Consider the following 225766-nt stretch of genomic DNA (forward strand, 5'->3'; position numbering starts at 1 on the left):
GCCGGTCGGGCGCGGCGTCGAACCAGTAGATCCGCAGCAGCGGCAGGCCTGTCTCGGCCTCGGCGCGTTCGCGCAGTGCGGCGATCAGGGCCGTGTGGTTCACGGTGACCTTGGAGCGGGACGGATCCCCCGCGAGCAGGCTGGCGGCGGCGCCCAGCAGATATCCGGCGTCCACCAGGACGACACAGCGGTCCATCGCGCACCTCTTTTCGCTCGCCCTCGGAATCAGTCGGGTGGGTCGATTCGGGAATGGGCGGTCCGCCCGCCGTCCGGGCGTGCCGAGGTGAGGGGCCCCCGTCGTCGCCCGATCGTTGGGTCACCTTTTACCCGCGGTTCGCCTGCCGAACCTCGCCGGTTGTCCCGGTAGCGCAACGGCCGTCCCAACGAGGAGCAAACAAAAGCGAAGGCGGGCCCCGTACAACGACGGGGCCCGCCCGAGGTCACGCGGCGGTGGTCCGGCCAATGTCCCGGCCGGTGGTTCACCCCGGTGGCGCTCAGCCGATGGGGTTCACCCGGAGGTGCTCAGCCCTTGAGCTCAGGGGCGCTCAGCCCTTGAGCTCGGCGGCGACCAGCTCGGCCAGCTGGACGGCGTTCAGCGCGGCGCCCTTGCGCAGATTGTCGTTCGAGACGAACAGCGACAGGCCGTTGTCCACCGTCTCGTCCACCCGGATGCGGCCGACGTAGCTCGGGTCCTGGCCGGCGGCCTGGAGCGGGGTGGGGATGTCGGACAGCTCGACGCCGGGGGCGCCGGCGAGCAGCTCGACGGCCCGCTCGGGGCTGATCGGGCGCTCGAAGCGGGCGTTGATCTGCAGCGAGTGGCCGGAGAAGACCGGGACGCGCACGCAGGTGCCGGAGACCTTCAGCTCCGGGATGCCGAGGATCTTGCGGCTCTCGTGGCGGAGCTTCTGCTCCTCGTCGGTCTCGTTGGAGCCGTCGTCCACGAGGGAGCCGGCCAGCGGCACCACGTTGAAGGCGATCGGCCGCTGGTAGACCTTGGGCTCCGGGAACTCGACGGCGGCGCCGTCGTGGGCGAGCGCGGCGGCGCCGAGCTCCACGACCTTGGCGGCCTGGTCCTGGAGCTCCGCGACGCCGGCCACACCGCTGCCGGAGACGGCCTGGTAGGTGGAGACGACGAGCGCGGCCAGGCCGGCCTCCTCGTGCAGCGGGCGCAGCACGGGCATGGCGGCCATGGTGGTGCAGTTCGGGTTGGCGATGATGCCCTTGGGGCGGTCCGCGACGGCCTCCGGGTTGACCTCGGAGACGACCAGCGGGACCTCGGGGTCGCGGCGCCAGGCGGAGGAGTTGTCGATCACGACGGCACCGGCCGCGGCGACCTTGGGGGCCAGGGCCTTGGAGGTCGAGCCGCCCGCCGAGAAGATCACGATGTCCAGGCCGGTGTAGTCGGCCGTGGCCGCGTCCTCGACGGTGACCTCGGTGCCCTGCCAGGGCAGCGTGCGCCCGGCCGAGCGGGCCGAGGCGAACAGCCGCAGCTGCTCCACCGGAACGTTGCGCTCCGCCAGGATCTCGCGGACCACGCCGCCGACCTGGCCGGTGGCACCGACAATGCCGATCTTCATCTCCGACTACTCCTCTGAAAGGTGCTGTTCACAGCCGCACTCCGCCCATCATGCCTTGTCACGGGCGTCGTACGACCTGGCGTTCCACGACGTGAGAGTGCGCTAGTGGTCCAGACCACTGGCGAGGGCCAGTGCCGCCTCCACCTCGACCCGCCCCGCCGGCAGCAGCGGCAGCCGCACGTCCGGGGTCGGGATCCGGCCCTGGGCGTGCAGCACGCCCTTGGTCACCGTCGGGTTCGGCGCCGTGAAGGCGGACAGCGCCAGCCCGGTCAGCCGGTGCCCGAGCGCCCGGGCCCGCGCCACGTCCCCGGCCTGCCAGGCCTCCGTCAGCTCGACGAACCGGGCGGTCGCCAGGTGCGCGGAGGCGAGGATGCCGCCGGCCGCGCCGAGCGCCAGCATCGGCGAGAGGAAGGCGTCCTCGCCGGTCAGGAAGGCGAACCCCTCGGGGGCGTCGGCGAGCAGCTCGGCGGCCGTCTGGTCCAGCCCGCCGGTCGCGTACTTGACGCCCACCACGCCCTCGATCGCGGCGAGTTCGCGCAGCGCGGCGGTGGAGAGCTGCTGCCCGGTGCGGTACGGGATGTGGTAGACGACCAGCGGCAGCGGGCTGCTCGCGGCCAGTGCCCGGAAGTGCGCGACCGTCCCGGCCTCGCCGGCCCGGACGAAGGACGGCGTGGTGACCAGCGCCGCCGCCCCCGGCACCCGCGCGCCGAGCGCGGCCAGCGCCTCGCCGACGGTCCGGGTGTCGCCGCCGGAGGCGCCGACGGTCAGCTGGGCCCCCCGCGCGGCGCAGGCGGCCGCGGCGACGTCGACCACCGCGTCCCGCTCCCCCGCGGTCAGCGCGGCCGGCTCGCCGGTGGTGCCGAGGGCGACCAGCCCGGCCGCACCGGCGTCCAGGACCTCGTGCGCGAGCTTCTCCAGCGCGTCGAGGGCGACGGAGCCGTCGGCGGCGAAGGGGGTGATCAGGGGGACGTGGATGCCCTTGAGTTCCATGTCCACGATCCTGCGGCCCGCTGATCGCCCAGGTCCAGTTCACATTTCCGACGCTTCTCGTAAGCTCAGCCGATGCTCGGCTAGCCTGGACGGATGCTGGACGTCCGACGCCTGCGCCTGCTGCGCGAACTCGCCCACCTCGGCACCATCGCGGCCGTCGCCGAGGCGCTCTCCTTCAGCCCCTCGGCGGTGTCCCAGCAGCTGTCCGTCCTGGAGAAGGAGGCGGGCGTCCCGCTGCTGGAGCGCACCGGGCGGCGGGTCACCCTCACCCCGGCGGGGCGCAACCTCGTCCGGCACGCCGAGGCGGTGCTCGCCCTGCTGGAGCAGGCCGGTGCCGAACTCGCCCACGCCAAGCGGGGGTTGGCCGGTCCGCTGCGGATCGGCACCTACCCCTCGGCGGCCCGGGCGATCATCCCGGCGGTGCTCGCGGAGCTGGCCGGCTGGCACCCGGGGCTGGAGCCGATGGTCACCGAGGTGGACCCGGCGGCCGTCGGCGCGGCGCTGCGGGCGGGCGAGCTGGACGTGGCGCTGGTGCACGAGTACGACCTCGTCCCGACCGACCCGGAGCCGGGCCTCGCGGTCACCCGCCCGGTCTTCACCGAGCCCATGTACCTGGCCGCCCGCGTCCCGGGCACCGTCGCCGAGCAGCGCGGCGCGCCGTGGATCATGTCCTCGCCCGGCACGCTCTGCCACACCATGGCCGTCCGCGCCTGCGAGGCGGCGGGCTTCGCACCCCGCATCCGGCACCAGATCGACGACTTCACGACCGTGCTGGCCCTGGTGGCGGCCGGCCAGGGCGTCGCCCTGGTCCCCCAGCTGGGCACGGCCGGACTCCCGCCCGGCGTCGTCCTCACCCGCCTGCCGATGTACCGCCGCACCCGCGCCGCGTTCCGCGCCGGCGCCGGCTCCCACCCGGCCATCTCCGCCTTCGTCTCGGCCCTGCACACGGCGGTCCCCCCGGGCCTCGGCGGCGGCACCTGAGACGGGCCCCTCCCCCGTACGCGAAAGGCCCGGGTGTCCGCCGCAGCGAACGCCCCGGGCCTTCCACTCCCGTCCTAGCCCGCCAGGCAACTCGGCCCGAGCAGCTGCTTCAGGTCCCCGAACAGCGCCGGGTCGGACTTCACCCGGTGCCGGTCGAGCCGCAGCACCGTGGTCTTGTCGCGGCCCTCCAGCCGCACCCGCACCTCGGTGGTGCCCCGGTGGCTCCCGAGCACCTCGCCGAGCCGGGCCACCAGCGGCGGGGTGACCTTCGCGCTCGGGATGAGGATGGTGATCGGCGCCTCGGCGTGCGCGTTCGACAGGTCGGGGACGGACAGCTCCATCCCCATCAGCCGCGGCACGTCCTCCCGCTTGTCCAGCTTGCCGCGCACGAAGACGACGGCGTCCTCGGCCAGCTGCGAGGAGACCAGCTGGTAGCTGGCCGGGAAGAACATGCAGTCGATGGAGCCGGCCAGGTCCTCGACGGTCGCGATCGCCCAGGCGTTGCCCTGCTTGGTCATCTTCCGCTGGAGGCCCGAGATGATGCCGCCGATGGTGACGATCGTCCCGTCCGGCCGCTCCGCGAGGTCGGCCACCGCGCAGTCCGCCTTGTCGGCGAGCACGTGCTCGATGCCGTGCAGCGGGTGCGAGGAGACGTACAGGCCGAGCATCTCCCGCTCCTGGGTGAGCAGGAAGGACTTCTCCCACTCCTCCTCGGAGAAGACGACGTCCAGTCCGAAGCTCGGCTCCTCGGAGGCGGTGTCGCCGCCGAAGAGGTCGTACTGTCCGACCGCCTGCTTGCGCTTCACGTCGACGACGTTGTCGATCATCGGCTCGAACTGGGCGCTCAGGCCCTTGCGGGTGTGGCCGAGCGAGTCGAAGGCGCCGGCCTTGATCAGCGATTCGACGGTCCGCTTGTTGCAGACCACCGACTCCACCTTGTCCAGGAAGTCGGGGAAGGACGCGAACTTCCCCTTCGCCTTCCGGGTCCGGATCATCGAGTCGACGACCGGCCCGCCGACGTTGCGGATGGCGGTCAGGCCGAACCGGACCAGGGTGTCACCGTGCGGGGTGAAGTCCGAGTCCGACTCGTTGACGTCCGGCGGCAGCACCTGGATGCCCATCTTGCGGCACTCGTTGAGGTAGACCGCGGACTTGTCCTTGTCGTCCTTGACGGAGGTGAGCAGCCCGGACATGTACTCGGCCGGGTAGTTGGCCTTGAGGTAGGCGGTCCAGTACGAGACCAGCCCGTAGCCGGCGGTGTGCGCTTTGTTGAACGCGTAGCCGGAGAAGGGGACGAGGACGTCCCACACGGCCTGGATGGCCGCGTCGGAGTAGCCGCGCTCGCGGCAGCCCTTCTGGAAGGGGACGAACTCCGCCTCCAGGATCTCCTTCTTCTTCTTGCCCATGGCGCGGCGCAGCAGGTCGGCCTGGCCGAGCGAGTAGCCGGCCAGGATCTGCGCGGCCTTCTGCACCTGCTCCTGGTAGACGATCAGGCCGTACGTCGGCCGGAGCACCTCCTCCAGGGGCTTCTCCAGCTCCGGGTGGATCGGGGTGATCTCCTGCTGGCCGTTCTTGCGCAGCGCGTAGTTGGTGTGGGAGTTGACGCCCATCGGGCCGGGCCGGTACAGCGCCAGGACGGCGGAGATGTCCTCGAAGTTGTCGGGCTTCATCAGGCGCAGCAGCGAGCGCATGGGGCCGCCGTCGAGCTGGAAGACGCCGAGCGTGTCGCCGCGGGCGAGGAGTTCGTAGGTCGGCTTGTCGTCCAGGGGCAGATCAAGCAGGTTGATCTTGACGCCCTTGTTCTTCTCGATCGCCTTGACGGCGTCGTCCATGATCGTCAGGTTGCGCAGGCCGAGGAAGTCCATCTTGAGGAGGCCGAGGCCCTCACAAGTCGGATAGTCGAACTGCGTGATGGTGACGCCGTCGGTGTGCCGGGTCCAGACCGGGATGTGGTCGGTCAGCGGCTCGGCGGACATGATGACGCCGGCGGCGTGCACGCCGGGCTGACGGATCAGGCCCTCGATGCCGCGCGCGGTGTCGATGACCTTCCGGACGTCCGGGTCGTTCTCGTACAGCCCGCGGATCTCGCCGGCCTCGCTGTAGCGGGGGTGCGAGGAGTCGGTGATGCCGGAGAGCGGGATGCCCTTGCCCATCACGTCCGGCGGCATCGCCTTGGTGATCCGGTCGCCCATCGCGTACGGGTAGCCGAGGACCCGCGAGGAGTCCTTGATGGCGGCCTTCGCCTTGATGGTGCCGTACGTGACGATCATGGCGACCTTGTCGGATCCCCACTTCTCGGTCACGTAGCGGATCACGTCACCGCGCCGGCGCTCGTCGAAGTCGATGTCGACATCGGGCATCGAGATGCGCTCGGGGTTGAGGAAGCGCTCGAAGATCAGGCCGTGCGGGATCGGGTCGAGGTCGGTGATGCCCATCGCGTACGCGACCAGCGAACCGGCCGCCGAACCACGGCCCGGGCCCACCGCGATGCCCTGGCTCTTGGCCCACATGATGAAGTCGGCGACCACGAGGAAGTACGCCGGGAACCCCATCTGGATGATGGTGTCCATCTCGTACTCGGCGAGCTTCTTGTGCTCCTCGTCGTACCCGTTCGGGAAGCGCCAGTCCATGCCCTTCCACACCTGGGACTTGAAGAAGTCCGCCTCGGACTCGAAGCCCTCCGGGATCGGGAAGCGCGGCATGAGGTTCTTGAACTTGAACATGCCCTCGGTGTCGACCCGGGAGGCGACGAGGAGTTGGCTGTTGCGGCAGCCCTCCTGCCAGGCGTCCGAGGAGTCGAGGGCGTACATCTCGGCGGCCGACTTGATGTAGTAGCCGGTGCCGTCGAAGCGGAAGCGGTCCGGGTCCGAGAGGTTCTTGCCGGTCTGGACGCAGAGCAGCAGGTCGTGCGCCCCGGCGTCGGCCTCGGTGGTGTAGTGCGAGTCGTTGGTGACGACCGGCGGGATGCCCAGCTTCCTGCTGATCTCCAGCAGCCCGTCGCGGACCCGCTTCTCGATGTCGAGGCCGTGGTCCATCAGCTCCAGGAAGTAGTTCTCCTTGCCGAAGATGTCCTGGTAGTCGGCGGCGGACTTCAGCGCCTCGTCGAACTGGCCCAGGCGCAGCCGGGTCTGCACCTCGCCGGAGGGGCAGCCGGTGGTGGCCATCAGGCCGCCGGACAGCTCGGCGATCAGCTCCTTGTCCATCCGGGGCCACTTCACCAGCCAGCCCTCGGAGTACGAGCGCGAGGTCAGCTTGAAGAGGTTGTGCAGGCCTTCCTTGTTGCGGGCCCAGATGGTCTTGTGGGTGTACGCGCCGGACGCCGAGACGTCGTCCCGCTTCTGGTGCGGCTGGCCCCACAGGATGCGCTTGGTGTTCGAGCGGGACTCCGGGGCGACGTACGCCTCGATGCCGATGACGGGGGTGATGCCCGCGTCGGTCGCCTGCCGGTGGAACTCGGCGGCGCCGTACATGTTGCCGTGGTCGGTCATGGCCACATGAGTCTGACCGAGGCGCTCGACCTCCTTGAACATCTGCTTCAGCCGGGCGGCACCGTCCAGCATCGAGTACTCGGTGTGGACGTGCAGATGCGCGAACGGCTGGTCGCTCAAGGCGGGGCCTCCGGAGGCTCTGGTGCTGATCTGGCTGGCCGGCGAACGTGCAGGTCACAGGGGGTTCCCCTGGAAATGGATGTGGCCCGGAGCGCCTCGCGGGGTCCGGGCCATCACTCACACGTTCACGCGTCCACTCTAGCCCCCGGGGCGGCTGACCGGATCGCCCGGAGTCGCCCCGGCAAGTCGTGCCCCGGCGGCCGCGCGGACCTCCGGCTCCTCCATCGGATCGTCGCGGAGGCAGGCGATCCTCCGCATCGCGTAGGGCCGGTCGGGGGCCCGCTCAACACCCAGCAGACGGGCTCGCGCTTCGCAGTCCCACAGCGACTCGACGTACGCCTCGGCCATGCCGGCGGCCCCCATCGCCGCCAGCGCCTCCAGGTAGTCGGCACGCTCGTACGAGTGCGGGGTCCAGAGCCAGAAACGGCGCAGCAGCGAGACTGCGTCGGCAGCCTCCGGCCCGAAGCGGGCGAGACCGCGCGCGAGATCGTCCGGGCCGCACCAGGACCGGTCCACCCACCGCCGCTCCAGCTCGGCCACAAGGGCCGGGATGTCGCTCTCGTCACCGTGGGCGGCCAGCACCTCGTGGCCGAGCCCGGAAAGCCACGCCTGCTCCGAGGCCGACCACTCCCGGGCCGCCGGCACAGCCTGCCCGGCCAGCCGGTCGACGGCCTTGCCCAGCAGCGGCAGCGGTCGGATGCCGTCGGCGGCAGCGAGGGCGGGGACCAGCGGGATCAGCTCGGGCTCTGGCGGCCGGAGCGACAGCGCGAGGAGAGCGGTCGTCTTGGCACCGTCGGCGACTCCCGGGTCGCGCAGCAGGGCGAGTAGAGCCGCGTTGTCCCGGTCCGGGTACGGGTCCACGCGTTTCGCGGGGTGGCGCGGGGCCGGACCGTCTCCCTCGGAGATACGGTCCGGCAGCGCCCGCCGGGCTTCCTCCGAACCGCCGAGTGCCAGCAGCTCCAGCACGCCGGTGGCCCGGTCCCGGGTGTCCTCGTCACCGGACAGGAAGTCCACCACCGGGGCGACCGGGAGCTCCAGGTCCAGGATCAGCCGGGCCAAGTAGAGGTGTCGGTCGTCCACCTGCCGGTCCCAGCGCCAGTCCCAGCGGATGCAGCCGTGGACGAGTTCGGCGACCGCCGCCGGATCCTCGGCGGCTATTCGCGCGCCTTGGCCCCGGCCGCGCTGGAGGAGGCCGAGGAGGGTGGTCGGCGGCGCGTAGTGGTCGCTGTGCATGGGGTCCATCGTGCCGCAGCCCCCGGCGCGTGGGCGGCGGGGGCTGGCGGGTCAGACGTCCTCGTCGGGCGGCGGGGCCGCGCGGAGGGCGGTGACGACACCCAGGGCGACCGTGAAGATCGCGAGGGCGAGGAGGACGGCGAAGGCCGTCCCGATCAGGTATCGCACGCGGTCCTGCGCTCGGCGTCGAGGAGCAGGGTGAGGAGGTTGAGGAGCGTTGAGGCCGGCGCCGTGTTGAAGCGGACGAGGACGCGGCCGTCCATGGTCCGGTCGGTGCCGATCGAGGGGAAGATCAGGCCGAACTCACGCCCCCGCTCCACGACTTCGTCCAGGAGAGCGCTGATGTGGTCCTCGGTGTAGTAGCGGATCCGGGGGTCGGTCGGCAGCATCGGGTGACGGCCGGGGCGGTAGATCATCAGACGGCGCCCTTCCGCAGCTCGAACCAGACGGATTTGGCGCGCTCGTGGGGGTCGACACCCCAGCCGTGGGTGAGGGCGGCGACGAGCTGGAGGCCCCGGCCGGACTCGGCGAGCAGGGACAGCGGCGGGGCGGAGGGCAGGACGGGGCTCTCGTCCGTGACGGAGACCCGGAGGAAGTCCCCCTCGGAGATGATCTCGACGAGCGGCGCGGGGGTTTCGGTGTGCCGCCAGGCGTTGACGAGGAGCTCGCAGAGCGCGAGCTGCGCGTCGAAGATCGGCGAGGCGGGCCAGCCGACGCGGGTCATGGTATTGCGGAGGGTCTGCCGCGCGACCGCGATGGTGGGGGTGTTGATCTGACGCATGGGAGTTCTCCCTGGATGCGAAGAAATGGCTTGACAGTAGCCAGAACTGACGATCCATCGGATCGATGTAACACCGACACTACCCCAGTGGAATCACATGTGATCCCACATCCGGATAGATTCACCCTCAAGTGGACCCAGCACACAGCAGCGCGGCAGACTTGGGACACACCGGCCAGGAAGGGACCAATGCCGCCACGAGTCAACCCGACGCTCCGTCAACGCCGCGTCGGGGCAGAGCTTCGTAAGATGCGCGAGGCCGCCGGACTTTCGACCTCGACCCTGAGCAGAGCCCTCGGCATCGACAGGACTCAGGTAAGCCAGATAGAAGCGGCCAAGGTCGGCGTGAGCCCGGAGCGACTCCGTTCCCTCGCCGCTGCCTGCAAGTGCATGAACGAACCCCTGATCGACGCCCTGGAATCCCTGATCCAGGACCGATCCAAGGGCTGGTGGGAGGACTACCGCGGCACCATCCCGGACGGCTTCCTCGAAGTCGCCGAGCTTGAGAAGAGCGCGGACAGCCTCATGCTGTGGGTTCTCACCCACATGCCCGGCCCCTGTCAGACGATCAGTTACGCATCATCGATGTTCGAACGATCGATCCCTCCGCTTCCTCGGCATGAGCTGGAGGCCCGAACCGCGTTCAGAATGCATCGCAAGGCGGATCTGCGGCGCGATCAGAAGCCGATGACCTTCTTCATCTATGAATCGGCACTGTGGACCCGCTTCGGCGGCACCGAGATCCTCCGGGAGCAGCTCGCTTCCCTGCTCGAAGACTCCGCGCAGCCGTGGATGACCATCCGAGTCGTACCGTTCGACATCGGCACCTTTCCCGGAGCTGTTGAGAACCTCACCTACGCATCCGGCAAGGTGCCTGAACTCGACACGGTGGAGATCGAGTCCTCCCGTGGCCCCGTCTACATGGATGCCATCAACGAGCTCACGAGCTATCGGTCCATCTTCGCCCGCACCGAATCGATGGCGCTGAGCGAGAGCAAGTCTCGTAGCCTGATTCGCAAGATCGCACAGAGCCTATGAAAGGCCGAACATGACCTATACCGAGTGGCGGAAGTCATCCTTCAGCGGGAACGGCAATGAGTGCGTGGAGGTCCGCAAGGCCGTCGGCCTGGTCGAACTCCGTGAGTCCGACGAGGGCCACCTCATCCTCCGCGCCACCCCCACCGCCTTCGCCGCCCTCCTCCAGGCCGCCCAGGCCGGCGAATTCGACCACCATGGCTGACAGTTCGCGTCCCCTGCGCCCCCTCGCCCGCCCCGGCGAGGGGGCGTAGCTCGTTCAGGTGACGGCACGCCGCGGCCCCTCCCCCGTCTTCCTCCGAGCACGTAGAACTGTCCTGCACCTCGCCCACATCGCGAAGGAATGACAGCCATGGCCCAGTTGGAGTCCGGCCTCTACACCATCCAGAGCGGCGACGCCCGGATCGGCCGCGCCCGTCACGAGGCCCTGGACCTCTCCCCCAAGGCCATCTTCGCCAACACCGACGACCATGACGCCGTCTGGGTCGTCGAGGCCTACCCCAACAACCACTACCGGCTCTACGCCAAGGGCGCCCCGACCGCAGTGGAAGACCTCAAGCCCGCCGGCCCGCTGGTCTCCCTCCTCCTCGACCAGGGCGACGCCCCGGAGTGGGAACTGATCCCCGTCGACGGCGTCCCGGACACCTACCGGATCAAGTCCCCCCAGGGCTCCTCGTGGACCGTCCTCGAACCCGGCCGGCAGAGCCGGATCGAGGTCATCCCCGTCCTCGAAGGCTCCACCGCCTTCACCTTCGCCCGCATCGGCCGCTGACTCCTAAGCGACGTGACGCCCCTCGCCCTCCCCAGGCGCGGGGCGTACCATCAGCAGCCCAACTCAGGAGGCCGACATGCCCAACTGCGACTGGCAGAAGTCGTCTTTCAGTAGCTCCGGCGAGATGTGCGTGGAGATCCGAACCGCCTCCGGCTCGGTCGAACTCCGCGAGTCCGACGAGGGCCACCTCACTCTCCACACCACCCCCACCACCTTCGCCGCCTTCCTCCGAGCCGCCCAGGCCGGCGAGTTCGACCACCACGCCTGACCCACTCCAGCACAGGAAGTCGGCCCGCCCGACTTCCTGTGCTCCGCGCCCCTCGCCGCCGGCCCCGGGTGCAGGGGCGTCACGTCACCCCGGGCCGGCTGCGCGCCCGGGTGAGCCAGCGGTACGCGAGGTGGACCGCGAGGCCCACCAGGACCATGACCACCGACGCGACCAGCGCGACCACGTCGAGCGCGTTCCGGCCCAGTGAGTCCCAGAAGCCGATGCTCGAAGCGAGGGCGGCGGTGTCGGTGTGCCGGGGGTCGTACACCACCGTCACGGTGTCACGGGCCTTGACGGTGCCGGTGACGTAGGCGAGTCGGGTCTCGACCGACGCACCCTCGGCCGTCGTGAACCGCACCCGGCACTCGGAGTTGCCCGCCGGGTTGTCCTGCGGCCCGCTCACCTCCACGCACTCGGTGACGACCGCCGGGACGTGGACGCCGCGGCTGCGCAGATCCGACGTGACCCCCATGTCGTGCGGTATCAGGTAGACCAGGCTGAGGACGAACAGCAGGACCCCCAGGCCGATCATCGCCAGCGAACCGTTCCGCACGGTCCGGCCGTGGTCCGGCGCGTTCTCCATCGATCCCCCCGGTGTCAGCCCAGCTGCCCACGCGTGCCCACGCCAGCCCCGTACTTCGCAGGTCACTGATCCAGTTCGGGCGGATGCCGCCCAGTACCTGACCGCCACCGGCTGACGCGGCGTCCGCTCAGCTCAGTGCGGCCTCGCCCGAGTGGACGGCGCGGATGGCGCGTTCGACGGTCTCTTGGTTCTCACCGACCGGGGCGACGTAGCCGATGACGTCGCGCGCGGCGTCTTCCCCGAGCACTCGAGTGATGACCCAGGTGGCGAGGTACTGGGATGCCAGGCAGCCGCCCGCCGTGGCAATGTTCCCCTCGGCGTGAAACGGTGCGTCCAGCACGGTGACGTCGCAGGCTTCGACGAAAGGGCGGCTCTTGATGTCCGTGCAAGCGGGCATGTCCTTCAGGAGCCCGAGCCGGGCGAGCACCAGCGCGCCCGAGCACTGCGAGCCGATCAGCTGTCGCGACGGGTCGAGCCGCAGCCTGGAGATCAGCTGGTCGTTCGCGACCACGTCTTGTGTCTTCACTCCGCTGCCGATCAGCACGACGTCGGCCTCGGTCACGAACTCCATCGGGCGCTGCCCGGTCACCTTGACGCCGTTCATGGACGTGACCACCGGCGTCGGCGTTGTGATGAAGGCCTCCAGCCCGTCCTTGCGGCACCGGTTGATCAACGCGGAGGCGATGAAGCTGTCGAGTTCGTTGAAACCGTCGAAGGTGACCACGGCTACCTGCATCACAACTCCTTCAGGACGAGGTGTCCCAGTCTCTCCTGGCGCGCCGTTCCGCGTCGAGATCCTTTCAGCGGCGGGTGGATCGTGCCGGCCTTCGTCACTCATCGACTGGCTCCATGTTCTCGCACGTCGCTGGTTCAGGTCTGTGGCCGGCGGGTTTGTCCGATGTCGACGTCGAGGAGGTCGGGGAGGCGGATTTGGACGCCGCGGTGATCCGGATGGTCGGCGGGTCGGTGATGTGACCGATGCGGAGGGTGGGTGTCCTCCAGGGCGCGGTAGACCTCCCGCTCGTGCGAGTTCGAGGAAACGGCCCTACACCCGGACCCTCCGGCGCACCAGTTCCTTGATCTCCTCCGGGAGCGCCTCCGCCGCCAACAGGCCCGGCAGCAGCTCCGGTTCGGTCGTCACCGCGCGGAACGACCGGGCCACCGTGACGTCGTGGTCCGGGCGGTACACCACCTCCACCGCGTCCCCCGCCCGCAGCTCGCCCGGTGCGACCACCCGCAGGTAGGCGCCGGGCAGGGCCGCCTCGGTGAAGCGCCGGATCCAGCCCTTCCTCGCCAGCCAGCCCTGGAAGGTCCCGCAGGGGATGCGCGAGCAGGACACCTCCAGGACGACGTCCGGGCCGATCCGCCAGCGCTCTCCGATCAGAGCGCCGCTCACGTCCAGGCCGGTGGTGGTCAGGTTCTCGCCGAAGGAGCCGTTGGCCAGGTCCCGGCCGAGCTCCGTCTGCCAGCCGTCCAGGTCCTCCCGGGCGTAGGCGTACACCGCCTGGTCGTCGCCGCCGTGGTTCTTCACGTCGTACACCCGGTCCCCGGCCAGGGCGACGGCGCCCGTCCCCTTGGGGCCCGGCGCGGCCACCGCGACCGGGCCGTCCACCGGGCGCTTGTCGATGCCGGTGAGACCGAGCTCTTCCTTCCACGGGTTCGGCCGGGGCCTGCCGACGTTGACCGAGAGCAGTCGCGCACGTACGTCCATACGTCGACCGTACGCCGAACGGGCCGCCCGAGGGGCCGCTCCGGCCTCTTCCCTCCGACACAGGAGGCCCACCCGACCTCCCACACAGCGAGGCCCCTCGCGCCCGAACCGGCGCGAGGGGCCGCACCCCCTCCGTTCCCGCACCCCGCCCCCACGACGGGTCGGACCGGAAGGGCCGGACGGTGTGACTACGGGGTGACGATCGGGAACTTCGGGTTGTCGTACCCGTACCAGCCCATGTACCGCTGTTGACATCCTCACCCGCCTAGAGGCGAGTGATTCCCGTCTGTCGCACCGTTGCCCGGTACGGCTTCGGGTGGGTTCCTGCTTCACCGCGCTGCGCCGGCACGAATACCGGTCTCACCTGCGCTCCACAGGCCGATACCGCCAGTCCGGCGGCCTTGGCGACGTTGACCGCCGCGTTGACGTCCCGGTCCAGGACGGCCCCGCACGCCCCGCACGTCCACTCCCGGACACCGAGGGGTTTGGGGCCGTCCTTGACGCCGCAGTCCGAGCACACCTGTGAGGTCGGCTCGAAGCGGCCTGTCCGGTGGAAGGCACGCCCGTACCGCACGGCCTTGTACTCCAACATGGTCACGAACGCCGACCACCCGGCGTCATGCACGGACTTGGCCAGGCGCGTGCGGGCGAGTCCCTTCACCGCCAGGTCCTCCACGGCGACCGCTTGGTTCTCGCGGATCAACCTGGTGGAGAGCCGGTGGTGGAACTCGCGCCGCGCATCGGCCACCCGCGCGTGCGCACGGGCGACCCCGACCCGGGCCTTGTCCCGGTTCTTCGACCCCTTCACCTTGCGACTGAGCACCCGCTGCGCCTTCTTGAGCTTCTTCTCGGCGCGGCGCAGGAACTTCGGGCTGTCGATCTTCGTGCCGTCCGAGAGCACGGCGAAGTGGGCCAGTCCGAGGTCGATGCCGACCGTGGCGTCGGCCGCGGGCATTCGCTCACGGTCGGCGGCGGGGTCGGTCTCGACCACGAAGGAGGCGAAGTACCGCCCGGCGGCGTCCTGGACCACGGTCACCGTGGACGGCACCGACGGCAGCGCCCGCGACCACTTCACCCGCACGTCACCGATCTTCGGCAGACGCAGTTTCCCGCCGTCGGTGATCCTCCATCCGGCGTTGGCGGTGAAGCGGATCGCCTGCCGGCTGTCCCTACGGGACTTGAAGCGGGGCGGTCCGGCCTTCGGCCGTTTGCCCCTGATGCCGTCGAAGAAGTTCCGGTACGCGGTGTCCAGGTCCCGCAAGGACTGCTGCAGGATCACCGAGGACACCTCGCCGAGCCAGGCACGCCCGGGGGTCTTCTTCGAGGCCGTCAGCCGCTTGGACAGCTCGGCCGACGTGACGAACGGCAGCCCGGCGGCGCGGGCGTCCTCACGGACGCGGAGCGCGTCATTGAAGACCACCCGCGCACACCCGAACGACCTTGCCAGCGAAGAACGCTGACCGGCACTCGGGTACACGCGGAAGGCATACCGAAGCTGCACGATGCCCACCGTAGCGCTTTGGCTCATGTCATCGCGCTGGAATCCGAACCCCGATGTGCGCACCGGCCCCCATGTCGTCCACAGCCTGCACGTCCACTTGGGTTCGTCACGAAGTGCCGGCGCAGGGCCTTCCGGACGCCACGCCGACCCGCTACGAAGAAATCATGCGGGACGTATGCGCGGACTTCGAGGCCGAGTCGAAGCAGTTCGATACGAACAGGATCATGTGCATCCGCTGATGCGCTACCCGCCCGAGATCCAGCTCTCCACACTGGTCAGCAGCCTAAAAGGCGTCAGTTCCCGAAGGCTCCGACAGGAGTACGACAGCCACGTCCGCCGCTACCTGTGGGGCGGCCGCTTCTGGTCCGGTTCCTACTACGCGGGCTCATGCGGTGGTGCGCCGCCCACCGTCGTACGCCACTACATCGAGAGTCGGCAACGCCCGACCGCCTAACCCTCGCCCCGGAGGCGCAGAGAACTCCGGCGCTCCGCTCCTCCGAGCCAGGGACGGCCTTCACGTCCGGCGTGAACGCCGGGGCGCTGGCCAAGAACAGAGGTAGCCCGCCTTGAGGTCTCGGCTCGGCGTAGTCGAGGTTTTCGGGCATGGCGAAGCCACCTCTCTCATCGGGCTGGCAGGAACCGCGATGCGGCAGGCCGTCACGCTATGCGTCCGATCAACTACCCACAAGGGTCGCTTTCAAGCCACCGTCCGCTCTCCGACCACCCCCGCCGGACATGCCGTGGCCCCTCGCGCCCACCGGCGCGAGGGGCCACGTCAACGGCCGATCGCCGTCCGCGAGTTGCTCAGTCCTCGTCGACTACGCCGGCGGGCTGCCCGGGCGGGCTCGGGTACGTCGCGTCCTTGCCGACCGGCTTGGCGCCGGACGGGCAGACCTTGGGCGCCTTGGCCTTCAGGCCCAGCAGCCGGAAGTAGTTCTGGCCGAGCGCGATGTCCCGGAAGGCCTCGTCCCCGAGCGCGCGGTTGATCCGGCTGGTGACTTCCAACTCCTGCTCGTACACCGCGTAGTCCTTGTTCCGTGCCGCCACGAAGTCCGTCCCCGTGATCGCCCGGGTCGGGTGGCGGTCGAGGAAGGACGCGTACTTCTGCCGTACGCCGGGCAGGCTGAAGTACTGGTCCTCCAGCACCCGCCAGCTCAGGTCCACGGTCAGGTTGGGGTGCTGGTCGAGCAGCCGCTCCAGGATGCGGATGTGCTCGTCCGGGTCCATGTGGGAGAGCTCCTTCGAGAGGCCCATGTGCGCCCAGACGATCTTGTTGTCGGGGTACTGCGCGAGGATCTCCTCCATCAGGTGCAGGTACTTCGTCGGCTCGACGTCGTTGCCGAGGTCGGAGTGGAAGGTGACGGGGAGCCCCCGCTCGCGGAACACCTTCATGAACGGCGCCCAGTTCGGGATGTCCTCGCTGGTGGCCGGCTCGGCGAGGTTCGGGAACAGCGCCTGCTTGACGACGTTGACCTCGCCGGCCCAGCGGAACATCCCCGGGTACTCGCGGTCCAGCAGCTCGATCCCGGGCGGGACGGTCTCGGGGTGGTGCAGGTCCATGAACGTCATGGAGAGCGTGAGGTCCGGGTCGGTCGGCCGGAACTCGCGCAGGCTCTCGGCGTTGGCGAAGTCGTTGCGCATCCTCGGCCGTACGGGCGTGCCGGGACAGTCGAGGTAGTACACGCAGTCGGAGTCGGCGGGCAGCACCTGCCCGATGCCGAACATGTTCGCGTAGCGGACCCCGCTCTTGCGCAGGTAGTCGGTCATCTCCTCGAAGGGGATCGCCGGTCCGCCGAAGGGCCGGAAGTGCAGGTGGCTGTCGACCACCGAGGTGTACGGCTCGACGGACCGCTCGAAGCAGGCCCGGGCCGCGAAGGCCTCTCCGGCCCCGGCCGGGGAGAGGACGACCGCCGTCGCGGTCGCGCCGACGACGGCGGCGGTGAACCGTCGACTGGTCCAGTGGCTCTTTCTCAAGGGGTTGCCTCCGGTGGCGAGCGGCCGGCGCCCGACGCGCCGGCACAGGGGCTGGTGGTGCCTCACAGAAGCGTCAGTGCTCGAACCATCGGCCGGTGCCGCCGCACACGGTGTCGACCCGACCGCCGCTCGAACGGGCGCACCGGTACGGCCATCGGGGTCGACCCCGCCCGGGCCGCCGCCCGGGCCCTCACCCCTGCCCTCGCCCAGGGCCTCGACAGAGCCGGCGGCCGGGGCGGTGTCTCGAGTGGCGAACCACGGTGCACGAGGAGATGGTGACCGGCAGGGACCCCTCACCAGAAAGGGCGATCATGCCCGAAGTCACCACCCCGTACGCGACCGGCACCCCGTGTTGGGTCGACCTGATGGCCAAGGACCAGCAGGCCGCACTGGACTTCTACCGCGACCTCCTCGGCTGGCAGGGGCAGGCCGGCCCGGCCGAGTTCGGCGGCTACGCCGTCTGCACGCTCGACGGCAAGGCCGCGGCCGGCATCGGCCCGGCGTCGGCCCCCGAGGGGATGCCGGAGCCGCCCACCGTCTGGACCAGCTACCTCGCCAGCACCGACGCCCAGGCCACCCAGGACGCGATCGTCGCCGCCGGCGGCACCCTGCTCGTCCCGGTCATGGACGTCGGCGACCTGGGCCGGATGCTGATCGCCGCCGACCCGCAGGGCGCGGTCTTCGGCGTCTGGCAGCCGGGCGAGTTCTTCGGCGCCCAGGTCGTCAACGAGCCCGGCGCGCTGACCTGGAACGAACTGCACACCAGCGACATCCCGGCCGCCACCGGCTTCTACGGCGAGGCGTTCGGCATCGAGATCGAGCCGATGCCGGGCGTGGACTCGTACTGGGTGCTGCAGGTCGGCGGCAAGGCGGTGGGCGGCGCCACCCTGCTCGCCAACGACCCGCCCGGCACCCCGGCCCACTGGCTGACCTACTTCGCGGTCGACGACGTCGACTCCACCGTGGACGCCCTGGTCAAGCGCAACGGCACCGTCCTCGCCCCGCCCTTCGACATGATGGCCGGCCGGATGACCGTCGTCGCCGACCCGCAGGGCGCCCCCTTCGCCATGATCAAGCCCACGCCGGCCTGACGCCGCCCGCCTCCGCCCCGCCCGCCCGGATCCCGTCCGGGCGGGCGGTTCCGTGCTCCCACCCTCCGTCGGCCGTCAGTCGTCGGCCGTCAGCCGTCCAGCTCCGCGAGGAAGTCCAGCGAGGCCGCCCAGGCCCGCTCGGCCGCGTCCTCGTCGTAGTCCGGCAGCGACGGGTCGGTGAACAGGTGCCCGGCGCCCCGGTAGCGGTGCACCTCCACCTCCGCACCGGCCCGGCGCATCCGCAGGTACCAGGCGTTCAGCCAGTCCTCCGGCTCGAACGGGTCCGGCTCCGCGATGTGCAGCTGCACCGGGATCTCGGTGACCGCGTCCTCCCGCAGGTCCGAGGTGCCGTGCAGGAGCAGCAGCCCGCGCGCCTTCTCGTCGGCCAGCGCCAGGTTCTGCGCCACCGCGCCGCCGAGCGAGAAGCCGGCGTACACCAGCCCGCCCTCGGACACCGGCGCGGCCGCCGTCACCGCCCGGCGCAGCAGCTCGTCGCGGCCGCCGAGCTCCTCCTGGAACTCCTGCGCCTCCTCGACGGACTCGAAGGTCCGCCCGTCGAACAGGTCCGGCGTGTGCACGGCGTGCCCGGCGGCGCGCAGCCGCTCGGCGGCGGCGTGCACGGCGGGGCGCAGCCCGTAGGCGGAGTGGAAGAGGACGATCTGGGCCACGGTTCGGGTCCTTCACCAGGGAGGTCAGCTACCCACCCATGATCCCGCATCCCCCGCCGAACCCCGCGCCCCCGCCTCCGGCCCCACGTCCGCCCCGCCTCCGGCCCCACGTCCGCCCCGCCTCCGGCCCCACGTCCGCCCCCGCCTCCGGCCCCAGCCCCACGCCCGGCTACGACACCACGTCCTTGCGCGCGAACCCCCGGAACGCCAGCGCCAGCAGCACCACCGCGTACGAGAGCGACAGCGAGACGCCCTGCACCATGCCGCCCCACTCCAGCTGCGGCTGCAGGGCGTCCGCCCAGGAGTACTGCCAGTGCGCCGGCAGCCACTCCCGCAGGTCGCCGAGCGCGGTGACGGCGTCCAGCACCCCGGTGATGATCGAGGCGAACACCGCGCCGCCGACGGCGCCCAGCGGCGCGTCCGTCGCCGTGGAGAGCCAGAACGCCAGCGCCGCGATCACGATCTCGCTGAGGAACACGAAGGCCACCGCGATGGCGATCCGGGGCAGCGCCTGCCCGGCCGGCAGGCTGACCCCGGCGGGCAGCTTGAGGTCCCCCCAGCCGTACGCCGCGGTGCCGACGACCAGCCCGATCGCGGGCAGCATCACCACCGCCACCGCCGAGAACCCCAGCCCGACGGCGAACTTGCGGGCCAGCAGCCGGGCCCGGGGCACCGGCGCGGCCAGCAGGTAGCGCAGCGAGGACCAGCTGGCCTCGGAGGCGACGGTGTCCCCGCAGAACAGCGCGACCGGGATGACCAGCATGAAGCCGGTGCCGACGAACAGCATGGTGACGGCGAAGTTGGCCCCCGAGGCGGTGGCCAGCTCGATGAAGGTGGTCCGGTCCGGCCGCCCCGGGGTGCCGCCGAGCTGGAACGCGGCCAGGATGACGAACGGCATGGCGGCCAGCACCCCGCCGATCACCATCGTGCGGCGCCGGCGCAGCTGCCGCACCGCCTCCACCCGCAGCGGCAGCGTCCGGCCCGCCCGGTACCCCTCGGCGTGGTCCATCGACCCGGCACGGTCCTCCGGCTCCGTGTGGTCCTTCGTCACGGCACTCACGCTTCACCTCCGATCAACGACAGGAACGCGTCCTCCAGCCGCCGCTGCGGCCCGGCGCTCTCCACCGGCACCTCCAGCCGCACCAGTTCGGCCAGCAGCTCGCTGGCCGCCAGTCCGTCCAGCCGCACCAGCAGTCCGCCCTCGACGGCCTCCGCCGAGCCGACCCCGGCCAGCGCGGCCACCTTGTCGGCCACCGAGGCCGGGTCGTACGGGTCGGCGATGCCGATCATCAGCAGCTCGCCGGCGCCCACGATGTCCGCGACCGGGCCGGCCGTGACCAGTCGCCCGCGGTCCATCACCACCAGGTCCGTGCAGCTCTGCTCGACCTCGGACAGCAGGTGGCTCGACACGATCACGGTCCGCCCGCCGGCCGCGTACCGGATCATCACCTCGCGCATCTCCCGGATCTGCGGCGGGTCCAGCCCGTTGGTCGGCTCGTCCAGGATCAGCAGGTCCGGCATCCCGAGCATCGCCTGCGCGATCGCCAGCCGCTGCCGCATGCCCTGCGAGTACGTCCGCACCGCGCGGTCCAGCGCCTCGCCGAGCCCGGCGATGGCCAGCGCCTCGTCGAAGCGCGCGTCGGCCTCCGGCCGTCCGGTCGCCTGCCAGTACAGCCGCAGGTTGGCCCGCCCGGTGAGGTGCGGCAGGAAGCCCGCTCCCTCCACGAACGCCCCGACCCGCGACAGCACCGGCGCGCCGGGCCGCACCAGGTGCCCGAAGATCCTGATCTCCCCGGCGTCCGGCCGGATCAGTCCCATCAGCATCCGCAGCGTGGTGGTCTTGCCCGCGCCGTTCGGCCCGAGCAGTCCGAGCACCTGCCCCCGCTCCACCCGGAAGCCCAGCTCCCGTACGGCGTAGCGGTCCTGGGCGCCCTTGTAGCGCTTGCTCAGCCCGCTGATCAGCAGCGGCACGGCGGCCAGCTCCGGGTCGAAGCCGGGCCCGGCGGCGGCCCGCCGGCGCCGCAGCCGCGGTGCCAGCAGCAGGGCCGCGGCCGCCAGGACGGCGATCACCGGCAGCAGCCAGGTCCGCGCGGGCAGCGGCGCCGCCTCGGTGACCAGCTCCTCGACGGTGGGCACGGTGAGCGCCCCGGCCGGCGCCACCCGGTAGGTGGCCGGCTCGACCGGCGAGGCGTACGCGAGGTCGGTGCTCGCCAGCACCAGCCGCACCCGGTGCCCGGCCGGGAAGGTGTGGTCCACGGTCGGCAGCGCCACCGTGACGGTCTGCCCGGCGTCCGCGCCGGTGACCCGCAGCGGGGCGGCCAGCTGCTGCGGCAGCACCGCCTTGCCGTCCGGTCCGACGTCGTACAGCTTCGCGAACAGCACCGCGTCCGGCCGGTCGGCCGTCACCCGCACCGGGACGGTCGGCTGCCCGGTCAGGTGCAGCGGCGAGTCCAGCGGCGCCGAGTCGAAGGCGGCGTTCTGCCCGGGGAAGTCCAGCGAGAGCCCGGCGCCCAGCGAGGCCGCCTGGCTGAGCGCGCCGACGCCGGGCAGCGTCGAGATGCCGGGCGGCGCGCCGCCGGGCGGGTTGGCGAGGGTCTGCTCGCCGCCGGCCAGTTCGACGGTCCGCGAGCCGGTCCCGCCCAGGCCCGGGTACCGGTCGGCGGTGGCCCCGCGCAGCACGGCCTGGAAGCCGGTCGAGTCGACCCCGCCGGTGCGGGTGACCCGGAAGTCGGCGCCGGTGTCGTTGCCGCGGCCCTTCAAGTAGTGGTCGAACCAGGCGGTGACCCGGTCGTCGACCCGGGCGCTGGTGTCCGTCCCGCCGTCGTGGCCGCCGGCGAACCAGTCGACCGCCACCGGTGCGCCGTTGGCGGCCACCGCCTTGGCGATCCGGTCGCCCTGGTCCAGCGGGAACAGCGAGTCCTGCTGCCCCTGCACCACCAGCGTCGGCGCCTTGAGCTGCGCCGCCACCGAGGACGGGCTGGAGCGGTCCAGCAGCGCGACGGCCTCCGGGTCGGCGTGCCCGGCGGTGGCGACCCGGTCGTACATCTGGCAGAGCGACTCCAGGAACCGCCCGCAGCCGACCGGCCCGTCCGCCTTCGGCCCGGGGCCGCCGCTCTCCCGCGGCGCCTCCCCGGAGGGCCCGAGGTCCCCGGCCGAGCCGGTGGTGAAGAAGATCCCGGCCCACAGCTTCTTGAACACGCCGTCCGCCGCGCCCGAGCCCTGCACGCCCTGCGGGAACAGCGCGTCGGCCAGGTTCCACCAGGTGATCTGGGTGGCCACGGCGTCGATCCGGTGGTCGTACGCGGAGGCCAGCAGCGAGACCGCACCGCCGTACGAGGCGCCGGTGATGCCGACCTTCGGGTCGCCGGGCCCGTCCAGCTGCACCTCGGGCCGCTGGGCCAGCCAGTCCACCAGGTGCTTGACGTCCTCGACCTCGCGGTCGGGCGCGTTCAGGCCGATCTTCCCGCCCGAGTGCCCGAAGCCGCGCGCCGACCAGGTCAGCACCGCGTACCCCTGCCGGGCCAGCTGCTCGGCGCGCTGCCGCTCGCCCTCCTTGGAGCCGCCGAAGCCGTGGGCGAGCAGCACCGCCGGACGCGGACCGCCGCCGGTGGTGAAGAAGGAGGTGTCCAGCTGGACCTGCTGGGCGCTGCCGGGCGTCTCCGGCATGCTGAGGAAACGGTCCTCCTGATGGACCGCCTGCTCACCGCCGGACGCCACCGTCGCGGTGCCGGCCGCGGCCACGGCCGCCAGGGCCACCGCCCCGGCCAGCAGCCTGTGTCTGACCGTTGTTCCCCGGGCGCGCCAGCGACGCCATGCCCCACCGAACTCCATGGCCGCTGATCGTATCCGCCGTCCGGGTAGGCGTCCGATAAAGGCACCCCCTGGAAGCACCGCCCGGGGTGTCACCCGAGCCCCGCACCGTTACGTCCGCTTCGCCCCACTGTGCCCGGGTATCGTACGGCGCATGCTCCGGCCGCTGCTCTCGCTGCTCGCCACCGTCGCCGCCACCCTGGCGATCGGCTGGATCGTCGACCAGGCCCTCCAGCGGATCGCCGCCCGCCAGCCGTCGGCACCGGTCTGGCCGCTCCTGCGCCGCTGCCGGATCCCGCTCCAGCTCGCCGTCGTGTCGGCCCTGCTGCTCGCCGCCAAGCCGCTCCAGCGGATCTTCCACCTGAAGCACGACGACGGCGCCCAGCACCTGCTCCTGCTGTTCCTGCTCGCCTCGCTGGGCTGGCTCACCGTCCGCGTGGTGGCCGCCGTCCTGGAGGCCCTGCTCAGCCGGTACGAGAGCCGCGTCGACGACCCGGCCCGGGTCCAGCGGGTGCGCACCCAGATCAGCATGCTGCGCCGGGCGGCCGACGCGCTGATCGTCGTGGTCACCGTGGCCGTGATGCTGCTGACCTTCTCCGCCATGCGCACCATCGGCGCCAGCCTGCTCGCCTCGGCGGGCATCATCGGCATCGTGGCCGGCATCGCCGCCCAGAGCACCCTGGGCAACTTCTTCGCCGGCCTCCAGATCGCCTTCGGCGACACCGTCCGGATCGGCGACACCGTGGTGGTGGACGGCCAGCAGGGCACCGTCGAGGAGATCACCCTCAGCTACCTGGTGGTCCGGCTCTGGGACTACCGCCGGCTGATCGTCCCGGTCTCGTACTTCGTCAACAAGCCCTTCGAGAACTGGACCCGCCGCGACCCCGGCCTGCTCGCCGCCGTCCTGCTCCACCTCGACCACACCACCCGGGTGGACGAGCTGCGCACCACCCTGCGCGCCCGCCTCGACCGGCACCCGCTCTGGGACGGCGGCGAGTGGGCCCTCGACGTCACCGACACCACGCCCAGCACCATCGTCGTCCGCGCCACCATGACCGCCCGCACCCCCGACGACGCCGCCCGGCTCCGCTTCGACATCCGCGAGCAGCTCATCGCCCACCTGCGCGACGAGCACCCCCACGCGCTCCCCCGCCTCCGCACCACCGACACCTGACCGGCGCCCGGCCCCGCCGGCGAAGCCCCGAAAAGCGGAGTTCCCCGCGCCCCGGACAGGGGCGCGGGGAACCGCGCGATCAGGGCGGGTCCTACAGCACTCGCGTCATCGTCCGGTGCGGTATCCCGGCGTCGTCGTACACCGGCCCCTCGGCCACGTACCCCAGCCGCTCGTAGAACCCGAGCGCCTGCACCTGCGCGTGCAGCTCGACCTCCACGCCCCCGCGCTCGGCCCCCGCGGCCTCGACGGCCCGGACGAGCTCCGCGCCCAGCCCCGTCCCCCGGGCCGCCGCGACGACCGCGAGCCGCCCGAGCAGCACGCGCCCCTCGACGCCCCCGGTGAGCCCGCGCGCCTGCTCGCCGAAGATCAGCCGCGCCGTCCCCAGCGCGGCCCCGTCGGCCCCGACGGCCAGCAGGTGCACCGAGGTCGCGTCGTACTCGTCGTACTCCAGTTCCTCGGGCACGTTCTGCTCGACGACGAAGACCTCGCGCCGGACGGCCCGCGCCAGCTCCAGGTCCGCCTCCCCGTCGACGACCCGGACGGTGACGGCCGGCACCTCGGCGGCCGTCATCTCAGCTCTCCGCCGCGATGATGTCCAGCGCCTTCTTGAGGTCCTCCGGGTACTCGCTGGAGAACTCGACCCACTGCCCGTCCGCCGGGTGCTCGAAGCCGAGCGACACCGCGTGCAGCCACTGCCGGGTCAGCCCGAGCCGCTTGGCCAGCGTGGGGTCGGCGCCGTACGTGAGGTCGCCCACGCAGGGGTGCCGCAGCGCGGACATGTGGACGCGGATCTGGTGGGTGCGCCCGGTCTCCAGCTTGATCGCCAGCAGCGACGCGGCCCGGTACGCCTCGATCAGGTCGTAGTGGGTGATCGACGCCTTGCCGTCGCGGGTGACGGCCCACTTCCAGTCCGAGCTGGGGTGCCGCCCGATCGGCGCGTCCACCGTCCCGCTCATCGGGTCCGGGTGGCCCTGCACCAGCGTGTGGTAGCGCTTCTCGGTGATCCGGTCGTGGAACTGCCGCTTGAGGTCGGTGTACGCGCGCTCGGACTTGGCGACGACCATCAGCCCGGAGGTGCCGACGTCCAGCCGGTGCACGATGCCCTGGCGCTCTGCGGCGCCCGAGGTGGAGATCCGGTACCCGGCCGCGGCCAGTCCGCCGATCACGGTGGGGCCGGTCCAGCCCGGGCTGGGGTGCGCGGCGACGCCGACCGGCTTGTCGATCAGGACGATGTCCTCGTCGTCGTGCACGATGCGCATGCCCTCGACGGGCTCGGCGACGATCCGCACCGGCGCGGCCGGGGCGGGGATCTCGACCTCCAGCCAGGAGCCGGCGGTCACCCGGTCCGACTTGCCGGCCACGGCGCCGTCGATCATCACCTTGCCGTCGGCGGCCAGCTCGGCGGCCTTGGTCCGGGAGAAGCCGAACATCCGGGCCAGGGCGGCGTCGAGGCGCTCGCCCTCCAGGCCGTCGGGAACGGGGAGGCTGCGGATCTGCGCTGCGGTACTCACCCGTACGAGTATGCCGGAACCGCGGCCCTCCCCCGCCCGCCGGCGGTCCGGCGCTACTTCCCGCCCTGCTCCGGCTTCCCGGCCTTCCCGGCCTTCTCGACCTCCTGGTGGACGGTCCCGTCCGGGTTGCTGCCCCGGAAGGAGAGCAGGACCACCAGGATTCCGCCGCAGACGATCGCCGTGTCCGCGAGGTTGAAGACCGCGAAGTACTGGACGGAGACGAAGTCCACCACGTGCCCGCGGAAGACCCCGGGCGCGCGGAACAGCCGGTCGGTGAGGTTGCCGAGCGCCCCGCCGAGCAGCAGCCCGAGCGCGATCGCCCAGGGCAGGCTGTACAGCTTCCGGGCGATCCGCCAGATCACCACGATGACGGAGGAGGCGATCACCGTGAAGACGACGGTCAGCGCCTGCCCCATCCCGAAGGCCGCGCCCGAGTTCCGGATCACCTGGAGGGTGAGCACGTCCCCGATCACCTTGATCGCCGCGTGGTTCTCCAGCCGGGCGACCACCAGCAGCTTGCTGCCGAGGTCGATCAGGAGGGCGAGCACCGCGACGACCAGCAGCACGCCGATCCGCCGCGGACCCTTGGGCTTCCCGTCCGTCGTGGTGTCCGCGGACGCCCCGGTCGGCTCGGCCACGGGCACCTCCACGGCATCGGCGGGGGTCGGGACGGCGTCGTCCCGGGTCTGGGGGGAACCTTGCGTGCTGATGATCCGCTCCGCTGCCGGTGGAGCTCCCCCGGTCCGCAGGAGGGGGAGGGTGGTGGGCCGGTGATGGCCTGCCCGCGTTCACGAACGCGTCAGGCGGCATCCTTCAGGCGACGTTACGGGGTCGAGCGTACGGCAAGCCCGACCCCTCGCGTCCCTCCGGCCGCCCTGGTCAGCGGCGTTCCTGCTTGGCCTTGCACTGCACACAGAGCGTCGCCCGGGGGAAGGCCTGCATCCGGGCCTTGCCGATGGCCTGCCCGCAGGACTCGCAGGTGCCGAAGCCGACGCCCTCCAGCCGCTCCAGCGCGCGCTCGGTCTGCGCCAGGCTGTCGCGCGCGTTGTTGGCCAGCGCCAGTTCGCTCTCCCGCGAGATGTTCTTCGTACCGGCGTCCACCTGGTCGTCGCCGGCTCCGTCGTTGGAGTCGCGCATCAGGCCGGAGATGGCCGCCTCGGCGGCGTCGATCTCGCTGCGGAGCCGGTCCAGCTCGCTGATCAGCTCGTCGTGCAGCTCGTGGACCTCCTCGGTGGTCCACGGGTCCTCGCCCGGCCGGACCGGCAGCGTGGCCGGGTCCACGGACTCGGCGCCGCGCGGCGCGGTGACGGTGTCGGTGCCGTTCTTCGGTGCGGTAGTGGTCACGGTCCCCTCCCCTGGGTCGACCGCCACGGCCTTGCGTGCCCGCTTGGTGGCGGTACCCGCGCCGGTTCCCTTCTCAGCCATGGCTTTCGACCCCATCTACGAACGAATCGAGCCGCCGGTTCCCGGCGGCTTCCAGTGCCGGAACGATAATCCCGATCAAAACCGGTCACAACATGACATACCGACGCCTCATAACGTTCCCACCCAGGCAGCCGCCCCAACCGTCACGCCCCGTGCGCTCATGGATTTGTGCCCAGATCGACTCCGGCTAACCTCCGCCGCCGCACGCCCCCGGAGTGCTCCCGAAGCGCTCCCGGAGCATGGCCGGAGCACTCCCGGGGCGCCCGCCGGCGCGCCCGCGGACCGCCCGCCGGGAAACGCTTTGGACAAACCGACTCGCCCGGCCGATACACTGGGCCTGCAAGGCGCAGATGGGACGAGTACCGACGTACGCAGCCACCAGCGACCCGGGGACGGTGCGAGCCCGGGGGTGTGCACGGCGGGAAGATCACCCCGGAGCCGCCGGAAGAACGGCCGCCGCGATGCCGCAGCGGCCCACTAGACCCGGCAGCAAGCCCAAACAAGAGGGCCGCGAACAGCAGTACCGCGGCCAAGGAGGGTGGTACCGCGGGGCGGCCTGGTCCGTCTCGTCCCTCCGGAGGATCCAGTCCCAGCATCCGCCGGAGGTAGACGCCGCGATGGCCAGCACCTACAACCCCGTCCCCGCGCAGGTGGATCTGCCTGCCCTGGAGCACCAGATCCTGTCGTTCTGGCAGGACAACAAGATCTTCCAGCGCAGCCTGGAGCAGTCCGAGGGCCGCCCCGAGTGGGTGTTCTACGAGGGCCCGCCGACCGCCAACGGCATGCCCGGCGCCCACCACATCGAGGCCCGCGTCTTCAAGGACGTCTTCCCGCGCTTCCGGACCATGAAGGGCTACCACGTCGCCCGCAAGGCCGGCTGGGACTGCCACGGCCTGCCGGTCGAGCTCGCCGTCGAGAAGGAGCTGGGCTTCTCCGGCAAGCAGGACATCGAGGCGTACGGCATCGCCGAGTTCAACGCCAGGTGCCGTGAGTCGGTCACCCGCCACACCGACGCCTTCACCGAGCTGACCACCCGCATGGGGTACTGGGTCGACCTCGACGAGGCCTACCGGACGATGGACCCGTCGTACGTCCAGTCCGTCTGGTGGTCGCTGCGGCAGATCTTCGACAAGGGCCTGCTGGTCCAGGACCACCGCGTCGCCCCCTGGTGCCCGCGCTGCGGCACCGGCCTCTCGGACCACGAGCTGGCCCAGGGCTACGAGACCGTGGTCGACCCCTCGGTCTTCGTCCGCTTCCCGCTGACCAGCGGCCCGCTGGCCGACCGGGCCGCCCTGCTGGTCTGGACCACCACCCCGTGGACCCTGGTCTCCAACACCGCCGCCGCCGTCCACCCGGAGGTCACCTACGTGGTGGCCACCGACGGGAACGAGAAGCTCGTCGTCGCCGAGCCGCTGCTCGCCAAGGCGCTCGGCGAGGGCTGGGAGACCACCGGCGAGTCCTTCACCGGCGCCGAGATGGAGCGCTGGGCCTACCGCCGCCCCTTCGACCTGGTCGAGATCGAGAACGCCCACTACGTCGTCACCGCCGAGTACGTCACCACCGAGGACGGCACCGGCATCGTCCACCAGTCCCCCGCCTTCGGCGCGGACGACCTCGCGACCTGCCGCCGGTACGGCCTGCCGGTGGTCAACCCGGTGCTCGGCGACGGCACCTTCGCCCCCGAGGTCCCGCTGGTCGGCGGCCAGTTCTTCAAGAAGGCCGACGAGGACCTGGTCGCGGACCTCAAGGAGCGCGGCCTGCTCTTCCGCCACCTGCCGTACGAGCACAGCTACCCGCACTGCTGGCGCTGCCACACCGCGCTGCTCTACTACGCGCAGCCGTCCTGGTACATCCGGACCACCGCCGTCAAGGACGCGATGATCCGTGAGAACGAGGCCACCAACTGGTACCCGGACACGGTCAAGCACGGCCGCTTCGGCGACTGGCTGAACAACAACATCGACTGGGCGCTCAGCCGCAACCGCTACTGGGGCACCCCGCTGCCGATCTGGCGCTGCGAGGAGGGCCACCTCACCTGCGTCGGCTCGCTGGCCGAGCTGTCCGAGCTCACCGGCACCGACCAGAGCGGCCTCGACCCGCACCGCCCGTACATCGACGCGGTGACCTTCGACTGCCGCGACTGCGGCGGCACCGCCACCCGCGTGCCCGAGGTCATCGACGCCTGGTACGACTCGGGCTCGATGCCCTTCGCCCAGTACGGCTACCCGTACGAGAACAAGGAGCTGTTCGAGAAGCGCTACCCGGCGCAGTTCATCTCCGAGGCGATCGACCAGACCCGCGGCTGGTTCTACACGCTGATGGCGATCGGCACCCTGGTGTTCGACAAGAACAGCTACGAGAACGTCGTCTGCCTGGGCCACATCCTGGCCGAGGACGGCCGCAAGATGTCCAAGCACCTGGGCAACATCCTCCAGCCGATCCCGCTGATGGACCAGCACGGCGCCGACGCCGTCCGCTGGTTCATGGCGGCCGGCGGCTCGCCCTGGTCGGCCCGCCGGGTCGGCCACGGCACCATCCAGGAGGTGGTCCGCAAGACCCTCCTCACCTACTGGAACACCGTCGCCTTCCAGGCCCTGTACGCCCGCACCTCGAACTGGGCGCCCTCGGCGAGCGACCCGGCCCCGGCCGACCGCCCGCAGCTGGACCGCTGGGTGCTCTCCGAGCTGAACACCCTGGTCCGCGAGGTCGACGCGGCCTACGAGGCGTACGACACCCAGCGCGCCGGCAAGCTGCTGTCCGGCTTCGTCGACGACCTGTCCAACTGGTACGTCCGCCGCGGCCGCCGCCGCTTCTGGCAGGGCGACGCCGCCGCGCTCGCCACGCTGCACGAGGCGCTGGAGACGGTCACCCGCCTGATGGCCCCGCTCACCCCGTTCATCACCGAGCGGGTCTGGCAGGACCTGGTCGTCCCGGTCGCCCCGGAGGCCCCGGCCTCGGTGCACCTGGCCACCTGGCCGGAGGCCGACGAGTCGCTGATCGACACCGAGCTCTCCCGGCACATGGCGCTGGTCCGCCGCCTGGTCGAGCTGGGCCGGGCCACCCGCGCCGAGTCCGGCGTGAAGACCCGTCAGCCGCTGTCCCGCGCGCTGGTCGCCGCCCAGGGCTGGGAGGAGCTGCCGGCCGACCTGCGCGCGCAGATCGCCGAGGAGCTCAACGTCTCCACCCTGGAGTCGCTGGCGGAGGTCGGCGGCTCGCTGGTCGACACCAGCGCCAAGGCCAACTTCCGCGCGCTGGGCAAGCGCTTCGGCAAGGGCGTGCAGGACGTCGCCAAGGCGGTCGCCGCCACCGACGCCGCCCGCCTGGCCGCCGAACTGCGCGCCACCGGCGAGACCTCGGTCGAGCTGGACGGCGAGACGGTCGCCCTCTCCCCGGACGAGGTGATCATCACCGAGACCCCGCGCGAGGGCTGGGCCGTCGCCAACGAGTCCGGCGCCACCGTCGCCCTCGACCTGGCCATCACCCCGGAGCTCAAGCGGCTCGGCATCGCCCGCGACGCCATCCGCCAGATCCAGGAGGCCCGGAAGAACTCCGGCCTGGACGTCGCCGACCGCATCGTCCTGCGCTGGCGCGCCGCCTCGGAGGAGACCGCCGAGGCGATCGCCGAGCACGGTCCCCTCGTCGCCGAGGAGGTCCTCGCCACCGACTTCGCCGCCGGTGCCGCCGACTGGGAGTCCGAGACCTTCGCCGACGAGTCGCTCGGCCTGGCCTTCCAGCTCCGCAAGGCCTGACCGCCCGACAACGAAGCCGCCGTCACCCCGGGGTGACGGCGGCTTCGCCGTACCCGCCCACGCCCCGCAGCCACCCCGGCTCCCGCACGCCCCCGGCCGGTTCCCCACGCCCCCGGCCGCAGCGCTTCCCCTCCCCGCACGCCCCCCACGCAGAAGAGCGCCCCCTCCCCGACCCGTGGGTCGGAAAGGGGGCGCTCTCGGAAGGCGCTGCTACAACCTCAGTTGTCGCCGTCCTCGTCGATCAGGAAGCCCCGCATCGGCGCCGGAGCCTGCTGCATCGGCTGCGGCGGCTGCGGACGGACGGCCGCCATCGGCTGGGTCATCCCGGCCGGCTGCATCTGCGGAGCACCGCTGTTGCCACCGGTCGACTGGCCGCCGAAGCTCGGCGCCGAGGAGTTGCCACCGAAGGAGCTGTTCCCGCCGAAGGACGGCGAGTTGCCCCCGAAGGACGGCTGGCCGCCACCGAAGCTCGGCGCACCGCCGCTCATCGCGCCGGCACCGGCCGGAGCCATCGACGAGGCCGCCGGCGGCAGCGACGCAGTGGCGGGGATCCGCGGCGGGGCGAGCGAGTCGTCGGCCTGCGACTCCAGCTGACGCAGCTGGGTCTCCAGGTACGACTTCAGACGGGTGCGGTACTCACGCTCGAACGCCCGCAGGTCCTCGACCTTGCGCTCCAGCGTGGCCCGCGCCGACTCCAGCGAGCCCATCGCGACGCGGTGCTTCTCCTGCGCGTCCCGCTCCAGCGCGTCGGCCTTCGCACGGGCGTCGCGCTCCAGGCCCTCGGCCCGGCTGCGCGCCTCGCCGACGATCTTGTTGGCCTCGGAGCGGGCCTCGGAGATCGCCTGGTCGGCGGTCTGCTGAGCGAGCGCCAGCACGCGGGCCGCGCTGTCGCCACCGGGGCCCTGCTGCTGCATCGGGGCGCCCATCGGCTGCATCTGCTGCTGCTGCGGGCCGCCCATGGGGCCGCCCATCGGCTGCATCTGCTGCTGGCCCATGCCCTGGCCCATCGGGTTGCCCATCTGCTGCGGGCCACCGGGACCGCCCATGGGCTGGAGCATCTGACCGCCCATCGGCTGGACCAGCTGCTGCTGGCCGCCCATGGTCTGGTTCATCTGCTGCTGCTGCGGGCCGCCGGCAGCGGGAAGCTGCGGGGCGGATCCGGCGGGCAGGCCGAGGGGCTGGTTGCCCATCTGCTGCTGCGGGCCGCCGGGGCCCATCTGCTGCGGACCACCCGGACCCATCTGCTGCGGACCACCGGGGCCCATCTGCTGCGGGCCGCCCGGACCCTGCTGGCCGGGGACCGGCGGACCGGATATGGCGGCCGGCACCGGAGCGCCGCCCTGTCGGGGCGCGTCCTGCTGCGGCTCCTTGCGCAGGTTGGCCTGGTTCTGCGCGGCGGCACGAGTCGCCGCGGCCAGCTTGGCGCGCAGGTCCTCGTTCTCCCGGAGGAGGCGGGTCAGCTCCGCCTCGACCTCGTCGAGGAAGGCATCGACCTCGTCCTCGTCATAGCCTTCACGCAGGCGGACGGTCGTGAACTGCTTGTTCCGAACGTCCTCGGGGGTCAATGGCATCTCTTCACCTCAACGTGATCGTCGGCACACCGGCATCCTGTCGCATCGCTCACCTACGACTAGGGGTGCACAAGCGAGATCAGGACATACACAATGATCATCAGTACGAAGAAGGACAGGTCGAGCGCCACGCCCCCGAAACGCAACGGCGGAATGAGCCGCCGAAGAAGCTTGAGCGGCGGATCCGTGACAGTGTACGTGGCCTCCAGGACCAGGACCATGGCCTTGCCGGGCCGCCACGAACGCGCGAACTGGAAGACCCAGTCCATGACCAGTCGTACGAGCAGGAACACCAGGAAGACGGTCAGGGCGTAGTAGAGCACCGCCCACACGATGTCCATCGCGTTTCCCTCTCCCCGGTCCCGATCCCTCGGGCCTGCCGCTCGTCACCTGTCGCTAAACCACTGTTGATCAGATCCACACGTAAAGTCGTGGCCGGGTCAGCTCTGGTTGAAGAACCCACCCTCGGCGATCCGAGCCTTGTCCTCCGCCGTGACATCGACGTTAGCAGGCGACAGCAGGAACACCTTCTGTGTCACGCGCTCGATACTGCCGTGCAGACCGAAGACGAGTCCAGCGGCGAAGTCTACGAGGCGCTTCGCGTCGGTGTCGTCCATCTCCGTCAGATTCATGATCACGGGGGTGCCGCCGCGGAACTGTTCCCCGATGGTACGGGCCTCGTTGTAGGTCCGGGGGTGCAGCGTGGTGATGCGGTAGGGCTCTCGTTCGTTCACGACCTTGGGCATGATCACCGGTGCGCTCTTCTCCAGGTTGTGGCGACGTTCGGGTGTGATGGACGACACGGGGGCCATCCTCGGAGTCTCCTGTCGGATCGGCACCGCCGCGGGCACCGGCTGCGGGGCGATCGAGGAGACCGGAGCGGGCGCGGCGGCCACCGGAGCCGGGGCCGGCCGGGGGATGTCCTCGGTCCGCTGGCCCGTCCGGATCGGCTCGGGGTCCGCGTCGTAGTCGTCGTCGGGGTCGTACCCCTGGCCGTCGTACGTCTCGTCCTCCACGAGGCCGAGGTAGACCGCCATCTTGCGCATTGCGCCGGCCATGCTCCTGTCTCCTCCGCTCATAGCCACCTCGCTGACGCTCGGTGGCGGGCTTCGCGATGCGCGCACCTTCTGATGGTCGCTCGCTCCGCTCGCTCCGTCAGGACCGGCTCCGTCCCGGCAACCCGGGCACATGACGGCCCTGCCTGCGGATTCCGCGGCCCCTCCACGACGGCGCGTCAGCCCGACGGCCGGTCAGTTTCGTGGAGTGGGGGCCGCGGAGCTGCGATCCACGGTTCGCTAGCGCTCCGAAGAGCTGCTAGATTCTGTCCTATTTTGTCCTGCTGTCTGATCTACTTACCCGGTGACGTTACCTGAGGGGTGACCTCACTCCGAGTACCGCCGTTCCGACGCGCACATGTGTCGCTCCGGCGGCAATCGCCTGCTCAAGGTCGCCGCTCATCCCTGCGGAGACCATGGTGGCAGCCGGATGGTCCGCCCGTACGGCGGTTGCGATTTCCGTCAGCCGATCGAAGGCGCGGGCCGGATCCCCGGCCAGCGGGCCCGCCAGCGGAGCGACGGTCATCACACCGTCCAGCCGCAGCCCGGGCGTGTCGGCGATCGCGTCGGCCAGTTGCGCGACGTCCTCCGGCGCGACCCCCGCCCGGTGCTCACCCTCCCCGTACGCCTTGTCCAGCGCCACCTGCACCAGGCAACCCAGCTCCGGGCGCTCCGACTTGAGCACCGCCGCGGAGAGCGACTGGACCAGCCGGAGCCGGTCCACCGAGTGCACGTGGTTCGCGTACCGGACGACCGAGCGGACCTTGTTGGTCTGCAGCTGGCCGACGAAGTGCCAGTCAAGAGGAAGGTTTCTGCACTGCTCCGCCTTGGGAGCGGCGTCCTGGTCACGGTTCTCCGCGACGTCCGTCACACCGAGTCCGGCCAGCAGCGCGGTGTCCTCGGCGGGGTAGGTCTTGGTGACGACGACCAGGGTGACCTCGCTCCGGGCGCGCCCGGCGGCCGCGCACGCGTCCGCGATCCGGCGCTCGACCACGTCGAGGTTGGTGCCGAGTTCCTCGTACCGGGCCCGCTGGCCCTCCGTCAGCGCCGCCACGAACGCGGCGCTCCCCGGGAACGGTCCGTAGATGTCGTTCGTCATCAGTGATCAGAGCCCAACCAGACGTAGCTCGCGAGCCGGCCGGTGCGCTGCTCGCGGCGATAGGAGTAGTGATCGGCGGATTCGAGGGTGCAGACCGGTGACCTCACCAGCTCCTTGACCCCCGCCGCGGCCAGCTGGGCCGCGACTCCCTCCGGCACGTCCAGGGCCGGAGTCCCCCAGGACGTCTCGGCGAAGGCCTCCGGCACCACCGCGGCGACCTCGGCGCGCAGTTCGGCCGGCACCTCGTAGCAGCGGCCGCAGACCGCGGGCCCGGTGGCGGCGGTGATCCGCGAGGGCTCCGCGCCCAGTTCGACCATCGCCCGGACGGCCGCGGGCACCACCCCGGCCGCCAGCCCGGGCCGGCCCGCGTGGGCCGCGCCCACCACGCCCGCCACCGGATCGGCCAGCAGCACCGGGGTGCAGTCGGCGGTCAGCACCGCCAGCGCGAGCGGCCGGTCGGAGACCACCGCGTCCACCGTCGGGGCCTGCCCGAGCGGCTGGCGCTCGGTCACCACCGCGACCTCGGCGCCGTGCACCTGGTTCATCCACACCACGTCGGCCGGGTCGAGCCCCAGCCGCCGGGCGGCCAGCGCCCGGTTCTCCCGCACGGCCTCCGGGTCGTCCCCCACCGCGCCGCCGAGGTTGAGCTCCCCGTACGGCGAAGTGCTCACCCCGCCCCACCGTGAGGTGAAGGCGAAGTGAGCACCCGCGCGGATCGCGTGATCGATCACTTAAGGAAATCCGGGACGTCGAGCTCCTCGGCCGGGCTCTCCACGAACGGCTGCCGGGCCGGCTGCACCTGCGGCGGAACCGGGGCGGAGGCGGTCGTGGTGGTCGAGGTCTCGGCGCTCCGGCTCGACGTGGTGGTCGAGGACTCGCCCTCCGAACGGGACGTCACCGAGCCGATCGTCCCGTACGGGCGGCCGGCCGGGCGCTCCGGGGCGGCCGGCGGGGTGGCCGGGCGCTCCGGGGTGGTGGACTTGACGACCGGGTCGCGGACGATCGCCGGCGGCTGCCCGCCGTCGAAGCCGGCCGCGATGACGGTGACCCGGACCTCGTCGCCGAGCGCGTCGTCGATGACGGCACCGAAGATGATGTTCGCCTCGGGGTGCGCCGCCTCGCTGACCAGCTGGGCCGACTCGTTGATCTCGAACAGGCCGAGGTCGGAGCCGCCCGAGATGGACAGCAGCACGCCGCGGGCGCCGTCGATCGAGGCCTCCAGCAGCGGCGAGGAGATCGCCATCACGGCGGCGGCCTTGGCGCGGTCCTCACCGCGGGCCGAGCCGATGCCCATGAGCGCCGAACCGGCGTCCGACATGACGGACTTGACGTCGGCGAAGTCGAGGTTGATCAGACCCGGGGTGGTGATCAGGTCGGTGATGCCCTGGACACCGGAGAGCAGGACCTGGTCGGCCGAGCGGAACGCGTCGAGGACGCTGACCTGGCGGTCCGAGATGGACAGCAGCCGGTCGTTGGGGATCACGATGAGGGTGTCGACCTCTTCGCGCAGGGAGGCGATGCCGTCCTCGGCCTGGTTGGCCCGGCGGCGGCCCTCGAAGGTGAAGGGGCGGGTGACCACGCCGATCGTCAGGGCGCCCAGCGAGCGCGCGATGTTGGCGACGACGGGCGCGCCGCCCGTGCCCGTGCCACCGCCCTCGCCGGCGGTCACGAAGACCATGTCGGCCCCCTTGAGGACCTCCTCGATCTCCTCGCGGTGGTCCTCGGCGGCCTTGCGGCCGACCTCGGGGTTGGCGCCGGCGCCGAGGCCCCGGGTGAGTTCACGGCCCACATCGAGCTTGACGTCGGCGTCGCTCATCAGGAGGGCCTGCGCATCGGTGTTGATCGCGATGAACTCGACGCCCTTGAGACCGACCTCGATCATCCGGTTGATGGCGTTGACACCACCGCCGCCGATTCCGACGACCTTGATGACTGCGAGGTAGTTCTGCGGTGCTGCCACGTCGAAGGCCTCTCGCCTCGAATTTCCGGGTCGGCCCGACCCGGGGCGGGGCCGTACCGACGGATGTCGATGGGTAGGGAGCCTGGTTTCTGACTGAATGTCCGAAATGCCGACCGCCGACCCCAACCCTAAACTTGACCTTTAGGGTTAGTTCTGTGTCTCCGTCACATCACCAGGAAACACAGTCTGGTGACACAGGACACTAGGTGGCTCCAGGCACGCGTTTCAACGAACACGCCGAGCTTCCCTTTTTCTTTTGAGCCTATGTGATCATCGGCCGGCTTAGGAAACCGGGGGTGACCACCAAGAGTCGGGCCGACACTTCAAGGCGTCAACCCCTCCCTCAGGCAGAGAACCTACCGGATCATCCCGACACCGCCGGCGCCTCCGGCGCCGTCACGTCGAAGTTCGTGCCCTTCTGGTTCAGGAGCGCGACCAGGACCCGGGCCTTGCGGTCGATCTGCTCCGGACTCCCCCAGCGCACCGTCGCACCCCCGCTGAGCTGCAACTGGATGTCGTCGTACGAGTGCACCAGCACCGAGCCGACCCGCTTGGCGACCTCCGGCGGCAGCCCGGCGGCCACCGCCACCGCGCCCTGCACCAGCTGCGGACGGGAGATCACCCCGTCGACGTCGTTCGCCTGCTGACTGAGTCGCAGCTCGACCACCGGGACGCCCTCGGGCGGGGCCGGTTCGGTGGCGAAGCTCACGCCCCCGGCGTCGACCTGGGTGAACCGGCCGTCGTCCCCCTTGACCGCGGCCACCGCCGTGCGCTGGACCACCTTCACCCGCAGGGTGTGCGGCCAGCCCCGCCACACCTCGGCCCTGGCCACCCGGGGGATCCCCTCCACCCGGTGCCGGACGCCGTCCAGGTCCACCCGCGCCAGCGGCCCGTCGCCGAGCCCGCCGACCGCCTCGCGGACCTGGTCCGGCGTCAGCTTGTCGTCGCCCGCGCCCTGGACGGCGACAGTGCGCACGTCCAGGACCGAGGAGAAGAACACCAGCCAGGCCAGCACGCCGAGCACCGCGGCGCCGAGCGCGCCCAGCACCACGATGCCCCGCCGGGAGAGCCGGAGGCGGGGAGCGGACTCCTCCACCTCCAGCTCCTCCTCCAGCGGGTCGGCGAGCCGGCCGTCAGCCACGGCGGCGGCCGCCGCGGTGGGCCTGGATGGCCTCGTAGACCATGCCGACCAGCAGGTCGTCGGCGTCCCGGCGGCCGAACTCGGCGGCCGAACGGCTCATGTCCCACAGCCGCTGCGGGTCGGTGAGCACCGGCAGCACGTTCTGCAGCACCCAGTCCGGGGTCAGCTCGGCGTCGTCCACCAGCAGACCGCCGCCGGCCTTGACCATCGGCTGGGCGTTCAGCCGCTGCTCGCCGTTGCCGATCGGCAGCGGGACGAACGCGGCGGGCAGGCCGACGGCCGCCAGCTCGGCCACCGTCATGGCGCCGGCCCGGCAGAGCATCATGTCGGCGGCCGCGTAGGCGAGGTCCATCCGGTCCAGGTACGGCACCGGGCGGTACGGCGGCATCCCGGGGACGTCCGCCACCTGCGGCAGCTCGTTCTTCGGGCCGACCGCGTGCAGGATCTGCACGCCGTACTGCTGGAGCCGCGGGGCGATCGCGGTGATCGTCTCGTTGAGCCGGCGGGCGCCCTGGGAGCCGCCGGAGACCAGCAGGGTGGGCAGCCGCTGGTCGAGGCCGAAGTACTGGCGGGCCTCCGGACGGGCCGCGCCGCGGTCCAGGGTGGCGATGGTCCGGCGCAGCGGGATGCCGATGTACCGGGAGTCGCGCAGCTTGCTGTCCGGCGTGGAGACCGCCACGAAGTCGCTGTAGCGGGCGCCGATCTTGTTGGCCAGGCCCGGGCGGGCGTTCGCCTCGTGCACCACGATCGGCACCCCGGCCCGCTTGGCGGCCAGGTAGGCGGGCATCGCGACGTAGCCGCCGAAGCCGACCACGGCGTCCGCGTTGACCCGCTCGATGATCTCCTGGGCCGCCCGGACGGTGCCGCGCAGCCGGCCGGGGACGGTGATCAGCTCCGGGGTGGGCTTGCGGGGCAGCGGGACGGCCGGGATGAGCTCGAGCTGGTAGCCGCGCTCGGGTACCAGTCGGGTCTCCAGTCCGCGCTCGGTGCCCAGGGCGGTGATCCCGACGGACGGGTCGTGCCTGCGGAGGGCATCCGCGAGGGCCATGGCCGGCTCGATGTGACCGGCGGTCCCCCCGCCGGCGAGTACGACATGCACCGAAATTCACCGCTCCCTGCGTGCCGGCCCCGGGGCCGGGCGCGCTGTGGTTCGTCGTCGTGGCAGCACCCGGGCCAGTTGTCTCCTGATCCGGGAGTTCTTGCTCCGGGCGGCCAGGGCCGCCTTCGCGCCCGAGGTGCTGCGCGCCAGGCACAGCAGCACACCAATCGCGGACATGGCCGACAGCATGGCGGAACCGCCGTAGGAGAACAGCGGGAGCGGGACGCCCGCGATGGGCAGCAGTCCCAGCGCCGACCCCAGGTTGATCATGGCCTGCGCCATGATCCAGGTGGTGGCGGCTCCCGCGGCGTACCTGACGAAGGGGTCCTTCGTACCGATGGCCACACGGATACCCGCGTAGCCTAGTGCCGCGAAGAGACCAAGCACCGACAGCGTCCCCACCAGACCGAGTTCCTCGCCGGTCGCGGCGAAGATGAAGTCGGTGTGCGCCTCGGGCAGCTGGCCCCATTTCTCCACGCCGGCGCCGAGGCCGGTACCGAAGCCGCCGCCGTTGGCGAACGCGAAGACGCCGTGCAGGGCCTGGAAGCAGGCGCCCTCCGGGTCGAGCTTGGTGACGCCGATGCAGCCCAGCCGCTCGGCCCGGTGCGGGACGGTGACCACCAGCGCGGTGCAGACCACCACCGCCACCCCGACGGTGGCCACGAACAGCCGCAGCGGCGCGCCGACCATCCAGAGCAGCGCGAACAGCATCGCCACCAGGATCATCGAGGTGCCCATGTCGCCGCCGAACATGATCAGCGCGAGCAGCAGCAGGGCCCCCGGCACCAGCGGCACCAGCAGGTGCTTCCACGAGTTGAGGGTGCCGGCCTTCTGCTTGCGGGCGAGCAGGTCGGCGCCCCAGAGCACCAGCGCGAGCTTGGCGAACTCCGAGGGCTGGAACTGGAAGAAGCCGAAATCCAGCCAGTTCTGGTTGCCGTTGATCCGCACCCCGATGCCGGGGATGGCGACCAGGGTGAGGGCGCCGATCACCGCGATCATCACCGGGTAGGTGATCACCCGCAGCACCGCCACCGGGACGGAGGCGAAGCCGATCAGCAGGACCAGGCCGAGGATGGCCGCGATCAGCTGCTTGAGGAAGTAGTACTGCGCCGTGTGGTGCTGGTTCAGGGCGAGGATCTGCGAGGCCGAGAAGACCATCATCAGGCCGAGCACGACCAGCAGCAGGGTGCTGCCGAGCACCAGCAGGTACGGGGTGAGCGGCCGGTCCAGCCAGTACCGCCACCGGGCCCGGAAGGCCTGGAGGCGGGCCAGCGGACCGGCCGACTTGTACTTGGTCGTGGTGGCGGAGATCACCCTCATCGGCTCGGCGGCGTCCCGCTTCACAACGCCGGAATCCGCTCTGCCCTGCCCCGCCACCGCTCCCCGCTCACTCTCTCCGTCCGACGCGCCCGCGCCGGCCCGTCCACCCGCCTGACTACTCGCCCGCCAGCTCCCGGACGGACGCCGCGAAGAGGTCGCCGCGCTCGCCGTAGTTGGTGAACATGTCCATCGAGGCGCAGGCCGGCGCCAGCAGCACCGTGTCACCCGATCGGGCGAGCGACGCGGCCGTTCGAACGACCTCGGCCATCGCCACCGCGCCAGTCTGGCCCTCGGCCGCCTCGATCACCGGCACATCCGGAGCGTGTCGCTCCAGCGCCTCCCGGATCACCGCCCGGTCCTGGCCGATCAGCACCACGGCGCGCAGCCGCTCGGCCGCGCCCTGCACCAGGTCGTCGAAGGTCGCGCCCTTGGCCAGGCCCCCGGCGATCCAGACGATCGGCCGGTAGGCGGCCAGCGAGGCGGCCGCCGCGTGGGTGTTGGTGGCCTTGGAGTCGTCGATGTACGTGACCTCGCGGACCACGCCGACCTCGGCGATCCGGTGGGCGTCCGGGCGGAAGGCCCGCAGGCCCTCCCGGACGGCCTTCGGCTCGACGCCGTACGCCCGGGCCAGCGCCGCCGCGGCGAGCGCGTTGGCGATGTTGTGCGGGGCCGGCGGGTTCACGTCCGACACCGCGCCCAGCTCGGCCGCGTTCTTGGCCCGGTCCTCGACGAAGGCGCGGTCCACCAGCAGCCCGTCCACCACGCCGAGGTTCGACGGGCCGGGGGCGCCGAGGCCGAAGCCGATCGCCCGGCAGCCCTCCTCGACGTCGGCCTCGCGGACCAGCGCCTCGGTGGCCGGGTCGGCCAGGTTGTACACGCAGGCGACCGTGTTGCCCTCGTAGATCCGGCCCTTGTCGGCGGCGTACGCCTCCATCGAGCCGTGCCAGTCGAGGTGGTCGGGCGCCAGGTTGAGCACCGCGGCCGAGTGCGGGCGCAGCGAGGGCGCCCAGTGCAGCTGGTAGCTGGAGAGCTCGACGGCGAGCACGTCGTACGGCTCCTCGGCGAGCACCGCGTCCAGGACCGAGACCCCGACGTTGCCGACGGCGGCGGTGCGCCTGCCGGCGGCGGTGAGGATCGAGGCGAGCATCTGGACGGTGGTGGTCTTGCCGTTGGTGCCGGTGACGGCCAGCCAGGGGGCGGGCTCGCCGGTGCCGGGCAGCGGCCTGCGCAGCCGCCAGGCCAGCTCGACGTCGCCCCAGACCGGCACCCCGGCCGCCTCGGCGGCGGCGAACAGCGGGCTGTCCGGCGCCCAGCCGGGCGAGGTGACGATCAGTTCGGTGCCCTCGGGCAGGCTCGCGCCGTCGCCGAGCCGCACGGTGACGCCGAGCGCCTCCAGCTCGGCGGCCCGGGCGGCCAGGCCGGGGCCGCTGCCGCCGTCCACCACGGTGACCCGGGCGCCGAGGCCGTGCAGGACGCGCGCGGCGCTGATGCCCGAGACGCCGAGCCCGGCGACGGCGACCGGCAGGCCGTCGAAGTCCGGGTTGGCCGGGGCCGGGGTGGTCAGGTCGGGGTCGGTCATCCGGTCACCCATCCCGCGTAGAACAGGCCGAGGCCGACGGCGACGCACAGGCCCTGGATGATCCAGAACCGGACGACGATCAGGACCTCGGTCCAGCCCTTGAGTTCGAAGTGGTGCTGCAACGGCGCCATCTTGAAGACGCGCTTGCCGGTCATCCGGAAGGAGCCGACCTGGATGATCACCGAGAGGGTGATGATCACGTAGAGGCCGCCGAGCAGGGCGAGCAGCAGCTCGGTGCGGGAGCAGATCGCCAGACCGGCCAGGGCGCCGCCGAGGGCGAGCGAGCCGGTGTCACCCATGAAGATCTTGGCGGGCGAGGTGTTCCACCACAGGAAGCCGAAGCAGGAGCCCATCAGGGCGGAGGCCACGACGGCGAGGTCCAGCGGGTCCCGGATGTCGTAGCAGTTGGCGGTCGCGGTGATCGCGTAGGCGCAGCTCTGGGTGTGCTCCCAGATGCCGATGAAGGTGTAGGCGCCGAAGACCATCACCGAGGCGCCGGTGGCCAGGCCGTCCAGACCGTCCGTCAGGTTCACGCCGTTCGACATCGCGGCGATCATGAAGTACGCGAAGATGACGAACAGGACGGGGCCGATCGCCCACTTGAAGTCCCGGACGAAGGACAGGCTCTGGGACGCCGGGTTGAGCCCGCGGTCGTCCGGGAACTGCATCGCCAGGATGGCGAACCCGAGGCCGACGATCGACTGGCCGGCCAGCTTCGCCTTGGCCCGCAGGCCCAGCGAGCGGCGCTTGACCACCTTGATGTAGTCGTCCAGGAAGCCGACCAGGCCGAGGCCCGCGGTCAGGAAGAGCACCAACAGCCCGGAGGCGGTCGGGCTCTCGCCCGTTATCGCCTTCGTGGCGAAGTACGCGATCAGGGTCGCCAGGATGAAGGCGATGCCGCCCATGGTAGGCGTGCCCTTCTTGCTGTGGTGCGCCTTGGGGCCGTCGTCCCGGATGTACTGGCCGTAGCCGTGCTTCGCGAGCACCTTGATCAGGGCGGGGGTGCCGAGCAGCGACAGGATGAGACCGATCATCCCGGAGAAAAGGATCTGCTTCATCAGGCGGCCACACCGTCCGTCAGGAGGGCCTCGGCCACCTTCTCCAGCCCCACCGAACGGGAAGCCTTCACCAGGACCACGTCCCCCGGCCGCAGCTGACTGCGCAGCAGCTCGACCGCCGCGTCCGCGTCGGACACCAGCACCGACTCCTCACCCCACGAACCTTCGTTCCTCGCGCCGAGTTCCATGCAGGCCGCCTCGCGTCCGCCGACCGCCACCAGCTTGGTGACGTCCAGCCGGACGGCGAGCCGCCCGATGGCGTCGTGCTCGGCCAGGCTGTCCTCGCCGAGCTCCCGCATCTCGCCGAGCACCGCCCAGGTGCGGCGGCGCTCCGGGCCCCGGCCACCCATCGAGACGAGCGCCCGCAGCGCGGCCCGCATCGAGTCGGGGTTCGCGTTGTAGGCGTCGTTCACGACGGTGACACCGTCGGCCCGGTCGACGACCTCCATGCGCCAGCGGGACAGCGCACCCGCTTCGCCCAGGGCTGCCGCGGTGTCGTCGACGGACATCCCGAGCTCCACCGCCACCGCTGCGGCGGCGAGGGCGTTCGAGACGTGGTGCTCACCGTACAGGCGCAGCTGCACGGGCGCGGAACCGGCCGGGGTGGTGAGCGTGAACGATGGCCGCCCGGTGGCGTCCAGGCGAACGTCGGTGGCCCGGACGTGGGCGTCCGGCGATTCCCCGAACAGGACCACCTTCGCCCTGGTACGGGAGGCCATCGCGCGCACCAGCCGGTCGTCCGCGTTGAGGATCGCGGCGCCGTCGGCGGGCAGCGACTCCACCAGTTCGCCCTTGGCCTCGGCGATCGCCTCCTGGGAGCCGAACTCGCCGACGTGGGCGGTGCCGACGTTGAGCACCACGCCGATCCGGGGCGGGGTGATCGAGGTGAGGTACTCGATGTCGCCCTTGTGCCGGGCGCCCATCTCCATGACCAGGTGCCGGGTGCCGGCCTCGACCCGCAGCGCGGTCATCGGGTGGCCGATCTCGTTGTTGAGCGAGCCGGGCGGGTAGACGGTCTCGCCGCGGCGCTGGAGCAGCTGGGCGATCAGGTCCTTGGTGCTGGTCTTGCCGGCCGAGCCGGTCAGGGCGACCACGGCGGTGCCCTCGGCGCGGGCGACCACGGCGCGGGCCAGCCGGCCGAGCGCCTCCACCACACTGTCGACCAGGACGGCGGGCACGCCGACCGGGCGGGAGGCCAGCACCGCGACGGCGCCGTCCCCGACCGCCTTGGCCGCGTAGTCGTGGCCGTCCACGTGCTCGCCGACGAAGGCCGCGAACAGGCCGCCGGGGGCCACCTTCCGCGAGTCGACCTCGACCGGGCCGGTGACCAGGGCGTCCGGGTCGGCGCCGTCCAGCGTGCCTCCGACGGCGGCGGCCACCTCGGCGAGGGTCAGTGCGATCACTGCTGCTCTACTCCTCGGTCGCCCCGTGCGGCCGTGGTCCGCGCGATGGATTCGCGCAGCACCTCCCGGTCGTCGAAGGGGCGGATCTCGTCTCGTACGTACTGGCCGAGCTCGTGGCCCTTGCCGGCCACCAGCACGGTGTCCCCCGCCCGGGCGCGCGCGACGGCGAGGCCGATCGCCTCGGCCCGGTCGGGGACGACCAGGACGTCGCCGCGCTCGGCCTCGGGCACCGCGGCGGCGCCGGTCAGCATGGTGGCGAGGATCGCCAGCGGGTCCTCGCTGCGCGGGTTGTCACTGGTCAGCAGGGCGGTGTCGGCGAGACGGGCGGCGATGGCGCCCATCGGGCCGCGCTTGTGCGGGTCGCGGTCGCCGCCGCAGCCGACCACGACGTGCAGCCGGCCCTCGGTGACCTCGCGCAGCGAGGCGAGGACGGCCTGCAGGGCGTCCGGCTTGTGCGCGTAGTCGACGACGGCGACGAACGGCTGTCCGGCGTCCACCCGCTCCAGCCGGCCGGGCACGCCGGGGACGGCGGCGACGCCGGCCACGGCCCGCTCCAGCGGCAGGCCGGCGGCGACCAGCAGGGTGATCGCGGCGAGCGCGTTGGCGACGTTGAACGGGCCGGGCAGCGGGACGGAGGCCTCGGCCTCGGCGCCGTCCGGGCCCAGCACCTTGAAGGTGGAGCCGACCGGCCCGAGCCGGACGTCCACGGCCCGCCAGTCGGCTGCGGCGGCGCCGGTCGCGGAGAAGGTGGTCACCGGGATCTTGGCCTCGGCGGCGAGCCGGCGGCCGTACTCGTCGTCCAGGTTGACCACCCCGTGGCGGGACTTGCCGGGCTGGAAGAGCCGGGCCTTCGCCTGGAAGTAGTCCTCCATGTCCGGGTGGAAGTCGAGGTGCTCGGGGGTCAGGTTGTTGAACAGCGCGACGTCGTACGCGACCCCGTCGGTGCGGCCGAAGACCAGGGCGTGGCTGGAGACCTCCATGGTCACCGCGTCGGCGCCGCGCTCGGCCATCACGCCGAGGATCGCGTGCAGGTCGGTGGCCTCGGGGGTGGTGCGCTCGCTCTTGATCCGCTCCTCGCCGACCCGCATCTCGACGGTGCCGATCACGCCCGGGCTGCGCCCGGCGCCGCGCAGGCCGCCCTCGACCAGGTAGGAGGTGGTGGTCTTGCCGTTGGTGCCGGTCAGCCCGATCATCAGCAGCCGCCGGGAGGGGCGGCCGTAGACGATCGCGGCCAGCTCGCCCATGACGGCCCGCGGCCGGTCGACGACCAGCAGCGGCAGGCCGGTGGCGGCCGCCTGCTCGGCGCCGGCCGGGTCGGTGAGCACCGCCACCGCGCCGGACTCCGCGGCCTTGCCGGCGAACGCCGCGCCGTGGTGGTTGGCGCCCGGGAAGGCCACGTACACGTCGCCCGGACGGACCGCGCGGGAGTCGTGGGTGACGCCGGTGACGGCGCCGCCCTCGACGGGCGGCAGGCCCAGTTCGGCGGCCAGCTCGGCGAGCGGCAGGGCGGTGGTCCCGGTCGGACGGGGCGGACTCACGGTGGTTTGATCGGGTTTCGGCACGGCGGGAAGGCTATCCGCCGAAGGGTGTCCAGGGCCAAACCGGCCCTCCGCCGCGCCGTGCTCCGGCCCGGCCGGTCCGTTGCTCATCGTGCGCTCACGGCTTCCACTCGACGGCCAGGTTCGGCGCCGGGCTGCCGCTCGGCGGGACCTGCATGGTCTTCAGGGTGAACTCCATCACCTGCTTGAACACCGGGCCGCACAGCTGGCCGCCGAAGTGGCCGTTGACCGGGCCCTGGAGGGTGCAGGAGACGGTGTAGCGGGGGGCGTCGGCGGGGGCGAAGCCGATGAAGGAGGCGGTGTAGCCGTCGTAGCCCTTGCCGTCGGCGGCGCCCCGGTCGGCGGTGCCGGTCTTGCCCGCGACCCGGTAGCCGGGGATGGCGGCCTTGCCGCCGGTGCCCTGCTCGTCGTCGACGACCGACTCCAGCATCGACGTGAGGGTCTTGGCCGTCTCCGGGCTGACCACCCGGGTCTGCTCCCCCGGCGCGCTCGGGGCGTACTTGCCGTTCGGGTCGGTGACGCCCTGGACGATGCTGGGCGCGACCCGCACCCCGCCGTTGGCGATGGTCGAGTAGACCGAGGTGGCCTGGAGCGCGTTCATCTGCAGCGGGCCCTGGCCGAAGGAGATGTTGTACTTCTCCGAGGCGACCAGGTCCTCCGGCTTCTTGAGCATCCCGGAGGTCTCCCCGGGGAAGCCCAGACCGGTCGGCTGGGCCACCCCGAACTTGCGCATGTAGCCGTCCAGCACCTGGTTGGTCTTCAGCTGGTCGCCGCCGCCGAGGGTCTCGACCGCCTCGATGGTGCCGATGTTGGAGGACTTGGCGAGCACCCCGGCCAGGGTCAGGTGCCAGTCGCCGTGCTCGACGTCGTCCTTGAACTGCTGCCCGGCCCGGACCAGCCGGTTGGGCACGGTCACCTTGGTGTCCCAGTTGGCCGTGCCGGAGTCCAGCACCGCGGCCAGGCTCATCAGCTTGGCGGTGCTGCCCGGTTCGTACGCGTCGACCAGGGCCGGGTTGCCCATCTGGGACTGCTTGGCCAGGCTCAGGTCGTTCGGGTTGAAGCCGGGCGCGGTGGCCATCGCGAGGACCTGGCCGGTCTTCACGTCCTGGACCACCACGTAGCCCTTCTCCGCGCCGGAGTTGGCCACCTGGTCGGTGATCGCCCGCTGGGCGGCCCACTGGATGTCCCGGTTGATGGTCAGCTTCACGTCGTCGCCCGGTACGGCCGGCTCCATCGAGCCCCCGGCGGTGGGCACCAGCCGCCCGCCCGACTGGGCGTAGCTGCTGTGGCCGTCCTTGCCGGCCAGCAGCTTCTGGTACTGCTGCTCCAGGCCGCCGGCGCCCTCGCCCTCGGCGTTGACGAAGCCGACCAGGTTGGCGGCCAGGCCGTCCGCCGGGTAGATCCGCTTCTGGGTCTCCCGGTTGAACACCCCGGCCAGCGGGTTGGCGCACTCGTTGTCCACCCGGGTGCGCCCGCCCTGGTCGGCGGGCTTGCCGAGCAGCTTCTTCTGGGCCTGGCAGGCCCGCGAGCCGGCCTGCTTCTCCAGGCCCGACTTGAGGTCGCTGATCTGCTTCTTGGCGGCCGGGGTCTGCTGGGCCGCGAGCCGCTTGTAGCGGGTCTTGGGGGTGTGCAGGTCGGTGGCGATCTTCTCCTTGGGCACGCCGAGGATCGGCGACAGCAGCGCGGCCGCCTGCTCCGGCGCGTCCGGGATGCCGGTCGCCTCCGGGGTGAACATCGCCGGGTCGGCGGTGATGTCGTACGCGTCCACGGTGGCCGCCAGCGCGACCCCGTCGGAGGACGTTATCGAGCCGCGTTCGGCGGTGATCGGGATGTTCATGTAGCGGTTGGTGTTGGCGTCGGCGGCCAGCGCGTCGGCGTCCACCAGCTGGAGCTGCACCAGGCGGCCCGCGAAGACGGAGAACACCAGCGACAGCACCACGGAGATCACCCGCAGCCGGCGCTTCGGCTCGGCCAGCTTGAGCGCCTTGGGGCGCAGCGGCGGACGGCTCTTCGGGCGCACCGCCGCCTGGCTGCGGGCCGGCGGGCGCCCCTCGGGGCGGCGCTGCTGCGGCGCCCGCGGGGTACGGCCGGCGGAGGCCGACTTGGCGGGCTGGGCCTTGGCCGACTGGCTGCGCGCGGGCTGGCCCTTCGCGGGCTGGCTGCGCGCGGGCTGGGCCTTCGCGGGCTGGCTCCTGGCCGGCTGCCCCTTGGCGGGCTGGGCCTTGGTGGGCTGACCGCGGCCGGCGGCGGACTGCGCGCGCGGCGCGGTGCCCCGGGGCACCGGACGGCGGCCGTTGCCGCTGCCGGAACCGCCGCTCCCGCCCGGCTGACGTGGAGTGCTCATGCGGCCACCTCGCCGCGCTCGCCGGGCGCCTCGCGCCCGTCACCCCTTCTGACGGTCCACTGGCTCATCGGCCCGCGCCTCCGTTCGGCTTCGCGGCCGCGGCGGGCGAGACCGGGTTGAGCTGGATCACCGAATCGCCGGCGGACGTCGCCGGGGCCGGTGCGGGCGGCGGCGCGGCCGGCGAGGGGGCACCGCCCGGCTGCGGCGCGGCCGGTGACGGCCCGGCGGCGGGCGGGGCCGCGCTCGGCTGGGCGGCACCGGAGGGGGTCCTGGTCGGCCACGGCTCGGCCGTGGACCGCTTGACCGGCGGGCTGTCCTGCGCCGGGCCGGGGGTGCCGACCACCTTGCCGCCGTTCGGGACGTCCAGGAAGGCCATCCCGCCGGCCGGGACCATGCCCAGCTCGGCGGCGCGCCTGGCCAGCGCGTCCGGGGCCGAGCTCTGGTCGATCTCGTGCTGGAGGCTCTGCTGTTCGTCGGTCGCCACGGTGGTCTGCTTCTGCAGTCGGGACAGCTCGAAGGAGCCCTCGTTGAGTGCGGTGTTCAGCGCGAGCAGGCCGAGCAGCCCGGCCGCCAGCAGCACCACGACGAGCACCGCGAACGGTGTGCGCCTCCGTACCGGACGCCTGCCCGGCCGGACCGTGATCCGCGCCCTGCCCTGCCCGGGGAGTCCTCCCCGCCCCGCCCGGACCTCACCGGCCACCGGCCCCACCGCTTTCCTCCGCCCTTCGGACCCCGCCGGGCCGGTTCGTCAGCCCCGCTTGCTTCGGTCCCTGATCCTCTCCGCCACCCGCAGCCGTACGGGCGCGGCGCGCCGGTTCTCCTCGATCTCCTCCTCGGTGGCCAGCTCGGCACCGCGAGTGATCAGTTTGAGCCAGGGCTGGTGCTCCTCCGGGATGAACGGCAGCCCCGGCGGAGCGGTGTTGGTCGCACCGGCGGCCAGGTACTGCTTGACGAGCCGGTCCTCCAGCGACTGGTAGGACATCACCACGATCCGGCCGCCGATCGCGAGGACGTCCAGCGCCCCCGGGATCGCCCGGTCCAGGACCTCCAGCTCGCCGTTGACCTCGATCCGCAGCGCCTGGAACGTCCGCTTCGCCGGGTTCCCGCCGGTCCGACGGGTCGCTGCCGGAATGGCGTTCCGCACCAACTCGACCAGACGCGCGCTGTTGGTGAACGGTTCCTTCTCCCGCTCCCGCAGGATCGCCGAGGCGATCTTCCCGGCGAACCGCTCCTCGCCGTACACCTTGAGGATGCGGGCCAGGTCGCCGTGGCCGTAGGTGTTCAGCACCTCCGCCGCGCTGATCCCCCGGGTCTGGTCCATCCGCATGTCCAGCGGCGCGTCCTGCGCGTACGCGAAGCCGCGCTCCGCCTCGTCCAGCTGCATCGAGGAGACGCCGAGGTCGAACAGGACGCCGTCGACCCGGTCGATGTCCAGGCGCTCCAGCACCTCGGGGATCTCGTCGTAGACGGCGTGCACCAGGGTCGCCCGGTCGCCGAACGGGGCCAGCCGCTCGCCGGACAGCTTCAGCGCCGCCGGGTCGCGGTCCACCGCGACCAGCCGCACCTCCGGGAACTGGGTCAGCAGCGCCTCGCTGTGCCCGCCGAGGCCGAGGGTGGCGTCCACCACGACGGCTCCGGGGCGCGAGATCGCCGGTGCGAGCGCGTCCATGCACCGCTGGAGCATCACCGGAACGTGCTTGGGGCCCGGTTCGTTGGTGGTCATGCGCGGTGGCGCCCTTCCTCGGTGCGGAGCAGCCCGACGTCCGGGAGCTGCGACCATTCTCGCCCACCGTGCCCCGGCACGACGAAGCGGCCCGTGGTCCCCGCCCGCTCGAGGGGAAGGTCGTGACCGCCCGGCGCCGGGGAAGGTGCGCCAGGTGGGCACGGAGCGGGAGGAGGCCACGGGCCGCTTCGACCGGGCCGCACCGGCCGGGGAAGCCCCGTTGACGGGCCCCGGCGGGTGTGCTCCACTGCGCCGCAAACTCTATCGCGCGGCCCCTGCCAGTCAATGGCCCGCTCCGGCGCACCACCCGGGCGGCGGTACGGATCACCGCAGGTCGCGGCCCTCGGGGCGGACCGGCGGCGGTCCGGATCGGGGGCCTTCGGCGGCGGGCGCGCGCCCCCTGGCCGCCCCGCGTGCGGGGTCGGCGGCGGCCGCTCCGGGAGCAGCTCCTGTTGTGGCGATGCACCCGATCACGGCCCGCCGTTCTGTAGCTCCCGGCCCCACCGCGCGGGCCCGATCCGCACTAACGTCGCCCCCATGACAGTGACACCCGACCGGCCCTCGCCGAACGCCGCTGCCGACCCTGCCAGACCCACCGTCATCGACCGCTTCGTCACGGCCAACCGCGCCTACGCGGTGACCTTCCGGGACGGCGGCATGGACGCCCGCCCGGTGCAGAAGATCGCCGTGGTCGCCTGCATGGACGCCCGACTCGACCTGTTCGCCGCACTCGGCCTCGAACTCGGCGACGCCCACGTCATCCGCAACGCCGGCGGCGTCGTCACCGACGACACCATCCGGTCCCTGACCATCAGCCAGCGCGCCCTCGGCACCCGCTCGATCGCGCTGATCCACCACACCGGCTGCGGCCTGCTCGGGCTGACCGAGGACTTCCGCCGCGAGCTGGAGCTGGAGGTCGGCCAGCGCCCGCAGTGGGCGGTGGAGGCCTTCGTCGACCTGGACGGCGACGTCCGCCAGTCCATGCAGCGCGTCCGCACCTCTCCCTTCCTGCCGCACACCGACGACGTCCGCGGCTTCGTCTTCGACGTCCACACCGGCCTGCTCCGCGAGATCGACTGAGCGACCCGCCCCGACCCTGCCCGGCCGACGGTGTCCGGGCATTCGGGCACCGCCGAATGGTGACTTCTGGCCATCCCGCAGGGGAGAATGCGCCTGCCGGTCGGACCCCGAACCACCTGGGGCGGCCAGGCCGCAGGCCGCCTTCCCGGCCGCCGGCTCCTCGTTCGGAACCGCCCCCGGGACGGCCGCGTCAAGCATGGGGTGGGGTCCGGCCTCGGGACGGGGCGGGCACAGGGTGCCAGGGAGCGTATACGGGTGACGAGCTACAAGGATCAGGCCGGACTCGGCAGTCCCGCGGGGGGCGAACCGCAGCGGGCGGGCGGGTTCCGGCAGACCGGGCTCCCCGAACTCGCCGCGGTCGTGGACCGCGTGCGCGGCAACGTCGAGAGCGTGATCGAGGGCAAGCCGGAGGCCGTCCGGATCGCCCTGACCGTCCTGCTCGCCGAGGGCCACCTGCTGCTGGAGGACGTGCCCGGCGTCGGCAAGACCATGCTGGCCAAGGCGCTCGCCCGCTCGCTCGACTGCACCGTGCGCCGCATCCAGTTCACGCCCGACCTGCTGCCCTCGGACGTCACCGGCACCAACATCTACGACCAGCAGCGGCACGACTTCGAGTTCCGCCCGGGCGCGATCTTCGCCCAGGTCGTGGTCGGCGACGAGATCAACCGCGCCTCGCCGAAGACCCAGTCGGCGCTGCTGGAGTCCATGGAGGAGCGCCAGGTCACCATCGACGGCACCAGCTACGAACTGCCCTCGCCGTTCATGGTCGTGGCCACCCAGAACCCGGTCGAGATGGAGGGCACGTACCCCCTGCCGGAGGCCCAGCGCGACCGCTTCATGGCCCGGATCTCGATCGGCTACCCCAGCCCCGAGGCCGAGCTCGCGATGCTCGACACCCACGCCGGCGCCAGCCCGCTGGAGGACCTCCAGCCGGTCGCGCACGCCTCCGACATCCTCAAGCTGATCGACCTGGTCCGCACCGTGCACATCGCCGACCCGGTCCGCCGCTACGCCGTCGACCTGGTCGGCGCCACCCGCACCAGCCCCGAGCTGCGCCTGGGCGCCTCGCCCCGCGCGACCCTGCACCTGGTCCGGGCCGCCCGCGCCGCCGCCGCGCTGGACGGGCGCGACTACGTCACCCCCGACGACATCCAGCGCCTCGCCGTCCCGGTCCTGGCGCACCGTCTGATGCCGACCGCCGAGACCCAGCTCAGCCGCCGCACCTCCGAGCAGATCGTGGCCGACCTGGTCGCCCGGCTGCCGCTGCCGCGCCCGCAGGGCGGCCCGGCCGTCCGGAGGGGCTGAGGTGGCCCAGTCCGAATCATCGGGACTGCGGGCCGGGTTCCGCGGTCTCACCACCCGGGGGCGGTCCTTCCTCGCCGCCGGGGTCACCGCGGTGGCCTGCTCCTACCTGCTCGACCAGGACGCCCTGCTGCGCGTCGGCGTCCTGCTCGCCGCGCTGCCGCTGGTCGCCGTGGTGGTCGTCGCCAACACCCGCTACCGGGTGGCCAGCGGACGCCGGCTCAGCCCGCGCCGGGCGGTCGCCGGCCAGGAGGCCCGGGTCCACCTGCGGGTCGACAACGTCTCCCGGGTGCCCACCGGGGTGCTGCTGCTGGAGGACAAGGTCCCGTACGTGCTCGGGCCGCGCCCGCGCTTCGTGCTGGACCGGGTCGAGCCGCGCGGCCACCGCGAGGTCTCCTACCGGGTCCGCTCCGACCTGCGCGGCCGCTACCCGCTCGGGCCGCTCCAGCTGCGGCTGTCCGACCCGTTCGGGATGTGCGAGGTGACCCGCGCCTTCACCGCCTCCGACGTCCTCACCGTCGTCCCCCAGGTCCAGGCGCTGCCGTCGGTACGGCTCAGCGGCGAGTGGATCGGCCAGGGCGAGAGCCACAGCCGCACCCTGGCGCTGGCCGGCGACGACGACGTGATCCTGCGCGAGTACCGGCCCGGCGACGACCTGCGCCGGGTGCACTGGCGCTCCACCGCCCGGTACGGCGAGCTGATGGTGCGCCGCGAGGAGCAGCCGCAGCAGGCCCGGGCCACCGTCGTGCTGGACACCCGGGAGATCGCCCACCGGGGCAGCGGCCCCGCCTCCTCCTTCGAGTGGGCGGTCGGCTGCGCCGCCTCGGTCGCCGTGCACCTGCTGGAGCGCGGCTACCAGACCCGGCTGCTCACCGACACCGGGCTGTCGGTGCCCGGGCCGGGCGCGGGCGGCAGCCACAGCGGCGCCGACACCTCCGGGCTGGTCCTGGACGCCCTCGCGGTCGCCGACCTGTCCGACGGCGGCACCCTGTCCCGCGCCGAGGACCCGCTGCGCGCCGGCGGCGAGGGCCTGCTGGTCGCCGTCCTCGGCGAGCTGGACGACGCCCAGGCCACCCGGCTGGGCCGGCTGCGCAGCCGCGCCGGCGGGGCGATCGCCTTCCTGCTGGACACCGGCACCTGGGCCGGCCTGCGGATGCTCGCCCCGGACACCGGCGGCGACGACTTCCGGGCCCGGGTCCAGCAGCTGCGCGAAGCCGGCTGGACGGTGATCCCGGTACGGGCCGGGGACTCCGTACCGGACCTGTGGCGGGCCGCCGACGGCAGCCGGACGACCGCCCCCTACCGAGAAGAGGCCGGCGCGTGACCACCCGGGCCAAACTGACCGCGTACTCGGCGCTGGCCACCGCCCTCGCCGCGCTGTGCATGATGCCGCTGCTCACCACCCGCAGCTGGCTCACCCACGCCCTCCTGGTGATCGCCGTGGTCGCCGCGGCCGGCGCGGGCCTGCGCCGCGCCCCGGTGTACCGCTGGACGGTGCCGCTCGGGCAGCTGCTGGTCCTGCTCCTCCTGCTGCTGCTCGGCTTCGCCGGCGAGGGCGGGATGCTGCCCGGCCCGTCCGCGCTGCGGGTCCTGGACCAGGTCTTCACCGCCGGCCTGGACGACATACAGCAGTACGCCATCCCGGCTCCGCCCACCGCCGGACTGCGGTTGATCCTGGTCTCGGCGATCGGGCTGATCGCCGTCGCGGTGGACACCGTCGCGGTGACCTACCGGCGCTCGGCGCTGGCCGGGCTGCCGCTGCTGGCGCTGTACTCGGTCGGCAACGGCCTGGCCGGGGAGCACGGCAGCTGGGTCTGGTTCGCCGTCGCCGCGGCCGGCTACCTGCTGCTGCTGTTCGCCGAGGGCCAGGACCGGGTCTCCCGCTGGGGCCGGGTGTTCTACGGCGGTGCGCGCGGCTCGGTGGAGTCCGGCCGGGTCAGCCCGGGCGGCCGGCAGGTCGGCGTGCTGGCCCTGGCGGTGGCGCTGCTGCTGCCGGTGGTCCTGCCGCACTGGAGCTTCGGGCTGCTGAACTCCGGCTCCGGCGGATCGGGCGGCAAGGGCGTCGGCGGGAGCCTGTCGACCAGCCTCGACCCGCTGGTCAGCCTGGAGGCCGCGATCTCCAAGCCGACCGACGCGGAGCTGCTCAGCTACACCCTGGACACCCCGCTGGCCGACCAGGTCTACCTGCGGACCGGCTCGCTCGACCAGTTCGACGGCGTCAACTGGCGGCTCGGCAGCACCACCGTCCAGGACCTCCCGGCGGCCCTGCCCGCCCCCGAGGGCCTGCGCGATCCCCAGGTGGCCCGGTTCGACGGCGACTTCAAGGTCGACGAGCGGCTGGGGGGGAGCTGGCTGCCGATGCCCTACCCGGCCGCCTCCGTCCAGCTCCCCGACCGGAGCGCCTGGAAGCTCGACCCGCTGACCCGTACCGTCCTGCCGACCAGCGACAAGGCGATCCGCGGCCTGAGCTACCACGTCACCGCCCTGGACGTGCGGCCCACCGCCAACGAGCTGCGCCTCGCGGGCACCGCGCCGTCGGACATCAGGGAGCGCTACACCGCCCTCCCGACCGACCTGCCGCCGGTCGTCGCCGAGCAGGCCAAGGCCGTCACCGCCGGCGCGAAGAACGACTTCGACCGGGCGACGGCGCTGGTCAACTGGTTCACCGGGCCGGGCTTCACGTACGACACCGCCGTCAGCGGCGGCACCGGCAGCAACGCCATCGCCGTCTTCCTGCGCGACCGCCGGGGCTTCTGCGTGCACTTCGCCTCCACCATGGCGGCGATGGCCCGGGAGCTGAAGATCCCGGCCCGGGTGGCCGTCGGCTTCACCCCCGGCGACAGCAAGGGCGGCAACGTCTACTCGGTGACCGGCCGGATGTACCACGCCTGGCCCGAGCTGTACTTCACGGGCTACGGCTGGCTGCGCTTCGAGCCGACCCCGAGCCGCGGCGTCCCGACCCGCTACACCGAGGCGTCCACCGCCCCGACCACCGCGCCGACCCAGCAGGCGACCGCCGCCCCGCAGACCGCCTCGGCCGCCCCGCTGCCGAGCTCCGGCTCCGACTGCACCGCCAAGCAGCGCCAGCTCGGCGAGTGCGGTTCCAAGGACAAGGCCGTCGCCAAGACCGCCGAGGAGTCCTGGCTGCTCTCCGGCCAGGTGCTCGGCACCCTGGCCGCGGTGCTCGCGCTGATCGCCCTGCTGCTCGTCCCGATGGTCTGGCGCGCGGCCGTACGCCGACGCCGCTTGGGCGGCGGCGGGCGGCGCGGGCCCGGCGGGAGCGGAGCGGCGGAGCTGACCGACGCCCAGGTGCTGGCCGCCTGGGACGAGCTGGTCGACTCCGCCTGGGACCTCGGAATTCCCCCGGACGAGTCACGCACCCCGCGCTCGGCGGCCCACCGGATCACCGAGAAGGCCCACCTGGACGCGGACTCTGCGGCGGCCACCGGCCGACTGGCGCTGGCCACCGAGCGGGTGCTCTACGCCCCGCCCGGGCAGCCCGTCACCGAACCGCTGGCCGCCGACGTCCGCACCGTGCGGCGCGGGCTGCGGGCGGCCGCCGGCCGGGCCGGACGGACCAGGGCGCTGCTGCTGCCGCCGTCCTCGGCGCAGCTGTGGTGGCGGATCTCCGACGCGGCGCGGGCGGCCCGGGCGACGGCCGGCGCCGCGGTCGGCCGGGCGGTCGAGGCCGTCTCCGCGCCGGTGCGGCGGGTCCTCACCCGGGGCAAGCGGTCCACCCCGGAGTCCTGACCCGGGGGTTTCCCTTCCGGACACGAAGCCGGGGCGGGCAGTCGATCGACTGCCCGCCCCGGCTTCGTACGTATCGGCCGAGCGGCTCAGAACCCGCCGGTCTGCTCGTCCCGGCGGCGCTGCCAGCGCTGCTCCACCCGGTCCATCATCCCGGCCTTGCGGCGCGGGGCGGCGGCCGGACGGGCTCCGGCGCCCTGGCCCGCGGGACCGCGGCGCCAGCCGGTCACGGCGAACACCGCGCACCCGAGCATCACCAGGAAGCCCACGACGCTGACCCAGATCTGATCCGGTACGACCATGCCGCCCATCAGCAGGCCGATGCCCACCACGAAGCCGGCGACGGCCAGGTAGACCCGCCGACGGGTGTAGGTGCGCAGCCCGGTTCCCTCAAGCGCAGACGCGAATTTGGGATCTTCGGCATACAGCGCTCGCTCCATCTGGTCGAGCAGTCGCTGCTCGTGCTCCGAGAGCGGCACGGAGTCCTCCTACTCGTCGGTCGCGGGTGCGACCGGTCCGCCCACCCCGGTCGGGGAGGCAAGTCCAATCAGCCTTGGGGCACACGGTCGGACGCCCGTGCGGGGGACCCGGCCCGTGTCGTCCATATGCCCCACGCGTCCGGCTGTCATGCTTTCCGGCTTTACCCAGATCATACGGTCCGTGGGCCCGTTACGGGGTGGTCTGCGCCGCGTGGGACGGGCCACTTCGAGCGGGGACGGCCGCATCGGAGTCAACGCGCCACGCCCCGGACAAGTGCCCGATCGGATGGAATCGTCCCGGACCTGGGGAGGTTTGCCGCCGGGCGGCACCGCCTGGCCGCCGCCGGGCCCGGAAACGGGCGGGCCACCGAGGGGTCACGGCGCGGGAACCGGCGGGCCTCCGGGGCGCGAACCACCGCCGTACGGCGGGCAAAAAAAACCGTACGACGGCGGAGGCGCGCGTGATGGGGCGCGCGGGCCGGGAGGGGCGCCTCAGGCCAGGGTGGCCAGCAGGTGCAGCTGGGTCGCCACGGCGTGGAAGGCGGGCTGCGCGGCGGCGGCCTCCTCCAGCTTCAGCAGCGCGTCCAGCGCGCCCGGCTCGGTGTCCACCAGCACACCGGGGACGAGGTCGGAGAAGACCCGTACACCGTGCACCGACTGCACCCGCAGGCCCGCGGCCTCGGCCAGCCGGCCCAGCTCCTCGCCGGTGAAGCGGCGCGGCATCGGGTCCTGCTCGCCCCAGCGGCCGTCGGCGGCGGACAGCACGGTGCGGGCCTCGGTGAAGTGGCCGGCCAGCGCGCGGGCCAGCACGGCGCCGTTGCGGTTGGCCGCCAGCAGGCTGACCACGCCGCCCTTGCGCAGGGCGCCCGCCAGGCTGCCGAGCGCCTCGGCCGGGTCGTCCACGACCTCCAGCACGCCGTGGCAGAGCACCGCGTCCACGCTGCCGGGGGCGACCAGCTCGGGCAGGGTCTGGGTGTCACCCTGGACGGCCCGCACCAGGTCCGTCACACCGGCCTCGGCGGCCCGGCGCTCCAGGGCGAACAGGGCGTCCGGGCTCGGGTCGACCACGGTGACGCGGTGGCCGAGCTTGGCGACCGGCACCGCGAAGTTCCCGGTGCCGCCGCCGGTGTCGACGACGTCGAGCACCGGCTGGTCCAGCTCGGCCGACCGCTTCTCCAGGGCCGCCCGGACCACCTCCCACACCACGGCGGTACGCAGGGCACTGCGGGGACGCGTCGGGTACAAGGTGGGGCTCCTTGGCACGTGCAGTTCGATCAGGTTGCCTCCACCTTAGAGCCTGTCCCAGGGATCCTTGCCGGGCCCACGACGCCGTCCGACGGGAGCCGGGGCGGGGGCGGCGCGGCGTGCAGGCCGAGCAGGCGCTCGACCAGACGCAGGAAGAGGGCGGAGTTGCGGACCAGGTCGTCGGCGTCGCGGGCCGAGGCGGCGCCCCTGATCCCGGCCTCGGCGGCGGCCCGGCGGCGGGCGCCGGCACCGTAGTAGACCGCCCACTCGGCGAGCTCCGGGGCCACCTCGGGCAGCACCTCCCAGGCGCTGCGGATGGCCTTGCGCCGGCGCGGGCTCTTCTCCGGGCGGCCGCGCACCGCCAGGACGGCCGCCACCGTGCGCAGCGCGGCCAGGTGGGCGGTGGCGTAGCGCTCCAGCGGGTCCTCCAGGGCGCGGGCCCGGGTGAGGGTGCGGTGGGCGTCGGCGAGCAGGTCGAGGGCGGCCGGCGGCGCGGCGACCCGGCGCAGCACGGGGTGGACGTCGGCTCCGGCGGGGCGCCCGGCGGACGGGCCCGGGAGCTGCGGCGGGGCGGCGGAGTGGAGGCGGGCGGTGACGGGCTCAGGACGGCTGACGGTCATGGTCTCCCCCGTTCCGAGGCAGCGCGCGGACCGGGTGGTCCGTGCCCCTCCATCGTGAACGGCACCACTGACAATCCGGCCGGGCCGGCCGCGCCCCGGGCGGCTCCGGAAAAGGCGTAGCGGCGGCGGGCGCGGTCCTCCCCCGGTTCCGCGCCGCCGCCGTGCCGTCGCTCCGCCGCTCCCCCGTGGTCGGCGGTGGCGAGCTCCCCCCTCGCGGCCGGTCTCCCCCCGGCCCGCTCCGCCGCCCCGTGTCGGCGGTGCGGGGACCGTGACCAGCCCCGTGGCGGTCCGTCCGCCGCCTCCCCGGGCCGGTTCGGCCGGGGGACGGACGGATCCGCCACCCGGGCGGGCCCGGCGCCCGACGCGCCGCCCTCCCGGGTGCCACCACTCTCCCGTCTCCGCAGGTCGGGGGCCATCCGCTGACGTACTCAACCGCGGATCTGAGTATTTGTACTCAGTGCGCCCCGGCCCGTCCCGGTCCGGCCGGCCGCCGGAACCGGCGGGTGCGTCCACGGCGTCCCGGGTGCCGGGTACGGTACGGCGGGGCCGGGCGGTACCGGCCCACCGGACGACCAGGGGACGCGATGACGAGGAGGGGGACGCGATGACGGTCCTGCCGCTGATCTTCACCAGCGGACTGGCCAGCGGCATCAACGCCTACGCGGTGGTGCTGCTGCTCGGCCTGCTGGGCAGGTTCGCCGACGCGGACTCGGTGCCGCAGGCGCTGGAGCGCACCGACGTGCTGATCGTGGCCGCGGTGCTGTTCGCGCTGGAGGCGGTGGCCGACAAGATCCCGTACGTGGACAGCGTCTGGGACGTCGTGCACACGGTGATCCGGCCGGTCGCCGGCGCCACCGTCGGCGTGCTGATCGCGGGCAACGACCCCGGCTCGCTGAGCGAGGTCGCGGCCGGCGCGATGGGCGGCGCCTCGGCGCTGGTCAGCCACCTGGTGAAGGCCTCGCTGCGGATGGCCGTCAACACCTCCCCCGAGCCGGCCAGCAACATCGTGGTCAGCATGGCCGAGGACCTCTCGGTGGCCGGCCTGATCACCCTGGCGATCTTCCACCCCTGGCTGGCCGCCTCGGTCGCCGCCGTGGTCCTGGCCGCCGGGCTGCTGCTGGTCTGGCTGGCGGTCAGCCGGATCCGCGCCTTCCGGGCCCGCCGCCGCGAACGCCGGGCCGCCCGGGCGGCGGCGGGGAGCGCCTGAGACTGGTCCTAGGATCAGGTGCCATGGCAAAGATCGTCGTCATCGGCGCAGGAATGAGCGGGCTCGCGGCGGCCTCCCGGCTGGCGACCCTCGGCCACCGGGTGACGGTCTGCGAGGCGGGCGGCACCTACGGGGGCATGGTCGGGCGGTACGAGCGCGAGGGCTTCGCCTTCGACACCGGGCCCGGCCTGCTCACCCTCCCGGCGGTCTACCGCGACCTCGCGCTGAAGACCGGCAAGGAGCCCCTGGAGCAGCTGATCGAGCTGGCCCCGGTCGACCCGGAGAGCCGGCACCTGTTCCCCGACGGCACCGCCGTCACCCTGCCGAACGCCTCCCGCGGCGGCGTCAGCCAGGCGCTGGACGCCGCCTTCGGGGCCGGCTCCGGCGCCCGCTGGAGCGCGGTGATGAACCACGGCCGGACGGTCTGGGAGGCCACCCGCCGCCCGCTGCTGGAGGAGCCGCTGCCGGCCGAGCGCGGCGTCCTGTCCCCGGCCGACCGGGCCCTGGTGGGCACCGACCCGTACCCCGTCCCGCCGCGCACCGGCCTGGCCCGGCTGCGCCGCGCCCAGCCGTGGTCCCTGGAGCACGTGGCCGCGCGCGAGCTCGACGGCCACCCCGGCCTGACCGCCCTGCTGTGCGAGCCCGCGCTGCGGTACGGCTTCACCTCGGCCGAGGCACCCGCCGGGGCCACCGTCCTGCCGTACATGGAGCAGTCCTTCGGCGTCTGGTACGTCCGGGGCGGGCTGCGGGCCCTCGCGGACGCGGTGTTCCGCCGCTGCGAGCTGCGCAAGGTCGCGTTCCGCTTCGACACCCCGGTCACCCGGGTGGTCGTCGAGGGCGGCCGGGCGACCGGGGTCGAGACCGCGGACGGCCGGATCGACGCGGACCTGGTGGTCTCCGCGATGGACACCGACGCCTTCTACCGCCACGGCCTGGCCGAGTGGCCGGGGCTGCCGCCCGGGGAGTGGGAGCCGGTGGAGGTGCCCGGCCGCTTCAGCGTGCTGCTCGCCCTGCGCGGCCCCCGGCCCGAGGGCACCCCGCACCGCACGGTCGTCCACGCGGCCGACCCCGCCGCCGAGGCGAACGCCCTGACGCTCTCGGCGCCGCCCTGCGAGCGCCCCACCGTCCAGGTGCTGCGCCCGGACGACCCGGCGCTGCGGCCCGACGACGACCACGAGAGCGTGGTGCTGACCGCGACCGTCCCGGCCCAGGACGAGGTCGACTGGACCGTCCCCGGGTTCGCCGACCGCTACGCCGACCGGCTGCTCGCCCACGTGGACGCGGCCGGCCTGGGCCTGCGCGAGCGGATCCTGTGGCGGGTCGTGCGCACCCCGGAGGACACCCGCCGGGAGACCGGCGCGCTGTTCGGCGCGGTCGCCCGCCCGGCCCTGGCCGGCTCCGCGGGCTCCTGGCTGAAGGCCGCCAACGAGTCCCCCGTCCCCGGCCTCTACCTGATCGGCGGCAACGCCCACCCCGGCGGCGGCCTCGCCCGCGTCGGCATGTCGGCCTGCATCACCGCCGGCCTGATCGGCCCGGCGTAACGGGCCGGTCGGGCCGGTCAGCCCTGCTGGTGCCAGGTGTTCTGCTGCTGGTAGCCGTGGTTCTGGTCGTACATCGGCTGCTGCGGGATGCCCTGGGTGTGCGGGTCGGGCTGGGGCTGCCACTGCTGGGGCTGCTGCTGGGCGGTCTGGTCCCAGGCCTGCTGGTGCTGCGGCTGCTGCTGGTAGCCCGCGTACGGGTCCTGCTGCTGGTGCTGCTGCTGCGGGTAGCCGCCGTACGGGTCGGGCTGCTGCTGGGGGTAGCCGCCGTAGGTCTGCTGCTGGTCGTAGGCGTAGGCGGGCTGCTGCTGGGTCTGCCACTGCTGCTGGTCGTAGCCGGCCTGGTAGGCGGGGGCGTACGGGTCCTGGGGCTGCTGCTGGACCTGCGGCTGCTGCTGCTCGTAGTACCCGGGGGCGTAGACGCCGTCCTGGGCGAGCTCCTGCATCTCGAAGGCGGCGGTCTGCTCGACCTCCGGCACCTCGTCGGGCACCGGGGAGGGCAGCGGGGTGGGCAGCGGCGCGGGGGCCGGGGTCTCCTCGACGGGGCTGACCTCGCCGACCCGCCTGCGGGCGACCGCGGCGGCCGCCACCGCGGCGGCGCCGCCGGTGAGGGCGCCGAGCAGCGGCACCTTGGCGAGCGGGCCGGGCAGGCTGCCGTCGGGCTTCCGCAGGGACCAGCCGGTCTGGTGGCCGCGCTTGACCGAGAGGGTGACGAAGGCCTGTCCGACCGCGAACAGCGCGGCGCCGGCCCCGATCACCACGACCGAGCCGAGGACCATCCCGGCGGCCACGCCCAGGAAGCCGGCCAGGGCCAGGACCCGCCAGTGCAGCGGTGCCCGGTTCTGCAGCAGCACCTCCGCGACCAGCCAGAGCGCCACCACCGCCAACGCGACGTACAGCAGCAGGTATCCGATGCCCATCCGCCCCGCTACCTCCAGTCGCGTACCCGCGCGTGTGCGCCGCGCGTGTGCGGCGACTGTACCGGTTCAACGGCCGGGGTACCGCATCGCGTTCCCGCCGCCCGGGCACCGGCCGCACACGACCGAGCCCGCCACCGTCGGTACGGTGACGGGCTCGTGAACACCCGGCGTCGGCGCGGCGGGAGCAGGCCCCCGCAGCGCCCGCTCAGCGCTGGTGCAGCCCCAGGTTCTGGTAGATCTCCAGCGTCGCCGTCGAGTGGTTCAGCGTGATGAAGTGCAGACCCGGCGCGCCCTCGGCGAGCAGGCGCTCGGCCATCGCGGTGGCGTGCTCCATGCCGATGGCCCGCAGCGCCGCCGGGTCGTCGATGGCCGCCCGCAGGCGGGCCTCCAGGTCGACGGGGAAGGCCGAGCCGCTGAGCTGCGGGAAGCGCTCCAGCTGCTTGGCGTTGGTGACCGGCATGATCTCCGGGATGATCGGCGTCTCGCAGCCGGCGGCCGCCACCCGGTCGCGCAGCCGCAGGTAGTCGTCCACCTCGAAGAACATCTGGGTGATCGCGTAGTCGGCCCCGGAGCGGATCTTCGCCACGAAGTGCCGGATGTCCTCGTCCCAGTCGGTCGAGCGCGGGTGCATGTTCGGGGAGGCCGCGACGCCGACGCAGAAGTCGCCGATCCCCTTGATCAGCTCCACCAGCTCGTACGCGTAGGTGACGCCCTCGGGGTGCTTGACCCACTCGCCCATCGGGTCGCCGGGCGGGTCGCCCCGGACCGCGAGGACGTTGCGCACGCCCTGGTCGGCGTACTGGCCGATGATGTTGCGCAGCTCCGCGATCGAGTGGTCCACCGCGGTGAGGTGGGCGACCGGGGTCAGGGTGGTCTCGGTGGCGATCCGGCCGACCATGTTGACGGTGCGCTCGCGCGAGGAGCCGCCGGCGCCGTACGTCATGCAGACGAAGTTGGGGTCGAGCGGTTCGAGCCGGCGGATGGCGTCCCAGAGCTTCTGCTCGCCGGCCTCGGTGCGGGGCGGCATGAATTCGAAGGAGAAGGAGCGCTTGCCGGCCGCCAGGAGTTCGCGCACCGTCAGTGCGCGATCCGTTCTCGTGGAAGCGATTCCGAGTGCCATGCTGGCAGGCTATCCGGCGTTCGAAGGGGCCGGACAACCGTATTCCATCTATTGAGACAACTGATGGAAGACGTTCCGTTTCGCCCCGGAACGGCTCCGCCGCCCCTCCCCCGCACCCCGGGCCGAGCCGCTCGCACAGCCGTTCCCGGCCGCACCGCTACGCTTGCTGCACCCCAGAGAACCAGCGGAGCCCCATCGTGACCTCGTCCAGCACCCGGCCGGCCAGCCCCGGTTCGGCCCTCAGTGCGGCCACCAGTGCGACCGGCAACGCGGCCGGCAGTGCGGCCAACCCCATGGACGTGGAGGACGTCCGCACCCGTGTCAACGCGGCGCTCGCCGCGTTCATGGACGGCCAGTCCGTGCTCCTCGACAAGATCTCGCCCCAGCTGGCCCCCGCCGCCGACGCGCTGCGCGACTTCCTGCTGGACGGCGGCAAGCGGCTGCGCCCGGGCTTCTGCTACTGGGGCTGGCGCGGCGCCGGCGGCCCGGCCGCGGGCGCGACCGGCGAGGCGATCGCCAACGCGGCCGCCGCCCTGGAGCTGCTCCAGGCCAGCGCCCTCGTCCACGACGACCTGATGGACCGCAGCGACACCCGCCGCGGCCTGCCCTCGGTCCACCGCCGCTTCGAGGCGCTGCACCGCGACAGCGGCTGGCGCGGCGACCGCGAGCAGTACGGCGCCTCGGCCGCGGTGCTGCTCGGCGACCTGCTGCTGATCTGGTGCGACGAGCTGTTCCTGCGCTCCGGCCTGGAGCCCGCCGCCGTGCTCGCCGCCAAGCCGGTGTTCGACCTGATGCGCACCGAGGTCATGCTCGGCCAGTACCTGGACGTGCTGGAGCCGGTGGCCGGCGACTCGACGGACGAGGGCGCGCTGGAGCGGGCGCAGACCGTCCTGCACTACAAGTCCGCGAAGTACACCATCGAGCGACCGCTCCAGGTGGGCGCGCTGCTGGCCGGCGCCGGGCCGGAGCTGGTCGAGGCGTACGGGGCGTTCGGGCTGCCGCTGGGCGAGGCCTTCCAGCTGCGCGACGACCTGCTCGGCGTCTTCGGGGACCCGGCGGTCACCGGCAAGCCGGCCGGGGACGACCTGCGCGAGGGCAAGCGCACCCTGCTGGTCGCGCACGCGATGCGGGGCCTGCCGGCCGCCGACGCCCGGCACCTGGACGAGCGGCTGGGCGCGCCGGACCTGGCGGCCCCGGAGGTCGCCGAGCTGCGCGGGCTGGTCGCCCGCAGCGGGGCGCCGGAGCTGGTGGAGCGCCGGATCGAGGAGCTGATGCGGCAGTCGCTGGCCGCGCTGGAGGCGGCGCCGCTCGCCGACGAGCGGGCCCGTACGGTGCTGCTGGCACTGGCCGAGGCCGCCACCGTCCGCAAGTACTGAACGTACTGACGGGCGGCGACGGCCCCGGGCCGGTCCTGCGGGGTCCCACCGAGACCCGGGACGCCGCTCAGAGCGCGGCGCGCACCCGGCGGGACAGCTCGGCGGCGGCCGCCCGGGGGTCCGCCGCGGCCGTGATGGCCCGCACCACGACGACCCGGCGGGCACCGGCGGCGAGCACCTCGTCCAGGTTGCCGAGGTCGATCCCGCCGATCGCGAACCACGGCCGGTCGGTGTCCCGCTTCGCCGCGTACGAGACCAGGCCGAGGCCCGGGGCCGGGCGGCCCGGCTTGGTCGGGGTCGGCCAGACCGGGCCGGTGCAGAAGTAGTCCACCCCGGGCTCGGCGATCGCCGCGTCCACCTCGGACTCGGCGTGGCAGGAGCGGCCGATCAGCACGTCCTCGCCGAGGATCGCCCGGGCGGCCGGCACCGGCAGGTCGTCCTGGCCGAGGTGCAGCACGTCCGGCCGGGCCGCGTGGGCGACGTCGGCGCGGTCGTTGACGGCCAGCAGCTTGCCGTGCCGGCGGCAGGCGTCGGCGAAGACCTCCAGGGCCTCCAGCTCCTGCCTGGCCTCCAGGCCCTTGTCGCGCAGCTGGACGATGTCCACCCCGCCCGCCAGCGCCGCGTCCAGGAACTCGGCGAGGTCGCCCTGCTCCCGGCGGGCGTCGGTGCACAGGTACAGCCGGGCGTCGGCGAGCCCGGCGCGCGGCGTGTCCGCCGCCATCAGATCAGCATCGCCTGGGCGCGGCGCTTCACCTCGGTGCCGCGGTTCTCCCGCAGCGCCTGGATCGGGCTGCCGGGCAGCGACGGGTCCTCGGTGAAGAGCCACTCCAGGATCTCCGCGTCGTTGTACCCGCAGTCCCGCAGGACGGTCAGGGTGCCGGACAGGTGCTTGACCAGGCCGGGGCCGTCGATGAACGCGGCCGGGACCTGCAGCGACTTGTTGGGGCCGCGCCGGACGGCGATCAGGCCGCCGTTCTTGACCAGGTCACGCACCTCGGTGACCCGGACCCCCCACTGCTCCGAGATGTCGGGCAGGTACATCCAGTCGGTGACCAGGGATTCAATCTTGCTTTCGATCTCACTCACGCCACCAGACTGCCACCTCCGCGGCCCACCGCGCACCAGACCTGCCCCGCGCCTACCCCGCGACGGCCGCCTTCAGCGGTACCGCGGGGTCGGCCGCCCGGGCCGGGTCCAGCGCGGTGCCGCGCTCGATCAGCCGCCGCCCCTGGGCCAGGTCGCGCGGCCGGTCGACGGTCAGCAGCGCGCTCGGCACGCCGTCGCGCAGCCAGAGCACCGACCAGTCGGCGCCCCGCGGGTCGCCGCGCCGGACCAGCTCGTCGCCCTCGGCGTGCCGGCCGGCGTACTGGACCATCCGCCCGAACTGCTCGGACCAGAAGTACGGCACCGGGTCGTAGGCCGGCGCGTCCGCGCCCAGGACGGCGGCGGCCACCGCCTCGCCGGACCGCAGCGCGTGGTCCCAGTGCTGGACGGCCAGCCGGGCGCCGGCCCGGGCCGAGGGGTAGCTGACGCAGTCGCCGGCCGCGAAGACGCCGGGCACCGAGGTGCGCAGCCGCCCGTCCACGACGACGGCGCCGGTCGCGTCCAGCTCGACCCCGGAGCCGGCCAGCCAGCCGGTCGCGGGGCGGGCCCCGATGCCGACCACCACCTCGTCGGCGGGCAGGTGCGAGCCGTCCGCCAGCAGCACCGCGCCGGGCTCGACGGCGGCCACGCCGACCCCGCAGCGCAGCTCGACCCCGGCCTCGGCGTACCAGGCGGCCATCGCCGAGCCGAGCTCCGTCGGCAGCGCGCCGGGCAGCGGCGCCGGGCCGGCCTCGACCACCGTCACCTCGCAGCCCGCCGCGCGGGCCGCGGTGGACACCTCGGCGCCGATCCAGCCCGCGCCGACCAGCACCAGCCGCAGCCCGGGGCGCAGCAGCGCGCGCAGCGCCAGGGCGTCGTCCAGGGTGTGCAGCAGGTGCGCCCGCTCGGCGCCGGGCAGGGCGCGCGGCACGGCGCCGGTGGCGATCACCAGCGAGCCGTACGGGAGGTCGCCGCCGTCGGTGTGCAGCACGCCAGGGGTGAGGCCGGTGGCGCGGCGGCCGGTGAGCAGCTCGATGCCGAGCTGCCCGTAGTCGATGTCCAGGGCGGTGGAGTCGGCCTTGCCGAGCAGCACGTCCTTGGAGAGCGGCGGCCGGTCGTACGGCGCGTGCGGCTCCTCGCCGACCAGCGTGATCCGCCCCTGCCGGCCGCCCTGCCGCAGCTTGAGGGCGCACTGCGCCCCGGCCAGCCCGGCTCCGACGACGACCACCCGATCCGTTCCGCTCAGCTCTGCCACGCCCGCCACTGTACTCAGCGCGACGCGGCGGCCTCCGGGCCGTCCGCCCCGCGTACGGGCCTTCGGCCGGGCCGACCCCCGGCGTTAAGGTGGGAGGACCACACGGGAGCCCGGCGGACCGGGCTGAGAGGCGGGCTGACACGGCCTGCGACCGTCCGAACCTGATCCGGGTCATACCGGCGAAGGGAGAAGAGCAGCCTTGTCACGCTTGCCATCGGGCACCCATGCCGACGTGCTGGTGATCGGCGGGGGCGTCATCGGCCTCGCCGTCGCCTGGCGCACCGCGCGGCGCGGGGCGCGGAACGTGATCGTGGTCGACCCCGCCCACGGCGGCGGGGCCGCCGGGGTCGCGGCCGGGATGCTCGCCCCGGTCACCGAGCTGCAGTACGGCGAGGAGCCGCTGCTGCGCCTCGGGATGGCCTCGAACGAGCGGTACGAGACCTTCGCCGCCGAGCTCTCCGAGGCGAGCGGCGGCCTGGACACCGGCTACCGCCGCTGCGGCACGATCGCCGTCGCGCTGGACTCCGACGACCGCGAGGAACTGCGCGAGCTGTACGCCTTCCACCAGCGGCTGGGCCTGGACTCGACCTGGCTGACCGGCCGGGAGGCCCGCAGGCTGGAGCCGATGCTGGCCCCCGCCGTCCGCGGCGCCCTGCACGCCGCGGACGACCACCAGGTGGACCCCCGGCGCCTGCTCACCGCCCTGGTCGCCGCCTGCGGGCGCGCGGGCGTCCTGCTGCACCGCGCCGAGGCCGTCGAGCTGCTGGTCGAGGACGGCCGCGCGACCGGCGCCCGGCTGAGCACCGACGAGACGGTGACCGCCGACCAGGTCGTGCTCGCCGCCGGCCCGCACAGCCACCGGCTGCCCGGTCTGCCCGAGGGGGTGCTGCCCGCGATCCGCCCGGTGAAGGGGCAGGTGCTGCGGCTGCACGTGCCGGAGGCCTACCGGCCGTTCCTCTCCCGCAACGTCCGCGCCGTGGTCCGCGGCCGGCACCTGTACCTGGTCCCCCGGGAGAACGGCGAACTGGTCGTCGGCGCGACCACCGAGGAGCAGGGCTACGACACCACCGTCACCGCCGGCGGGGTGTACGAACTCCTGCGGGACGCCCACGAGTTGGTCCCGGGGATCACCGAACTCCCGCTGCGCGAGACCTCGGCCGGGCTGCGCCCCGGCTCGCCGGACAACGCCCCGCTGCTGGGCCCGACCCCGCTGCCCGGGCTGGTCGCCTCCACCGGCCACTACCGCAACGGCGTGCTGCTCACCCCGGTGACCGCCGACCTGGTCTCCGAGTACCTGGTCACCGGTGAAGTCCCCGAGCTCGCAAGGCCGTTCACCCCCGCCCGGTTCTCCTCCGAATCCCCCGTCGCGAAGGCCTCCGCATGACCGAGATCGCCCTGACCGAGAACGCCCCGCACGAGCACGCCCCAGACGAGAACGCCGTGCACGAGGACGCCCCGAACCCGGTCGCCCCGGCCGAGATCGCCCTGACCGTCAACGGCGAGCCCCGCCGGGTGCCCGCCACGACCACCCTCGCCGAGCTGGTGGCCTCCGTCAGCGCCGCCAACACCGGTGTCGCCGCCGCGCTCAACGAGGCCGTGGTGCCGCGCGGTTCGTGGCCCGGGACGGCACTGGGCACCGGCGACCGGATCGAGATCCTCACCGCCGTCCAGGGAGGCTGAACCATGGCCGACGATCTGCTGACCATCGCCGGGACGGCCTTCTCCTCCCGGCTGATCATGGGCACCGGCGGCGCCCCCAGCCTGGAGGTCCTGGAGCGCGCGCTGCTCGCCTCCGGCACCGAGCTGACCACCGTCGCGATGCGCCGGGTCGACGCCACCACCCAGGGCTCCGTCCTGGACGTGCTGACCCGCAACGGCATCCGGGTGCTGCCCAACACGGCCGGCTGCTTCACCGCCGGCGAGGCCGTGCTGACCGCCCGGCTGGCCCGCGAGGCGCTCGGCACCGACTGGGTCAAGCTGGAGGTGATCGCCGACGAGCGCACCCTGCTGCCCGACCCGATCGAGCTGCTGGACGCCGCCGAGACGCTGGTCGACGACGGCTTCACCGTCCTGCCGTACACCAACGACGACCCGGTGCTGGCCCGCAAGCTGGAGGACGTCGGCTGTGCGGCCATCATGCCGCTGGGCTCGCCGATCGGTTCGGGCCTGGGCATCCGCAACCCGCACAACTTCCAGCTGATCGTGGAGGGCGCGGGCGTCCCGGTGATCCTGGACGCGGGCGCCGGCACCGCCTCCGACGTGGCGCTGGCGATGGAGCTGGGCTGCGCCGCGGTGATGCTCGCCTCCGCGGTGACCAGGGCTCAGGACCCGGTGCTGATGGCCGAGGCGATGCGGCACGCCGCCGAGGCGGGCCGGCTCGCCCACCGGGCCGGCCGGATCCCGCGCCGCTTCCACGCCGAGGCCTCCTCCGCGATGGCCGGCCGGGCCGACCTGGACACCCGCGAGCACCCGGCGTTCTGAACCGTCGCGCATGTCACAAGCCGGTCCCGGAGGCGGTGTCCGCCGGGACCGGGCGGTCCCGCACCCTAGACTCTCCGAGTGGACATGGCACTGCACGACCCCCTGATCGGCGCCCTGCTCGACAACCGGTACCGGGTCGAGCAGCGGATCGCGACCGGCGGGATGTCCACCGTCTACCGGGGCACCGACACCCGGCTGGACCGGGTGGTCGCGCTCAAGGTGATGCACCCCTCGCTGGCCGGTGACGAGGGCTTCACCGCCCGCTTCATCCGCGAGGCCAAGGCGGTCGCCAGGCTCACCCACCCCAACGTGGTCAACGTCTTCGACCAGGGCGCGGACGGCGGCCACGTCTTCCTCGCCATGGAGTACGTGCCCGGCCGCACCCTGCGCGACCTGCTGCGCGACCGCGGCGCGCTGTCCGTCCGGGCCGCGCTGGACGTGCTGGAGCCGGTGCTCGCCGCGCTCGGCGCCGCCCACCGGGCCGGGCTGGTCCACCGCGACGTCAAGCCCGAGAACGTGCTGATCACCGAGGGCGGCCTGGTCAAGGTCGCCGACTTCGGCCTGGTCCGGGTGCTCGGCAGCGCCGACGGCGCGCCCACCTCGACCACCACCGCGACCGGCGGCACGGTCATGGGCACCGTCTCCTACCTGGCCCCCGAGCAGATCCTCCCGGACGCCCCCACCGACCAGCGGGTGGACGTCTACGCGTCCGGCATCCTGCTGTACGAGATGCTCACCGGCCGCCGCCCGCACACCGGCGACAACCCCGTCCAGGTCATGTACAAGCACCTGCACGAGGACGTCCCGGCCCCCTCGCGGGTCGCCCCCGCCGTCGGCCCCGAGCTGGACGCGATAGTGGCCGCCGCCTGCGCCCGGTCCGCCGGTGCCCGCCCGTACGACGCGGTCGAGCTGCTCGCCGCCCTCCAGCGGGTGCGCCGCACCCTCGCCCCGGCCGCGCTGGACGCCGAGCCGCCGGCCTCCACCCGCCCCAGCCCGCGCTACCCGACCAGCGAGCCGACCTCGGTGATCCAGCCGCTGCCGCGGCCCGCCGAGGCCCCGCCGACGGAGCGCACCAGCGTGCTGGACATGCCGCCGGAGCTGATGGACGAGCTGCTCGCCGAGCCGCGCCCGTACGACGAGCCGACCCCGGTGCACCGGCGCCGGCCCCGGCCGGGCCCGCTGCGCCGCCTCCCCCGCCGGACGCTGGTCTGGACGGCCGCGCTGGCCGCGCTGGTGCTGGCGATCGGCGGCGTCACCTACGGGATCTCCGAGGGGCTGTACGGCTCGGTGCCGGGTGTGCTCGGCAAGGACCGGGCGGAGGCGCAGCGGGTCCTGGACAAGGAGGGCCTGCACGGCAGGTTCGTCGAGGTGTTCAGCGAGTCCGTCCCGTCCGGGCAGGTGATCTCCACCGACCCCGGGGTGGGCGCGCGCACCCGCAAGAGCGACAGCGTCACCGTCACCCTCTCCAAGGGCCCCAAGCGGATCGCGGTGCCGGACCTCACCGGGAAGAGCGCCGCCGACGCCGCCGCGGCCCTGACCGGCGCCCAGCTGACCAGGGGCGGCGTGACCGAGACCTACGACGACACGGTGCCCGAGGGCTCGGTGATCAGCAGCTCGCCGGCGGCCGGGCAGCTGCTGCAGGAGAACAGCGCGGTGTCGCTGGTGGTCAGCAAGGGCATGGTGCCGGTCCCGAACGTCACCGGGATGGGCAAGGACGAGGCGCAGAAGGCGCTCCAGGCCGCGGGCTTCACCATGCAGACCAGCGGCTGGGACGTGTTCGGCGCGGTCACCTCCTCCGGCCAGAGCCCGGCGGCGGGCGAGCGGCGCCCGCAGCGCAGCGTGGTGACCGTCAAGTTCTCGCTGTTCTAGGCCCCGGGCGGGCTCAGCGCAGCGGCCCGTCGCCGGGCTCCTCCTGGTAGGAGTAGCGCTGCTCGCCCCAGGGGTCGGCGAGGTTGTGGTAGCCGCGCTCCTCCCAGAAGCCGCGCCGGTCGGCCCGCATGTACTCGACCGCGCGCACCCACTTGGGGCCCTTCCAGGCGTACAGCCGCGGCACCACCAGCCGGACCGGGAAGCCGTGTTCGGCGGTGAGCGCCTCGCCGTTGCGGTGGGTGGCGAGCAGCGTGCGCGGGTCGGCGAAGTCGGCCAGGCGCAGGTTGGCGCTGTAGCCGTACTCGGCCCAGACCATGACGTGGGTGACGCCCGGCGCCGGGGGCACCAGGTCGAGCACGGCGGCGGCCGACACGCCCGTCCACTCGTTGCCGAGCACCGAGAACTTGGTCACGCAGTGCAGGTCCCCGACGACGGTGCTGCGCGGCAGGGCGCTGAAGGCCTCGAAGTCCCAGCTGTGCTTCTCCGCCGAGGCGGTGGCGCCGAACACCTGGAGGTCCCAGGTCAGCGGCTTGAAGCGGGGCACCGGCCCGTAGTGCAGGGCGGGCCAGCCGCGCTGCGCGCGCTGTCCCGGGGGGAGCCTCGGGTCAGACGGCGGAAGCGGTTCGTGTTTCGACTGACCCATGGATCCATGGTGACAGACGGCGGACGAGCCTCGGCGCGCGCCCCTTTGCGCGGATCCGCGCCCCTGCCCGTACGGCCCAGCGGTCGGCCGCCCACCAGCACGTTTCACCATGAATCGGATATTCCGACACATGTCCTAGTGAGTGTGAACTTACTGGAATTTCCTCCCAAAGCGGTGCCAGGATGCGCAGCGCAGGACTCAGCACCGGACCCACCGCAGGACTTCACGCAGGACTCAGCGCAGGACACACGGCAGCACGAGTGCAGGAGGCATCACCATGCAGGGCGATCCCGAGGTCATCGAGTTCCTCAACGAGCAGCTCACCGCCGAGCTGACCGCGATCAACCAGTACTTCCTGCACGCCAAGATGCAGGAGAACTTCGGCTGGACGAAGCTCGCCAAGTACACCCGGCACGAGTCCTTCGACGAGATGAAGCACGCCGAGACGCTCACCGACCGGATCCTGTTCCTGGAGGGGCTGCCCAACTACCAGCGGCTGTTCCACGTCCGGATCGGCCAGACGGTCAAGGAGATGTTCGAGGCGGACCGCCAGATCGAGGTCGAGGCGATCGACCGGCTCAAGCGCGGGATCGTGGTGATGCGGGCCAAGAACGACGTCACCTCGGCGAACATCTTCGAGGACATCCTGGCCGACGAGGAGCACCACATCGACTACCTCGACACCCAGCTGGAGCTGCTGGAGAAGCTCGGCGAGGCGCTCTACCTCGCCACGGTGATCGAGCAGCCGGAGTCCTGAGGACGCGGCCCGCTCTGGCCACCCGGCCCGGTCAGGCCGCCCGGTTCGCCCGGGTCACCCGCAGCGGGACCACCGGGGCGGCCTCCGGGGCGGCCTCCGGGGCCGGAGCCGACGGCGCCGCCGGGTCCTCCGGGTCCGCGAGGCCGAGCTTCGCGGCCAGCCGGGCGGTCGGGCAGGGGCGGGCGCCGTGCTCGCCGAGCAGCGCCTGGATGCGCCGCACGCAGGACCCGCAGTCGGTGCCGGCCCGGCAGCCCTTCGCTATCTGGCGCGGGGTGTTGGCACCGCCGTCGATCGCCTTCTTCACCTGGTCCTCGGTGACCGCATGGCACATGCACACGTACATCGCGGTCTCTCCCGGGAGTGAAGCGGAGTGGATCTTGACTAAGGTCAGCCTTAGTTCACTGAGGCTTACCTTACCCGGCGAAACGGGTACGAAAAAGCCCCTCCGGGCTCGGGGACACCGAATCCGGAGGGGCCTTCGTCACATCGGACGGGCACCGGGCCTACTGGCCGCGGTACATCTCCGCCACCAGGAACGCCAGGTCCAACGACTGGCTGCGGTTGAGCCGCGGGTCGCAGGCCGTCTCGTAGCGCTGGTGCAGGTCGTCCACCAGGACCTCGTCGCCGCCGCCGACGCACTCGGTGACGTCGTCGCCGGTCAGCTCCACGTGGATGCCGCCCGGGTGGGTGCCGAGCGCGCGGTGCACCTCGAAGAAGCCCTTGACCTCGTCCAGGACGTCGTCGAAGCGGCGGGTCTTGTGCCCGCTGGAGGCCTCGAAGGTGTTGCCGTGCATCGGGTCGCAGATCCACACCGGCCGGGCGCCGGAGGCGGTGACCTTCTCCACCAGGGTGGGCAGGTGCTCGCGGATCTTGCCCGCGCCCATCCGGGTGATGAAGGTCAGGCGGCCGGGCTCGCGCTCCGGGTCCAGCTTCTCGATCAGGGCGAGCGCGTCGTCGACCGAGGTGGTCGGGCCGAGCTTGACGCCGATCGGGTTGCGGATCTTCGAGGCGAACTCGATGTGCGCGTGGTCCAGCTGCCGGGTGCGCTCGCCGATCCACACCATGTGGCCGGAGACGTCGTACAGCTCGCCGGTGCGCGAGTCCACGCGGGTCAGCGCGGTCTCGTAGTCCAGGACCAGCGCCTCGTGCGAGGAGAAGAACTCGACCGCCTTGAACTCCTCCGGCACCACGCCGCAGGCGCTCATGAACGCCAGGGCGTTGTCGATCTCCCGGGCGAGCTGCTCGTAGCGCTGGCCGGCCGGCGAGTTGCGGACGAAGTCCTGGTTCCAGGCGTGCACCTGGCGCAGGTCCGCGTAGCCACCGGTGGTGAAGGCGCGCACCAGGTTGAGCGTCGCGGCGGACGCGTTGTACATCCGCTTCAGGCGCTCGGGGTTCGGGATGCGGGACTCGGGGGTGAACTCGAAGCCGTTCACCGAGTCGCCCCGGTAGACCGGCAGGGTCACGCCGTCGCGGGTCTCGGTCGACTTGGAGCGCGGCTTGGAGTACTGGCCGGCGATGCGGCCGACCTTCACCACCGGCACCGAGGCCGCGTACGTCAGTACGGCGGCCATCTGGAGCAGCGTCTTCAGCTTGTTGCGGATGTGCTCCGCCGAAACGCCGTCGAAGGCCTCGGCACAGTCACCGCCCTGGAGGAGGAAGGCCTCCCCGCGCGCCACGGCTCCGAGCCGGGCGCGCAGCTGGTCGCACTCGCCGGCGAAGACGAGCGGCGGATAGGACGCGAGCTCGGCAAGGGTCTTGCGCAGAGCCTCTTGGTCCGGCCATTCAGGCTGCTGCGCCGCGGGCAGGGACTGCCAGGAGTGGGCAGCCCTCGATGTCTCAGTCGTAGCGGTCACACCGCCAAGGCTACGGGGTGGCAGGAGTGACTCGTGCCCATTGCCCGAGGAATGAGACACATCTCGGACAAAGACGTGATGCCCCTCACCCGCCCCGACGCATCCGCTAGTCTCGAACCATGCACGCGCCCCACAGCCACTCCTGGTGGTGGGCCTCCCCCCAGGGTGGCCCACAACTGGCGCGTTCCTAGACGAACACGACGGCCGCCCCTCGGGGCGGCCGTCGGCGTCTGAGCAGACGGCCCTCCGGGAGCGGACCTTGCACCGCCTCTCACCAGTCCACCCGGAAGGAAGCCGTTCCCGTGACCACCGCTGTCGACCTGCTCGCCCGTCTCACCGGCCCCGATGCCCCCGCGTTCGCCCTGCTGCACCGCCGCACGCCCCGGCTCAGCCCGGACACCGTCGAGGTGCTGCTGGGCACCGTCGACAGCTACGAGCACCTCGCCGACCTGCCCGTACGCAGCGGCCCACCGGCCGGCGGCGGCCCGGTGCACGACCTGCTCGCGCTCGTCCCGTACCGCCAGATCCGCGAGCGCGGCTTCGAGGCGCACGACGACGAGACCCCGCTCCAGGCCCTCTCGGTGACCGAGCAGCACGCCCTGCCGTTGGCCGAATTCACCTACGCCCTACCGAAGTTGCCGGTCTCACTTGCCGGTGGCGGGTTCGATGTGGACGACGACGCGTACGCCGCGATCGTCCGCCGGGTGATCCAGGACGAGATCGGGAACGGCGAGGGCGCCAACTTCGTCATCCGGCGCGACTTCCACGCGACGATGGAGGACTTCTCCCCCGAGCTCGCGCTGACGCTCTTCCGGCGGCTGCTGGAGCAGGAGCGCGGCGCGTACTGGACCTTCCTGGTGCACACCGGCGACCGGGTCCTGGTCGGCGCCTCCCCCGAGGTGCACGTCCGGCAGAGCGGCGGCACCGTCGTGATGAACCCGATCTCCGGCACCTACCGCTACCCGGCCGGCGGCTCCGACCTCGACTCGCTGCTCCAGTTCCTGCACGACCCCAAGGAGTTGGAGGAGCTCACCATGGTCGTGGACGAGGAGCTCAAGATGATGTGCACGGTCGGCGACCTCGGCGGCCAGGTGCTCGGGCCCCGGCTCAAGGAGATGGCCCACCTCGCCCACACCGAGTACGAGCTGCGCGGGCGCACCTCGCTGGACGTCCGCGACGTGCTCCGCGAGACGATGTTCGCGGCCACCGTCACGGGCAGCCCGGTCGAGAACGCCACCCGGGTGATCAAGCGCTACGAGCCCACCGGACGCGGCTACTACTCCGGCGCGCTCGCCCTGATCGGCCGCGCCGCCAGCGGCGGGCAGCTGCTGGACTCGCCGATCTGCATCCGCACCGCCGACATCGACCCGGCCACCGGCCGACTGGTCGTCCGGGTCGGCGCCACCCTGGTGCGCCACTCCGTCCCGGAGTCCGAGGTCGCCGAGACCCACGCCAAGGCCGCCGGGGTGCTCACCGCGATCGGCGCCCGGCCCGCGCCCACCCGGCTGCCCCACCCGACCGGGCCCCGGCTCGCCGACGACCACCGGGTGCAGGCCGCCCTGGACTCCCGCCGGGCCGACCTCGCGCCGTTCTGGCTGCGGATGCAGCAGCCGGCCGAGATCACCGAGGCCGAGCCGACCCTGGTCGTGGACGGCGAGGACACCTTCACCTCGATGCTCTCCCACCTGCTCGGCTCGCTCGGCCACCGGGTGACGGTGGCCCGCTACGACGAGCCGGGGCTGCGCGAGCGGGTCGCGGCGCACCGGGGCGCGCTGGTGCTCGGCCCCGGCCCGGGCGACCCGGCGCTCGCCGACGACCCCAAGATGGTGCTGCTGCGGCCGATCGTCGCGGACGCGCTGGCCGCCGTCCGCTCCGGCGCCCGCACCTCGCCGCTGCTCGCGGTCTGCCTGAGCCACCAGCTGCTGGCCGCCGAACTCGGGCTCCCGCTGGGCCGCAAGGCCGTCCCGTACCAGGGGGCGCAGGAGCGCATCGACCTGTTCGGCGCCAAGCGCACGGTCGGCTTCTACAACACCTTCACCGCGCGCTGCTCGGAGGCCGACGCGGCGCGGCTCCTCGGCGAGGGCGTCGAGGTCTCCCGGGACGCCGCCACCGGCGACGTGCACGCGCTGCGCGGGCACGGCTTCGCGGGGCTCCAGTTCCACCCGGAGTCGGTGCTCACCCGTGACGGGGTCGGCATCGTGGCGGGCCTGCTGCGCGAGGCGACGGCCGCGCTGCGCTGAGCCGGCGGCGCGGCCCCGGGCGGATGTGCCCCGCCCGGGGCCGCGCCGTCGAACCGGGCCGCGCCGTCGCACCGGGCACCGCCGTCCGACGGGGCGGCGGCGCGGGGCCGGGCGGCGCTCAGATCTCGTCGTCCAGGCCCTGCTCGATGGCGTACCGGACCAGCTCCACCCGGTTGTGCAACTGCAGCTTCCCGAGCGTGTTCTGCACGTGGTTCTGCACCGTCCGGTGCGACAGCACCAGCCGGTCGGCTATCTGCCGGTACGACAGCCCCTTGGCCACCAGCCGCAGCACCTCCGTCTCCCGGGCGGTCAGCTGCGGGGCGGCCGAGGCCGGGGCCGGCTCGGCGGCCAGCCGGCGGAACTCGCCGAGCACCAGGCCGGCCAGGCCCGGGGTGAACACCGCGTCGCCGACGGCCGTGCGGCGCACCGCGTCCAGCAGCTCCTCCCGCCCGGCCGACTTCACCAGGTAGCCGGTCGCGCCGGACTTCACCGCCTCCAGCACGTCCTGGTGCTCGCCGCTGGCCGACAGCACCAGCACCCGGACCGCCGGGTCGTGCGCGACCACCTGGCGGCACACCTCCGCGCCGGACAGGCTGGGCAGGTTGAGGTCCAGCACGACCACCTGCGGCGTGCAGGCACGGGCCCGGCGCACGGCCTCCTCGCCGTCGCCCGCGGTGGCCACCACGTCCAGTCCGGCCTCGGCGAGGTCGCGCGAGACGGCGTCCCGCCACATCGGGTGGTCGTCCACCACCATCACCCGCACCGGCCGGTCGGCGGTCGGCTGGTCGGTCATCGGCTGGTCGGTCATGGAGTGGCCTTCCTCGGGACGCGCAGTTCGACCTCGACGCCCTCCCCGGGCGCCGAGTACAGCTCGGCCGTGCCGCCGAGGTCCAGCAGCCGGCCGCGGATGGACTGGGAGACGCCGAGCCGGCCGGCCTGCTCCGCCTCGCCGAGCCGGCCGGGGGCGAAGCCGGGGCCGTCGTCGCGGATGCTGACCGTGACGGCCTCCGGCTCGTCCTCGACCAGGATCCAGGCCCGGGCCCGCTCCCCCGCGTGCTTGCGCACGTTGTCGACGGCGGCGCCGACCGCCGCCGCGAGCTCGCCCGCCGCCGCACCGGGCAGCGGCACCGGGGTGCCGGGGGCGGAGAGCGTGATCCGCTCGTCCGCGTACGGGCGCAGCAGCGCGGTGAGGTCGCGCGGGGCGTCCGGGTCCGGCGGCTCGGCGGCGTCGGACCGCGGCGCGCGCTGCTCCGGCAGCGGACCGCCCGTCATCAGGGCCCGCAGCGCGCGCTCCTGTTCACCGGCCAGCCGGCCGAGCTCGGCGAAGTCCGTACCGGAGCCCGTCCCGCCGCCCGGCTCCGTACCGCTCAGCTCCGCGCCGCGCCGCTGGACCAGGGCGAGCACCTGGAGCACGCCGTCGTGGATGTCCCGGGAGAGCCGCTCGCGCTCCCGGGTGGCCGCCTCGACCTGGAGCGCCCGGGTGAGGGTGGCCTCGCTGGCCCGGGCCAGCTCGATCACGTAGCCGATCGCGCAGCCGGCCACCATCAGCAGCACGATGTTGTGGATGTTGTCGCCGGTCGGCCCGCCGTGGCCGAGGATGTTGGCGACGCCGATCACCGAGCCCGAGGCCGCCGCCGGGCGCCAGCCGCCCTTCGCGGCGAAGCCCAGCACCGTGCCGGCCGCCCAGATGGTCGGCAGGGTGGGCGCGCCGTGGCTGATCCGGGCCGGGGAGTCGGTCATGCCGCTCATCACGATGCCGGTGACGGCGAGGGCGAGGTCGGTGCCCAGGACGAACCGGGTGCAGCGCTGCGGGTTGGCGAAGGCCCGGGTGCTGGCCAGGGTCCACAGGGTCAGCGCGCCGAGGAAGATCCAGCCGGCCACCGGGTGCAGGAAGTGCAGGTACGAGTTGAAGTACCGCAGCAGCGCGTAGCACAGGGCCAGCACCCGGAAGTAGGAGATCGCCTTCCAGAGCGGGAGTTCGACGGACATGCCGCCGGCCGCCACCGTGCCGCCGACCGCGCCGGCTCTGCCGCCGTCGTCCGTCATCCGCCCCGCCCCTCCCCGGGCCTGTCCGGGCGGCCGCTCGGAGCGGCCGCCCGGACGCCTACTCCGGCTTCTCCGGCTTCTCCGCGGTGCCCGCCCCGGCGGACTTCTCGGCCTCGGCCGCCTTCTCCGCCTCGGCGGCCCGCTCGGCCTTCTCCGCCTTCTCGGCCTCGGCCGCCTCCGCCTTCTCCGCCTTGGCGGCGGCCCGGCGCTCGGCGTCGGCCTTCTTCTTGTCCTCGGCGATCTGCCGCTTGGCGGCGGTCGCGTAGATGTCCACGTACTCCTGGCCGGAGAGCCGCATGATCTCGTACATCACCTCGTCCGTCACCGAACGGAGGATGAAGCGGTCGTTCTCCATGCCGTGGTAGCGGGAGAAGTCCAGCGGGCGGCCGATCCGGATGCCGGGGCGGATGCCGAAGTTGGGGACCACCTGGCCGGGCGGCTGCACCTTCTCGGTGTCGATCATGGCGACCGGGATCACCGGGGCGCCGGTGGCCAGCGCGACGCGGGCCAGGCCGCCGACCTTGCCGCGGTACAGCTTGCCGTCGGGCGAACGGGTGCCCTCGGGGTAGACGCCGAACAGCTCGCCCTCCTCCAGCACCGCGATGGCGCTGCGGATCGCGGCCTCGCCGGCGCCGCGCACGCCCGAGCGGTCCACCGGCAGCTGGCCGACGCCCTTGAAGAACGCGGCGGTCAGCCGGCCCTTGAGGCCCGGGGTGTTGAAGTACTCGGCCTTCGCGATGAAGGTGACCCGGCGCTTGATCAGCGCGGGGAAGAAGAACGAGTCCGAGAAGGACAGGTGGTTGCTCGCGATGATCGCCGCACCCTCGGTGGGGATGTTCTCCTCGCCCTCGATCCAGGGCCGGAAGAAGATCCGAAGCAGTGGCGCGACGATCATCTTCATCAGTCGGTAGAACAACCCGGGCCTCCTGTTATGCGGACCGGTCGATCCTAATGCCCCGCGGCCGCCCGCTGTGCCCGGCCCCGCCGAAGCGGCCGTACCCGGCCTGCTCGTAGGGGGTGTACGACCCGGCGCGGAGCGTGGGACGATGCGAATTCGCAGCACCTCCCCTCCAGCGTCCCCTCCCCCAGCGCCACCCGCCCGCGAAGGAGTCCGCCATGCCGTTGCTGCCCGGTGCCGAGCCGTACCGCCACCGCGGCGGACCGGTGGGGGTGCTGCTCTGCCACGGCTTCACCGGCTCGCCGCAGTCGCTACGGCCGTGGGCCGACGAGCTGGCGGCGGCCGGTCACACCGTGTCGCTGCCGCTGCTGCCCGGGCACGGCACCCGCTGGCAGGACATGCAGCTCACCCGCTGGGAGGACTGGTACGCCGAGGTCGAGCGGGAGCTGCTGGCGCTCGCCGAGGAGTGCGAGCAGGTCTTCGTCTGCGCGCTGTCGATGGGCGGCGCGCTGGCGCTGCGGCTCGCGGCGCTGCACGGGCCGACGGTCTCCGGCCTGGTGCTGGTCAACCCGTCGGTGCGCTCGGACACCCCCGCGAGCGCGCTGCTGCCGGTGCTGCGCCACCTGGTCCCCAGCCTGCCCGGGGTCGCCGATGACATCGCCCGGGCCGGCGTGACCGAGGTCGGCTACGACCGCACCCCGCTGCACGCCGCCTGGTCGCTGAGCCTGCTGTGGCGGGAGGTCCAGCGGCTGCTGCCGGAGGTGACCCAGCCGGTGCTGCTCTTCCACAGCCCGCAGGACCACGTCGTCTCGCCGGCCAACTCGGAACTGGTGCTGGCCCGGATATCCTCGACGGACGTGACGGAGCGGCTGTGCCAGCGCAGCTTCCACGTCGCGACGCTGGACCACGACGCGGCGGAAATATTCGCGGCCGGCCAGGACTTCATCCGACGGCTGGCTCCCGCGCACGCGGCGGGCGTCACCCGGGTCGAATCCGACGATCACCATGGCTGAAGGGCCGGAAGTGCACGAGAGCAGCACGGCGGGCGGCGGGGACGAGACTCCCCGCGAGGACGGCGCGACCAAGGACGGCGGGACGAACGCGGCCGCCCCGGGCGGTGCGCCGACGGACCGTACCGGCCCGGACGGCACCGCGACGCCCCCGCCCGTCAAGGACGTCGCCGGGGGCTCCGCCGGGAACACCGCCGAGGGCGCCCCGGGGGAGGCCGCCGAACGCCGTCCGCGCCGTGCGCCCGAGCGCAGCCAGGCCGAGCAGGACGCGATCTTCGCCGCCCTGGTGGCCCAGTTCGACGACCCGGTCGACCTCAACAACCCGAACTGGCCCGAGGTCGAGAACCTCCGGGCGCAGAACGAGCTCAAGGGCGGCCACAAGGAGGGCGGCCCCGGCGGTCGCGGCGACCAGGACGACCTCTCCGACCTCGCCCCCCAGCCCCGCCCCCGCTCCGGCCGGCCGGTGATGCCGGCGGGCGGCGCGGGCCCGCGCGACTTCGAGCTGGCCGAGGAGACCGACGAGGGCCACTTCGTCCCGCCGGAGCCCCCGCCGCTGCCGCCCGCCGACGTGACCGCCAAGTTCGCCTGGCTGGCGGTGCTCGGCGGCCCGGCGCTGCTGCTGGTCGACGCGGTGGTCTGGCGGGAGATCTCCGGCTGGCCCGCCTGGGTCGGGATCACCGCCTTCCTCGGCGGCTTCGTCACCCTGGTCGCGAGGATGAAGGACCGCGACGAGGACGAGCCGGAGGACCCGGACCACGGCGCCGTCGTCTAACCGTCCGTCCGGCCGCCCGTCGCGCTGTCCGGTCGGCCGGCCGGCAGTTCGAGGACGGCGAGCACCGGCAGGTGGTCGGTCGCGGCCCGCAGGTCGGCCTCGGTGACACCGGGCAGCCCGTGCGGCACCCCGCAGCCGAGGACGGTGATCCCGGGCGTGGCGAAGACGGCGTCGATCCGCTGGTAGGGGCGCTCCGGCACGGAGGTGAACTCGCCTCCCCAGGGCGCGGTCGGGTACCCGTCCTGGAGCCGGGAGGCCAGCAGCCGCCAGCCCGGCCCGTCCGGGTGCTCGTTGAAGTCCCCTGCCACGATGCCGAGTTCGGCGATCCCGAGCTGGTCGAGCAGCAGCTCGAACTGCCCGTACCGCTCCTCCTGGTCCAGGCTGAGGTGGCAGCTGGTGACGGTGAACGGCGCCGTGCCGGGCAGCCGCAGCAGCGCGCCGGCGAAGCCCCGGGCGTGCAGGCCGCGGGTCTTGGGCAGCAGCCGGTCGTGCACCCCCAGCAGCTCCACCGCGCCGGGCCGGCCGAGCAGCAGCGGACCCGCGGCGGTGCGGCCGCCGCCGGCCAGGACGGCCGTCCCGGTGCTCCGGGCCAGCCAGGCGGCCTGGCCCTCGGGCCGCCAGTAGCGCGGGGACTCCTGGACGCAGACCAGGTCGGGCTCGCAGGCCCGGATCACCCGGGCCAGCGCCCGCCGGTCGTCGCGCAGCGAGCGGATGTTGTAGCTGAGCAGGCGCAGCCGGCCCGGGCCGGGCGGCGGCAGCGGCTCGGCCCGTACGGCGGTCGCGGCGCCGGGCCCGGCCTCGGCGGCGGTCGTGGTCGCGGCGCTCATGGTCCTCCCCTGGGCGGTCACCGGATCGCTCCGACCGTACGCGGCCGGGCCGGGACGTGCGACGGCGGCGGTGCGTCCGGGAGCGGTCGGGGCCCGGTCGCACCGCCGCCGGCGGGCTCGAAGGGGTACGGCGGTTACGGGACGCGGGCGAGGTCCGCCGCGCCGACGATGCCGGCGGCGGAGCCCATCGAGGCCAGCACGACCTCGGCGCGCGGCCGGTGCACCCCGCCGGTCAGGTAGTGCTCGAAGGCCTTGGCGACCGGGTCGAGCAGCAGTCGGCCGGAGTCGGAGACGCCGCCGCCGAGCACGAAGACGGCCGGGTCGAACAGCGCGGCGAGGTCAGCCATGCCGCGGCCCAGCCAGTCGGACAGCTCGGCGTAGCACTCCAGGGCGAGCGGGTCGCCCTCCTCGGCGGCCTGGGTGATGTGGATGCCGCGGATGGTCTCGGCCACGCCGTCGTTGAGCTCCAGCATCCGGTGGCCGCGCTGCGGGTCGGCGGCGGCCTTCTCCCGGCCGTAGCGGCGCAGCGCGCGCCCGGAGCCGTACTGCTCCCAGCAGCCCTTGCCGCCGCAGCCGCAGGCCAGGCCGTCGGGGACCATGTTGAGGTGGCCGATCTCGCCGGCCACGCCGAAGCGGCCGCGGTGCAGCCGGCCGTCCAGGACGATGCCGCCGCCGATGCCGGTGCCGACGGTGATCAGCACCATGTCCTGGTGGTCGGCGGCCGCGCCGAAGCGGAACTCGGCCCAGGCCGCGCAGTTGGCGTCGTTCTCGACGACGGTGGACAGGCCGGTGAGCTCCTCGACCCGCCCGCGCAGCGGCTCGTTCTCCCAGTCGATGTTGGGGGCGAAGATCACCGTGGAGCGGTTGCTGTCGACGAAGCCGGGGGCGCCGACGCCCACCGCGGTGACGTCGGGGTGCTCCTCCTTGAGCTCGCGCACGGCCTGCGCGATGGCGTCGACCGCCCACTGCGGGTCGGCCGGGGTGGGCACCCTGGTCCGGGCCAGGATCGCGCCCGCCTCGTCGACCACGCCTGCCGCGATCTTGGTCCCGCCGACATCGACGCCGATGGTCAGAGCCATGTGTCCCTCAGCTATTCACTCGTTCCGCTGGACGGAACGCTACCGCCCAACCCGGCCCCCGTACACAGCCTCGCATACATTATCCGAAGACAACTCTGGGCCGACGCGGCCGGGATGCTTCAAAAGTCGTATCTAATCTCCTTCTTCGTGACGTACGAGAGCAGCGCGATCACCCTCCGGAAGTCACGGTTTCACTGCTTGGCGGACGGCCCGTCAGCCTCGTCAAAGCCGGAGCCACGGCCGCCGTCGCCGCCGCCATCGCCGTCGAGGTCGATCTTCTCCGTCGGCGCGCCCTGCCCGGCGGTCCAGCGGCTCTCGTGCCCGGCCACGGCGGCGCGGTAGGCGGCCAGCAGCTCACTGCCCGCGGCGGCCAGCCCGGTGCCGGCGGCGGCGAGGTGAGAGTAGACCTCCGGCTGCTGGGTGCGCAGCTTGTCGGCCAGCCCGGAGAGGGTGATCAGGGTGGTGGCGCTCGCCTCCTGGGCCTTGTCGCCGAGCGCACCGGCGAGCCGGCGCACCTCGTCCACCAGCGGGCCCAGCTCCGGGCCGAACGGGTGCCCCTGGCCGCCCTGCTCGCCGTCCGGCCGGCCGCCGGACTCGGTGCGGTCGTCGGTGCTGGTCATCGCGGGCGCCTCCTCAGCCGTGGCCGCACCCCGCGGCCCTCCGGCCCGACGCTACCCGACCGGCCGGGCCGCCCGGAAAGCCGCCGAACCCGGCCCAGGGCCCGCCAGAGCCCCGACCGAATCCCGCCGGTCCCCCCGCCGAACCCCCCGTCAGCCCCGGGGCCAGAGCGCCGGGTCCGGCGCGAACCGCACCGAGAGCACGCCGTCGTGCAGCCCCGCCCCGGCCACCGTGCAGCGGCGCAGCGCGGACGGCAGGGTGAGCACCCGGCGGTGGGTGCCGACCCCGACGACCAGGTCGTCGCCCCGGCGGACCAGGTCCAGCTCGGAGCGGTCGGCGCCGGGCAGGTCGAGGTGCCAGACCAGCAGGCCCTCCTCGGCGAGCCGGTCCTCGACCGGCCAGGGCTCGGGGGCGAGCCGCCCGGGCCCGTCCCCGTCGCCGTAGAGCCGGTCGGCGACGGCCTCCAGGGTGGCGTCGTCCAGGCCGGCGACCAGCACCGGGGCGTCGGTCTCGGCGGCGAGCCCGGTCAGCTCCTCCTGCCGGCGGCGGGCCAGGGCGGCCAGCCACGGGTCGGGCGAGGAGGCGGCGGCCGCGGGCAGCGCGCCGTGCACCACCACGGCGTCCGGCCGGTGCCCGTGCAGGGCGAGCCCGGCCCGGATCCGGCGCAGCTCCGTGTACGGGTGGCCGTCCGCCCGGACGACCAGCCGGACGCTGGTGCCGGGGTCGGTGAGCGCGGCGCGGGACTCGGCCAGTGCCGCGGCGGCCTTGGTGCGCCCCTCGTACAGCCAGTCGGCGGGCATCGGGACGCCGGCCAGCCCGGCCAGCAGCGGGCGCAGCGCCCGGGCGGCCTGCCGCTGCTCGGGGACGAGCCGGTCCAGGTAGCGGGCGAGCTGTTCGGGCAGGGCGAGGGCGGCGATCAGCTCGGCGGGCGGCGGGGCGAGCACGACCAGGACGTCCTGGTCGGCGGCGGGCAGGGCGCGCAGCAGGGCGAGCCGGGCGATGCCGGGGAGGGCGGTGAGCTCCTCGGGGTCGAGCTGTTCGGCGCCGAGCAGGTCGAGGGCGGGCTTGAGCCGGCCGGTGAGCGCGCCGACGGCGTAGCGGAAGGCGGCCTGCTCGTCGATCCGGGAGACGGTCAGGCCCGGTGCGTGGTGGAGCGGTTCGGGCTCCAGCCGGGTGCCGAGGGCGGAGTCCAGGGCACGGTGCGGGTCGTCGGCGGCCAGCAGCCAGGTGCGGTGGCCGCGCCGGGCGGCGTGCAGGGCGGTGGCGGCGGCCACCGTGGGTGCGCCAGCGTCGCCGCTGACCAGGATGGTGCGTGTCGCCGTCATGCCGTCCGGCCCCCGTTCGGTCGTGTCAGCCTTCGACGCGCTTCTTCAGACCGGCCAGGGCGCGGTCGATGATGACCTTCTCGGCCTTGCGCTTGATCATGCCGAGCATCGGGATCTTGACGTCCACGGCGAGCTGGTAGGTCACCTCGGTGCGGCCGCCGGCGAGCGGGGCGAGGGTGTAGGAGCCGTCCAGCGAGCGGAGCATCTGGCTGCGGACGAGGGTCCAGGAGACCTCGCGGTCGCCGTCCCAGGTGTAGGCGAGGACGTGCTCGTCGCGGATGGCGCCGGCGTCGAGCAGCAGCCGGACCTCGGCGGCGCGGCCGTCCTCGCCGGTGCCGAGGACCTCGATCTCCTTGACCTCGCCGGTCCAGGCCGGGTAGGCGGCGAAGTCGGCGATCACCGCCATGACCGTGGCCGGGGTCGCGTCGATGGTGATGCTCGACCTGGTGTGCTCCGCCATGGAATGGCCCTCCGCCTCGTCCATCTGCCTGCCGGTCCGGCCGGGGCGCGCTCGGCCCGGTCCGCCCGGAGCAGGCTATCGCGCCCGGTGGGCGGCGCGGCGGCGCGGGGCGGCCGAGGTGCGGGCGGGCGCCGGGCGGCCGGGCATGTTACCGGCCGGTCGCCCTGCGCTGTCGTAGGGTGCCATTCGAACGACCCGGTCACGGCCAGGTCGGACCCGGCCGGGTGTGACACTTCGAACACCGGAGCCGACCCCCCTGGTCGAAGCTGCCTACCGGGCAGTAACGTCCTGCCGTCCCGCAGCGTCGCGAACGAGGAGCAGTCTTGCTCGACTTCAGCCTTCCGGCCCTCTACCAGGTACCGAGCGGCGGCAACCTCGCCGACCCGGTGCACCGGAACGCCGAGGAGCACCCGGACGTCGCCGTGCTCAGCCGCAAGGTGGACGGCCACTGGCAGGAGTTGACGTCGGTCCAGTTCCTGGCCGAGGTGCACGCCGCCGCGAAGGGCCTGATCGCCGCGGGCATCGAGCCCGGCGACCGGGTGGCCGTCATGTCCCGCACCCGCTACGAGTGGACGCTGCTGGACTTCGCGATCTGGACGGCCGGCGCGATCGTCGTGCCGGTGTACGAGACCTCCTCCGCCGAGCAGGTCGAGTGGATCCTCGGCGACTCCGGCGCGGTCGCCGTGATCACCGAGACCGACCAGCACGTCGGGGTGGTCGCCGAGGTCCGCGACCGGCTGCCCGGGCTGGAGCACACCTGGCAGATCGACGGCGGGGCGATCGCCGCGCTCGCCACCGCCGGGCAGGACGTCCCGGACGCGACCGTCCACGAGCGCCGCCGGACAGCCGGCCCCGACGACATCGCCACCATCGTCTACACCTCGGGCACCACCGGCCGCCCGAAGGGCTGCCAGCTGACCCACGGCAACTTCCTGGCCGAGTGCGGCAACGTGGTCGAGCGCCTGGCCCCGCTGTTCCACACCGGCGAGAGCTCCGTGCTGCTCTTCCTGCCGCTGGCCCACGTGTTCGCCCGGATCGTCGAGATCGCCCCGATCATGGCGCCGATCAAGCTCGGCCACGTCTCCGACGTCCGGAACGTCACCGCCGAGCTGGCCTCCTTCAAGCCGACCCTGATCCTGGGCGTGCCCAGAGTGTTCGAGAAGGTCTACAACACCGCCCGCGCCAAGGCCCAGGCCGACGGCAAGGGCAAGATCTTCGACAAGGCCGCCGACACCGCGATCGCCTACAGCCGGGCGCTGGACGCGGGCGGCGCGGGCCTGGTCCTGCGGCTCAAGCACGCCGTCTTCGACAAGCTCGTCTACAGCAAGCTGCGCGCCGCGCTCGGCGGCCGGGCCACCCACGCCATCTCCGGCGGCGCCCCGCTCGGCGAGCGCCTGGGCCACTTCTACCGCGGCATCGGCTTCACCGTCCTGGAGGGCTACGGCCTGACGGAGACCTGCGCCGCCACCGCCTTCAACGAGTGCGCCAAGCCGAAGATCGGCACGGTCGGCCAGCCGACGCCCGGCTGCTCCGTCCGGATCGCCGAGGACGGCGAGGTCCTCCTCAAGGGCCCGCACATCTCCACCGGCTACTGGAACAACCCGCAGGCCACCGCGGACGCCTTCAAGGACGGCTGGTTCGCCACCGGGGACCTCGGCTCGCTGGACTCCGAGGGCTACCTGACGATCACCGGCCGCAAGAAGGAGATCATCGTCACGGCCGGCGGCAAGAACGTCGCCCCGGCCGTGATCGAGGACCGGATCCGGGCCCACGCCCTGGTCGGCGAGGTCATGGTGGTCGGCGACCGCAAGCCCTTCATCGCCTGCCTGATCACCGTCGACCCGGACTTCTTCCCGAAGTGGAAGGAGCTCAACGGCAAGCCCGCCGACGCCACCGTCGCCGACCTCGCCGCCGACCCGGACCTGCTGGCCGCCCTCCAGAGCGCGGTGGACGACGGCAACGCGGCCGTCTCGCACGCCGAGGCGGTCAAGAAGTTCCGCCTGCTGGACACCGAGTTCTCCGAGGAGAGCGGCCACCTGACGCCCTCGCTCAAGCTCAAGCGCAACGTCGTGCTGAAGGACTACGCCGCCGAGATCGAGGCCCTGTACCGGAAGTAGGGCCGCACCGGTACGCCGAAGGGCCCCGGGGGGACTCCCCGGGGCCCTTCGGCGTACCCGCGTCAGCCGGCCAGCAGCGAGGTCAGCCGCCCGGCCAGCAGGTCCCAGCGCCAGGAGCGCTCCACCCAGCGCCGCCCGGCCTCGCCCATCCGCCGCCGCAGCTCCTCGTCGCGCAGCAGCCGTACGATCCGCTCGGCCGCCGCCGGGGCCGAGCCGCCGGGCACCACGTACCCGGTCTCGCCCTCCAGCACCGCGTCCGGCGCGCCGCCGGAGTCCCCCGCGACCACCGGAAGGCCGGTCGCCGAGGCCTCCAGGTAGACGATGCCCAGGCCCTCGACGTCCAGCCCCCCGCGCCGGGTGCGGCACGGCATCGCGAAGACGTCCCCGGCCCCGTAGTGGGCGGGCAGCTCCTCCCACGGCACCGAGCCGGTGAACCGCACCGAGTCCCGGACGCCCGTGGCGTCCGCGAGCTTCTCCAGGTCCGCCCGGTACGGGCCGCCGCCGACGATCAGCAGCACCGCGTCCGGCACGTCGGCGAGGATCTGCGGCATCGCCTCGATCAGGGTGTCCTGGCCCTTGCGGGGCACCAGCCGGGAGACGCAGACCACCACCGGCCGGTCCGCCAGCCCGAGCCGGCGGCGCACCTCGGCGCCCCCGGAGCCCGGGTGGAAGGTCGTCTCGTCCACGCCCGGCGGCAGCTGGACCATCCGGGCCGCGGCCTGCGGCCCGACCGCGGCGGCGATCCGGGAGCGGGTGTACTCGCCCAGGTAGGTCAGCACGTCGGTGCCCGCGCCGATCCGGCGCAGCAGCTGCCGGGAGACCGGCAGCTGGGCCCAGGCGGCCTCGTGCCCGTGGGTCATGCCGAGCAGCCGCCCGGCGCCGGCCCGGCGCAGCGCGGGCGCCATCAGCCCGAGCGGGGCGGCGGCGCCGAACCAGACCGAGTCGCACTTCTCCGCGCGCAGGATCTCGGCGGCCCGCCGGGTGACCCGCGGTGTGGGAACCATCACCTTCGTCCGGTCCCGGATCACCGGGAACGGCTGCTCGGCGTCGAACCGGGCCACCTCGGTGCCGTCCCGCCAGGTCGAGGCGTAGACCACGACACTGCCTGCGGGCTGACGCACGGCCATGTTGTGCACGAAGGCCTGGATGCCACCGGGGCGGGGCGGGAAGTCGTTGGTGACGATCAAGGTTCTGTGCATCAGGCCACGGCTCGCTCGGTCGGGGGGTGCGCGGTGTACCGCTGGGTGATCCGTACGATAGGTCAACACCATGACCCACCGGGAACGGAACCGCGCACGGCAACCGTTTGACCCCCGGGTCAGTCCTAGTACCTAGGCCGTCGTCCAGCACGCGGCCCGGGCGTCCGTCGGTACGACGCCTCCGGTGGGGACGTCCGAGACGAACGAGGGAGCGCAGTGGAATTGGCCCCGGCCACCGAGCCCGGTTCTTCGCGCGGCCGCCTCGGCCGCCCGCTCGGGGCGCTCGCCGCGCTCGGCGCGACCTGGGTCGCCACCCGCGCCCTGCTGGTGCTGCTGGCGACGGGTGTGCTGAAGGCGCCCGGCGGCGATGTCACGGCGGACGTCTGGATGATCTACCACGCCTGGTACGGCGTGCTCCAGACCGGCACCTTCCCGTTCGACGACGTGACCTGGCAGTACCCGCCGGGCGCCGCCCTGGTGATCCTGCTGCCGGGCCTGCTGCCCTGGTCGTACCTGGTCTCGTTCTGGGTGATCTGCGGGATCGCCGACGCCGCCGCGGCCGCGCTGCTGGTGCGCACCGGCCTGCGCCGGGGCCGGGCGCTGACCGGCGCCTGGATGTGGGTGGTGGGCGTCCCGCTGCTCGGCCCGATGATCTACAACCGCTTCGACGTCATCGTCACCGCGGTCGCCCTGGCCGGCCTGCTGGCGCTGATCCGCCGCCCGGCGGTCGGCGGGCTGCTGCTGGGCCTGGGCGGCATCGTCAAGATCTGGCCGCTGATCGGCCTGATCGGCACCCCGTCGGGCCGCCGCACCCGCCGTTCCTGGACGCTGGCGGCGGCCACCGCCGTCTCGATCGGCTTCCTGCTGACGGCCGGGATGAACGGCGCCTTCGAGTTCCTGGCGTTCCAGAAGGACCGCGGCATCGAGGTCGAGTCGCTCGGCGCGCTGCCGCTGCACTTCGCCCGGATCGCCGACGCCTGGGACGGCAAGGTCACCATGAACTACGGCTCCCCCGAGATGCTCGGGCCGTGGGTCGACGTGATCAGCAAGGTCATGCTGGCCGGCACCCTGCTGGGCTTCGCCTGGCTGCTGCTGTGGCGCTACACCTCCAAGCGCCGCAGCGCGGCCACCATGTACGACGCCGCGCTGTGCGCGCTGCTGATCTTCGTGGTGACCAGCCGGGTGATCAGCCCGCAGTACCTGGTCTGGCTGGTCGGCGTCGCGGCGGTCTGCCTGACCGTGCGCAACAGCAGCCAGCGGCCGGTGGCGGTGCTGATCCTGCTCGCCTGCCCGCTGACCCTGGTCGAGTTCCCGACCATGTTCACCCAGGTCCTGGCCAGCGAGCCGGCGGCGGTCGCCGTCCTGGCCGCGCGCAACCTGCTGCTGCTGGCCGCCGCCGTGCTCTCCTGCGTGCGGCTCTGGCGCTCCACCCGCGGCGAGGCGCCGCTGCCGCCGACCGTGGTGCTGGACCGCGAGCCCGCCGCGCTGCCGTCCGCCGGCTACCCGGTGCGCCCGGGCATCGCCTACGAGCAGGACCTGCTGGACGGCATCGACCACCCGGGCACCCCGGCCGAACAGCGCCGCTGACCGGCCCTCCGCGGCCGGTCAACCCTTCAGTGCCGCCACCTGCTCCAGCCAGAGCCGGGTGAACTCCGCCAGGCCGACGCCCAGTTCGCGGCGCATCAGCCGGTCGGTGCGGCGCTCCCGGTCCTCGCCCTGCCCGTCGGCCGCGCCGATCGCCCGGTAGAAGGCGACCAGCCGCTGCGGCCCGTGGGTGCGGGCGATCAGTTCACAGGCCAGCCAGGACTGCTCGTAGGCCTGGGCGATGCCGGTGGCCCCGGCGGCGAAGTCCCGGTCGGCGGGCAGCGCGGCGGGCAGCTTCCCGGCGGCCACGTCCCGGGCCAGCTCGGGCGCGATCTGCTGCGGGCCGCGGCCCGAGTCCCGGTACGCCGTCCAGTCGGCGACGCCCTCGGAGAGCCACAGCGGGGTCCAGGCCCGGGTGTCGGCCCTGGTCGCGACGTGGGTGGCCTCGTGGGTGACCACCACCTGGCGGCCGAAGCCGCTGAGCCGCCCGTACGCCTCCGGGTTGACCAGCACCCGGTCCGCCGGGGTGTGCCAGGGCGCGCCGGGGGCGGCCACGGTGACCGCCGCCATGCCCGTCCAGCCGGCCGGGTCGCCCTCCAGCAGCCGGGCGAACTGCTCCTCGGTGGCCGGCCGCTCCAGCAGCAGCCGCTCCGGCCAGGCGCCGCCCCAGACCTCGGTGACGGCGGGCACCGCCCGGTCCCCCACCGCGACCAGCTCGGCCTGGTCGGGTCCCGCGGCCGGCCCGACCACCAGGCAGTGCGCGCCCGGCGAGGACCGGAGCGGCCCGAAGTCCCACGGCGCGGGCGGCCCGGACGCGCTCTCCTCGCGCTCGACCCGCCAGCCGTCCCCGGCCCGTACCAGCCCGATCCGGCGCGGGTACACCACCGGGTGCTCGTCGTACCCGGCGATCCGCACCGCCAGGTCGGCGGCGGCGGTCACCCGCTCCCCGCCGGCGGCGCCGAGCACCAGGTTGCGGTACCCGGCCTCGGCCACCGGCAGCCCGGCCCAGGGCGGGGCCGAGCGCGCCCGCTCCGCCAGCGCGGCGGCCACCTCGGCGCGCCGGTCCACCGGCCGCGCCGCGGGCGCCGGCGGGGCGGCCGGCGGCAGCGACAGCTGGGCCAGCCCGCCGGCCGCGAGCAGCAGCGCGCCCCGCCGGGACAGCACGCGGCGGGGGCGACGTATGGCGGCGGGTCCGGCGGGGCCGGACGGCGGGGCGCTCAGAGCCGGACCACCCCGGAGACCGGCATGGCGGTGACGCTCTCGTAGCGGACCCTGGCGCCCGGGCGGGGGGCGTGCACGATCACGCCGCCGCCGGCATACATGCCGACGTGGTGCATGTCCCGGTAGAAGATCACCAGGTCTCCCGGTCGCGCTTCGGACAGGCTGATCCGCTGCCCGGCGTACGCCTGGGCCTGCGAGGTGCGCGGCAGGGTCACTCCGGCCTGCCGCCAGCTGTAGTACATCAGACCGGAGCAGTCGAACGCGTGCGGGCCGGTGGCCCCGTAGACGTACGGGGAGCCGATCATCCGCACCGCGGCGGCCAGCGCGGCCGCCCCGCGCTCGGAGGCGGGCGGGGCGGTGCCGAGGTCCAGCCGGTCGGTGCCCCGGGTGGCGCGCTGCTCGGCGTCCCGGGCGTCCTGGACCGCCAGCCGGGCCCGCTCGACGGTGCCCAGGCCGTTCAGCAGCTTCTGCGCGCCGGCCAGCCGCTGCTGGACCTGCTGCTTGCTGTCGGCGAGCGAACGCCGGGTCCGGTCCAGCTCGGCGAGCTTGTCGGCCGCCTCGGTGCGGCGCTGGTCGAGCCGGCGCTGGCGGGTGATCAGCTCGTGCAGGGTCTCCTGCTGGCGCACGGCGGCCTGGCCCTGGGTGCGGGCGCGGGCCAGGTAGCCCTCCGGGTCGGGCGAGAGGATGAGCTGGGCGGTCTGGGTCATCCCGCCGCCGCGGTACTCGGCCCCGGCCACCATCGCCAGGTCGCCGCGCAGCCCGTTGAGCTGGTCCTGGGCGAGGGCGATCTCGCCCTGGAGGATCGTGGTCTCGCCCTGGAGCCGCCGCTGGGCCTCCTGCGCGGCGTTGAACCTCTCGGACGCCTGCTCGGCCTCGTCGTACAGCTGCTCGACCTGCGTCTTGACGTCCTGACGGTCGCCCGGGTCGGGGCTGGCGGGGGCCGCCTGGGCGCTGCCTCCGGTGGCCGCGCCCAACGCGGTGGCGGCGGCCGCGGTCAGCACCAGCGCCCGGGCGAGCAGTTGGGAACGGCGGTGCACGGGCATGGCGGCAGCGGCTCCAATCCTGCGGCGCGGCCCCCGCCGCCGCACCGGGACGGGCGGCCGTCGAGCGGGAGTCCGGTGGCAGACGTTAGCGAGTCCGGGCAAGCGAGTCCAAACCCCTCCCAACCCGAATATTCACTCCCTAATCGGACATCAGATCGAGCCGCCGGAAAAGCCGCAGGCCCGGCCTCCCCTGGGGGAGACCGGGCCTGGAGACGTCCGAGCGGGGATCAGACCCGCACGATGCCGGTCAGCGGCATGTTGGTGACCGCCTCGTAGCGCACCGACGCGCCCGGCTTGGGCGCGTGCAGCACCTGGCCGTTGCCGGCGTAGATGCCGACGTGGTGGGCGTCGGTGTAGAAGATCAGCAGGTCGCCGGGCTGGGCCTTGGAGAGGTCCGTCCCGAGCCGGGTGCCGGCCGAGGCCTGCGCCTGCGAGGTGCGCGGCAGCGACACGCCGGCCTGGTTGTACGCCCAGACCATCAGACCGGAGCAGTCGAAGGAGCCCGGGCCGGTGGCGCCCCAGACGTACGGGCTGCCGATCTTGGAGGCGGCGGCGGACAGCGCGGCGGCACCGCGCGAGCTGCCGGGGGCCACGTTCACCGGAGCGGTGGTCGTGGGGGCCGAGAGGCTGCCGCGGCTGTTGTCGCGGGAGGCGCGGTCGGCCTGCTGCTGCTGGGCCTGGGCGGCGTCGGCCTTGGCCTTGGCCTCGGCGGCGGCCTTCTCCTCGGCCTGGCGCAGCGCCTGGCGGTCCTGCTCGGTCAGCGTGTTGAGCAGGTCCTGGGCCGCCTTCAGCTTGCCCTGGACCTCGTCCTTGGAGGCCTTCAGCTGCTGGGTGGTCGACTCCAGCTCGGCGAGCTTGCCCTGGGCCTCGTTGCGGTCCTGGTCGAGCTTGCGCTGCTGCTCCTGGAGCTCCTTCAGCTGACCCTTCTGGGTGCTGCCGGCCTGGTTCAGCGCGTCGGCCTGGCTGAGGAAGCTGTCCGGGCTGGAGGAGAACATCAGCTGGACGGTGGGGGATATCCCCCCGTTGCGGTACTGCTCGCCGGCGATCTCGGCGAGGCCGCCCTGGAGCTCGGTGACCTGGGCCTGCTGACGGGCCACCTGGTCCTGCAGGCCGGAGACCTGCTTCTCCAGGTCCTGCTGCTTGGCCTGGGCGGCGTTGTAGTTCTCGGTCGCGACCTCGGCCTGCTCGTTGAGCTGGTCGACCTGCCCCTTGACCTGTTCCTTGGTCGGCTGCGGGTCCGCGTGGGCACCCTGCGCGGAGAGGACGACGGCTGCGGCGGCGACGCCGGTCAGGATCGAGACCCGGGCGCGGCCGGCGGGCTTGGGACGACGATGGGACGCCACGAAGGCGGACTCCTTCTTCCTACGGCCGCCTACCGGGTGAGCTGACGGGTTCGGGCCGGAAGCATGCCCTACGACGCCTCACGGCCGTTCCACCGGCCGACCTGGCGCCGATTCACCCCGGAGGAACGTGGTTCCCCGGCTCCGCTCCGCAGCGCCCCCTACCACTGGGCTCCCCTGTCGGACAGTCGCTTCGACCTGTCCCGCTGCCTTGCGAACTCGACGGTAACCACCGCCGCCACCCTGGCTGGGCGATCGACAGTGCGGTGGTTCGGAGCATGACCCTAGTAACTGAACCGTGATCGGTTCAAATCCTTGTCAGAAAAAAGACAGAAGATTACCCAAGTTCCTTTGTGAAAATGACCGATGGTGACCATTGACGCACACAAGGCTGATCGGTTCTCACCATGTGGTCGTCGAAGGGCCGGAAACCCGAAACGCCACCCCGAACGGGGGTGGCGCTTTTCACAGGCCCCCGCGGGAGCCCCTCGGGCATGTCGGTCCGTCAGACCCGGCGGATGGTGTTGATCGACATCGCGTCGGCCTTCATCACCTTCACCACGTCACCGGTGTGCGGCGCGTGGACCACCATGCCGTTGCCGATGTACATCCCGACGTGGTGCATGTCGGGGCCGTAGATCACCAGGTCGCCCGGCTGGGCCTGGTCCAGCGAGGGGATCCGGGTGCCGTAGTGGCCCTGCTCCTGCGAGGTGCGCGGCAGCGAGACGCCCGCCTGCCCGTACGCCCAGACCATCAGGCCCGAGCAGTCGAAGGTGGTCGACCCGGTGGCGCCCCACACGTACGGCGAGCCCTGCTTGCTCATCGCCTTGGCCAGCGCCGTGGCCGCGTAGCCGCTGGCCGGCGGCAGGCTGCCGAGGTCGACCCGGTCGCTGCCGCGCGAGGCGCGGTCGTCCTGCGCCTGCTGGGCCCGCAGCGCGGCGCGGTCGGCGGAGCTCAGCGAGTTCAGCAGGTCCTGGGCGGCCTTCAGCTTGGTGTTGACGTCCGACTTGGCCTGGTTCAGGTCCTTGGTGGTGGTGTCCAGCGAGGCGAGCACGGCGGCCGCCTCGGTCTTCTCCTGGTCCAGCCGGCGCTGCTGGTCCAGCAGCCCCTTGAGCGCCTCGGCCTGACTGGTGCTGGCCTGCTGGACGGTGGAGGCCTTGTCCAGGTAGCCGGACGGGTCCGAGGAGAGCATCAGCTGGACGGACGGGTCGATGCCGCCGCTGCGGTACTGCTCGCCCGCCACCTCGGCGAGGCCGCCCTGGAGCTGGGTCATCTGCTCCTGGCCGCGGGCCACCTGGTCCTGCAGCTGGTCGGCCTGCTTGCGCAGCTGGTCGGCCCGCTCCTTGGCGCCGTTGTACTTCTCGGCCGCCTGCTCCTGCTCCTCCTGGAGCTGGTCGATCTGCGCCTTGACGTCCGTCTTGTTCGGCTGCGGCGCGGCGTGCGCGGCCACCTGGGCGGAGAGGGCGACCGCGGTCGCAGCGGCCGCGGTGAGCACGGAGATCCGTGCGCGGCTCGGCTGCTTGGGACGGCGGTGGGAGGCCAAGGGACCGGCTCCTTCTTCCAACGGGCTCACCTGATGGGATGAGATTCCGGAAAATAGGTTTGACGCCAGACCCTAGTGAAGATCTATCCGTTTTGCCACTCCCCCGAAGGCGTGAACTCCGGTCCCCACACTGACTTCACCGGACTCGCACAATGCTCCGAAACAGGCCCTGACCAGGCATCATGCGAACCTCCCCGGGTTCAGGGCCGGGCCAGCCGGTTCAGCAGCAGCACCGACGCCACGGGGCGCGCGCCCGCCTTCCGCACGCCCTCCGCGACCTCCCGGTCGGTGGACACCACCACCACCGGACGGCCCTGCGGCTCGGCCCGCACCAGACGGCGGATCAGCTCGTCGGCCGTCTCCCCGGTCCGGCTGAACCGCACCCGGACCCCGCGCGGTGGCGCCATGATCACCGGGACGTCCAGGTCCTGCCCGTCGAACACGCAGGTGACCTCCGCCTGGGTCCGCTGGGCCAGCATCGCCAGCCCGCCCAGCAGCCGGATCCGCTGCTGCTCCAGCGGCAGCGTCGGATAGCCGGTCTTGGTCACGTTGTAGCCGTCCACCACCAGGTGCACCTGGGGGATCGCCAGCAGCTGGTCCAGCAGCGCCGGATCGTCCTCGGCCAGCCCGCGCCGGGCCACGTCGTGCGGCGAGGCCGCCCCCGGCACCACCGCCTCCACCAGGTCCGCCGGGCGGATCTGGGCGACCGGCAGCGCCAGCTCCCGCTGGAGCCCCTGGGCCGACTGCAGCACGGTGTCCAGCAGCAGCCGCAGCCGCATGTCCTCCACGCTGCGCCCCTCACGGGCCGAACGGCGGCCCTGCTCGGCCGCGTTCTCCAGCTCCAGGACCCGGTGCCGGAGCCGGCGCGCCTCGCTCTCGGCCGCGCCGCGCTCGGCCGCGGCCTGCGCCTTCAGCGCGTCCAGCTCGCCGGCCACCCGGCGGGTCTCGGCCTGCGCCCGGCGGGTGTCGCTCTCCAGCGACCGCACCCTCTTGCGCAGCGACTCGGCCTCCCTGCGGACGCCGTCGGACTCGGCCCGCTGCCGGTCCGCGTCCGCCCGCGCGGAGGCCCGCACCTCGGCCAGCTCGGCCTGCAGCTTCTCCACCAGCCGGACCGCCTCCGCGGCCGCGTCCTCGGCACCGGCCCGCTCGGCCTCCTCGCCGGCCTCGGCCACCAGCCGGCTCCAGCCCGTCGAACGCACCAGGTAGGCGGCGGCCGCGACGTCCATCGGATCGGCCGCGCTCGGGACGGTGCCCGACTCCAGCGCCTTCACCAGGTCCGGCTGCCCGAGACGCAGCCGCTCCGCTATCCGCACCCGGAAGGCCGGCTCCGCCTCCAGCGCCGCCGCCAGCGCGGTGGCCGCGTACTTGGCCCGCCGCGCCGGGGTGAACTTGACGTACTGACGCAGGCTCTGCGGGAGCTCGGCCGGCGGCACCCCGCCGAGCGCGTCCGAGGCCAGGCCGACCACCCGACGGCGCACGCCCTCGGGCAGCGGCCGGTCGAGCTTCTCGACGGCGCGCTCCGCCGCGGACCCGGAGGCGCCGTCCGCCGTCCCGGCAGCCTCGGCCGGGGCCTCGGCCGCAGCGGGCTGAAGCCCCTGGGCTGCGCCGGGCTCCTTCGCTGCGTCCACCACGTCCTCGGCTCCGATCCTGGTCCAGCGGGGCACGGCCGCGGCCGCCCCCCGTCGGCACGCTCCGTGCGTCCTGTTCTGTATTGTCCCGTGCGGCGCGGGCGGGTGCGCCGCGCACCCACCCCGCCGCCGCGGCGGGGATCAGCCCTGGTCGGCGGGGGCCTGCGTCTCCTCGGCGCCCGGACGGGCCACCAGCTCGACCTGGTCCACCGCGTTGCACCAGCGGCAGCGCACCGACTCGACGGTCTCGCTCAGCACCTCGGTCTCCTCGACCTTGGACTCGCCGGCCAGGTCGAAGTGCAGGAACTCGGTCACCCGCGCGGTGCGGGTCACGTCGAAGCGGGTGAGGTTGCCGCACAGGGTGCAGCGCCAGCGCGTCTCGGCGGTCAGAGCGGGGACGGTCATCGGGGGTCCTCTCGGGTGGTCCCTGGGTGGGGCAGGCGCTCCCCCCGGAGCCCCGGCGTCGGCGGCGGGAGGCGGGAATGCCCGCCCCAAGCCTATTGCCTGGGGCAACCGTCGCGACCACCGGTTGCCTGAACACCCGGGCTAGTCCACCTGCCGTAAACCGCCGTGTCACCTGCGGCGCCCGGAGGGATGCTTGGCCGCATGGCGCTCGCGGTCCCCGACCACACCGCCGCCCGGGGCGGCCGCCCGGCGGCGACCGCCCCCGTGGTCAGCTACGCCCTGATCGCCCTCAACACCCTGGTCTTCCTGCTCGGCCCGGCCGCGGGGCTCAACCCGCTGTACGGCACGGGCCAGGCCCGGGTCTGCGCGGAGCAGCGGTACGAGCAGCGCTGGGGCGCCGTCCCGGCCGAGGTGCTGGCCGGACGGCCGCTGACCGCCGGACAGCTCGCCGAGGCCCCCGACCCGGTCCCCGGCTGCCCGGCCGCCCCGACCCCGGGCAAGCGCCCGGCGCTGTCCGTCCTCACCGGGCTCTTCCTGCACGCCGGCTGGCTGCACCTGCTCGGGAACCTGCTCTTCCTCCAGGTCTTCGGCCCCACCGTCGAACGCCGGCTGGGCCGGGCCCGGTACGCCGTCTTCTACCTGGCCGCCGGCAGCCTGACCACGTACGGCTTCGCGCTCGCCGAGGCGCACTCGCCGAACTCCACCCGGGTGCTCATCGGGGCCTCCGGGGCGATCGCCGCCGCCCTCGGCGCCTACCTGCGCCTCCACCCCCGGGCCCGGGTGACCACCCTCGTCCCGCTGCTGTTCTTCCTGCCGCTGCGCTTCCCGGCCTGGCTGGTGCTCGGCCTCTGGTTCGTCCTGCAGTGGTGGTCGGTGCACGCGGCCGGCCCCGGGGTGGCGTACCTGGTCCACGTGATCGGCTTCTCGGCCGGGTTCCTCTACGCCTGCACCGTGGTCCGCCACCCCCCGCGACGACCGGGCTGACGCCCGATACGCTGGCGGCACCCCACAAAGGAGCCCGAACTGTGATCACCGCCATCGTCCTGATCAAGACCAGTGTCGACCGCATCCCGGAGATCGCCGAATCCATCGCCGCCATCGACGGCGTGAGCGAGGTCTACTCGGTGACGGGGGGCTACAACCTGGTGGCGATGGTGCGGGTGCGCCGGCACGACGACCTGGCCGAGGTCATCCCGGGCCGGCTCAACAAGGTCCCGGGCGTGGCCCACACCGAGACCCAGATCGCCTTCCGCACCTACTCCCAGCACGACCTGGAGGCCGCTTTCGCCCTCGGCCTGGACGAGTAGCGGTCAGCCCTCGGCGCGCCGACCCCGCTCGACCTGCACGGTGGCGACGCAGCGCCCGCCCTCGTTGCGGTAGTTCCACGCCGCGCCCTCCGTGACCAGCTCCCGGACGGCGGTCAGGAAGCGGTCGACGTGCTCGTCCGGCGTCCCGGCGCCGAAGCTCACCCGGATCGCGTTCAGGCTGCGCTCGCCCGGCAGCGACGGCTCGGGCGCACCACACTCGGACGGTGCCTCGTCCTCGTCGCCCAGCAGCGTGCGCACCAGCGGGTGGGCGCAGAACAGGCCGTCGCGCACCCCGATGCCGTACTCGGCGGACAGCGCGGCGGAGAAGTGCGAGCTGTTCCAGTCCCGGACGACGAAGGACAGCACGCCCACCCGGGCGGAGCCCTCGCCGAACAGGTTCAGCACCTTGACCTGCGGGATCTCGGCCAGCCCGGCCGTCAGCCGGGCGATCAGCTGCTGCTCGCGGGCCTCCAGCCCGTCGAAGCCGGCCTCGGTCAGCGCCCGGCAGGCCGAGGCGATCGCGTAGGCGCCGATGACGTTCGGCGAGCCGGCCTCGTGCCGGGCCGGGCCGGTGTGCCACTGCACGGCCACCGAGCCGTCGGCCTCCCGGGCCACCGTCCGGGTCGCCCCGCCGCCGGCCAGGTACGGCTCGGCCGCGTCCAGCCAGTCCGCCCGGCCGGCCAGCACCCCGGCGCCGAACGGCGCGTAGATCTTGTGGCCGGAGAAGGCGATCCAGTCGACGTCCAGCTCGCGCACCGAGACCCGGTGGTGCGGCGCCAGCTGGGCGGCGTCCAGCACCACCCGGGCGCCGTGCCGGTGCGCGGTCGCGGTCAGCTCGGCGACCGGCCACAGCTCGCCGGTCACGTTGGAGGCGCCGGTGACGCAGAGCAGCCTGGGGCCCTCGGGCGTCTCGGCGAGCGCGGCGTCCAGCGCGGCCACCGCCTCGGCCCGCGAGCGCGGCGCCCGCAGGTAGGTGACGTCCAGTCCGGCGTGCGCCCAGGGCAGCAGCGAGGCGTGGTGCTCGGTCTCGAAGGCGAACACCCGGGTGCCGGCCGGGACGGCGGAGGCCAGCAGGTTGAGCGAGTCGGTGGTGGCCCGGGTGAAGACCACCTGGTCGCCCTCGCGCAGGTCGAGGAACTCGCCGACGGTGCGGCGGCTCTGCTCGAACAGGTCGGTGGACAGCTGGGAGAGGTACCCGGCCCCGCGGTGGACGCTGCCGTAGTACGGCGCGTAGGCGGCGACGTCGTCCCACACCCGCTGGAGCGCCGGCGAGCTCGCCGCGTAGTCGAGCGCCGCGTAGCCGACCTTCTCACCGCTGGCGAGCGGGACCTGGACGTCGGCGCCGAGGACGGCGAGCGGGGTGCGGATTTCGGTGGCCAGAGACATGGGGATGCACTCCTTCTGGGGCAAGGGACCCCGGGAGTGCTAGTCGTCGGGCGTCCGCGCTTGTCGCACGGACGGCTTGCCGTGACGACCCGGTCCTCACCCAGGGCACCCCGCCACGGACGGAGGGTTGCCGGACAGCCAGCTGGGGCTTGGCGCTGTCACTCATGACCTGGCGAAGACTCTAGGCCTGGTCCACCGGGTGGTCAAACGGGCATCCAGCATCCGGACAGCACGGGAGCCCGCGTCGGCGTACCGGCACGGGCTCCCCAACTGCCGCCTCAGGCCCGGCTGGTGGCCTCCGACCAGCGCCGCAGCAGGTCCTGCGCGGCACCGGAGTCGATCGCCTTCGCGGCCCGCTCCATGCCGGCCGCCAGCTGCTCGGTGAGCGGCGCGTCGCCCAGCTCCAGCGCGACCAGCGCCGCCGCCGTGTTCAGCAGGACGGCGTCCCGCACCGGCCCGTGCTCGCCGGCCAGCAGCCGCCGCGCGACCTCGGCGTTGTACGAGGCGTCCGCCCCGCGCAGCGCCTCGATGCCGACCAGCTCGATGCCCACGTCCCGCGGGTCGAAGGTGGACTCCGTGACGACCCCGTCGCGCACCAGCCAGACCTGCGAGGTCGTGGTGATGGTCAGCTCGTCCAGCCCGTCGTCGCCGCGGAAGACCAGCGCCGTGGCGCCCCGCCGGGCCAGCACCCCGGCGATCAGCCCGGACAGCCGGGTGTCGAAGCAGCCGATGGCGTGCGCGGTGACCTTGGCCGGGTTGGTCAGCGGGCCGAGGATGTTGAAGGCGGTCGGCACCCCGAGGTCGCGCCGCGCGGTGGCGGCGTGCCGCATCGAGGGGTGGAACTTCGCCGCGAAGCAGAAGGTCAGCCCGACCTCCTCGGCCACCTCGGCGACTCGCCGGGGGGAGAGGTCCAGCGCCACCCCGAGCTTCTCCAGCACGTCCGAGGAGCCGCTGGTCGAGGAGGCCGACCGGTTGCCGTGCTTGACCACCTTGGCGCCGGCGGCCGCCGCGACGATCGCCGACATGGTGGAGATGTTGACGGTCTTCGCCCGGTCCCCGCCGGTGCCGACGATGTCCACCGCCGGGCCGGGGATCTCCAGCGGCTCGGCGTGCGCGTACATCGCGTCGACCAGGCCGGCGATCTCCTCGACCGACTCGCCCTTGGCCCGCAGCGCGATCATGAACCCGGCCACCTGGACGGGGGACGCCTCGCCGCTCATGATCCGGTCCATCGCCCACGCGGTGGACGAGCGGTCGAGGTCCTCCCCCTGCAACAGTGCCGCCAGGAGGTCCGGCCAGGTGCGGACCACCTGCGCGGGGTCGCTACCGCCGTTCGCAGGGTTCACGTTCACCATGGCTGACTCCAGCTGTTGTCGGTTCCCCGCTCCGGGGACGTCCGTACGGATGGAGCCAGCCTATCGAGCGGAGCGCCCGCTTCTACCCCTGTCTTTCCTACTCCTGGCGCGGATTTCAGCGGACGGCCGGAGTCCGCTTCGCCAGCCGGTCCCGCAGCAGGGCGGCGACCGCCCCGGCCAGCGCCACCGGCTCCACCGGACGGGAGATCGCGGCGTCGGCCCGGCTCCAGGCGGCCAGCCAGGAGTCCTGCGGCCGGCCGATCAGCACCAGGACCGGCGGGCAGCCGTAGATCTCGTCCTTGAGCTGGCGCCCGAGGCCCAGCCCGCCGGCCGGAACGGCCTCGCCGTCCAGCACGCAGAGGTCCACTCCCCCCTTCTCCAGTGCCTTGAGCACCGCGGGGGTGGTCGCGCACTCCAGGTAGGACAGTTCCGGAAGGTCCTCGGCAGGGCGGCGGCCGAGCGCCGTCAGCACCTGCTCGCGGGTGTTGCGGTCGTCGCTGTAGACGAGGACGGTGAGCGTCTCATCGGTCGTGTACGCCATGGGCCCTGCTCCCTCAAGTGTGATCCGGACCACGTTCGCCTGATCCGGATGCTACTCCCGATCACCCCCCGCCGAGTCCCCCTCGCGCACGTTCCTCCTCAAGCCGCCGCGCCCCGGACTCACCCGCCTGGAGGACGGCCCGTCACCCGACCCCGCCCGGTCCACCCGTACGGCTCACCCGGGCGCCTTCCCCCCTACCTCCCTCGGCTACTCCGACCGTGCACCGGCGCGCCGGGCAACGGGGTCCAGGCTCCTCCGAGGAACCATCAGAAAAGGGACACGCCGCTGCTCACCCCCCGTACGGACACCCCGTCGCCCCCCAAGCGGGCATACCGCACGCACCGGACACTCCGAGGGACACCCCCCGACGTGAAGACGGAATAAGGGACCGACATAATGTCCGTCGTGGCGACAGCAACAGCAGTAGAAACCGGGCACGCGCACGGATCGGTCAACCGGCCGAACATGGTCAGCGTCGGAACGATCGTCTGGCTCAGTTCCGAGTTGATGTTCTTCGCGGCCCTCTTCGCGATGTACTTCACGCTCCGCTCCGTCAAGGGGCCGGAGTTCTGGACCGAGAAGGCCCACGCCCTCAACGTGCCCTTCTCCTCGGTCAACACCACGATCCTGGTGCTCTCCTCGCTGACCTGTCAGCTCGGCGTGTTCGCCGCCGAGCGCGGAGACGTGAAGAAGCTCCGGGCGTGGTTCATCCTCACGTTCGCCATGGGCGCGGTCTTCATCGGCGGCCAGGTCTTCGAGTACACCGAGCTGGTCAAGAAGGACGGCCTGTCGCTGTCCTCCGACCCGTACGGCACGGTGTTCTACCTGACCACCGGCTTCCACGGGCTGCACGTGACGGGTGGTCTGATCGCCTTCCTGCTGGTCCTGGGACGGACGTACGCAGCCAAGCGCTTCACGCACGAGCAGGCCACCGCCGCGATCGTCGTGTCGTACTACTGGCACTTCGTCGACGTCGTGTGGATCGGCCTGTTCGCGACCATCTACCTGATCAAGTAACCAGCTGATCAGGTCGCTGGCCACCGGCTGCGGCCCCCGCCCTCACCGGCGACGGGCCGCTTCTGCCGGTGCCGACGCTCCCACCGACCGACCGCGCGCGCAGCCCTAGACAGGCAGCCTCGTGCCGGCCAGACCGGCCGCCGGGTGCACCCACCAGTCGACCAGATCCTGACACCGGGGTTATTCCGTGAAAAAGCTCTCCGCACGACGGCGCCACCCATTGGCGGCGCTGGTCGTCCTACTTCTCGCCCTGGCGGCAACCGGGGGGCTGTACGCCGCGTTCGCGCCCGCCGACAAGGCGCAGGCCGACGTCGCCGCGCAGTCGCTCGCGATCGATGAGGGCAAGAAGCTCTTCGCCGTGGGCTGCTCCTCCTGCCACGGCCTGAACGGCCAGGGCAGCAGTGACGGTCCGAGCCTGGTCGGCGTCGGCTCCGCCGCTGTCGACTTCCAGGTCGGCACCGGCCGCATGCCGGCCCAGCAGCCCGGCGCCCAGGTCCCGCGCAAGAAGAACATCTACTCGCAGGCGGAGATCGACCAGCTCGCCGCCTTCGTCGCCTCCCTCGGTCCCGGCCCGGTGACCCCGACGGAGGAGCAGTTCACCTCGACCAACCCCGAGGACGTCTCCAAGGGTGGCGAGCTGTTCCGCACCAACTGCGCCCAGTGCCACAACTTCGCCGGCCAGGGTGGTGCCCTGACCAAGGGCAAGTACGCCCCCTCGCTGGAGGGCGTGGACGCCAAGCACATCTACGAGGCCATGCAGACCGGCCCGCAGAACATGCCGTCGTTCCCGGACACCACCATGCCCGAGGAGCAGAAGAAGCAGATCGTGGCCTTCGTCCGCCACACCACCAACGATGAGCCCAACCCCGGCGGTCTCACCCTGGGCAGCCTCGGTCCGGTGACCGAGGGTCTGTTCGGCTGGATCTTCGGCCTCGGCACGCTCATCGCGGTCGCGATCTGGGTCGCCGCCCACACCACCAAGGCCAAGAAGTCATGAGCCACGACATGTCAGAAGAGAAGCTCCCGGAGCCGCACGGCTCCGCCGGCGAGGTGGCCGACCACGGCAGCCCGTTCGCCGACCCGGGCCTGCCGGCCCACGAGCCCCGTCGCACCGACATCGACGAGAAGGCCGCGTCGCGTGCCGAGCGCCAGGTCTCGCTGATGTTCGTGGTCTCGATGCTCGCCACCGTCGGGTTCATCGCCTCGTACGTGGCCATCGACCCGGACAAGATCGTCTACATCTTCCCGCTCGGTCACGTCAGCGCGCTGAACTTCGCGCTCGGCCTGACCCTGGGCGTCGCGCTGTTCATGATCGGCGCGGGTGCGGTCCACTGGGCCCGCACGCTGATGTCGGACGTCGAGCTGCCCGCCGAGCGTCACCCGATCGAGGCCTCCGACGAGGTCCGCAACGACGTCATCGAGCAGTTCAAGACCGGTGCCGCCGAGTCCGGCTTCGGCCGCCGCAAGATGATCCGCAACACCCTGATCGGCTCCATGGCGCTGGTCCCGCTCTCCGGCGTGGTCCTGCTCCGTGACCTTGGCCCGCTTCCCGAGAAGAAGCTCAAGGAGACCGGTTGGAAGGAGGCGACCGAGACCAAGCCGCTGCAGCTCATCAACATGAACACCATGCAGCCGATGAAGCCCGAGGACATCATCGTCGGCTCGCTCACGTTCGCTATGCCGGAGGGCCTGTCCACGCACAGCGAGGACTTCCAGCAGCGGATCGCCAAGGACGCCCTGATGCTGGTCCGCATCGCGCCCGAGGACATCAAGGACGACAAGTCCAAGGAGCTGGGTTTCGAGGGCATCCTCGCCTACTCCAAGATCTGCACCCACGTCGGCTGCCCGATCAGCCTGTACGAGCAGCAGACCCACCACGCGCTCTGCCCCTGCCACCAGTCGACCTTCGACCTGGCGGACGGCGCCCGCGTGATCTTCGGCCCGGCCGGCCACCCGCTGCCGCAGCTGAAGATCATCACTGACGAGAAGGGCAACCTGGTCGCCACCGGCGACTTCGCGGAGCCCGTCGGCCCGAGCTACTGGGAGCGTGCTCGATGAGTAGCGCGAGCAGCACCACGACCGGTGCCGCCAAGCCCTCCAGCACGCGTGAAAAGCCCGCCAACAAGTGGGAAGCCGCGGCTGACTGGACTGACGGCCGGCTGGGGATCTACTCCCTCGCCAAGGCCAACCTGAGGAAGATCTTCCCGGACCACTGGTCCTTCATGCTGGGCGAGATCTGCCTCTACACGTTCGTCATCATCATCCTGACCGGTGTCTACCTGACGCTGTTCTTCAAGCCCTCGATGGCCGAGGTCGTCTACGACGGCTCGTACGTGCCGCTCAAGGGCATCCCGATGTCGGAGGCCTACGCCTCCACGGTGGACATCAGCTTCGAGGTCCGCGGCGGTCTGCTGATCCGGCAGATCCACCACTGGGCCGCCCTGGTCTTCGTGGCCGCGATGCTCGTCCACATGATGCGCGTGTTCTTCACCGGCGCGTTCCGCAAGCCGCGTGAGATCAACTGGGTCTTCGGCTTCCTGCTGCTGATCCTGGGCATGTTCGACGGCTTCTTCGGCTACTCCCTGCCGGACGACCTGCTGTCGGGCACCGGTATCCGCTTCATGGAAGGCGCGATCCTCGCCGTCCCGCTGATCGGCACCTACGTCCAGATGTTCCTGTTCGGGGGCGAGTTCCCCGGCCACGACATCGTGCCGCGGTTCTTCACCATCCACGTGCTGCTGATCCCGGGCATCATGCTCGGCCTGCTGGTGGCCCACCTGATCCTGGTCTTCTACCACAAGCACACCCAGTGGGCGGGCCCGGGCAAGACCGAGAAGAACGTCGTCGGCATGCCGCTGATGCCGGTCTACATGGCCAAGGCCGGTGGCTTCTTCTTCCTGGTGTTCGGCCTCATCGCCGTCATCTCGGCGATCGCCACGATCAACCCGATCTGGGCGTACGGCCCGTACCGTCCCGACCAGGTGTCCACGGACGCCCAGCCCGACTGGTACATGGGCTTCTCCGAGGGCCTGATCCGGATCATGCCCGGCTGGGAGATCAGCGTCTGGGGCGGCCACACCCTCAACCTGGGTGTCATGGTCCCGCTGGCGATCTTCCCGCTGGTCCTGGTCTCGATCGCGGCCTACCCGTTCATCGAGGGCTGGATCACCGGTGACAAGCGCGAGCACCACATCCTGGACCGCCCGCGCAACGCCCCGGTCCGCACCGCCCTGGGCGCCGCCTGGATCAGCCTCTACCTGATCCTGCTGATGGCCGGTGGCAACGACCTGTTCGCCACCCACCTGCACCTGTCGATCAACTCGGTCACCTACTTCGTCCGCGTCGGCTTCTTCGTCGTCCCGGTCGTCGTCTTCATCATCACCAAGCGCTGGTGCCTCGGCCTCCAGCGCCGTGACAAGGAGAAGGTGCTGCACGGCCGCGAGTCGGGCGTCATCAAGCGCCTGCCGCACGGCGAGTTCGTCGAGGTGCACACCCAGCTGCCGCAGAAGGACCTGTACAAGCTCACCGCGCACGACCAGAACCAGCCGGTCGAGCTGCCGGCCCAGACGGACGAGAACGGCGTGGCCCGCAAGGCCGGCGTCGTCACCCGCACCCGGGCCAAGCTCTCCCGCGGCTTCTACGGCGAGGGCAGCCAGATCCCCAAGCCGACCGCCGAGGAGCACCACGAGATCACCAGCGGCCACGGCCACCACTGATCCCGTAGGCACCACCGCGTCACCCCGAGGGCCGCTGACCAGAGTTCTGGTCGGCGGCCCTCGGGCTTTCCCGTACCCGCCGCCCGCGCCACCTGGAGCCCCCGTGCAGCTGTCCGTCGACCCCGCCTCGGCCACTCCCCCGTACGAGCAGATCCGCGCCCAGATCGCCGACCGGGCCCGCTCCGGCGAGCTGCCGACCGGGCTGCGGCTGCCCACCGTCCGCGCCCTGGCCGAGGAGCTGGGGCTGGCGGCCGGCACCGTCGCCCGGGCCTACCGCGAGCTGGAGGCGGACGGCGTGGTGGAGACCCACGGCCGGCGCGGCACGCTGATCGCCGCCACCGGGGACGCCGCGCACCGGCTGGCCGCCGAGGCCGCCGCCGAGTACGCCGCCCGGGCGAGCCGCCTGGGCGTCTCTCGCGCGGAGGCCCTGGCCGCCGTGGACACCGCCCTGCGGCTGGCCTACCCGCAGGGCTGAGCGCCCCCCGGAGGGGGCCTCAGGGGGTCTCAGAGCTCGGGGCGGACCATCCCGGCGGCGGGGGCCTGGGAGGCCGGTGCGGTGGTGCTGACGGGCTGTCCGGAGGCACTGTGCTTGACCCAGTCCGTCCAGGCGATGTTCCAGTCCCCGAAGCCGTTGCCGAAGGGCTCCATCCGGCCGCCGCGGCTGTTCACCACCGTCACCAGGTCCCCCACCCGGGTGTGCTGGAAGAACCACTCGGCGTTGCCGGTACTCATGCCGGTACAGCCGTGGCTGACGTTCTCGACGCCCTGCGAGCCGACCGACCAGGGCGCCGCGTGGACGTACTCGCCGCTCCAGGTCACCCGGGTGGCCCAGAGCACGTCGAGGTCGTAGGACTCCGTGCTGCCCGGCGCTATCCCGATCGTCTCGCCGTTCATCCGGACCGACCGCTCCTGGCCGAGCACCACCTTGACGCCGTTGCGGGTGTCGAAGCCGGGCTTGCCGGTGGTGACCGGGATGGTCCGCAGCGCCTCGCCGTCACGCTTCAGGGTGAGCTCGTGGGCGGCCGCGTCGATCACCGACTCCACCCGCTCGCCGATCCGCAGCTTCAGCGAGCTGCGGTCACCGCCGTACAGGCCGTCGGCGATCCGGCTGCCGGTGCCGTCGAAGGCCAGCGAGACGGTCGTCCCGGCCGGCCAGTAGTCCTCCGGACGGAAGTGCAGGTTCTTGTCGTCCACCCAGTACCAGGCGCCGGTGACGGCGGGCTGGGAGCCGACGGTCAGGGCGCGCTCGACCTCCTGGCGGGCCTGCGGGTCCTTCACCGCCTCGGAGAGCTCCACGGTGAGCGGCTGGCCCACCCCGTAGACGCCGCTGCCGGAGGAGTCCGGGCCGAGCTTGGCGGTGAGCAGGCGTTCGGCGGCGAGGGTGCTGAAGCTCGCGGTGGTGTCGCCGCGGCCGCCCTTGCCGTCGTCGGCGGAGATCCGCACCGTGTACGCGGTGGCGGCCTTCAGCCGGCCGGTGGTCTGCCAGCTGCGCTGGTCCTCGGCGAGCTTCCCGGCGACGACCCGGCCGTCCGGGCCGACCACGGTGACGTCGGTGAGCCGGCTGTCCTGGACGGCCGTCACGGTGACCGGCTGGGAGGGGTCGGCCTTGGCGTCCGCCGAGAGGTGGACCAGCGGGGCCGCGTCGACCCGGTGCGGTCCGACCGGCTCCTCGTCCCGGGCCGTGCAGCCGGCCAGCGGGGCCAGCACGGCGAGGGCCAGCGAGATGCCGCCGAGAGCTGCGATTCCGCGCCTGTCGGCCATGGCCGCCTCCGAAGGTTTCGCACGATTGATCAGATCGTAGGAACGCCCCCGGTGAAGCGACATCCGAGGGACATCCGGTTCACCCAGCTGAGTGAGGCCGTCATCCCGGGGACGCAGCGGCGTCCGGGAACGCGGCAGGGCCGGTCCCCCCGTACGGGAGGACCGGCCCTGGTGCACGAGCGCGAACCCTACTGGTTCTGGTTCTCGCCGCGGTAGAACTCGAAGACCCATCCGAAGATGCCGATCATGATGATCGGGGCGGCCCAGAACATCAGCCACCAGCCGAAGATCACGCCCAGGAAGGCGAGCGCGCCACCGAGCGCCAGCGAGAGCGGCTGCCAGCTGTGCGGGGCGAAGAAGCCCAGCTCGCCGGAGTCGTCCGCGACCTCGGCCTCGGGGTTGTCACCCGCGCCGCTGTCCACCCGGCGGGCGGTGAAGGCGAGGTAGTACCCGATGAAGGCGCACAGCGCGAAGGCCAGGAACAGCGCCGTGGTACCGGCGGCCTCCAGACCCGGGCCGTTGGTGTCGGAGTTGGTCCACAGGCCGTAGGTGATGGCCATGGCCAGCACGAAGACCGACAGGCCCAGGAAGATCTTTCCCTGTTCCTTCATCAGGCGTCGCCCTCCTTGTTGCCCTTGCCCAGCTTCGGGGCGTCGTACTTCGCCGGGGTCACGCCGGCGAGGTGCTTGGCCGGCTCACCGTGGTTCTCCAGGTAGTCCAGCGCGGCGATCTCCGGGTGGTGGAGGTCGAAGGCCGGGGATTCGGAGCGGATCCGCGGGAGGGTGAGGAAGTTGTGCCGCGGCGGCGGGCAGGAGGTCGCCCACTCCAGCGAGCGGCCGAAGCCCCACGGGTCGTCCACGGTGACCTTCTCGCCGTACTTGGCGGTCTTCCAGACGTTGTAGAGGAACGGCAGGATCGACAGGCCGAGCACGAAGGAGCCGATGGTCGAGACGGTGTTCAGGGTGGTGAAGCCGTCCGAGGCCAGGTAGTCGGCGTAGCGGCGGGGCATGCCCTCCGCGCCGAGCCAGTGCTGCACCAGGAAGGTGGTGTGGAAGCCGAAGAACAGCGTCCAGAAGGTGATCTTGCCGAGGCGCTCGTCCAGCATCTTGCCGGTCATCTTCGGCCACCAGAAGTGGAAGCCGGCGAACATCGCGAACACGACGGTGCCGAAGACCACGTAGTGGAAGTGGGCGACGACGAAGTACGAGTCCGAGACGTGGAAGTCGATCGGCGGGGAGGCCAGCAGGACACCGGTCAGACCACCGAAGAGGAAGGTGACCAGGAAGCCGACCGTCCAGAGCATCGGGGTCTCGAAGCTCAGCGAGCCCTTCCACATGGTGCCGACCCAGTTGAAGAACTTCACACCGGTCGGGACCGCGATCAGGAAGGTCATGAACGAGAAGAACGGCAGCAGTACCTGTCCGGTGACGTACATGTGGTGCGCCCACACCGTCACGGACAGACCGGCGATCGCGATGGTGGCCGCGATCAGGCCGGAGTAGCCGAACATCGGCTTGCGGCTGAAGACCGGGATGATCTCCGACACGATGCCGAAGAACGGCAGCGCGATGATGTACACCTCGGGGTGGCCGAAGAACCAGAACAGGTGCTGCCAGAGCATCGCCCCGCCGTTGGCCGGGTCGAAGACGTGGGCACCGAACTTGCGGTCCGCCTCCAGGGCGAACAGCGCGGCGGCCAGCACCGGGAAGGCCAGCAGGACCAGCACCGAGGTCAGCAGGACGTTCCAGACGAAGATCGACATCCGGAACATCGTCATGCCCGGAGCGCGCATGCAGATGATCGTGGTGATGAAGTTGACCGCACCGAGGATCGTGCCGAAGCCGGAGAAGGCCAGACCCATGATCCACATGTCGCCGCCGACGCCGGGCGAGTGCACCGCGTCGGACAGCGGGGAGTAGGCGAACCAACCGAAGTCGGCGGCGCCGTTCGGGGTCACGAAGCCGGCCACCGCGATGGTCGAGCCGAAGAGGTACAGCCAGTACGCGAACATGTTCAGACGCGGGAACGCCACGTCCGGTGCGCCGATCTGGAGCGGCATGATCCAGTTCGCGAAGCCGGCGAAGAGCGGCGTCGCGAACATCAGCAGCATGATCGTGCCGTGCATCGTGAACGCCTGGTTGAACTGCTCGTTCGACAGGATCTGGGTCCCGGGACGAGCCAGCTCGGCACGCATGACCAGGGCGAGGATGCCACCGATCAGGAAGAAGGCGAACGACGTGCCCAGGTACAGGGTGCCGATCGTCTTGTGGTCGGTGGTGGTCAGCCACTTGATGATGGTGGAACCCGGCTTCCGGGTCCGCTGCGCCCCGACCGTGACGGCATCGGCGCCCCCGCCGGCCGCGGCGGGCTCGTTGAGGATGGTCACTTCTCTTCACTTCCCATGCCGATGAGGCCGGAGGGCACCCAGCCGTTCTGGCCCTTGGCGCGAAGCTCGGCCAGGTGCTTGTCGTAGTCGGCGCGGTCGACGACCTTGACGTTGAACAGCATGCGCGAGTGGTCGACGCCGCAGAGCTCGGCGCACTTGCCCATGTACTCGCCCTTGACGGTCGGCGTGACCTCGAACTTGTTCACCACGCCCGGCACGACGTCCATCTTCATCATGAAGTTGACGGGCCAGAAGTCGTGGATGACGTCACGCGAGGTGAGGCGGAACTGCACCGACTCGTTGACCGGCAGCCACAGCGTCGGAACCTCCTTGGGGGTTCCGACGTCGTACGCGGCGTCCTTGTTGGCCGGGTCGGGGGTCTCGGTGTTCTCGTAGTTGAACGCCCAGCTCCACTGGAAGCCCACCACGTTGACGTAGTGCTGCGGCTTCTCGGAGGTGGCCGTCAGCTTCGACTCGTCGCGGGCGACGAAGTAGAAGAGGACCGAGACGATGATGATGGGGACCGCGGTGTAGAGCGCCTCGATGGGCACGTTGTACCGGGTCTGCGGGGGGACCTCCACACCGGTGCGCTTGCGCCGGTGGAAGATCACGCTCCAGATGATCAGACCCCACATCAGTACGCCGACCACCAGCGCCGCGATCCAGGAGCCCTGCCACATCTGGAGGACCATGGGCCCTTCCTTGGTGACGGGGCTCGGGAGGCCAAGCCTGGGGAGGTCGTTGGCCGAGCAGCCGGTGGCGGTCGCGATGACGAGGCCCAGTGCCAGCGCCTGAGGCAGCTTCCGCCGCATCGTGCGCCGCGGCGAGCGGTCGGAGCCGTTGGGACTCACGTAGCGCCTTCCCGAAGTCTCGCCCGCCTTCGCGTCGCCCCGGGGAGGAGTGTGAGCCTCCCCGGCGACCCGTCCACGGGCACGGTTTGAATGCTTATGCGGGCCAAACCCTACTCCAGCCTTATGCGCTCCTGACGGGCAGCCCCCGGTAACGCGCCGCCCGCTAGCCCGATCAGGCCCGGTGGGGGCTGCGCCGCAGGTCATCGTAGGCATTCGAGGTCCGTACGCCCGATCGGGGGATGACCTCGGGCGACACCCGTGACGGCCCGTCGGGCGCGGACGAAGCGGACATTCGGGATGATCGACTGACGGCGGGTGAGCCGCGCGACCGACCGGGGACGCGGCCGGGTGTGTCGTTAAATGTGACCGTGTACTTCGACGCGGCCTCGACGGCCCCTCTGCACCCCGTCGCCCGGCAGGCGCTGACCGCCGCCCTGGACGAGGGCTGGGCCGATCCGGCCCGGCTGTACCGCTCCGGCCGGCAGGCCCGGATGCTGCTGGACGCCGCCCGCGAGACGGTGGCCGCGGTGCTGGGCACCCGGGCGGACGAGATCTCCTTCACCGCGAGCGGCACCCAGGCCGTCCAGCTCGGCCTGCTGGGCGCGCTGGCCGGGAACCGGCGGCGCGGCGGCCACTTCGTGCACTCCGCGGTGGAGCACTCCAGCGTGCTGCACGTCGCCGACCGCCACGAGAGCGCCGGGGGCGAGGTGTCGGTGGCGCCGGTCGACCGGGGCGGCCGGGCCGACCCGGCGGCCTTCGCCGCGCTGCTGCGACCGGACACCGCGCTGGCCGCGCTGCAGAGCGCCAACCACGAGGTCGGGACGGTGCAGCCGGTCGGCGAGGTCGCCGCGCTGTGCGCCGGGGCCGGCGTCCCGCTGCTGGTGGACGCGGCGCAGAGCGCCGGTCGGGCGGACGTCCCGGCGGGCTGGTCGCTGCTGACCGCGAGCGCCCACAAGTGGGGCGGCCCGCCCGGGGTCGGGGTGCTGGCGGTGCGCAAGGGCGTCCGGTACGCCTCGCCGCTGCCGGCCGACGAGCGCGAGGGCGGCCGGGTGCCCGGCTACGTCAACGTCCCGGCGATCGTGGCCGCGGCCGCCTCGCTGCGCGCCGTACGGGCCGAGGCCGAGCGGGAGAACGCCCGGCTGCACGCGCTGGTGGAGCGGATCCGCACCCGGGTGCCGCGGCTGGTGCCCGAGGTCGAGGTGGTCGGCGACCCGGTGCGGCGGCTGCCGCACATCGTCACCTTCTCCTGTCTGTACGTCGACGGGGAGGTGCTGCTGACCGAGCTGGACCGGGCGGGCTTCGCGGTCTCCTCCGGCTCCTCCTGCACCTCGTCCACGCTGACGCCCAGCCATGTGCTGGCGGCGATGGGGGTGCTCACCGAGGGGAACGTCCGGGTCTCGCTGCCGTACGGGACGGCCGAGGCGGACGTGGAGCGCTTCCTCACGGTGCTGCCGGACCTGGTGGCCGGCGTCCGGGCGCCGCTCGGGCTGGACCTGCCGGCGCCGAAGCCCACCGCGATCGGGGCTGCGCCCCGAGCCGAAGGGCGCGCCGGTGCCGAAAGCGAGGAGCGACAAGCGACCGACGGAGGAGGGAGTGCCGGAGCGAGGAGCGTCGGCGCCGGGTCAGAGCGCCCGGAGGCGAGCGGGCGGGTCACGGTGATCGACGCGCTGGGCAAGCGCTGCCCGCTGCCGGTGATCGAGCTGGCGAAGCGGATCGGCGAGGTGCCGCCGGGCGGCACGGTCGTCGTGCTGGCGGACGACGAGGCGGCCCGGCTGGACATCCCGGCCTGGTGCGGGATGCGCGGACAGGAGTACGCGGGCGAGGCCCCGGCCGCCGAGTACGGCGGCGACCGGGGCTCGGCCTACCTCGTCGTCCGGCGGACTACTTGACCAGGCGGGCGCTGATCTCGGTGGCCGCCTCGGCGCCGTAGGCCTCCTCGAAGCGCTTCAGGAAGGCGGCCGGGCGCAGCTCGTACTCCTGGGTGCCGACGGTCTCGATCACCAGGGTGGCGAGCATGCAGCCGATCTGGGCGGAGCGCTCCAGGTCGAGGTCCCAGGACAGGCCGGCCAGGAAGCCCGCGCGGAAGGCGTCGCCGACACCGGTCGGGTCGACCTTGGCCTCCTCCTTGGCGCAGCCGACCACGATCGGCGCCTCGCCCTTGCGCTCGATCCGGACGCCCTTGCTGCCCAGGGTGGTGATCCGGGTGCCGACGCGGGTGAGCAGCTCCTCGGCGCCCCAGCCGGTCTTGGTCTCGATCAGCGCGGCCTCGTACTCGTTGGTGAAGAGGTACGCGGCGCCGTCCACGATCTCGCGGATGTCCTCGCCCTCCAGGCGGGCCAGCTGCTGGGAGGGGTCGGCGGCGAAGGCGTAGCCGCGGGTGCGGCACTCCTGGGTGTGGCGGACCATGCCCTGCGGGTCGTCGGCGCCGACCAGGACGAGGTCCAGGCCGCCGACGCGGTCGGCGATCGGCTTCAGCTCGATGTTGCGGGCCTCGGCCATGGCACCGGTGTAGAACGAGGCGATCTGGTTGTGGTCCTCGTCCGTGGTGCACATGAAGCGCGCGGTGTGCCGGGTCTCGGAGATGTGGACGGAGTCGCAGTCCACGTTGTTGCGCTCCAGCCAGCTGCGGTACTCGGCGAAGTCCGCACCGGCGGCGCCGACCAGGACCGGGCGCAGGCCGAGCACACCCATGCCGAAGGCGATGTTCGGCGCGACGCCGCCGCGGCGGATGTCCAGGGTGTCGACCAGGAAGGACAGCGACACGGTGTGCAGCTGCTCGGCGACGAGCTGGTCGGCGAACCGGCCGGGGAACGTCATCAGGTGGTCGGTGGCGATCGAGCCGGCGACGGCGATACGCACGGGGGGTCTCCTCAGGGTGGCTGCGGGGCCAGCGGGCAGGCGGGGACGAACCCGCCTACGGTACCCGGCCCCGGGGAGCGCCCGGCAAGAGTGCCGCAAGTTGCCGCCCCACGGCCATGGTGGCACCCGTCGCCCTCCTCCGTGTACTACCTCCCGGTAGCACTGGTGGGCGGCCGGGCCCCTGCCTAGGGTCGGCCGTGGGGGGCCCGTCGTGCGGGCCCCGTCGTCGACCGCGGCAGCGTGGCCGCGGCCCTGGATCGGAGCGATACCGGATGATGACCGACCACTGTGCCCTGCCCGTCCTGCGGACCGAGGACGGCGAGACGCTCGACGCCCTGCTGGACTCCTCCCGGCGGCTGCGCCGGTTCTGGCCGCAGCTCGCGGCCGGCCCGGAGCCCGTCGCCCCCGCCTCGACCGGGTTCCGGGTGTCCTCCGGGGCCCAGCGGGTGGTCGCCGGGATGGCCGAGTACGGCTTCTGAGCCCGCGCCGGACCGGATCAGCCGCGCGCGGAACCGCCGCGGAACCACTGTGGAACCGGATCCGACCGGAGCACGTCACATCCGCGCGGAGCGGCGAGGAGGCGGCACCGCTGAACCCTCGGGAGGATGTGCAGATGGATCTGGAGACGATGCCCCGGCGCGGTCGGCGAGCGGTGGCCCTGACGGGTCTGGTGCTGGCGGCGGCGGTGACGGTGGCCGGCTGCGGCAGCGGCGGTGGCAAGCCCGCCTCGGACGCGGCGACGAGCGGCTCGGCCGCCGCGTCCGCCTCGGCCAGTGCCTCGCCGCCGGCCCCGGCGGACTCCGCGAGCCCGTCCTCGGCGGCTCCGACCGGGAGTTCCTCCGGGGCCGCGCAGCCGGCCCAGCCGCCGACCGGCTTCACACCCAGCCCGGCCTCGCCCCCGCCCGGGCAGCCGGCCCCGGCCACTCCCCCGGGCAACGGGATCGCGGTGGGCGAGCCGAACCCGAACGGTTCGGACGCGCCCGTCCGTCCGCCGGTCGCCTACCGGGTGGACGGCACCACCAAGCTGACCGTCTACTTCTTCGGCGGGGTCTGCACCACGTACGCGCTGAAGGCGGACGAGTCGCAGCCGGGCCGGGTGGACGTGCTGGTCGTGCCGGGCCCGCCCACGGTCCAGCCGGGGCAGGTGTGCAACGCGCTGGCCAAGCGGCAGTCGGTCGCGGCCGACCTGCGCTCGCCGCTGGCCGGGCGGACGGTGGTCGACAGGACGAGCGGTCAGGAGCTGCCGCTGGAGGGCGACCCGCACATGGGGCCGGACCCGGTCACCCCGGACGTCGCCGGGCGGTAGGCGCCGCGGCGCCCGCGGGCGGAAACGGAAAGGCGGCCCCGGGGATCACCCCGGGGCCGCCTTCCGCAGCGGGCTTAGCTGAACGAGTCGCCGCAGGCGCAGGAGCCGGTGGCGTTCGGGTTGTCGATGGTGAAGCCCTGCTTCTCGATGGTGTCGACGAAGTCGACGGTGGCGCCGCCCAGGTACGGGGCGCTCATCCGGTCGGTGACGACCTTGACGCCGTCGAAGTCCTTGATCACGTCACCGTCGAGCGAGCGCTCGTCGAAGAACAGCTGGTAACGCAGGCCGGAGCAGCCACCGGGCTGGACGGCGACGCGCAGCGCGAGGTCCTCGCGGCCTTCCTGCTCCAGCAGGGCCTTGACCTTGGCCGCGGCGGCATCGGTGAGGAGGATGCCACTCTCGACGGTGGTCTCGTCCTGGACGGTCATCTGCTTTCTCCCGGTCTTGACGACGGTCTGCCGCCAGTGCCAACCAACGGCCGTCCGGTTTCATTTCCCGGGCGGCGATCGATTTCTGCGGCCTGTTCGCGGCTGGTTGTCCGTAGGCCGGGTGTGCCACCCGCGTCCCCTACGCTCCCCATGCTCGCACACCCCCGGAGGGCCGGTCACCGCCCGAGGCACGGATCCGGGTGAACGGGCCCCACGGCCGCCCGTCGGACGCCAGGATGGTCGGCATGATCCTTCGCCAGGTCAGGGACACCGCAGCGGACGCGGAGGTCGTCCGGGAACTGTCCTTCGCCGCGTTCGCCGCACCGTCCGACGACCCCGCGCGGCCACCGCGGCCGACGCCGCTGCAGCTGGCCCGGACCAGGCACCTGGCGCGCACCGATCCCGGGGGCTGCTGGCTGGCGGAGAGCGGCGGGCAGGCGGTCGGGGTGGTGCTGTCGATGCGCCGCGAGGGCCTGTGGACGCCCTCGCTGTTCGCCGTCCGGCCGTCCGCGCAGGGCCGGGGGGTGGGGCGGCTGCTGTTCGAACGGGCGATGGCGCACGCCCGGGGCTGCCTGCGCGGGATGGTCTGCGCCTCCGGCTCCCCGGCGGCGGCCCGCCGCTACCGGCTGGCCGGGTTCACCCTGCACCCGGCGATGCGGCTGACCGGGACGGTGGACCGGCAGGGGCTGATCGATCCGGGCGACATACCGGTGCACCGCGGCAACGCCACCCACCTGCACCTGCTGGACTCGGTGGACCGCCGGCTGCGCGGGTCCGCGCACGGGCCGGACCACGAGCTGATGCTCGGGCACTTCGAGGAGCTGCTGGTCGCGGACGCGCTGGCCGGCAGCGGCTACTGCTACCGGGACGGCGGCACGGTGCGGCTGCTGGCGGCCACCAGCAAGCGGATCGGGGCCCGGCTGCTGCGCGAGGCGCTGGCCCGGGTGCCGGACGGGGCCGAGGCGCGGGTGGAGTACCTGACCGCCGAGCAGGAGTGGGCGCTGGACGTCGGGCTGGAGGTCGGGCTGACGCCGGAGACCGGCGGCTTCGTCGGGGTGCGCGGGATGCGGCCGCCGGCGCCGTACCTGCCGAACGGGGCGTTCCTGTAGGCGGGCACGCGTACGGCCCCCTCCGGAGCGCTCCGGAGGGGGCCGTACGGGCGTCAGGGGGCTCAGACCATGGTGTCCAGGATCTCCTTGACCATCTCCATGGTGGTGCCCGGGTGCAGGAAGGCGAAGCGGGCCACCGTCTCGCCGTCCCAGCCGGTGGGGGTGACGAAGCCGATCTGGTCCGCGAGCAGCTGCTGCGACCAGCGGTAGTAGTCGTCGTTGGTCCAGCCCCTGCGCTTGAAGCAGACCGCCGAGAGCTGCGGGTCGAACAGCAGCTCCAGGTGCTCGCTCTCGCGGATCAGCTGGGCCGTCTCCCGGGCCAGGGTGAGGCCGGCCTCGATGGCGTCGGTGTAGGCCTGGACGCCGTGGACGGCCAGCGAGAACCAGAGCGGCAGGCCGCGGGCGCGCCGGGTCAGGTGGTAGGCGTAGTCGGTGGGGTTCCACTCGTCGCCCTCGGTGTGCAGGACGTCCAGGTAGGAGGCGTCCTGGGTGTGCACGGCGCGGGCGAGCTGCGGGTTGCGGTAGATCAGCGCGGCGCAGTCGAAGGGGGCGAACAGCCACTTGTGCGGGTCGACCACGAAGGAGTCGGCGTGCTCGATGCCGTTGTAGCGCTCGCGCACCGAGGGGGCGAACAGGCCGGCGCCGCCGTAGGCGCCGTCCACGTGGAACCAGAGGTCGCGCTCGCGGGCGACCTCGGCCAGGCCGGCCAGGTCGTCGACGATGCCCTCGTTGGTGGTGCCGGCGGTGCCGACGACGGCGATCACCGTCTCCGGGTTGGGGTCGGCGGCCAGGGCGGCGCGCAGCGCCTCGCCGGTGAAGCGCCGGTTGACGGTCGGGACCTTGAAGGCCTCGACGCCGATGATGTTGAAGGTGTTCTTGACCGAGGAGTGCACCTGGTCGGCGACGGCTATCCGCAGCCGGGCCTCCGGGCCGACACCCAGCTTGCGGCGGGCGGTGTCGCGGGCGACCACCAGGGCGGAGAGGTTGCCCGCCGAGCCGCCGGACACGAAGCAGCCGCCGGCCGACTGGGGCAGGCCCGCACGGTCGGCGATCAGGCGCAGCACCTGGTTCTCGGCGGCGATCGCGCCGGCCGCCTCCAGCCAGGAGATGCCCTGGAGGGAGGCGCAGGAGACGACCATGTCGAACAGCAGCGCGGCCTTGGTCGGGGCGCACGGGATGAAGGACAGGTAGCGGGGGCTGTCGGCGGAGATGACCGCCCGGGACAGCTCGTGGTCGTACAGCTTGAGCACGTCGACCGGGTTGTTGCCGTCCTGGTTCAGCAGGCCGGCCAGCTGGGTGCGCAGGTGCTCGCCGTCACCGGGGTGGTCGAGCGGGACGGGGTCGTACTGCAGCCGCTCCCGCATGTAGTCGAAAACCAGGTCGACCAGCTCGTTGTCGGGCCGGTGCATGCGGTCGGGTGCTGCGGACACGGCGGTCCCTCTCGGCGTGGGGGTGTCGGGGGGCGTCCGGTCGGCGGGACGCTTCACCGCGACGACCGGACGTGATCAGCGTAGGCAGCACCGGGCCCTCCCCGCGCGTCGGAACGCGGCTGGTCAGGCAGGTTTCGGGCGTCTTCGGGCGGGTCCGCGCAGGATTCCTGCGTACGGTCCGGGGGCGGCCGGCGGGCGGTCAGCCGATGAGCTGGGAGAGGACCACCGAGGAGCGGCTGCGCTGCACTCCGGGCTCGCGCCGGATGCGCTCGATGACGGCCTCCAGGTGGCGCATGTCGGCGGCCCGCAGGTGCACCAGGGCGTCCGGGTCGCCGGTGACCGTCCAGGCGGCGACCACCTCGGGGAACTGCCGCAGGCTGGCGAGGATCTCCTCGGGGGCGGTGCGCTCGCGGCAGTAGACCTCGACGAAGGCCTCGGTCTGCCAGCCCAGCACGGACGGGTCGAGCACCACGGTGAAGCCCCGCACCACGCCGCGCGCCCGCAGCCGGTCGATCCGCCGGCGCACGGCGGTGGCGGAGAGGTTCACCTGCAGCCCGATCTCGGCGTACGAGGCGCGGCCGTCGCTGCCGAGCCGGGCGAGCAGGAGCCGGTCGGTCTCGTCCAGGTCGGCCCCGACCACCTCGTGCGCTCGGCTGCTGGTCATGGGTGAGGGGCTCCACGGGTCGTACGGGGGGTTCGGCGGGGCGCTCCGGCGGTGGGCTGCCACTGCCGAAACGGTTCGCCACCATTCTGGCGGATGACCTGGACGAGTTCACCGCCGTCGGATGACGGGCGGGCGGCCGTCACGGGACGAGCAGCACGATCTTCCCCCGGGTGCGGCCCTCGGCGCTGAGCGCCTGGGCGGAGGCGGCCTGGGCCAACGGGAAGGTGGAGGCGATGGTGACGGTCAGCCGGCCGTCGTCGGCGAGCGCGGCCAGCTCGGCGAGGTCGTCGGCGTCCGGGCGGACCCAGACGTACCGGCCGCCGAGCGCCTTGACCCCGTAGTCGGTGATCGAGGCGATCCGGCCCGGGTCCGCCACCAGGCCGGCCGAGAGCTGGACGGCGCCGTGGCCGACCAGGTCGAGGGCGGCGTCCACCCCGTCGGGGGCGAGCGCGCGGACCCGGTCGGCCAGGCCCTCGCCGTACACCACCGGCTCGGCGCCGAGGCCGCGCAGGAAGTCGTGGTTGCGCTCGGCCGCGGTGCCGATCACCCGGGCGCCGCGGGCCCGGGCCACCTGCACCGCCAGGTGACCGACCCCGCCCGCGGCGGCGTGCACCAGGACGGTCTCCCCCTCGGCGAGGCGCAGCGCCCGCAGGCCCTGCAGGGCGGTGAGCCCGGCCAGCGGCAGGCCGCCGGCCTGCGCCCAGTCCAGCGCGGCCGGTTTGCGGGCCAGGGTGCGGACGGGGGCGGAGACCAGTTCGGCGTAGGTGCCGTGCTCGACGGCGTCCTTGCGGACGTAGCCGTACACCTCGTCGCCCGGGGCGAACTCGGTGATCCCGCCGCCGACCGCGCGGACCACGCCGGCCACGTCCCAGCCCATGACCAGCGGGAAGTGCGCGTCGAGGATGCCGTCCAGGGCGCCGTCCCGGACCTTCCAGTCCACCGGGTTCACCCCGGCCGCCCGGACCTCGACCAGGACGGAGTCGGGCCCGACCTTGGGGTCGGGCAGGTCGGTGTACTCGACCACCTCGGGGCCGCCGTAGCGGTTGATCGCGATTGCTTTCATGGGCTCAGCCATACCCGTCGGCTTCGAAGTATCGATTCGGCCACGCCCGGAAGCATCCGATTCGACGAGCGGTTCTCGTCACATCGACAGGATGGCCATCGTCACTCTGACGCTAAGCGGTTAGAATAGATAGCGTCAGTTAGACGAAAAGGCCCCACCGCTAGCTCGGCCGCACAGAAGGGCACCCGCCCGTGACCACCACCATCACCGAGACCCACGGCGTCGACCCCACTCCGACGCCGCTCGCTCTGCTGCTGCTCGGCCGTGAGGCCGACCCGAACAGCGAGCGCGGCGTCGAATGCCCCGGTGACCTCCCCCCGGCCTCCGACCCCCACCTCGTCGAGCGCGCCCGCGCGGCCAAGGCCGCGCTCGGCGACCGCGTCTTCATCCTCGGCCACCACTACCAGCGCGACGAGGTGATCGAGTTCGCCGACGTCACCGGCGACTCCTTCAAGCTCGCCCGCGACGCGGCCGCCCGCCCCGAGGCCGAGTACATCGTCTTCTGCGGCGTGCACTTCATGGCCGAGTCCGCGGACATCCTCACCAGCGACCGCCAGCAGGTCGTCCTGCCGGACCTCGCGGCCGGCTGCTCGATGGCCGACATGGCCACCGCCGAGCAGGTCGCCGAGTGCTGGGACGTGCTGACCGACGCCGGCATAGCCGACGTCACCGTCCCGGTCTCGTACATGAACTCCTCCGCCGACATCAAGGCCTTCACCGGCCGGCACGGCGGCCTCATCTGCACCTCCTCCAACGCCAAGCGCGCCCTGGAGTGGGCCTTCGAGCAGGGGCAGAAGGTGCTCTTCCTGCCCGACCAGCACCTCGGCCGCAACACCGCCGTACGGGACATGGGCTTCTCGCTGGACGACTGCGTCGTCTACAACCCGCACCGGCCGAACGGCGGCCTGACCGCCGAGCAGCTGCGGGACGCCAAGATGATCCTCTGGCGCGGCCACTGCTCGGTGCACGGCCGGTTCAGCCTGGACTCGGTGAACGACGTCCGCGAGCGGATCCCCGGCGTGAACGTCCTGGTGCACCCCGAGTGCAAGCACGAGGTCGTCGCGGCCGCCGACATGGTGGGCTCGACCGAGTACATCATCAAGGCGCTGGACGCCGCCGAGCCCGGCTCCAAGTGGGCCATCGGCACCGAGCTGAACCTGGTCCGCCGCCTGGCCAAGGCGCACCCGGACAAGGAGATCGTCTTCCTGGACCGGGCGGTCTGCTTCTGCTCGACCATGAACCGGATCGACCTGCCGCACCTGGTCTGGGCGCTGGAGTCGCTGGTCGAGGGCCGGGTGCCGAACGTGATCACCGTCGACCCGGAGACCGAGACGTACGCCAAGGCGGCACTGGACCGGATGCTGGCCCTGCCGTAGCCGTCCGCGGACAACAGCCGAAGGGCGGGCCCCCTCCGTGGTGGAGGGGGCCCGCCCTTTCGTCTGGCAGCGGCCGCGGCCCTACTCCGGGAAGCCCGGGATCACGCCCTCGCCGTCGGCCATCAGCAGCTCGCGGACCTCGTCGATCGTCGCGTCGGCGCTCGGCAGGATCAGCTCGGACGGCTCCAGCGAATCCAGCGGCACCGGGGTACCGTACTGCTTCACCGCCTCGATGAGCTTGCCGTAGGCCTCACGGAAGAGCGCCTCGTCCCCCGACTCCACTGCGGTGACGAGCTCGGCGTCGAGCTCGTTGAGCAGGTTCAGGTGGTCGTCGCCCACCTCGTACTGCCCCTCACCCATGACCCTCATGATCATGCCGTGCGTCTCCCTGGTTCGTGGGGTCGAGCTCAGATCACTTGTTGTAGTTGATGCGCGGGGTGTCCTGCTGCGGCTGCGGCTGGACGTCCTGCTTGCCCTGCTCGATCGCGGCGGGGCCGGCCGAGGAGGGACCGGAGAGCTCGGCCTTCATCCGGGCCAGCTCCAACTCGACGTCGGAACCGCCGGCCACCCGCTCCAGCTCGGCCTCGATGTCGTCCTTGCGGCCGAGACCGCTCGCGTCGTCGAGCGCACCGGAGGCCAGCAGCTCGTCGATCGCGCCCGCCCGGGCCTGCATCTGGGCGGTCTTGTCCTCGGCACGCTGGATCGCCAGGCCGACGTCGCCCATCTCCTCCGAGATCCCGGAGAAGGACTCGGCGATGCGGGTCTGCGCCTGGGCGGCGGTGTACGTCGCCTTGATGGTCTCCTTCTTGGTGCGGAAGGCGTCCACCTTGGCCTGAAGTCGCTGGGAGGCGAGGGTGAGCTTCTCCTCCTCGGCCTGGAGCTGCTGGTACTGCGTCTCCAGGTCATTGATCTGCGACTGCATGTTGGCCTTGCGGGTCAGCGCCTCGCGGGCGAGGTCCTCCCGGCCGAGCGACAGCGCCTTGCGGCCCTGGTCCTCGTACTTCGCCGACTGCTGCTGGAGCTGCGTCAGCTGGAGTTCGAGCCGCTTGCGCGAGGTCGCGACATCCGCGACACCACGCCGTACCTTCTGGAGCAGCTCAAGCTGCTTCTGGTAGGAGTAGTCAAGCGTCTCACGCGGATCCTCCGCCCGATCCAAGGCCTTGTTCGCCTTGGAGCGGAAGATCAGCCCCATACGCTTCATGATTCCGTCGCTCATGGGCCTCGGGTGCCCCCTTCTCCGGCCTGCGGTCTCTATCTCGTTACCAGACACGACGAGTGTATGTGCAGCGAGCCCTTCGCCGCAGTGCACCTGCCTGCAACAAGACTGCTACAGCGACCAGTGGCGTTTCCTCCTCCCCCGGGTGGATCCGCCCCTCATCCCCCCCATCGTCCATCCGACTGATCCCCTACGGGAAGGGCCCGGGAAACCCGCTTCGGACGGCGACCTGGCGGTATCGATATGTGTTCGGTTCCGAGGGCGCCCGTGGAAGCCGCGTCGCACCCCGTACGCTGGTGGTGTGTTCCGACGCCGTTCAGATGATGCCGCCGCCTCCGCCACCGTGCTGGAGAAGCAGGACGAGACGACCCAGGCCCGCGATCCGCAGGCCAAGAAGGGCCGCCCCACCCCCAAGCGCAGTGAGGCCGAGGCCAACCGGCGTACCCGGGTGACCGTGCCCAAGGACCGCAAGGAGGCCGCCCGCCAGGGGCGCGAGCGGATGCGCGCCGAGCGCGAGAAGCAGCGCCAGGCGCTGATGAACGGCGACGAGCGCCACCTGCCAGCCCGTGACAAGGGCCCGGTGCGCAAGTTCGCCCGCGACTACGTGGACTCCCGCTGGTCGCTGGCCGAGTTCTTCCTGCCGGCCGCCGTGGTCATCCTGGTGCTCAGCATCGTCAAGGTGCCGGCGCTCCAGCTGCTCTCCACGCTGCTGTTCCTGCTGTTCTTCGTGCTGGTGATCCTGGACTTCGTCCGCCTCGGCTTCGGCCTGCGCAAGCAGCTGGCCGAGCGCTTCGCCGACCAGAACACCCGCGGCGCCGTCGCGTACGGCATCATGCGCACCCTCCAGATGCGCCGGCTGCGCCTGCCCAAGCCGCAGGTGCGGCGCGGGGAGAAGCCCTGACCGCCGAACCGGTCGGCTCCGGCTGGGCCCCGCCCTCCTGGGAGGGGCCCGGCCTCTACGCACTCCCCGGGCAGGGCGGCGCGCTGCCGGGGCAGGGCGACGGCGGCCACGACCGCCTCGCCCAGGAGCGCCGGCTGCCCTCGCGCAGCGGCTCCTTCGCGGGCGGCACCGGCGCCTGGCTGGACCGGCTCGGCGGGCTGCGCAACTTCGTCCGCCAGGAGCTCGTCGCCCGCCAGCTCGCCGAACAGCTGGCCGACCGCAGCGGGCAGCGCGTCCTCGACATCGGCTGCGGCCAGGGCACCCAGGCCCTGCGGCTGGCCCGGGCCGGCCACTACGTCACCGGGATCGACTCGGACCCGGTCGCGCTCGGCGTCGCCCAGGGGGCGCTCGCCGAGGAGCCGCCGGAGGTCCGCGGCCGGATGCAGCTGCTCAGCGGCGACGGCCACCAGTGCGGGCGCTGGTTCGGCCCGCGCAGCTTCGACGTGGTGCTCTGCCACGGCGTCCTGATGTACCTGCCCGACCCGGACCCGATGATCGCCTCGCTGGCCCGGCTGCTGGCGCCCGGGGGGCTGCTCTCGCTGCTGGTCCGCAACCGCGACGCGCTCGCCCTGCGGCCGGCCGCCGCCGGGGACTGGCGGGCCGCCCTGCACGCCTTCGAGAGCGACCGGTACTACAACCGGCTCGGACTGGCCGCACGGGCCGACCGGCTCGCCGACCTCACCGTCACCCTCTCCGAGGTGTCCGTCCCGCTGCGGCACTGGTACGGCGTGCGGGTCTTCACCGACAGCGCCCCGGACGACGCGGCCCCGCCGGTGGACGGGCGGCAGCTGGCCCAGCTCCTGGAAGCCGAGGACCGGGCCGGCCGCACCGACCCGTACCGGCAGGTCGCCGCGCTCCTGCACGTGATCGGGGCGAAGTAGCCGCGCCGCGGCCGCTCCACCCCGTCCGCGCTACTCCTCGCCCAGGCTCATCGAGTAGACGACCCGGTCGTCCTCCAGCAGCACCGCGGTGTCCACACCGTCCTCCGCGAGCTGCTTCCAGGTCTCCCCGATCCAGGTCTCGGCGTCCCCCTGGCCGGCGAACTCCTCCTGGCCGGCGCCCGGCGTCACCGCGCTGCCGTCCGCCTTCTCGTACCGCCACGTCCAGACCATGCCGGCTCCTCCCACTGACCACGCTGCCTGTGTTGCTGCGCACCATAGCCTGCCCGGCCCGATCTTCCGTATGCCTGCTCCGGCAGGATGGACGGCATGGCGACCCGATCCGAGCCCACCCGTCCCCCGCTGCCCCGCACCCTGCTGCTCGGCGGCGCCCGCTCCGGCAAGTCCACCCGCGCCGAGCAGCTGCTCGCCGACCGTCCGGACGTCCTGTACGTGGCCACCGGCGGCACCCGCGACGGCGACGCCGAGTGGGCCCAGCGGGTCGCGCTGCACCGGGAGCGCCGGCCGGCGAGCTGGCGCACCGCCGAGACCTGCGACCTGGAGGCCGTGCTGGCCGACCCGGCCGACCCGGCACCGGTGCTGGTCGACTGCCTCGCCCTGTGGCTGACCGCCGTGATGGACGAGTGCGGCGCCTGGGACGACGAGGTCTGGGCGGCCGGCGGCGAGGCCGCCGTGCAGCGCCGCTGCGAGGCGCTGGCGCGGGCCTGGGCGGCCACCGGACGGACCGCCGTCGCGGTGAGCAACGAGGTCGGCATGGGCGTCGTCCCGGCCACCGCCGCGGGCCGCCGCTTCCGCGACACCCTGGGCCGGCTCAACATGGCCGTGGCCGACGCCTCGGAGCGGGTCCTGCTGGTGGTGGCCGGTCAGGTGCTGACCGTCAAGCCAGCCGTTGGCTGAACACCCGCGCCGTGTAGCCTTCCGGACGATGGACACGACCGTGGATCTCGATACGTTCTCCTCGCTCGTCGAGCGCCCCGACGAGAGCGCCCGGCGGGCCGCCGAGGAGCGCTGGCAGGCGGCCGACCGGCCGCGCGGCGGGCTCGGCCGGCTCGAGGAGCTGGGCAGCTGGCTGGCCTCCGTACAGGGGCGCTCGCCGGTGCTGCCCGTCTCCGCCCCCAAGGTGCTGCTGTTCGCCGCCGACCACGGCGTGGCGGCGCTCGGGGTCTCCCGGATGCCCGCCCGGGGCGGCACCGCGGCCCGGGTGCGGGCCGTGCTCGACGGCAGCGCGCCGGTGTCCCGGCTGGCCGCGCGCTACGGCGCCCAGGTGCGGGTCGTCGACGTCGCCGTGGACGCCGACCCGACCGACTTCCCGGACGAGGTGGTCGCCCACCGGATCCGGCGCGGCTCCGGGCGGATCGACGTCGAGGACGCGCTCACCGCCCAGGAGACCGTCCGGGCGTTCCGGGCCGGCATGGCCGTCGCCGACGAGGAGGCCGACGCCGGCACCGACCTGGTGCTGCTCGGCGACCTCGGGGTCGGCGCCACCACGGTGGCCGGCGTGCTGGTCGGCGCGCTCTGCGGGACCGACGCGGCAGCGGTGACCGGGCGCGGCTCCGGGATCGACGACCGGGTGTGGATGGTCAAGTGCGCCACCGTCCGGGACTCGCTGCGGCGGGCCCGGCCGGTGCTCGGCGACCAGCTGGCCCTGCTCGGCGCCACCGGCGGCGCCGACTTCGCCGCGATCACCGGCTTCCTGCTCCAGGCGGCCGTCCGACGGCTGCCGGTGGTGCTGGACGGCGTGGTCTCGGCGGCCTGCGCGCTGGTCGCGCAGCGGATCGCCTTCCGGGCACCGGAGTGGTGGCGCGCCGGGCAGTCCAGCGGCGAGCCGGCCCAGGCGAAGGCGTACGACCGGCTGACCCTGACGCCGCTGCAGGACCAGGGCATCACCATGGGCGAGGGCGTCGGCGCGCTGCTGGCGCTGCCGCTGCTCCAGGCCGCGGGGGACGTGCTCGCGGACGAGGCGCCGAAGCCCTTCGTGCCGGCGGCGCCGGGCGCGCCGAAGGAGCAGCCGAGGCTGCCCTCGGCGGCGGACCTGCTGCGGAAGCTGTAGCGGCGGCCCCGGCCGTCCGGAGAACGCCCCTTCGCCGGGGCGTTCTTGCTTTCCCGCCCTCTCCTACTGTCCTGCTGTCTGACCTTCGAGAGGAACACGCACATGACGGACCGCGGCGACCGGGCCGGCTGGGCCGACGGCCTGCGGTTCGGGTTCGGGACGCTGTCCGTGCTGCGGGTGCGGGTGGAGCGCTGGGACCGGGCCGCGGCGGCCCGGGCGATGGTGGCGGCCCCGGTGGTCGGGCTGGTGCTGGGCACCCTGGCGGCCGCGGCCGGCGCCCTGGTGGCCTGGCGGGCGGGCGGGCTGCTCGGCGCGGTGGCCGCGGTGGGGGTGCTCGCCGGGCTGACCCGGGGTCTGCACCTGGACGGCCTGGCGGACGTCGCCGACGGGCTGGGCAGCGGGAAGCCGGCCGAGGACGCGCTGCGCATCATGAAGCAGTCCGACATCGGTCCGTTCGGCGTCCTGACCCTGGTCCTCGTCCTGCTCGCCCAGGTGGCCGCGCTGGCTGGACAGTTCGGCCACTCCCCGCTGCGCGGCGCCCTCGCGGTGCTCGCCTCGGCGACGGCCGCCCGCTGCGCGCTCGCCTGGGGCTGTCTGCGCTCGGTGCCGGCCGCCCGGCCGGGCGGGCTGGGGGCGATGGTCGCGGGCACCGTGCCGCCCGCCGGGGCCGCCGCCGCGACGGCCGCCGCCGCGCTCGCCCTGGCCGCGGCCGGACTGCTCGACGGATGGTCAGTTCTCCGCCTCCCGCTGGCCGTTGCGGTCGGCACGGGCTGCTCCTGGCTGCTGCTCCGGCGGTGCGTGCGCAGGTTCGGCGGGATCACCGGGGACGTGCTCGGTGCGATGGCCGAAACCGCCGCGACCGCCTCGCTGTTCGCCCTGGCGTTGCTCGGCTGACACCGGGCGGCGCGTGATCCCACCATGCGGACTACCATGCGTGGAGCACCGCAGCCCTGCACCGTGGCAGGTCCTGCCCGCCCGGCGCGTACCGAGGAGCCGGGGCCTCTGGTGTACGCGGCCACCCCGGCGGACGCGCGCAGCCAGGGGGCCCGGACCCGGAGGCCCGCCGGCGGACGGCCTGCGACAGCGCGGGCTGCGCCGGTGCGGCAGCCTCGCCGTGGCCGGCCGTGGACCGCGAAAGAACAGGACGCATTACGTGACTGCATTGTCTGTGAGCACCTCCTCCGCCGCCTCGCTGCGCGCGGACGCCCTGGTGGTCGGTGTCGCGAAGGGCCCGAAGGGCATCGTGCTGGCCCCCGGTGCCGAGGCCGTGAACGAGGCGTTCGAGGGCAAGCTGACCGAGGTCCTCAGCACCCTGGGCGCGACCGGCGCCGAGGGCGAGGCCGTCAAGGTCCCCTCCCCCGCCGGCCTGAAGGCCGCGCTCGTGCTCGCGGTCGGCCTGGGCGAGGCCGCCGAGGACGGTTACGCGCTGGAGACGCTGCGCCGCGCCGCCGGTGTCGCCGCCCGCACCCTGGCCGGTGCCAAGAAGGCCGCGCTGGCCCTGCCGGCCGAGTCCGCGGCGGACATCGAGGCGGTCGCGCTGGGCGGCCTGCTCGGCTCGTACGCCTTCGGCACCTACAAGGGCGACGGCAACGGCAAGGAGCCGGTCGGCGAGCTGGTCGTGCTGGCCGCCCGCAAGGGCAGCAAGGACGCCAAGGCCGCCGTGGAGCGCGCCACCGCGATCGGCGAGGAGATGAACCGGGCCCGCGACCTGGTCAACACCGCGCCGAACGACCTGAACCCGAAGAGCTTCGCCGCGCTCGCCCAGGCGGCCGGCAAGGAGCACGGCCTCAAGGTCGAGGTGCTGGACGAGAAGGCGCTGACCAAGGGCGGCTTCGGCGGCCTGATCGGCGTCGGCATCGGCTCGGCGAACCCGCCCCGCCTGGTGAAGGTGGCCTACACCCACCCGAAGGCCAAGGCCACCCTGGCGTTCGTCGGCAAGGGCATCACCTACGACTCGGGCGGCATCTCGCTGAAGCCGGCCGGCCACAACGAGACCATGAAGTGCGACATGGCCGGCGCCGCCGCCGTGTTCGCCGCCGTGGTGGCCGCCAAGCGCCTGGGCCTGGCCGTCAACGTGACCGGCTGGCTGGCGCTGGCCGAGAACATGCCGTCCGGCTCCGCCACCCGCCCCGGCGACGTGCTGCGGATGTACGGCGGCAAGACCGTCGAGGTGCTGAACACCGACGCCGAGGGCCGCCTGGTGCTGGCCGACGCGATCGTGCGGGCCGGCGAGGAGAACCCGGACGTCATCGTCGACGTGGCCACCCTGACCGGCGCCATGGTGCTGGCCCTGGGCAACCGCACCTTCGGTGTGATGTCGAACAACGACGAGCTGCGCGACGGCCTGCACGCCCTGGCCGGCGAGGTGGGCGAGCAGTCCTGGCCGATGCCGCTGCCGGCCGACCTGCGCAAGGGCATGACCGAGTCGACCATCGCCGACCTGGCCAACATGGGCGAGCGGATGGGCGGCGGCCTGGTGGCCGGCCTGTTCCTGAAGGAGTTCGTGGCCGAGGGCACCGACTGGGCGCACCTGGACATCGCCGGTCCGGCGTTCCACGAGAGCGCGCCGTACGGCTACACCCCGAAGGGCGGCACCGCGAGCGCGGTGCGCACCCTGGTCCGCTTCGCCGAGCAGCGGGCGAACGGCAAGGCCTGACCCGGACACCCCTGACCCGGGGCGTCCCCCGGTCCAGGACCCGCTGCGACGGGGCCCGGCGCGTGTGCGCCGGGCCCCGTCGGCGTTCCGGCCCGGTTACCCGCGAGTAGGCCGGAGCGCCGCGACGCACGCCTGTTCGCTGCGGGCGAAACTTTGTTCCACAGTGCGGAAGAAGCCGTGGCGGATGGCGCGGAAGACGCCCGTCCGGCGGCTGTCAACACCGCTCTGAGCTGCGATGATGCCCTTCCGTCGGGGGCGTTCCCGCCCCGGTGACCACTCCGCGGGACACCCCTGGGGCGGACCCGGACATCAGCCACCGTGAACAAGTGCGAAGATGTATTTCCGGCACGACTGGGCGCCCCACAAAGGCTTCCGACCCACCGGACCGCGACCGGCCCGGCGACCCACCCCATGCATGGAGGACGTGACGTGGCGAACGACGCCAGCACCGTTTTCGACGTAGTCATTCTCGGAGGCGGAAGCGGCGGTTACGCCGCGGCGCTCCGCGCCGCTCAGCTGGGCCTGAGTGTTGCCCTGGTCGAGAAGGGTGAGCTGGGCGGCACCTGCCTGCACCGCGGCTGCATCCCGACCAAGGCGCTGCTGCACGCCGCGGAGATCGCGGACGAGACGAAGGAGGCCGCCGAGTTCGGCGTCCTGGCCACCTTCCAGGGCATCGACATCAACGGCGTCCACAAGTACAAGGACGACGTGATCGCCGGCCTGTACAAGGGCCTCCAGGGCCTGGTGGCCTCCCGCAAGGTCACCTTCATCCAGGGCGAGGGCAAGCTCTCCTCGCAGACCTCGGTGGACGTCAACGGCCAGCGCATCGAAGGCCGCCACATCGTCCTGGCCACCGGCTCCGTGCCGCGCTCGATCCCGGGCCTGGAGATCGACGGCAACCGCGTGATCTCCTCGGACCACGCCCTCAAGCTCGACCGCATCCCGAAGTCGGTCGTCATCCTCGGCGGCGGCGTGATCGGCGTCGAGTTCGCCTCGGTCTGGAAGTCCTTCGGCGTCGAGGTCACCATCGTCGAGGCGCTGCCGCACCTCGTCCCGCTGGAGGACGAGAACTCCTCCAAGCTGCTGGAGCGCGCGTTCCGCAAGCGCGGCATCAAGTTCGAGCTGAAGGCCCGCTTCTCGGGCGTGGAGTACACCGAGACCGGTGTCCGCGTCTCCACCGAGAACGGCAAGCAGATCGACGCCGACCTGCTGCTCGTCGCCATCGGCCGCGGCCCCGTCTCGGCCGGCCTCGGCTACGAGGAGAACGGCGTCGCGATGGACCGCGGCTACGTCCTCGTCGACGAGTACATGCGCACCAACGTGCCCACCATCTCCGCCGTCGGCGACCTCGCCCCGACCCTCCAGCTGGCCCACGTCGGCTTCGCCGAGGGCATCCTGGTCGCCGAGCGCCTGGCCGGCCTCAAGCCGGTGCCGATCGACTACGACGGCGTTCCGCGGGTGACCTACTCCAACCCCGAGGTGGCCTCCGTCGGCATCTCCGAGGCCAAGGCCGTCGAGCTGTACGGCAAGGACAAGGTCGTCACCCTGAAGTACAACCTGGCCGGCAACGGCAAGAGCAAGATCCTGAAGACCGCCGGCGAGATCAAGCTCGTCCAGGTCAAGGACGGCGCCGTGGTCGGCGTCCACATGGTCGGCGCCCGCATGGGCGAGCAGGTCGGTGAAGCCCAGCTGATCTACAACTGGGAGGCGCTCCCGGCCGAGGTCGCGCAGCTCATCCACGCGCACCCGACCCAGTCCGAGGCCCTGGGCGAGGCGCACCTGGCGCTGGCCGGCAAGCCGCTGCACGCGCACGACTGATCACGCCCCACCCCCTTTCCCGGTACTTCCCGTACGCAAGTACTTCCCGTACGCAAGACTTGATAGGAGTCGCTGAAACCATGGCGGTCTCAGTAACACTGCCCGCGCTGGGCGAGAGCGTTTCCGAGGGCACCGTCACCCGCTGGCTGAAGGCCGAGGGTGAGCGTGTCGAGGTCGACGAGCCGCTGCTGGAGGTGTCGACCGACAAGGTCGACACCGAGATCCCGGCCCCGGCCTCCGGCATCCTGGCCTCGATCAAGGTCGCCGAGGACGAGACCGTCGAGGTGGGCGCCGAGCTGGCGATCATCGACGACGGCTCGGGCGCCCCGGTCGCCGCCGCGGCCCCGGCCGTCGGGGCCGCGCCGGCCCCGGTCGCCGCCCCCGCTCCGGTCGCCGCCCCGGCTCCGGTCGCCGCTCCGGCCCCCGTTGCCGCCCCGGCCCCGGCCGCCGCTCCGGCCGCCGACGCCACCCCGGTGCTGCTGCCCGCTCTGGGCGAGTCGGTCACCGAGGGCACCGTCACCCGCTGGCTGAAGGCCGAGGGCGACACCGTCGAGGTCGACGAGCCGCTGCTGGAGGTGTCGACCGACAAGGTCGACACCGAGATCCCGTCGCCGGTCGCCGGCACCGTGGTGAAGATCCTGGTCGCCGAGGACGAGACCGCCGAGGTCGGCGCCCAGCTCGCGCTGATCGGTGCCGCCGGTGCCGTCGCCGCCGCCCCGGCCCCGGTCGCCGCTCCGGCTCCGGTCGCCGCTCCGGCCCCGGCCCCGGTTGCCGCTCCGGCTCCCGTTGCCGCCCCGGCTCCGGTCGCTGCCCCGGCCCCCGTCGCTCCGGCCGCTCCGGTCGCCGCCCCGGCTCCGGTTGCCGCTCCCGCCCCGGTTGCCGCCCCGGCCCCCGTCGCCGCCCCGGCTCCGGTCGCCCCGGCCGCTCCGGTGGCCGACAGCGGTGACGCCTACGTCACCCCGCTGGTGCGCAAGCTCGCCGCCGAGCACGGCGTCGCGCTGTCCTCCGTCGCCGGCACCGGCGTCGGCGGCCGCATCCGCAAGCAGGACGTCATCGCCGCCGCGGAGGCCGCCAAGGCCGCTCCGGCCCCGGTCGCCGCTGCCGCCCCGGCCGCCGCGCCGAAGGCCGCCGCCGCGCCGTCCGCCCTGCGCGGTCAGACCGTCAAGATGACCCGCATGCGCAAGGTCATCGGCGACAACATGCTGAAGGCGCTGCACGAGCAGGCCCAGCTGACCAGCGTGGTCGAGGTGGACGTCACCAAGATCATGTCGCTGCGCGCCAAGGCCAAGGAGGGCTTCCTGGCCCGCGAGGGCGTCAAGCTCTCCCCGATGCCGTTCTTCGTCAAGGCCGCCGCCCAGGCGCTGAAGGTCCACGCGGTCGTCAACGCCCGGATCAACGACGCCGAGGGCACGGTCACCTACTTCGACACCGAGAACATCGGTATCGCGGTGGACTCCGAGAAGGGCCTGATGACCCCGGTCATCAAGGGCGCGGGCGACCTCAACATCGCCGGCATCTCGAAGAAGACCGCCGAGCTGGCCAGCAAGGTCCGCGACAGCAAGATCACCCCGGACGAGCTGTCCGGCGCCACCTTCACCATCAGCAACACCGGCTCGCGCGGTGCGCTGTTCGACACCGTGATCGTGCCGCCGAACCAGGTCGCCATCCTGGGCATCGGCGCCACCGTCAAGCGCCCGGTCGTCATCGAGGCCGACGGCGGCACCGCCATCGGCATCCGCGACATGACCTACCTGTCGCTCTCCTACGACCACCGCCTGGTGGACGGCGCCGACGCCGCCCGCTACCTGGTCGCGGTCAAGGAGATCCTGGAGGCCGGCGAGTTCGAGGTCGAGCTCGGCCTCTGACCCCACCGGGTCCCCGCGGCACCCCGCGCACGGAACCCCGCGTCGTCCCCGGACGGCGCGGGGTTCCGCCGTTCCCGGCCCCCGGGCGCACCGGGTTCCGGAGCCCCGGGCACACCGGGCACGGGCCCGTGTCGAGTCGTGGCATGCGCGGAGACGGCCGAACGGGGATGCTTGAGCGGTGATGGACGAGACGGACTTCTGGCAGATCATCGACGACACCCGGGACGCCGCCGACGGCGACCCCGACGAACAGGCCGACCTCCTGGTGGAACGGCTCCTCCAGCTGACCCCGGACGACGTGATCGACTTCGCCCGGCTGTTCCAGGCGCGGTTCCGGCGCGCCTACCGCAACGACCTGTGGGGCGCGGCCTACCTGCTGCTCGACGGCGCCTCGGACGACTCCTTCGACTACTTCCGCTTCTGGCTGATCGGCCAGGGCCGCGAGGTCTTCGAGGGCGGACTGGCCGAACCGGACGACCTGGCGGACCTGTTGCCGGAGTTCGACGAGGAGGAGGACGGCGACGCCGAGGACCTCGGCTACGCCGCCGACGAGGCGTACGAGCGGCTGACCGGGCTGCCGCTGCCCGAGGTGGGCGGGCGGCAGGCCGAGCAGCCGTCCGGGCCGGCGCTGGACTTCGACGACCCGGACGTGATGGCCAAGCGCTACCCCAAGCTCTGGGAGCGGTACGGGGATTAGGGCGTACCGGCCGGGCCGGCGGACCGGCCCTCGCGGTTTCGTCAGGTGCTGCTGCCGGAGGAGCTGTCCTGCTGGATGCCGTTGAGGATCTGGTCCAGCGCCGAGAAGTCCGGCGCGGCCGGGCTGTCGTCCACGCCGCCCTCCATGACCACGTAGCCGCCGCCCTTGGCCGGGAGGGCGGCCAGCAGGACGTAGCCCTGGGTGCCGTCCGTGGTGCGGATGTGCCAGCGGGTGGCGTAGCCGAGCACCCCGGCCACCCTGACGTACCCGGATCCCGCGTCGGTGTGCGAGCTGACCCCGGAGAAGATCTGCCCGGCGTAGACGGGGATCTGGGCGTCGGCGGCCGCCTTGGGGGTGGTGCCCTGGACGGTGTCCTTCTCGACCGAGAACTGGCCGCGGATGCAGGAGCTGCCGTCCGGGCAGCTGTAGCGGCCGGTGCCGAGGTAGACCGTCGAGTGCGGCGGGTCGGTGGACACGTCCCAGCCGTCGAAGACCGGCACGGTGATCGCGTGCTGCGGGTCGGGGACGGTGCTCTTGACCACCGGCAGGGGCTTGGGCTTGGGGGTGGGCGTGGGCACGGTGGGGCTGGGGCTCGACGTGGGGCTGCCGCTCTGGGTCACGGTGACCGTGGGGTCCGGGGTCGGGTCCGCCCTCCGGTCGCCGCCGCCGCTGAACGCGATGCCGGCGACGATCCCGCCCACGGCCAGCACGGCGACCGCGATGCCGATGACCAGGCCGGTCTGCGGCCTGGCCTTGGCCGCCGGGGGCGGCGGGTAGCCCAGGCCCGGGTACCCGTAGCCGGGGCCCTGGCCGGGGTAGGCGCCCTGGGCCGGGTAGCCGCCCTGGGCCTGGCCCTGGGCCTGGTAGGCGTCCTGCCCCGGGTAGCCGTAGGCCGGGGCCTGGTGGGCGTCCTGGCCCGGGTGGCCGTAGGGCGCCGCGGGGCCGCCGGGGTAGCCGTAGCCGGGCCGCTGGTCGGACGGCGGCCGGGTCTGGGTGGGGGCGTCGGCGAGCCCGCCCGCGACGCCGTCCTGGAGCGGTCGGACCTCGCTGCTCCAGGCGTTGCCGTCCCACCAGCGCTCGTGACCGGGGGTGCCGTCCGCACCCGGGACCGGGTACCACCCGGGAGGCGTCGAGTTGCTCACGGGCGTACGGTACCCGGCGCGGCGGCGGTCCAGACAGCGCGGAACCGTCACGACTCGGCACCGGCCCGGAACGCCGAACATCCGCCCGCGGCAAGCCTGTTCGGATCTTCGGCGCGGGCCCGGGCGCGCTCGGCGGGGTGCCGTCCGGGGCTCAGTCGGCCAGGCGGCGGGCCATCCAGACGTCGTCCACGTACCGGCCGTCGATGAGGAACTCCTCGGCCAGCGAGCCCTCGACAACGAAGCCGCAGCTCTCGTAGAGCCGACGGGCCGGGGCGTTCCAGCCGAGCACCCGCAGGGTCAGCTTGCGGGCGCCCTCGGCCCGGGCCGCCGCGCAGGCCGCCTCGACCAGCCGGCGGCCGATGCCCCGGCCGCGGACGGTGCCGTCGACGGCCAGGCCCTGGATCTGCCGGACGTGCCGGTTGCTCGCCAGCGGGGTGGCCGGGACCTGACGGACGTAGCCGACGATCCGGCCGTCCAGCACGGCCAGCAGGTACTGCTCGGCCGGGTGCCGCTCGTCGAAGACCGGGTCCTCGACGGGCGGTCGCGGGGAGACGTCGGACAGGACGGACCAGGCGGCGTGGTTGAGGACGGCGAGTTCGCGCTCGTCCTCGCTCCGCGCCGTACGGATGATCAGATCGTCGTCAGGCATGCGCGTCATGCTAACGGGACGCATGCGAAGGTGACGGGCGGTCGGGAACACCGCGGGAGCGGGCGGGAGCTGCGAGGATGGGCGCATGCGCATCGCTGTCACGGGTTCCACGGGTTTGATCGGTTCGGCGCTCGTCCGCTCCCTGCTGGCGGACGGCCACGAGGTGGTCCGGCTGGTCCGGCACCGCTCCAAGACCGGCCCCCGGCCGGACGGCAGCACGGCGATCGGCTGGAACCCGCTGCTCGGCGAGGTCGAGCGGGACGGGCTGACCGGGGTCCAGGCCGTGGTGCACCTGGCCGGCGCCGGGGTCGGCGACCGCCGCTGGACGGACTCCTACAAGCGGGAGATCCGGGAGAGCCGGGCGTACGGCACCGAGACGCTGGCCGTCGCCCTGGCCGCGCTCAAGGAGCCGCCGCAGGTCCTGGTGAGCGCCTCCGCGGTCGGCTGGTACGGACAGACCGGCGACCGGGTGATCGACGAGGACTCCCCCGCCGGGGACGACTTCCTGGCCGAGGTCTGCCGGGAGTGGGAGGACGCCGCCAGGCCGGCCGAACGGGCCGGGATCCGGGTCGTCCACCCCCGCACCGGGATGGTGCTGTCCGCGGCTGGCGGGGCGGGCGGACGGCTCTTCCCGCTCTTCAAGCTGGGCCTCGGCGGGCGGCTCGGCAACGGGCGGCAGTACTGGAGCTTCATCTCGCTGCACGACGAGGTGGCCGCGCTGCGGTTCCTGATCGACCACGACGGCCTCTCCGGCGCCTTCAACCTCACCGCGCCGAACCCGGCGACCAACGCCGAGCTGACCACCGCGCTCGGGCGGGCGCTGCGGCGGCCGACGCCGTTCCCGGTGCCGGAGGCGGTGCTCAAGGCGGTGCTGGGCGAGCTGGCGGTCGAGGTGGTCGGCAGCCACCGGGTGGTGCCGCGGCGGCTGCTGGACGCGGGCTTCCGCTTCACCCACCCGGACGTGTACTCGGCGGTGCTCGCGGCGATGTGACGGGCCGGCGTGCGTGTGGCGGTGCTCGCGGCGATGTGACCGGTGGGCGTGCGCGCGGGGCGCGACGCCTGGGCGTGCGCGCGGGGCGTCCGGAGCCGTGCGTACTCCGACCGCGGCATCCACCCTGGCCAGCGGCATATGCCGGGCCCGGCCCGAGGGGGCCCGAGGAGGGGGCGCATGGGAGCACATGGTGGGCGCGTCGCACGCCCCCGGTGACCGTACGCGCCCGCCGACCCCCGAACCCGGCCGCCACGGCGCACTGTCCGTGACCGCGCCCCCGCCCGGTGCCGCACAACCCTCCCCGGCCCTCGGATCCGGCCCGATGCGCTTGTCTGATGCTCGTACTGACTGGGCATCACCCTCCACGGACCGTGTCCCGGCACCCCGCTGCCTGCGTCGGCCGGAGCCCCGGGACCAGGGAGGGAGCACCCCAGTGCCCACGTACGACTTCACCCGCCGCGCCCGCCGGCCGTCCGACCCGGACGTCGTCGTGGTCGGCGCCGGACTCGCGGGCCTGGCCGCCGCCCGCGCGCTCACCGGCCACGGCCTCGACGTCCAGGTCCTGGAGACCACCGACCGGATCGGCGGCCGGATGGCCACCCGCGAGCAGGACGGATTCCGGCTCGACGACGGCAGTCACCTGCTGAACACCGCCTTCCCCGAGCTGCGCCGCACGCTCGACCTCGACCGCCTCGACCTGCGCCCGCTCGCGCCCGGCGTGCTGGTGCACAGCGCCGGCCGCCGGTACCGCGCCGGGGACCCCCAGCTCGCCGTCGCCCGGCAGGCCGCCGCCCGGGCCCCGCTCGGCAGCCCGCTGGACAAGGCCCGGCTGGCCGGCCGGCTCGGCCGGCTCGCCACCACCCCGGTCGGCCGGCTCCAGGCCCGCCCGGAGACCACCGCCGCCCGCGCCCTGGCCGGCCACGGCCTCGCCCAGCGCACCGTGGACGGCTTCCTGCGCCCGCTGCTCAGCGCGCTGCTCTCCGATCCGGCCCTCGGCACCAGCAGCCGGATCGCCGACCTGGTGCTGCGCTCGTACGCGCGCGGGCGGCTCTGTCTGCCCGCCGGCGGGATCGCGGCGGTACCGGCCCAGCTGGCCGCCGCCCTGCCCGCCGGAACCGTCCGCACCCGGGTGCAGGTCACCTCGATCGCCGCGGACGGCGTCGAGACCCTCGCGCACGGGCGGATCGGCGCCCAGGCCGTCATCGTCGCCACCGACGCCCGCTCCGCCACCGGACTGCTGCCCGGGCTGCGGCTGCCGGACTTCCACCCCGTCACGACCTTCTACCACGCGGCCGACACCGCCCCGCTGGGCGAGGCCGTCCTGCTGCTCGACGGCGACCGGCCGAACGGGCACCCGCCACTGGTCTCGCACTCGCTGGTGCTCAGCGAGCTGCACCCGTCCTACGCCCCGGCCGGCCAGGCGCTGATCGCCACCACCGTGCTCGGGCGGCGCGCCTTCGACGTGGGCGGCCCGGCCGGGCTGGAGCCGGCCGTCCGGGCCCGGCTGACCGAGCTGTACGACGTCCCGACCTCGGGCTGGCAGTTCCTCGGCGTACGGCACGTCCCGGACGCGCTGCCCGCGATGCCGCCGCCGCACAACCCCCGCCGCCCGGTGCGGCTGCTGGCCGGGCTGTACGTCGCCGGGGACCACCGGGACACCAGCACCGTGCAGGGCGCGCTGGTCTCCGGGCGGCGGGCGGCGCAGGCGGTCCTGGGCGACCTCGGTGTCCCGGCGGACGCCCGGGAGGCGGAGGCGGCGGCCTGACGGCGGCACGGGTGGCCGTCGGGGCGGTCCGAGCGGCGGGGCGGCAGGGGCGGCCGTTGCCACCGCCGGAGCGCATCGGGGCACCGGGACACACCAGCGGTCTGCCGGGGTGACAGACCGACGGCGTGCCAGGATGCCGGGGTGCCTGCTCTGACCGTTCATCGGATGGTTTCGACCGTTCGGCCGGTTGCGCGGTGAGCGCCGCCGCCCAGCCGCTGACCCTGATCCTGATCCCCGCCGCAGCCGTGGCCGCCCCGCTGCTCGCCGACCGGCTGCTGCGGTGGATCGCCGTCCCGACCGTCGTGTTCGAGATCGTGCTCGGCGTCCTGATCGGCCCGGACGTCCTGGGCTGGGCGCACGTCGACGGCCTGGTCGACGCGCTCTCCCAGTTCGGCCTGGCCATGCTGATGTTCCTGGCCGGCTACGAGATCGACTTCGCCAAGCTGCGCGGCGGCCCGCTGAAACGGGCGGGCACCGCGTGGCTGGTCTCGGTGACCGTCGGGCTCGGCGTGGGCGCGCTGGTCAACCGGGACCCGCTGGACGGCGCCTTCGCCGGGCTGGTGCTCACCACCACGGCGCTCGGCACCATCCTGCCGATCCTCCGCGACTCCGGTGAACTGCCCACGCCCTTCGGCTCCCTGGTGATGGCCACCGGGGCGGTCGGCGAGTTCGGGCCGATCATCGCGATCGCCGCCCTGCTCAGCGGCAACTCCCCGGCCCGCACGGCGGTCATCCTCGGGGCCTTCGCGGTGATCACCGCGCTCGCCGTGTTCGGCGCGCGCCGGCCCCGCCCGGCCTGGACCACCCGGCTGATCGAACGGACCCTGCGCACCTCCGGACAGTTCGCGATCCGCGCGGTGATCCTGGTGCTGGCCGCCATGGTCGCCGCCGCGCTCTGGCTGGACCTCGACATGCTGCTCGGGGCCTTCGTCGCCGGGATCGTCTCCCGGCTGCTGCTGGCCGGCGTCCGGCAGGCCGAGGAGGAGGTGATCGAGGCCAAGCTGGAGGGCATCGGCTTCGGTTTCCTGGTGCCGGTGTTCTTCGTGGTCAGCGGGATGAACTTCGACCTGGACGCCCTGCTGGACGACCCGGGCACGCTGCTGCTGGTCCCGGTGTTCCTGCTGCTCTTCCTGGCCGTGCGGGGGCTGCCCGCCGCACTGCTCGCCCCGGCCGGGCTCGGCCTGCGCGACCGCGCGGCGCTCGCGCTGTACGGGGCGACGGCGCTGCCGCTGGTCGTGGTGATCACCACCATCGAGGTGGACGCCGGGCACCTGCCGTCCTCCACCGCGGCGGCGCTGGTCGGCGCCGGGATGCTGTCGGTGCTGGTGTTCCCGCTGGCGGCGCAGCGGGTGCGCGGCGGCGCGCGGCCGCCGGTGGCGGCCGACGCGGACCAGCCGAGGGTCCGGGCCGAGAGCTGGTAGGCCCGGGCCTCCGTACGCCGGGTGCGTGAGGCCCGTCCCCACGCACTCCGCCGGTCAGTTCACGTCCGCGCTCAGATCACTCCCGCCTGCCGGGCCGTCTCCTCGAAGGCGCGGGCCACCGGGCTGCCGCGGTAGGGGGTGAGGCGGCGGTGGAAGTCCCGGACGTACTCCAGCGAGCGGGCCGAGCGCATCTCCCCCGCCGCCCGCAGCGCGTCGGTGGCCATGGTGCACGCCTCGTCGAGGTCCCCCATGCCGAGCCGGGCGGTGGCCAGCACCAGGCGGCAGAAGATCCGGCTGCGGGCGTAGGCGGGCGAGCGCAGCCGCAGCGACTTCTCGGCGTGCTGCGCGGCCGTCCGCCACTGCTGGAGGTCGCGGTAGCAGTGGGCGAACTCGTCGGAGAGCTGGGCCTCGTCGAAGTACCGCGCCCAGGAGGGCAGTTCGTCGCCCGTCCGGGCCGCCGCCAGGGCGCGCTCGGCGCGCACCAGGGCGGTGGTGCAGGACCGGACGTCGCCCAGCAGGCCGTGCCCGCGCGCCTCGGCGGCGTGCATCAGCGACTGGACGACCGGCGGCACGGCGGTGCCCACGCCCTGCTGGGCGACCCTGGCGAGCTGGACCGCCTCCCGGCCGTGGCCGAGGTGGACGGCCTGCTGGCTCATCGTCACCAGCACGTAGCCGCCGAGCGCGCGGTCCCCGGCGGCCTGGGAGAGGCGCAGCGCCTGGACGAAGTAGCGCTGGGCGAGGCCGTGCGCGGCGATGTCGAAGGACGTCCAGCCGGCCAGCCTGGTGAGGTCGGCGACGGCGCCGAACAGGGCCCGGCCGATCTGCTCGCCGTAGCGGCCGCGCAGCATCGGCTCGGCCTCGCTCTCCAGGTAGCGGACCAGCGCCTGGCGGGCGTGGCCGCCGCCGTAGGCGTGGTCGAGCGCGCGGAAGAGGTCGCCGACGGCGCGGATGGCGGCGATGTCGCCGCGGCCGACCCGCAGGGTGGGGCGGGACTCGCGGGCCGGGTCGGTGTACGGCGGCTCGACGGCGACCGGCGGCCGGCGGCTCTGGATCGGCACCCGGCCGATGGTGGGGGCGGTGCCGGTCGTCCCGGCGGTGCTGCGCGCGGTGGGGGCCCCGGGGACGCCGGGGGCCGGGCCGCGCAACGGGCTCCCGGGGGACGCGCCGGGCGCACCCGGCGACGGGGCGCCGGTGATGGCCGCGGAGGTGGCGCTGCCGGAGGGTGGACCGGTGGCGGTGTCCGGCCGGGCCAGGGTGGAGCCGTCCCGGGCGACCCGCTCGTCGGTGCGGCCGATCAGCCAGTCCCGGCTGGGGACGACCAGGCCGGCCGGGGTGAAGGCGATCCGGCGCAGCTCGGACTGCGGGCCGTTGTCCTTGCGCCACATGCTCGCCACGATGTCCACCGCCTCCTGCGGCGTCTCGGCGAACTCCAGGCCCGCGTAGACCGGGGCGCAGGCGTCCAGGCCGAGGTCCTGGGCGGTGAGGCGGCGGCCGAGCCGGCGGGTGAAGACCTCGGCGATCAGCGCCGGGGTGGCCCCGCGCGGCTGCTGGCCGCGCAGCCAGCGGGTGACCGAGGTCTTGTCGTAGCGCAGGTCGAGGCCGTGCTCCAGGCCGAGCTGGTCGACCCGGCGGGCCAGGCCCGCGTGCGAGAAGCCGGCCTCCTCGATCAGCGCCGCGAGCTGGCCGTTCTGCGGGGCCGGGCCGGAGTGGCCGGCGCCGCGGGCCGGGGCGGGCGCGACGGGGTTCTCGTGCCGGTCGGGTGTGGCCTGCACCGGCAGCCGCAGGTCGTCGGCGTCCGGGGCGTCGGCGGTCAACGTGTCGGTGGTCGACGCGTCGGCGGTCATGGCGTCGGCCGTCAGCGTGTCGGCGGTCATGGCGTCGGCGGTCAGGGCGTCGGGGGCGTCCGGAAGGGTCCGGCCGACCGGACCTCGGTGCTGGCCGAGCGGGTCGAGCGGTCCGTACGCCGGGCTGTCGGTTGCAGGCCGTTGGGGCATGTCTGTCAACACCTCTCGGACGTCGCACCGGGCCTCACCAGCACTTCGGCGGCCTGGGGCGGCGCCCCCTGTCGGGAATCGGCGTGAATGTAGCGAGCATTCGGGCGCTATGGGTGGATCTGACCGAGCAATCCACCGAACGGGTGAAGCAACCGCGCCCATTGTGGGGAAGCGGAGCCGGGAGGGGTTTGGTCTTCCGTAGCCGAACCGTCGGTGGTTCCGGGGACCTCCCCGAGGGCCTCTCCGAGGGTCGATCCGCCGTTCGGGCCGCGGGTCGCCGTCATGGCGGACGACGCCACAACCTGGCGGGATGCTGTGGCGGTCCGCCACATGGGAGCGGGGCCGCCGGATTCCTACCGTTCTGGGCCATGGACACCTCTACTGCCCGCCCGCTCGCCGGGCGCACGGCCATGGTCACCGGGGCCGCCTCGGGCATCGGCCGGGCCTGCGCCGAGGCCTTCGCCGGGGCCGGCGCCCGGGTCTACGTCGTCGACCTCGCGGCCGGCCCGGCCGAGGAGCTCGCCGAGCGGATCGGCGGCCGCGCGATCGTCACCGACCTCGCCGACCCCGGGGCCGTGGACGCCCTCCCGGACGACGCCGACATCGTCGTCAACAACGCGGGCCTCCAGCACGTCGCCCCCGTGCACGAGTTCCCGCCCGACCGCTTCACCCTCATCCAGCGCGTCATGGTCGAGGCCCCCTTCCGCATCCTGCGCCGCACCCTGCCGCACATGTACGAGCAGGGGTGGGGCCGGGTCGTCAACATCTCCTCCGTCCACGGCCTGCGCGCCAGCGCCTTCAAGTCCGCGTACGTCACCGCGAAGCACGCGCTGGAGGGCCTGAGCAAGACCGTCGCCCTGGAGGGCGCGCCGTACGGCGTCACCAGCAACTGCGTCAACCCGGGCTACGTCCGGACCCCCCTGGTGGAGAAGCAGATCGCCGCCCAGGCGCTCGCCCACGGCATCCCCGAGGAGGAGGTGGTCGAGCGGATCATGCTCGACCGCACCGCCGTGAAGCGCCTCATCGAACCCGACGAGGTCGCCCAGCTCGCCCTCTGGCTCTGCTCCCCCGCCTCCTCGTACATCACCGGCGCCAGCCTCCCCGTCGACGGCGGCTGGACGGCGCACTGAGCGGCGGGCGCTCCGCGGTCCGCCTTCCCCTCTCATAGGGAGAGCGGGCACATTCGACCCCGGGACTGTGTGGGCCGCCCACATAGTCCCGGGGTCGGCCGCTTCCTACCTTGTGGCGACATCGTCTCCCCCCTGGTTCTGGAAGTGGTGGCCATGAGCACCTCCGCACGAGGTACGGCGGCGAGCAGTTCACTCCCGAGAGTGGTGGCTGCGAGCCTGATCGGCACGACGATCGAGTGGTACGACTACTTCCTGTACGGAACGGCGGCGGCCCTGGTGTTCGGGAAGCTGTTCTTCCCGCACAGCGATCCGCTGACCGGGACGCTGCTGTCCTTCCTGACCTACGCGATCGGCTTCGCGGCGCGGCCGCTCGGGGCGCTGGTGTTCGGGCACTTCGGGGACCGGGTGGGGCGGAAGAAACTGCTGGTGGTGAGCCTGCTGCTGATGGGCGGGTCGACCACGGCGATCGGGCTGCTGCCGACCTACGACTCGATCGGGGTCGCGGCGCCGGTGCTGCTGACGGCGCTGCGGCTGGTGCAGGGCTTCGCGCTCGGCGGCGAGTGGGGCGGCGCGGTGCTGCTGGTGTCGGAGCACGGGGACCAGCGGCGGCGGGGCTTCTGGGCGTCCTGGCCGCAGGGCGGGGCGCCGGCCGGGAACCTGCTGGCGGCCGGGGTGCTGTCGCTGATGACGGCGGTGCAGTCGGACGCGGCGTTCCTGGCCTGGGGCTGGCGGGTGCCGTTCCTGCTGTCGGCGGTGCTGGTCGCGGTCGGGATGTGGATCCGGCTCGCGGTGGACGAGTCGCCGCTGTTCAAGCAGGCGCTGGCGGCGCAGCAGTCCCGGAAGGCGCCCGAACGGCCGCCGCTGGTCGAGGTGTTGCGGAACCACTGGCGGGAGGTTCTGGTGGCCATGGGCGCGCGGATGGCGGAGAACATCTCCTATTACGTGATGACGACGTTCGTGCTCGTGTACGCCGTCAACCACGCCCACTTCTCCAAGCAGACCGCGCTGAACGCCGTGCTGGTCGCCTCCGCGATCCAGTTCGCGCTGATCCCGCTGTTCGGCGCGCTGTCCGACCGGGTCGGGCGCAGGCCGGTCTACCTGGTGGGCGCGGTCGGGGTGGGCGCCTGGGCCTTCGTCTTCTTCGGCCTGGTCGACACGAGGTCCTTCGGCTCGCTGCTCGCCGCCGTGACCGTCGGACTGGTCTTCCACAGCGCCATGTACGCGCCCCAGGCCGCCTTCTTCTCCGAGCTGTTCGCGACCCGGATGCGGTACTCGGGCGCCTCGATCGGGGCCCAGTTCTCCTCGGTGGCGGCCGGCGCCCCGGCGCCGCTGATCGCCACCGCGCTGCTCAAGGACTACGGCAGCGCCACCCCCATCGCGGTGTACGTCGCCATCGCGGCGGCGGTCACCGTCCTGGCGGTGCTCTGCGGCCGGGAGACCAGGGGCCTGGACCTCGCGGAGGTCGAGGGGCAGGCCGGCCAGGACAGCCCGGAGCCGGACGCCGCCGCGGCCGGAAGGCCCGCCGTCGTCTGAGGGCCGAGCCGGTACGATCGCGCTTTCTCGGAACCGACGGAACCGACGCCGATTGGCAGCACGCACCATGAACCACCCTCAGGAAAGCGCCGCGCCCGCGCTGCGGCGACTGCTCGACCTGCTCGCCTCCGGCGCCGCCACCGAGGACTTCGCCGACGTGCTGGCCGACGCCCGCCGCCGCGGGGCGCCGGCCGCCGTCCTCGCCGAGATCGACGACGCCACCTGGCAGGCCCTGCGGGTCCACCGCACCCTGCGTCAACACCGGCGCCGCGAAGCCGAGTTGACTGCCCTGTTCGACACCGCCGGGGACCTCGCCGCCTCCCGGGACCTGGACACCGTGCTCCAGGCGATCGTCCGCCGGGCCCGGATGCTGCTCGGCACCGACACCGCCTACCTGACCCTGCCGGACGAGGCCGCCGGCGACACCTACATGCGGGTCACCGACGGCTCGGTCTCCGTCCTGTTCCAGACCCTGCGGCTCAGCCTCGGCCACGGCCTGGGCGGGCTGGTCGCCCAGACCGCCCGCCCGTACGCCACCCCCGACTACCGCACCGACGAGCGCTTCCACCACACCGGCACGATCGACGCGGGCGTGCTGGACGAGGGCCTGGTGGCGATCATCGGGGTGCCGCTGCTGCTCGGCGGGCAGGTCATCGGCGTCCTGTTCGCCGCCGACCGCTCGCCGCGCGCCTTCTCCCCCGACGAGGTCGCGCTGCTCTGCTCGCTGGCCGCGCACGCCGCGATCGCCCTGGACACCGCCAAGTCGCTGGCCGACACCCGGGCCGCGCTCGCCGAGCTGAACGCCGCCAACGAGCTGGTCCGGGCCCACTCCGCCGCCGTCCAGCGCGCCGAGCAGGCCCACGACCGGCTCACCGACCTGGTGCTGCGCGGCGCCGAGGTGCCGGACGTCGCCGCCGCCGTCGCCGCCCTGCTGGGCGGGGAGATAGCGGTCCTGGACGCGGAGGGCGAGCCGCTGGCCGGACGCTCCGCCCCCGCCGCCGAACTGGCCGAGGCGGTCGCCGCCTCCCGCGCCGAGGGCCGGTCCGTACGGCACCGCGAGCAGTGGGTCTGCGCGGTGCTGGCCGGGCACGACGCGCTCGGCACCATGGTGCTGCGCGGCCGCCCCGACCTCGACGACGCCGACCGGCGGCTGTTCGAGCGGGCCAGCGTGGTCACCGCCCTGCTCCTGCTGCTGCGCCGCTCCGTCGCCGAGACCGAGAACCGGATCCGCGGCGACCTGCTCACCGACCTGCTGACCGCCCCCGAGCGCGACCCGGCCGGGCTCACCGCCCGCGGCCGCCGGCTCGGCGTCGACCTCGCCCGGCCGCACCTGGTGCTGGTCGCGGAGCCGGCCGACGGGAAGACCGACGAGCGCGGACGGCTGGCCGGGGCGGCCCGGCGCTACCTGTTCGGCTCCCGGGGCGTCAGCGCCGAGCACGCCGAGACGGTGGTGCTGCTGACACCCGTCGAGAGCGGCAGCGGCAGCGGCAGCGGCAGCGCGGTCGGCGCCGGCGACCCCGAGGAGACCGCCCGGCAGGCCGCCGAACGGCTGGCCCGGCTGGCCGGGTTCCCGGTCACCGTCGGCGCGGGCCGCCCGGCCGCCGGGCCGTCCGCGCTGGCCGCCTCCTACGGCGAGGGCCTGCGCTGCCTCCGGGCCCTGCGGGTGCTCGGCCGGGCCGGGGAGGGCGCCTCCGCCCGGGCGCTCGGCTTCCTCGGCGTGCTGCTCGGCGACGGCCATGACGTGGACGGCTTCGTCGGCGCGACGCTCGGCCCGCTGCTGGCCTACGACGCCCGGCGCGGCACCGAGCTGGTCCGCACCCTGCGCGCCTACTTCGACTGCGGCGGCAGCCTGACCAGGGCCAAGGACGAGCTGCACGTCCACGTGAACACCGTGGTCCAGCGGCTGGACCGGGTCGAGGCGCTGCTCGGGCGGGACTGGAACCAGCCGGAGCGGTCGCTGGAGCTCCAGCTCGCGCTGCGGCTGCAGCTGCTCGCGGGGGGCTGAGCGGGGCGAGCGGCTGGGCAGGGCGGCCTAGCGGGCTGGGCGGGGCGGCTGCCCGCAGGCGGCTGAAGGGGTTCGGACGGGCTGGGCGTACAGTGGCGAGGTTGGTCTCGAACGCCTGGCAAGGAGCGGCAGCGGTGAGCGAGAACGTGCGTTTTGTTCGCATGGGCATAGGTGAGCGGACCGTGCCCTACCAGGAGGCCTGGGAGGAGCAGCAGCGGCTGCACGCGCTGCGGGTCGCGGACGAGATCCCCGACACCGTCCTGCTCCTGGAGCACCAGTCGGTGTACACCATGGGCAAGCGCACCAACCCCGCCGACCTGCCGCTGGACGGCACCCCGGTGGTCGAGGTCAACCGCGGCGGGGAGATCACCTGGCACGGCCCCGGCCAGCTGGTCGGCTACCCGATCGTCAAGCTGCCCGACCCGATCGACGTCATCGCCTACGTCCGCCGGCTGGAGGAGGCGCTGATCCGCACCGCCGGCGAGTTCGGCATCGACTCCACCCGGGTCGAGGGCCGCAGCGGGGTCTGGGTGCTGGGCGAGTCCATCCCGGACGCCGTGGTGGACCCGGCGCAGGTCGTGGACATCGGCAAGCTGACCCTGCGGATGGGCCTGCCGCTGGGCATCGACCCGCGCCTGGCCGGCCCCGAGTACGCCCCCTCCAACGCCGGCCAGCGCGGGGACGACCGCAAGCTCGCCGCGATCGGCGTGCGGGTCGCCCGCGGGGTCACCATGCACGGCTTCGCGCTCAACTGCGACCCGGACATGACCTGGTTCGACAAGATCGTGCCGTGCGGCATCCGGGACGCGGGCGTCGCCTCGCTCACCGGCGAGCTGCGGCGCGGACTGTCCGCCGCCGAGGCGGCACCGGTGGTCGAGCGGCACCTGGCGGCCGTCCTCGCCGAGCTGCCGGAGCCGGCGCTCAGCCGCTGAGCCCCGCCGCCCGGCTCCGGCGCACCGCCGGACACCTGCCCTGATGCGTCCTGACGGCCGTCCGCCCCGGCGGCCGTCCGCCCCGCTGTCCTGACGGCCGTCGGAAATCCCGGCGGCCGCTGGGAATCTACCGACCGGTAGCCATGTTGCCCTGCGATTGCAGGGCAACAGGCCCGACGAAGGCCGTACAACCACAGGCGTACCCTGGGGGTACCCCGTCTAGTTCTAGGAGTCGCACGTGTCCGCTGTCGCGCCCGACGGCAGGAAGCTGCTCCGCCTGGAGGTCCGCAACAGCGAGACCCCCATCGAGCGGAAGCCCGAGTGGATCAAGACCCGCGCGAAGATGGGCCCGGAGTACAACGCCCTCCAGTCGCTGGTGAAGAAGGAGGGGCTGCACACGGTCTGCCAGGAGGCCGGCTGCCCCAACATCTTCGAGTGCTGGGAGGACCGCGAGGCGACCTTCCTCATCGGCGGTGACCAGTGCACCCGCCGCTGCGACTTCTGTCAGATCGACACCGGCAAGCCCGCCGAGTTCGACCGCGACGAGCCGCGCCGGGTCGCCGAGTCCATCGTCACCATGGACCTCAACTACGCCACCATCACCGGCGTCGCCCGCGACGACCTGGAGGACGGCGGCGCCTGGCTGTACGCCGAGACCGTGCGCCAGGTGCACGCGATGACCGCCGACCGCGCGGCCGGCCGCACCGGCGTCGAGCTGCTCATCCCCGACTTCAACGCGGTGCCCGAGCAGCTGGCCGAGGTCTTCTCCTCCCACCCCGAGGTGCTCGCGCACAACGTCGAGACGGTGCCGCGGATCTTCAAGCGGATCCGCCCGGCCTTCCGCTACGAGCGCTCGCTGGACGTCATCACCCAGGCCCGCGCGGCCGGGCTGGTGACCAAGTCCAACCTGATCCTCGGCATGGGCGAGACCCGCGAGGAGGTCAGCCAGGCGCTGGCCGACCTGGTCGGCGCCGGCTGCGAGCTGATCACCATCACCCAGTACCTGCGCCCCTCGCTGCGCCACCACCCGGTGGAGCGCTGGGTGAAGCCGCAGGAGTTCGTCGAGCTCCAGCAGGAGGCCGAGGAGCTGGGCTTCGCAGGCGTCATGTCGGGCCCGCTGGTGCGGTCCTCGTACCGGGCCGGCCGGCTGTACCGGCAGGCGCTGGAGCGGCGCGAGCAGGCCGCGGTCTGACGGTCTCCTGACCGGTACGGTCCGATCGGGCCGGTCGGACCGTTCGGTCCGGTCGTGCTGTTCAAGCCAGGGAAAGGGCGGAGCTTCGGCTCCGCCCTTTCGGTTTCACCACGCTTTGACGGCCTGGTCACGGGCTGGTAACACGGGGTGGGGACGCTGGACGCCTGGTGAGCGTTCGATTCTTCTCGGCCACCTCGGCCACCTCGGTCACCACGGCCGTCTCGGTCACCACGGCCGTCTCACCCGGCTCGGCCGGCTCGGCCCCCATCAGCCCGGAGAGGAGCTGTTAGGCATGCGGATGCGGATCCGATCGGTCGGAGTGGCACTGCGGTACGCCGAGAGCGTGCTGCTGGCCCCCGGCCAGCAGCACGCGCGCCGCAACGCGTGGGCGGCGGTGTGCGAGAACCGCCGGTACGCGGCGGACCGCCGGCACGACGACGCGGAGGCCGCCCGGACCACGCCGCAGCCCCTCTCCACGCCCCCGGTCCGTCCCGCGCCACGGACCCGTTCCACGCCGCGGAAGTGAGCCCCCGGCGTCGCTGTGCGCGACGGCGCACCGGCGCACGGGTCACGGTTGGGGCGAACGGGTACCCGGGCTTGGATATCCCGTACCCGTGCCACGTACCATGAGCGTTATGGCGAGGGAAACATCCGAGAACCCCGGACGGCTGAAGCAGATCCGTCTGGCGTACACCATGACCAAGAAGGTCGACACCAAGATCGGCCTGATCATCGCCGGCGTCGGCCTGCTGACCTTCGGCGTGTTCCTCGCCATCGGCTTCGCGATCGAGCATCCCGTCTACCTGGGCATCCTGGGCTTCATCGTGGCCGTGCTGGCCATGGCGATCGTCTTCGGGCGCCGGGCCGAGCGCGCCGCGTTCGGGCAGATGGAGGGGCAGCCGGGCGCCGTCGCGGCGGTGCTGAACAACATCCGGCGCGGCTGGAGCTCCAACAGCACCCCGGTCGCGGTCACCCGTAGCCAGGACGCGGTCTACCGCGCCGTGGGCCGGGCCGGCATCGCGCTGATCGGCGAGGGCAACCCGAACCGGGTCCGCCAGCTGCTGGCCTCCGAGAAGAAGAAGATGGCCCGTGTGGTCGGCGACGTGCCGGTGCACGACATCGTGGTGGGCAACGGCGAGGGCGAGATCCCGCTGAAGAAGCTCCAGATCCACCTGATGCGCCTGCCCCGTGCCATCACCGCCGCCCAGGTCACCGAGACCAACGACCGCCTGCGCGCGCTGGGCGACCTGCTCTCCAAGGCGCCGATCCCCAAGGGTCCGATGCCGAAGGGCGCCCGGATGCCCAAGGGCGGCCAGGCCCGCTGACCCTCCCCCGCCCCTCACGACACGAGAACGGCCCCGCTGAATCCTCAGCGGGGCCGTTTCGGCATCGTCCGGCATCTGCTGCCGGGCTTGTCCGGACCGTGCTAGATGCGGACCTCGACGGTGCCGACCGCCTTGTCGTGCAGGCCGCGGGTGTCGCGGTCCCAGACCAGCGGCGGCACCACCAGGCAGAGCAGCAGGGTGCGCAGCAGGACCTGCGGGATGGTCGCGCGGCGGCCGTCCAGCCGGACCACCCGGAGGCCGAACAGCCGCTTGCCGACCGTCGTGCCGGTGGTGGACAGCATCAGGGCCGCGACGAGGAAGTACAGCGGGCTGGTCCACAGGTTGGCCTCGGCCTGGTCGCCGCGGGCGATCAGCCCGTACGAGATCAGGGCGACGAGCCAGCCGTCCACGAACAGCGCGCCGATCCGGCGGCCGGGGCCGGCGATCGAGCCGGGGCCCTCCTTGGGCAGCCCGAGGCGCTCGCCGCGGTGGCCGAAGTCGGCGCCCATCTTCTCGGCGGCCGCCCGGGGGCCGTCGATCCACGATCCCAACGCTTCTCTGGTGTCCACGAATCCACACTAACCGGGCTGACGGGTCGCACCGCCACCGGCTCCCCTCCGGCCGGGGCATCACCCCCGACCGGGTGAATCGTCATCCCGGCGCCCTTCCAAGTGGTCCAGACCACTTGCGGAAGGGTGCGCAGCTGGGCGGGGTGATTTGTACCGTCCCGTACATCTTTGCCGCCCGCGAGGCGACCGTGGTTAACATCTAGGAAACGAGCGGGTCACCGGCTGGAAACGACCCATTCCTATGGTGAGCCCAATTCGCACGCCGAGGAGGATGGATGTTCAACAACGCCGCCGAAGTGAAGCAGTACATCCAGGACAACGACGTGAAGTTCGTCGATGTCCGGTTCTGCGACCTGCCGGGCGTCTTGCAGCACTTCTCCGTACCTGCGGCGACCTTCGACCCGTCCGAGATCCTGATGTTCGACGGCTCGTCGATCCGCGGCTTCCAGGCCATCCACGAGTCCGACATGGCCCTGGTGCCGGACCTCGCCACCGCCCGCCTCGACCCCTTCCGGGCCGAGAAGCACCTCAACATCAACTTCTTCATCCAGGACCCGGTCACCGGCGAGGCGTACAGCCGCGACCCGCGCAACGTCGCCAGGAAGGCCGAGGCCTACCTGGCCTCCTCCGGCATCGCCGACACCGCGTACTTCGGGCCCGAGGCCGAGTTCTACGTCTTCGACTCGGTCCGCTTCGAGACCAGCGCCAACGCGTCCTTCTACCACATCGACTCGGAGGCCGGCGCCTGGAACAGCGGCGCCGCCGAGGGCGACGTGCGCGGCTACAAGGTCAAGTACAAGGGCGGCTACTTCCCCGTCCCGCCGGTCGACCACTTCGCCGACCTGCGCGCCGAGATGTCGCTGGAGCTCGCCAAGGCCGGACTGGAGGTCGAGCGCCAGCACCACGAGGTCGGCACCGCCGGCCAGGCCGAGATCAACTACAAGTTCAACACCCTGCTGCACGCCGCCGACGACCTGATGCTGTTCAAGTACATCATCAAGAACGTCGCCTGGCGGAACGGCAAGACCGCCACCTTCATGCCGAAGCCGATCTTCGGCGACAACGGCTCCGGCATGCACGTCCACCAGTCCCTGTGGACCGAGGGCTCGCCGCTCTTCTACGACGAGCAGGGCTACGCCGGACTCTCCGACACCGCCCGCTACTACATCGGCGGCCTGCTGCGGCACGCCCCCTCGCTGCTGGCCTTCACCAACCCCTCGGTGAACTCCTACCACCGCCTGGTGCCGGGCTTCGAAGCACCGGTCAACCTGGTCTACTCGCAGCGCAACCGCTCCGCCGCGATCCGCATCCCGATCACCGGCTCCAACGCCAAGGCCAAGCGCATCGAGTTCCGCGCCCCGGACCCGGCCTCCAACCCCTACCTGGCCTTCGCCGCCATGCTGATGGCCGGCCTCGACGGCATCCGCAACAAGATCGAGCCGCTGGAGCCCGTCGACAAGGACCTCTACGAGCTGGCCCCCGAGGAGCACGCCAACGTCCCCCAGGTCCCCTCCTCCCTCCCCGCCGTCCTGGAGGCCCTCGAAGCCGACCACGAGTACCTCCTCGCCGGCAACGTCTTCACCCCGGACCTCATCGAGACCTGGATCGACTACAAGCGCACCAACGAGATCGCCCCGATCGCCCTCCGCCCCCACCCCCACGAGTTCGAGCTCTACTACGACCTGTAGGACCCTCGTCGGCCCTCGGGTGCGGAACAGGGACCGGTGCCGGGCGGCGCCGGTCCCTTTCGGTTGTGAGGGGGCGGCCGGTGGGGTGGGAAACGGGGTTGCGGGGGTGGGTTGGATGGGGGGATGGGACGCAGGGTGAAGGTGACGCCGACGGTGTACGTGTCGGTGGACGTGGAGGCGGACGGGCCGATCCCGGGGCCGTACTCGATGGTGAGCTTCGGGGCGGTGGTGGCCGGGTGGCACGACGGGGAGGGGTTCCGGCGGGCGGGGGCGGGTGGGGCGGGGTTCTACCGGGAGCTGCGGCCGATCAGTGCGGAGTACGTCCCGGAGGCGCTGGCGGTGTCGGGGCTGGACCGGGCGGCGCTGGAGGCGGACGGGGCCGATCCGGCGGCGGCGATGCGGGAGTTCGGCCGCTGGGTGGAGGGGGTGCGGGGCGGGCCGGGCGGGCAGCGGTACCGGCCGGTGATGGTGGGCTACCCCGCCGTGTACGACTGGCAGTTCCTCTACTGGTACCTGGTGCGGTTCACCGGCTCCAGCCCGTTCGGGCACTCCGGCTGCCTGGACCTGAAGACGCTGTACGCGGCGCGGGCCGGGGTGCCGTTCGCCGGGATCGGGAAGCGGTCGATGCCGCCGGGGCTGCTGCCGGACCTGCCCCATACACACCACGCGCTGGACGACGCCCGGGAGCAGGCGGAGCTGTTCGCGAACCTCTGGGAGTGGGACGGGGCTACGGGGTGTCCGGGGTGAGGGCGAGGACGGCGAGGTCGTCGGCGAGGAGGCCGGCGTAGCGGTGGACGTCCTGGGCCAGGAAGGAGACCACGCGGTCGGGGGCGGTGGTGCCGAGGGCGGCGAGGCGGGGGGCCAGCGGGTAGAAGGCGCCGGTGGTGTCGCGGGCCTCGCTGACGCCGTCGGTGTAGAGCAGGACGGTGTGGCCCGGGGGCAGCGCGACGGCGATCGCCTTGCTGCGCTCGTCGGCGGGGCCGAGGTGGCCCAGGCCGAGCGGGAGCTCGTCGGCGCAGGACACCGGGGATATGCCCCCGCCGCCGAGGAGCAGCGGGGTGGTGTGGCCGCGGTTGACGATCTCCACGCAGTCCGAGCCGGGCCGGTACTGGAGCAGGACGGCGGTGGCGAACAGTTCGTCGTCGCCGCGGTCGGCGGCGTCGCGCAGCACCGCGCGGTCCAGCTGGTCGGCGAGGTCGACCAGCCCGGGGGTGTCGTACGCGGCCGCCCGGAACGCGCCGAGGACGTCGGCGACGGTGCGGACCGCGGCCAGGCCCTTGCCCCGGACGTCGCCGAGCAGCACCCGCACGCCGAAGCGGGTGTCGCACACCTCGTACAGGTCGCCGCCGACCAGGACGTCGGCCTGGGCCGGGCGGTAGAGGCCGGCCACCCGCAGCCCGCCGGCCCGTTCGGGCACCGGGCGCAGCACGGTGCGCTGCAGGGTCTCGGCGACCGTACGGGCCTGGAGCAGGTTGCGGTTCTGCCGGGTGCGCTGCCAGGACAGGGCGGTGCCCATGACGCCGGAGAGCAGGGTGGCGATGTAGACCCAGACGTGGTGCTGCTCGTCGACGTGGTCCGCGCGCAGCGCCAGGACGAGCTGGAGGCCCAGGGAGCCAGCCGTGGTGACGGCGGTCAGCACCGGGCCGTAGCTGAACGCGGCCACCACGGGCAGCGCGGTCAGCAGGAAGCCGGCGGCGACGGCGTCCGGGACGACGGCCTCGGCGACCAGGTCCAGCACCAGCAGGAGCACCGGCAGCCAGGGCACCCACCGCGGCGCCTTGGGCTCCAGCGCCGCGGGACGCGGCGGGCGGGGTGCTGTGCGCACGGCGGGACCTCCTGGCAGGCGGCCGTTCCGGGTGATCCGCCCGGATTGGCCGGTTTGGTCCCTCCATGCTCTCCCACGGGCGGCCCTGCCACGAATGGCCGAACGTCCCGGTCCCCGGGGCCGGAGGAGCCAAATCCCCGGCCTCCGGGAGCGGAGCGTCAGCGGACGGTCACCGGCAGCGTCTCGTAGCCGCGCAGCACCAGGCGGTCGCGCCGGGTCGGGACGCCGCCCGGGGCGAGCCGGGGGAAGCGGTCGAGCAGGGCGGGCACCGCGACCTCGGCCTCCATCCGGGCCAGCTGGGAGCCCAGGCAGAAGTGGGTGCCGCCGCCGAAGCTGAGCGGCTGGCTGTCGGTGCGGGTCGGGTCGAACACCTCGGGGTGCTCGTAGCGGTCCGGGTCGTGGTTGGCCGAGCCGATCAGCAGGGTCAGCCCGCTGCCGGGCGGGATCGGCAGGCCCTCGACGGCCAGGCCCGGCTCCAGCGCGACCCGCCCGGTGGCCTGGACCGGGGCGTCGAACCGCAGCACCTCGTCGGTGAACCCGGCCGGGGTGATCGTGCCGCTGCGCAGCCCGGCGGCCGCCTCGGGGTGGCGGAACAGCAGGGCCAGGCCGTTGCCGAGCAGGTTGGTGGTGGTCTCGAAGCCGGCCACCAGCAGCAGCACCAGGTTGGCCAGCAGCTCCCGGGCGGAGAGCCGCTCGTCGTCGGCGGCGGCGATCCGGGCCAGGTCGGTGACCAGGTCGTCCTGCGGACGGGCCAGACGCTCGGCGGCCAGCTCGGTGAAGTAGCCGGCCAGCTCGTCGGCGGCCTCGTCGGCGGCGGCCAGCCCGTCCAGGTCCTGCATGATCTCCAGCGCGACGGTCAGGTCGGAGGTGAGGCCGCGGAAGCGGTAGCGGTCCTGCTCGGGGACGCCGAGCAGCTCGCAGATCACCCCGACCGGCAGCCGGAAGGCGAAGGCGTCCATGAAGTCCACCGGCGAGCCGTCGGCGCCCTGCTCAGCCATCCCGTCCAGCAGCCGGTCGACCGCCGCCTCCACGGCCGGGCGCAGCGCGGCCACCCGGCGGGCGGTGAACACCGAGGCGATCAGCGAGCGGACCCGCGGCTGGTCGGGGGCGTTGCGCTGGAGGATCGAGCGGCCGAGCAGGGCGAGCGAGGAGTGCGCGGCGTACTCGGTCATCTCGGCGGTCGCGACGCCGAAGGCGGGCGTGCGCAGCACCTTCTTGACCGCCGCGTAGCCGCTCACCACGAACATGCCGTCCCCGGCCGGGGCCACCGGGCCCAGCTCGCGGGCCCTCGCGTACAACGGGTACGGATCGGTCCTGACCTCCGTGGTCATCAGCTGTTCGATGATCGCCGCGCCGTCCATCCGCTGCTCCCCTCCCGAGCTCACGCTTCCTGACCGGTCAACTGCCGGTGGGCGGGGCGGAGTTCCCGTACGGAACGGATCGCGCGCGGCGGGACGGGAGGACAGCGCGCGGTCGACCGGGAGGACAGCGCGCGCCGGGGCTGGGGCGACATCGCGCGCGGCGGCTGCCGGGGCGGGCGCGGGCAGCTCGGTAGGGTGGCCGGCATGGAGATCTGGATCAACCCCCGGTGCGGCAAGTGCCGGACCGCGCTCGGCGCGCTGGACGGCGCCGGGGTCGAGTACACCGTACGGCGCTACCTGGAGGATCCGCCGACCGCGGCCGAGCTGGTGCGGGTGCTGGAGCGCCTGGGCCTGGAGCCGTGGGACATCACCCGCACCGACGAGCAGGCCGCGAAGGACCTGGGGATGAAGGGCTGGCCCCGGGAGGAGGGTTCGCGCGACCGCTGGATCGCGGCGATGGCCGAGCACCCGATCCTGATCCAGCGCCCGATCATCACCGCGGACGACGGGCACGCCGTCGTGGCCCGCACCCCGGACGCCCTCAAGTCCGTTCTGCCGTAGGGCGGTTGCACCCCACCCGGCCCACCCGGCCGACTCATCCGGGTCGGCCGGGTCGGCCGGTCAGTGGACCTGGATCCGCTCCACCGGCCGGCCGGGGTGCCAGTTGAAGACGAGCAGGTGGTCGCCCTCCAGGGCGGTGTGCACCACCTGGTCGAGCTCCAGCCGGAAGGCGTGGAACGGGGTGGGCGGCGGCTCGGGCAGATCGGCGGCGAAGGCGGCGAGTTCGGTCTCGTCGGTGACCTCCACCGCCCGGCCCGAGACCTTGGAGTCCCCGCCGGCCATGGTCTCGTCCCCCGGGTGCGCGTGCAGCGCGAAGCGGGCGTCGCGCTGGAGCTCACGCGCCTTGACCGCGCCGTACATCGACCCGATCCACAGGTCGGCGCCGACGAACTCGACCTCCGTCCCGCTCACCCGGGGCGATCCGTCCTTGCGCAGCGTCGCCAGGACGTGGTGCTTGTTCGCCTCGAACCGGGCCCGGACCAGGGGCGCCAGGTCGGGGGCCTCGTGCTCGAAATCCTGCCAGGTAGCCATGGCGCCAGTCTGGCACCCGGCACCGACAACCGCCGGGCGCGGACGACCGGACGGGCAGGGGCGGTCGGGCGGATGCGGGGCAGGGGCGGCGGGCCGGTCGGGGGCGGCGGGCCGGGAGCGCCGGGCCGCTGTCGGTGGCCGGTGCCAGACTGGCCGGGTGACCACCACGACCACGTACATCGCCTTCCTGCGGGCCATCAACGTCGGCGGCCGGACGGTGCGGATGGAGCGGCTGCGGGCGCTCTTCGCCGAGCTCGGGCTGGGGAACGTCCGCTCCTACATCCAGAGCGGCAACGTCTTCTTCACCACCGCCGAGCCGGACCGCGCCGCGCTGACCGGGCGGATCGAGGAGCACCTGGAGCAGGCGCTCGGGTACCCGGTGCCGGTGCTGCTGCGGACGGTGGACGAGGTGGCCGACCTGCTCGCCGCCGAGCCGTTCCGGGGCGTCGAGGTGACGCCGGACGTCCGGCTGGTCGTCGCCTTCCTCTCCGAGCCGCTGCCCGTCGAACTCGCCCTCCCCCACCGCTCGCCGAAGGGCGACGTCGAGGTGGTCGGCGCCGGTCCGGGGGCCGCCTACGTGGTGGTCCACCTCCGGGACGGCAAGTGGGTCACCAAGGAGATGTTCGGCAAGGCCTACCGGGGCGCGGTCACCTCCCGGTTCCTGCACACCACGGAGAAGATCCTGGCCGCCGCCCGCAAGGCCTGACGGCCCGTACGGCAGCCGGGGACGGCCCGGACGGCAGCCGGGGGCCGTCGGTACGGCGCCCCGGAACGGCCCGTACGGCACACCGCAAACGCGCGGAACCGCCCGGCCGGAAAGGGCGTCTGGACTGCCGTGACGTACGAACCCCGCGCCCGCGCCCGGCGTGATCTGGACAGCCGGAATCGGCCGCGCGGACAATGTGGCCATGACGCCTCCTGAGCTCCCCGCCGGCACGGCCGGGCCGACCGGCGCGGTCCGGCCCTCCGACGCCGAGCGGGAGGAGGCGCTCGGGGTGCTGCGGGACGGCGCGGGCAGCGGGCGGCTCTCGCACGACACCTTCCTCGGCCGGATGGACATCGTCCTCCGGGCCACCAGCCGCGGCGAGTTGGACGCGGCGGTGGCCGGACTGCCGACCGGCGGGCCGGTCGAGCGGTTCGTGCTGCGGACGGTCGGGCGGATCTCCGCCTTCGGCGACCGGCTGGGCAGGGCCTGGCGCACCGAGCGGCTGCCGGGGCTGAGCCTGCCGCAGTCCGGGGCCGGGAAGTTGACGATCGGCCGGCTCCCCGGCTCGGGGCTGCGGCTGCACGACCCCTCGGTGTCCCGGAACCACGCCGAGCTGCGGCACGAGCGGGACGGCTGGATGCTGTACGACCTCGGCTCGACCAACGGCACCCATGTGAACGGGCGCCGGATAGCGGGCGGCGTCCGGGTCCGGCCCGGCGACCAGGTGCGGTTCGGGAACCTGGAGTTCCGGCTCGCCCCGCTCTGACCGGCCCGCCCCCGGCCCCGCCCGCCCAGGCGCCCCGGGTCAGTGCGGGAACTGCCGGGGCGGCCGCTGACGCGGCAGCTCGTCCTGGAACTCCGCGATGACGGTGGCGATCTGGCGGGTCACCACGGTGTTCTCCAGCCGGTCCAGGTACCGGTGCTCGGCGGCCAGCGCCTCGACCGTGACGCCGAAGTAGAGCGTCATCAGCGGATTGATGAAGAGCTGCTCGCCCTTGGTCCGCTCGGTGAAGCGGACGTCGCCGAACTCGCCGCGCAGCGCCGCCGCCACCGAGCCGTTGACGATGCTGGGGTGTTCCGGGAAGGCGGCCCGGGCATGCTCGACGGCGTCCAGGTAGAGCACCCCCTCCCGGCTGTCGCGCGGGACGGAGAAGGCGCCGAGGTAGCCGCCGGCCCGGTCGATCGCGGCGAGGTTCTCCAGCACCAGGGAGTGGTTGACGCCGTGGTGGGCGTCGATGCCGAAGCCGAGGCAGGCGACCAGCCGCTCGGGCACCTCGTCCAGGCCGGCCACCGCGCCCAGGCTCGCCATGTCCTCCTCCGGGGTGCCGAGTCCGGCCTCGTCGCCGCGCATCAGGATGTCGGTGCCGCCGTCCACCAGCAGGACCGCGTCCACGCCCAGGCGGCCGACCAGCGCGCGGTAGGCCTCGCGCAGCGGCTGCACACCCACCGACGGGAAGGCCCACACGGTGTCGGGCATGCCGTGCCGGTTCAGCCAGCGGGCCAGGGTGCGCTCCGGGAAGTAGCCCTCGGGGGCGGCGGTGTCCGGTCCGATCCGGGCCACGTCGGACTCCGCCCAGACGTCGAGCGGCAGGCCGTAGAGGTGGGAGAAGGAGAGGTTGGCCAGGTGCACCTCCTTTCCCGCGGCCCGCAGAGCGAGGGCGATCGGCAGCCCGGCGTACACGTCGAATCCGCCGCCGGCTCCGGCGATCAGGATGCGCTCGGCGGCCAGCAGCCGGGTGAGCAGCGGTGGTTGCAGCAGGGAGGTCACCGGCGGGACGGTAGCAGGACGGCGGCCCGCGGCGAAGCGCCGGTCCCCGCCCCCGCGCCCGGCCGTCGGTGTCAGTGGCGGGTGCGAGGATGCGGGCATGACCGAGGAGACGGTTCCCACCCCCGACGTGCTGCGCGAAGTCCAGGAGCGGGCAAGCGAGTTGATCCGGTGCGGCTTCCAGGAGCCGGACGAGATAGCCGAGTCCCTGGCCGAGGACCTCGACGACCAGGGGCTGACGCAGGAGGAGGCGGAGCGGATCGTCGCTCCACTGTGGGCCGCGCGGCTGGCCGAGCAGGCGGCCTGGCCGGAGACCACCGACGTGGACCGGCTGGCGGACGCCTTCGACGCGCTGGAGGACCAGGGCATCGTCGCGGCGATGGACTTCACCTGCTGCGCGGGCTGCGGCTACACGGAGATCGGCGGCGAGGCCGGGGAGGGCTCGGTCGGCTTCGTCTTCTTCCACCAGCAGGACACCGAGGCGGCGGCCGCCGGCCGGGGGTTGATGCTGCGCTACGGCGGGTTCCGCGCCGGGGAGGAGACGACCGAGGTCTCGGAGCGCCGGACGGCCGAGGTCGGGCGGACGGTGGTCGCCGCGCTGGAGGCCGTCGGGCTGACGGCGGAGTGGGACGGCTCGCCGCACACGGCGATCCGGGTCGCACCGCTGGAGTGGCTCAACCGCCTGCCGGAGTAAGCGGCCGGGGCGGCGGGCGGGACGGCCGACACCAGCGGCCGATGGGCCCAATCCCCCTGGAAATACGGAGAGTTGGAGGATCAGCCAGCCCCCGGAGCCTTCGAGCATATGCCGGAGGCCCGTACCATGGGCCCATGCCACGCGCGTAGATCAACGGCCCGAGAAGAGGCTCCGGGGTCAGTCGGCGACGCTCCCCAGACCGCCGAAGCCGGGGCCGAGGCCGAAGCCGGTGCCCGTGCCGGCACCGCCGACCGGACCGTCCACCGGCCCCCACAGCGGCGAGGTGCAGCGCTGGTAGGTCGCGTGCCAGTGCGGCCAGTTGCGGGCCACGTCGTCGTCGCACTCGGCCAGCAGCCGTTCGACCAGCGCGGGCTCCACGCCCTCCAGCAGCCAGGCCAGCGCGTCCGCGACGCCCGGGCCGTCGGCCAGCCGCAGCAGGTCCAGCAGCTCGCCCAGCCCGCCGAGCCGGGAGCCGTCGGCGATCACCCGCTCCATCCGGGGCAGCAGCTGCCGCTCCTCGATCCGCAGGTGGGTCTCCAGCCGGGCCGCCAGGTCCTCCATCGCGTACGCGACCGGCCAGGCGCTGCCGGTGTCCCGGCTCGCTATCCGCACCAGCGTGGTGACCCGGGTGAAGGAGTGGTCCAGGTTGTGGTGGTCGTCCTCCAGCCAGTTGAGCAGCAGCCGCAGCTCGGGCGCGAAGCGGCGCACGATCGGCCAGAGCCGGGTGTCCTGCTGCTCGTGGTGGCAGGTGAGCATGGCGGTGATGAAGTTCCAGTGCCGCAGCAGCGCCTCGCCCTTGTCGTCCTCGTCGGGCTGGAGCAGCCGCAGCGCGTTGGGCAGCCGGGCGAGGTCCCGGCGCAGCGCGGCGTGCACCAGGCGCAGGCCGGCGAACCGCGGGGTGGCCGGCTCGTCGTCCACGACCTGGCCGTACGCGTACGCGTCCCCGCCCAGCGAGTCGGCTCCGGACTGGCCCTGGGCGGGCACGGTGTGGACGGGCTGGGGCACCAGGTGGATCGGCATGGGACTCTCTTCACTGCTTGGGGCACGACGGGTGGCGGCGGCCGGTGAGGACCGCCCCAGCCAAGGTGCTCGCAGTCGATCAGAAGCGAATCAATGTCCGATTGACGCGCAGGTCACGGGGCTGCCGACGGGCGGCGGAACCGCACCGGGACCCCTCCCGGCGGGCCCGCCGGGGAAGCCGCCGGAAGACCCGGGGAAGGCCCGCGCGCAGACCCTCCGGAAGCAGAACCGCCGGTGCCGGGAGCGCGAACGCGTCCCGGCACCGGCGGCAGCGGTGGGAGCAGGTGGGAAACAGGTCGGAGCAGGGGCCTCAGTCGGCCGCCGGCCCCGCCAGGTGGGCGGTGAGCCACACCAGGGTGTCCGGGATCATCTTCTTGAAGTCCGAGGTCAGGTGCTTGCCGCCGGGCTGCTCGTGGTACTGGAGGTTCACCGGCGGCACCGCCTTCTCCACCCAGCTCTTGACCACCTTGGTCTCGTACGGGTTGGCACCGCCCGCGGTGACCAGCATGCTCACGTCCGCCTTGCCCTGGGTGACCAGCACGTCCGGGTTGTTGGCGGCCTTCTCCGCGTCGTGGCCCTTCCACAGCCCCGAGTCCGGTATGAAGTAGCCGTCGATCGGCACCGCGGCCTTGTAGACCTGCGGGTACTGGAGGGCGAGCTTGGCGCTGCAGAAGCCGCCGGTGGAGGCGCCCATCACGCCCCAGCCGTCGCGGCCCTTCACGGTGCGGAAGTTGGCGCGGACGAAGTCCGGGAGGTCCTCGGCCATCCAGGTGGCCATCTTGGCCTGGCCCGGGATGTCGGAGCAGTCCAGCGCGTTCTTCTCGTCGCCGTTGAAGTTCTGCACCGGCATGATCATGATGAACGGGTGGGACTTGCCCTCCTTGACCAGCCGCTCGTTCTCCTCCTGGATCGGCAGCTGGTTGTCGGTCCAGGTGTTGTAGCCGTTGCTCTGGCCGCCCGCGAACAGGGTGAGCACCGGGAAGCCGGTCTTGGCGAACTTGGGGTCGTTGTACTCGGGCGGCAGCCAGACCCAGACCTGGCCGGTGACGCCGGACTTCGCGCCGGTCACCTTGGTCATCATGATCGGGCCGGCGCCGGTGTCCCGGGACTTGCTGAGGGCGGCGGCGGGCCCGGTGGGCATCAGCACCTTGCCGGAGGCGGCGGCCGGGGTCGCGCTGCCGGTCGCGGGCTGGCCGGTGCCGGTGGTGCTCGGGCTGCCCGACGAGCTGCCGCCGGTCGCGCCGGCGCTCGCCGTGGCGCTGTCCCCCCCCTTCCCACCGCCGGAACTCCCGCAGGCCGCGAGCGAGGCGGCCAGGGCGAGCACGGCGGCGCCGGACAGGACGGCGCGGGAACGGGACGACTGCCTAAGCACGGTGAGGACTCTCCGACCGATGTCGCGCCCGGTCCGTGACCGGGCGGCGGCCCCCCGGTGGGGCCGGACATGCCCGAGGGCACAGCGCTGACGCGTCCCCCGGAGTGATGGCGCGCCGCCCCTTCGCGGGGGTGCGCCTTCCTGCGATCTTATGACGTAGGCCGGGGTGGCCCGGTTGCGCGGTGGCCACCGGAAATCCAATGTTTGTTCGCGATCAGGTAAAAGCCTTCACCCGTCCCCCCGGTCGGCGGGGGCCGGTCGGCGGGGGTGACCGTCGGAGCCCCGTCGAATCGTCCGGATTCTGGTGATTCGACCAGCTCCTCGGCGGCTTCGACCAGTGACGGCGGCCCCCGGATCCGCGAAGATCTCCGGGGCACGCCCAGGCCTTGCCCAGGCTGTGCCCAGGCCATGCCCAGGGCACGCCCAGGCCGGGGCCGACCGGGAACAGTCATCGAGGAGGGTGCCATGAACCAGCGGATCGCCGTCGTCACCGGAGCCGGGAGCGGCGTCGGCCGGGCCGTGGCGGTGGAACTGGCCGCGGACGGCTGGCGGACGGTGCTGGCCGGCCGCCGGTCCGGGCCGCTGCGGGAGACCGCCGCGCTCTGCGCCGGCCAGGCCGACGTGGTGCCGACCGACGTCACCGACCCGGCCGCGGTGGACGCGCTGTTCGCCGCGGCCGCCGAGCGCCACGGCCGGGTGGACCTGCTCTTCAACAACGCCGGCGCCTTCGGCCCGGCCGTCCCGGTGGACGAGCTGACGGTCGAGGACTGGCGGACCGTGGTCGACCTCAACCTGACCGGCGCCTTCCTCTGCGCCCGGGCCGCGTTCCGGCGGATGAAGGAGCAGGACCCGCAGGGCGGCCGGATCATCAACAACGGCTCGATCTCCGCGCACGTCCCGCGCCCGCACTCGATCGCCTACACCGCGACCAAGCACGCCGTGACCGGCCTGACCAGGTCGCTGTCGCTGGACGGCCGCCCGTACCGGATCGCCTGCGGGCAGATCGACATCGGCAACGCGGCGACCGACATGACGGCGGCGATGGGCGCGGGCGTGCGGCAGGCGGACGGCCGGATCGCCCCCGAGCCGACCATGGACGTGGCCGACGTGGCGCGCACCGTACGGCACATGGCCGGGCTGCCACTGGAGGCCAACGTGCAGTTCGCCACCGTGATGGCGACGGCCATGCCCTACATCGGGCGGGGCTGAACCCCGGCCCGGAGGGCCGCGGGAGGGGCCCCGTCGGTCGATGCCGACGGGGCCCCGGTCCGCTCCGGCCTCACGGCCGCCAGGTGTCGTTCAGCGTGACCGTCCCGCCCGAGGGCACGGTCGCCGTCCGGTTGGCGCCGGACTCCCAGGTCACCGCGCCGCTCGCGTCCTTGCGGACGTACTTGTACTGGAAGGACGTGCCGGCCGGCAGCGACAGCGCCAGCGACCAGACCGGGTAGCCGGCCGAGGAGAGCGGCAGCGCCTTCGCCGGGTCCCAGCCGCCGAGCGCCGCGGCGTCGCCGACCAGGTAGATGTTCTGCCCGGGCGTGGTGGTCGCGTTGACGTTGAACGAGGCGCCGGAGACGCTCGCGCCGGGCTGGACGTACAGCGCGACCGCGTCGCCCGCGCCGACCGTGGCGGTGAACTGCCCGTCGGCGCCCACCTGGTAGGTCGGGCCGGTGCAGCCGCCGCCCGCCTGCGGGTCGCCGTGCTGGACGTCGCAGTAGGTGCCGGCCGGCAGCCCGGTCTGGAAGGTCCGGGTGATCGCGGCGCCCTCGTGGTTGATCGCGACGTAGCCCTTGCCGCCGCGGCCGAAGGCGATCGCGTTGCCGCCGTTGGACCACCAGTTGCTCACCCCGGTGCCCGCCACCGCGTTGCGGAAGCCGACCATGTTGGCGATCTGCCGCCAGGCGTGGGTGCAGTTCCAGCCGTCCTGGTAGCAGGCGTTGACGGTGCCGCCGTTCGGCGGGCCGTCGTCCTTGTTGGCGAAGGAGTAGCCGGAGTGGACGTTGGGGGCGCCGTACGGCGAGGCCAGCAGGAAGACGTTGGCGAGCGTGTAGGTGTTGCCGTAGGTGGAGTTGAGGGTGGAGCCGTTGCGCTCGGTGTCCCAGTTGTCGACGAAGGTGCGCGCCTGGCCGCTCGGCAGGTAGCCCCAGGAGGCGCCCCAGCCGCTGAGGTTGGCGAGCTTGTCGGTGGTGAACATCCGCTTGAGGTCGGTGCCGGCCCGGAACTCGTCCAGGTCGCCGGTGCCGGTGTACTCGGTGGGCTGGACCGGCTCGCCGGCGCCGTAGATGACCTCCTGGACCCAGTACGCCTTGGGGTTGGCCATCCTGGCCTTGATCGCGGCGAGGTCGGCGGCGGCGATGTGCTTGGCGGCGTCGATCCGGTAGCCGTCGACGCCGAGCGAGGCCAGGTCGTCCAGGTAGTGCGCGATGGTGGTCTGGACGTACGCGCTGCCGGTGTCCAGGTCGGAGAGGTTCTCCAGTTCGCAGTTCTGGACGTTGCCGCGGTCCTGGTAGTTGGTGATCGGCTGGCGGCAGCCGTGGAAGTCCTGGTCCTGGTACGTGCCGGGGTAGTTGTACTTGGTGTACGCGGTGCCGCCGGTGCCGGTGCCGGAGCCCGCCGACATGTGGTTGACCACCGCGTCGGCTATCACCTTGACCCCGGCCGCGTGGCAGGTGGCGACCATGTTCTTGAAGGACGTGCGGTCGCCGAGCCGTCCGGCGATCCTGTAGCTGACCGGCTGGTAGGAGGTCCACCACTGCGCGCCCTGGATGTGCTCCTGCGGCGGGGAGACCTCGACGAATCCGTAGCCCTTGGGTCCGAGGGTGGAGGTGCAGGCCTGGGCGACGGAGTCGAAGCGCCACTCGAAGAGGGTGGCGGTGACGTCCTTGCCGTTGTTGGCGGGCGGGGCGGCCTGGGCGGCGGGGGCACCGAGGGAGGTGCCGAGCGAGAGGGCGAGCGCCGCCGAGGCGGCGAGCGCACCGGCCGCGCGGGCGGGCCGGCGGGCGGGGGCGGTGGTGACCACGTCGTCTCCTGGGGGTGGCTGGGGTGGGGCAGCCGGAGGGGGAGCCTGCGGAAGAGCCGCAGGGGAACTGCAGGAAGTTTCTGCAACTTGCCGGAAACTTGCAGCGCCGAACCTAGAGGCACCCGCGGGGGCCGTCAAGACCTTGGTCGAAAGCCCGGGAGAAGCCGAGGAGGAGCCGGGGAGCGAGCCCGGGAGCAGACCCGGGAAACGCCGAGGAGGAGCCGAGGAGGAGCCGGGGCCGGGCCAGGAGGGGCGGGCACGACAAGGGCCCGGCAGCCGTAGCCGCCGGGCCCCTCACCTGTCCTGGTTCACCGGCCCGTCAGGAGCCGGCCCGGGCTCAGCCGGTCTGGACGGAGGTGTCGTCGATCACGAAGCTGGTCTGGAGCGAGGCGTCCTCGGTCCCGGCGAACTTCACGGTGACCGTCTGGCCCGCGTAGGCCGACAGGTCGAAGGTGCGCTGCTGGTAGCCGGCCGCGGCGTCCACGTTGGAGTAGGTCTTCAGCGCGGTGCCGTTCACCGAGACGGTCAGCTTGTCGTACGCGGTGGTGCCCGACTCGGCGGTGTCGATGTGCAGCCAGAAGCTCAGCGTCGCCTTGCAGCCGGCCGGGATGCTCACCGTCTGCGACAGCGAGTCCGAGTGGGTGGAGCCGTAGCCGTTCAGCCACGCCTTCCAGGAGCCGCTGTGGGCCGCCTGCGAGGCGCTGCTGTCCACCACGCCGCTCGACGCGGTCCACGGCGTGGCCGTGCCCGACTCGAAGCCCTCGTTGCCCAGCAGCTGGGCCGGGGTGCAGCCGCCGCCACCGGTGGAGACGGTCCAGGTGAAGCTGGTCGTACCGGTCTTGCCGGCCGAGTCCTTCGCCGTGACGGTCACGTTGTAGGTGCCCGCGGTGGAGGCGGTGCCGGTGATCGCGCCGGTGGAGGCGTTGATCGACAGGCCGGTGGGCAGGCCGGTGGCCGAGTAGGTCAGCGGGGCGGTGCCACCGGTGGCCTTGATCGCCAGGTTGACCGCGCCGCCGACGGCGGTGGACTGGTTGCCCGGGTTGGTGACGGTGACGCCGCCCGGGTTGGGCGCCGTGCCGACGTTGACGCCCGCCCAGGCGGTGCCGACCGCGGCCAGCTCGGCGCTGCCGGCCCCGTACAGGTCGGTGGCCGCCTTCTCCGTCGCGGTGCGCGCCGCGGCGTAGTTGGTGCTGGAGGTCATGTAGGTGGTCAGCGCGCGGTACCAGATGGCCGCCGCCTTGTCCCGGCCGATGCCGGTGACCGCGATGTTGCCCTGGGTCGGCGAGTCGTAGTTGACGCCGTTGATGGTCTTCGCGCCGCTGCCCTCGGACAGCAGGTAGAAGAAGTGGTTGGCGACACCGGACGAGTAGTGGACGTCCTTGTTGCCGACGGTGGAGGACCAGTAGTCGGCCGAGGCACCGTCCTTGGACGGCTTGTCCATGTAGCGCAGCGGGGTGCCGTCCCCGTTGATGTTGATCAACTCACCGATCAGGTAGTCGGGGTTGTCGGTCGGGATGTTGGCGTAGAACTCGACCATCGTGCCGAAGATGTCCGAGGTGGCCTCGTTGAGGCCGCCGGACTCGCCGGAGTAGGTCAGGTTGGCGGTGGCCGCGGTGACGCCGTGGCTCATCTCGTGGCCCGCGACGTCCAGCTCGGTCAGCGGCGCGGTGTTGTTGCTGCCGTCGCCGTACGTCATGCAGAAGCAGGAGTCGTCCCAGAACGCGTTCACGTAGTTGTTGCCGTAGTGGACGCGGCTGTAGGCGCCGACACCGTCGTTGCGGATGCCGTTGCGGCCGAAGGTGTTCTTGTAGTAGTCCCAGGTGGCCGCGACGCCGTAGTGGGCGTCGACCGCGGCGGACTCGCCGTTGTTGACGGTGCCGTCGCCCCAGGTGTCGGTGGACTTGCTGTACAGCGTGCCGGTGCCCGAGGTCCCGTGGTTCAGGTTGGTGGTGTACATCCCACCGCGGGTGCCGTCCTTCAGCTGGTACGACGAACCCGACTGGGTGGTGCCGATGGTGACGTTGCCGACGAAGACGCCCTTGCCGGAGCCGGTCTCGATGCCGTCCCACTGCTGGATGACCTGGCCGCTGGTGGCGTCGGTGACGACGTGCATCTTGCTCGGGGTGCCGTCGGACTTGGTCGAGGAGACGACGGTCTCCCAGGCCAGCCGGGGGCTGTTGTCCGCGGCCCAGACCACCAGGCGCGGCGCGGTGTCGACCGCGGTGCCCTGCTCGGCGGCGAGCGCGGCGGTCTGCGCGGCCGGGGCGGCCAGCTTCGGCGTGGTGCTGACACCGCTCAGCGGGGCGGTGCTGGCCCGGTCAACGCTCTTGGTCGCACCGGTGGGCGCCTGGTGCACCACCAGGTCCCCACCCAGGACGGGCAGTCCGTTGAGGGTGCGCTCGTACCGCAGGTGGCGGGTGCCGTCCGCGTCCTGGAAGACGTCCTTGGTGACCAGCTTCTCCTCACCGCTCAGCCCGAGGCTCTGGGCGAGGCTGGTGGTCTGCTGGTTCGCGGCGGAGATCAGCTGGGCGCGGTTCGCCTGCTGGGCCGCGACGGCGGCCGGCGCGTCCGGCGTGGCCGCCTGGGCGATCACCGGTATGCCGGTGACCAGCAGCGCGGTGGAGGCGGCCATGACAACCGCCGCCTTCCGTGCGTGAGCGTAACGGGACATGCGGACTCCTTTTCCGACCGGCGCTGGGTCGCGCACGGTGGAGAGAAACCTGAGCCGCGGGGTCGCGGCGCAGTGGGGGCCCCCGCCGGGTGCGACGGGAGTGCGGATGCGGTGCTCACAACTCGTTGCAGGGTCGGACGCGCTGCACCTGAACTGGAACAGCTGCACCGGGGGGTGGGGTCCCCTCGTCTACAGCCGGGGGAATCGTGGCAGCAAACGAGCCGTTAATGACAGATGCATGCCACGGATTGGCCGATTCATTACCGAAACCGTATGGAGGGCGCTCCGTCAGTTGTGTTACCCCACGACGAACTCGTGAACACGGTTTTCATGGCCCCGGACAAAGTTCGATCACCACCGGCAGTCGGTGACCAGCACTCAGGGCCGGTTCCGGCCCCGGCGGGTGGCCGACAGCGCCCGGCAGACCCGGCACGTCACAGTTCCGGCCGTGCCATCAACGGTTTCCGGCCATCGTGCGTCCGGAACGCAACCGTGCCCCCGACGACCGCGACCGGGCCCCGCACCACCTGAACAGTGGTACGGGGCCCGGGAGTTGTCGGGGTGTACGAATCAGTGTCGGACGGGTCGGCGCCGGAACGAACCGGTGCCGACCGGTCGGCGACGGCGGGTCAGCGCTGGACGAACACCGCCACGGTGCGGCCCGGCACGGTGAAGGTACCGGTCGCGGCGTCGAAGCCGGACCGCTGCACCACCCGGTCCGCCCCGCCCGCCTGGACGGGGTGCAGCGCCTGGCCGGTGCCCTTCAGCGCCGGCACGGTCTGCGCCTGCGCCGTGGGCGTGGCGTTGAAGACCACCGTGACGCCCTTCTCCGCCCCCGGCAGCCCGGTGCCGTCCAGGTGCAGGGTGATCACCCCGGGCGTCTCACCGGCGGTGCCGGAGAGCGGGTAGGAGAGCCGCTGCTGGACGGCGGCCAGGCTCGGCAGCGAGAACAGCGGCGAGGACTGCTTGATCCGCAGGAACTCCTGGTACTGCGCCGAGGCCGACCGGATGTCGGCCGCGCCGACGGTCAGCTCCGGGTTCGCCAGCAGGGACCGGGCGGCCGGCCACTGCTCCTGGTTGTCCTTCGCCATCGGCAGGCCGCGGCCCCAGCCGTTGCCCTGGGCCGGGTCCCAGTGGATCGCGTTGAACCAGTCCCCCGAGTCGTAGGAGTTGGAGTCGAGCGACTTGGAGCGCAGCAGGTCGCTGCCGGCCTGGGCGAAGCCCGCGCCCTGGGTGAGCGCGGTCAGCGAGAGCCCGAGCGCCTGCATCCGGGCCCGGTCGGCGGGCGCGGTGCCGGTCGGCAGCTTGTACGCGAGCGCGTCGAAGAGGTCGGTGTTGTCGTGGGCGTCCACGTACTCCACCGCCTCGCCGGGCTTGGCCGCGTACCCGGTCGGGGCGCCGTTGTAGTCGACCTGGGCGCCGGTGACGGGCTTTCCGGAGCTGTCGGTGAAGGAGTAGCCGGCCAGGTTGCCGGTCAGCCCGACCTTCAGCTGGTCCATCTGGTGCAGCAGCCGGGCCTTCTGCTCCTCCGGGGTGCCGTTCGCGGCGGAGCCGTTCGGGTCGGTGTACAGGCCCGAGGCGAAGCCCTGCTGCGGGGCGGAGTTCAGCATGAAGTTGCCGCCGCGGGCGGCGTCCCGGATCCGGTCGTCGAAGGTGGCGATGCCGGTGCCGGCCATGTTCTGCTGGGTGGCCTGCTCGAACCGGGCGTTGTTCGCGACGGCGCCGAAGTTCCAGCCCTCGCCGTAGAGGAACACGTTCTTCCCGTCCACGCCGTCCGAGTCCGGCGTCATCTTCCGCAGCGCGGCCTGCACGTCCAGCATGGTGGACTTCGGGTCCAGGCCCATCAGGTCGAAGCGGAAGCCGTCCACCTTGTACTCGCGGGCCCACAGCGTCACCGAGTCGACCACCAGCCGGTTCATCATGGCGTGCTCGGGCGCGGTGTCGGCGCAGCAGCTGTCCGCCGTCACCTTGCCGTCGGCGTCCAGCCGCTGGTAGTAGCCGGGAACCACCTTGTCCAGCACCGAGTGCTCGGCCTGGCCACTGGCGGCGGTGTGGTTGTAGACCACGTCGAGCACCACCCGCAGCCCGGCCGCGTGCATCGCCTGCACCATCTGCCGGAACTGCACCGTGCGGGCGACCCCGTTCGGGTCGGTGGCGTACGAGCCCTCCGGCACGTTGTAGTGCAGCGGGTCGTAGCCCCAGTTGTACGCGTCGTCGGCGGCCACGGCCGCCACGCACTCCTGCTGCTTCGGGCCGTCCGCCGGAAGGGACTTGAGGTCGCAGGCCGGCAGCTTCTGGTCGGCCCGGTTCTCCCGGACGGTGGCGATGTCGAAGGTCGGCAGCAGGTGGACCGTGGTCACCCCGGCCTTGGCCAGGTCCCGCAGGTGCCGCATGCCGGCCGAGTCCGACTCGGTGAACGCCAGGTAGGTGCCGCGCTCGGCGGCCGGAACGGTGGGGTCCTCCACCGAGAAGTCCCGGACGTGCAGTTCCTGGATCTGCTGCTGCGCGGGCGGGACGGCCTGCGGGCGGGCGTGGTCGTCCCAGCCCGCGGGCTTGAGCGCCTTGGCGTCGAGGTCGGCGACCAGGCTGCGCCGGGAGTCGGTGGACAGCGCCACCGAGTACGGGTCGGTGACGGTGTTGACCACCAGCTGCTGGGTGGACGGCGCCCAGACCTTCACCTGGTACAGGTAGTACCTGCCGTCCAACTCGCCCTTGTCGCGGACGACTTCCCAGACGCCGGTCTCGTCGTCGAGCTTCAGCGGCAGCGTCTTCGGGGTGCCCCCGGTGGCGCTGTCGAAGACCTGGACGGAGACCTCCTGCGCGGTCGGCGCCCAGAGCGACAGCGCCACCTTGCCGTTGTAGTAGGCCGGGCCGAAGTCGACCTTGCCGGTCCGCCCGGCGTACAGGTCGTCCAGCACTCCCGGGGTCTGCACCCCGGTGCCGGCCAGGACGGCGCCGCTGGGCAGGTGTTCGGTGAACAGCAGCTGGCCGCGGAGTGCGGCCGGGACGCGGGCGGCGTCCCTGGGGTCCACGGTGAAGGCCCGGTAGCCCGCCAGGTGCGGGTACTCGGCCTTCTGCGCGTCGGTCAGCCCGCCCTTGGCCGGGGTGAGCCGCAGCCACTTGCCGGGCTTGGTCAGCGCGCCCTTGTCGGCCCGGATGCCGCCCTCGGGGTCGTAGACCAGCTGGGCGCTGGTGCCGCCGGCCAGGGCGTCGTCGCCCGCGCCGTAGTTCGCCGGGACGACGACGGTCCTCGCGTCGATCCACTGGGCCTTGGCGCCGGTGAGGTCGATCTGCGAGGAGGCGGCCGGGTTCTGCGGCAGCAGGTAGCCCTCGCGGCCGCCGAGCACCCAGACCTCCTTGCCGTTGACGGCGAGGTCCAGCGACTGGTCGGCGGGCAGGTCCTTGTCGTTGCCCTTGTGCAGGATGTAGCTGAGGCTGGTCGCCCCGGGGGCGAGCGGCACCTCGAAGACGGCGCCGAAGGCGTCGCGGCGGGCCGGGGTCAGCGGCTTGCCCCAGTCGGTCGGGGTGGCGGCGCCGGTCCAGTCGTGCAGGCCCCAGCCGTCGTAGTCGCCGTCGGCCCGGTTGTAGTGGATGACGGCGGTGTTCGCCGGCTGGCCAGGACCGGTCGACCCAGCCGGCGGCCCCGGGTCGGCGGTGCGCACCGCCGGGTCGCCCTGCCGGAGCCACACCTCGCCGGTGCTGCCGACGTCGAGGTGCCGGTCGGCGTCGACGTCCTTGACGCCGTCCTTCTCCACGATGAAGCCGACGTCCGAGGCGCCGGGCTTGAGCTTCACGTACGCGAAGGCGCCGTACGCGTCCCGCCCGGTGAAGGCGTGCCCGGCCGGCCACGGGGTGGCCTCGCCGTCGGCGAGGTCGCCCCAGGCGTAGAGGTTCCAGCCGTCGTAGTCGCCGTCCGGACGGTTGTAGTGGACGACGGCGTACGGGCGGGAGCCGGCGGTGGGCGCGGGCTTGGGCGCGGGGGTGCCGGTGGTGAAGCTCGCGGTGGCGGAGCGCAGGTGGCCGCTGGAGTCCCGGACGACGGCCTTGTAGCGGACCACCGTGCCGGGGGCGACGGCGGCCAGGTCCTGGGTGACCTTGTACCCGCCGTTGTCGGCGGTGCCCAGGGTCTGCCAGGGCCCGTTGCCGATCTGGGCGGCGAAGCTCACCCGGTTGAAGCCGCCGTCCGTGGTGGCGCCGACCGTGACGAGCCCGGTCGAGCCGTCCGCGGGCGGCTGCACCGAGAGCTGGGGCGCGGCGGCCACCGGCGCGAGCCGGCCGCCCGCCTTGAGGACGAGCGAGGACAGCGCGGGCACGGTGACCGTCACCTTGCGGTCGGCGCCGCTGGTGACGCGGGCGCCCGCCGCCGGGTAGACCGGGTCGAAGCCCATCCCCGCCGAGAAGGTGTCCAGGGTGACGGTCTTCGCCTCGGCGGCGTTGTTGACCGCGACCAGGTACTCGACCTGCTGCCCGGCGTCGATCCGGGAGAAGGCGTACGCGCCGGCGCCGTCGGCGGCGTACCGCTCGATCTGGGCGCCGTCGGCCAGGGCCGGGTTGTCGCGGCGCAGCTTGGCCAGTCCGGCGATGCCCTGGTAGAGCTCGCCGCCCTGCCCGTACCGGTCGGCCGGGCCGGAGGGGCCGCCGAGCACCCGGTCGCCGTTGTAGGAGGCCGTCTTCGAGGCGAACAGGTCCTGCCGGGCGTCCTTGTCGCCGCCCGCGCCGGTGAAGCCCTGCTCGTCGCCGTAGTAGACGACGGGCTGGCCGCGGGTGAGGAACTGCAGCTCGTTGCCGAGCCGGTCCTTCCTGAGCAGGGTGGCGTCGTCGGCGCCCGGGTTGTCGGCGAGCAGGAAGGAGCCGAAGCGGCCCATGTCGTGGTTGCCGAGGAAGGTGGGCAGCTCGTACGCGTCGGTGTCGGCGCTGGTGTAGCGGTAGTCCTGGGCGTAGACGTCGGCGAGGCCGCGCGCCGAGCCGCCCTGCGAGACGTAGGAGCGGGCCGCGCCCTGGAACGGGAAGTCCAGGGTGGCCTGGAGCCTGCCCTTGGTGACGTACGGCGAGGTGACCGCCGGGTCGCCGGAGTAGACCTCGCCGAACATGAAGAACTTCTTGTTGCCCTGCTTGGCGGCGAAGTCCTTGAGCGCGGGGGCCCACTGCTGCCAGAACGCCATGTTGACGTGCTTGACGGTGTCGATCCGGAAGCCGTCCACGCCGGCGTCCTTGACCCACTGCTGGTAGACCTTCTCGAAGCCCTTCACCACCTTGGGGTTCTGGGTGTCGAGGTCGTCCAGGCCGCTGAAGTCGCCCTCGGTGGCGGACTCGCCGACGAAGGTCGAGTCGCCCCGGTTGTGGTAGAGCGCCGGGTCGTTGAGCCAGGACGGGGTCTTGGCCGCGGCGTCGGCCGGGGTGCGGAAGACCGGGGTGTAGGGGAAGGAGTCCTTGGTGGTCCGCGGCCAGGGGGCGCCCGCGTCGGCGACGGCGGTCTCGTCCACCGGGTTCCCGTCCGCGTCGAGCGTCGGGTAGGCGCCGGCGGAGCGGTAGCCGTACTGCTTCTCGGCGTAGTCGATGACGTCGGCGGTGTGGTTGGTGATGACGTCGAAGAAGACCTTGATGCCGCGGGCGTGCGCCTTGGCTATCAGCTCCTTGAGCTGCTCGTTGGTGCCGAAGTGCGGGTCGACCTGGGTGAAGTCGGTGATCCAGTAGCCGTGGTACCCGGCCGAGGCGTCGGCCCCGCTGCCCTGCACCGGCTTGTTCTTGAAGATCGGGGCCAGCCAGATCGCGGTGGTGCCGAGGTCCTGGACGTAGTCGAGCCGCTGGATCAGCCCGGCCAGGTCGCCGCCGTGGTAGAAGCCCTTGTCCGCGGGGTCGAAGCCGTTCTCCAGCCGCCCCCCGGTGATGCCTCCGGCGTCGTTGGCGGTGTCGCCGTTGGCGAAGCGGTCGGGCAGGACGAAGTAGAACTGCTCCCGGGTGAGGTCGTGCCGCCCGGCGGTGGCCGCCAGCGCGGCGTCCGAGGGCGGGGCAGGCGGGGCGGCGGCGAGGGCCGCGGGGGCGCTGCCGAGGGTGGCGGCGGTCAGGGCCGCGGCCAGCAGGACGGCCGTGCGGCCCGGGGGTCTGCGGCGGCCAGGGGTTCGTTCGGCAGTGCTCCGTCGGGGGCGGAGCGGGGCATCGGCCACTGAGGGCTCCCTTAGGGGGAAGGGGCGATCGATTTCCCAGGAAGCTAGCGGCCTGCAATATGTTTCAGCAAGATGCAGAAATCGTTTCGTCGCCGGAAGTTCCAGCTGGAGGACCGTCTCCGACCACCCCGATTACTCCCCTGGAGCGACGCGCGTGACAATGGGACGTATGTCCGTCCCACCGGTATGCACCCAACCCCCGAGCACCCCCTACCCCGGTGGGCGCCGGCCCCTACCCCTCAAGGGGGACAGCCGGTGAAGAATCCACTTCCAGAGGATGAGCAGACGGCTACGAGCGGTCTGGCAGACTTGCCGTCCATGGGGGAACCGACCGAGATCCAGCGAGGCGACGTACGGCGCGCCGACGCGGCCAGCGGTGGCGGTTCCGAAGCAGCGAAGGCCGTCCCCGGCCGCCTGCCCGATGGAGCCACCCGTGCCGCCCAGTCCCGTACCGCCGCCCTGCGCAGCCGCATCAGCGCCCAGCGCCGCTCACCGGCCAGGCCGCGGATCTGGTTCGAGCTGGCGCTGATCGGGATCAGCTACTGGGTCTACTCGATCGTGCGCAACGCGGTTCCCGAACAGGAAGCGATAGCCCAGAAGCACGCGAGCTGGATCTGGGACCTGGAGCACCACCTCGGCATCGCCGTCGAGCGCTCGATCAACCACGCCGTGGACAGCGTCGGGTGGCTCATCACGGGGATGAACTACTACTACGCGACCCTGCACTTCGTGATCACGATAGGCGTGCTGGTCTGGCTCTACCGCAGCCACCCCGGGCGCTACGTCGCGGCCCGCACGGTGCTGTTCGTGACCACCGGGATCGCGCTGGTCGGCTTCTACTTCTTCCCGCTGGCCCCGCCCCGGCTGATGACCGACGGCGGCTTCATCGACACCGTGAAGGTCCACGGCACCTGGGGCTCGATGGCCTCCGGGCCCGCCGCGCACGTCTCCAACCAGTACGCGGCCATGCCCTCGATGCACATCGGCTGGTCGATGTGGTGCGGCCTGGCGATCTTCTTCCTGGCCCGCCGCACCTGGGTCAGGGTGCTCGGCCTGATGTACCCGGCCGCCACCCTGCTGGTGATCGTCTCCACCGCCAACCACTTCTGGATGGACGCCGTCGGCGGCGAGCTCTGCCTGATGGTGGGCTTCCTCACCGCCCGCTGGATGTACCACGAGTGGGTCTACCGGCTGCCGAAGGTGCCCGCCCGGGAGACGCCGGCCGACCGGCCGATCACCGTCCCGGAGCAGTGGAGCGAGCCCGCGGTCAGCAGCGCGCGCCGCTAGCGCCTGTCTTCGAAGGGGCCCCGACCGGGGCCCCTTTCGCGTACCCCGGGCGGGCCGTCCCCGTGCGCGGCCCCGGTCAGTCGGCGCCGTAGAACAGCCGGTCCACCACCGCCCGGGCCCGCCGGGTGGTCCGCCGGTAGTCGTCCAGCAGCTCGCCGCTGTGCCCGGAGCCGTACCCGAGGTAGCGGGCCACCCCCGCCAGCTCCCGGGCCTCCCCCGGGAAGCTGTCCCCGGGCCGCCCGCGCACCAGCATCACCGCCGCCCGCACCCGGGAGGCCAGCACCCAGGCCGTGTCCAGCACCTCGGCGTCCTCCGGCTCGACCAGCCCGGCCTCCGCGGCCGCGGCCAGCGCCGCCCTGGTCCGGGTGGTGCGCAGGGCCGGCAGCTCGTACCCGTGCCGGAGCTGCAGCAGCTGCACCGTCCACTCGACGTCCGCCAGCCCGCCCCGGCCGATCTTGGTGTGGGTGGTCGGGTCGGCCCCGCGCGGCAGCCGCTCGGCCTCGATCCGCGCCTTGATCCGGCGGATCTCCACCAGGTCCCGCTCCGGCACCCCGCCGCCGGGGTAGCGCAGCGGGTCGATCAGCTGTCGGAACCGCGCGCCCAGCTCCTCGTCCCCGGCCACCGGTTCGGCCCGCAGCAGCGCCTGGCTCTCCCAGGCGTGCGACCAGCGCCGGTAGTACGCCGCGTACGAGGCCAGGGTGCGCACCAGCGGGCCGCTGCGGCCCTCCGGCCGCAGGTCGGCGTCGACCAGCAGCGGCGGCTCGGTGGACGGCGCGCCCAGCTGGGCGCGCAGCTCGTGGCAGACCGCCTGGGCGGCCCGGGCGGCCGCCTCCTCCAGCGAGCCGAGCAGCGGCTCGTGGACGAAGAGCACGTCCGCGTCCGAGCCGTAGCCCAGTTCGTGGCCGCCGAAGCGGCCCATCGCGATCACCGCGATCCGGGTCGGCAGGTCCCCGTGCTCGGCCTCCCAGCCGGCCACGCAGGCGCGCAGCGCGCCGCCCAGGGTGGCGGCGTTGAGCGCGGTGAGCGCCTCCCCGGCGGTGTCCAGCGCCTCGGCCGGGTCCTCCCCGAGCCGCCCGAGCACGTCCGCGGCGGCGGTGCGGAACAGCTCTCGGCGGCGCACCGAGCGGGCGGCGGCCACCGCGGCGTGGGTGGACCCGGCCCGGCCGACGGCGGCCAGTATCTCCGACTGCAGCGCCGCCCGGCCGCGCGGTTCCAGGCCGTGCGGGTCGCCCAGCATGGCCACCGCCTCGGGGGCGCGCAGCAGCAGGTCGGGGGCGAGCCGGCCGGCCGACAGCACCCGGGCCAGCTGTTCGGCGGCGGCGCTCTCGTCGCGCAGCAGCCGCAGGTACCAGGGGGTGCGGCCGAGCGCGTCGGAGACCTGGCGGAAGTTGAGCAGCCCGGCGTCCGGGTCTGCGGACTCGGCGAACCAGCCGAGCAGCACCGGCAGCAGGGTGCGCTGGATCGCCGCCTTGCGGCTCACCCCGGAGGCGAGCGCGCTGAGGTGCCGCAGCGCGGCGGCCGGGTCCGCGTAGCCCAGCGCCTCCAGCCGGGCCCGTGCCGCCTCCGGGCTGAGCCCGGTGGCGCCCGGCGGAAGTTCGGCGACGGCGTCGAGCAGCGGCCGGTAGAACAGCTTCTCGTGCAGCCGCCGGACCTCCATCGCGTGCCGCTTCCACTCGCGCTGCAGCGCGGCCACCGGGTCGGCGCGGGTGTCGTCGTTGATCAGCGCCGCCAGTGAGCGGGCCAGCCGGCGCAGGTCCTCGGCCCCGGTGGGCATCAGGTGGGTGCGGCGCAGCCGGTACAGCTGGATGCGGTGCTCCAGTGAGCGCAGGAAGCGGTACGCGGCGTCCAGCGAGGCGGCGTCCGCCCGGCCGACGTAGCCGCCCCGGGAGAGCGCGGCCAGCGCCTCCAGGGTGTTGCCGCTGCGCAGCGCCGGGTCGGTGCGGCCGTGCACCAGTTGGAGCAGCTGGACGGAGAACTCGACGTCGCGCAGCCCGCCCGGGCCGAGCTTGAGCTGGCGGTCCAGCTCGGTGGCCGGGATGGAGTCGATCACCCGGCGGCGCATCTGCTGCACGTCGGCGACGAAGTTCTCCCGGGCGGCGGCCTGCCAGACCATCGGGGCGAGCGCCGCCACGTACGCGGCGCCGAGCTCCGCGTCCCCGGCGACCGGGCGGGCCTTGAGCAGCGCCTGGAACTCCCAGGTCTTGGCCCAGCGCTGGTAGTAGGCGAGGTGGCTGGCCAGGGTGCGCACCAGCGGGCCGTTGCGGCCCTCGGGGCGCAGGTTGGCGTCCACCGGCCAGATGGTGCCCTCGCCGGTGGTGTCCGCGCACAGCCGGGTGAGGGCGGCGGCCAGCCGGGTGGCGGCCTTGAGCGCCTCGTGCTCGTCCACGCCCTCGCGCGGCTCGGCGACGAAGACCACGTCCACGTCCGAGACGTAGTTGAGCTCGCGGCCGCCGCACTTGCCCATGCCGATCACGGCGAGCCGGCAGGCCGCGGCCGCCTCCGGGTCCTGCTCGGCGGCGAGGTCCAGGGCGGTCTGGAGGGTGGCGCCGGCCAGGTCGGCGAGTTCGGCGGCGGTCTGCGCGAGGTCGGTGGTGCCGGTGAGGTCGCGGGCGGCGATGGCGAGCAGGCAGCGGCGGTAGGCGACGCGCAGCGCGTTCGCGGGGCCGAGGGTGTCGTCCCGGACGCCCTCGGCGAGGGAGCGGCGGAAGTCCTCCGGGCCGGGGTGCATGTCGCGCAGTTCGAAGGTGACCAGCACGTGCCAGTCGTGCGGGTGCCGGGCCAGGTGGTCGCCGAGCGCGGTGGAGACGCCGAGCACGCCGAGCAGCCGGTCGCGCAGCGGCTTGGAGGTGGTGAGGGTGTCGCGCAGGGTGTGCCGGTCGGCCTCGTCGGCGGCCTCCAGCAGCCGGGACAGGCCGAGCAGCGCGAGGTCGGGGTCGGCGGTGGCGCCGAGCGCGTCCAGCAGCACGGGGTCGTCGGCCAGGCCCTCCAGCCCGGGGCCCTCCAACAGCCGCACCGCCCGCGCCGGGTCGGTGAACCCGCGCCGGACCAGCCGGTTCTCCGGCCGACTGACCCGGCTCCCGGCCCGCTGCTCCTCCACCGCCATCGGCCCCTCCATCCGTCCGCCCAGGGGCCCGTCCGGGCCTGGCAGGTCCGTCCGGGCCCTAGCAGGTTACGCGCCCCGGCACCCGGTCGCCGGACGCGACCGCCCGCCGCCGTCGGCGTGACCTCGGCCCCGCCGTGCTCGTTCACCCGGGCGCCGCCCCCGTCCCCCGCCCCCGTCCCCCGCCCCCGGAGCGCCGATGCCCACGACCGGCCCCAGCCGCCTGCCCTCGCTCACCGGGCTGCGCTTCTGGGCCGCCCTGCTGGTGGTGCTCTACCACCTCTCCCGCAAGGTGGGCGAGCTGCCGCTGCTCAGCCCGCTCGCCTGGTACGGCCGTTCGGGCGTGACGTTCTTCTTCGTGCTCTCCGGTTTCGTGCTGGCCTGGACGTACGGGGCCTCGCCCGCCCGGCCGTGGGTCTTCGCCCGCCGCCGGTTCGCCCGGATCTGGCCGCTGCACGTGCTGACCACCGCGCTGTCCCTGGGCGCGGACGCGGCGATCGGCGCGGTGCTGCCGGTGGCGGCGGCGCTCTGGTCGCTGGCGCTGGTGCACCCGTGGGCGCTGCCCACCCTGTACGGCGGCAACCCGGCCTCCTGGTCGCTGGGCGCCGAGGCCTGGTTCTACCTGCTGTTCCCGCCGCTGCTGCGCCTGCTGGCCCCGCGCCGGCGCGCCTGGCTGCCGCTCGCGGCCCTGTGCGCCGTGCTCGGCCCGGTGCTGTGGGCGGCCGGCGCCGTGCTGCCCGCCGACCCGACGGTGCGCGGCTGGCTGCTGGACTACCTGCCGCCGGCCCGGACCCCGCAGTTCGTCCTGGGCGTGGTCACCGGCCTGGCCGTGCGGCACGGCGTGCTCCCCCGGGCGCGCCTCCTGCGGCCGGGGCTCCTCCCGGCGGCCGCCGCCGTGTTGCTCTTCCACGTCCTGCTGGTCCCCTGGCACGCCGCCGTCCCGGACTCCTCCTGGTACGGCCCGTACAGCGCCTCCCAGTTGCTGTCCGCACCGCTGTTCGCCGCCCTGCTGGCGGCCGCCGCCCGGCGCGACACCGCCGGGGCCCCGCCCCGGCTGCTGGCGGGCCGGACGGCCGTACGGCTCGGCGAGTGGTCGTACGCCTGGTACCTGGTGCACGAGATCGGCGTCCGCTGCTGGCTGGCCGTCCAGGGCCGCCCGGCGCCGGGGGCCGCGACGCTCGGCGTCTGGCTGCTGCTGGCGGGCGGCTCGCTGGTGGCCGCGGGGGCCCTGTACCGCTGGGTGGAGCGCCCCTACGAGCGGCTGCTGCGCGGCGCCCCGCGGGGCCGGGACGCGGCGGCGCCGCTGCCGCCCCGCGCGGTGCGGGTGGTGCGGCAGCGGCGCCGTGGCCGGACGGTGGATCAGCCCTCGGCGGATCAGCCCTCGGTGGAGCCGTCCAGGTTGACGTAGGCGTAGAAGACGCCCAGGTCGTAGCCGTCCTTGTCGGTGTCGAACAGCACCTTGATGTCGGTGTCGCCGTTGCGCAGGAACGGCGAGATGTCCCAACGGTTGGAGTCGTAGCCGAAGTTGTTGCGGTTGTACGGGGTGCGGATGAACTGGTCGGCCGGGGTCAGCTCCTCGATGGTGGAGTTGAACGCGTCGTTGGAGGCGTGGTTGAGGTCCGAGAAGAGCGCCTGCGGGCCGTTGGTGGACTTGATGGCGAGGGTGTCGCCGGTCCACTTGAGGTCGCCGTCGTAGACGACGAAGCCGAGCTTGCCCGCGACCGGGCCGGCGGCGGGGGTCTGGAGCCCGGTGAGGTCGAACTCGCGCGGCGGGCTGTCCGGCAGCTCGACCCGGAAGCCGTCCCACAGGTGGATGTGCCGGTACGGCTTGCAGTCGTTCTCGTACGCGACCACGATCGTCCAGCCGCCCCAGCTGTGCGGCTTCACCACCGAGTCCATGTTGGCGACGGTGTAGGTGCCGTTGCCGGCCTGCCGGACCAGGTCGGTGATGTCGGCGGAGGCCTGGTAGCTGCTCTCCACGTCGGTGGTGATGTAGCCGATCGAGGGCTGGTCGTTGGCGATGTTGCGGTACTGGCCCTCGCCCGGGACCTTCAGGTACACCTCGTCGATCTGGTTCTCCGGCAGCACGACGTCGTCGATGCCGCGGGTGCCGCCCCAGTACAGCCGGGCGTACTTGACCCGGGAGCCGTCGATCAGGCCCAGGTCGGCGGAGCTGGCGGAGTAGATCCCGTCGCCGAGCGGGCCGACCGAGCCCGGGTCGATGTTGATGTACTTCATCTCGTACTTGTTGTTGATCGGCCGGGAGCCGAGGCCCTTGCGGGCGTCCTCGCAGGACGGCTGCTCCGGGTCGAGCGGCGCCTTCGTCTCGTCGCAGGTCATCAGCGAGTTGCTGATCCGGGTGATGGAGCCGTGGAAGTCGCCCTCGAAGCGGGTGGTGAACGGCAGCTGGTTCTCGGCGATCGTGGTGGCCCGCTGCTGCGGGCGGTGCGGCTGCGGCGACTGCAGCGCCTGGAACGACTGGAGCGGGTTCTTCGACTGCAACGACTGCAGCAGCTCCAGCGGGTTCTTCGGGTGCAGCGGGAGCTGCGAGCTCTGCGAGTTCTGCGGGCTCTGCGCGCCCTGTGGGGCCTGCGAGTTCTGCGAGTTCTGCGGGTACTGCGCACCCGCGTTCGCACCGGTGCCCGTACCCGAACCGCGGGCGTCGGCGACGGTCGGGACGGCCAGCAGCTGGCCCGCGACGGCGGCCACGGCGGCACCCACGACGCAGGTCCGGCGGACGAGCAGTCGGGTGGCGGCGGCGCGACTGACGGAGGAGGTCATGTGATCCTCTTTCAGGATGAAACGGACATTCAGGCCCCATCGGACCATGACACCCGGTCATACAAGCTTCACATTCCGCCACCGCGACCGGCGATCCGTCGCAGATCCACTCCATAGGACGGCCCGCCGTCGTCCCTTCGGGCGACAGCGGGCCGGAAACGGTTTGAGCGGCCGTCAGCCGCTCACAGCACCTGGAGGTTCTTCCGCAGCTCGAACGGGGTGACCTCGGAGCGGTACTCCTCCCACTCCTTGTGCTTGTTGCGCAGGAAGAAGTCGAAGACGTGCTCGCCGAGGGTCTCGGCGACGAGCTCGCTGCGCTGCATCAGGTCGATGGCCTCGCCGAGGTTCTGCGGCATCGGCTGGATGCCGAGGGCGCGGCGCTCGGAGTCGGTCAGCGCCCACACGTCGTCGTCGGCGCCGGGCGGGAGCTCGTAGCCCTCCTCGATGCCCTTCAGGCCGGCCGCGAGGGTGACGGCGTAGGCGAGGTACGGGTTGCAGCCGGTGTCCAGGGAGCGGACCTCGATCCGGGTGGAGCCCTGCTTGCCCGGCTTGTACATCGGCACCCGGATCAGCGCCGAGCGGTTGTTGTGGCCCCAGCAGATGTACGAGGGCGCCTCGCCGCCGGCCCCGGCGGTGCGCTGGGAGCCGCCCCAGATCCGCTTGTAGGAGTTCACCCACTGGTTGGTGACGGCGGCCGTCTCGGCGGCGTGCTTCAGCAGCCCGGCGATGAAGGACCGGCCGACCTTGGAGAGCTGGTACTCGGCACCGGACTCGTGGAAGGCGTTGCGGTCGCCCTCGAACAGCGAGACGTGGGTGTGCATGCCGCTGCCGGGGTGCTCGGAGAACGGCTTGGGCATGAAGCTCGCGTGCACGCCCTGCTCCAGCGCGACCTCCTTCATGACCAGCCGGAAGGTCATGATGTTGTCGGCGGTGGAGAGCGCGTCGGCGTAGCGCAGGTCGATCTCCTGCTGGCCGGGGGCGCCCTCGTGGTGCGAGAACTCGACCGAGATGCCCATCGACTCCAGCATGGTGATCGCCTGGCGGCGGAAGTCGTGGCCCACCCCGCGCGGGGTGTGGTCGAAGTAGCCGGACTGGTCGGCGGGGATCGGCGGGGTGCCGTCGCCGGGCAGGTTCTTCAGCAGGAAGAACTCGATCTCCGGGTGTGTGTAGAAGGTGAAGCCCTGCTCGGAGGCCTTCTCCAGGGTGCGCTTGAGCACGAACCGGGGGTCGGCGAAGGAGGGCGAGCCGTCCGGCATCAGGATGTCGCAGAACATCCGGGCGGTGCCCGGGGTCTCCGAGCGCCACGGCAGGATCTGGAAGGTGGTCGGATCCGGCTTGGCGATCATGTCGGACTCGTACACCCGGGCGAACCCCTCGATCGCCGAGCCGTCGAACCCGATGCCCTCCTCGAAGGCCTGCTCCAGCTCGGCCGGCGCCACCGCGACCGACTTCAGGAAGCCGAGCACGTCGGTGAACCACAGCCGGACGAACCGGATGTCACGCTCTTCGAGCGTCCGAAGCACGAACTGCTGCTGCTTGCCCATGGGGACAGTCTCACCTCTGCTCTTTACGCTCGTGTTACGCCCCGGAGGCCGTGGAAAGACCTCGTAAAGCGGTTGCCCCCATCATGGCCGATCCCCGCCCGGCCCGGCAGTGCCGACCCCCGCCGCCGACCCCTGCCCAGGACATCGCGTCAGTTAGACGATTACACTCGGGGCATGCCCAATCTCCGTCTCGCCCTGTGCCAGACCGACCCCTGGGTCGGCGACCTCGCCCGCAACGGCGACGAGGTGGTGCGCCGGACCAAGCAGGCCGTGGAGGCCGGCGCGCAGCTGGTCGCCTTCCCCGAGATGGCCCTCACCGGGTACCCGGTGGAGGACCTCGCCCTGCGCCACTCCTTCGTCGAGGCCTCCCGCGCCGCGCTGGTCGCCCTAGCCGCCCGGCTGGCGGCGGAGGGGCTGGGCGGGGTCCCGGTGGTGGTCGGCTACCTCGGGCGCTCCGAGCACGCCTCGCCGCGCTTCAACCGCCCGGCCGGCTCCCCGCAGAACTGCGCCGCCGTGCTGCACCGGGGCGAGGTGGTGACCCGCTTCGCCAAGCACCACCTGCCCAACTACGGCGTGTTCGACGAGTTCCGCTGGTTCGTCCCGGGCGACCAGCTGCCGGTGCTGCGGCTGCACGGGGTGGACGTCGCGCTGGCGATCTGCGAGGACATCTGGCAGGACGGCGGCCGGGTCACCGCCGCCCGCGAGGCCGGCGCCGGGCTGCTCCTGGTGGTCAACGGCTCCCCGTACGAGCGGAACAAGGACGACCAGCGGCTGGAGCTGGTGCGGCGCCGGGCCGCCGAGGCGGGCTGCGCCCTGGCGTACGTCAACATGGTCGGCGGCCAGGACGAGCTGGTCTTCGACGGCGACTCGATCGTGGTCGGCGCGGACGGTGAAGTCCTGGCCCGCGCCCCGCAGTTCGAGGAGCACCTGCTGGTGCTGGACCTCGACCTGCCGGCCGCCGCCGGCGACGACACCGACGGCCTGCTGCTCGGCGACGGGCTGCACCTGGTCCGTACCGAGCTGGGCGGCGAGCCGCAGGCCGCGCCCGCCGGACCGCTCACCGCCGGGGTGGCGCCGCGGCTGTCCGACGAGGCCGAGATCTGGGCCGCGCTGGTCTCCGGCACCCGGGCGTACGTGGCCAAGAACGGCTTCGACTCCGTGCTGATCGGCCTGTCCGGCGGCATCGACTCGGCACTGGTGGCCGCGATCGCGGTGGACGCCGTCGGCGCGCCGAACGTGCACTGCGTCTCGATGCCCAGCCGCTACTCCTCCCAGCACTCCCGGGACGACGCGGCCGAGCTGGCCCGCCGGACCGGGCTGCGCTTCCGGACCGTCTCCATCGCCCCGATGTTCGACGCCTACCTGGGCGCCGTCGAGCTGACCGGCCTGGCCGAGGAGAACCTCCAGTCCCGGCTTCGCGGCACCCTGCTGATGGCGATCTCCAACCAGGAGGGGCACCTGGTGCTCGCGCCCGGCAACAAGAGCGAGCTGGCGGTCGGCTACTCGACCCTGTACGGCGACTCGGTGGGCGCCTACGGGCCCGTCAAGGACGTCTACAAGTCGCTGGTCTTCCGGCTGGCGCGCTGGCGCAACGAGGAGGCCGGGCGGCGTGGCGAGGTGCCGCCGATCCCGGAGCACACCATCACCAAGCCGCCGTCCGCCGAGCTGCGGCCGGACCAGGTGGACACCGACTCGCTGCCCGACTACGACCTGCTGGACAGCCTGCTGGCCCGCTACATCGAGGGCGACGAGGGCCGGGACGCGATCGTGGCGGCCGGCTTCGACCCGGCCCTGGTGGACCGGGTGGTCCGGCTGGTCGACACCGCCGAGTACAAGCGGCGCCAGTACCCGCCGGGCCCGAAGATCTCGGCCAAGAACTTCGGCCGGGACCGCCGCCTGCCGATCACCAACCGCTGGCGCCGCGGCTGACCCCCACCCGGCCAGCGCTCACCCGGCCGGCCCTCAGGAGGAGTACCGGTAGGTGGCGGCCACCGGGAGGTGGTCGCTGCCGTCCCGGGGCAGGGTGCGGGAGTCCACCGGCTTCAGCCCGCCCTTGCTCATGATCTGGTCGATCCGGGCCATCGGGAAGGCGGCCGGCCAGCTGAAGCCGAAGCCGTCCCCGGCGGCGCCCTGGGCCGAGCGCATCTGCGAGGTGACCGGCGCCAGGCTGCGGTCGTTCATGGTGCCGTTGAGGTCGCCGAGCAGCAGGACCTTCTTCAGCGGCTCGGCCTGGATCGCGTCGCCGAGCGCCTGCGCGCTGACGTCCCGCTGGTTGACGGTGAAGCCGCCCTCGGCCTTCAGCCGCACCGAGGGCAGGTGCGCGACGTACACCGCGACCGGGCCCTGCGGGGTGGTGACCTCGGCCCGGAAGGCCCTGGTCCAGCCGATCTTCAGGTCCACCGGGGTGACGTCGCCGATCGGGTACTTCGACCAGAGCCCGACGGTGCCCTCCACGGTGTGGTGCGGGTAGGCGGCGGCGAGCCCGGTCTCGTACGAGCGCAGCTGCTTGCCGGCCAGCTCCTGCAGGGCGACGATCTGGGCGCCGGAGTCCACCAGGGTGCGGACGGTGCCCGGCACGTCGGTGTTGGCGGCGGCGACGTTGTGGCTGACCACCATCCAGTCGCCCTTGCCGCCGCTCTTGTCGCTCAGCAGGCCGCCGAACAGGTTGGCCCAGAGCACGACGGGCAGCAGCAGGGCGATCAGCGCGGTGGCGGAGCGGCGCAGCAGCGCGGGCACCAGCAGCACCGGGACGGCCAGGCCCAGCCAGGGCAGGAAGGTCTCCAGCAGGCTGCCGAGGTTGCCGGCGCTGTTGGGGACCTCGGCGTGCAGGGCGATCAGCGCGGCGGTGAGCACGGCCAGCGCGGCGACCACCAGGCCGCGCCGCCAGGTGGTGCTGCCGCGGGCGTCCCGGCCCCAGTGGCGCAGGCCGAGGAAGCCGCCTCGACGCGACGCGGGGGCCGGGCCGTCGGCGCCGCCCCCTGGGGCCGCGATCCGTTCGGTCCTGTCCGCCTGCGCCATGAAGTGGCTCCCGTTCGCTCGTGCCGCCGCCGTTCCGGTACCCGGACCGTCGAAGGTGCGGGCACGACCGGACCGGTGCCGGTTTGATCGGATACCCGGCTCAGCCTATGCCGGGACAGACGTCGGGCCCGCTGAGCGGGTTCCGGCGTGGCCCGGTTTGGTGAGCGAGGCCACGTCCGGTTCGGCGGGCGCGGCCGCGTCCGGTCCGGCGGGCGAGGCCGCGTCCGGGGCGCCGTCCGGCCGGGTCAGCGGGGTGCCAGGCCTTCGAGCATGGAGTCGACCAGCTTGCGGGCCAGGTCCGGGTCCTCCAGGTCGGAGTCGTCCCACAGGATGCTGCGGTAGAGGATCGGCCCCATCAGCAGGTCGTTGAGCAGTTCCAGGTCGAGGTCGTCGCGGATCACGCCCTCGGCGACGGCCCGGCGGATCAGGCCGAGCCCGACCTCCCGGCGGGGCTTGATCACCCGTTCCCGGTAGGCGGTGTACAGCTCGGGCAGGGTCTGCATCTGGCCGAGGGCGGCCTTGAGCACCCAGCGGGTGCGCTTGGCCAGGCCGCGCCGGCGGACGTGGTCCACCAGGGCGATCAGGTCGGCCCGGGCGCCGGCGCCGGTGGGCTCCGGCAGCGGCTCCTCCAGTCGGCTGACCACGTCGACCAGCAGGGCCTCCTTGTTGGGCCAGCGCCGGTAGATGGTGGCCTTGCCGACGCCGGCGGCGGCGGCGATGCCCTCGATGGTGAGCTCGGACAGCGCGGTGCCGCCGGCCATCAGGTCCTCGACGGCCCCGAAGATGGCCTGCTCGGCGGCCTCGCTGCGGGGCCGGCCACGGCGTACCTCCGCGCAGTGCTGCCCGGTGCCGGCGGTCGGCGTGTCCGTCTTCATCCCCGCTGTCTCTCCCTCGTCCTCCCCGGTCGCCCTGGCGCCGTGGGGTGTCCTCCGGTGGGCCCTCGGCAGGGGGCCTGCCGGGACCGAGGCCCCGCCACCCGGGCGTACCCGGGTGACAGGGCCATTGTCACTCAGTCGCGGTACGGCCGGCCGCCGGTCAGGCGTCCGCGGCCGCGGACTCCCGCTCCTGGCCGCGCTGCTCGGGGGCCGGCCCGGCCGGTCCCGCGGGGGCGGCCGAGCGGCCCGGCAGCAGGAACCAGGCGACGACGGCGCCGATCACCGAGACGCCCACCGAGAGCGAGGCGACCACGTGCATGGCGTGGATGAAGGAGTCGTTCGCCGGGGCGACCAGCGCCTCGCCGCCGGGGATGCGGCCGGCGATGGCCAGGGTGGCCTCCAGCGACTCGCCGGCCTTGTCGCGCAGTCCCTCGGGCAGGTGGGTCAGGGTGTCGGCCATCCCGTCGCGGTAGACGGTGGAGAGCACCGCGCCGAGCACGGCGACCCCGAGCGAGCCGCCGACCTGGCGGAAGGTGTTGTTGACGGCCGAGCCGGCGCCGGCCTTCTCGCGGGGCAGCGAGGCCATGATCGCGACGGTGACCGGCGGCATGACGTGCGCCATGCCGGCGCCCATCACCAGGCCGAGCAGGACCAGCACCCAGATCGGGGTGGTGGCGGTCAGCACGACGTAGCCGACGAAGCCGAGCGCGACCAGCAGCATGCCGCCGGCGGCGGTGGCGGCGACGCCGAGGCGGTCGACCACCAGCCGGGCCCGCGGCGCGAACACCAGCTGGGCGGCGGCCAGCGGCAGCATCAGCACACCGGCCTGGAGGGCGCTGTAGCCGCGCACGCTCTGGATGTAGAAGACGCCGAAGAAGGAGACGCCCATCAGCGCGAAGAAGATCACGCCGACGACCACCACGGAGGCGCTGAACACCCGGTTGCGGAACCAGGTGACGTCCAGCGCGGGGAACGCGGTGCGGCGCTCGTACCAGACGAAGGCGACCAGCGCGACGACGCCGACCAGGGTCGGCACCCAGGCCCCGGCCGCGGTGAAGTCGGCCAGCTCGCCGCCCTTGATGATGCCGTAGATCAGCGCGACCAGGCCGATGATCGACAGCAGTACGCCGATCGGGTCCATCCGGCCCGGGTTGGGGTCCTTGGACTCGGGGACCAGGATCACCATCGCTATCACCGCGACGACCACGATCGGGACGTTGACCAGGAAGACCGAGCCCCACCAGAAGTGCTCGATCAGCAGGCCGCCGGTGATCGGGCCGATGGCGATGGCCAGGCCGACCGCGCCGGCCCAGATCCCGATCGCCTTGGGCTGCTCGGAGCGCTCGAAGACGTTCATGATGATCGCCAGCGTGGCGGGCATCGCGAGCGCGCCGCCGACGCCCATCAGGGCGCGGTAGCCGATGAGTTCACCGGGCGAGGCGGCCAGCGCGGACAGCAGCGAGGCGATCCCGAAGACCACCATGCCGGCCAGCAGCGCGCGCTTGCGGCCGAACCGGTCGCCGAGCAGGCCGGAGGTGAACAGCAGGCCGGCGAAGACCAGGGTGTAGGAGTTGATCGACCATTCCAGGTCGCTCTGGGTGGCCCCGAGGCCGACCGGCGCGGGGGTCGCGATGGTCTTCATCGCGACGTTGAGGATCGAGTTGTCGAGCACGACGACGAGCAGGGCGAGCAGCAGGGTGCCGAGGATCGCCCAGCGCCGACGGTGGATGGCTTCCGGCACGCGGGGTGGCGCGGCTGCGGTGGTCATGGGTGTTCCCGTCCGTGGTGGTGTGGCACTGGCGGGCAATTCCGAGCCGAATGCGTCTCGTAACCCCCCGCACCAGACTAGCGGCCGATACGATACGAGACGAACCCGTTTCGTAAAGAGCAGGCAAATTCGGGGGCCTCCCGCGCACCCCGGCGCGGGGCGCCCGCGCACCCGGTGCGGCGCGGATCGCGCCCGGTGTGGCGTGGATCGCACCGGGACGAACGCACCCCTCTTTGCGCCGGAGCCGGGGCGTGCAAGCATGGAGGTGATCCGGGGACGCCGTACGGCGCCACGAGACGACAACCCTTCAGGAGTCCGTTCGATGAACGCTTCTACGCCTTCGCCTGCCCAGAACCAGGCGTCGACCACCACCCTCTACGGCGGGGTCACCAACCGCCGGGTCACCGTCCGCGACCTCGCCGCCGCCAAGCAGCGCGGCGAGAAGTGGTCGATGCTGACCGCCTACGACGCCCTCACCGCGGGCGTGTTCGACGAGGCCGGCATCCCGGTGCTGCTGGTCGGCGACTCGGCGGGCAACTGCCACCTCGGCTACGAGACCACCGTCCCGGTGACCATGGATCAGATGGTGATGCTCTCCGCCGCCGTCGTCCGCGGCACCAAGCGGTCCATGATCGTCGCCGACCTGCCGTTCGGCTCCTACCAGGAGTCCCCCGCCCAGGCCATGCACAACGCGGCCCGGCTGATGAAGGAGGCCGGGGTCGGCGCGGTCAAGCTGGAGGGCGGGGAGCGCAGCGCCCGCTCGATCGAGCTGCTGGTCGAGGCCGGCGTCCCGGTGATGGCCCACATCGGCCTCACCCCGCAGTCCGTGCACGCCCTCGGCGGCTACCCGGTCCAGGGCCGCGGCGACGAGGCGGCCCACCAGCTGCTCCGCGACGCCAAGGCCGTCCAGCAGTCCGGCGCCTTCGCGGTCGTGCTGGAGGCCGTCCCGGCCGAGCTGGCCGCCCAGGTCACCGAGCAGCTGGCGATCCCGACCGTCGGCATCGGCGGCGGCCCGGACACCGACGCCCAGGTGCTGGTCTGGACCGACATGGCCGGCATGACGGCCGGCCGGGTGCCCAAGTTCGTCAAGCAGTACGCCGACCTGCGCACCGTCCTCGGCGACGCCGCCCGCGCCTACGCCCAGGACGTCCGCACCGGTGCCTTCCCCGCGGCCGAGCACAGCTTCACGTAAGGACCGCCGCCGGCGGCCCCGCTCCCCCGCCGGGAGCGGGGCCGCTGCCGTTCCCGGCCCCGCGGCGGCCGCTGACAGCGGCGTGACAGCGAACCGACAGCGCACCGCACCAGCCGACAGGGAGCTGACAGTCCGGGCGGACAGCCTGGGGGCATGACACGAATCGCGACAGCCCCGAACGACCGGGGAACCACTTCCGGGAACGCCGTGGAGGTGCGGGGCATCGTCAAGCACTACGGCGAGACGAAGGCCCTCGACGGGGTCGACCTGACCGTCCGGGAGGGCACCGTGCTCGCCCTGCTCGGCCCCAACGGCGCGGGCAAGACCACCCTGGTGCGCGTCCTCTCCACCCTGATCAAGCCGGACGCCGGCACCGCGTACGTCGGCGGCTACGACGTGCTGCGCCAGCCCAAGCAGCTGCGCCGCACGATCGGCCTCACCGGCCAGTACGCCTCCGTGGACGAGCTGCTCTCCGGGTACGAGAACCTCTACCTCATCGGCCGGCTGCTGGACCTCCCGCGCCGGGAGGCCAGGGCCCGGGCCGCCGAGCTGCTGGAGCGCTTCTCGCTCACCGAGGCCGCCAAGCGGACCGCCAAGACCTACTCCGGCGGCATGCGCCGCCGCCTCGACCTGGCCGCCAGCATGATGGGCCGCCCCCGGGTGCTCTACCTGGACGAGCCCACCACCGGCCTGGACCCGCGCACCCGCAACGAGGTCTGGGACGAGGTGCAGCGGATGGTCGCCGAGGGCAGCACCGTGCTGCTGACCACCCAGTACATGGAGGAGGCGGAGCAGCTCGCGAACGAGCTGACCGTCATCGACCGCGGCCGGGTGATCGCCAACGGCGCCGTCTCCGAGCTCAAGGCCAAGGTCGGCGGCCAGACCCTCCAGGTCCGCCCGGCCCACCCGGCCGAGCTGCCCGAGATGGCCCGCTGCCTGCACGAGAGCGGCATCCTCAACGCCACCGTCTCCACCGACACCGGGCTGCTCGCGGTGCCGATCACCGGCGAGGAGCAGCTGACCGCGGTGATCGGCGTACTCGGCAGCCGCGGCTTCGCCATCGCCGGCATCGACACCAAGGTGCCCAGCCTGGACGAGGTCTTCCTCGCCATCACCGGCAAGCCCGCGTCCGCCGCCGTGCCCGCCCCCAGCCTCGCCAAGGAGCCCGTCGCATGACCACCGCCACGCTCACCCCCTCCCGGGCCCGGGACACCCGGCCCCCGGCGGAGGACTCCCGGATCGGCCTGACCGGCACCCTGCGCCACGTCGGCGCGCTGACCCGGCGCAACCTGATGCGGATCAAGGCCGACCCGGAGTCGATGTTCGACGCCGTGCTGATGCCCGTCATCTTCACCGTGCTGTTCGTCTACGTCTTCGGCGGCGCGATGGCCGGCGACCAGGACACCTACAAGCAGTACCTGATCCCCGGCCTGCTCGGGCAGACCGGCCTCACCCTCGCGATGGCCGTCGGCACCGGCCTCAACAGCGACTTCCAGAGCGGCGTGATGGACCGCTTCCGCACGCTGCCGATCGGCCGGGCCTCCGTCCTGCTGTCCAAGATCGTCGCCGAGACCCTCCGCGGGCTGCTCTCCTTCGCGATCCTGATCGGCTTCGCGATGTGCATCGGCTTCGAGGTGAAGACCGGACCGCTGGAGGTGCTGGCCACGATCGGCCTGGCCCTGCTGTTCGGCATGTCGATCGTCTGGATCTCGATGCTGCTGGGCATGGCCCTGCGCAGCGCCCAGGCCGTCCAGGGCGTGGCCATGCTGGTCCTGATGCCGATGCAGTTCGGCAGCTCGATCTTCGCCCGGACCGACACCATGCCGGGCTGGCTGCAGTCCTTCACCAAGGTCAACCCGCTCTCGGCGCTGGCCGACGCCTCCCGCTCCCTGCTCAACGGCACGGGTCCGGTGGCCCACCCGGTGATGATCGTGCTGATCTGGTCGGCCGCCGTCACCGCCGTCTTCGCCCCGCTGGCGGTCGCCCGGTTCCGCAAGCGGACCTGACCGCCATGACCACCGTCGGCTCCCCCGGCCCTCGCCGGGGAAGGCCGCCGGGCAGGACGGCCGGCCGCCCCGGACAGGCGCCGGCCGCCGTACGGGCCCGTGCGGCCGGTGACCAGGGGACGGGCACCGGCCGTACGGGCACCGGCTGTACGGGATCCGACCGCCCGGGCCCGACCACGCCGTGGCTAGCCGAGCAGCCCCTCCAGCAGCTCGAAGACCTGCTCCTGGGTCATCCCGACCCCGCCCGCCCGGGCCTCCTCGTACCCCGCGTCCCCCAGCGACTCCCGCAGGGCCGCCTCCGAACGCGCCCGCTCGACCCGGTCCAGGTAGCCGCCCTTCGGGCCGTTCAGCCCGCCGTGGGCGCCGGCCAGCACGGCCGCCGCCCGGGCCCGCCCGAGGTCCCCGTCGCGCTGGGCGAAGCTGCCCAGCACCGCCGTCACCGCGGGCACCACCATGACCGTCATGTGCTCGGCGAAGCCGCTCGCGGCCGTCACCGCCCGCAGCTGCCGCCAGCCGGCGCGCAACAGGTCGAGCCCCGCCTCCGGGTCCCCGGCCCGGGCGGTGATCCAGCCGCGGGCGCTCATCAGCATCCCGGTCACCAGGCTCGGCGCGAAGCCGCCGACCCGGACTATGTCCAGCTCGTCCAGCTCGGCCAGCGCCTGCGCGAACTCGCCGCGGTGGGCGTGGATGCCGCAGAGCGTCAGGTGGCCGAACATCAGCGCCCCGGTGGTGGCCTGGTTGAGGCCCGGCGTGTCGATGGAGGCCAGCGCCTCGCGGACGACCCGCTCGCCGTGCTCCATGTCCTGCTCCAGCAGGGCGGTGCCCAGGTTCACCCGCAGGATCGGCACCTCCTGCGGCGCCCCCAGCTCCTCGATCAGCTCGATCGCCCGCGCGTACGCCTCGGCGGCGGCCGCGGCCTCGCCCCGGTTGGCCAGCGACTCGCCGTGCGCGGACAGCGCCTGGGAGATCCCCCAGAGGTCGCCCGACTGCTCGTACAGCTCCAGCGAGCGGGCGCCGTCCTCGATGCTCTGCTCGGCGCCGCTCGGCCAGTCGTTCATCATCCTGGCCCGGACCTGCAGGATGAACGCCAGGTCGCTCGGCCCGCCGTACTGCTCGCAGCCCTGGACGGCGTCGTCCATCAGGTCCTTCATCATGTCCAGGCGGCCGGCCAGGAAGGCGCCGAACACCCGCATCAGCGCAGGGAAGCGGTAGGACTGCGGCAGGTCCGGGGTGTAGGCGTCCATCAGCCGCTGGGCGACCTCGATCGCCTCCGGGTCCCCGAGGACGTCCAGGTTGCCCTCGAACAGCCCGATCAGCCGGAACATCGCCAGCAGCCGGCGGGCCTCCTCGACCACCGCCGTCGGCAGCGGCAGGTCGTACGCCAGCACGCCGCGCTCCAGCGGCACCGCCCGCGGGGCGTCCGGGCCGAACGGGTCCGGGCCGAGCGCGGCGATCGCGGTGTACCAGGTGCGCGCCTCCATGCTGTAGCCGCGCAGCGACCAGTACCAGCTCATGCCGATGGCGAGGAGCAGCGCCTGCTCCTCGTCCCGCAGGTCGATCGCGCGGCGCAGCGCCGTCCGGACGTTGTCCTGCTCGCGCTCCAGCACCGTCAGCCAGTGCAGCTGCCGGGGGCCGTGGATCTCCGCGTCGGCGGCGGCGAGCAGGGTGCGGAAGTGCGCCAGGTGGCGGGCCTCGGTGGCGGCGCGCTCGGCGGCGGACCCGGCGAGGCGCTCGGTCGCGTACTCGTGGATGGTCTCCAGCATCCGGTAGCGCGGCAGGCTGGCCCCGTCCAGGTCGGCCACCAGCAGGGACTTGTCGACCAGCGACAGCAGCAGGTCGGCGACCTCGCCGGGGGCCACCTCGACGCCGTCGGCGCAGACCGCCTCGGCGTCCTCCAGCTGCCAGCCGCCCGCGAACACCGAGAGCCGGCGCAGCACCGCCCGCTCCCGCTTGCCCAGCAGGTCCCAGCTCCAGTCGACCACCGCGCGCAGCGTCTGCTGGCGCGGCAGCAGGGTGCGGCTGCCCGCGGTGAGCAGCGCGAACCGGCCGTCCAGCCGGTCGGCTATCTGGCGCGCCGTCATCACCCGCAGCCGGGCCGCGGCCAGTTCGATGGCCAGCGGCAGCCCGTCCAGCCGGCGGCAGATCTCGGCGCAGGCCTCCGGGTCGCCCTGCGGGTCGAAACCGGGGCGGGCGGCGGCGGCGCGCTCGACGAACAGCCGCAGCGCGACCGGGTCGGGCAGCGGCTCGACCGGCAGCACCGTCTCCCCGGGCACGCCCAGCGGCTCGCGGCTGGTGGCGAGCACCGTCAACCCGGGGCACTCGGCGAGCAGGACGTCGGCGAGGTCGGCGGCGGCCTGGATCAGGTGCTCGCAGTTGTCCAGGACGAGCAGCATCCGGCGGTGGCCGCAGTGCTCGACCAGCCGGCGCACCGGGTCCTCGGCCCGCTTCTCGATCACCTCGGCGACCATGCTGGTGCTGTGCAGCACGATCTCGCGCAGGCCGAGCGCGGAGACCACGGCGGCGGGCACCGCGTCCGGGCTCTCCAGCGGGGCGAGTTCGGCCACCCAGACGCCGCCCGGCCAGCCCCCGGCGGCCTGTTCGGCGCGCCCGGCCTCGGTCGAGAGGCTGGTCTTGCCGGAGCCGCCGGGGCCGGTCAGCGTCACCAGCCGACGGTCCGTCAGCATCCCGCGCAGCGCGGCGAGATCGTCCTCGCGGCCGACGAAGCTGGTCAGCCGGCCGCGCAGGTTGCCGACGGCGCGCGGGAGTTGGGGAGCGGCGGGTGCGGGCGCGGGCGCGGGCGCGGCGTGGACCGGCTCCGGCGCCTCCGGGGCGAGCAACTCGGCGTACAGGGACTGGAGTCCGCGGCCCGGGTCGGCGCCGAGCTCCTCGGCCAGGGCCCGCCTGGTCCGCTCGTAGTGGCGCAGCGCCTCGGCCGTCCGTCCGCTCTCGTGCAGCGCCCGGATCATCAGCAGCTGCAACGACTCGTCCAGCGGCTGCCGTTCGCACAGCTCGGCCAGCTCGGCGACCAGGTCGGCGGCGCGGCCGAGGCCGAGGTCGGCGGTGATCCGGTGGCGGCGGGCCTCCTCGCGCTGGGCCTCCAGCCGGACGGCCGGGCCGGTGCGGTCCGGCAGGTCGGCCAGCGCGGGGCCGCGCCACAGCGCCAGGGCGGCGCCCAGCCGCTCGGCGGCGAGCGCGTGGTCCCCGGTGTCCAGGGCGCGGCGGCCCTCGCCGGTCAGCCGCTGGAAGTCGGCGAGGTCGGTGGCCGGACCGGTCAGCCAGTACCCGGCCGGGCCGGAGCCGACCTCGTCCCGGCCGATGGTGCGGCGCAGCCGGCCGACCAGGGTCTGGAGCGCGGCGGAGGAGTCCTGGGGCGGCTCGGCCTCCCACACCTCGTCCACCAGCAGGTCGGCCGGCACCGGCCGGCCCTGCCGGAGGGCCAGGGCCGCGAGCAGGGCCCGTAGCCGGGCGCCGCCGATCGGTACCGGGGTGCCGTCGTCGTGGTGGGCCGTCGTGGTTCCGAGGATGCCGTAGTGCACCGGACCATTCTGGTCGATCGGCGGGGGAAGGGCCGCACAATTGTGCAGGGCCCGGCGCCCCGGCGGAACCGACCCCGGGCCCTCGGACGTTCACCGGAGGCGGCTTGTCCGGCCACCGGCCCGCCCGGCATGATCGGTCCCTGCCGGTCCTTCCCGTTCCCTCTGCCCACGGAGCACCCACACCATGACCTTCGCCGCCACGCCGCGCTCCCGCAGCGAGGACCGCCGGATCAGCCCGGTGTTCTGGGTGCTCCTGGCCGTCCTCGGCACCTCCGGCTGGGCGGTGTACCAGGGCTACGGCAACGCCTCGTTCGGGGTGTTCCTGTTCGTGGTCGCGGGCTGGATGGTCTCGCTCTGCCTGCACGAGTACGCCCACGCGCGCACCGCGCTGCACGGCGGCGACATCTCCGTCGGCGCCAAGGGCTACCTCACGCTCAACCCGCTGAAGTACGCCAACGCGCTGCTCAGCTTCGTGCTGCCGATCGTCTTCGTGATCCTCGGCGGCATCGGCCTGCCCGGCGGCTCGGTCTGGATCGAGCGGCACCGCATCCAGGGCCGGCTCAAGCACAGCCTGATCTCGGCGGCCGGCCCGCTGGTCAACCTGCTCATCGCGGCGGCGCTGCTGGTCCCGATCGGCGCGGGCTGGCTGGACGACCCGACCGTGCACGCGTTCTGGGAGGGCCACGAGCTGATCATCTCGCCGTTCTCCGGCGCGCTGGGCTTCCTCGGCTTCCTCCAGCTGAGCGCGGCGGTGCTGAACCTGCTGCCGGTGCCCGGGCTGGACGGCTACGGCATCGTCGAGCCCTGGCTGTCGTACCAGACCCGGCGCGCGATCGAGCCGTTCGCGCCGTACGGGATGCTCGCGGTGTTCGCGCTGCTGTGGCAGCCCCAGGTGAACGAGTTCTTCTTCGGGATCGTCCACGGCCTGATGAACCTGTTCGGCGTGGACCAGGACTACGCGACGCTCGGCCGGTACCTGTTCAGCTTCTGGAAGAACTAGCCCTGCTCGGCGGCCGGCGCTACTCGGCGGCGGCCGCGGTCGCGGCGGCGATCCTGGCCCGGCGGCGGTCCATCCACAGCACGTTGCTGGCCACGCCGGCCAGCGGCAGCCAGATCAGGCCCAGCCAGAAGCCCTGGACCAGCGAGACCACCAGGGCCACGAGCGCGAGGACGACGGCGGCCAGGGCGAAGCGGGACGTGCGAGGCATGGCGGAGGGCTCCTAGAACGGGTGCGGGCGGCCGGGTCACGGCCGCCACCCATTGTCGCCGACCTCACCTCCGGACCGGGTCCAGGGGTGAGGTCGACACGCCTCTGCCCGGATCCGCTCAGACGTCGGTGATCCGCAGGCCCGCGTGGGCCTTGTACCGGCGGTTGACCGAGATCAGGTTGGCGACCAGCGCCTCGACCTGGTGGGCGTTGCGCAGCCGGCCCGCGAAGATGCCGCGCATCCCGGGGATGCGGGCGGCCAGGCCCCGGACGACGTCGGTGGCCTCCCGGTCGTCGCCGAGCACCATGACGTCGGTGTCGATGCTCTCCACCGACTCGTCCTGCAGCAGCACCGCCGAGAGGTGGTGGAACGCGGCGGTGACCCGGGAGTCCGGCAGCAGCGCGGCGGCCTGCTCGGCGGCGCTGCCCTCCTCCGGCTTCAGCGCGTACGCGCCCTGCTTGTCGAAGCCCAGCGGGTTGACGCAGTCGACGACGATCTTGCCCGCGAGCTCCTCGCGCAGCGCGGTCAGGGTGGCGGCGTGGCCGTCCCACGGGACCGCGATGATCACCACGTCGCTCTCCCGGGCGACGGTGGCGTTGTCGGCGCCGCGCACGCCGAGGCCCAGCGCGGCCGCCGAGGCCTCGGCCCGGGCGGCGTCGCGGGAGCCGATGATCACCTGCTGGCCGGCCTTGGCCAGCCGCAGGGCGAGTCCTCGCCCCTGGTCGCCGGTGCCACCGAGCACACCGACCACCAGCTGGGAGACGTCCGGGACCTCGTGGGCCGGGTTTGTCGCTGAATCGAGGGAAGTCATGGGCCGATCCTGCCAAATCCCCGGCCCGGCGGGACATCCTGGCCCGCATGGACGCGGTGAGAGTTTCGGCACTCCGGGAACGGCTGACGGGAACGGGCTGGCTGGAGGAGGTCGGCGGCTTCGCCGGCGCGCTGCGCCGCTCCGTGGAACGCCGCAGCGCGAGCGGGCTGCTGCTGGTCGGCACCGAGGCGTACGAACCCTGGCACCTGGCCGCCCACCTGGACGACGAGGCCGCCTGGTCGGACGTCCCCCGGCTGGCGCCCACCCTGCTGCGGCACAGCCCGCCGGCCGACGCCCCGGCCCACCTGACCCACGACCTGCGGCGGCTCACCGAGGCCGGGCGCGGCGACACCGTGCTGGTGGTGGTCCCCCGGGCGGCCGGCGCCGCGCTGCTGGAGCGGGTGCACGACGCCCGGCGGCGCGGCGCGACCGTGCTCGCGCTGGACGGGGGCTCCGCTGACGCCGACGGGTCGGACGGACCGGACGGGCTCACCGCACCCGACGGGACCGGTACGTCCGGCGGGCCCGGTGCGTCCGGCGGCCGCGGCGAACCCCACGGCCTCGACGAACTCCGCCGGCTCGCGCACGAGCGGCTGACCGTCGGCACCGCCGCCGAGGGGCCGTTCGACCTCGCCCAGCACCTGGTCAGCGTCGCCGCCGGGCAGCGGACCGGCCGCCGCTCCGTCCGGGACCGGCTCGCCGACCTCGCCGGGCGGCTGGCCTCGGGGCCCGCGATCACCCGCTGGTGACCCTGTTCACCGCCCGGCCGAAAAGTTCACGCCCCGGTCGAAAACCCTTTGCGGAAGCGGTGGCCGCCACCCGAGGATGACGGTTCGTGAACGTCGACGAACCCCCGCATCCCCCCGTGCCCGGGCGCGCCCGGAGGCTGCTGCGCTCGCTGACGCCCGACCTGTCGCCCTGGCGCGCCTCACGCGACTTCCGCTACCTGTGGACCTCCGGCTGCGTCACCAGTTTCGGCGGCTTCCTGACCCTCGTCGCCGTGCCGATGCAGATCAAGGAACTCACCGGCTCCTCCTTCGCGGTCGGCCTGATCGGCGCCGTCGAACTGGTGCCGCTGATCGTCTTCGGCCTGTGGGGCGGCGCCCTCGCCGACGCCCTGGACCGCCGGAAGCTGGTGCTGCGGGCGGAGGTCGCGCTCGGCCTGCTGGCCGGGCTGCTGCTGGTCAACGCCCTGCTGCCGCACCCGCTGCTCTGGCCGATCTACCTGGTCGCCGCGCTGGTCGCGGCCGCCGACGGCATCCAGCGCCCGGCACTGGACTCGCTCCTCCCCCGGCTCGTCCCGCACCAGCACCTGACCGCCGCGTTCGCCCTCAGGTCGCTGTACCACAACGCCGCTTCGGTGGCCGGCCCGGCGCTGGCCGGTGTCGTGGTGGCCTTCGCCGGGGTGCAGACCGCGTACGCGCTGGACGTCCTCTCCTTCGCCCTCTCGCTGCTGCTGCTCGTCCGGATCAAGGCGGTGCCGCCGCCCACCGGCGCCGAACGGCCGTCCGTCCGGGCGGTGCTCACCGGGGTCCGCTACGCGTGGAGCCGCAAGGACCTGCTCGGCACCTACGCGATCGACGTCTGCGCCATGCTGTTCGCCTACCCGGTGGCCGTCTTCCCGTTCCTGGCCTCGGAGTTGGGGGCGGACTGGGCGCTCGGCCCGATGTACGCGGCCTCCGCCCTCGGCGCCCTGCTGGTCGGCGCGACCAGCGGCTGGACCTCCCGCGTCCACCGGCACGGGCGGCTGCTGGTGGTCGCCGCCGTCGGCTGGGGCGCGGCGATGGCGCTCGCCGGGCTCACCGCGCACATCTGGCTGGTGCTGCTCGGCCTGGCGCTGGCCGGCGGCGCCGACGAGATCAGCGGGCTCGCCCGCTCGACCATGTGGAACCAGTCCATCCCCGACGAGCTGCGCGGCCGGATGGCCGGCGTGGAACTGCTCAGCTACTCCGTCGGCCCGCAGCTCGGCCAGGTCCGGGCCGGCACCATGGCCGGGCTGGTCGGCGTGCGCGCCGCCGTCTGGGCGGGCGGTGCCGCCTGCGTCGTCGCCGTGCTCGCGGTCGCCGCCGCCCTCCCGAAGCTGCTCGCCTACGACGACCGCACCGACCCGAACGCCGCGGCCGTGCGCGCCGAACACGAGCGCGCCGCCCGGGAAGCCGCGCCGACCACCTGACCGGGCCGGGGTCGGGGTCCCGCCGTGGTTACTCGGCGTCGTCCTTGGGCCGGTCGCTCCAGCGCGGGTCGTTCCGCCACTCGCGGTTGCGCTCGTCCGCGATCCGCAGCGCCTGGGCGGCCTCCTCGGGGCTGCCGTACGGGCCCAGGCGGTCCTTCGCCGGGCACTCCGGGCCCTCTTCGACCTTGTTGTGCTTGATGCAGTAGAACCACTCGCCGGGTTTGCCGGTCGGCTTGCGGTTGAATCCGAGGGGCATGGCGCTCTCCCGTTCAGAAGGCCAGAAGGATGGGTCGGTACCGATCATTCCCCGCCCCGGGCCCGGCCGCACACCACCCGGGGCCACGGAGCCCGACGACTAGACTCGCGGCATGGCTCTCGTACCCGGCATCCAGTCCCCCACCCGCAAGGTCCCGGCGCACATCGCGCGCCCCGAGTACGTCGGCAAGCCCGCGCCGACGCCGTACACCGGGCCCGAGGTGCAGACCGCCGAGACGATCGAGAAGATGCGGATCGCGAGCGGGATCGCCGCCCGGGCGATGGCGGAGGCGGCCAAGCTGATCGCCCCCGGCGTCACCACCGACGCGCTGGACGCCGTCGCCCACGCCTACATGTGCGACCACGGCGCCTACCCGTCCGACCTCGGCTACCGGGGCTTCCCCAAGTCCGTCTGCACCTCGATCAACGAGGTGATCTGCCACGGCATCCCGGACTCGACCGTGCTCCAGGACGGCGACATCGTCAACATCGACGCCACCGCCTACATCCACGGGGTGCACGGCGACCTCAACGCCACCTACCTGGTCGGCGACGTGGACGAGGAGTCCCGGCTGCTGGTCGAGCGCACCCGGGAATCCCTCGACCGGGCGATCAAGGCGGTCAAGCCGGGTCGTCAGATCAACGTCATCGGGCGGGTCATCGAGTCCTACGCCAAGCGCTTCGGCTACGGCGTGGTGCGGGACTTCACCGGACACGGCATCAACACGTCGTTCCACTCCGGCCTGATCATCCCGCACTACGACAGCGAGCGGGCCACCGAGGTGATCAAGCCGGGCATGACCTTCACCATCGAGCCGATGCTGACCCTGGGCACCTACGACTACGAGATCTGGCCGGACGGCTGGACGGTCGTCACCAAGGACCGCAAGCGCACCGCCCAGTTCGAGCACACCCTGGTGGTCACGCCGACCGGCGCGGAGGTCCTCACCCTGCCGTGACCCACCCGGCCCGGTGGGCGCCCTAGCCGATCAGCCACTGCTCCTCGGCGACGGCGCCCACCTCGGTACAGGCGTCGGTGAGCACGTCCAGGACGCGCAGCGGGTCCGGCAGCGGCTGCTCGGGCCCGCGCAGCCACCGCACGTGGGAGCCGTCCGGCAGCGCGGCCGGCGGCAGCAGGGTGTACGAGCCGCGGCAGTGCCAGCGCAGGCCGGGGTGCTCGGACATGGTGTCCGGGGTGGAGTCGAGCGCGCTCGGCCACCACTCGTCCTCGTCCTGCGGGGTGCCGCGGGTGGCGGTGAAGAAGAGGTAGCGGTCCTCGCCGACGGCGGCGACGGGGCCCTCGACGCCCAGCGCCGTCAGCCGCTCCAGCGCCAGCCGTCCGGCCTCCGCCGGGACGTCCAGCACGTCGTGCACCCGGCCGGTGGCGGTGATGAAGTTCGCCTCCGGATCGCGGGAGAGCCAGCGGGAGAGCTGCTCCGGGTCGGTGGTGGCCTGGGTCTGCCAGGCGAAGGAGACCGGGTGCTGCGCCGGGGCCGGACAGGCCACCCGGTCACAGGAGCACCGGTAGCCGGCCGGGTGGGCGGCGGGCGCGAGCGGGAATCCGGCGCGGACCGCGCCGAGCAGTTGATCGAGGTCGGCGGCCGGCCCGTCCGGGCCCCCCGCCCGCTGACGATCACGCTTCTGCCACCAGGTCGTCCACCTGCTGCCGGCTTCCATCGGGCCCCTTCCGCGCAACTGCCGTGCCTGGTGCGACACAGCGTTCGACGTACCACTCCGACGCAACGCACGGCGCCCCCGTCTGCTTCCCGGGGTGCTCGGCCCTGACGTCGGCGCCCTGCCGGCCGCGGCCCGGGGTCACCGGACGGCCGACGCCCGGGTCACGGTACGCAGTCGCGGCAGCACGCTGTCCGCGCCAAATCGGCCGGAGGGCGCGCGGATTCGCGCCTCGCCCGGCCCGTACGGGCCCGCTGACCCGGGTGGACCCCGAGGGCGTAACAGGAAGGATAAGGGTGCGGAGGGCCTCCGGATGACCGGGGGCGGTGCCTCTCCGGTCACACTCCCGGCGACGGCCGCGGGTGCGGCCCACGGGTGCGCCCCGGGCTCGTCCGCGGAGGTGAGACCCTGGAGGGATGAAGAGCGCGGACACCGCATTCGTCGGCGGCCCCCTGGACGGGAAGATCCTCCCCATCCCGCTGGGGCCGATGCTCGGCGTGCCCAAGAAGTACAAGGTCCCGGTCCCCGCGCACGGCGGGACTCCCGCGCGCACACTGGTGTACGTCCGGAGCAAGCAGGTTCGGGGCCTGAGCTGGTTCTGGCGCTACGAGTACGACGAGGCGGCCTCCGGCTGACGGCCGCCCCTTCCCTCCGCGGTCTCCCCGGAGGTCGGCCGCAGTCTCCCCCGGAGGTCGGCATGGCGAGGACGGTACGGCACCCGCGGGACCGCTCCCGGGCGGTCCGGCACCACAACCGGGAGGTCGCCGGCGTCACCGGGGTACTGCTCCTGGCGGTGTGCCTCTACAGCGTGGTCATCGAGCCGAACGCCTGGCTCTGGTTCGGCTGGGCGGTGCTGCTGCTGGTGTGCGTGGCCCTGTTCACGGTCCGGCCGTGAGGCCCTCCCCCCGGCCGCCCGGACCGCTCGGGCGACTCGGGCAGCAGCACCGCCCGTCCCGCTCCCCCCGGTCGGTCAGTCATCCTCGGCGAGGATGAGGTACAGCTTCTTCCGGGCCTCGGTCAGCACCGTCAGGCCCTTGGCGCGCTGCGCCTCGGTGCCCGTGGCCATGACCTGGCGGATCGCCTGGTCGACGGCGGCGAGCGCCTGGCCGACCTCCTGGACGGCCTCCCAGTCGACCTCCCGGCCGGCCTCCGCCCACGGCTCGGCCGGCCCGGCGTCGGCCTCGGCCCGGCCCGCCTCGGTGAGCGAGACCAGCCGCTTGCCGCCGACCTCCTCCGCGGTGATCAGGCCCTCCTCCTCCAGCAGCTGGAGGTTGGGGTAGATCGACCCCGGGCTGGGCCGCCAGGCCCCGCCGGTCCGCTCGGCGATCTCGGCGATCATCTCGTAGCCGTGCATCGGCCGCTCCTTGAGCAGCGCCAGCAGCGAGGCCCGGACGTCACCGCGCCGGGCCCGCCCGCCGCGCCGCCCGTGCGGACCACCGCGCCGGCCGCCGTGCCCGCCGAAGCCGTGCCCGTACGGGCCGCCCATCGGCCGGCCGGGACCGCCGCCACCGAACGGCGGGCCGAACCCGCCGAACGCCTCCCGGCCCTCGAAGCCCTCCCCGGGCATCCCCCGGAACTCCGGCCCCGGGCCCGGCCCGCGGCGCCGACCGCCGCCGCCGAGGCCACCGGGGCCGCCACCGTCACCGTCACCGCCGCGCGGGCCCTCCCAGCGGAATCGCCTTCCTTGACGTTCTGAGCGCATCGCGCCCACCTCCTCGAATCTCTGAGGTTCAACGAGGCAGTCGAGTCACTGTCTCGATAGTTCGACGATATATCGGTGACTGTCGCTCGTCAACGGATTCCGACACGCCCACGGAGCACCGCGCAGCCCCCGCCCAGCCGCTACGGTGGCGGGCATGGCCGCAGAACGAGACCTCGCGACGCTGCTGCGCGGCATGAGCCCGCAGCTCAACCCCGGGCGGTACGTCTACTGCACGCTCCCCGCCCGGGTGCCCGCCGGCATGCGGCCGGTGGTGACCGTCGCCGAACCCGAGGGGGTCACGATGGTGATCGCCCAGGAGGAGGCGGACGCGCTCGGGCTGCGGTACGAGTACGTGGCGGCCTGGATCACCCTGCGGATCCACTCGGCGCTGGAGGCCGTCGGACTGACCGCCGCCGTGTCCGGCCGGCTCGCCGAGGAGGGCATCAGCTGCAACGTGGTGGCCGGCTTCCACCACGACCACCTGTTCGTCGCCGCCGCCGACGCCGACCGCGCCGTCCGCGCCCTGGAGGACCTCGCCGCCCGCTCCGCCTGAGCCCCCGCCCGCCCCCTCCGGGTGGCCGCCGCCGACCGGGCCTTCGACACTGGGAGACGAGCCGCCCCGCCGGGGCCGGCCCCACCGGAAGGAGACGGCCGCCATGGCCATCTGCGTCACCTGCGGCAACGACTACTGGCTGGCCTTCGAGATCAGGACGGTCACCGGCGACACCTACACCTTCGACAGCTTCGAGTGCGCGATGGAGAAACTCGCCCCACGCTGCGAACAGTGCGACGTCCGCATCGTCGGCCACGGCGTCGAAGTCGCCGGCATGTTCTTCTGCTGCGCCAACTGCGCCCGCGTCAACGGCGGCCTCGGCGACCAGATCCGCGACGCGGTCGGCGCCCGCCCCGCCTGACCGGCGGGCGGGGAAGGGGGCGGAAGAGTCGGCCTGTACGCCGGGTTCTGTCTCCCGGGTTGCTTGCGCGGCCCGGGGAGGCGGCCATCCATCTAGGGCTGCCGTTGCCGACAGCCTCGTGCGGTCCACCCGCGGACTCGGGCGAGCAGCCTTCAATCGTCCGCGCACGGCGCCCGAGGGCGCCGATCTTGACCTTGCTCCAGGTGGGGTTTACCTAGCCGGCCGGGTCACCCCGGTCGCTGGTGGTCTCTTACACCACCGTTTCACCCTTACCCACCACGAAAAGCGGTGGGCGGTCTGTTTTCTGTGGCACTGTCCCGCGGGTCACCCCGGGTGGGCGTTACCCACCACCCTGCTCTGTGGAGCCCGGACGTTCCTCGGCGGGTCTGGGACCCGTCGCGACCGCCCGGCCGACTCTTCCGCCGTAGTGGTCATCGTAGCCGCTCGGGCGGCGCCTCCCGTACACCGGACCGGACGGCCGGCGCCTCGGCGCCGAGGCGGGCGGCCACCCGGGCCGCCGTCGCGCTCGCCCGGGCGGTGGTGGTGGCCAGGCCGAGGGCGAGGACGGCGCCGCCGAGGCCGACCAGGATCCACCAGCCGGCGTGGCTGGCCGGGGCGAAACCGGTCGCGACCGGTCCGACCACGGCCGCGGTGACGACCGTACCGATCACCGCCACGCCCAGCGACTGGCCGACCTGACGGCTGGTCGAGGCGACCGCCGCCGCCACGCCCGCCTGGGCGCGCGGCATCCCCGCGACGGCGGCATTGGTGATCGGCGCGTTCACCATGCCGAAGCCGAAGCCGAACAGCGCGTACGCGACCAGCAGCAGGGCCGGCGGGGAGTCGGCGGCGAGCCGGGTGAGCAGCAGCCCGCTCGCGGCGAGGCCGATCCCGGCCGCGACCAGCGGCAGGCGCGGGCCCCGGCCGGCGACGATCCGTCCGGACAGCGGCGCGCAGACCAGCATCATCCCGGCCATCGGCAGCGTCCACAGGCCGGCCTCGACCGGGCTGTAGTGCCGGACGTCCTGGAGGTAGAGGGTGCTGAGGAAGAGGAAGCCGCCGAGCGCGGCGAACGCGCAGACCGCGGTGACGGCGGCGCCGGTGAACGGCACGCTGGCGAAGAACCGGGGGTCCACCAGCGGCTCGGCCACCCGCCGCTCCCAGAGCGGGAAGGCGATCAGCGCGGCCAGCGCGGTCGCGGCCAGGGTGAGGATCAGCGGGGAGGTCCAGCCGTTGGCCGGGCCCTCGATGATCGCGGCGGTGCCGCAGCCGAGCAGCACGATCATCAGCAGCTGCCCCACCGGGTCCAGCCGGCGCGGCCGGGGGGCGCGGGACTCCGGGACGTAGCGGGCGGTCAGCGCGATGGCGGCGAGCGCCACCGGGACGTTGATCAGGAAGATCGACGGCCAGCCCGCGCCGTCCACCAGGAAGCCGCCGAGCAGCGGGCCGAGTGCCATCGAGATGCCGACCACGCCGCCCCAGACGCCGATCGCCCGGGCCCGCTCCTTCGGGTCGGTGAAGGTGTTGGTGATGATCGACATCGCCACCGGGTTGAGCATCGAGCCGCCCACCGCCTGGAGCGCCCGGAACGCCACCAGCCAGCCCAGGCTCGGCGCCTGGCTGCACAGCAGCGAGCCGAGCGCGAAGCAGACCAGGCCGGTCTGGAACACCCGGCGGCGGCCGAAGCGGTCGGCCACCGAGCCGAACAGCATCAGCAGCGAGGCCAGCACCAGGGTGTAGGCGTCGATGATCCACTGCAGCCCGGACGCCGGGGCGTCCAGGTCCCGCTGGATCACCGGCAGGGCGATGTTCACCACGGTGTTGTCGAGGCCGACGATGAACAGGCTCAGGCAGCAGATCGCCAGGACGAGCAGACGGCGGCGGCGCCCGAGCGCGGGCCCGGGGGCGGGCGCGGCTGCGGCGGCGCGGGGCTGGGGGGCGGGCACGGGACCGATCCTCCCACCGCGGGGCGGGCCTGGGCGGGTGAGCCGCGCGTCCGGGTGGCGGGTGGCGTAATCCAGGTGGCACGGGGACGCGGCCCGCTAGACCGCCGTGAAGCGGACGGTCCGGGTGGCCGGGTCGGCCGTCGTCAGCCGGACGTCGATCACCCGGCCGAGCGGCAGCCCGGCCGCGGCCGTGTCGCAGCGGGCCCGGACGGCCGGGTCGCGCAGCTGGACGGTGCCGGAGCCGGGCCGCCGCTCGTCCACGTCGATGACCACGGCGGCGAAGTCCTCGCCCTCCCGGCCCGCGAGCAGCTCCGCCTCCACCAGGTCCACGCAGGCCCGTTCGACCTCCGCGGCGCGGCGGTCCCCGCCCGCCATCAGCGCCGGGACGGCCGGCAGCGCCTCGCGCACCCACTCCGGCACGTCCTCGCCCGCCGCCACCGCCGCGCACACCTCCTGGGCGAAGCGGTCCCCGAGGCGGCGCAGCGGCGCGGTGCAGTGCGCGTACGGGGCGGCGAGCGCGGCGTGCTCCGGCTCGGCGGGGGCGGGCAGGCCGCGGGACTCGTCGAAGGCGTGGTAGCCGGCGCCGCGCAGCAGGCCCGTACAGGCGTTGAGGAAGGCGGCGTTGAGCGGGACGTCCGGGTCGAGGGAGCGGATCAGCTCGGGGTACGGGACGGCCTGCGGCCAGTCCACGTCGAGGGCGGCGGCGATCCGGCGCAGCCGCTCGTACCCGGTGGCGGGCGCGGCGGGCAGGGTGCGCAGCAGGCCGACGCCCGCGTCGAGCATCAGGTCGGCCGCGGCCATGCCGGTGAGCAGGGAGATCTGGGCGTTCCAGCCGTCGGCGGGGCCGGGGGCGCGGTAGCCGAGGACGTAGCCGTGCAGGGTCTCCTCGACCTCCTGTTCGGGCACCGGCAGGCTGATCCCGCCGCGGGCGCGCTCCTGCTCCTCGCGCAGCCGTCCGACGGTCGCGAACAGGGCGAGCTGCTCGTCGGCGCCGCCGAGGTCCACCGCGCGCTCGACCGCGGCGTAGTCCAGCCGGCGGTGCGAGCGGACCAGGGCGCGGCGCAGGTCGGCGAGGACGACGGCGCCGTCGGCGTCCAGGTCCAGCTGCCAGAGCAGGGCCGGGCGGGGCTCGCCGGGCAGCAGGCTGGCGGCGTCCTCGGAGATCCGGGTGGGGTGCAGCGGGACGCGGTGGTCGGGGAAGTAGAGGGTCTCGACCCGGCGGCGGGCCTCGGTGTCGATCGCGCCGCCGGGGTGGACGAAGGCGGCGACGTCGGCGATCGCGTAGTGCACCCGGTAGCCGCCGCCGGGCCGGTGGGCGAGGTGCACGGCCTGGTCGAGGTCGCGAGAGCCGGGCGGGTCGACCGTGAACAGCGGCAGGTCGGTGGCGTCGTACTCCGGCAGCCGGGGGCGCTCGGCCGCCTCCTCCGCCTCGGCGAGCACGGCCCGCGGCCACTCGGTGTGGACCTCCAGGCGGGTGCGGAGCTCGGTCAGCTCGGTGTTGATCCGGGCGGAGTCGGCGGCCTTGACGCGCAGTTTTCGGCGAGGCATGCACGCCAGGGTAGAGCGGGGCCGGGCGGTTCCGGGCCAGGCTCTGCCCGGGGGCGGCGTAAGCACTCGTACGGTGGGGGCAAGTGGCCGTGCACGAAGGGGGTTTGGGCGATGGGTGCGGTGAAGGTGGCCGGGGGTGTGGTGGCTGCGGCGCTGGGGGCGACGGGGGCGCTGCACGCGGTGTGGGCGGTGACGCCGTGGCCGCTGGGGTCGGCGGAGGAGTTCGCGGACGTCGTGGTGGGGCAGGGTGAGGGGGTGCCGCCGGTGGGCGCGTGCCTGGCGGTGGCGGGGGCGCTGGGGGCGGGGGCGTACCTGGTGGGGGCGGAGGCCGGGGTGCTGCCGCAGGTGGGGCCGCGGCGGCTGCGACGGGCCGGGGTGCGGGTGGTGGCGGGGGTGCTGCTGGCGCGCGGGGTGGCCGGGCCGGTGGTGTTCGGCCGGGTGAGTGAGCGTTCGGAGCGGTTCCGGCGGCTGAACGTGCGGTACTACTCGCCGCTCTGTGTGGCGCTGGGGGCCGGGGCGGCCGCAGTAGGGTTGCGGGGTTCGTCCGCCACAGATTGTTGAGGAGTCCGCTGTGCTGGTGCTGTTGCCGCCCTCGGAGGGCAAGGCCGGGTCCGGGGACGGCGGGCCGGTGGCGCTGGAGCGGCTGTCGCTGCCGGGGCTGACGGCGGCGCGCGGCGCGGTGCTGGACGCGCTGGTGGGCCTGTGCCGGGGTGACGAGGACGCGGCCTCCGAGGTGCTCGGCCTCTCCCCCGGTCTGCGCGGCGAGGTCGCCAAGAACGCCGGGCTGCCGACGGCGGGTGCCCGTCCGGCGGGCGAGGTGTACACCGGGGTGCTGTTCGACAACCTCGGCCTGGCCACCCTGGACGCCGCCGCGTACGACCGGGCCGAGCGCTCGCTGCTGGTCTTCTCCGGCCTCTGGGGCGCCGTGCGGATCTCCGACCGGATTCCGTCCTACCGCTGCTCGATGGGCGTCAAGCTCCCGCAGCTGGGGGCGCTCGGGGCGTACTGGCGGAGCGCGATGGCCCCTGTGCTCCCCGAGGTCGCGGACGGGCTGGTGCTGGACCTGCGCAGTTCCGCGTACGCGGCGGCCTGGAAGCCGGCCGGCGAGGTGGCCGCCAGGACCGCGACCGTCCGGGTGCTCCAGGAGCGGAACGGCAAGCGCAGCGTGGTCAGCCACTTCAACAAGGCGACCAAGGGGCGGATCGTCCGGGACCTGCTGGCGGCCGGGGCGGAGCCGAAGACCCCCGGCGAGCTGATGGACGCGCTGCTGGAGCTGGGCCACCACGTCGAGCTGGCGGCGGAGGGCACCGCGCGCAAGCCGTGGCAGCTGGACGTGGTGGTCACCGAGGTGCACTGAGCACCCCGGTGACGACGGGCCCTAGCGCAGGTGCGAGGTGTCGTTGAGCAGCCGCACCGAGGCGTTGCCGTCCGCGTAGTACTGGACGGCGCAGATCGAGGCGGCGGACAGCTCCATCCGGTACATCGAGTCCGGCGGGGCGCCGAGCGCCAGCCGGACCAGGGTCTTGATCGGGCTGACGTGCGAGACCACCAGCACGGTCTTCCCCGCGTACCGGGCGAGGATCTTGTCCCGGGCGACGCCGGCCCGGTGGGTGAGCGTGGTGAAGCTCTCGCCGCTGCCGGTCGGCTTGGCCTTGGCGGAACCGAGCCAGGCGGTCAGGTCGTCGGGGTAGCGCTCCCGCACCTCGGCGAAGGTCAGGCCCTCCCAGGCGCCGAAGTCGACCTCGCGCAGCCCGTCCTCGTACCGGACCTCCAGGCCGAGCCGGGCGGCGACGGTCTCGGCGGTCTGCCGGGTGCGGAGCATCGGGGAGGCGACGACCGCCTGGACGCTGCCGCGCGCGGCCAGTGCCTCGGCGGCCCGCTCGGCCTGCCAGCGGCCCTTGTCGGAGAGCTCCGGGTCGCTGCCGCCGCTGCCGGAGAAACGCTTCTCCGGGGTGAGCGGGGTCTCGCCGTGGCGCAGCAGGACGAAGGTGGTGGGGGTGCCGAGGTCGGCGGGGGCGGCCCAGCCGGCCTTGGGGGCGGCGGTCTCCAGCGGCGGCTCGTCGACGGCCGCGACCGCGACCGCGGCCTTGGGCTTCGGCTCCCACTGGCGGCCGTCGCGGCCCGCGTCCATCGCCTCGTTGGCCAGCCGGTCGGCGTCCTTGTTCCGCTCGCGCGGGATCCAGGTGTACGTGACCCGGGCGCGCGGGAGGACGGTGCGCGCCTCGGCGGCGAGCGGCTGCATGTCGGGGTGCTTGATCTTCCAGCGCCCGGACATCTGCTCGACGACCAGCTTGGAGTCCATCCGGACGTCCACCGAGGCGTCCGGGTCCAGGTCGCGGGCCGCCCTGAGCCCGGCGATCAGGCCCTTGTACTCGGCCACGTTGTTGGTGGCGTGGCCGATGAACTCGGCGGCTTCGGCGATGATCTGCCCGGTGTCCCCGTCACGGACCACCGCGCCGTAGCCGGCCGGCCCCGGGTTGCCCCGGGACCCGCCGTCGGCCTCGACGATGAAGCGCGCCGCCACCGGATCAGACGCCCGAGTCGGAGGTGCGGACCAGGATCCGCGAGCAGTTCTCGCAGCGGACGACCTTGTCGGCCGGCTCGGCCTTGATGGCGTTCAGCTCGGTGATCGAGAACTCGGTGCGGCAGCCCTCGCAGCGGCGCTGGTAGAGGCGGGCCGCGCCGACGCCGCCCTGGGTCTCGCGCAGCTTGGTGTAGACCTTCAGCAGGTCGGCCGGGATGACGGCGGCGACGGTCTCGCGGTCGCGCTTGACCTTCTCGGCCTCCCCGTCGATCTCGGCGAAGGCGGCGTCGCGGCGGCCCTCGGCCTCGGTGAGGACGACGGTGGAGTGCTCCAGGCGGGCGGACAGCTCCTCGACCCGGCTCTTGGCGCTCTCCTGGCGCTCCATGATCTCCAGCACGACGTCCTCCAGGTCGCCCTGGCGCTTGGCGAGCGAGCCGATCTCGTGCTGGAGGTTCTCCAGGTCCTTCGGCGAGGTGATCGCGCCGGAGTCCAGGCGCTGCTGGTTGCGGGCGGCACGGGAGCGGACCTGCTCGACGTCCTGCTCGGCCTTGGTCAGCTCGCGGGCGGTGTCGCCCTTCTGGGCCTCGGCGGCGACGACGAGGTCCTTGAGCGCGGTGTGGTCGGCGGTGACCTTCTCGATCTCGGCGTGCTCGGGCAGGCTCCGGCGCCGGTGGGCCAGCTGGTCGAGCTTCGAGTCGATGGCCTGGAGGTCGAGCAGGCGGTTCTGGTCGGCGGGCGCGGCGTTCAAGCGGAGAGCTCCTGTGAATCGGGTCAGGCGGTGAAGGACATGGGGGCGTGCGCGGTCCACGGGTCGGTGACCCGGTGGGAGACCTTGGTCTCCACGGCCCAGCCGCGCTTGTCGGCGGCGGCCAGCAGGGCCCGCTCGGCCAGGGTGAGCCAGGGCCACTCGGTGGCCCAGTGGGCGGCGTCGAGCAGCGCGACGGGCGACGCCTCCGCGGCCTCGGAGGCCGGGTGGTGACGCAGGTCGGCGGTCAGGTAGGCGTCCACGCCGGCCGACCGGACGTCGGCGAGGAAGCTGTCGCCCGAGCCGCCGCACACCGCGACCCGGCTGACCAGCCGGTCCGGGTCGCCGGAGACGCGGACGCCGGCGGCGGTGGCGGGCAGGCCCGCCGCCACCTGCGCGGCGAAGGCGGAGAGGGTCAGCGGGGGCTCCAGCAGGCCGATCCGGCCGGTGCCACGGCGGCCCAGCGGGTCGGTCGGGTCCGGCACCAGCGGGCCGGTCACCCGCAGGCCCACCGCCTCCGCGAGCGCGTCCGAGACGCCGGGGTCGGCGTGGTCGGCGTTGGTGTGGGCGACGTGCAGGGCGATGCCGTTGGTGATCAGCGTGTGCACCACCCGGCCCTTGAAGGTGGTCGCGGCGACGCTGGTGGTGCCGCGCAGGTAGAGGGGGTGGTGGGTGACCACGAGGTCGGCGCCCCACTCCACGGCCTCGTCGACGACCGCCTGGACGGGGTCGACGGCGAAGAGCACGCGGTTGACCTCGGTCTGAGGGTCTCCGCAGACCAGGCCGACGGCGTCCCAGGACTCCGCCCACTGCGGGGGGTAGACCTCTTCGAGCGCGGTGATGACGTCGGACAGTTTCGGCACCTGTCGAGACTACCGTGCGCGCGGGGGCGGTCGGGCCTCGGCCGTACGGCCGGGCGCCGGGGGAACGGTCTCGGCCGGGTCGCGTCGCGCCTGCGGCGCCGGGCCGCCGCCGGTCCGTCCTCGGTCCGTCGTCGGTCCGTCCTCGGTCCGTCCTCGACGCGTCGCGGCCGCGTCGGCCGGTGCCTCGTGGCCGTTCGGACAGGGGAGCTGGGGGCGTACGGGTGCACGTCAATCTGCGACGAGAGGCGCCCGGCGGGCCCAGCGCGCTCCGTACGCGGCCGCGCGCCGGTCGTCCGTTACTCACAGCAGGGTTCCCGTACGGGTTCGAAACCAGGCCTTTGCACCCTTACGAGTGAAGTGACCGGCTCTGCGTTGAGGCTTCGGTTGGCTCGAAAGTAACTTCACTTCTGCGAACAGGAGTTGCCCCGGCGGCGGCCACGACCAGGAGTCGGGCGGTGCCGTGCCGGGCCGGACGGGATCCGGGTGAGCACTCCCGTACCGGGGCGGTACCGCCGCCCCTTCCGGAAGAACCGATCAGGCCGGGCCGCCGCCCGGGTGCCGCGAGCAGTGGGCACCGGGGGCGGCGGCCGCGACGAAGGGATGTGGTGGCGAATGGGGGCGGGCACATCGCTGCGTACGGCCGGGGACAGGGGATCGGTGGACCGCGGACCGGGTGCGGCGGGTTCGTGGCCGGAGGCGACGCGGGCGGCACCGGCCGGTGCCGGAGGCCGGGGAGGCGGCGGTGACCGAGAGGTCACCGTCGGCGGCTTCCGGCACACGGCCCGGCCCGCCGGGCGAGGGCCGGTGCCGCCCGCCGTCGGTCCGATCGGGCAGGAGGACCCCGCCGTCCTGGTGCAGGAACGAATCGCCGGGCCTCCGTCGTGCCGCGGCCGGGTCGCCGCCCGGCCGGGGCAGGCCGGCGGCCCGGCCCGCCCCGGCGCCGTGGACCCGTCCGGCAACGCGGGCCCGTCCGGCACCACAGGCCCCTCCGACCCGGCGGGCCCGTCCAGCACCACCGGGGTGAGCGGAGCATGAACGTGGCCACCCGAACCATGACCCAGACGCTGCGCCGGCTGAGCTTCACCTTCGCCGCCGACGGCAGCCACGCCGCCTGCCTCGCCTCCTCCGCCGACAGCGGCTGGTACGTGGAGAGTTGGCGGCTGCCGCAGGACGGCGGACCGGCCGTGCCGACCGCGCTGCCACTGCCCGGCAACCGCGCGGAGAGCCTGCGCTCACAGCTGGTCGCACTGCCGGACGGCTCGGTGCTGACCTGCCGGCACGACGGCGAGCGGCACGACCTGGTCCGCCTCTCGTACGGCGGGAACGGCGCCCTGGAACAGCAGTTGGGCTCGCTGCGGATGACCGGCCTGCGGGTCCTGCCGCTCCCCGCCCAGGCCGGCGCCGACCCGCGGACGCCGGTGGCGGTCGCACTCGGCAGCGACACCCGCCCGGCGACCACCGCCTGGCTGGTGCGCACGGACGGCAGCGAGCCCGAGCAGGTCGCCGAGATCCCGGGGTTGCACGGCGGCGGCACCTGGCTGGACCGTACCGGCACGCTGCTCGCGCTGGACCGGGTGAACGCGGGCCTGGTCCGCAGCGTGGTGCTCGACCTGCGCGCCGGCCGTACCTCCCCCCTGCTGGAGATCGGCCCGCAGAGCAACGACCGCCTGGTGCTGTTCGACCCGGACAGCCGGTTCGCGATGGTGCGCAGCGACGCGCCCGGCACCGACCGGCTCGGCTGGGGCGTCCTCGGCGCCGGGGAGCCGCTGCGCTTCCCCGAGTGCCTGCACGTCGCGGGCATGTTCCTGCGGCCGGTCGCCCTGCGGGTCGCGGCGGGCGGCCCCCGGGTCGCGGTGCAGATCGACCACGGCGCGGGCTCGGCGCTCGCGCTGTGGCGGCCCTCGGCCGGGCGGCTGGACCCGCTGCCGGTCCCGCCCGGGCGGCTCGGCGCGGTCGGCCACTGGGGCGAGGCGGGGCTGCGCGTGCCGTACTCCTCGCCCGACCACCCGACGGCGCTGGCCACCCTCGACGTCGACACGCTGCTGACGCACGGACCGCTCCCGCCCGTCTCCGGCCCGACGCCGCTCCCGCTCCAACTCGCGCCGCTGGCATCGGGGTTGCCAGGGCCGTGGCGGGACACCATCCTGCCCTGGCAGCCCGGCGGGGTGCGCCCGGTGCGGACCGAGCCGCCCGGCTGGCGGCTCGACGGCAGCACCCCGCCCGGGGACGGCGGCCGCTGGCATCCCGCGCAGAGCCTCGAACTCGCGGGCCCGGCAGGACCGTTGGAGGCCGTGGTGTACGGCGGGGACGCCTGGCTGAGCAGCCCGCACCTGGTGCTGGCGCTGCACGGCGGCCCGGCGGACGCCTGGCGGCTGGAGTTCGACCCGACACTGCAGCGGATGGCCGCCGAGGGCCTGGCGGTGGTGGCGCCGAACCAGCGCGGCTCCACCGGCTACGGCGTGGCGCACGCGCTGGCCATCCGGGGCGCCTGGGGCGGTCCCGACCTGGACGACGTCCTGTACCTGCTGGACGGCATCGCGGGCCAGCGCGCCGCCCTCGGCCTGGAGCCGCCGGCCCTCTTCGGGGTCAGCTACGGCGCCTTCCTGGCGCTGCTGGCGGCCTCGCACGCGCCGGCCGAGCAGGTCGCCCGCTGCGCGGTGGTCGCGCCGTTCCTGTCCGGCGCCCGGCTGCTGGCCGAAGCCGCGCCCCCCGTACGGGCGTTGACCACCCGGCTGGGCGGCGGCGAGCAGGTCGCCGACGCCCGCGGACCGCGCGACGTGCTGCAACTGGCGCACCGGCTGAGCGCGCCGCTGCTGGTCGTGCACGGCAACCGGGACGAGGTCGTGCCGGTGAGCCAGTCCCGCTCGCTGCGGCACGAGTTGCTGCGGATCGGCCGGGTCGAGGGCGAGGACTTCCGGTACGTCGAGGCGGCCGGCTCCGGGCACGAGGTGCTCGCCGACGAGGGCGCCGCCGTCCTGCACGAGCTGCTGGCCACGTTCCTGCGGACCGGCCGCCCGGGCTGACCCGCCGCCCGGTGCCGTCCCGGACACCAAGCTCGGGCACCGAGCCCAGGCGCCAGGCCCAGACGCCAGCCCCGGGCGGCCTCGACGCCGCGCTAGGCGATCCGAGTGAACTCTCCTCAGGTGGGCGCCACTTGTCGGCCTTGGCACGGACCTGCCCGTCCCCCGCCCCGGCCGTGCTGCCGGACCGGGCGGCCCGCCGTCCGGACGCCGACGCCGAGGAGCGGGTCGAACGGGCCTCCGCCGCGCACGCGGGGACACTGATGATCGCCGATGATCGTTGCGCGCCGCATCAGTTCCGCACCGCGGGCGGACCCGGCTGCCGCCGCCGGACGGCGGGCGCGGGCCGCCGGCCCGGCCCGGCGGTCTCCGGGCGCCGTCCCCGCGCCGCCGCGAGCCGGTCGGCCGCAGGCCCGCTTCCGGGCCCGGGACCAGCGCGGGACTCGCGTCATGATCTCGATAGGATCTCGTCCGTCCCGGCCGTTATGGTGACCGGGGCACGGGCCGCGATCACCGGCTACGGGCGCGTACCGGGCGCCCGATCGGGGACCAGACCGTGCGCCACCGGCGCCGGCCGGGCGCCGATGACCTGCACCCTCCGCACGGAAAAGACGATTCTCATGTCCGACACCCTCACCGACACCACCGGACCCGCGGTTACCGGGACCGACGCCGACGAGAAGACGGCCAAGGACACCGCGTCGCACGGCCGCCACCGCGGTGGCTCCGCCGCCGACGACAGCCCGGAGTCCGACCCGCACGGCCGCCACCGCGCGGCCGGGGCGCTGGGCTGACCGCACCACCACCAGGGCACCGCGTACGAGGGCCCGCCGGGAGGGCACGGACTCCCCCGGCGGGCCCTCGGCTTTCCCGAGGTCTCCGCCCGAAGTCTCCGTGCGAAGCCTCCGCCCGAAGTCTCTGTGCGAAGCCCCGAGCAGCGCCCCGGCCGCGGCCCGCCCTCAGCCCAGCGTCACGACCGTCCGCAGCGCCTCGCCGCTCCGCATCTGCGCGATCGCCTCGTTGACGTCCGCGAGCCCCACCCGGTGGGTGACCATGCCGTCGAGGTCGATCCGCCCGGCCCGCCAGAGGTCCACGACCAGCCCGATGGTGCGCGCCACCGTCGCCCCGCCGTAGAGCGAGGGCAGCAGGCGCTTCTCGTTGAAGAACAGCTCGCCCATGGTGAACTGCGCGAGGTCGTCCTGCGCGCCCGCGCCGATGACGACCACCGCGCCGCCGCGCCGGGCGGCCTCGTAGCCGGCCCGGACGGTGGCCGCGCGGCCGACCGCCTCGAAGACGTAGTCGAAGCCGCCGCCGGGCAGCTTCTTGGCCGTCGCCTTCAGTTCCTCGGGGGCGATCGCCTCGGTGGCGCCGAACGCCAGGGCGCGCTCGCGGCGCGAGGCCACCGGGTCGACGACGGTGATCCGGCCGGCGCCGCAGACCCGGGCGCCCTGCACGGTGGCCACGCCGACCCCGCCCGCGCCGATCACCGCGACGGAGGCGCCGGGCTCGACCCGGGCGGTGTTCACCGCGGCGCCGATGCCCGTGGTCACGCCGCAGCCGATCAGCGCGGCGGCCTCGTACGGGAGGTCGTCGGGGACCTTGATGACGGCGTTCGCCGCGACCACGACCTCCTCGGCGAAGGCCCCGGTGCCGTAGAAGCCGGAGGCGCTCAGCCCGCCCTCGGCGATCCGGAAGCCCGGGGCGCCGAGGTTGCGCAGGCTGGCGATGCAGAGGTGGCCGCGGTCCCGGCGGCAGTGGTCGCAGCGGCCGCAGGGGGCCATCCAGCAGAGCACCACGCGGTCGCCGGCGGCGAGGCCGGTGACGCCCTCGCCGACCTCCAGCACGTCCCCGGCGCCCTCGTGCCCGGGGACGAACGGCGCGGGCTGCGGCAGGACGCCGCTCATCGCGGAGAGGTCCGAGTGGCAGAGGCTGGCGGCGCGCATCCGGACCCGTACGGTGCCCGGCCCGAAGCCCACGGCCGTCACGTCCTCGCGGACGTCGAGGGTCTCCTGGCCGGTCTTGTGCAGGACGGCTGCGCGCATGGGTGCTGCTCCCGGGGTGCCTGGTGTTCCTCGGATCGGCGGTCGGGCCGATTCTGGCACGGGCGGCGCGACGCGACTAGAACGCGTTCCACAACAACCGGCCGGCGGAACTGTACGAATTCACTGTCCTTCCACCACTGCGACACGCCATGATCACCACCGTGTCGACACCCCTTCCGACGTCCGCGCCGACGTCCCCACCGGCGCCCTCGCCGACCTCCCCCGAGCAGCCCGCCCACGGCGCGGCCTGCCCCCGCTGCGCCGCCGCGCTGACCGCCGACCCGCGCTTCACCGCCTGGTGCCCGGCCTGCGACTGGAACCTGTCCCCCGGTCAGGACGGCGCTCCCGCGCCCACCCGGCGCGAGCGGGCGGCGGCCGACCGCACCGACCGGCTGTTCGAGGAGCAGGCCGCCGGCGGCGACTCCCCGACCGCCCGCCGCGACTGGCTGCTGGCCTCCGCCGCCGCCGGCCTGGTCCACCTGGTCACCGTCGGCCTGCTCTGCCTGGCGGTCTGGCTGCTCGTCACCGGGAGCACGGTGCAGCGCTGCGCGGGCGTGGTGGCGCTGGTGGTCGCGGTCGCGCTGCGGCCCCGGCTCGGCCGGGTGCCGCGCGACCAGAACGTCCTCGACCGCGCCTCGGCCCCGGCCCTGTACGGACTGGCGGACCGGGTGGCCGCCGAGCTGGGTGCCGCGCCGGTGGCCGTCATCCGGGTCACCGACGAGTTCAACGCCTCCTACGGGCTGGTCGGGCTGCGCCGCCGTCCCGTCCTCGAACTGGGCCTGCCGTTCTGGGAGGTGCTGGACGACCGGCAGCGGATCGCCCTGCTCGGCCACGAGTTCGGCCACCACGTCAACGGCGACCACCGTCGCTCGCTCTGGCTGCACAGCGCGGTCTCGGCGCTCGCGGCCTGGTACGGCATGGTCCGGCCCGACCGGCCGGGCCGCGCGCACGGCGACGAGCTCTCGCTGCTGATCCGGATCGGCGCGCTGGTCGGCGCGGTCGTCCTGCGGGCCGTCGCCTGGCTGCTGCTCCAGGGCCTCTACCTGTTCGACCGGCTCACCTCCCGCGCCGGGCAGCAGGCCGAGTACCGCGCGGACGCCCTCGCCGTCCGGGTCGGCGGCAGCGAGGCGGCCGGCGGGATGCTCGCGACGCTCCTGCTGTTCGGCCCGGTGTGCACCGCCGTGGGCCGGATCCGCGCCGAGGAGCGCCGGCGCCCCCGGACGGTCCGCCGCGGCCGGGGCCCGGAGCGGCCCGAACAGCCCGAACAGTCCGAGCGGCCGAAGCCGCCCGCCCCGGAGCTGCTCTGGGAGCGGCTGCGCGAGCACCTCGGCTCCGTCCCCGCCACCGAGCACGAGCGCCTGCTGCGGCTCAGCGCCCGTGACCACGCCGCCGTGGACTCCACCCACCCTCCGACCCACCTGCGGATCGCCCTGGTCGAGCGCGCCGAGGCCCGGTCGGCCGTCGTCACCGCCACCCCCGCCGAGGTCGGGGCGATCGCCGCCGAGCTGGCCCCGCACCGCGCCCGGATCGCCGCCGACCTGCTCGCGGGCTGACCGCCGCCCGATCGACGCACGGCACCGGTCGGCGCCGGCCGCCCCGGCGGCGCCGCCACCGCTACCGTCGAGTAGGGTCCGTGCACGTCCGCCCGCGTCCCGACCCCCCGAGGAGCACCGCATGTCCGACCTGCTGCTGAGCGCCGAGCCGGCGCCCGAGGTGCTGGCGGCGTTCGAGGAGGCCACCGGGTTCATGCCGGTGGACGAGGGGCTCGCGCTGTACGCGGCGGCGGTGGAGGCGGCCCGGAGCACCGGGCTGCCGGTGCTGGAGATCGGCACCTACTGCGGCCGCTCGGCGATCCTGCTCGCGGCGGCGGCCCGGGAGGCGGGGACGGTCGCGCTGACCGTCGACCACCACCGCGGCTCGGAGGAGCAGCAGCCCGGCTGGGAGTACCACGACCCGACCCTGGTCGACCCCGAGGTCGGGCTGATGGACACCCTGCCGCGGTTCCGCCGCGCCCTGCACGCCGCCGGGCTGGAGGAGCACGTGGTGGCGCTGGTCGGCCGCTCGCCGCGGATCGCCGCGCTGTGGGGGCGCCCGCTGGGCCTGGTGTTCATCGACGGCGGGCACACCGACGAGCACGCGACCGGCGACTACGAGGGCTGGGTGCCGCACCTGGCGCCGGAGGGCCTGCTGGTGGTGCACGACGTGTTCCCCGACCCGGCGGACGGCGGCCAGGCCCCGTACCGGGTGTACCTGCGGGCGCTGGCCGAGGGCTTCGAGGAGGTCTCGGTGACCGGCTCCCTGCGCGTCCTGCGCCGCGCCGCGCGGTAGGACATCTGTTCGCTCCCGGGGTCCCGCGCCGATGCTCTAACGTCGTGCCGGGGCTGCCGGGCAGGGGTTCGAACGGTACGGTGGCCGCGCAGCACCAGGCAGAGCATCGGCGGACGGTGGGGGCCAGCAGCGACATGACGGACCAGCAGAACAGCGCTCCGGCGGTCTGGGACCCGACCGCGCGCGGCGGCGCCGGCGGCTGGGTGCGCGGCCCGCAGCGCCCGGCCGACGCGCAGCCCGTCCCCGAGGCGCCCGCCACCCCCCAGCCTCCCGCGGCCCCGCAGTCCATGGCCCCGCAGTCCGCCGCCCAGCCCGGTCCGATGGCCCCGCCGCCCTCGCCCGGCGCCGTCGGCGACCAGGGCCCGCCGCTGGGCGCCCGCCCGTACCTGGCCGCCTCGCCCGGCTACGACCCGCCGACCGCCCGGCTGTTCCCCGGCGCCGCCCCGCCGCCCCCGGCCGCCCCGCCGGCGTCCGCGCCGTTCCCCTCCCACCCGGGTCCGCCGTCCCACGCCCCGCAGCAGGAGACGCAGCAGACCCCCGGCTACGACTACCTCCTGCAGCCGCCCGCCGCCCCGCCGCAGTCCCCGTACGGCACCCCGCTCCCCTACGGCGCCCAGCCCGACTACCCGACCGGGCCCGCCCACGGGGACGACGAGGACCGGCCGACCAACCGCAGGGCCCCGCTGCTGATCGGCTTCGCGCTGCTCCTGGTGCTGGCGGTCGGCGGCGGCCTGCTGTTCGCCCTGCGGGGCGGCGGCGACAAGGACGGCCAGGCCGCGCCCGCCCCGGCCTCGGCCCCGGCGACCGGCGCGGAGAACCCGCCGCCCGCGACCGCGCCCACGGGTGCGGACGGTGCGCCGAGCGCCGCCGCGAGCGCGTCCGGCTCGCCCGCCGGTACGCCGTCGCCGAGCTCGACCGCTCCCGGTCCGGGCGCCAAGGCGCAGGCCCAGGCGCTGGACGGCCTGCTCAGCGAGGGCGAGAGCGCCAAGGCCCCGATCGGCAGCGCCGTCGCCAAGGTGACCAGCTGCCCGCCGAAGGCCGACATCGAGAGCGCCGCGCAGGACTTCGACAACGGCGCGAGCCAGCGGACCGCCCTGCTGGCCAAGCTCTCCCAACTGAGCGTCACGGACGTGCCGGGCGGCGCGGACGCGGTGAACTCCCTGAAGTCCGCCTGGCAGTTGTCCGCCGACATAGACAAGGCGTACGCGAGCTGGGCGCGCGCCGTCGCCGCCCAGGGCTGCACCGGACGGGCCCCGGCCACCGCCGACAAGAAGCACGCGGACGAGCTCAACCCGCAGGCCACGCAGGCGAAGACGGACTTCATGACGAAGTGGAACGCGATCGCGAAGAGCTACGGCCTGACTCCGCGCACCCAGGACAGGATCTGACCGACCAGTGACCGGCACCGCCCCCCGACCGCCCCGCCGCTCCGCGCTGCTGCGCGCCACCACCGCCGCGGCCGTGGCCGTTCCGCTCTGCACGGCGGGCTGGTTCGGCTGGCGGGCCCTCGACCACTCAGGCCCGGCGGGCGCCACGGCGGCCCCGGCCGCGTCGGCCCCCGCCGCCTCGTCCCCGGCTTCCGGCCCGGCTTCCGGCCCGGCTTCGGCGCCGCCCGCCCCGACGGCCACGGACCAGCCGGGGACCGCCGACCCCGGCGCCCCGGCCGACGGCACCGCCGCGCCCCTCACCCCGCCGGTCGCACCGCCGCCGTCCACCACCCCGGCGGCCGAGGCCCCGTCCGCGCCCGCCGACGCCGCGGTCCTGACCGGCCGCACCGTCCTGCTCGACCCCGGCCACAACCCCGGGAACTCCGCCCACACCGCCGAGATCAACCGCCAGGTGGACATCGGCAACGCCCGCAAGGAGTGCGACACCACCGGCACCGAGACCAACGCCGGCTACACCGAGGCCGAGTACACCCTGGACGTCTCCCGCCGGGCCCGCGCCCTGCTGGCCGCCCGGGGCGCCACGGTGGTCCTGGTGCAGGACGGCGACCGGCCCTGGGGCCCGTGCGTCGACGAGCGGGCCCGCGCGGGCGCCGACGCCCACGCCGACGTCGCGGTCTCGGTGCACGGGGACGGCGGCCCGGCGAGCGGCAGCGGGTTCCACGTGATCATGCCCGCCCGGGTGGTGGCAGGGAAGGCGGACAACGCGGCGATCGTCGCCCCCTCGCGCCGGCTCGGCCTCCTGCTGCGCGACCGGTTCCACGCCGCGACCGGCGAGCCGTACGCGGACTACATCGCCAAGGACGGCCTGGACACCCGCTCCGACCTGGGCGGCCTCAACCTCTCGACGGTCCCCAAGGTGTTCATCGAGTGCGGTAACATGCGCAACTCGACGGACGCGAAGCGGATGACGGACCCTCAGTGGCGCCAGCAGGCGGCCCGGGGGATCGCCGACGCGCTGACCGCTTTCCTGACGACCCAAGAGAAGACCGAAGAGCGGTAAGGGAGTTGGGCCGCGACCGGCGGAGGACGACGCTCCGCCCGGACCGCACGGTTTGCAACGACTTCACCCCATTCCCGGTCCCGCCGTGCACCGGCAGGACGGTTGGGCCTAGGCTTCTGGTCCGTTCGGGAGTTTCGGCCGGTCGGCCCGACCGCGCGAACCACCGTCCACGACACGTCAACGAGGGGAACGTTAGTGAATCTGCGCGCTCTCACCAGGGGAGACGCCGCCGTCGCAGGCGCGGCCGTCCTGCTCTTCATCGCCTCCTTCCTGCCTTACTGGACCGTGGACTGCGGCAACAGCCGGTACTGCCCGCCGTCGCAGAACGCGTGGAGCACGGACCTGTTCCCCATCCTGCCGTCGATCTACCTCCTCGGCATCGCCGCCGCGGTGCTGATCCTGGTGCAGCGCTTCCAGGGTGCGGCCGCGGCCAACCGCCAGGTGCTCGGCCTGCGGCTGGACCAGTGGGGCATCGCCCTCTCCGTCGCGGCGCTGTGGACCTCGGTCTGGGCGCTCGGCGGCGGCACCTCCAGCTCCGTCGTCAGCCACGGCTTCGGCGCCTGGCTCGGCTTCATCGCGCTGCTCGCGCTGGCCGGCGCGGCCGCCGCGGGCCCCCTGGTGCCCGCACTGAAGGCCCCGCTGGCCGCCGACCGCCCGGCGGCCGTCCCCGGCCAGTACGGCTACCCGGGCCAGCCCGGTCAGCCGGGTGCCCCCGGCCAGCCCGGCCAGTACGGCTACCCGGCCCAGGGCCACGACCCGGCGTTCGGCGGCCAGGGCGGCTACGGCTACCCGGGTGCCGGCCAGCCGCAGCCCGGCCAGCCGGTCCAGGCCGCCCAGCCGCACGACGCCGGCGCCCCGGCCCCGCAGCCGGTCCCGGCCGCGCAGCAGGCGCCCGCCCCGGCGGCGGACTTCCAGCCGTTCTGGTTCGCCGTCCCGGCCCCGCGCCAGCTGGCCCCGAAGGACAACCCGGCCGGCGCCCCGGTCGGCGAGGTCGTGCCGGGCACCTGGTACCTGGCCGTCGAGCAGCGCGGCGCCGCGCTGGTCGCGCAGCTGCCGGACGGCAGCCAGGGCGTGCTGGCCGACACCACGGGCATCCAGCGCGGCTGAGACAGCACGGCTGACGCCCGCGGACGCACACCGCGAAGGGGCGGGACCGGTTCTCCGGTCCCGCCCCTTCCGCGTGTACGCGCCGTGTCCGCGCCGTGTCCGCGCCCTGTGCGCCCGTCCCCCGCGCGCCGTTCCGCGCGCAGTGCGCCGGGCTCAGCAGCAGTCCGCGACCACCAGCCCGGCCGGCAGCTGCTCCCCGCCGAAGACCGCGACCGTCGCCGGGTCCCCGCCGAGCGCGGCCACCGCGAGCAGCAGCGCCCCGGCCGTCCAGGTGGTGCGCTCCTCCGGCCAGATCGCGTCGTCCTCGAAGACGTACCCGGTCCAGTACGAGCCGTCCTCGTGCCGCAGGTGCTTCTGGATCCAGCGCAGGATGTCCACCGCGCGGTCGGACTGGCCGATGGCCCAGAGCGCGAGCGCCAGCTCGGCGCTCTCGCCGCCGGTCACCCACGGACGGTCGCTGACGCAGCGCACGCCGAGGCCGGGGACGACGAAGCGCTCCCAGTCCCGCTCGATCCGGGCGACCGCCGCCTCGCCGCGCAGGCCGGTGCCGAGCACCGGGTAGTACCAGTCCATCGAGTAGCGGCCCTTGTCCAGGAACCGCTCGGGGTGGTGGGAGACGGCGTGCCCCAGCCGGCCGGCCGCGAGCTCCCAGTCGGGCTGCGGCTCCTCCAGGTACTCGGCGACGGCCAGGCCGCAGCGCAGCGCGTGCAGGATGCTGGACGAGCCGGTGAGCAGCGCCTCGTCGGTGGCGGTGCCGTCCCCGTCGACCCGCCAGGCGATCGGGCCGCCGGGCAGCCGCAGCCCGACGATGAAGTCCAGGGCGCGCCGGACGACCGGCCAGATCCACTCCAGGAAGGCGTCGTCGCCGGTGCTGAGGTGGTGGTGCCAGACCCCGACCGCGATGTACGCGCAGAAGTTGCTCTCCTTGGCCCGGTCGGTGACCGCGCCGTCGGTGTACGCGGCGTACCAGGAGCCGTCCGGGTTCTGGGCGGCGGCGAGCCAGCGGTAGGCGGCCTCGGCGGCGGCGTGCTCGCCGGCCGTGTCGAGGGCCATCGCCGCCTCGGTGTGGTCCCAGGGGTCGAGGTGGTGGCCGGCGAACCAGGGTATGGCGCCGTCGGGGCGCTGCTCGGCCAGGATGCTGCGCACGGTGTCGGCGGCCTGCTCGGCGTCGAGCACCCCGTCGAGCAGCAGCACCTCGGGGACGGCGGCCGTCACGCCGTCCCGCCCGGCGCGCGGTTGGGCTTGGAGGCGTACGCGACGAAGCTCTTGCCGATCACCGGGTTGAGGGCCCGCTCGGCGGCCCTGGTGAGGCTGCTGATCACCGGGGTGCCGACGATGTCCCAGACCAGCAGCTGGTGGTAGGCCTTGACCGGCAGCGCCTTGTCGTTGTCGACGCCGACCGCGCACTTGATCCACCAGTACGGGGAGTGCAGCGCGTGCGCGTGGTGGGTGCCGTACGGCTCCAGGCCGGCGTCCTTGAGCTTCTCGAGCAGCTCGTCGCCCCGGTAGATCCGGATGTGGCCGCCCTCGTTGGCGTGGTACTCGTCGGACAGCGCCCAGCAGATCTTCTCCGGGAGCCAGCGGGGCACGGTGACGGCGAGCAGGCCGCCCGGCTTGAGGACCCGGAACATCTCGTTGAGGACGCCCTTGTCGTCCGGGATGTGCTCCATCACCTCGGAGATGATGATCTTGTCGAAGTACTCGTCCTCGAACGGCAGCGCCAGCGCGTTGCCCTCCATCGCGACCGCCGACGCGCCCTCGGGGGCCTCACCGGCCTGCTCCATCGCCGCGAACCACTTCCTGACCTCGGCGATCTCCTCGGTGTTCTGGTCGAGGGCGATCACGTTGGCGCCACGGCGGTAGCACTCGAACGCGTGCCGGCCCCCGCCGCAGCCCAGGTCGAGCACCCGGTCGCCGGGGGCGAGCGGGAAGCGCGAGAAATCGACGGTCAGCACTGCAGGACTCCCATTCCTATTGCTACCAAGCGTTCTTGACGCTTCGTCACGCCACTCCCGGCACGTCACGCTTCGTCGGGCAGGCTCGCCCTGCCGCCACCGCTCCGCCTCCGCCGACCGGCCGTCACCGACCTGCCGCGGGCGGGCGGCTAGGCCACGTACCGCCAGCCCGGCCCTGAGCGGGCCCGGGCGCCGACGCCGGTGGCGAGCGCCGCGCGGTAGGCCTCGGCGGTCAGCTCGGCGGCCCGCTCCCAGGTGAACCGGGCCAGCACCCGCTCCCGCCCGGCCGCGCCGAGCCCGGCCCGCAGCTCCGGGTCGTCCAGCAGCCGGCCGAGCGCGGCGGCCAGCGCGTCCGCCTCCCCCGGCGGCACCGCCAGGCAGGACTCCCCGTCCGGCCCGGCCACCTCGGGGATCGCCCCGCCGGTGGTGGCGACCAGCGGGGTGCCGGTGGCCATCGCCTCGGCGGCGGGCAGCGAGAAGCCCTCGTAGAGCGAGGGGACGCAGGCCACCTCGGCCGAGCGGTAGAGGTCGACCAGCTCCTGGTCGGTCAGCCCGCTGCGGAACTCGATGTGCCCGGCCAGCCCGAAGCGGCGCACCGCCTCGGCCACCGGCCCGTCCTCCTTCTGCGGCTTGCCGACCACCACCAGGTGGGCGTCCCGCTCGGTGCGGACCTTGGCGAGCGCCTCGACCAGGAAGACCAGGCCCTTCAGCGGGACGTCCGCGCTGGAGGTGGTGACGATCCGGCCGGGGACGCGCTCGATCTCCGCCGAGGGCGACCAGAGCCGGGTGTCGGCACCGATCGGCACCACCGAGATCGCGCCGGGCGCGACGCCCAGGTGCTCGGCGATCTCGCGCTGCGAGGTGCCGGAGACGGTGATCACGTGGTCCAGCCGGGCGGCGACCCGGCGCTGCATCCGGGTGAAGGCGTACCAGCGGCGCAGCGAGAGCCGCTTGCCGCGGGTGGTGGCGGCGTCCAGCTCCAGCTGCCGGTCCACGGTGATCGGGTGGTGGATCGTGGTGACCAGCGGGAAGCCGTGCCGGGCCAGGCCGAGCAGGCCGTAGCCGAGGGTCTGGTTGTCGTGCACCACGTCGTAGCGGCCCTTGTGGGCGGCCAGGTAGCGGCGGGCGCGCAGCGAGAAGGTGAGCGGCTCGGGGAAGCCGCCGGTGCGCATGGTGGCGAACTCCAGCACGTCCACCGGGCCGCGGAACTCGTCGCGGGCCGGGGTGCGGAACGGGTCGTCGGCGCGGTAGAGGTCCAGGCTGGGCAGCTCGACCAGGCGCACCGAGCCGGGGCCGTCGACCTCGTCGAGCACCGGGAAGGGCTGGGCGCCGATCACGTCCACGTGGTGGCCGAGCCTGGCCAGCTCCCGGGAGAGGTGCCGTACGTACACGCCC

At 73.4% G+C, this 225766-nt stretch carries 196 protein-coding genes, 1 other RNA gene, 2 pseudogenes and 3 riboswitches (2 of these 202 running past the window's edge); of the genes and pseudogenes, 88 read left to right on the plus strand and 111 right to left on the minus strand.

All coding sequences use genetic code 11. The features are described from left to right. The 3 genes from ACFVXH_RS01890 to ACFVXH_RS01900 all read right to left on the minus strand — a co-directional run. Positions 1 to 196 carry the start of an NYN domain-containing protein gene (locus tag ACFVXH_RS01890; RefSeq protein ID WP_387819614.1) on the minus strand. It extends 1085 nt beyond the left edge of the window, so the window shows 196 of its 1281 coding nt (coding positions 1–196); it begins with the start codon at positions 194 to 196; the stop codon falls past the left edge of the window. A gap of 349 nt (positions 197 to 545) precedes the next feature. After that, positions 546 to 1577: an aspartate-semialdehyde dehydrogenase gene (locus ACFVXH_RS01895; protein ID WP_387819616.1), complete on the minus strand. Its 1032-nt coding sequence runs from the start codon at positions 1575 to 1577 to the stop codon at positions 546 to 548. Between the two features lie 102 nt (positions 1578 to 1679). Next, positions 1680 to 2567, minus strand: coding sequence for a dihydrodipicolinate synthase family protein (locus tag ACFVXH_RS01900; RefSeq protein ID WP_387819618.1), 888 nt, complete (start codon positions 2565 to 2567; stop codon positions 1680 to 1682). Between the two features lie 93 nt (positions 2568 to 2660). Between ACFVXH_RS01900 and ACFVXH_RS01905 the strand changes: the two genes are divergently transcribed. Next, positions 2661 to 3548, plus strand: coding sequence for a LysR family transcriptional regulator (locus ACFVXH_RS01905; RefSeq protein WP_049649550.1), 888 nt, complete (start codon positions 2661 to 2663; stop codon positions 3546 to 3548). Between the two features lie 74 nt (positions 3549 to 3622). On the opposite strand, the gene dnaE is transcribed toward ACFVXH_RS01905, so the two are convergent. The 4 genes from dnaE to ACFVXH_RS01925 all read right to left on the minus strand — a co-directional run bounded on the left by dnaE (position 3623) and on the right by ACFVXH_RS01925 (position 9170). Next, positions 3623 to 7156, minus strand: coding sequence for a DNA polymerase III subunit alpha (gene dnaE, locus ACFVXH_RS01910; protein WP_375873985.1), 3534 nt, complete (start codon positions 7154 to 7156; stop codon positions 3623 to 3625). Between the two features lie 138 nt (positions 7157 to 7294). Continuing rightward, entirely contained in the window at positions 7295 to 8389 is a 1095-nt protein-coding gene (locus tag ACFVXH_RS01915; protein ID WP_387819621.1) for a hypothetical protein, read from the minus strand. A gap of 155 nt (positions 8390 to 8544) precedes the next feature. Then, a complete protein-coding gene (locus ACFVXH_RS01920) occupies positions 8545 to 8805 on the minus strand; it encodes a hypothetical protein (protein ID WP_375873987.1) in 261 nt (86 codons plus the stop codon). Then, on the minus strand, positions 8805 to 9170 hold the full coding sequence (locus ACFVXH_RS01925) for an ATP-binding protein (RefSeq protein ID WP_053111943.1): 366 nt from the start codon (positions 9168 to 9170) through the stop codon (positions 8805 to 8807). Before ACFVXH_RS01925 ends, ACFVXH_RS01920 begins: the two co-directional genes overlap by 1 nt. 189 nt (positions 9171 to 9359) lie before the next feature. Here ACFVXH_RS01925 and ACFVXH_RS01930 point away from each other — a divergent pair, with 189 nt between their 5' ends. The 4 genes from ACFVXH_RS01930 to ACFVXH_RS01945 all read left to right on the plus strand — a co-directional run bounded on the left by ACFVXH_RS01930 (position 9360) and on the right by ACFVXH_RS01945 (position 11245). Further along, entirely contained in the window at positions 9360 to 10208 is an 849-nt protein-coding gene (locus ACFVXH_RS01930; RefSeq protein WP_387819623.1) for a helix-turn-helix domain-containing protein, read from the plus strand. A gap of 10 nt (positions 10209 to 10218) precedes the next feature. After that, a complete protein-coding gene (locus ACFVXH_RS01935) occupies positions 10219 to 10410 on the plus strand; it encodes a DUF397 domain-containing protein (protein WP_387819625.1) in 192 nt (63 codons plus the stop codon). 147 nt (positions 10411 to 10557) lie between these two features. Next, entirely contained in the window at positions 10558 to 10977 is a 420-nt protein-coding gene (locus tag ACFVXH_RS01940) for an I66 family serine proteinase inhibitor (RefSeq protein WP_387819626.1), read from the plus strand. 76 nt (positions 10978 to 11053) lie between these two features. Beyond that, on the plus strand, positions 11054 to 11245 hold the full coding sequence (locus tag ACFVXH_RS01945) for a DUF397 domain-containing protein (protein ID WP_049649543.1): 192 nt from the start codon (positions 11054 to 11056) through the stop codon (positions 11243 to 11245). A gap of 79 nt (positions 11246 to 11324) precedes the next feature. Here the strand turns inward: ACFVXH_RS01945 and ACFVXH_RS01950 are convergent, their stop codons facing one another. Together ACFVXH_RS01950 and ACFVXH_RS01955 are read right to left on the minus strand one after the other, a co-directional pair. Further along, entirely contained in the window at positions 11325 to 11828 is a 504-nt protein-coding gene (locus ACFVXH_RS01950; protein WP_387819628.1) for a DUF3592 domain-containing protein, read from the minus strand. Between the two features lie 127 nt (positions 11829 to 11955). Then, positions 11956 to 12564 (minus strand): DJ-1/PfpI family protein, encoded by a 609-nt coding sequence (locus ACFVXH_RS01955; RefSeq protein ID WP_074000921.1) that lies wholly within the window; start codon positions 12562 to 12564, stop codon positions 11956 to 11958. 113 nt (positions 12565 to 12677) lie between these two features. Between ACFVXH_RS01955 and ACFVXH_RS01960 the strand changes: the two genes are divergently transcribed. Next, positions 12678 to 12803, plus strand: coding sequence for a hypothetical protein (locus ACFVXH_RS01960; RefSeq protein ID WP_387819630.1), 126 nt, complete (start codon positions 12678 to 12680; stop codon positions 12801 to 12803). Positions 12804 to 12873: 70 nt separating this feature from the next. Here ACFVXH_RS01960 and ACFVXH_RS01965 read toward each other — a convergent pair whose 3' ends face one another. Both ACFVXH_RS01965 and ACFVXH_RS01970 read right to left on the minus strand, forming a co-directional pair. Next, positions 12874 to 13539, minus strand: coding sequence for an MOSC domain-containing protein (locus tag ACFVXH_RS01965; RefSeq protein WP_380776752.1), 666 nt, complete (start codon positions 13537 to 13539; stop codon positions 12874 to 12876). 265 nt (positions 13540 to 13804) lie between these two features. Then, complete coding sequence (locus ACFVXH_RS01970; RefSeq protein WP_117491626.1) at positions 13805 to 15040, minus strand: RNA-guided endonuclease TnpB family protein; 1236 nt, start codon at positions 15038 to 15040, stop codon at positions 13805 to 13807. 25 nt (positions 15041 to 15065) lie between these two features. Between ACFVXH_RS01970 and tnpA the strand changes: the two are divergent. Further along, positions 15066 to 15494: pseudogene (gene tnpA, locus ACFVXH_RS01975) on the plus strand (IS200/IS605 family transposase). Between the two features lie 350 nt (positions 15495 to 15844). Here tnpA and ACFVXH_RS01980 read toward each other — a convergent pair. After that, positions 15845 to 17014, minus strand: a complete 1170-nt coding sequence (locus ACFVXH_RS01980) for an amidohydrolase family protein (RefSeq protein ID WP_387819632.1) — start codon at positions 17012 to 17014, stop codon at positions 15845 to 15847. A 311-nt stretch (positions 17015 to 17325) separates the two neighbouring features. Between ACFVXH_RS01980 and ACFVXH_RS01985 the strand changes: the two genes are divergently transcribed. Next, positions 17326 to 18105 (plus strand): VOC family protein, encoded by a 780-nt coding sequence (locus ACFVXH_RS01985; protein ID WP_049649537.1) that lies wholly within the window; start codon positions 17326 to 17328, stop codon positions 18103 to 18105. An 89-nt stretch (positions 18106 to 18194) separates the two neighbouring features. On the opposite strand, the gene ACFVXH_RS01990 is transcribed toward ACFVXH_RS01985, so the two are convergent. The 3 genes from ACFVXH_RS01990 to ACFVXH_RS02000 form a co-directional block, all read right to left on the minus strand. Beyond that, on the minus strand, positions 18195 to 18773 hold the full coding sequence (locus ACFVXH_RS01990; RefSeq protein WP_380781252.1) for a dienelactone hydrolase family protein: 579 nt from the start codon (positions 18771 to 18773) through the stop codon (positions 18195 to 18197). 169 nt (positions 18774 to 18942) lie between these two features. Next, the gene (locus ACFVXH_RS01995; RefSeq protein ID WP_049649556.1) at positions 18943 to 19782 is read right to left on the minus strand and encodes an ABC transporter permease; all 840 of its coding nucleotides are present in this window, start codon (positions 19780 to 19782) and stop codon (positions 18943 to 18945) included. A 47-nt stretch (positions 19783 to 19829) separates the two neighbouring features. Beyond that, complete coding sequence (locus ACFVXH_RS02000; RefSeq protein WP_387819635.1) at positions 19830 to 22604, minus strand: alpha/beta fold hydrolase; 2775 nt, start codon at positions 22602 to 22604, stop codon at positions 19830 to 19832. A 133-nt stretch (positions 22605 to 22737) separates the two neighbouring features. On the opposite strand from ACFVXH_RS02000, the gene ACFVXH_RS02005 reads away from it, so the two are divergent. Next, positions 22738 to 23757: a mechanosensitive ion channel family protein gene (locus ACFVXH_RS02005; RefSeq protein WP_375873997.1), complete on the plus strand. Its 1020-nt coding sequence runs from the start codon at positions 22738 to 22740 to the stop codon at positions 23755 to 23757. A gap of 91 nt (positions 23758 to 23848) precedes the next feature. On the opposite strand, the gene ACFVXH_RS02010 is transcribed toward ACFVXH_RS02005, so the two are convergent. The 4 genes from ACFVXH_RS02010 to ACFVXH_RS02025 all read right to left on the minus strand — a co-directional run bounded on the left by ACFVXH_RS02010 (position 23849) and on the right by ACFVXH_RS02025 (position 26612). Further along, positions 23849 to 24328 (minus strand): GNAT family N-acetyltransferase, encoded by a 480-nt coding sequence (locus ACFVXH_RS02010; protein WP_049649533.1) that lies wholly within the window; start codon positions 24326 to 24328, stop codon positions 23849 to 23851. Position 24329: 1 nt separating this feature from the next. Beyond that, entirely contained in the window at positions 24330 to 25268 is a 939-nt protein-coding gene (locus tag ACFVXH_RS02015) for an RluA family pseudouridine synthase (RefSeq protein ID WP_049649532.1), read from the minus strand. Positions 25269 to 25321: 53 nt separating this feature from the next. Next, positions 25322 to 25906 (minus strand): signal peptidase II, encoded by a 585-nt coding sequence (gene lspA / locus ACFVXH_RS02020; protein WP_387819638.1) that lies wholly within the window; start codon positions 25904 to 25906, stop codon positions 25322 to 25324. A gap of 241 nt (positions 25907 to 26147) precedes the next feature. Continuing rightward, on the minus strand, positions 26148 to 26612 hold the full coding sequence (locus tag ACFVXH_RS02025; protein ID WP_234348203.1) for a TraR/DksA family transcriptional regulator: 465 nt from the start codon (positions 26610 to 26612) through the stop codon (positions 26148 to 26150). Between the two features lie 698 nt (positions 26613 to 27310). Between ACFVXH_RS02025 and ileS the strand changes: the two genes are divergently transcribed. Next, complete coding sequence (ileS, locus tag ACFVXH_RS02030) at positions 27311 to 30442, plus strand: isoleucine--tRNA ligase (protein ID WP_387819641.1); 3132 nt, start codon at positions 27311 to 27313, stop codon at positions 30440 to 30442. Positions 30443 to 30660: 218 nt separating this feature from the next. On the opposite strand, the gene ACFVXH_RS02035 is transcribed toward ileS, so the two are convergent. From ACFVXH_RS02035 to rsmH, 16 genes are all read right to left on the minus strand, one after another. Next, positions 30661 to 32013, minus strand: a complete 1353-nt coding sequence (locus tag ACFVXH_RS02035) for a DivIVA domain-containing protein (RefSeq protein ID WP_117487433.1) — start codon at positions 32011 to 32013, stop codon at positions 30661 to 30663. A 59-nt stretch (positions 32014 to 32072) separates the two neighbouring features. Further along, a complete protein-coding gene (locus ACFVXH_RS02040) occupies positions 32073 to 32354 on the minus strand; it encodes a YggT family protein (RefSeq protein WP_030060143.1) in 282 nt (93 codons plus the stop codon). 99 nt (positions 32355 to 32453) lie between these two features. Continuing rightward, positions 32454 to 33071, minus strand: a complete 618-nt coding sequence (locus ACFVXH_RS02045; RefSeq protein ID WP_049649528.1) for a cell division protein SepF — start codon at positions 33069 to 33071, stop codon at positions 32454 to 32456. Between the two features lie 307 nt (positions 33072 to 33378). Next, on the minus strand, positions 33379 to 34167 hold the full coding sequence (locus ACFVXH_RS02050) for a YggS family pyridoxal phosphate-dependent enzyme (RefSeq protein ID WP_079271769.1): 789 nt from the start codon (positions 34165 to 34167) through the stop codon (positions 33379 to 33381). Beyond that, positions 34167 to 34898: a peptidoglycan editing factor PgeF gene (gene pgeF, locus ACFVXH_RS02055; protein ID WP_181970547.1), complete on the minus strand. Its 732-nt coding sequence runs from the start codon at positions 34896 to 34898 to the stop codon at positions 34167 to 34169. Before pgeF ends, ACFVXH_RS02050 begins: the two co-directional genes overlap by 1 nt. After that, positions 34895 to 36127 carry a cell division protein FtsZ gene (ftsZ, locus tag ACFVXH_RS02060; RefSeq protein WP_049649527.1) on the minus strand — a complete coding sequence of 411 codons (1233 nt, stop codon included), beginning with the start codon at positions 36125 to 36127 and terminating at the stop codon, positions 34895 to 34897. Before ftsZ ends, pgeF begins: the two co-directional genes overlap by 4 nt. A gap of 364 nt (positions 36128 to 36491) precedes the next feature. After that, positions 36492 to 37268, minus strand: coding sequence for a cell division protein FtsQ/DivIB (locus ACFVXH_RS02065; protein ID WP_049649526.1), 777 nt, complete (start codon positions 37266 to 37268; stop codon positions 36492 to 36494). After that, complete coding sequence (gene murG, locus ACFVXH_RS02070) at positions 37261 to 38367, minus strand: undecaprenyldiphospho-muramoylpentapeptide beta-N-acetylglucosaminyltransferase (RefSeq protein WP_049649525.1); 1107 nt, start codon at positions 38365 to 38367, stop codon at positions 37261 to 37263. The genes ACFVXH_RS02065 and murG overlap by 8 nt, the downstream gene beginning before the upstream one ends. Positions 38368 to 38373: 6 nt before the next feature. Continuing rightward, on the minus strand, positions 38374 to 39711 hold the full coding sequence (gene ftsW, locus ACFVXH_RS02075) for a putative lipid II flippase FtsW (protein WP_375874002.1): 1338 nt from the start codon (positions 39709 to 39711) through the stop codon (positions 38374 to 38376). A gap of 91 nt (positions 39712 to 39802) precedes the next feature. After that, entirely contained in the window at positions 39803 to 41266 is a 1464-nt protein-coding gene (murD, locus tag ACFVXH_RS02080) for a UDP-N-acetylmuramoyl-L-alanine--D-glutamate ligase (protein ID WP_387819645.1), read from the minus strand. Next, a complete protein-coding gene (gene mraY, locus ACFVXH_RS02085; protein WP_074000913.1) occupies positions 41263 to 42324 on the minus strand; it encodes a phospho-N-acetylmuramoyl-pentapeptide-transferase in 1062 nt (353 codons plus the stop codon). The genes murD and mraY overlap by 4 nt, the downstream gene beginning before the upstream one ends. Continuing rightward, positions 42324 to 43727 (minus strand): UDP-N-acetylmuramoyl-tripeptide--D-alanyl-D-alanine ligase, encoded by a 1404-nt coding sequence (murF, locus tag ACFVXH_RS02090; RefSeq protein WP_049658289.1) that lies wholly within the window; start codon positions 43725 to 43727, stop codon positions 42324 to 42326. The genes mraY and murF overlap by 1 nt, the downstream gene beginning before the upstream one ends. Next, on the minus strand, positions 43724 to 45289 hold the full coding sequence (locus ACFVXH_RS02095; protein WP_049658287.1) for a UDP-N-acetylmuramoyl-L-alanyl-D-glutamate--2,6-diaminopimelate ligase: 1566 nt from the start codon (positions 45287 to 45289) through the stop codon (positions 43724 to 43726). Before ACFVXH_RS02095 ends, murF begins: the two co-directional genes overlap by 4 nt. 94 nt (positions 45290 to 45383) lie before the next feature. Beyond that, the gene (locus ACFVXH_RS02100) at positions 45384 to 47630 is read right to left on the minus strand and encodes a penicillin-binding transpeptidase domain-containing protein (protein ID WP_387819647.1); all 2247 of its coding nucleotides are present in this window, start codon (positions 47628 to 47630) and stop codon (positions 45384 to 45386) included. A 64-nt stretch (positions 47631 to 47694) separates the two neighbouring features. Then, a complete protein-coding gene (locus ACFVXH_RS02105) occupies positions 47695 to 48222 on the minus strand; it encodes a hypothetical protein (protein ID WP_310593123.1) in 528 nt (175 codons plus the stop codon). Positions 48223 to 48378: 156 nt separating this feature from the next. Then, positions 48379 to 49353, minus strand: coding sequence for a 16S rRNA (cytosine(1402)-N(4))-methyltransferase RsmH (gene rsmH, locus ACFVXH_RS02110; RefSeq protein WP_117487438.1), 975 nt, complete (start codon positions 49351 to 49353; stop codon positions 48379 to 48381). Positions 49354 to 49890: 537 nt separating this feature from the next. On the opposite strand from rsmH, the gene ACFVXH_RS02115 reads away from it, so the two are divergent. The 4 genes from ACFVXH_RS02115 (at position 49891) to ACFVXH_RS02130 (ending at position 55485) form a co-directional block, all read left to right on the plus strand. Further along, positions 49891 to 50433 (plus strand): carbonic anhydrase, encoded by a 543-nt coding sequence (locus tag ACFVXH_RS02115; protein ID WP_049651923.1) that lies wholly within the window; start codon positions 49891 to 49893, stop codon positions 50431 to 50433. 360 nt (positions 50434 to 50793) lie between these two features. Beyond that, the gene (locus ACFVXH_RS02120) at positions 50794 to 51738 is read left to right on the plus strand and encodes a MoxR family ATPase (RefSeq protein ID WP_107086444.1); all 945 of its coding nucleotides are present in this window, start codon (positions 50794 to 50796) and stop codon (positions 51736 to 51738) included. A 1-nt stretch (position 51739) separates the two neighbouring features. Beyond that, a complete protein-coding gene (locus ACFVXH_RS02125) occupies positions 51740 to 53059 on the plus strand; it encodes a DUF58 domain-containing protein (RefSeq protein WP_380741659.1) in 1320 nt (439 codons plus the stop codon). Then, the gene (locus tag ACFVXH_RS02130) at positions 53056 to 55485 is read left to right on the plus strand and encodes a DUF3488 and transglutaminase-like domain-containing protein (protein WP_079271764.1); all 2430 of its coding nucleotides are present in this window, start codon (positions 53056 to 53058) and stop codon (positions 55483 to 55485) included. The genes ACFVXH_RS02125 and ACFVXH_RS02130 overlap by 4 nt, the downstream gene beginning before the upstream one ends. Positions 55486 to 55571: 86 nt before the next feature. On the opposite strand, the gene ACFVXH_RS02135 is transcribed toward ACFVXH_RS02130, so the two are convergent. The 3 genes from ACFVXH_RS02135 to ACFVXH_RS02145 form a co-directional block, all read right to left on the minus strand. Next, positions 55572 to 55961, minus strand: a complete 390-nt coding sequence (locus ACFVXH_RS02135; protein ID WP_074000911.1) for a DUF3040 domain-containing protein — start codon at positions 55959 to 55961, stop codon at positions 55572 to 55574. A gap of 492 nt (positions 55962 to 56453) precedes the next feature. Further along, the gene (locus tag ACFVXH_RS02140; RefSeq protein ID WP_049651928.1) at positions 56454 to 57206 is read right to left on the minus strand and encodes a methyltransferase domain-containing protein; all 753 of its coding nucleotides are present in this window, start codon (positions 57204 to 57206) and stop codon (positions 56454 to 56456) included. A 29-nt stretch (positions 57207 to 57235) separates the two neighbouring features. Then, positions 57236 to 57826, minus strand: coding sequence for an SAV_6107 family HEPN domain-containing protein (locus tag ACFVXH_RS02145; RefSeq protein WP_074000909.1), 591 nt, complete (start codon positions 57824 to 57826; stop codon positions 57236 to 57238). 604 nt (positions 57827 to 58430) lie between these two features. Between ACFVXH_RS02145 and ACFVXH_RS02150 the strand changes: the two genes are divergently transcribed. Both ACFVXH_RS02150 and ACFVXH_RS02155 read left to right on the plus strand, forming a co-directional pair. After that, positions 58431 to 59033, plus strand: a complete 603-nt coding sequence (locus ACFVXH_RS02150) for a DUF4126 domain-containing protein (RefSeq protein WP_074000908.1) — start codon at positions 58431 to 58433, stop codon at positions 59031 to 59033. Between the two features lie 23 nt (positions 59034 to 59056). After that, positions 59057 to 60574 (plus strand): NAD(P)/FAD-dependent oxidoreductase, encoded by a 1518-nt coding sequence (locus ACFVXH_RS02155; protein ID WP_074000907.1) that lies wholly within the window; start codon positions 59057 to 59059, stop codon positions 60572 to 60574. A 17-nt stretch (positions 60575 to 60591) separates the two neighbouring features. Here the strand turns inward: ACFVXH_RS02155 and ACFVXH_RS02160 are convergent, their stop codons facing one another. Together ACFVXH_RS02160 and metF are read right to left on the minus strand one after the other, a co-directional pair. After that, positions 60592 to 61491, minus strand: coding sequence for a hypothetical protein (locus ACFVXH_RS02160; protein WP_074000906.1), 900 nt, complete (start codon positions 61489 to 61491; stop codon positions 60592 to 60594). A gap of 205 nt (positions 61492 to 61696) precedes the next feature. After that, complete coding sequence (gene metF / locus ACFVXH_RS02165) at positions 61697 to 62611, minus strand: methylenetetrahydrofolate reductase [NAD(P)H] (protein ID WP_049651933.1); 915 nt, start codon at positions 62609 to 62611, stop codon at positions 61697 to 61699. Between the two features lie 197 nt (positions 62612 to 62808). Here metF and ACFVXH_RS02170 point away from each other — a divergent pair, with 197 nt between their 5' ends. After that, positions 62809 to 63987 carry a polyprenyl synthetase family protein gene (locus ACFVXH_RS02170; protein ID WP_387819650.1) on the plus strand — a complete coding sequence of 393 codons (1179 nt, stop codon included), beginning with the start codon at positions 62809 to 62811 and terminating at the stop codon, positions 63985 to 63987. A 67-nt stretch (positions 63988 to 64054) separates the two neighbouring features. Here the strand turns inward: ACFVXH_RS02170 and thiE are convergent, their stop codons facing one another. From thiE to ACFVXH_RS02185, 3 genes are read right to left on the minus strand one after another with little or no spacing between them, the layout of a single operon-like run. Beyond that, on the minus strand, positions 64055 to 64708 hold the full coding sequence (thiE, locus tag ACFVXH_RS02175) for a thiamine phosphate synthase (RefSeq protein ID WP_117487444.1): 654 nt from the start codon (positions 64706 to 64708) through the stop codon (positions 64055 to 64057). Continuing rightward, positions 64708 to 65073 carry an Rv2175c family DNA-binding protein gene (locus ACFVXH_RS02180; RefSeq protein WP_049651935.1) on the minus strand — a complete coding sequence of 122 codons (366 nt, stop codon included), beginning with the start codon at positions 65071 to 65073 and terminating at the stop codon, positions 64708 to 64710. Before ACFVXH_RS02180 ends, thiE begins: the two co-directional genes overlap by 1 nt. Before the next feature lie 52 nt (positions 65074 to 65125). Continuing rightward, complete coding sequence (locus ACFVXH_RS02185; protein ID WP_387819653.1) at positions 65126 to 66334, minus strand: NAD(P)/FAD-dependent oxidoreductase; 1209 nt, start codon at positions 66332 to 66334, stop codon at positions 65126 to 65128. Positions 66335 to 66417: 83 nt separating this feature from the next. After that, positions 66418 to 66530, plus strand: a riboswitch (TPP riboswitch). A 3-nt stretch (positions 66531 to 66533) separates the two neighbouring features. On the opposite strand from ACFVXH_RS02185, the gene thiO reads away from it, so the two are divergent. The 4 genes from thiO (at position 66534) to pknB (ending at position 70675) form a co-directional block, all read left to right on the plus strand. Beyond that, positions 66534 to 67709 carry a glycine oxidase ThiO gene (gene thiO, locus ACFVXH_RS02190; protein WP_387819888.1) on the plus strand — a complete coding sequence of 392 codons (1176 nt, stop codon included), beginning with the start codon at positions 66534 to 66536 and terminating at the stop codon, positions 67707 to 67709. Continuing rightward, complete coding sequence (gene thiS, locus ACFVXH_RS02195) at positions 67706 to 68005, plus strand: sulfur carrier protein ThiS (RefSeq protein ID WP_387819654.1); 300 nt, start codon at positions 67706 to 67708, stop codon at positions 68003 to 68005. The genes thiO and thiS overlap by 4 nt, the downstream gene beginning before the upstream one ends. A gap of 3 nt (positions 68006 to 68008) precedes the next feature. Next, positions 68009 to 68806, plus strand: a complete 798-nt coding sequence (locus tag ACFVXH_RS02200; protein ID WP_049655375.1) for a thiazole synthase — start codon at positions 68009 to 68011, stop codon at positions 68804 to 68806. Between the two features lie 84 nt (positions 68807 to 68890). Next, positions 68891 to 70675 (plus strand): Stk1 family PASTA domain-containing Ser/Thr kinase, encoded by a 1785-nt coding sequence (gene pknB / locus ACFVXH_RS02205; RefSeq protein ID WP_387819890.1) that lies wholly within the window; start codon positions 68891 to 68893, stop codon positions 70673 to 70675. 13 nt (positions 70676 to 70688) lie between these two features. On the opposite strand, the gene ACFVXH_RS02210 is transcribed toward pknB, so the two are convergent. Continuing rightward, positions 70689 to 71318: a molybdopterin-dependent oxidoreductase gene (locus ACFVXH_RS02210; RefSeq protein WP_049655378.1), complete on the minus strand. Its 630-nt coding sequence runs from the start codon at positions 71316 to 71318 to the stop codon at positions 70689 to 70691. A 277-nt stretch (positions 71319 to 71595) separates the two neighbouring features. Between ACFVXH_RS02210 and bfr the strand changes: the two genes are divergently transcribed. Further along, positions 71596 to 72075, plus strand: coding sequence for a bacterioferritin (gene bfr / locus ACFVXH_RS02215; protein WP_049655380.1), 480 nt, complete (start codon positions 71596 to 71598; stop codon positions 72073 to 72075). Positions 72076 to 72106: 31 nt separating this feature from the next. Here the strand turns inward: bfr and ACFVXH_RS02220 are convergent, their stop codons facing one another. Both ACFVXH_RS02220 and ACFVXH_RS02225 read right to left on the minus strand, forming a co-directional pair. Next, positions 72107 to 72418 carry a bacterioferritin-associated ferredoxin gene (locus ACFVXH_RS02220; RefSeq protein WP_387819657.1) on the minus strand — a complete coding sequence of 104 codons (312 nt, stop codon included), beginning with the start codon at positions 72416 to 72418 and terminating at the stop codon, positions 72107 to 72109. Positions 72419 to 72578: 160 nt separating this feature from the next. Next, positions 72579 to 73928 carry a class II 3-deoxy-7-phosphoheptulonate synthase gene (locus ACFVXH_RS02225; protein WP_049655382.1) on the minus strand — a complete coding sequence of 450 codons (1350 nt, stop codon included), beginning with the start codon at positions 73926 to 73928 and terminating at the stop codon, positions 72579 to 72581. Positions 73929 to 74230: 302 nt separating this feature from the next. On the opposite strand from ACFVXH_RS02225, the gene ACFVXH_RS02230 reads away from it, so the two are divergent. Next, a complete protein-coding gene (locus tag ACFVXH_RS02230; RefSeq protein WP_380743432.1) occupies positions 74231 to 76168 on the plus strand; it encodes an anthranilate synthase family protein in 1938 nt (645 codons plus the stop codon). 118 nt (positions 76169 to 76286) lie between these two features. Here ACFVXH_RS02230 and ACFVXH_RS02235 read toward each other — a convergent pair whose 3' ends face one another. Genes ACFVXH_RS02235 through ACFVXH_RS02245 form a run of 3 tightly spaced genes read right to left on the minus strand, consistent with a single transcriptional unit; the run spans position 76287 to position 79130 of the window. Then, a complete protein-coding gene (locus ACFVXH_RS02235) occupies positions 76287 to 76976 on the minus strand; it encodes a response regulator (protein ID WP_387819659.1) in 690 nt (229 codons plus the stop codon). Then, complete coding sequence (gene macS / locus ACFVXH_RS02240; protein ID WP_387819661.1) at positions 76973 to 78214, minus strand: MacS family sensor histidine kinase; 1242 nt, start codon at positions 78212 to 78214, stop codon at positions 76973 to 76975. Before macS ends, ACFVXH_RS02235 begins: the two co-directional genes overlap by 4 nt. Positions 78215 to 78272: 58 nt before the next feature. Next, positions 78273 to 79130: a 1-acyl-sn-glycerol-3-phosphate acyltransferase gene (locus ACFVXH_RS02245; protein ID WP_074000901.1), complete on the minus strand. Its 858-nt coding sequence runs from the start codon at positions 79128 to 79130 to the stop codon at positions 78273 to 78275. A gap of 200 nt (positions 79131 to 79330) precedes the next feature. On the opposite strand from ACFVXH_RS02245, the gene ACFVXH_RS02250 reads away from it, so the two are divergent. Continuing rightward, positions 79331 to 80125, plus strand: a complete 795-nt coding sequence (locus tag ACFVXH_RS02250; protein WP_049659385.1) for a carboxylesterase — start codon at positions 79331 to 79333, stop codon at positions 80123 to 80125. Positions 80126 to 80135: 10 nt separating this feature from the next. Further along, the gene (locus tag ACFVXH_RS02255) at positions 80136 to 80894 is read left to right on the plus strand and encodes a hypothetical protein (protein ID WP_387819664.1); all 759 of its coding nucleotides are present in this window, start codon (positions 80136 to 80138) and stop codon (positions 80892 to 80894) included. On the opposite strand, the gene ACFVXH_RS02260 is transcribed toward ACFVXH_RS02255, so the two are convergent. The 5 genes from ACFVXH_RS02260 to ACFVXH_RS02280 all read right to left on the minus strand — a co-directional run bounded on the left by ACFVXH_RS02260 (position 80891) and on the right by ACFVXH_RS02280 (position 85203). Further along, positions 80891 to 81721, minus strand: a complete 831-nt coding sequence (locus ACFVXH_RS02260) for an endonuclease/exonuclease/phosphatase family protein (RefSeq protein WP_387819666.1) — start codon at positions 81719 to 81721, stop codon at positions 80891 to 80893. The two genes, ACFVXH_RS02255 and ACFVXH_RS02260, sit on opposite strands and share 4 nt — an antisense overlap. Before the next feature lie 134 nt (positions 81722 to 81855). Continuing rightward, entirely contained in the window at positions 81856 to 82800 is a 945-nt protein-coding gene (locus ACFVXH_RS02265) for an ROK family glucokinase (RefSeq protein WP_049660648.1), read from the minus strand. Positions 82801 to 82991: 191 nt separating this feature from the next. After that, positions 82992 to 83420: a DUF5304 family protein gene (locus tag ACFVXH_RS02270; RefSeq protein ID WP_387819668.1), complete on the minus strand. Its 429-nt coding sequence runs from the start codon at positions 83418 to 83420 to the stop codon at positions 82992 to 82994. 150 nt (positions 83421 to 83570) lie between these two features. After that, complete coding sequence (locus ACFVXH_RS02275) at positions 83571 to 84743, minus strand: ArsA family ATPase (protein WP_375877460.1); 1173 nt, start codon at positions 84741 to 84743, stop codon at positions 83571 to 83573. Positions 84744 to 84768: 25 nt separating this feature from the next. Next, a complete protein-coding gene (locus ACFVXH_RS02280; RefSeq protein WP_049657553.1) occupies positions 84769 to 85203 on the minus strand; it encodes an SRPBCC family protein in 435 nt (144 codons plus the stop codon). A gap of 323 nt (positions 85204 to 85526) precedes the next feature. Between ACFVXH_RS02280 and ACFVXH_RS02285 the strand changes: the two genes are divergently transcribed. Beyond that, the gene (locus ACFVXH_RS02285; RefSeq protein ID WP_117487455.1) at positions 85527 to 87320 is read left to right on the plus strand and encodes a long-chain fatty acid--CoA ligase; all 1794 of its coding nucleotides are present in this window, start codon (positions 85527 to 85529) and stop codon (positions 87318 to 87320) included. A gap of 62 nt (positions 87321 to 87382) precedes the next feature. Here the strand turns inward: ACFVXH_RS02285 and ACFVXH_RS02290 are convergent, their stop codons facing one another. After that, positions 87383 to 88519 carry a glycosyltransferase family 4 protein gene (locus ACFVXH_RS02290; RefSeq protein ID WP_049657557.1) on the minus strand — a complete coding sequence of 379 codons (1137 nt, stop codon included), beginning with the start codon at positions 88517 to 88519 and terminating at the stop codon, positions 87383 to 87385. A 216-nt stretch (positions 88520 to 88735) separates the two neighbouring features. On the opposite strand from ACFVXH_RS02290, the gene ACFVXH_RS02295 reads away from it, so the two are divergent. Then, positions 88736 to 90106, plus strand: coding sequence for a glycosyltransferase 87 family protein (locus tag ACFVXH_RS02295; RefSeq protein WP_079271759.1), 1371 nt, complete (start codon positions 88736 to 88738; stop codon positions 90104 to 90106). An 18-nt stretch (positions 90107 to 90124) separates the two neighbouring features. On the opposite strand, the gene ACFVXH_RS02300 is transcribed toward ACFVXH_RS02295, so the two are convergent. From ACFVXH_RS02300 to ACFVXH_RS02325, 6 genes are all read right to left on the minus strand, one after another. After that, entirely contained in the window at positions 90125 to 91267 is a 1143-nt protein-coding gene (locus ACFVXH_RS02300; protein ID WP_387819670.1) for a hypothetical protein, read from the minus strand. A gap of 53 nt (positions 91268 to 91320) precedes the next feature. After that, positions 91321 to 92367 carry an NlpC/P60 family protein gene (locus tag ACFVXH_RS02305; RefSeq protein WP_387819671.1) on the minus strand — a complete coding sequence of 349 codons (1047 nt, stop codon included), beginning with the start codon at positions 92365 to 92367 and terminating at the stop codon, positions 91321 to 91323. Between the two features lie 227 nt (positions 92368 to 92594). Beyond that, positions 92595 to 93710 (minus strand): NlpC/P60 family protein, encoded by a 1116-nt coding sequence (locus tag ACFVXH_RS02310; protein WP_049651828.1) that lies wholly within the window; start codon positions 93708 to 93710, stop codon positions 92595 to 92597. Positions 93711 to 93720: 10 nt separating this feature from the next. Beyond that, positions 93721 to 93874, minus strand: a riboswitch (cyclic di-AMP (ydaO/yuaA leader). 338 nt (positions 93875 to 94212) lie between these two features. Further along, positions 94213 to 95250 (minus strand): C40 family peptidase, encoded by a 1038-nt coding sequence (locus ACFVXH_RS02315; RefSeq protein WP_049651829.1) that lies wholly within the window; start codon positions 95248 to 95250, stop codon positions 94213 to 94215. Positions 95251 to 95450: 200 nt separating this feature from the next. Then, on the minus strand, positions 95451 to 96881 hold the full coding sequence (locus tag ACFVXH_RS02320) for an NYN domain-containing protein (RefSeq protein ID WP_375874017.1): 1431 nt from the start codon (positions 96879 to 96881) through the stop codon (positions 95451 to 95453). Between the two features lie 138 nt (positions 96882 to 97019). Continuing rightward, complete coding sequence (locus ACFVXH_RS02325) at positions 97020 to 97283, minus strand: hypothetical protein (protein WP_049651830.1); 264 nt, start codon at positions 97281 to 97283, stop codon at positions 97020 to 97022. 201 nt (positions 97284 to 97484) lie between these two features. Here ACFVXH_RS02325 and ACFVXH_RS02330 point away from each other — a divergent pair, with 201 nt between their 5' ends. Further along, positions 97485 to 98267 (plus strand): rhomboid family intramembrane serine protease, encoded by a 783-nt coding sequence (locus ACFVXH_RS02330; protein ID WP_074000892.1) that lies wholly within the window; start codon positions 97485 to 97487, stop codon positions 98265 to 98267. Positions 98268 to 98308: 41 nt separating this feature from the next. Further along, a complete protein-coding gene (locus ACFVXH_RS02335; protein ID WP_049651832.1) occupies positions 98309 to 98590 on the plus strand; it encodes an Lrp/AsnC family transcriptional regulator in 282 nt (93 codons plus the stop codon). Between the two features lie 3 nt (positions 98591 to 98593). Here ACFVXH_RS02335 and ACFVXH_RS02340 read toward each other — a convergent pair whose 3' ends face one another. From ACFVXH_RS02340 to ACFVXH_RS02350, 3 genes are all read right to left on the minus strand, one after another. Then, the gene (locus tag ACFVXH_RS02340) at positions 98594 to 99976 is read right to left on the minus strand and encodes an aminotransferase class V-fold PLP-dependent enzyme (protein ID WP_387819673.1); all 1383 of its coding nucleotides are present in this window, start codon (positions 99974 to 99976) and stop codon (positions 98594 to 98596) included. Between the two features lie 51 nt (positions 99977 to 100027). Continuing rightward, a riboswitch (SAM riboswitch) is annotated at positions 100028 to 100146 on the minus strand. Between the two features lie 108 nt (positions 100147 to 100254). Beyond that, positions 100255 to 101331 carry an anthranilate phosphoribosyltransferase gene (gene trpD / locus ACFVXH_RS02345; protein ID WP_107086441.1) on the minus strand — a complete coding sequence of 359 codons (1077 nt, stop codon included), beginning with the start codon at positions 101329 to 101331 and terminating at the stop codon, positions 100255 to 100257. A gap of 115 nt (positions 101332 to 101446) precedes the next feature. Further along, complete coding sequence (locus ACFVXH_RS02350; protein WP_387819675.1) at positions 101447 to 101872, minus strand: hypothetical protein; 426 nt, start codon at positions 101870 to 101872, stop codon at positions 101447 to 101449. A 396-nt stretch (positions 101873 to 102268) separates the two neighbouring features. Between ACFVXH_RS02350 and ACFVXH_RS02355 the strand changes: the two genes are divergently transcribed. The 5 genes from ACFVXH_RS02355 (at position 102269) to ACFVXH_RS02375 (ending at position 107080) form a co-directional block, all read left to right on the plus strand. Further along, positions 102269 to 102889 carry a heme-copper oxidase subunit III gene (locus tag ACFVXH_RS02355; RefSeq protein WP_049651835.1) on the plus strand — a complete coding sequence of 207 codons (621 nt, stop codon included), beginning with the start codon at positions 102269 to 102271 and terminating at the stop codon, positions 102887 to 102889. A gap of 187 nt (positions 102890 to 103076) precedes the next feature. Continuing rightward, positions 103077 to 103886, plus strand: a complete 810-nt coding sequence (locus tag ACFVXH_RS02360; RefSeq protein ID WP_049651836.1) for a c-type cytochrome — start codon at positions 103077 to 103079, stop codon at positions 103884 to 103886. Between the two features lie 8 nt (positions 103887 to 103894). Then, a complete protein-coding gene (locus ACFVXH_RS02365) occupies positions 103895 to 104947 on the plus strand; it encodes a ubiquinol-cytochrome c reductase iron-sulfur subunit (RefSeq protein ID WP_049651837.1) in 1053 nt (350 codons plus the stop codon). Continuing rightward, positions 104944 to 106605, plus strand: coding sequence for a ubiquinol-cytochrome c reductase cytochrome b subunit (locus ACFVXH_RS02370; protein WP_074000891.1), 1662 nt, complete (start codon positions 104944 to 104946; stop codon positions 106603 to 106605). Before ACFVXH_RS02365 ends, ACFVXH_RS02370 begins: the two co-directional genes overlap by 4 nt. 103 nt (positions 106606 to 106708) lie before the next feature. Further along, positions 106709 to 107080 (plus strand): GntR family transcriptional regulator, encoded by a 372-nt coding sequence (locus tag ACFVXH_RS02375; protein ID WP_074000890.1) that lies wholly within the window; start codon positions 106709 to 106711, stop codon positions 107078 to 107080. Between the two features lie 29 nt (positions 107081 to 107109). Here ACFVXH_RS02375 and ACFVXH_RS02380 read toward each other — a convergent pair whose 3' ends face one another. From ACFVXH_RS02380 to coxB, 4 genes are all read right to left on the minus strand, one after another. Further along, on the minus strand, positions 107110 to 108366 hold the full coding sequence (locus tag ACFVXH_RS02380) for an Ig-like domain-containing protein (protein ID WP_074000889.1): 1257 nt from the start codon (positions 108364 to 108366) through the stop codon (positions 107110 to 107112). A gap of 188 nt (positions 108367 to 108554) precedes the next feature. Further along, a complete protein-coding gene (locus tag ACFVXH_RS02385; RefSeq protein ID WP_049651840.1) occupies positions 108555 to 108977 on the minus strand; it encodes a cytochrome c oxidase subunit 4 in 423 nt (140 codons plus the stop codon). After that, a complete protein-coding gene (gene ctaD / locus ACFVXH_RS02390) occupies positions 108977 to 110752 on the minus strand; it encodes a cytochrome c oxidase subunit I (RefSeq protein WP_074000888.1) in 1776 nt (591 codons plus the stop codon). The genes ACFVXH_RS02385 and ctaD overlap by 1 nt, the downstream gene beginning before the upstream one ends. Then, positions 110749 to 111603: a cytochrome c oxidase subunit II gene (coxB, locus tag ACFVXH_RS02395; RefSeq protein WP_049651842.1), complete on the minus strand. Its 855-nt coding sequence runs from the start codon at positions 111601 to 111603 to the stop codon at positions 110749 to 110751. The genes ctaD and coxB overlap by 4 nt, the downstream gene beginning before the upstream one ends. A gap of 368 nt (positions 111604 to 111971) precedes the next feature. On the opposite strand from coxB, the gene ACFVXH_RS02400 reads away from it, so the two are divergent. Next, positions 111972 to 113492 carry a cysteine desulfurase/sulfurtransferase TusA family protein gene (locus ACFVXH_RS02400; protein WP_387819680.1) on the plus strand — a complete coding sequence of 507 codons (1521 nt, stop codon included), beginning with the start codon at positions 111972 to 111974 and terminating at the stop codon, positions 113490 to 113492. On the opposite strand, the gene ACFVXH_RS02405 is transcribed toward ACFVXH_RS02400, so the two are convergent. Then, on the minus strand, positions 113485 to 114462 hold the full coding sequence (locus ACFVXH_RS02405; RefSeq protein ID WP_049651843.1) for a carbohydrate kinase family protein: 978 nt from the start codon (positions 114460 to 114462) through the stop codon (positions 113485 to 113487). The genes ACFVXH_RS02400 and ACFVXH_RS02405 overlap by 8 nt on opposite strands. 272 nt (positions 114463 to 114734) lie before the next feature. Between ACFVXH_RS02405 and ACFVXH_RS02410 the strand changes: the two genes are divergently transcribed. Beyond that, positions 114735 to 114941 carry a hypothetical protein gene (locus ACFVXH_RS02410; protein ID WP_049651844.1) on the plus strand — a complete coding sequence of 69 codons (207 nt, stop codon included), beginning with the start codon at positions 114735 to 114737 and terminating at the stop codon, positions 114939 to 114941. A 134-nt stretch (positions 114942 to 115075) separates the two neighbouring features. After that, positions 115076 to 115768 carry a hypothetical protein gene (locus ACFVXH_RS02415; protein ID WP_387819682.1) on the plus strand — a complete coding sequence of 231 codons (693 nt, stop codon included), beginning with the start codon at positions 115076 to 115078 and terminating at the stop codon, positions 115766 to 115768. A 74-nt stretch (positions 115769 to 115842) separates the two neighbouring features. Here the strand turns inward: ACFVXH_RS02415 and erpA are convergent, their stop codons facing one another. Next, positions 115843 to 116196, minus strand: coding sequence for an iron-sulfur cluster insertion protein ErpA (gene erpA, locus ACFVXH_RS02420; RefSeq protein WP_049651846.1), 354 nt, complete (start codon positions 116194 to 116196; stop codon positions 115843 to 115845). A 245-nt stretch (positions 116197 to 116441) separates the two neighbouring features. On the opposite strand from erpA, the gene ACFVXH_RS02425 reads away from it, so the two are divergent. Beyond that, positions 116442 to 117305: a GNAT family N-acetyltransferase gene (locus ACFVXH_RS02425; protein WP_074001184.1), complete on the plus strand. Its 864-nt coding sequence runs from the start codon at positions 116442 to 116444 to the stop codon at positions 117303 to 117305. A 62-nt stretch (positions 117306 to 117367) separates the two neighbouring features. On the opposite strand, the gene ACFVXH_RS02430 is transcribed toward ACFVXH_RS02425, so the two are convergent. The 3 genes from ACFVXH_RS02430 to ACFVXH_RS02440 form a co-directional block, all read right to left on the minus strand. Then, positions 117368 to 118735, minus strand: coding sequence for a pyridoxal-dependent decarboxylase (locus ACFVXH_RS02430; RefSeq protein ID WP_117487462.1), 1368 nt, complete (start codon positions 118733 to 118735; stop codon positions 117368 to 117370). 199 nt (positions 118736 to 118934) lie between these two features. After that, complete coding sequence (locus tag ACFVXH_RS02435; RefSeq protein WP_049651848.1) at positions 118935 to 119399, minus strand: Lrp/AsnC family transcriptional regulator; 465 nt, start codon at positions 119397 to 119399, stop codon at positions 118935 to 118937. Positions 119400 to 119538: 139 nt separating this feature from the next. Beyond that, positions 119539 to 120462, minus strand: a complete 924-nt coding sequence (locus tag ACFVXH_RS02440; protein WP_387819685.1) for an NADP-dependent oxidoreductase — start codon at positions 120460 to 120462, stop codon at positions 119539 to 119541. 191 nt (positions 120463 to 120653) lie between these two features. Here ACFVXH_RS02440 and nadA point away from each other — a divergent pair, with 191 nt between their 5' ends. Continuing rightward, positions 120654 to 121838, plus strand: coding sequence for a quinolinate synthase NadA (gene nadA / locus ACFVXH_RS02445; RefSeq protein WP_234348387.1), 1185 nt, complete (start codon positions 120654 to 120656; stop codon positions 121836 to 121838). Between the two features lie 81 nt (positions 121839 to 121919). Here nadA and ACFVXH_RS02450 read toward each other — a convergent pair whose 3' ends face one another. Together ACFVXH_RS02450 and ACFVXH_RS02455 are read right to left on the minus strand one after the other, a co-directional pair. Beyond that, positions 121920 to 122213, minus strand: a complete 294-nt coding sequence (locus ACFVXH_RS02450) for a hypothetical protein (RefSeq protein ID WP_049651850.1) — start codon at positions 122211 to 122213, stop codon at positions 121920 to 121922. A 37-nt stretch (positions 122214 to 122250) separates the two neighbouring features. Beyond that, entirely contained in the window at positions 122251 to 123039 is a 789-nt protein-coding gene (locus ACFVXH_RS02455; protein ID WP_049651861.1) for a PspA/IM30 family protein, read from the minus strand. Between the two features lie 316 nt (positions 123040 to 123355). Between ACFVXH_RS02455 and ACFVXH_RS02460 the strand changes: the two genes are divergently transcribed. Then, positions 123356 to 123955, plus strand: coding sequence for a DUF3043 domain-containing protein (locus tag ACFVXH_RS02460; RefSeq protein ID WP_241852715.1), 600 nt, complete (start codon positions 123356 to 123358; stop codon positions 123953 to 123955). Positions 123956 to 124134: 179 nt separating this feature from the next. Next, a complete protein-coding gene (locus ACFVXH_RS02465) occupies positions 124135 to 124875 on the plus strand; it encodes a class I SAM-dependent methyltransferase (RefSeq protein WP_387819892.1) in 741 nt (246 codons plus the stop codon). A gap of 30 nt (positions 124876 to 124905) precedes the next feature. On the opposite strand, the gene ACFVXH_RS02470 is transcribed toward ACFVXH_RS02465, so the two are convergent. Next, on the minus strand, positions 124906 to 125106 hold the full coding sequence (locus ACFVXH_RS02470) for a hypothetical protein (protein WP_049651853.1): 201 nt from the start codon (positions 125104 to 125106) through the stop codon (positions 124906 to 124908). A gap of 123 nt (positions 125107 to 125229) precedes the next feature. Between ACFVXH_RS02470 and cobU the strand changes: the two are divergent. The 7 genes and pseudogenes from cobU to ACFVXH_RS02505 all read left to right on the plus strand — a co-directional run. Continuing rightward, positions 125230 to 125790, plus strand: a pseudogene (gene cobU, locus ACFVXH_RS02475) (bifunctional adenosylcobinamide kinase/adenosylcobinamide-phosphate guanylyltransferase); the annotation flags it as partial. Positions 125791 to 125818: 28 nt separating this feature from the next. Further along, positions 125819 to 126943, plus strand: a complete 1125-nt coding sequence (locus ACFVXH_RS02480; protein ID WP_387819688.1) for a nicotinate-nucleotide--dimethylbenzimidazole phosphoribosyltransferase — start codon at positions 125819 to 125821, stop codon at positions 126941 to 126943. A gap of 102 nt (positions 126944 to 127045) precedes the next feature. Next, entirely contained in the window at positions 127046 to 127837 is a 792-nt protein-coding gene (locus ACFVXH_RS02485; RefSeq protein WP_387819690.1) for an adenosylcobinamide-GDP ribazoletransferase, read from the plus strand. 259 nt (positions 127838 to 128096) lie between these two features. Beyond that, positions 128097 to 129599, plus strand: a complete 1503-nt coding sequence (locus ACFVXH_RS02490) for a leucyl aminopeptidase (RefSeq protein ID WP_380737814.1) — start codon at positions 128097 to 128099, stop codon at positions 129597 to 129599. 411 nt (positions 129600 to 130010) lie between these two features. Beyond that, positions 130011 to 131417 (plus strand): dihydrolipoyl dehydrogenase, encoded by a 1407-nt coding sequence (lpdA, locus tag ACFVXH_RS02495; RefSeq protein ID WP_107086631.1) that lies wholly within the window; start codon positions 130011 to 130013, stop codon positions 131415 to 131417. Between the two features lie 80 nt (positions 131418 to 131497). Then, positions 131498 to 133282 (plus strand): 2-oxoglutarate dehydrogenase, E2 component, dihydrolipoamide succinyltransferase, encoded by a 1785-nt coding sequence (gene sucB, locus ACFVXH_RS02500; RefSeq protein ID WP_387819692.1) that lies wholly within the window; start codon positions 131498 to 131500, stop codon positions 133280 to 133282. 181 nt (positions 133283 to 133463) lie between these two features. Continuing rightward, positions 133464 to 133979 carry a DUF4240 domain-containing protein gene (locus ACFVXH_RS02505; RefSeq protein WP_049658975.1) on the plus strand — a complete coding sequence of 172 codons (516 nt, stop codon included), beginning with the start codon at positions 133464 to 133466 and terminating at the stop codon, positions 133977 to 133979. A gap of 41 nt (positions 133980 to 134020) precedes the next feature. Here the strand turns inward: ACFVXH_RS02505 and ACFVXH_RS02510 are convergent, their stop codons facing one another. Beyond that, positions 134021 to 135121: a DUF2510 domain-containing protein gene (locus tag ACFVXH_RS02510; RefSeq protein ID WP_387819694.1), complete on the minus strand. Its 1101-nt coding sequence runs from the start codon at positions 135119 to 135121 to the stop codon at positions 134021 to 134023. Between the two features lie 151 nt (positions 135122 to 135272). Continuing rightward, positions 135273 to 135770 carry a GNAT family N-acetyltransferase gene (locus ACFVXH_RS02515; RefSeq protein ID WP_375874026.1) on the minus strand — a complete coding sequence of 166 codons (498 nt, stop codon included), beginning with the start codon at positions 135768 to 135770 and terminating at the stop codon, positions 135273 to 135275. 85 nt (positions 135771 to 135855) lie between these two features. Between ACFVXH_RS02515 and ACFVXH_RS02520 the strand changes: the two genes are divergently transcribed. The 3 genes from ACFVXH_RS02520 to ACFVXH_RS02530 all read left to right on the plus strand — a co-directional run bounded on the left by ACFVXH_RS02520 (position 135856) and on the right by ACFVXH_RS02530 (position 139947). Then, a complete protein-coding gene (locus ACFVXH_RS02520) occupies positions 135856 to 136761 on the plus strand; it encodes a TIGR01777 family oxidoreductase (RefSeq protein ID WP_074000879.1) in 906 nt (301 codons plus the stop codon). A gap of 433 nt (positions 136762 to 137194) precedes the next feature. Continuing rightward, complete coding sequence (locus ACFVXH_RS02525; protein ID WP_074000878.1) at positions 137195 to 138526, plus strand: FAD-dependent oxidoreductase; 1332 nt, start codon at positions 137195 to 137197, stop codon at positions 138524 to 138526. 194 nt (positions 138527 to 138720) lie between these two features. Beyond that, a complete protein-coding gene (locus ACFVXH_RS02530) occupies positions 138721 to 139947 on the plus strand; it encodes a cation:proton antiporter (protein ID WP_387819697.1) in 1227 nt (408 codons plus the stop codon). Positions 139948 to 140018: 71 nt separating this feature from the next. Here the strand turns inward: ACFVXH_RS02530 and ACFVXH_RS02535 are convergent, their stop codons facing one another. Next, positions 140019 to 141941, minus strand: coding sequence for a regulator (locus tag ACFVXH_RS02535; RefSeq protein WP_259316565.1), 1923 nt, complete (start codon positions 141939 to 141941; stop codon positions 140019 to 140021). A 368-nt stretch (positions 141942 to 142309) separates the two neighbouring features. On the opposite strand from ACFVXH_RS02535, the gene ACFVXH_RS02540 reads away from it, so the two are divergent. From ACFVXH_RS02540 to ACFVXH_RS02570, 7 genes are all read left to right on the plus strand, one after another. Next, a complete protein-coding gene (locus ACFVXH_RS02540) occupies positions 142310 to 143071 on the plus strand; it encodes a 3-hydroxybutyrate dehydrogenase (protein WP_387819699.1) in 762 nt (253 codons plus the stop codon). A 153-nt stretch (positions 143072 to 143224) separates the two neighbouring features. Next, positions 143225 to 144604: an MFS transporter gene (locus ACFVXH_RS02545; RefSeq protein WP_387819701.1), complete on the plus strand. Its 1380-nt coding sequence runs from the start codon at positions 143225 to 143227 to the stop codon at positions 144602 to 144604. 67 nt (positions 144605 to 144671) lie between these two features. Further along, the gene (locus tag ACFVXH_RS02550; protein ID WP_387819703.1) at positions 144672 to 146609 is read left to right on the plus strand and encodes a helix-turn-helix domain-containing protein; all 1938 of its coding nucleotides are present in this window, start codon (positions 144672 to 144674) and stop codon (positions 146607 to 146609) included. A gap of 161 nt (positions 146610 to 146770) precedes the next feature. Continuing rightward, on the plus strand, positions 146771 to 147541 hold the full coding sequence (gene lipB, locus ACFVXH_RS02555) for a lipoyl(octanoyl) transferase LipB (protein WP_049656811.1): 771 nt from the start codon (positions 146771 to 146773) through the stop codon (positions 147539 to 147541). Positions 147542 to 147779: 238 nt separating this feature from the next. Beyond that, the gene (lipA, locus tag ACFVXH_RS02560) at positions 147780 to 148733 is read left to right on the plus strand and encodes a lipoyl synthase (RefSeq protein WP_387819705.1); all 954 of its coding nucleotides are present in this window, start codon (positions 147780 to 147782) and stop codon (positions 148731 to 148733) included. A gap of 292 nt (positions 148734 to 149025) precedes the next feature. Continuing rightward, complete coding sequence (locus ACFVXH_RS02565) at positions 149026 to 149259, plus strand: hypothetical protein (protein ID WP_117487469.1); 234 nt, start codon at positions 149026 to 149028, stop codon at positions 149257 to 149259. 109 nt (positions 149260 to 149368) lie between these two features. Beyond that, complete coding sequence (locus ACFVXH_RS02570) at positions 149369 to 150058, plus strand: DUF4191 domain-containing protein (protein ID WP_049656816.1); 690 nt, start codon at positions 149369 to 149371, stop codon at positions 150056 to 150058. A 101-nt stretch (positions 150059 to 150159) separates the two neighbouring features. On the opposite strand, the gene ACFVXH_RS02575 is transcribed toward ACFVXH_RS02570, so the two are convergent. Continuing rightward, the gene (locus tag ACFVXH_RS02575; protein ID WP_074000874.1) at positions 150160 to 150627 is read right to left on the minus strand and encodes an RDD family protein; all 468 of its coding nucleotides are present in this window, start codon (positions 150625 to 150627) and stop codon (positions 150160 to 150162) included. Positions 150628 to 150902: 275 nt separating this feature from the next. On the opposite strand from ACFVXH_RS02575, the gene glnA (ACFVXH_RS02580) reads away from it, so the two are divergent. Together glnA (ACFVXH_RS02580) and ACFVXH_RS02585 are read left to right on the plus strand one after the other, a co-directional pair. Beyond that, complete coding sequence (gene glnA, locus ACFVXH_RS02580; protein WP_049656821.1) at positions 150903 to 152315, plus strand: type I glutamate--ammonia ligase; 1413 nt, start codon at positions 150903 to 150905, stop codon at positions 152313 to 152315. 123 nt (positions 152316 to 152438) lie between these two features. Then, positions 152439 to 153062: an exonuclease gene (locus ACFVXH_RS02585; RefSeq protein ID WP_387819708.1), complete on the plus strand. Its 624-nt coding sequence runs from the start codon at positions 152439 to 152441 to the stop codon at positions 153060 to 153062. Here the strand turns inward: ACFVXH_RS02585 and ACFVXH_RS02590 are convergent. Together ACFVXH_RS02590 and ACFVXH_RS02595 are read right to left on the minus strand one after the other, a co-directional pair. After that, entirely contained in the window at positions 153043 to 154140 is a 1098-nt protein-coding gene (locus ACFVXH_RS02590) for a PP2C family protein-serine/threonine phosphatase (protein WP_159028402.1), read from the minus strand. The two genes, ACFVXH_RS02585 and ACFVXH_RS02590, sit on opposite strands and share 20 nt — an antisense overlap. A 158-nt stretch (positions 154141 to 154298) precedes the next feature. Continuing rightward, positions 154299 to 155525 (minus strand): cytochrome P450, encoded by a 1227-nt coding sequence (locus tag ACFVXH_RS02595; RefSeq protein ID WP_387819710.1) that lies wholly within the window; start codon positions 155523 to 155525, stop codon positions 154299 to 154301. A gap of 180 nt (positions 155526 to 155705) precedes the next feature. Between ACFVXH_RS02595 and ACFVXH_RS02600 the strand changes: the two genes are divergently transcribed. Continuing rightward, the gene (locus ACFVXH_RS02600) at positions 155706 to 156062 is read left to right on the plus strand and encodes an arsenate reductase family protein (protein WP_117487475.1); all 357 of its coding nucleotides are present in this window, start codon (positions 155706 to 155708) and stop codon (positions 156060 to 156062) included. A 60-nt stretch (positions 156063 to 156122) separates the two neighbouring features. Here ACFVXH_RS02600 and ACFVXH_RS02605 read toward each other — a convergent pair whose 3' ends face one another. Beyond that, positions 156123 to 156593, minus strand: a complete 471-nt coding sequence (locus ACFVXH_RS02605; RefSeq protein ID WP_117487476.1) for a pyridoxamine 5'-phosphate oxidase family protein — start codon at positions 156591 to 156593, stop codon at positions 156123 to 156125. A 157-nt stretch (positions 156594 to 156750) separates the two neighbouring features. Here ACFVXH_RS02605 and ACFVXH_RS02610 point away from each other — a divergent pair, with 157 nt between their 5' ends. Further along, positions 156751 to 157299 carry a DUF1697 domain-containing protein gene (locus tag ACFVXH_RS02610; protein ID WP_387819713.1) on the plus strand — a complete coding sequence of 183 codons (549 nt, stop codon included), beginning with the start codon at positions 156751 to 156753 and terminating at the stop codon, positions 157297 to 157299. 202 nt (positions 157300 to 157501) lie between these two features. Further along, the gene (locus tag ACFVXH_RS02615; RefSeq protein ID WP_380737858.1) at positions 157502 to 158065 is read left to right on the plus strand and encodes an FHA domain-containing protein; all 564 of its coding nucleotides are present in this window, start codon (positions 157502 to 157504) and stop codon (positions 158063 to 158065) included. 39 nt (positions 158066 to 158104) lie between these two features. Here the strand turns inward: ACFVXH_RS02615 and ACFVXH_RS02620 are convergent, their stop codons facing one another. Next, on the minus strand, positions 158105 to 159067 hold the full coding sequence (locus ACFVXH_RS02620) for a DUF1152 domain-containing protein (RefSeq protein ID WP_074000867.1): 963 nt from the start codon (positions 159065 to 159067) through the stop codon (positions 158105 to 158107). Positions 159068 to 159164: 97 nt separating this feature from the next. On the opposite strand from ACFVXH_RS02620, the gene ACFVXH_RS02625 reads away from it, so the two are divergent. After that, positions 159165 to 159758, plus strand: coding sequence for a DUF6891 domain-containing protein (locus tag ACFVXH_RS02625; RefSeq protein WP_387819715.1), 594 nt, complete (start codon positions 159165 to 159167; stop codon positions 159756 to 159758). Between the two features lie 177 nt (positions 159759 to 159935). On the opposite strand, the gene ACFVXH_RS02630 is transcribed toward ACFVXH_RS02625, so the two are convergent. Continuing rightward, complete coding sequence (locus ACFVXH_RS02630; protein ID WP_387819717.1) at positions 159936 to 160778, minus strand: hemerythrin domain-containing protein; 843 nt, start codon at positions 160776 to 160778, stop codon at positions 159936 to 159938. 310 nt (positions 160779 to 161088) lie between these two features. Next, on the minus strand, positions 161089 to 162150 hold the full coding sequence (locus ACFVXH_RS02635; RefSeq protein ID WP_387819719.1) for an alpha/beta hydrolase: 1062 nt from the start codon (positions 162148 to 162150) through the stop codon (positions 161089 to 161091). 465 nt (positions 162151 to 162615) lie between these two features. On the opposite strand from ACFVXH_RS02635, the gene ACFVXH_RS02640 reads away from it, so the two are divergent. Continuing rightward, entirely contained in the window at positions 162616 to 163359 is a 744-nt protein-coding gene (locus tag ACFVXH_RS02640; protein WP_387819721.1) for an SDR family oxidoreductase, read from the plus strand. Between the two features lie 70 nt (positions 163360 to 163429). On the opposite strand, the gene ACFVXH_RS02645 is transcribed toward ACFVXH_RS02640, so the two are convergent. From ACFVXH_RS02645 to pulA, 3 genes are all read right to left on the minus strand, one after another. Continuing rightward, positions 163430 to 165166, minus strand: coding sequence for a carbohydrate-binding module family 20 domain-containing protein (locus ACFVXH_RS02645; protein ID WP_049650766.1), 1737 nt, complete (start codon positions 165164 to 165166; stop codon positions 163430 to 163432). 337 nt (positions 165167 to 165503) lie between these two features. After that, entirely contained in the window at positions 165504 to 167837 is a 2334-nt protein-coding gene (locus ACFVXH_RS02650; RefSeq protein WP_387819723.1) for a M4 family metallopeptidase, read from the minus strand. 629 nt (positions 167838 to 168466) lie between these two features. Further along, positions 168467 to 174001 carry a pullulanase-type alpha-1,6-glucosidase gene (gene pulA / locus ACFVXH_RS02655; protein WP_387819725.1) on the minus strand — a complete coding sequence of 1845 codons (5535 nt, stop codon included), beginning with the start codon at positions 173999 to 174001 and terminating at the stop codon, positions 168467 to 168469. A gap of 318 nt (positions 174002 to 174319) precedes the next feature. Between pulA and ACFVXH_RS02660 the strand changes: the two genes are divergently transcribed. Then, entirely contained in the window at positions 174320 to 175288 is a 969-nt protein-coding gene (locus ACFVXH_RS02660) for a phosphatase PAP2 family protein (protein ID WP_387819727.1), read from the plus strand. A 76-nt stretch (positions 175289 to 175364) separates the two neighbouring features. On the opposite strand, the gene ACFVXH_RS02665 is transcribed toward ACFVXH_RS02660, so the two are convergent. Continuing rightward, positions 175365 to 178391 carry a bifunctional [glutamine synthetase] adenylyltransferase/[glutamine synthetase]-adenylyl-L-tyrosine phosphorylase gene (locus ACFVXH_RS02665; RefSeq protein ID WP_375874044.1) on the minus strand — a complete coding sequence of 1009 codons (3027 nt, stop codon included), beginning with the start codon at positions 178389 to 178391 and terminating at the stop codon, positions 175365 to 175367. A gap of 196 nt (positions 178392 to 178587) precedes the next feature. Here ACFVXH_RS02665 and ACFVXH_RS02670 point away from each other — a divergent pair, with 196 nt between their 5' ends. Continuing rightward, complete coding sequence (locus ACFVXH_RS02670) at positions 178588 to 179796, plus strand: acyltransferase family protein (protein WP_387819729.1); 1209 nt, start codon at positions 178588 to 178590, stop codon at positions 179794 to 179796. Here ACFVXH_RS02670 and ACFVXH_RS02675 read toward each other — a convergent pair. Both ACFVXH_RS02675 and glnA (ACFVXH_RS02680) read right to left on the minus strand, forming a co-directional pair. Continuing rightward, complete coding sequence (locus tag ACFVXH_RS02675) at positions 179763 to 181169, minus strand: hypothetical protein (RefSeq protein WP_387819731.1); 1407 nt, start codon at positions 181167 to 181169, stop codon at positions 179763 to 179765. The two genes, ACFVXH_RS02670 and ACFVXH_RS02675, sit on opposite strands and share 34 nt — an antisense overlap. Before the next feature lie 182 nt (positions 181170 to 181351). Beyond that, positions 181352 to 182713 (minus strand): type I glutamate--ammonia ligase, encoded by a 1362-nt coding sequence (gene glnA, locus ACFVXH_RS02680; protein WP_049652796.1) that lies wholly within the window; start codon positions 182711 to 182713, stop codon positions 181352 to 181354. Between the two features lie 174 nt (positions 182714 to 182887). On the opposite strand from glnA (ACFVXH_RS02680), the gene ACFVXH_RS02685 reads away from it, so the two are divergent. Continuing rightward, complete coding sequence (locus ACFVXH_RS02685; protein WP_387819733.1) at positions 182888 to 184642, plus strand: NAD+ synthase; 1755 nt, start codon at positions 182888 to 182890, stop codon at positions 184640 to 184642. A 33-nt stretch (positions 184643 to 184675) separates the two neighbouring features. Here ACFVXH_RS02685 and ACFVXH_RS02690 read toward each other — a convergent pair whose 3' ends face one another. The 3 genes from ACFVXH_RS02690 to ACFVXH_RS02700 form a co-directional block, all read right to left on the minus strand. Continuing rightward, positions 184676 to 185731: an endonuclease/exonuclease/phosphatase family protein gene (locus ACFVXH_RS02690; protein ID WP_387819734.1), complete on the minus strand. Its 1056-nt coding sequence runs from the start codon at positions 185729 to 185731 to the stop codon at positions 184676 to 184678. Positions 185732 to 185976: 245 nt separating this feature from the next. After that, the gene (locus tag ACFVXH_RS02695) at positions 185977 to 186606 is read right to left on the minus strand and encodes a TetR/AcrR family transcriptional regulator (protein ID WP_049652790.1); all 630 of its coding nucleotides are present in this window, start codon (positions 186604 to 186606) and stop codon (positions 185977 to 185979) included. A gap of 160 nt (positions 186607 to 186766) precedes the next feature. Next, positions 186767 to 188374 carry an MFS transporter gene (locus ACFVXH_RS02700; protein WP_117487485.1) on the minus strand — a complete coding sequence of 536 codons (1608 nt, stop codon included), beginning with the start codon at positions 188372 to 188374 and terminating at the stop codon, positions 186767 to 186769. Between the two features lie 322 nt (positions 188375 to 188696). On the opposite strand from ACFVXH_RS02700, the gene panB reads away from it, so the two are divergent. From panB to ACFVXH_RS02715, 3 genes are all read left to right on the plus strand, one after another. Continuing rightward, entirely contained in the window at positions 188697 to 189566 is an 870-nt protein-coding gene (gene panB, locus ACFVXH_RS02705; protein ID WP_049652786.1) for a 3-methyl-2-oxobutanoate hydroxymethyltransferase, read from the plus strand. Positions 189567 to 189719: 153 nt separating this feature from the next. Next, a complete protein-coding gene (locus tag ACFVXH_RS02710) occupies positions 189720 to 190742 on the plus strand; it encodes an ATP-binding cassette domain-containing protein (protein WP_387819735.1) in 1023 nt (340 codons plus the stop codon). Then, positions 190739 to 191572 carry an ABC transporter permease gene (locus ACFVXH_RS02715; RefSeq protein ID WP_074000854.1) on the plus strand — a complete coding sequence of 278 codons (834 nt, stop codon included), beginning with the start codon at positions 190739 to 190741 and terminating at the stop codon, positions 191570 to 191572. The genes ACFVXH_RS02710 and ACFVXH_RS02715 overlap by 4 nt, the downstream gene beginning before the upstream one ends. Before the next feature lie 185 nt (positions 191573 to 191757). On the opposite strand, the gene ACFVXH_RS02720 is transcribed toward ACFVXH_RS02715, so the two are convergent. Next, positions 191758 to 195108, minus strand: coding sequence for an ATP-binding protein (locus ACFVXH_RS02720; protein ID WP_387819737.1), 3351 nt, complete (start codon positions 195106 to 195108; stop codon positions 191758 to 191760). Between the two features lie 184 nt (positions 195109 to 195292). Here ACFVXH_RS02720 and ACFVXH_RS02725 point away from each other — a divergent pair, with 184 nt between their 5' ends. After that, a complete protein-coding gene (locus tag ACFVXH_RS02725) occupies positions 195293 to 196108 on the plus strand; it encodes a site-2 protease family protein (protein ID WP_387819739.1) in 816 nt (271 codons plus the stop codon). 19 nt (positions 196109 to 196127) lie between these two features. Here the strand turns inward: ACFVXH_RS02725 and ACFVXH_RS02730 are convergent, their stop codons facing one another. Together ACFVXH_RS02730 and npdG are read right to left on the minus strand one after the other, a co-directional pair. Then, positions 196128 to 196316 carry a hypothetical protein gene (locus tag ACFVXH_RS02730; RefSeq protein WP_074000852.1) on the minus strand — a complete coding sequence of 63 codons (189 nt, stop codon included), beginning with the start codon at positions 196314 to 196316 and terminating at the stop codon, positions 196128 to 196130. 118 nt (positions 196317 to 196434) lie between these two features. Further along, positions 196435 to 197127 carry an NADPH-dependent F420 reductase gene (gene npdG, locus ACFVXH_RS02735; protein WP_049660247.1) on the minus strand — a complete coding sequence of 231 codons (693 nt, stop codon included), beginning with the start codon at positions 197125 to 197127 and terminating at the stop codon, positions 196435 to 196437. 47 nt (positions 197128 to 197174) lie between these two features. Here npdG and ACFVXH_RS02740 point away from each other — a divergent pair, with 47 nt between their 5' ends. Continuing rightward, positions 197175 to 197876: a hypothetical protein gene (locus ACFVXH_RS02740; RefSeq protein ID WP_387819742.1), complete on the plus strand. Its 702-nt coding sequence runs from the start codon at positions 197175 to 197177 to the stop codon at positions 197874 to 197876. An 86-nt stretch (positions 197877 to 197962) separates the two neighbouring features. Further along, entirely contained in the window at positions 197963 to 199300 is a 1338-nt protein-coding gene (locus tag ACFVXH_RS02745) for an MFS transporter (protein WP_387819744.1), read from the plus strand. 28 nt (positions 199301 to 199328) lie between these two features. Here the strand turns inward: ACFVXH_RS02745 and ACFVXH_RS02750 are convergent, their stop codons facing one another. Next, positions 199329 to 199556: a hypothetical protein gene (locus ACFVXH_RS02750; RefSeq protein WP_074000849.1), complete on the minus strand. Its 228-nt coding sequence runs from the start codon at positions 199554 to 199556 to the stop codon at positions 199329 to 199331. A 112-nt stretch (positions 199557 to 199668) separates the two neighbouring features. Between ACFVXH_RS02750 and map the strand changes: the two genes are divergently transcribed. After that, on the plus strand, positions 199669 to 200514 hold the full coding sequence (gene map / locus ACFVXH_RS02755; RefSeq protein ID WP_049659897.1) for a type I methionyl aminopeptidase: 846 nt from the start codon (positions 199669 to 199671) through the stop codon (positions 200512 to 200514). Between the two features lie 22 nt (positions 200515 to 200536). On the opposite strand, the gene ACFVXH_RS02760 is transcribed toward map, so the two are convergent. Further along, positions 200537 to 201232 (minus strand): bifunctional DNA primase/polymerase, encoded by a 696-nt coding sequence (locus tag ACFVXH_RS02760; protein WP_049659894.1) that lies wholly within the window; start codon positions 201230 to 201232, stop codon positions 200537 to 200539. Positions 201233 to 201645: 413 nt separating this feature from the next. Between ACFVXH_RS02760 and ACFVXH_RS02765 the strand changes: the two genes are divergently transcribed. Together ACFVXH_RS02765 and ACFVXH_RS02770 are read left to right on the plus strand one after the other, a co-directional pair. After that, positions 201646 to 201864, plus strand: coding sequence for a hypothetical protein (locus ACFVXH_RS02765; protein ID WP_053112518.1), 219 nt, complete (start codon positions 201646 to 201648; stop codon positions 201862 to 201864). Positions 201865 to 201926: 62 nt separating this feature from the next. Continuing rightward, positions 201927 to 202124, plus strand: a complete 198-nt coding sequence (locus tag ACFVXH_RS02770; protein WP_375874053.1) for a hypothetical protein — start codon at positions 201927 to 201929, stop codon at positions 202122 to 202124. Positions 202125 to 202199: 75 nt separating this feature from the next. Here ACFVXH_RS02770 and ACFVXH_RS02775 read toward each other — a convergent pair whose 3' ends face one another. Beyond that, positions 202200 to 202796: a PadR family transcriptional regulator gene (locus tag ACFVXH_RS02775; protein ID WP_107418642.1), complete on the minus strand. Its 597-nt coding sequence runs from the start codon at positions 202794 to 202796 to the stop codon at positions 202200 to 202202. A 289-nt stretch (positions 202797 to 203085) separates the two neighbouring features. On the opposite strand from ACFVXH_RS02775, the gene ACFVXH_RS02780 reads away from it, so the two are divergent. Beyond that, complete coding sequence (locus tag ACFVXH_RS02780; RefSeq protein ID WP_387819748.1) at positions 203086 to 203484, plus strand: ACT domain-containing protein; 399 nt, start codon at positions 203086 to 203088, stop codon at positions 203482 to 203484. A gap of 103 nt (positions 203485 to 203587) precedes the next feature. Then, the gene (locus tag ACFVXH_RS02785) at positions 203588 to 203845 is read left to right on the plus strand and encodes a hypothetical protein (RefSeq protein ID WP_049658025.1); all 258 of its coding nucleotides are present in this window, start codon (positions 203588 to 203590) and stop codon (positions 203843 to 203845) included. Positions 203846 to 203865: 20 nt separating this feature from the next. On the opposite strand, the gene rnpB is transcribed toward ACFVXH_RS02785, so the two are convergent. The 3 genes from rnpB to ACFVXH_RS02800 all read right to left on the minus strand — a co-directional run bounded on the left by rnpB (position 203866) and on the right by ACFVXH_RS02800 (position 207339). After that, positions 203866 to 204263: RNase P RNA component class A (gene rnpB / locus ACFVXH_RS02790), an RNA gene on the minus strand. A 13-nt stretch (positions 204264 to 204276) separates the two neighbouring features. After that, complete coding sequence (locus ACFVXH_RS02795; protein WP_375874054.1) at positions 204277 to 205791, minus strand: MFS transporter; 1515 nt, start codon at positions 205789 to 205791, stop codon at positions 204277 to 204279. A 96-nt stretch (positions 205792 to 205887) separates the two neighbouring features. Beyond that, positions 205888 to 207339, minus strand: coding sequence for an RNB domain-containing ribonuclease (locus tag ACFVXH_RS02800; RefSeq protein WP_387819751.1), 1452 nt, complete (start codon positions 207337 to 207339; stop codon positions 205888 to 205890). Positions 207340 to 207450: 111 nt separating this feature from the next. On the opposite strand from ACFVXH_RS02800, the gene ACFVXH_RS02805 reads away from it, so the two are divergent. Together ACFVXH_RS02805 and yaaA are read left to right on the plus strand one after the other, a co-directional pair. Continuing rightward, on the plus strand, positions 207451 to 207900 hold the full coding sequence (locus ACFVXH_RS02805) for a DUF3995 domain-containing protein (RefSeq protein ID WP_380776483.1): 450 nt from the start codon (positions 207451 to 207453) through the stop codon (positions 207898 to 207900). 10 nt (positions 207901 to 207910) lie between these two features. Beyond that, positions 207911 to 208696, plus strand: coding sequence for a peroxide stress protein YaaA (gene yaaA / locus ACFVXH_RS02810; RefSeq protein ID WP_049659172.1), 786 nt, complete (start codon positions 207911 to 207913; stop codon positions 208694 to 208696). A 21-nt stretch (positions 208697 to 208717) separates the two neighbouring features. On the opposite strand, the gene ACFVXH_RS02815 is transcribed toward yaaA, so the two are convergent. From ACFVXH_RS02815 to ACFVXH_RS02825, 3 genes are read right to left on the minus strand one after another with little or no spacing between them, the layout of a single operon-like run. Beyond that, positions 208718 to 209863 carry a bifunctional RNase H/acid phosphatase gene (locus ACFVXH_RS02815; RefSeq protein WP_074000838.1) on the minus strand — a complete coding sequence of 382 codons (1146 nt, stop codon included), beginning with the start codon at positions 209861 to 209863 and terminating at the stop codon, positions 208718 to 208720. Between the two features lie 4 nt (positions 209864 to 209867). Then, a complete protein-coding gene (locus ACFVXH_RS02820) occupies positions 209868 to 210611 on the minus strand; it encodes a zinc ribbon domain-containing protein (RefSeq protein ID WP_049659174.1) in 744 nt (247 codons plus the stop codon). Positions 210612 to 210634: 23 nt separating this feature from the next. Further along, positions 210635 to 211471 (minus strand): Nif3-like dinuclear metal center hexameric protein, encoded by an 837-nt coding sequence (locus ACFVXH_RS02825; RefSeq protein WP_049659175.1) that lies wholly within the window; start codon positions 211469 to 211471, stop codon positions 210635 to 210637. Positions 211472 to 212508: 1037 nt separating this feature from the next. Between ACFVXH_RS02825 and ACFVXH_RS02830 the strand changes: the two genes are divergently transcribed. Next, positions 212509 to 214494, plus strand: coding sequence for an alpha/beta hydrolase family protein (locus ACFVXH_RS02830; protein ID WP_387819754.1), 1986 nt, complete (start codon positions 212509 to 212511; stop codon positions 214492 to 214494). A 617-nt stretch (positions 214495 to 215111) separates the two neighbouring features. After that, positions 215112 to 215285, plus strand: coding sequence for a hypothetical protein (locus tag ACFVXH_RS02835; protein ID WP_158077660.1), 174 nt, complete (start codon positions 215112 to 215114; stop codon positions 215283 to 215285). Between the two features lie 165 nt (positions 215286 to 215450). On the opposite strand, the gene ACFVXH_RS02840 is transcribed toward ACFVXH_RS02835, so the two are convergent. Beyond that, positions 215451 to 216533 carry an alcohol dehydrogenase catalytic domain-containing protein gene (locus tag ACFVXH_RS02840; protein ID WP_074000835.1) on the minus strand — a complete coding sequence of 361 codons (1083 nt, stop codon included), beginning with the start codon at positions 216531 to 216533 and terminating at the stop codon, positions 215451 to 215453. Between the two features lie 161 nt (positions 216534 to 216694). On the opposite strand from ACFVXH_RS02840, the gene ACFVXH_RS02845 reads away from it, so the two are divergent. The 5 genes from ACFVXH_RS02845 (at position 216695) to ACFVXH_RS02865 (ending at position 222416) form a co-directional block, all read left to right on the plus strand. After that, positions 216695 to 218086 carry a M48 family metallopeptidase gene (locus ACFVXH_RS02845; protein ID WP_387819756.1) on the plus strand — a complete coding sequence of 464 codons (1392 nt, stop codon included), beginning with the start codon at positions 216695 to 216697 and terminating at the stop codon, positions 218084 to 218086. A 121-nt stretch (positions 218087 to 218207) separates the two neighbouring features. Further along, a complete protein-coding gene (locus tag ACFVXH_RS02850; protein WP_375874062.1) occupies positions 218208 to 218861 on the plus strand; it encodes a class I SAM-dependent methyltransferase in 654 nt (217 codons plus the stop codon). Between the two features lie 134 nt (positions 218862 to 218995). Continuing rightward, entirely contained in the window at positions 218996 to 220249 is a 1254-nt protein-coding gene (locus ACFVXH_RS02855; RefSeq protein WP_387819758.1) for a hypothetical protein, read from the plus strand. A 7-nt stretch (positions 220250 to 220256) separates the two neighbouring features. After that, positions 220257 to 221309 (plus strand): N-acetylmuramoyl-L-alanine amidase, encoded by a 1053-nt coding sequence (locus ACFVXH_RS02860; protein WP_387819760.1) that lies wholly within the window; start codon positions 220257 to 220259, stop codon positions 221307 to 221309. Positions 221310 to 221504: 195 nt separating this feature from the next. Further along, positions 221505 to 222416 carry a hypothetical protein gene (locus ACFVXH_RS02865; protein ID WP_074000831.1) on the plus strand — a complete coding sequence of 304 codons (912 nt, stop codon included), beginning with the start codon at positions 221505 to 221507 and terminating at the stop codon, positions 222414 to 222416. Positions 222417 to 222569: 153 nt separating this feature from the next. Here the strand turns inward: ACFVXH_RS02865 and ACFVXH_RS02870 are convergent, their stop codons facing one another. From ACFVXH_RS02870 to ACFVXH_RS02880, 3 genes are all read right to left on the minus strand, one after another. Next, positions 222570 to 223631 carry a prenyltransferase gene (locus tag ACFVXH_RS02870; RefSeq protein ID WP_234348709.1) on the minus strand — a complete coding sequence of 354 codons (1062 nt, stop codon included), beginning with the start codon at positions 223629 to 223631 and terminating at the stop codon, positions 222570 to 222572. Then, positions 223628 to 224371, minus strand: coding sequence for a class I SAM-dependent methyltransferase (locus tag ACFVXH_RS02875; RefSeq protein WP_049660417.1), 744 nt, complete (start codon positions 224369 to 224371; stop codon positions 223628 to 223630). Before ACFVXH_RS02875 ends, ACFVXH_RS02870 begins: the two co-directional genes overlap by 4 nt. Before the next feature lie 149 nt (positions 224372 to 224520). Further along, positions 224521 to 225766, minus strand: partial view of a glycosyltransferase family 4 protein gene (locus tag ACFVXH_RS02880; RefSeq protein ID WP_074000830.1) — the 3' portion only. The gene runs 65 nt beyond the window's last position; the window shows 1246 of its 1311 coding nt (coding positions 66–1311); the start codon falls outside the window, past its right edge — the gene reads right to left on this strand; it ends in the stop codon at positions 224521 to 224523.

Source organism: Kitasatospora sp. NPDC058184, assembly GCF_042883725.1.
Lineage (GTDB): Bacteria > Actinomycetota > Actinomycetes > Streptomycetales > Streptomycetaceae > Kitasatospora.

Excerpts from the sequence above, each read along its gene's own strand:
- ACFVXH_RS01895 (WP_387819616.1), bottom strand. The coding sequence starts at position 1,577 with ATGAAGATCGGCATTGTCGGTGCCACCGGCCAGGTCGGCGGCGTGGTC.
- ACFVXH_RS01900 (WP_387819618.1), bottom strand. The coding sequence starts at position 2,567 with ATGGAACTCAAGGGCATCCACGTCCCCCTGATCACCCCCTTCGCCGCC.
- ACFVXH_RS01905 (WP_049649550.1), top strand. The coding sequence starts at position 2,661 with ATGCTGGACGTCCGACGCCTGCGCCTGCTGCGCGAACTCGCCCACCTC.
- ACFVXH_RS01915 (WP_387819621.1), bottom strand. The coding sequence starts at position 8,389 with ATGCACAGCGACCACTACGCGCCGCCGACCACCCTCCTCGGCCTCCTC.
- ACFVXH_RS01920 (WP_375873987.1), bottom strand. The coding sequence starts at position 8,805 with ATGATCTACCGCCCCGGCCGTCACCCGATGCTGCCGACCGACCCCCGG.
- ACFVXH_RS01925 (WP_053111943.1), bottom strand. The coding sequence starts at position 9,170 with ATGCGTCAGATCAACACCCCCACCATCGCGGTCGCGCGGCAGACCCTC.
- ACFVXH_RS01930 (WP_387819623.1), top strand. The coding sequence starts at position 9,360 with ATGCCGCCACGAGTCAACCCGACGCTCCGTCAACGCCGCGTCGGGGCA.
- ACFVXH_RS01935 (WP_387819625.1), top strand. The coding sequence starts at position 10,219 with ATGACCTATACCGAGTGGCGGAAGTCATCCTTCAGCGGGAACGGCAAT.
- ACFVXH_RS01940 (WP_387819626.1), top strand. The coding sequence starts at position 10,558 with ATGGCCCAGTTGGAGTCCGGCCTCTACACCATCCAGAGCGGCGACGCC.
- ACFVXH_RS01945 (WP_049649543.1), top strand. The coding sequence starts at position 11,054 with ATGCCCAACTGCGACTGGCAGAAGTCGTCTTTCAGTAGCTCCGGCGAG.
- ACFVXH_RS01950 (WP_387819628.1), bottom strand. The coding sequence starts at position 11,828 with ATGGAGAACGCGCCGGACCACGGCCGGACCGTGCGGAACGGTTCGCTG.
- ACFVXH_RS01955 (WP_074000921.1), bottom strand. The coding sequence starts at position 12,564 with ATGCAGGTAGCCGTGGTCACCTTCGACGGTTTCAACGAACTCGACAGC.
- ACFVXH_RS01960 (WP_387819630.1), top strand. The coding sequence starts at position 12,678 with ATGTTCTCGCACGTCGCTGGTTCAGGTCTGTGGCCGGCGGGTTTGTCC.
- ACFVXH_RS01965 (WP_380776752.1), bottom strand. The coding sequence starts at position 13,539 with ATGGACGTACGTGCGCGACTGCTCTCGGTCAACGTCGGCAGGCCCCGG.
- ACFVXH_RS01985 (WP_049649537.1), top strand. The coding sequence starts at position 17,326 with ATGCCCGAAGTCACCACCCCGTACGCGACCGGCACCCCGTGTTGGGTC.
- ACFVXH_RS01995 (WP_049649556.1), bottom strand. The coding sequence starts at position 19,782 with ATGGACCACGCCGAGGGGTACCGGGCGGGCCGGACGCTGCCGCTGCGG.
- ACFVXH_RS02000 (WP_387819635.1), bottom strand. The coding sequence starts at position 22,604 with ATGGAGTTCGGTGGGGCATGGCGTCGCTGGCGCGCCCGGGGAACAACG.
- ACFVXH_RS02005 (WP_375873997.1), top strand. The coding sequence starts at position 22,738 with ATGCTCCGGCCGCTGCTCTCGCTGCTCGCCACCGTCGCCGCCACCCTG.
- ACFVXH_RS02010 (WP_049649533.1), bottom strand. The coding sequence starts at position 24,328 with ATGACGGCCGCCGAGGTGCCGGCCGTCACCGTCCGGGTCGTCGACGGG.
- ileS (WP_387819641.1), top strand. The coding sequence starts at position 27,311 with ATGGCCAGCACCTACAACCCCGTCCCCGCGCAGGTGGATCTGCCTGCC.
- ACFVXH_RS02035 (WP_117487433.1), bottom strand. The coding sequence starts at position 32,013 with ATGCCATTGACCCCCGAGGACGTTCGGAACAAGCAGTTCACGACCGTC.
- ACFVXH_RS02040 (WP_030060143.1), bottom strand. The coding sequence starts at position 32,354 with ATGGACATCGTGTGGGCGGTGCTCTACTACGCCCTGACCGTCTTCCTG.
- ACFVXH_RS02045 (WP_049649528.1), bottom strand. The coding sequence starts at position 33,071 with ATGGCCGGCGCAATGCGCAAGATGGCGGTCTACCTCGGCCTCGTGGAG.
- ACFVXH_RS02050 (WP_079271769.1), bottom strand. The coding sequence starts at position 34,167 with ATGACGAACGACATCTACGGACCGTTCCCGGGGAGCGCCGCGTTCGTG.
- murD (WP_387819645.1), bottom strand. The coding sequence starts at position 41,266 with ATGACCGACCCCGACCTGACCACCCCGGCCCCGGCCAACCCGGACTTC.
- mraY (WP_074000913.1), bottom strand. The coding sequence starts at position 42,324 with ATGAAGCAGATCCTTTTCTCCGGGATGATCGGTCTCATCCTGTCGCTG.
- ACFVXH_RS02100 (WP_387819647.1), bottom strand. The coding sequence starts at position 47,630 with ATGAGCACTCCACGTCAGCCGGGCGGGAGCGGCGGTTCCGGCAGCGGC.
- rsmH (WP_117487438.1), bottom strand. The coding sequence starts at position 49,353 with ATGACCACCAACGAACCGGGCCCCAAGCACGTTCCGGTGATGCTCCAG.
- ACFVXH_RS02115 (WP_049651923.1), top strand. The coding sequence starts at position 49,891 with ATGACAGTGACACCCGACCGGCCCTCGCCGAACGCCGCTGCCGACCCT.
- ACFVXH_RS02145 (WP_074000909.1), bottom strand. The coding sequence starts at position 57,826 with ATGACCGTCAGCCGTCCTGAGCCCGTCACCGCCCGCCTCCACTCCGCC.
- ACFVXH_RS02150 (WP_074000908.1), top strand. The coding sequence starts at position 58,431 with ATGACGGTCCTGCCGCTGATCTTCACCAGCGGACTGGCCAGCGGCATC.
- ACFVXH_RS02155 (WP_074000907.1), top strand. The coding sequence starts at position 59,057 with ATGGCAAAGATCGTCGTCATCGGCGCAGGAATGAGCGGGCTCGCGGCG.
- ACFVXH_RS02160 (WP_074000906.1), bottom strand. The coding sequence starts at position 61,491 with ATGGGCATCGGATACCTGCTGCTGTACGTCGCGTTGGCGGTGGTGGCG.
- metF (WP_049651933.1), bottom strand. The coding sequence starts at position 62,611 with ATGGCACTCGGAATCGCTTCCACGAGAACGGATCGCGCACTGACGGTG.
- thiE (WP_117487444.1), bottom strand. The coding sequence starts at position 64,708 with ATGGCGGCGGACACGCCGCGCGCCGGGCTCGCCGACGCCCGGCTGTAC.
- thiS (WP_387819654.1), top strand. The coding sequence starts at position 67,706 with ATGACCGAGATCGCCCTGACCGAGAACGCCCCGCACGAGCACGCCCCA.
- ACFVXH_RS02200 (WP_049655375.1), top strand. The coding sequence starts at position 68,009 with ATGGCCGACGATCTGCTGACCATCGCCGGGACGGCCTTCTCCTCCCGG.
- pknB (WP_387819890.1), top strand. The coding sequence starts at position 68,891 with ATGGCACTGCACGACCCCCTGATCGGCGCCCTGCTCGACAACCGGTAC.
- ACFVXH_RS02210 (WP_049655378.1), bottom strand. The coding sequence starts at position 71,318 with ATGGGTCAGTCGAAACACGAACCGCTTCCGCCGTCTGACCCGAGGCTC.
- bfr (WP_049655380.1), top strand. The coding sequence starts at position 71,596 with ATGCAGGGCGATCCCGAGGTCATCGAGTTCCTCAACGAGCAGCTCACC.
- ACFVXH_RS02220 (WP_387819657.1), bottom strand. The coding sequence starts at position 72,418 with ATGTACGTGTGCATGTGCCATGCGGTCACCGAGGACCAGGTGAAGAAG.
- ACFVXH_RS02235 (WP_387819659.1), bottom strand. The coding sequence starts at position 76,976 with ATGACCGACCAGCCGATGACCGACCAGCCGACCGCCGACCGGCCGGTG.
- macS (WP_387819661.1), bottom strand. The coding sequence starts at position 78,214 with ATGACGGACGACGGCGGCAGAGCCGGCGCGGTCGGCGGCACGGTGGCG.
- ACFVXH_RS02250 (WP_049659385.1), top strand. The coding sequence starts at position 79,331 with ATGCCGTTGCTGCCCGGTGCCGAGCCGTACCGCCACCGCGGCGGACCG.
- ACFVXH_RS02260 (WP_387819666.1), bottom strand. The coding sequence starts at position 81,721 with ATGAGCGCCGCGACCACGACCGCCGCCGAGGCCGGGCCCGGCGCCGCG.
- ACFVXH_RS02265 (WP_049660648.1), bottom strand. The coding sequence starts at position 82,800 with ATGGCTCTGACCATCGGCGTCGATGTCGGCGGGACCAAGATCGCGGCA.
- ACFVXH_RS02270 (WP_387819668.1), bottom strand. The coding sequence starts at position 83,420 with ATGACCAGCACCGACGACCGCACCGAGTCCGGCGGCCGGCCGGACGGC.
- ACFVXH_RS02275 (WP_375877460.1), bottom strand. The coding sequence starts at position 84,743 with ATGACGGCGACACGCACCATCCTGGTCAGCGGCGACGCTGGCGCACCC.
- ACFVXH_RS02280 (WP_049657553.1), bottom strand. The coding sequence starts at position 85,203 with ATGGCGGAGCACACCAGGTCGAGCATCACCATCGACGCGACCCCGGCC.
- ACFVXH_RS02290 (WP_049657557.1), bottom strand. The coding sequence starts at position 88,519 with ATGCACAGAACCTTGATCGTCACCAACGACTTCCCGCCCCGCCCCGGT.
- ACFVXH_RS02305 (WP_387819671.1), bottom strand. The coding sequence starts at position 92,367 with ATGCCCGTGCACCGCCGTTCCCAACTGCTCGCCCGGGCGCTGGTGCTG.
- ACFVXH_RS02325 (WP_049651830.1), bottom strand. The coding sequence starts at position 97,283 with ATGACCGTCCCCGCTCTGACCGCCGAGACGCGCTGGCGCTGCACCCTG.
- ACFVXH_RS02330 (WP_074000892.1), top strand. The coding sequence starts at position 97,485 with ATGGCGCTCGCGGTCCCCGACCACACCGCCGCCCGGGGCGGCCGCCCG.
- ACFVXH_RS02340 (WP_387819673.1), bottom strand. The coding sequence starts at position 99,976 with ATGTCTCTGGCCACCGAAATCCGCACCCCGCTCGCCGTCCTCGGCGCC.
- trpD (WP_107086441.1), bottom strand. The coding sequence starts at position 101,331 with ATGGTGAACGTGAACCCTGCGAACGGCGGTAGCGACCCCGCGCAGGTG.
- ACFVXH_RS02350 (WP_387819675.1), bottom strand. The coding sequence starts at position 101,872 with ATGGCGTACACGACCGATGAGACGCTCACCGTCCTCGTCTACAGCGAC.
- ACFVXH_RS02355 (WP_049651835.1), top strand. The coding sequence starts at position 102,269 with ATGTCCGTCGTGGCGACAGCAACAGCAGTAGAAACCGGGCACGCGCAC.
- ACFVXH_RS02365 (WP_049651837.1), top strand. The coding sequence starts at position 103,895 with ATGTCAGAAGAGAAGCTCCCGGAGCCGCACGGCTCCGCCGGCGAGGTG.
- ACFVXH_RS02370 (WP_074000891.1), top strand. The coding sequence starts at position 104,944 with ATGAGTAGCGCGAGCAGCACCACGACCGGTGCCGCCAAGCCCTCCAGC.
- ACFVXH_RS02380 (WP_074000889.1), bottom strand. The coding sequence starts at position 108,366 with ATGGCCGACAGGCGCGGAATCGCAGCTCTCGGCGGCATCTCGCTGGCC.
- ACFVXH_RS02385 (WP_049651840.1), bottom strand. The coding sequence starts at position 108,977 with ATGAAGGAACAGGGAAAGATCTTCCTGGGCCTGTCGGTCTTCGTGCTG.
- ACFVXH_RS02410 (WP_049651844.1), top strand. The coding sequence starts at position 114,735 with ATGATGACCGACCACTGTGCCCTGCCCGTCCTGCGGACCGAGGACGGC.
- ACFVXH_RS02415 (WP_387819682.1), top strand. The coding sequence starts at position 115,076 with ATGGATCTGGAGACGATGCCCCGGCGCGGTCGGCGAGCGGTGGCCCTG.
- erpA (WP_049651846.1), bottom strand. The coding sequence starts at position 116,196 with ATGACCGTCCAGGACGAGACCACCGTCGAGAGTGGCATCCTCCTCACC.
- ACFVXH_RS02425 (WP_074001184.1), top strand. The coding sequence starts at position 116,442 with ATGATCCTTCGCCAGGTCAGGGACACCGCAGCGGACGCGGAGGTCGTC.
- ACFVXH_RS02435 (WP_049651848.1), bottom strand. The coding sequence starts at position 119,399 with ATGACCAGCAGCCGAGCGCACGAGGTGGTCGGGGCCGACCTGGACGAG.
- ACFVXH_RS02440 (WP_387819685.1), bottom strand. The coding sequence starts at position 120,462 with ATGAAAGCAATCGCGATCAACCGCTACGGCGGCCCCGAGGTGGTCGAG.
- ACFVXH_RS02450 (WP_049651850.1), bottom strand. The coding sequence starts at position 122,213 with ATGATCATGAGGGTCATGGGTGAGGGGCAGTACGAGGTGGGCGACGAC.
- ACFVXH_RS02455 (WP_049651861.1), bottom strand. The coding sequence starts at position 123,039 with ATGAAGCGTATGGGGCTGATCTTCCGCTCCAAGGCGAACAAGGCCTTG.
- ACFVXH_RS02470 (WP_049651853.1), bottom strand. The coding sequence starts at position 125,106 with ATGGTCTGGACGTGGCGGTACGAGAAGGCGGACGGCAGCGCGGTGACG.
- ACFVXH_RS02480 (WP_387819688.1), top strand. The coding sequence starts at position 125,819 with ATGGACACGACCGTGGATCTCGATACGTTCTCCTCGCTCGTCGAGCGC.
- ACFVXH_RS02485 (WP_387819690.1), top strand. The coding sequence starts at position 127,046 with ATGACGGACCGCGGCGACCGGGCCGGCTGGGCCGACGGCCTGCGGTTC.
- lpdA (WP_107086631.1), top strand. The coding sequence starts at position 130,011 with ATGCATGGAGGACGTGACGTGGCGAACGACGCCAGCACCGTTTTCGAC.
- sucB (WP_387819692.1), top strand. The coding sequence starts at position 131,498 with ATGGCGGTCTCAGTAACACTGCCCGCGCTGGGCGAGAGCGTTTCCGAG.
- ACFVXH_RS02505 (WP_049658975.1), top strand. The coding sequence starts at position 133,464 with ATGGACGAGACGGACTTCTGGCAGATCATCGACGACACCCGGGACGCC.
- ACFVXH_RS02515 (WP_375874026.1), bottom strand. The coding sequence starts at position 135,770 with ATGCCTGACGACGATCTGATCATCCGTACGGCGCGGAGCGAGGACGAG.
- ACFVXH_RS02520 (WP_074000879.1), top strand. The coding sequence starts at position 135,856 with ATGCGCATCGCTGTCACGGGTTCCACGGGTTTGATCGGTTCGGCGCTC.
- ACFVXH_RS02535 (WP_259316565.1), bottom strand. The coding sequence starts at position 141,941 with ATGCCCCAACGGCCTGCAACCGACAGCCCGGCGTACGGACCGCTCGAC.
- ACFVXH_RS02540 (WP_387819699.1), top strand. The coding sequence starts at position 142,310 with ATGGACACCTCTACTGCCCGCCCGCTCGCCGGGCGCACGGCCATGGTC.
- ACFVXH_RS02545 (WP_387819701.1), top strand. The coding sequence starts at position 143,225 with ATGAGCACCTCCGCACGAGGTACGGCGGCGAGCAGTTCACTCCCGAGA.
- ACFVXH_RS02550 (WP_387819703.1), top strand. The coding sequence starts at position 144,672 with ATGAACCACCCTCAGGAAAGCGCCGCGCCCGCGCTGCGGCGACTGCTC.
- lipB (WP_049656811.1), top strand. The coding sequence starts at position 146,771 with ATGGGCATAGGTGAGCGGACCGTGCCCTACCAGGAGGCCTGGGAGGAG.
- ACFVXH_RS02565 (WP_117487469.1), top strand. The coding sequence starts at position 149,026 with ATGCGGATGCGGATCCGATCGGTCGGAGTGGCACTGCGGTACGCCGAG.
- ACFVXH_RS02570 (WP_049656816.1), top strand. The coding sequence starts at position 149,369 with ATGGCGAGGGAAACATCCGAGAACCCCGGACGGCTGAAGCAGATCCGT.
- glnA (WP_049656821.1), top strand. The coding sequence starts at position 150,903 with ATGTTCAACAACGCCGCCGAAGTGAAGCAGTACATCCAGGACAACGAC.
- ACFVXH_RS02585 (WP_387819708.1), top strand. The coding sequence starts at position 152,439 with ATGGGACGCAGGGTGAAGGTGACGCCGACGGTGTACGTGTCGGTGGAC.
- ACFVXH_RS02600 (WP_117487475.1), top strand. The coding sequence starts at position 155,706 with ATGGAGATCTGGATCAACCCCCGGTGCGGCAAGTGCCGGACCGCGCTC.
- ACFVXH_RS02605 (WP_117487476.1), bottom strand. The coding sequence starts at position 156,593 with ATGGCTACCTGGCAGGATTTCGAGCACGAGGCCCCCGACCTGGCGCCC.
- ACFVXH_RS02615 (WP_380737858.1), top strand. The coding sequence starts at position 157,502 with ATGACGCCTCCTGAGCTCCCCGCCGGCACGGCCGGGCCGACCGGCGCG.
- ACFVXH_RS02625 (WP_387819715.1), top strand. The coding sequence starts at position 159,165 with ATGACCGAGGAGACGGTTCCCACCCCCGACGTGCTGCGCGAAGTCCAG.
- ACFVXH_RS02630 (WP_387819717.1), bottom strand. The coding sequence starts at position 160,778 with ATGCCGATCCACCTGGTGCCCCAGCCCGTCCACACCGTGCCCGCCCAG.
- ACFVXH_RS02640 (WP_387819721.1), top strand. The coding sequence starts at position 162,616 with ATGAACCAGCGGATCGCCGTCGTCACCGGAGCCGGGAGCGGCGTCGGC.
- ACFVXH_RS02650 (WP_387819723.1), bottom strand. The coding sequence starts at position 167,837 with ATGTCCCGTTACGCTCACGCACGGAAGGCGGCGGTTGTCATGGCCGCC.
- ACFVXH_RS02660 (WP_387819727.1), top strand. The coding sequence starts at position 174,320 with ATGGGGGAACCGACCGAGATCCAGCGAGGCGACGTACGGCGCGCCGAC.
- ACFVXH_RS02665 (WP_375874044.1), bottom strand. The coding sequence starts at position 178,391 with ATGGCGGTGGAGGAGCAGCGGGCCGGGAGCCGGGTCAGTCGGCCGGAG.
- ACFVXH_RS02670 (WP_387819729.1), top strand. The coding sequence starts at position 178,588 with ATGCCCACGACCGGCCCCAGCCGCCTGCCCTCGCTCACCGGGCTGCGC.
- ACFVXH_RS02675 (WP_387819731.1), bottom strand. The coding sequence starts at position 181,169 with ATGACCTCCTCCGTCAGTCGCGCCGCCGCCACCCGACTGCTCGTCCGC.
- glnA (WP_049652796.1), bottom strand. The coding sequence starts at position 182,713 with ATGGGCAAGCAGCAGCAGTTCGTGCTTCGGACGCTCGAAGAGCGTGAC.
- ACFVXH_RS02685 (WP_387819733.1), top strand. The coding sequence starts at position 182,888 with ATGCCCAATCTCCGTCTCGCCCTGTGCCAGACCGACCCCTGGGTCGGC.
- ACFVXH_RS02690 (WP_387819734.1), bottom strand. The coding sequence starts at position 185,731 with ATGGCGCAGGCGGACAGGACCGAACGGATCGCGGCCCCAGGGGGCGGC.
- ACFVXH_RS02695 (WP_049652790.1), bottom strand. The coding sequence starts at position 186,606 with ATGAAGACGGACACGCCGACCGCCGGCACCGGGCAGCACTGCGCGGAG.
- ACFVXH_RS02700 (WP_117487485.1), bottom strand. The coding sequence starts at position 188,374 with ATGACCACCGCAGCCGCGCCACCCCGCGTGCCGGAAGCCATCCACCGT.
- panB (WP_049652786.1), top strand. The coding sequence starts at position 188,697 with ATGAACGCTTCTACGCCTTCGCCTGCCCAGAACCAGGCGTCGACCACC.
- ACFVXH_RS02710 (WP_387819735.1), top strand. The coding sequence starts at position 189,720 with ATGACACGAATCGCGACAGCCCCGAACGACCGGGGAACCACTTCCGGG.
- ACFVXH_RS02715 (WP_074000854.1), top strand. The coding sequence starts at position 190,739 with ATGACCACCGCCACGCTCACCCCCTCCCGGGCCCGGGACACCCGGCCC.
- ACFVXH_RS02725 (WP_387819739.1), top strand. The coding sequence starts at position 195,293 with ATGACCTTCGCCGCCACGCCGCGCTCCCGCAGCGAGGACCGCCGGATC.
- ACFVXH_RS02730 (WP_074000852.1), bottom strand. The coding sequence starts at position 196,316 with ATGCCTCGCACGTCCCGCTTCGCCCTGGCCGCCGTCGTCCTCGCGCTC.
- npdG (WP_049660247.1), bottom strand. The coding sequence starts at position 197,127 with ATGACTTCCCTCGATTCAGCGACAAACCCGGCCCACGAGGTCCCGGAC.
- ACFVXH_RS02740 (WP_387819742.1), top strand. The coding sequence starts at position 197,175 with ATGGACGCGGTGAGAGTTTCGGCACTCCGGGAACGGCTGACGGGAACG.
- ACFVXH_RS02750 (WP_074000849.1), bottom strand. The coding sequence starts at position 199,556 with ATGCCCCTCGGATTCAACCGCAAGCCGACCGGCAAACCCGGCGAGTGG.
- map (WP_049659897.1), top strand. The coding sequence starts at position 199,669 with ATGGCTCTCGTACCCGGCATCCAGTCCCCCACCCGCAAGGTCCCGGCG.
- ACFVXH_RS02760 (WP_049659894.1), bottom strand. The coding sequence starts at position 201,232 with ATGGAAGCCGGCAGCAGGTGGACGACCTGGTGGCAGAAGCGTGATCGT.
- ACFVXH_RS02765 (WP_053112518.1), top strand. The coding sequence starts at position 201,646 with ATGAAGAGCGCGGACACCGCATTCGTCGGCGGCCCCCTGGACGGGAAG.
- ACFVXH_RS02770 (WP_375874053.1), top strand. The coding sequence starts at position 201,927 with ATGGCGAGGACGGTACGGCACCCGCGGGACCGCTCCCGGGCGGTCCGG.
- ACFVXH_RS02775 (WP_107418642.1), bottom strand. The coding sequence starts at position 202,796 with ATGCCCGGGGAGGGCTTCGAGGGCCGGGAGGCGTTCGGCGGGTTCGGC.
- ACFVXH_RS02780 (WP_387819748.1), top strand. The coding sequence starts at position 203,086 with ATGGCCGCAGAACGAGACCTCGCGACGCTGCTGCGCGGCATGAGCCCG.
- ACFVXH_RS02785 (WP_049658025.1), top strand. The coding sequence starts at position 203,588 with ATGGCCATCTGCGTCACCTGCGGCAACGACTACTGGCTGGCCTTCGAG.
- ACFVXH_RS02800 (WP_387819751.1), bottom strand. The coding sequence starts at position 207,339 with ATGCCTCGCCGAAAACTGCGCGTCAAGGCCGCCGACTCCGCCCGGATC.
- ACFVXH_RS02805 (WP_380776483.1), top strand. The coding sequence starts at position 207,451 with ATGGGTGCGGTGAAGGTGGCCGGGGGTGTGGTGGCTGCGGCGCTGGGG.
- ACFVXH_RS02835 (WP_158077660.1), top strand. The coding sequence starts at position 215,112 with ATGTCCGACACCCTCACCGACACCACCGGACCCGCGGTTACCGGGACC.
- ACFVXH_RS02840 (WP_074000835.1), bottom strand. The coding sequence starts at position 216,533 with ATGCGCGCAGCCGTCCTGCACAAGACCGGCCAGGAGACCCTCGACGTC.
- ACFVXH_RS02850 (WP_375874062.1), top strand. The coding sequence starts at position 218,208 with ATGTCCGACCTGCTGCTGAGCGCCGAGCCGGCGCCCGAGGTGCTGGCG.
- ACFVXH_RS02855 (WP_387819758.1), top strand. The coding sequence starts at position 218,996 with ATGACGGACCAGCAGAACAGCGCTCCGGCGGTCTGGGACCCGACCGCG.